Genomic DNA, 230,686 nt, shown 5'->3' on the forward strand with positions numbered 1-230,686 from the left:
AACGGTGTCATGTTCACCGCCCCATTCAATCCACCAATAATGACAACCGGAATCCCCGCTGCGAATGACCCGGCGAATCGGAATGCTGGTCTGTGTAATATCTTTGGCAAAAGAAGGCGGGATATAACGGACAGGCGCACCAGCATCCTTGGTATAGAAGAGAAGTGTACTGCCCAGCGTGATCTGATCAGCCACCTCTGGTGCCCACTCTTCGCCATACTCGCTGCGGGCTTCCCGGCCGAGTGCAAACTTGGCTCCAGCCAGAAAGCCAACCAATCCATCACCCGTACAGTCCAGGTAGAAGTTGCTCTCAAAATGAATTCTACGCTCGGAGCCCATCATCCAGCCAGTGACAGAGGTGATCTTTCGTTCATCCCCATCGCCAGTAGCCTCGACTTCATGTACATCCGTGTTCAGGTACAGGCTGATGTTGGATTCAGCTCGAACGGCTTCCAGAATGATTAAGTCCCAGAGATAGGGATTGCCCTCCGGATTACGATACTGATTCTCTACAAACAATTCCCCCATAATACCCGTTTCCCGGGCATAACGGTTAATCCCGTGGGCGGTGGCACCGCACACCCAGACCCGAACCTCGCTGCTGGAATTGCCGCCAAGCACGGGGCGGTTCTGCACCAGCGCAACCTGCTGCCCCATGCGGGCAGCGGCTATCGCGGCGCATACACCAGCAAGTCCTCCGCCGATGACGGTGATGTCGTTTTGTACATGCTCTTGTTTCATATCTGTGACCTCCTTAACTGAAGTTAGATCCACCTTCACTCCAACTACATATCTATAATTTCATCTTAGATTTATATATTCACTTTTTAAATGCACTATACTATCATCAAACATATACTTTATTTCACAGAAAGGGTGGTCAAGTCATGGAGCTGCTTAACCACATCTACTGGAAGCAAAAAGGGGAATTTGCTCTTACGGAAGATATCTATACGACTTGGGTGGCTTTTGCCGTCGAAGAGGGAATATTCCATTATGAGATTGGGGGTCAGATCGGAGAAGCGAGTTTTGGCGATCTGGTGCTGTGCCCCCCGGCGGTTCCTTTTCGGCGGACAGTCATTACCCCGCTGACATTTCACTATTTACAGTTTAGCAGTAGCCTGGAGGAGGAGGAGGAGTTTCTGCCACCAGCCGGAAAATCGCTGATTAATGACACGAAGCGGTTAGCCTCGACGTACGCTTATTTACGCCAGGACAGTGAGGAGAATAAGGGGGAAGTTGCCCGTTGGAAGACACATTTTATGATGGATTTGTGGCAGTTGTATCAGGTGGAACGCAGACAGAATCGCTTAAAGGAGCGGAGATTTACCGAAGACGCACGAATGGCTGAAGCGGCAGCGCTGCTGGAGGAGCGGGCGGAAGAGGAGATCAGCCTTCAGGAATTGGCACAGCGACTGGCATTGAGTCCGGTGCAGTTGACAAGGCGTTTCCGGGAAGCTTTTCAGGAGACGCCATCAGGCTATCTCAAACGGGTCCGTCTGAAAAAAGCGCAGAACCTCTTGGCTGACAGCAGCCTGACACTTAACCAAATTGCCGAGCGATGCGGATATGAGAACGGTTTTTATCTGAGTAGAGTGTTCTCCAAAACGTTGGGCATAAGTCCATCTGAGTATCGCAGGAGACACAGGGTCTAAGCTGAAAGAAGTGAGCAGAAAGCTTTGAAGACAACTTTAAAGACAACTTTTGAAGCCAGCGGAGCACCAGGTATACACCTTCGTTACGGGTTGTCAGATTATGGAGGAGCTGGTGTGAATGAGTGCAGAAGCAACGGATACTGCATTTCTAACCGAAATTAGAGGGGGAAGTACATTTCAGTTGTAGATCATAGACAATTTATACTATAATTTACCATATGGAGTCCTTATACGAACGTATGCCCCCCGTATCCGTTTGAATGAGGACTCTGATTTTATAACTAAAACCAAGGAGGTGGATATGGCCTTAGCCTTTGGAATAAGGAATTTATCCTAATATTCGATAAAGGAGAATGGAAGCGATGAGAAAAATGATATTTTTGAAAGCGCTTAAATTTGTTTTGATGATAACTTTGTTAGTTCCTTTGTATTGGGCGGCTCCATCTGTCCATGCGGCAGAAGGGGAAAATACCTTGATTCTGAGTCATGATTTTGAAGATGGCACGGTCCAGAGCTGGAGCGGACGCGGTGAAGTAGAAACGCTTCATGCAAGCGCCGTTGCAGCGCGTACCGGAGATTATGGACTGGAAGTGAGCGGGCGTGCTATGACATGGCATGGGCCAGCGCTGGATGTGACAGAACTTTTGGAGGTGGGACAGACGTATGTGTTCACTGGCTGGGTGAAGCTTCCGGCGGGAGCGTCCAGCACAAACCTCAATATGTCTTTACAGCGTACCCTGCCAGATACAACACATTATGAAAATTTAACATTCGGTACCGCATCCGCAGGCGGATGGACCAAGCTTACTGCACAGTTTAAAATGCTGGAACCAGCGAATCAGTTATCGGTTTATTTTGAAGTGCCAGACCGTGCCACAGCTTCTTTTTATATGGATGATTTCCGATTGGAGAAGCTGCCAGATCTCGGACCCATTGTGATCGAAGAAGACATTCCTTCCCTACAGGATGCTTTTGCGGGCAAGTTTCGAATTGGGACGGCCTTCACGAACAATGAACTGCTGACCGAACCGGACAAGCAGCTGCTTACGAAGCATTTTGATAGTCTGACACCAGGCAATGTTCTGAAATGGGACAGTACCGAGCCGCAAGAGGGTATGTATAATTTCAGCGGGTCGGATGCCGCAGTTGCTTTTGCAGCAGCGAACGGACAAGAAATACGCGGGCATACCCTCGTTTGGCATACACAAACTCCGGATTGGGTATTTCACGATGCCAACGGCAATCTGGTGAGCAAAACGGTGCTGTATGAACGGATGCAGCAGCATATTGAGACGGTAATGGAGCGTTATCAAGGACAGATCTACGCTTGGGACGTTGTGAATGAAGTCATTGATGCCTCCGAGCCGGATGGCCTGCGGCGCAGTCTGTGGTACCAGATTGCCGGGGAAGAATATATTGAGAAAGCATTTGAATTCGCCCATGCAGCCGACCCGGATGCCAAGTTGTTTATTAATGACTACAATACCCATGAGCCGGCCAAAAGCCAGGCCCTCTACAATCTGATCACTCGCCTTCAAGCCAAGGGTGTGCCTATTGACGGAGTCGGTCATCAAACACACATCAGCCTCTTTTATCCAACCCTTTCGGAAATTGAGAGTTCCATTGTCAAATTTAAGGCGCTGGGCCTCGAAACACATATTACTGAGCTTGATGTAAGTGTATATTCCAATGATTCGCAATCTTATGATATCTTCCCGGAAGAACTGAAGACACAGCAGGCAGCGCTGTACAAGTCCCTGTTCCAGATCTTCCTGAGGCATACGGACACAGTCAAAAATGTTACCTTGTGGGGCAAGGATGATGCCAATACCTGGCTACGAACCTTCCCGGTCGCTCGCAACAACTGGCCGCTGCTTTTCGACGAGCGACTCCAGTCCAAGCCAGCCTATTGGTCCGTATTAGAGACGGTCCAGGTCGAGGCAGTACCAGCCGCACCGCAGAATCTGACCGCCACTGCGGTTAGCGACAACAGCATCAATCTAAGCTGGAGTGCATCTGCAAGTGCGACCTCCTATACGGTAAACAGGTCGCTGACAGCAGCCGGACCGTATACATCTGTGGCCGCTGTATCGGGAACAAGCTATATGGATATGGCGGTATCTGCTGGAACCACCTACTACTATGTGGTGAATGCGGTTAACAGCGTTGGGAAGAGTGTGAACTCCGTTCAAGCTTCCGCAAAGGTCCAGGGTGGAGGGCCGCCAGAGCCTGCTGGTAATCTGATTCTAGCCTATCGTGCAGGGGATACAAATCTGCTCGATAACCAAATGAAACCGCAGTTTGTTATTTACAATAACGGTACCTCCACAGTTAGCCTGAATGAACTGACAATTCGTTACTGGTATACAGTGGACGGGGAGAAACCACAATCCTTTTTTTGTGATTATGCACAGCTTGGAGGCAGTCAGATCAGCGGCAGCATAGTGAAACTGCCTGCACCTGTTCCTGGAGCGGACCATTATCTGGAACTGAAGTTCGGTACCGGAGCAGGCGTGATCCCGGTCGGAGGAACCTCTGGGGAGATACATACCCGGTTGCACAAAGCAGACTGGTCCAATTACAGCGAAGGGGATGATTATTCCTTTAACCCGCTACAGACTTCTTTTGCCGATTGGACCAAGGTAACTCTTTACCGGAACGGCGAGCTTGTCTGGGGAGTGGAGCCTATATCCTAATTTGCTAAGTCGTTATACCCAGCCTAGCCGGAGATCCCAGATCTCCGGTTTTCTTAATACAATAGAACAAATCTGTGTATCCCTATCCCGTCCCTGGCAACTGGTATCACATATCCATGCGAATGAGCCCGGCCCCGGCCGAAGCGGGGGAACTGATGTTATAATGATCTCAATAATTGCAGGGGGAGCGCTGAGGGGATGACAAAGCCCGACTGGAAGACCTTTTTGCCGCATAAGCTCAGGTATCGGCTGTTTGGTGCGTTTGTGGTGTTGATTCTGCTGCCATTCAGCGTACTTAATGTCTACAACTATGGACAGATCGAATCTCTGGTTGAGCAAAAAATCAGCGAACAGAGCCACGAGCAACTGGTGCAGATGTATGGTTCTCTGGAGGACCAGATGAGTATTGCATTCAAAACCCTGATTTTTCTGGAACAGGATTCAGCCGTAAGAAACGCCCTGACTTCTCCAGACAATCGTTCTCCGCTTGAGAATAAGTCGTTGGTGGAAGAGAAGTTCAAGATGATCAACAACAGTTTTTTTCTATATAATCCTTCCGTGTACTTCACGCTGTTAGATTTTCATGATAACGTTTACACTTCGTATTTGCCCAAAAAAGCTCTGGCCTATGGCCCTTATCGGGAACAATTTCGCAAGCATCTTGGAGAAATGACCTTTATCAAGGGCAACACTGATTCAAACTCGTTTCCATCAGAAGAGTTACTCTACCGCTGGGATGCCCGGGATACCAACCATGTCCTGCGGGAGTTATCCTCCAGCCCGTATCTGTTGTCCCTCTATGCGTATATGAAGGACAGTGGCGGCAAAAGGTACGGAATGGCACGGATCAGCATCGATTATTCGTACTGGTTTCAGTCTATGCTGAAGGATTCGCAGAGCAATCAGGAGTATTTCCTGATTACTGGCAATGGGGAAACAATTGCCCGCTCGTCCGAAAAAGCGGTACTTTCCCCAGACGTGACCCGGGAAATTGCACTTCATCCGGCAGAGGCCTATCTGACGGATAATGATTCAGATACGCTGATTAACTACGTATACATCGAGTCACTGGACTGGTACATGGTAAATCGTATTCCACTAGCTGTGTTGTTTACGGAGATATCGGGGCTTAAGCAGCGCTATTTTTTAACGTTTTTTGGCTTCACAGCAGCATTTGTGCTCATGGCCTTTATGATCTCGGCGACGTTCACTCGGCCTTTATCACATCTGCAGAACCAGATGAAGGAGGTTGTACGCAAAAACCTCAAGGTCCGTATCCCTGAAGGCCGCAGCCGCGGAGAAGTGCTGGAACTGACCCGTACGTTCAATACGATGCTGGATGATGCCAATCAGATGATCAACAGACTCAAGGCGGAGGAACGCCAGAAGGAAGCGGTACATTTTCATATGCTCCTGGCCCAGATGAATCCGCACTTTCTCCTGAATACATTGAATACAATGAAATGGAGTGCGATCCGCAGCGGGAATGAAGAGATCTCCGAGATGTGTGTTTCCTTGGGCAAATTACTGGAGGTCAGCCTGAATTCACAGGTCGAATTGGTATACCTGAAGGACGAGATTGAGTTGGTTCAAGCCTACCTTCATATCCAGCGGATTCGTTACCGTGATAGCTTTGAGGTGACTTGTGAATTTGACGAAAAACTTGAGTATGCGCTCGTGCCCAAGCTGAGCTTGCAGCCACTGGTGGAGAATGCCATTCACCACGGTGTCGGGCCACTGGAGCAGCTTGGTCAGATCCGCATCGGAATTTACAGGCAAGACACAGGAAAGCTGATGCTGGAGGTGGCAGACAACGGAATTGGAATGGAGGAATCCCGGCGTCAGCAGATGACCCGCACACGTCCGGGGATCGGCCTGTCTAACCTTAAGGAACGATTGCGATTATTGTTCAAAGGCCAAAGTGAACTTGAAGTGATTGATACCAAGCCGGGGACATTAGTGAGGTTCAGCATTCCTTTTTTATTGTCGACGCCGTACGTACAGAAGCGATCTCACTAGACGACTGGAGAGGGGAATCTGGCATGTGGAAGGTATTACTTGTGGAAGATGAAGTATTTGTACGTGAGTCGGTGCGAGAGATTATTTCCTGGGAAGAGCTGGGTTTCACGGTCATCGGGGAATCCGGTAATGGGACCGAAGCGCTGGCGATGATTATACAGGATACACCGGATCTGGTACTGACCGATATTGTCATGCCAGGTATGGATGGTCTGGAATTACTCAAACAGACCCGTCAGGCCGGGTTAAAAACCAAGTTTGTCATGCTCACCTGTATGGGGGAGTTCGAATATGTACGCCGTGCAATGGAATACGGGGCTTCCAATTATATTTTGAAGCTGTCGATGAGTGTGAATTCACTGCGTGATACACTCCGTAAAGTAAGTGCAGAACTGGGAGCTTCGACTGAAGCCCGGACAGAGACAGATCATCATGAAGTGCCACCTTCTACACCGGTTCTCACATCAACGCCTGATTTGCCTAATTCTCTTACGGTCTCTTCTGCACCCTCGCCTGAAACGGATCTTCCATTTACACCTGTTCGTGAGCCGATTGTGAAGCATCCGGAGATTAGCAAAATAATTCAATACATCGGACAGCATTACGACCAGGACATTACCGTCAAATCCATGTCACGATATGTGATGATGGGCGAGAATTATGTGAGTGCTTTGTTCAAAAAGAAAACCGGCCATACCCTGATTCATTACTTGCATGGGGTACGGATGGAGAAAGCGGCTGAATACTTGCGCGAGACGGACCTTCCTGTACAGGAGATTGGTTACCGGGTAGGGTTCGGAAGTGATAATTATTTCATTAAAATATTCAAGCGTTGGACCGGTTGCACGCCCAGCCAGTATCGCCATCGTTCGTGACATACAGGATGAGTAGAAGGAATATGTGTACCGAGTGCTCAGGCAAGCACAAGTAAATCCGTATTTTTGTTCAATCCGAATCATGGATATGTATCTTATGAACCCAGCAAGGTCCCTGCTACGATGTAACGGAAGGTACACTTCAATTCAGGGAGGTCATGTGACCAGATGAGAATCAAAAAAGGATTAACGGGATTAATCGTAGGTGCGCTGATGCTGGGCTTGCTTGCCGGCTGTGTAGGTAAAAATGAGACGAACGGTGGAGATAACGGAGGTGGAGCGGCAGGGGGAAAAGTGAAGCTCACCATGTGGGGCGCGGTGCCGCCCGAGAATGGTCCACAGGAAGTGGTGGATACCTGGAATGCGGAGCATCCTGATATTCAGGTGGAATATGTGCGGTTTGTGAATGATGATGATGGCAACCTGAAGCTGGATACGGCGCTGTCCACCGGGCAGAACGTGGACCTGTATGTCAACTATACCCTCACAAATCTGGATAAACGCATCAAGGGTGGTACAGCACTGGATCTGGGCGAGTTCACCGACTACAACATTGATGAGAAAATGGGTGAAGATGCGGCTTCCTGGAAAGTGGACGGCAAATATTACGGGATGCCAACCAAGAAAAACGCTGCCTTCTTCGCTTTAAATATGAAAGCGCTTGATCAGGCCGGACTGAGTGTACCAAAAGCCTGGACATGGGATGAAGCTCGTGAATATGCACTCAAACTGAAAGCTGCTGGCTTCAAATACGGATTGGTGCAGCATACTGCTTCCTATGTAGACCCGCTCGATTCTGTTCTGGTGAAGAACGGCTATGTTAAGGCAGACGGTTCTTCCAATCTTGATGATCCACTCGTTACCAAATGGCTGGAGACGTTGAACGGAATGATGAAGGAGGATGCAACCACTCCTCCGCTCGGAGAGCAGCTGACTTCCAAAATGCCGGTGGAAAACATGTTCCTTGGCGGTGAGTCTGCCATGATCAACATCGGCGAATGGCTGATCCGCACATCAAACAATATGACCGAATTCCCTCGGGATTGGAAAATCGCCTTTGCCCCTGTACCGAGACTGGCTGCACAAGAAGCAGATATGGTGAAAAGTGGAGGACTTGGTGACTTTATTGCGATCAATTCCAAGTCAAAAAATAAAGAAGCCGCATGGGAGTTCCTGAAATGGTACGCCGATGGGGGAATGATGCCGATGGCTGCGGGTGGGCGTTTACCTTCCTCGAATGCGGTCGATCAGCAGACTGCCATTGATCATTTGCTTGGCGATTATGCCGATTCTTATGATAAAGAGTCACTGGAATTTGTGTTGTACGGTGACGAGACACCTACGTTTGTCCGCAGCATTGCGCAGGAAGTGGTTGATCTGCGTGCACAGGAGTATGAAAAGTTCTTCCTCGGTAACCAGACTGCCGAAGTTACGGTACAGAACATGGTCAAACGCCATAATGACTGGCTGAAGCAGAATCAATAGAAAGCAAAAGCAATGAGTCCAAAGGCCGTCCCAATGGGGCGGTTTTTTCTATATAAGCAATAGAACAATTCCATGTTGTTTCTCTCCAGAAAGGCACTGCCGAAATACATATATCTGTGATATCAGGTACAGGGTTATGTTCCTTAAATGTTAGAGGACATCTTGTTATGCTTAATTCCAGAACAGATGTTAAGGAGTGGGGGAGCATATGCATAAATCCTGGATGAAACGGCAGAGCAGACTCGGGTATCTGTTTATTGGGCCCAATATGATTGGCGTGCTGTTGTTTTTTATTATACCGGCTGTCTATTCGTTCTATCTCATGTTCACTGATTACAAATTCATGAGCCCGGAGACAAATTTCGTAGGGCTGGACAATATCCGCCGGATGTTGAATGATGATCTGTTTGGCGTGGCGCTGCGAAATACATTTGTATTTCTGTTAGCGGTTCCGGTATCGATGGGGTTGGCTTTTATCGTGGCGGTGGCGCTGAACAAGTCGGTGTATTGGCAAAAAACGCTGCGTGCCCTCTATTTCATGCCCTATATCACCAGCGGCGTTGCCATCGCCTTTGTCTGGATGCTGCTGTTCCAGCCAACATCGGGGCCAATTAATGGTTTCTTGCGCGGAATCGGTATTACGAACCCTCCCGGCTGGTTATCAACAACTGAATGGTCCATGTATGCGATTGATATCATCTGGATCTGGTTCATGCTGGGTTACAACATGATTATTTATCTGGCGGCTTTGCAGGAAATCCCGGAGGAACTGGTTGAGGCTGCACGGATAGATGGAGCCCGTCCTTGGCAGACGATACGCCAAGTGATTTGGCCGCTTGTGAGTCCAACGACCTTTTTGCTGCTGATCACGGGGCTGATTATGACGATCAAAAACTTTGGTATCATTCAAGCGATTACCCAGGGTGGGCCGGGGAACAGCACAACCGTCCTGTCGCTGTTTATCTACCAGAATGCCTTCCGCTACTACGAGATGGGCTACGCTGCTGCCATCAGCTGGGCGCTCTTTGCCATCATCATGATCTTCACTGTACTGCAGTGGCTTGGTCAGAAACGTTGGGTTCACTATTAAGGGGGGAGGGAATCGTTATGGAGAAACAAATTGCCGCGAATGCGAAGCCCACAGCTCCACATTCACCTAAAGTTAAAGTCCGTATGGAGTCCTTGACGCAGATTCGAAAAATCATACTGACAATTCTGATGTCCGGGTTTGCCCTGCTGATGGTTATGCCGTTCATCTGGATGATCAGCACGTCGTTCAAATCTCCTGCGGACGTATTCACCTATCCCATCCAGTGGATACCCTCCAGCCTGAACTGGGAGCATCACATTAAGGTTTGGAGTGGAGCGGATACCTTTGCGACGTATTATCTGAACTCGTTGAAAATATCGCTAATTAGCACGGTCGGAGCTGTATTTCTCTCGGCTTTTGCAGCCTATGGCTTCGCACGGATTCAATTCAAAGGCCGGGAGACACTGTTCCTGATCTATCTCTCGATGATGATGGTGCCACCGCAGGTACTCTTTGTACCGAAGTTCCTGATGTTTGAATGGGTAGGCATATATAATACGCATTGGGCATTGATCCTGCCCGGAATGTTCACGATCTTTGGGGTGTTTATGCTGCGGCAATTCTTCCTGTCCGTGCCTTCAGAGATCTCGGAAGCGGCGTTCATCGACGGTGCCGGTCACCTGCGCATATTCTTCAGGCTGATTCTGCCCTTGGCGAAGCCAGCGCTGGCTACCCTGGCCATTATCGATTTCTCCTGGCATTGGAATGACTATGAAAATGCGCTCGTGTTCCTGATCGACAAAGACTTGTACACCGTGCCGCTCGGACTGCAGAACTTTATTCTGGAGAATAATGTGGACTACAACGGCATGATGGCCGCTGCCACGGCAGGCATTATTCCGATGATCATCGTTTTCCTCGTGGGTCAGCATTATATCATTCAGGGCGTGGCCGGAAGTGCCGTGAAGGGCTGAAGCTGCTGTCACTGTGATCCCATATAATAACCCTTTTGCTGAACGAAGAGATTTTCGCGGCAGAAGGGTTTTCTGTTGAAAGGGAGAATTAATCCATGATCTGAGTTTATCCATTGGAGGCGATTCTTTATCGGGATTCATGGGACATATTTAAATGAAGGAAGAGGATGTTGTTGAAGATGAGTATAATCATATTTATTGTTTTTATATTGGTTGGTGTTTCTTCGTTCTTTCTAACCTTTTTTCCTAGTTGGATCTTTTTAAATTTGATTGGAGCAGCCATGGCAGTATTTACACTTGGTATGGGGTTGTTTCATGGCATGAAGCAGATAAAAAACATCGTAAAACGAATATCTTTCAAGTGCTGTTGCATCATTTTTGGTATCGGCTTGATATTACTTTTTGCTCCTAAGATAGTGTCGGGTATTCAGGATATAGGTCCTTATCTCTCCCAAGATTACGAAACAGTAACAGGTAAACCGAACTACATAGGATCCATGGGCAAGAAATGGAGGGAACAAACCATCGAAATAAATCAAATGGAATTGATTAACACTCGGGATATCGCCTGGGAAAATCGAGATAAAACACTGGAAATAAAGTATCTGCCCAGAACGAAATATGTTATGAGTATTAGAGCAGTTGAGTAATCGATATATTTTCAAATATCTCTGAGTCTAATCTGAACGATCAATATCTTCTCCAATACAATAGTTCAAACTTCGTATATAATTAACATTGACATATGATGCTGTATGACTACATAACTATCGCGAGGTGCACTAGACTTATGCCAACCATCTACGACTTTACCGTAACCAGAACCAGTGGAGAGCGTTTCCCACTCTATCAATATGAAGGAAAACCTGTGCTCATCGTAAACACGGCAAGTAAATGTAAATATACGCACCAGTTTGATGACATGCAGAAGCTGTATGACCAGTACAAGGATCAAGGACTTCAGATTATTGGTTTCCCGTGTAACCAGTTTGCAGAGCAAGAGCCTGGAAGCAGTTCGGAAGCGGAGTCCTTTTGCCAGATTAACTATGGTGTGAAATTTCCGATGTTCTCCAAACTGGATGTGAATGGAGAAGCGGCGCACCCGCTCTACGACTTTTTGAAAAGATCAGGGCCTTTTGCAGGCTTTGATGAAACAGATATACAGGCAAAATTATTGAAATTAATGGTGGCTGAGAAGGCACCAGAATGGTTACACGGCGATGCAATCAAATGGAATTTCACAAAATTCCTGATTGATGCAGAGGGGCGTGTGGTCAGACGCTTCGAACCTGTCGACTCCATCGACGAGATTCAAGAGAGTATTAAACAGCTTCTATAATTTCACTTTCATATATCCTACAGGGGCATGACACAAATCGTTTCCCTCTTCCGAACAGGAGGTGCATGAATGTGCCGAGCATGATGCAATTTAGCGCTTCACTGGAGTATAGTTACCGATCCACCAGCACGTTTAACCCAGGCAAGTCAGATGGATTCCATTCACATCCACATTATGAGATTTATTATTTTCATGATGGAGAATGTACCTATATCATAGGAGACCGGGTATATAACCTGGAGCCGGGTGATCTGGTGTTAATGCATGGCCTGACTCTTCATCGACCACATCCGAAGCCAGGCAGTGCTTATGAGCGAAGCACACTGCATTTTGATCCGTCTGCAATCCGCAGCAGCCTGCATCCGGACCGTATGGCTGAGGTCCTGAGACCATTTGAAGAACTCAGAAATTGCCGGGTCAATCTGAAGGGAGATAACCGCTCTGAATTCGAAGCTCTATTGCATGATCTTCATCGTCTGTCTCAAAGTCAGAGCAATTTCAGGCAAGAGCGAATGAATGTCAGACTGTGTGATCTGTTGTATTTTGTAGCAGAGATCTGCCAGGGTGATGTCCAGGAACAACTTCCCTCATCGGAGAGGGAGCGGCATGTCCAACACATCATTCGTTATGTGGATACCCATTATATGAAGGACATTGGTCTGGATGATTTGGCACTGGAATTACATCTGTCCAAGCCATATCTGGCAGGCATGTTTAAGGAAATGACAGGTTTGACGATATTCAAATACCTGTATGACCGTCGTATCAATCAGGCGAAGCTTTTGTTTCAGTTCCAGCCTGAGATCACCGTGACAGAAGCAAGTCGATTGTCCGGTTTCAAACGCCTTTCGCATTTTAGTCGGATGTTCAAACAAAGTGTGGGATGTTCGCCTGATCTGTACCGTACCCAATTGCATCGCCAATCATAGAAGTCGTCTTTGAGCTGACCAGCTTGTCTGGTTGGCTTTTTTTGTTGGTTTTTGTTTGAGGAATGCATCCCACTGTGTTTAGAGGACACGCAGAACAGGTAAAGAAAGGTAATGAACCCAGAGGAGGCGAATATGAATGAAACAGCGCACACCGGATCAGAATAACAACGATACCCAACAGGAACAATCCCGTGACAATCCTGAACAATATAAGACAGAGCACGAAAGTCTGCTTGACCGACATGAAGAAGAACAGACTGTAGATCCAATTCCGATGGAAGATCTGAATATGGAAGCTCAGGAAGAGAAGAATAAAGATCAGACAAAAAGTAACTCGTCTACGGAAGAGAAATACCGGGCGGATTATCGCAAAAAGACGGGCGAAGGATAATTCCAATTGCTGTGTTGGGCAAACTTGTGGAAATGTTTTCGGTGAATGTATATTTAGTGAAAATAAATTAGTTTGTTGACTAATGTATGTTACTATATTATAGTTACTATGTTGGCAATTGAAAAAAAAAATTTGGGAGGCGAATAAGAATGACAACTTTTTTTGATGCGTTGAAAAACAGAAGATCTTATTATGGAATCAGCAAGGAATCTACAATTTCGGATGCTAAAATCCAGGAAATCGTAGAAGAAGCGGTGAAATATACACCAACTTCCTTTAACTCACAAACATCCCGTGCCGTTGTATTGCTCGGTGAACAACATGATAAATTGTGGAATCACACAGAAGAAATTTTGCGTGAAGTGGTAGGTAATGAAGAAGCCTTCAAATCCACAGCAGAGAAAATGACTGGATTCCGCAGCGGATATGGTACGGTTCTCTTCTTCGAAGATAACAATGCGATCGCACAGCTTCAACAAAATTTTGCAGCTTATGCAGATAACTTCCCAATCTGGGCTAACCAATCCAACGGTATGTTGCAACTGGTAATCTGGACTGCTCTGGAACAAGAAGGTCTGGGTGCATCTTTGCAGCACTACAACCCGTTGATTGACGAGAAAGTGAAGCAAGAATGGAGCATTCCTGAGAACTGGAGATTGATCGCTCAAATGCCATTTGGTAAACCAACGGCAGCACCGGGTGAGAAAGAATTCCAACCAATTGAAGAGCGCGTAAAAGTACACAAGTAAGCTTCGCATTTCCCAACATTTAACCACATACGGCCTCGCTTCAATTTGATACGATGATAGTTGATCGTAATCCAATGAAGCGAGGCTTTTTAATGTGAATAATAGATTAAAAGACATAACGAACCAACGGATATGGAAAATGGCTTTATGCGGGTTATTAACACTTGGATCGCTGGCTGGATATGGCTCTACTGTTCAGGCTGCAACCGTGCAGCAACAGTTTCAGGATACGCACACCAGTTACGCCAAGGATGCCATTACACATCTGGTGGCAAAAGGCATTGCTGCCGGTACGTCAGAGACTACGTTTGAACCGAAGAAAGCCGTTACTCGTGCAGAATTTGCGACGTTTGCGGTGAGATTACTAGGTTTGAAGCCCGTTAAAAATAATATTAATCCCTATCAGGATATAAGCATGAATGCTTGGTATTACGGCAATGTTGCCGCCATGACGAATCTTTTTATTCTGGAGGGTAAGGGTCAGGGAACGTTCCAGCCTAATGCTTCTATTACGCGCGAAGAAGCGGCTGCCCTTCTTGTTCGAATGTTAAAACAACAACCCGTAGAGACATCACTCTTATCTTCAACGTATTTTGACGCAGCGGATATCTCGGACTGGGCACGTCCTTATGTTCAGACGGTATATCAACTTGGACTAATGCGGGGAAGCGGAGGCGTGTTTCGACCACATGACCAGGTAACGCGAGAAGAAGCAGCCGTCATGCTCGATGCCATTTTACAAAAGAAAACATGGTCTGAGCAGTTACAACGTGGGGATGAACTTGGCGTTCAGCTGGGCTGGCAATATAACTCCACTACAACTGAATTCAAGAAACAAGTGGAACAGTCTGAGGTCAACACACTTGTCCCACGCTGGTTTTTCCTGAACAGCAGTATGAAAGTAACAGATCACGCGGACCCTGCATTGATCTCCTGGGCATCCGCCACCGAAAGGCAGCTATGGCCATTGCTTGGGAATCGTTCCGATTCGGCAATTACACATCAGATGTTATCCAGTTCGGCCAACCGAGCGACAGTGATCTCACAGGTAGCCGCTTATGTCAAAACCTATAAATTGGACGGCATTAATGTGGACTTTGAGAATGTTGATCCTGCGGATCGTGAAGGGCTGACGGCATTTGTGACCTCTTTGACGGCTACGTTGCACGCACTCGGTGCTGTGGTGTCCGTGGACGTTTCGCCCGACCTGGGTACTGATTGGACGGATGCATTTGATTATGCCAAACTGGGCGCTGTATCGGATTATATGGTGCTGATGGGATACGAGGAACACTGGAACGGTGATCCGAAAGCAGGATCAGTGGCGTCTCTTCCATGGGTAGAAAAGGCTTTGGATACCATGCTCTCCGAGGTGGTACGTGCCAAAACAATTTTGGCCCTTCCGTTATATACACGAGACTGGTCTTCCGTGAATCCGGCAACCAGTTCTTGGGACATTACACTTTCAGAACAGGGAACGCGTGCGCATACCACGGGATCTGTAAGACGGTGGGATGCAAGTCTGGTTCAATATATTATTGGGTACAACAGTAACGGTATGCCAAGATATATATGGGCAGAGGACAGTCGTTCTTTATCGGCCAAAGTGTTGATGAGTGAGCAGCGGCAGATTGCCGGACTGGCTTACTGGTATATGGGCGGCGAAACAGCGGATGTATGGAACGCCATCTCGAATGCATCGCGATTTGAATCTTATAACTTCTAAGTAATCATAAATCTTATAGGCCCAAACTCACCGTGATTCCTACGGATGGTTTGGGCCTGTTTATTTTGGTATAAGATAAGGAATATGAGGAATCGTTTGAGCTTGGCTGAACGGTTTAATGTATATAAGGACAAACTGTTTAATTAAATTAGATAAATGGAAGTTCAGGAGGAGAAGGAGCATGCGAGAGGTTGATTGCATAATTGTAGGTGGAGGGCTCGCAGGGCTTCAGGCAGCCATTCAGCTTGGACGTTATTCAGCTCATCAGGTGTTGGTAATCGACGCGGGAGAAGGCAGATCGACGTTGTGCCGGACTTATCATAATATCCTCGGTTTCCCCGATGGGGTATCCGGTGAAGAGCTTAGAGAACGAGGCAGGATGCAGGCAGAGCAGACCGGTGTATCTTTTGAGAAAGACCGTATTTTTAAAGCAGGACGTCATGGAGAGAAGATCCAATTGTTCGGTACTTCCGGATCTGAATATAGGAGCAAAACCGTGTTATTGGCAACGGGGCTCACGGATAGAGTTCCGGACATTCCGGGACTAACCCCTACGCTGGGCCGCACAGTCTATGTCTGCCCTGATTGCGATGGTTATGAGATTCAGGATCAACGTACGGTACTATTGGGATCTGGCGAACCAGGTGCCAATATGGCGATGATTTTAATTCAGCGTACGAATGATCTGTTATATATCAATCATGAGCAGGCTCCCATATCTGCAGAGCTGCATCGGAGCATGAAAGAGGCGGGAGTTCGTTATCTGGAAGCGGCTGTTCAGGAAGTACAACAGATTGAGGATGGCCATATCACCGGTGTTCTGACCGAAGATGGACAGATTTTTGAGTCGGAGCGTGGATTTATCGCATTTGGAGGCAACCGGGTACACTATGAACTGGCGGAGCAGCTGGGAGCTGTGATTGCAGATAATAAACATGTAGAAGCTGATCCGCGCAGCTTGCAGGCAGCGAATAATGTATGGATAGCCGGGGATCTGGGACTGCACGCAGAACAAGCAACCGTTGCGATGGGTGAAGGTTCCATTGCCGCGATCTGGATTCATAAGGCGTTACAGCAGATGACCAAGGATTAACGTTGAATTTCACCTCCAGATATGAGTTTGATTATTCAATCGTTCATTACCAAAAAGTCCTCCCAAGCCATGCATGTGGCAGGAGGACTTTTTGAGTTGTCTTTTGCTAGGGAGAAAAGGATTACGCTTATTTGTCTGATGAATCCGTTGACTTGGAAGAGGAACTCTTGTCTTTCGAGTTATGTGAGAAATCTTTGCGAATGTTGTCCACGATATCACCAACCACGCCTTCGATCATATCGGTTGGTCCGGGATTGTTTTTGTCTGGATGGATAACGGTATTCACTCCTGGTTCAAGTTCATCGTTTGTCTTCTCATGTTTGGTTTTATCACGCATGGGAAATCCCTCCTGGTTCGATATTGTATAAGGTGTTCATTAACATATCCAAACACCGTTACGTATATGTAAACGATTAACCGCTGTAGTTCTTTTGAAACGTGTACTTGCTCATATATAGAAGATATATACAGAATTGAACGTACTGATTAAACTTCTGCAATACGTTTATATTATAGATAACCAATGAGTATTAAGTTTAAAGCTTGAAACCAATAAACAACTATTATGCAGGAGGTTATTCAGATGAATGAAGAAAATCATGTAATCCATAAAGATGGCCAAGTTTCAACTGACAAGGTGGACAATGCAATTGAGAAGATTGCGCCGGAAGAAAGAGAACAGATTCTACAGAACTTTGATGCGTTCAAAGAATACCTGGGTAAGCGAATTGCCATGGGAGAATCGATTGGACTAAGTGAGGAGCAGATGGCCAAAATTGCCGAGAAAGTAGCGGATTATCTGGCAGCTCGGGAGGAACCCCGTAATCGTGAAGAAAAACTGCTGCAGGAGTTGTGGAATGTTGGCAAGGAAGATGAACGTCACATGCTGGCTCATATGCTCGTTCGTTTGGCACAAAGCTCCACACCCAATCATTAAGATTAGCATCTATGGGTAAGCATAAGAAATATTTTGAGCAGGTCTTCAAACCTGCCAAAAACCTGCCAAAAACCTGAGCGTAACTCTTGAACGTATCTGGAGCAGGGCATAGAGCGGGGAGCGCTAACGAACCTGTGACGTCTTATTCAAGGGTTTGAAAGTCCCGCAGCAATCTAAGGAATCTGACACACGTTATATTGGTATAAACAGCCGTTAATAGCGTGTTTTCAGGGAATTCTGGCAAATAACGTGTCTCATGTTCCTTACAAAATAAAAGGACCGCCAGAAGACCAAATAAGACGTCCTCGATTCCTTAGTTATCTGGACCATTCGTCAGGACTAGGTAGCTTGGACTTCAAGATGTTTGGGACACAGACATCCTTCAACGTATCACTTGCCTGAGTTTAAAAAACGCACCCTAATAAATAACCTCTGAATGGCGATGCCTTCAGGGGTTATTGCCGTTTACGGAGAATACAGACAGGAGTGATGACGCACATTGTAACTATTTTTAATCTGGCTGATACTTTTATAATCCCTGTTCGAAGTATGATAGGAAAAGAAAGAACGTTGGAATCGATAGTTCACATGAGCGTTTGAGAAGCAAGACTTCCGGTTAAGGAATAGTAACGTTCATATTAAGGAGAGATGTTACCTATGAAGAACGCGACAAAACAATGGAAACTAGGAATGATCGGTGCAGTTGTTGCTTTACTTGGTATGATTGTGCTGACTACATATTTACTTACCCCTGCGAATGCTCAAGGTAGTACGGACGCTCAACAACCTTCTGCGAAAGAAGCTCAAGTTGCAAACTCCGAGATGTTTACAGCCTATGTTGAAGGTATGCATATAGAAGACGGCAAATTGTTTATGACAGTGGACAAGATTGGCTGGTATCAGGGTGAAGAGGCCGATGCGATTTTTGCACAGCGCAATCCGGAAGCAGGTATAGACGGTGCTCCAGATGGTTACTATATTGTCAACGATAGCAAAGAGCAGGAACAAGTTGAGGTTAGTGCCAATGCTGAAGTATTGATGCAGTTGTATGATCGGGATGGTACGATGCAGGGCGCAGACATTCAGTGGAATGAACCTGTGGCATTATCCAAGTTCGAATCGTTGTATGAGAATACTCGTATTCTTGATCTATCCGTATTCCCGTATCATCTGACGGTGCAGGACGGAAAAGTTACTAAAATTGTGCAACAATACATCCCATAAAATAAGATGAAATTCATCATCAAGCATTCCTCCTGTTCATTGGAACGGTGAGGGATGCTTTTTGGTTATGACAAATTCATGAAAGCGATTGTAATTAATGGTAGGTACATGTATCATTATAGGAATGGCGTTTTTACATAGTTCAGGAGGAGCCTCATGCTTAAAGACATGATTGCATTAACTAAGCCCGGACTTCTAAGGTTAAATGTGTTTGCGGTGGCGGTAGGATTCTGGGTAGCTTCAAAATGGGATATCAACTGGTTATCTCTGCTCATGGTCGTGATTGGATCAACTTTGGTTATTGCTTCAGCTTGTGTTATCAACAATTATTGGGATCGTGAATTGGACCAAAAGATGGAGCGCACCAAAAAAAGGATGGATTACATTAACCATCTGAAGCCAGGGTTTGTACTTGGCTATGGCATTATCCTTGGTGTTGTGGGACTAGCAGTACTATTTTTCCTGGTGAACCCGTTATCAGGCTGGATGGCACTACTTGGGTGGTTCGCTTACATCGTGATTTACACGATGTGGTTGAAACGCAGTTCGACGTGGAGCACGTCACTGGGTGGAATTGCAGGAGCAATGCCGCCTGTCATCGGTTATACGTCTGTAACCAATGAGATTGATGCAGGTGCCTGGCTGCTGTTTGCACTATTATTCTTGTGGCAACCACCACACTTCTGGTCATTGGGTATTCGCCGGGTAGAGGAGTATCGTGCTGCTGGCTTCCCGTTGTTGCCAGTGGTTAAAGGGGTGAAACGCACCAAGTTTCAGATGATTCCTTATGTTTTTCTGCTGCTTCCTGCTGTATTTCTGTTGTATTATTACGACTACGTAGGTCTGGTATTTCTGATTGTATCTCTGGTCGGTGGACTGATCTGGTTCGTACATACACTTAGCGGACTGAAGACACAGGATGATGAGAAGTGGGCAAAAGTGAACTTTCTGATCTCGGTGAACTATCTGATGCTCGTATTTATTGTCATGGTAGCGAATACGGTATGGTCTTAATTAGGTGATGAACAGATCATTTTCAGAGAGATTTTAGCTTAAGCTATATAAATTGAACTAAACATTTACACAAAACGGAGAGGACAGAAAGAAGCTGAAGAAGCGAAAGCGTTCGCCTAAAAGCTTTCTGAAAGAAAGCTGCATCGAAAGCATACGCTTATCCCCGGATTTTCACCTTTGTTAAAATGATTCGAAAAATCCGGGGATAACAGCGATCGGAAGGTTGTTCTGTCATCGAAGTGTCCAGTGGAAATATGCTTTAGTCCATTTTTTATAACAGGCTGCATCGAATGAAAAAGCACACGATGGAATAGCGTTTGGACAACCTTGAGTTGTTACAACATATTCTCTGGGGTGCTTTTTTGGTATAATAAAACAATTGAATTATATAAGTGGAAATTATAACGCAAGATGGGAAGTGACAGCATGAGTAATTTGGAACAGGCCGTGCGATGGAGACAAGAAGGTAAGGTGCAGGAAGCGATTGAACTACTGCAAGAGATTACAGTCCAGGAACCCGAGAATGCAAATGTCTGGTATCAGCTGGCTTGGGCACATGATTCGCTTGGATTGGAGCGGGAAGCTGTCCCGCATTATGAGAAGGCACTAAGTCTTGGTCTTTCTGATGAGGACAGAGCAGGGGCGATACTCGGACTGGGCAGTACATATCGAACGCTTGGACAGTATGAGCAGGCGAAGGTTTGGTTTGAAACGGGTATGAAAGAATTCCCAGCGTACCGGGAATTTGAGGTTTTCTATGCCATGGTGCTATATAATCTGGGTGAACATGCACAAGCGATGCAACGACTGCTCGTGCAACTTGCGGACACATCAAGTGACAAGAGAATCAATGACTATAACAGAGCAATCCGTTACTACGCAGATCAGCTCGATCGGGTGTGGGAATAGATCGAATACACAGAAAAGGGAGAGATGGATGAATGAACTCCAATCAAGATCTGAAACAGGTAAATGAAAGGTTGGATCAAATTGAGCGAAAGCTGGATAACCTGGGAGGCAGTCAGCAGAACAAACGCTCACCTGGCGTGCGCTTCCTGATTGGTTTTGGCATCACGATTGCGATTATATCTGTACTGCTGCTGACTCTTGGTGTTATCCAATTTGTGAGTATCGGATAGGAGAAAAAGGATCATACCGACAAAGGTAGTGATTCTCCACATTTACTTACATAGCCTGGCCAAGCCACTGTTGCACCTCTTCAATGAACCGCCGCGTAGCGGGCGATAGATTGCCCAAAGATGGGCAGGCCATGCCAATCGTACGATAAGGATCTCCAGAGAGTGGCACGAGCGCGAGTGAATCGGTATGATTTTGAAGAACCATTTCCGGAAGCAGGCTGATACCGAGGCCATTACGGACCATCGCCATAATGGCTTGATCCTCGGCTACTTCATAGACGACATTGAGCTTGGCCGCATGCTGCCGGATCAGTCTTTCAATCTCGTTATCTCCACCCCACTTGGGCAGAATAAAGGGTTGCTCCAACAGAATATCAAACGAAACAGACTCCTCTGAGGCCAGAGGATGATCAAGAGGCAGGATACACATCATCCTGTCTTTTTGCAATGGGATCGTCTCAAAAGGTGATGAATCGCCGAGAGATAGAAATCCGAGATCGATGGCACCTCCAGCTAGCCAACCCTCAATCTCAGCATAATCGCCTTCCCACAGCTTGATCTCAATTCCGGGATGACGCAGGCGAAATTGTTTCAGGATACCAGGCAACCATTGTGTGGAGACACTTGCGAAGGTACCAATACGCACCGTACCAATCTCCGCGCCGCGAATGAGGGAGATTTCCTGGTTCATCAGTTCCGTCCAGCGCAGAATCTCACGTGTGTATCCCAGAATGCGTTCCCCTTCAGCGGTAACCCGCACACCGGAGCGGCTGCGATGGAGCAGGGAAAAACCACATTCTGTCTCCAGACTGGCGATGGCATGGCTGACTGCGGATTGGGTGATGTTCAACGCTTCTGCCGCTTTGGTGAGACTGCCATATTCCACAACGGTATTCAAAATTTCGTATTTGATCAGTGACATGAATGGTTCCGTTCCTTCCCATTTTTGATGAATGAATTTATTTCATATAATACATTATAAATATTCATTTTTATAATGCAAAGAGATCGTTTATACTTGCCAAGGCGAGTTAGTTTGACGCACGATCACACAGCTCAGAATACATAGAATGAAGGTTGAAGCAAGATGAATGGTGTACAGGTTAATCAAGGTCAGACAACAAGAAGAGCGGACATACAGATGCTGCTCGCAACGGTTATATGGGGATCTTCCTATCTGTTTATGAAATCGGGTCTGGAGTCCATGCAAGAATTGAATCTGGTCGCATTTCGTTTTGGAATTGCCTTTATTGCCGCAGGACTTCTTTTTCATCGGCGGTTGTTTAACATGGATCGCAGAACACTTGTGGCAGGCGCTATTATGGGGACAGCTTTATTCGCTGCATTTGTATTTATCACCTATGGTGTGCAACGAACAACGACATCCCAAGCGGGATTCCTGATAAGTTTGGCCGTTATTTTTGTACCGATCCTGACGACGATCCAGCATCGTCGTATGCCGGATAAACGATTGACACTCAGTATCCTGGTTGCCGTTACCGGGCTTGGCTTGTTGACGCTTCAGCATCAGCTTAGTATGCACATGGGAGATATTCTGTGCATACTAGCAGCACTTGTGTATGCCATCTATATCATGATTGCTGGCAAGTTCACACCGAAGCATGATCCGTTAACATTAGGGACAGTTCAATTAGGTGTTGCAGCGATGTGGGGAATTGCAGCTACATTTATGCTGGAAACGCCACGTATGCCCGATACGGCTGAATCCTGGGCAGCCATTCTCGGGTTAGGTGTTTTGTGTAGCGGCTTGGGGTATATTCTGCAGACACTCGCGCAGCGTCATGCCTCTCCTACCAGAACAAGTCTGATTTTTTCACTCGAACCACTGTTTGCAGCAGCCTTTGCATTTACCTTTCAAGGGGAATCGCTAACGTTGCAAGGGTATGCGGGAGCAGCTTTGATGTTGGTCGGTGTTCTGATCACAGAGATCAAACTTCCACAGCCTATCTTCTGGCGCAGAAAACGCCCGGTTTTACAGTCGGAACTTGGCGATCAGGGAGTATCAGGCGTATAATTGGGGGACAAGGGTCCTTTCGTCATCTTCTATGGAAGGTGGGGAGAGGGCCTTTTTGGTTATGTCGCACACCTTGTGAAACAGATAAACTACTACCTAACAAAAACAGAATAACATAACCTTGTTTTGTTGATTTTTGTTTTTTATGCTACACTGAATGGAAAATTAGGAAAAACGGGTGAGTAGGATGGCCAAAAGAGTAACGATGCAGCAAATTGCGGATGCTGCGGGGGTGTCCAAATTCGCTGTCTCCCGTGCGCTGACGGGCAAGCCTGGTGTGAGTGAGCATACACGCGAGATGATTGTCAGAACGGCGGGGCAGCTTGGGTATTTCAGAACTGAGCCTAAGCGTTATCCGGGGGAGACACAGATATCAACGGAGATGAAGCCAGAAGCGGAGCGACAAGGCACCATATTGATTTTGTTTCCCAACATTCGTTCTCAGAATCGAGCTTCCTTATACTGGGGGCCTGTGTTTGATGGCATTTCTGAGAGGTTGAATGAGAAGGGGATGGATATTTTAACTCTGACAGAACCCTCTTCAGATCGGATGTTCTCGGTCCTTAATCCCGAAGCAATCAGCGGAGTCATAACCGTGGGCACCATCTCGACATCGGTATTGCTGGAGATTTACAGACTGCGTATTCCGCTTGTCATGGTGGATCATGAAGACCCTGCCATATACGCAGACTCGGTTTTTACGGACAATATGAAATGTATGAAAGAACTGGTTCTCATGCTCGTTGGTAAAGGGTATAGAAGGTTCCAGTTTGCCGGACAACTGCCCGATGCAGCAAGTTTTAAAGAACGCTGGCTTGGATATCGTATGGTGCTGGAAGAGAAACAGTTGGAGGGGGAACAGCAAGACGGCTTGCTGGGACCAGAGTATGATGAGATCCGGAGATCCATTGCTGAAATGGAGCTGGAGGATATCCCTGAAGTTATCGTATGTGCGAATGATCATACGGCTGTTATTGTCCTTGAAGCACTTCGAAGCCGAGGTGTTCAGGTACCTGAACGCTGTGCGGTAACCGGGTTTGACAATACGCAGACGGATGAGCCTATTCTCGCTTCGGTACATATAAACAAAGAGAATCTGGGAACGAGAGCAGTAGATCAGCTATTGTGGCGGATCAAACACTTGGATGAACCTTATGAACGCAAGCTGATCTATTCGGAATTAATTATTCGTGATGAATATAACGCTAGTATACTGTAATGGGATATGGATTTACGGGCTCATTTTAACAATGATCATACGGGTAAATGAAATGAGGTGAAAGACATGGAGAGGTTAGAGCTTCATGTCTTTTTGTTATGCAGAGATTGTTTAACAAATTAAATCACAAAACAGATTGACTATAAGAAGCATATCGTGTTAATTTTGTTTTGTAAGTTATTTGTTTTTATAATAACAAAACCTAACAAAATAATATTTACCAACTCTAACAACAATGGAGGCTGTCATGAGCACAATACAATCACATGTTTTTCAGAATTGGACGTTCAAGGCTTGCGAAGATCAAGAGTGGATGCCGGCTCAGGTGCCCGGCTGTGTGCATACAGATTTGCTGAAGCTGGGCAAGATTCCAGATCCTTTTTATGGAACAAACGAGAAGGAAGTACAATGGATTGATAAGATAGATTGGGAATATCAGACGGAATTTGACGTTGCCGAAGGGTTGTTCTCCCAAGAACATCTGGAACTGGTGTTTGATGGTCTGGATACATATGCGGATGTGTATGTGAATGATGTGCATGTGTTATCAGCAGATAATATGTTCCGGGTATGGAAGGCAGATGTAAAGTCTGTATTGAAGGGGAACGGCAACATTCTTCGAATACGTTTTCGGTCACCAATTCAGGAAGATCTGCCGAAGCTGGAGAAGCTCGGATATGCATTACCTGCATCGAATGATCAGTCCGATGTTGGTGGACTTGGCGACAAGAGAGTAAGTATTTTTGCACGTAAAGCCCCGTATCACTATGGTTGGGACTGGGGGCCGCGTTTTGTAACCAGTGGGATCTGGCGTGAAGCACGTCTTGAAGGTTGGACACAGGTACGAATCAATGATGTGTATATCCAGCAAAATGAAGTAAGCGCTACCTCAGCTTCATTAACTGCTGTTGTGGAAGTCGAGACATCACAAGCGGTAGATACGATTATTCGTATCGGCGCAGATGGACAGAGATGGGAAAGATCCGTATCACTACAACCCGGAACTCAGACTGTGGAGATTCCAATCTCCATGGATGAACCGAAACTGTGGTGGAGCCGTGGGCTTGGTGATCCGCATATGTACACCTTCCTTACCGAAGTGCTTCAAGGTGAGCGAGCTGTGGCTGAATCTACAGTGAAGACTGGGCTTCGTTCCATTCGCTTGGTACGTGACAAAGATGAAGCAGGAGCATCCTTTTATTTTGAATTAAACGGGGTTGCGGTCTTTGCCAAAGGGGCCAATCACATTCCAAATGATAGCTTCATCACTGAAATTACTCATGAACGTTATCGTCATGAGATCGTATCCGCAGCCGAGTCCAATATGAATATGCTGCGCGTGTGGGGTGGCGGAATCTATGAGCAGGATGTGTTCTACGAACTGTGTGATGAATACGGAATCCTGGTATGGCAAGACTTCATGTTTGCATGCAGCATGTATCCAGGAGATGAAGCGTTCCTGAACAGTGTGAGACATGAGGCGATTGATAATGTGAAACGTCTGCGCAACCATCCAAGTATTGCACTCTGGTGTGGGAACAACGAGATTGATTCGGCTTGGGCTCACTATGTTGAGAATGGTGGCTGGGGTTGGAAAAAGGAATTTACTGCCGAGCAGCGTGAAAGCATCTGGGCCGATTACGAAGCCATCTTCCATGATCTGCTGCCAGAAGTCGTTGAAGCGTATGCGCCAGGTGTGGATTACTGGCCTTCCTCACCACTGGTATCACTGACAGGGGATGAGACGCAACATGCGCACCCATCCACAGCTGAAGGGGATATCCACTACTGGGGCGTGTGGCACAATGTAGAACCATTCGAAAACTACAACGTGCATGTGGGTCGTTTCATGAGTGAATACGGATTCCAGTCTTTCCCGGAGTACAAGTCAGTACGCACTTATGCAGAAGAAGAGGATCTGGCTCTGGAATCGGAAGTCATGTTGGCTCATCAAAAGAATGGCGCAGGCAATCGTCTGATCAAACAGTACATGGATATGTACATGCATGAATCGAAGGACTTCCCATCGTTCCTGTATATGAGCCAGGTACTTCAGGCGGAAGCAATGAAGACAGCCATTGAAGCGCACCGTCGCCGCAAACCATTCTGCATGGGCACACTTTACTGGCAAATGAATGATTGCTGGCCGGTGGCTTCATGGGCAGGTATGGACTACCTTGGTCGCTGGAAAGCATTGCAATATTATGCGAAACGCAGCTTCAGCGATGTGTTGGTATCCGTAGATGGAACCAAAGAAGATACAACAGATATATATATCATCTCGGATCAATTACAACCTGTAAAAGGGCAATTACAGATTCGTTTGCTCGGGTTCGATGGAACGGTGTATCGTGATGAAACACATGACGTGACCTTGGCATCTAATACAGGTGATCGAGTGCTGTCATTACGTAACGCGGAATGGCTTGGAGGTCATGATACAGCTAACACGCTGCTGCGCCTGGATCTGAAACAGGAAGGTGCGGCGAATATCGTACAGGAACACTATTTTGTACCGTCCAAAGATCTTGCTCTGCAGCCTGCAAACATCAATGTAAGTGGGGGAGCGGATGAGAACGGCGTTCATCTGGTATTGGAAAGTGATGTGCTTGCTAAGCAGGTATGGCTATCTTCGGATGTGGAGGGTGTCTTCTCAGATAACTTCTTCGACTTGATTCCTGGCATTCCGGTGAAGGTGAAGTTCACTTCCAGAGAGGGATTGCAGTCTAATGATGTGATATCAAATCCGGGACCGATTGAGGTTCGATCCATGATTGATTTTATTCGTTTGACCTAGAAGACACGGTTGGAGTCTCTCGTAAGAGAGATTTCAACCGTTTTTTTATTGAAACCTGACCTCATTTATATATCGTAATGGTTTCGTAATACTTCGCTTAGAGAATCGTAAGCTGTCTTGCTTATTGTAATCCATGTAAGTAATAAACGAATGGAGAGTGATAAGAATGATGAAAACAAATAAGAGCAAAAAAGTGATGGTAGCAGCGGTATTGATGATGTCTATGGCCTTTTCTGGATTGGCAAGTGCTGCAGATATGAAAACGATTAAAAAGGATGGCATGGAGCTTGTTCAATTGAGACAGGCAGCGAAAATGTATGATTACAGCATAATGTGGGACAGCAAGGACAGATCTGTAACTTTGATGTATATGGGTAAAATGGACGACAAGATGATGAAAGACGACAACATGATGGAAGATGACATGAAGATGAAAGACGACAACATGATGGAAGACGACATGATGATGAAAGACGACATGATGATGAAAGACGATAAGATGATGAAAGACGATAAGATGATGGAAGATGACATGATGATGAAAGACGATAAGATGATGGAAGAAACGATGATGCCTGTGGGGAAAACGATTAAATTGTGGATTGGATCGAAAAAAATCATGGTAGACGGTATGCAAGTTAACTTGAAATCGATGCCTGTCATCCATGAAGGGAATTCGTATGCGGCTGAGTCTTTAATTAAACAGTACATGATGCCAGCCATGGAAATGAAGTAATTTAAGGGCTAAGTATCGCCATCACCATATGATATGATTGGCTCAAATGTATTTTCTGGAATATGGGGTGGGTTCGTTTGAATGAATGTGTACTTGTTGCTGATGATGATACAAATATTACGGACGTTTGTCGCAGGTATCTGGAACGGGAAGGTTATCTTGTCGTGACGGCTAAGGACGGTTTGGAGGCTATTGAGCTGTGGCGCAGCCAAACGCCAAGCTTGATTGTGCTCGACCTGATGATGCCACATAAGAATGGTTGGGAAGTTTGCAACGAGATTCGGCAAACTGAGGATGTGCCCATTGTAATGCTGACGGCCCGGGGGGAGGAGCAGGACCGTCTGATGGGACTGACGATGGGGGCAGATGATTATCTGACCAAACCATTCAGTCCGAGAGAACTTGTTTTACGTGTGAAGGCAATCCTGCGGAGAATGCGAATTGCGCAGGCATCACCTGTTACAACATCTGAATATACGATCAATTATGAAGGGCTTACCATTGATTTTACCAAGCGTGAAGTGCATATCAGCGGGCAGGTAATTGAATTGACCGTTACAGAGTTTGAGATGTTGTATTTGCTGGCAAGTCACCCGGGTCAGGTGTTCTCCCGTAACCAGATGTTAAGCAAGATTTGGGATTTTAGCTATGAGGGAGATACAACAACGGTGACTGTACATGTTCGGAGATTACGAGAGAAGATCGAAGAGAATCCTTCTGATCCAAAATATATTAAAACAGTTTGGGGCATAGGCTACAAGTTTGCGGGTGGTAGTTCATGAAACTTCGCACATACTTGGTGTTGTCCAGTCTCACGGGCATTGGCGTATTATTAATTTGTTTGTTCATCAGTTATTCCAAAATGCTGCTTACGATCGAACAATTGTATTGGTTATCGGCTATAACGGCAGGGGTAGGCTTACTTTCGTTTATTCTTCAATATTTGCTGACTAAGCCATTGGAGAAATCAATTGCGCGAATTACACAGCAGACAATACGAATTGCCGAAGGGGATTTCCATACGGAAGTCCCTCTCATCGGTACGCAGGAATTTAAGCTCCTGGCACAGCAATTTAATGAAATGAGTTCCAAGCTGAAGGAAAGCTTTGATCATCTGCATCACTCAGAAACCGCGAGACGAGAGTTGATCGCCAATGTATCCCATGATTTACGGACTCCCTTGGCATCCATTCAGTCATTCGTAGAAGCGTTGGAGGATGATGTCATTAAGGATAAAGAAACCTTTCAACGTTACCTGAACACGATACGACTTGAAACGAAGCGTTTGGGAGGGCTTATTCAAGACTTGTTTGAATTATCCAGCCTGGAAGCGCAAGGGGAGGTATTTGACCCTCAGCCTTGTCACGTTGATGAGTTGCTGCTCAGTACGTTGGAGAGTTTTTCGTTTCATCTCGCCGAGAAAACGCTGAACGTTGAAATCAATTTGCCCGATAAATTACCAGCCGCGGTCATGATGCCTGCACAAATGAAGCGGGTCCTTTCCAATTTGCTGCAAAATGCCATTCAATACTCTCCTGTTGAAGGAAAAATCATTCTGGCTGCCGAAGAAAAGGGGCCGTTTATACGAATTTCAGTTACGGATGAAGGGGAAGGCATTGAAGCGGAGGAGACTTCGCGTATATTTGAACGTTTTTATCGAATTGACAAATCACGTAGCAAGAGTAATGGGGGGGCCGGGCTTGGCCTTGCCATCGCTCAATCGATTGTGGAACTCCATGGTGGCGAGATCGGGGTTCAGAGTACAAAAGGAGAAGGAAGCTGCTTCTGGTTCACGCTTCCGATCTACGTCAGTCGTTAACCTTGGTTAATCAAACGTAGTATTTATTCAGGTGGTGAATGACTTGACCAGTGATTTGGTTTTTCTATTCGGGGTTTTTGGTGCAGGATTGTTATCGTTTTTTGCGCCATGTATTCTGCCGCTGATCCCGGTATACGTGTCTTATCTATCCGGAAGCATGGTCAACGGTACGAATCAGCAGCAGCCTGACACCCATTCGGTTCGGTTGCGGTCCACACTTGTTTTGCGGACATTTTTATTTGTTCTTGGGCTGTCCCTGGTATTTGTTTTACTCGGTTTTGGTTCCGGCATCTTTGGTAATTTGATCTCAAGTCCTGTGTTTATTGCGATTTGCGGAGCCATCGTGGTGCTTTTTGGGATTTATCAAACCGGGTTGATCCGGCTATCCTGGCTGGAACGGGAGAGAAAGCTGTCAAGCAATCAAGCCAAACGGGGAGGGTATGTCGGAGCGTTCCTGTTGGGTCTAACGTTTAGTTTTGGCTGGACGCCTTGTATCGGGCCTGTGCTGGCGGCCATTCTTGGTATCGCCGCAGGAGAAGGCTCTCCACTCTATGGCGGGTTTCTCATGTTCCTGTATACCCTTGGATTGGCGATTCCTTTCCTGATTCTGTCCGTTTTTTCGGAATATGTTATGAAGCGGATACGTCGTTTATACAGGTACATGGGTGTCATCAAAATAACTTCCGGCTGTATTCTTATTATCATGGGACTATTGTTAATGACAGACCGACTAAACAGCTTGGTGACCTGGTTTCAATAATCATTGGAGGAATTTGGTATGAAGATGGCACGAAAATGGATGGTATCTGTAATCGTATTTGCTGGAACCCTGTTGATCTTGAGCGCATGTGGATCAAAGCAAACGGGGTCATCATCAACTCCTGCATCAACATCCGATATGAGTTCATCAACCATGATGAATAAGGGCGAGACGGCTCCTGAATTTTCATTGCTTGATCTGAAAGGAAACACGGTTGGACTTTCTGATGTTCAAGGCAAGAAAGTGTATGTGAAATACTGGGCTTCCTGGTGTTCCATCTGCCTTGCGGGTTTGGAAGACCTGAACAATCTGGCTGGTCAAAACAATGATTTTCAAGTCATTACGATTGTGACGCCAGACTACAAAGGGGAGAAATCCTCCCAAGCGTTTACCGAATGGTTTGACCAACAGCCGTATGATAACATAACTGTTCTTTTGGACGAGAAAGGTGTATGGGCCAAGAAATTTGGTGTAAGAGCATATCCTAGTTCCTTTTATATTGGCTCTGATGGTATTTTAACGAAATCGCAGCCAGGGCATGCATCCAATGAACAGATCATGGAGTCATTACAAGAGATTTTGTGAGAAAGGAGGAAGTGTCATGAAAAGGACGTTGCTGGGCCTGTGCCTCCTTGTTATAGCGATAGTTGTGTCTGCTTGTGGAAACAGGGCTGAGAGCCATTCAGCTTCATCTTCGATATCCACTCAACCTGTCAAGGCATCGAGTGTCTCCGAGGAAAACCTGAGTAACCTGTACTTGGCAGGAGGCTGTTTCTGGGGTGTGGAGGCATATATGGCTCGTATTCCAGGGGTTCAGGATGTGACTTCCGGTTATGCCAACGGTGCAGGAAAGAATCCAACCTATGAGGATGTTATTCGCGGGGACCAGGGGTTTGCAGAGACCGTTCATGTAAAATATGATCCGCAGCAAGTATCTTTGCAGAAACTGCTTGAATCTTATTTTCGAGTTATTGATCCTACCAGCTTGAATAAGCAGGGCAATGATCGTGGCGTTCAGTATCGGACTGGAATATATTATACGTTGCCTGAAGATGCCAAAATCATCGAGCAGGCTGTAGCGGTAGAGCAAGAAAAATATGACCAACCCATTGTAACGGAAGTGATGCCTCTGCAGAATTATTATTTGGCGGAGGAGTACCATCAGGATTATTTGGAAAAAAATCCGAACGGATATTGTCACATTGATATGACTGTCTTGGATGACCTGGAGATTGGAATTGATCCCGCTCAATATCCACGTCCAACAGATGAACAATTAAAGGAACGATTAACAGACGAACAGTATGCGGTCACGGTAAACAATGATACGGAGCATGCGTTCAGTAACGAATACTGGGATAATGAGGAGCCCGGTCTGTATGTGGATATTGCAACGGGAGAGCCGTTATTCACCAGCCGGGATAAGTACGATTCCGGTTGCGGGTGGCCGAGTTTTACAAAGCCGATTGTACCTGAGGTTGTTACCTATACAACGGATACGAGCTTTGGGATGGAACGCACGGAGGTACGAAGCCGGGCAGGTGACATCCACCTCGGTCATGTGTTCGATGATGGTCCCGAAGATCGTGGTGGCAAACGTTACTGCATTAACAGTGCATCGATCCGGTTTATTCCGTTAGACAAGATGGAGGAAGAACGGTACGGGTATTTATTGTCATTTATCGAGTAGAGAAGTGCAGCTGACTTTATCAAAACATAATAAGGCCATAATCTTAGAACGGTTGAGATCTCTCTATGAGGGATTTCGACCGTTTTTTATTTTGCAGCATCTAACAAAAACGAAGGTAGGCTTCAAAGATGGTTGCATCATTGTTATAATTGATAATCATTATCAATTATAGGTTGGTTTTTAGTCACAATGCCAAGGTATTGTGTGTGTTTGATCGCTTAGGAGAGGGAGTTTATATGGGAATTCAGAATGACATCAAGCTGTGGGATCAGGTTCAGGTTCGCGTGCTTGATGTGCGTCTTATATCACTCGCAACACACGAGTTCATACGCAATTATGTGTTACCGACGAGTGCATTTGTGTATGTTCAAGGCAGGGGGCAGGTCTGGCTTGATGAAGAGGTATGGACTACAAACCAGTTCTTGTTGCTGCATGGGGGAAAAGGAAGACGTCTAACACTTGAAGCGACAGGGGTTATGGAGGTACATCTGATTTTGTACAAATCAACCTTGCCCTCCAATGTGCTTGTGGAGTACCGAATGATGTTGAACCAGCGTAATCCGTTTGAAGAGTCTTGGGCGACAGTGCCGGATCATACACTTGAGCTGCGTGAGCTTGTGCGGAATATACATGAATGTTGGTCAGGGCAGGAGCGAGTGGGCAAAATTCAGGTTAAAGTGTATTTTTTTCAACTGGTACAGCTTGTATTGTTACAGCGGAGTCGCATGTTTAACGAAGTTCAACAGCCTTCGCTTACCGATCAGGTTTTGCGATATATCAAAGCTCATTACCGGGAATCCATCTCACTTGATTTGCTTGCCCAGTCCTTGAGTTACAGTCCGCAATATGTATCACGCAAATTCAAGGAACAGACGGGATGTACACCGACAGAATATGTGATTCGGTTACGAATGGGTGAGGCAAAGAGTCTGCTTGCGTCCACAGAAGCTTCATTACAGGAGATTGCTGCGTATGTGGGTTATATGGACCCGTTTTATTTCAATCGTATGTTCAAAAAAGAGATCGGTATAACACCGGGGCAATATCGGTTGAAGCAGCAGGAAAACTCGAAATCAGTTTCAAAAAGTACATTAAATGCAACAAATCAATCCATTGTAACAGGAGGGGATGAACGTTATCCTTTAATTGATGATGATAATCATTATCAATATAAGGGAGATGAGGAAATCAACATGTTTAACCATTTTAAATCAGCGATTATGTCGCTTGCGCTTGTACTCACATTGAGTGCTTGTGGAACAGCCCAGCAGGGGGCAGAAACATCCGAAGTTGCGGCTGAACCCGAACAACCGGCAGTCGTGGAAACCCAAATGGTAAATACGACCTTTGGTGAGGTAGAGATTCCTGCACATCCCGAGCGAGTTGCTGCCATAGATTATCTGGGAACGGTGCTTGCTCTTGGTGTCAAACCGATTGGTGGAGGCCAATTTCTGATGAACAGTCCTTATCTGGAAGGTCACATGGATGGTCTTGAAACGATAGGGGATTCCGTTGAACAATTGATGGAGCTGGAACCTGATCTTATTATTACATTGAATCCGGACAAGGCGGCTTATGAGAAATATAGCAAGATTGCTCCGACCGTTTCGATCGCATCCATCACTTTTCCGACACTCAAGGACGAAGTGAACTATTTCGGTAAAGTCCTTGGCAAAGAAGCGGAAGCAGAGAAGTGGCTGGCTGATTTTGATGAGGAGATTGCCAAAATCAAGCAGGAGGTGCAGAGTGTTGTTCCAGCTGATGTTACATTCTCCGTTATGCAGGAATATGATCGCCAAGTCTTCATTTTTGGCAATCAGTCGGGCCGGGGAGGGCGTAACATTTACGAATTGCTTGGTTTGCAAGCACCAAAGAACATTCCATCCGAGTTGATGCAGGGCGCCTATCATGAATTCTCCATAGAACTGCTCTCCAAATACGCTGGAGATTACATTGTGCTGACCAGCAAGTCTCAGTTGAAAGACCTTCAGGCAGATCCGATCTGGGGTTCATTGCCTGCTATCAAAAATGGAAAAGTGTACATATGGACGGAAGAACAATCCTGGTTCCGTGACCCTATTGCCTTGTTGAAACAGACACAGGATCTGGCTGAATGGATTATTGGACTTAATACACCGTCTAAATAAGGAACTTCAAAAAACCGTGCCGCCCAGTTTGCTGAGCAGCACGGTTTTCATTTTCTTATGTAGGACTGAACAGTAGAGGGGATTAGCTGCCTGTACTGAGATGAAATAACAGTGTGGTGTGATTACCGTATAAGAGTTTATTCGCTCTTTTGTTCGTTCTGAATTTCTTGTAGATCCTCCAGTTGCAGTGTGAGGTCATTCTCGGGGTTTGCGCTCACAATGACTTCTGACTGTGATTGTTGCTGACCTGGCTGATTCGACTTGGCGGTAGGTTTGATCACGTAGAGACTTTGAACGGAGTTGAGCAGGCTGGCAGGGGTGTCTTCATACGTTTCCAGGAAGAGTACATAGTCTTTGGTAGGAATCAGCTTGAGGTTGTCATCATTAATAATCTCGGTGTTGCCAAGTTGTCCGCCAAGTTGCTTCACTTCAAGTTTTTCCCCGGCAGTGTAACCGCCTTTATAGGATTCAGCGACCTGAATCGTGTGAATCGTATAGATTTTGTCAAAAGAAGCTGGCTCTCCGCCCGGATCGGACGCGGGGGTTAACTCGTTTTCATTGGCAGCATCAGTAACTTGTACGATATCGTTTAAAGCTTCCACACGAGTCTCAACAACACTGCCTTTTACAATGGTATTTGCTCTCTCGGACAGGTCGCCAATGCTACCATAACTCGGGTAATCTTCAGAAGCAATAATGGTCATGGGTGCATCGGATGGGGACGCGGTAGGTGTAACAGAAGAACATCCAACAGCAGATAAAATGAAAATGGAAGAGAGAAGCAGCGTTAATACTCGATTTTTGTTCATGGACAGGAATCCTCCTTGGATTTTTGGGATAAGTTCGTAGCGGATTAGTACTTGGATTTTACGTTATTGATATCAAAAGTTTGAGGTTGGGTCATGGAATTGCGGTTACGGGAGTAAGACATAATGGAAGGACTGCTTGTTGTCGGGTTGTCACCGAGCCAGATGGAGTGTCCGAGTTCGTGGACAAATACGCTTTGAATGAAGTTGGATAAGTTGGTCGCGTCAGGGGTGATTGTGGATGCATTGAGTTCGATGCGGAAGCTTACGACTTGACTGCCGGATACGGAGGCGTAGTTGACACCATATGCTGTATTATTGAAGTTTCCTGCGGTGATGGTGTTTGGGGAGTTACTTGTTTTGGTGAATTTAACTTTGGCACCTGCATTGTTCCAGTTGGTAAGGGAAGTGTCCATGGGAGTCTGCCATGCGGCGGCGTAATTATACGTACGAATGGGGATGGTGGTGCTGGGATAACCGTAGGTCAGAAAGGTTGCCGCATAGATGGTACTGCCAAACATCGCAATCGCTGAGAACAACATGATGCTCATCAAAAATTTCCTTTTCATACTTAAAACCTCCAATAAATGTATTTTATTCTCTATTATAGTAACAAGTAATATTGGAGTTGAAATGAGTCCGAGGTCGTTGTTTTTGTCGTGAAAAACATGAAATATATCTTGATCCGACCCTAATGGTGTCAAAATAAGTCATTTCCTGTTCAATGTTCATGAATAATTTCCCTAAAATTACAAACAATACGTTCAACTTCTCATAGGGAAAGGTAGTGCTTGAACATGTGCAACCGTTTTTCATTGGCAGCCGATTTGGACGATGTCAGAGATCATTTCAAGATTCAGCGAGTGATGTATTATTACAAAAACCGATACAATATCAGCCCAACCCAGCATACGCCGATTATTTTGCATCAGGATGGTGAGCGTGTACTCGATGAGTTCCGGTGGGGGTTCATTCCATTCTGGGGGCGTGATGCCGTTAACGCAAATCTTATGACAGTACATGAGAATCCTTCCTATTACAAACTGGTAGAGACCAAACGCTGCGTCATTCCTTGCAACGGATTATATTACTGGCGGCAAGAGGGCAAAAAAAGTTATGCGGTTCGTGTTGTTATGCCGGATCGTGGCCTGTTTGGTATTGCTGGGTTATATGAGGTGTGAAGAGATACACGGAAAGAGCCGCTTCGTACCTGCACGATGCTTATGACAGGCGCAAACATGGTTACACGTGAGTTTGGCAGTAAAATGCCAGCGATCCTTTCCGAAGAAGAGATCAACACCTGGCTTGACCCGGCAAATACACGGGTGACTCAGTTGTTACCGCTATTGAAATCGTATAACAGTACAGAGATGAATCTGTATCCAGTAACCCCAATGGTCGCCAACGATGAACACGATTGTTACGAATGCGTAGAAGAGATGGATCAGAAGCTGGCTTACGTTCGGAGTTTCTGAGTATCTTTTGGATGATGTGAAGAAAATGAAGAGGGCTGAGAGTCTGGAGACACTCTGCTCTTTTTTTCCTTTCTGAAAATGAAAAGTTGCAATTGCAGTGAAACGTAACTATAATCATTACAGTAAGTGAACGCATATATTCATATATCTATTAAAAGAGATATTTATAATCAGGAGGGAACCACGAATGAATCCAAAGTTTAACCAGATGTTTGAACAAGTTTCACTACCGACTGGCATTACACTGAAAAACCGAATCGTGCTCGCTCCCATGACTCATATGTCCTCGAATGCTGATGGTACAATATCCGACGCTGAACTTGCTTATTATGCACGTCGCACCGGTGGTGCGGGCATGTCAATTACGGCTGTAGGGCATGTAACAGAGACAGGCATTGGTTTCCCAGCTCAATTTGGTGTTTATGACGACCGCTTCATTCCTGGTCTGAAAAAACTGGCTGAGACCATTAAACAACAAGGCTCCGTAGCCGTATTGCAAATTTTCCATGCGGGCCGTCTGACACCTGAACAAGCTGTACCTGCGGGTCAAGTGGTTGCTCCTAGTGCGGTTGCAAGTGAGCGTCCAGGATCTCCTGAACCAAGAGAATTGACGGATGCCGAGATTACTTCGATTATCAAAGACTTTGGTGAAGCGACACGTCGTGCAATCGAAGCCGGCTTTGATGGTGTTGAGATTCACGGTGCTAATGGTTATCTGATCCAGCAATTCTTCTCCCCGCATTCCAACCGACGTGAAGATCGTTGGGGCGGAAGTGTAGAGAAACGTCTGACATTCCCGCTTGCTGTAGTAGATGAGATTCAGAAAGTGGTTGCCGAACATACCAAACTGCCGTTCATCATTGGTTACCGTTTCTCTCCGGAAGAACCGGAAACACCGGGACTCACAATGGAAGATACGTATGCACTGGTGGATGCGCTTAAAGATAAAAACTTGGATTACCTTCATGTCTCTGTGAACGAGTTCTGGTCCAAGCCAAGACGTGGCGAAGCAGATACGCGTTCGAGAATGGAATTCATTCTGGATCGTGTGAACGGTAAACTGCCTGTTATTGGCGTAGGTTCAATTCATACGGCTGATCAGGCCGCTGAGGCGCTTCAAACGGGAGTACCTTTGCTTGCCATTGGACGTGAGCTGATTATTGAACCGGATTGGGTTGAGAAAATCGAGAGCGGACGGGAAGAAGATATTGAGACGATTCTGACCAAATCGGATCAGGAGCGTCTGGTTATCCCTGACGGATTGTGGAATGCAATCATCCACACGCCAGGCTGGTTCCCTATGGCAGAAGATAAATAAGATACACTTCAAGACTGGAATGGAGGGGGCGAAAGCTCCCTCTTTTTGCACATGGTCCAAATTCTCCTTGTCATCGCTCTGTGGTATGATGGATGAACAGGATTAACTGGATAATCAACGGTTTGGAGTGAAGGAATATGCTCGTAGCTGAACGGTATGAGAAAATAGTGGAATGGGTGGATACGCAAGGCAGCATGCGTGTGACCGAACTTAGTGAGCGCTGCGGGGTGACGGAAGAGACGATTCGTCGTGATCTGGACAAGCTCGAACAGGCGGGCAGGCTCAGACGGTCCCATGGCGGGGCAGTCAGCGTAAAATACAAGGATGAGTTACAGTCGGAGATTCCGTATCCGGAACGGGCTGTAGCGCATGCAGAAGAGAAGCGCAGAATTGCAAGCGAAGCGGTGAAAATGGTGGAATCCGGCGACCGGATTGCTCTGGATGCAAGTACAACGGCGTGGTATATGGCGGCAGGATTGCCAAACATTCCACTGACGGTATTAACCAACTCAATTAAGGTCGCTGCAGAGCTGAGTAACAAGGAGCAGATTCGTGTGATTGCCACAGGTGGGCAACTGGCTTCGAAGTCATTGTCTTTTGTAGGACCGCTGGCGGAACGTTCGCTTGATGCCTATCATGTGGATAAAGTATTTCTGTCTTGCAAAGGAGTGCATCTGACCAAAGGCATCAGTGAATCCAATGAATTACAGGCCTTGGTGAAGCAGAAAATGATCCATATTGCGGATGAGGTCATTTTACTTGCAGATTCCAGCAAATTTAACATACAGGCGTTTACCAGAGTTGCTGCGATGAGCAGTGTGGGCAAAGTGATTACAGATCAGGGTGTAGATGAAGAGCACGTTAGCGCATTGATTGAGCAGAATATTACGTGTATACGTGTGTAAACAAGAAAGGAATGAATGTCATGAAACATCCTTTTCATCTGAAAGCGGTATGGAATGGTGGGCGTAACAGTGAGGGAACAATCGATGCAGGTGGATTAAAAACGGTCATATCGATTCCGCAGGAGATGGGCGGACCCGGTACGGGAACTAACCCGGACGAGATGCTGCTGGGTGCAGCCTCCACCTGTTACCTGATCACGCTGGCAGCGATGCTGGAGCGTTCGGATATTACGCCGGATGAATTAACGCTTGAATCGGAAGCAACGGTAGATGTTACGAATAACGTATTTACGTACGAACGGATCGTACATAGACCCCGGATTGTGCTCAGCGCAGATGCCTCTGAGGCGGATCTGACAAAGGCTGAGCGCTTGGCGCATAAGGCTGAATCCTCCTGTATGATCTCCCGAGCGGTGGCAGGTAATGTCCAGATGGAGACACAGCCAGTCATTGTTATCACTGGAGCTAACGCGGTGTGATATACTGAAGAATAGACGATTCAAGTCGTCATTTGTACAAAATAAGGAGAAATTCGGTATGAACACACAGAAGCGCAAGACTAACCTCTGGGTACGTTTAACACGTGCTATGAAGCTGAATTTCCTCAAATTGTTACGTGCTCCCGGAGGTGCTCATAAAGTATCCACCGGATTTGCAATAGGGTTCGGACTGGAGCTGATCGTGATCTCGACCGCATCCCTGATATATCTCATATTCTACCCAATTGTGCGACTGTCTGGGGGTTCGATGCCAGCAGCGATTGTTGGTAACGTGATTGGAAAACTTACGTTTTTGCCTATCATTCTGATGCCGCTCGCGAAGCAGATTGGTTCCTGGATTCTACCTGCTCACAGCATGGGACAAGGACCGGTACATGAGAGTGCATTCATGGAGCTGTTTCGCGGGAACTGGTCGGCCGTGAGTGAATTGTTGCTTGGTGGACTGGATATTCTGGCAGGCATGTCCGTGTTTGGTGTCATTCTGGGTGTGATTTCGTACTTTGTCGTAAAATTCTTCTACGTCAGAGCGCTCAACCGGCGTTATGAACGCCGGTTGGAGAAACGCCGACAAGCGGATCTAGCGTCGGTGTCGCCTCCGGTACTAATCAGGAAGCCATCACAATCATAATCGGCAGCATCAACATGGATGCAGCGGTTGTCCACAGGATGCAACGGGATACAAACTGCGGAGAAGCATTGAACTGTTCAGCCAAAATAACGGCGTTCACTGCGGTCGGCATCGATGCGAGGATCAGCAGCACACTGAACAACGTACCCTCGACCTGAAGCGCGGTCAGAATCACCCAGGAGAGGATGGGCGCAGCTGCGAGACGGACCACAAGTCCGGTCCAGAAGGCTCGGCGTACATTGGGCAGCCAGGGCACTGTAGCACCTTTTGGTCTGAGCATCTGTGCTCCCAGAATGGCGAGAACGACAGGAGAGTAACCCGCAGCCATCATGGAGATGCCTCCATCGAGTGCGTCAGGCAGGCTCAGATTGGACGCACGTAGCATAATGGCGATGCCAGCAGCATAGATGGATGGCATGCGGAAAACGGACAGAATCGCATCTTTTACCGTGAATTGGGATCTTGCGGCAAAAAAGATACCTACCGTATTGACAATGATCATCTGTCCAATGACATAGACGGAAGCCTTGTCCAGTCCAAGTTGACCAAAGGCAAGCAGTACCAGCGGGAGCCCGTAATTCACGCAGTTTGTAAACGTGGAGACGAGGGTGAGACCCGCTTTTTCGCTTGCACCCAGACGGAAAACCCGGCTTAATAGCTCGGCGAGGGCCCACAGAGCAATCAGATTAATAATAGAGAACCAGAACGTGCTGGTGACGTCCGTCCAGGTAATCTCTGCATGCAGCAATGTATTGAAGATGAGCGCAGGGCTCAAAATATAAAGGGAAAAGGTCGAGAGCGACCGGGTATCCCAATTCTTAAAGCGTTTTAACAGAATACCTCCGATCACGGGAAGTGATATCGGCAGGAACACATGGTATAACGTAAGTAAAAATGAGTGAAGCAATGCAACTCAGTCCCTTCTGGATGAAAAACCTATCTTATCATAGCAGAAGATGCACCTCATATGAATGGATTTCAGTATGATGATGTGTAGTAATCGCCTTGCTTAACTAAGGATTTCCCTGATGGGCAGCGACAGCGGATTGCTATTTTGATATGGCAGATTTATTATAGAAGAGGTGCAACAAGATTACATACACATAGAGGAGGAAACTGTAATGAGTGAATCAAAACGCTTGCTCGTACTTGCCGGCTCTTACGCCGAAGCGGAAAATGAGGGCATTTATGCATATGAATTGAATGAGGATACAGGCAGCTTGTCCAAGCTTGACGGCATCGCGGGCGTGAAAAACCCAACGTTTGTCAACGTGGATGCTGAGGGTAATAAACTGTATGCGATTGGTGAAACAGCGTCAGCTGAAGGCAATAAAATGTCTGAAGCTGTAGCTCTGAGCATTGATCCTTCTACAGGAAAATTAACGTTGCTGAACCGGAATGACTCCATTTCAGCTCCACCATGTCATATCCAGCGCGATCCTTCCGGAAAATACTTGATTCTCTCCAGCTACCACGGTGGTCTGGTAGGTCTGCAAGCCTTGACGGATAACGGTGAAGTTGGAGCGCTTCTGGACGAGAAGAAACATGAAGGCCAAGGTGCGCATCCTGAGCGTCAGGACAAGCCACATGTTCACTCCGCATTCTTCAGCCCGGATGGTAAATACATGATGGTACAGGATCTCGGCGCAGATAACATCGCGATCTATTCTATTGATGCAGACAAAAATGAACTTGTGCTGCACAGTGAAACCAAAACACATCCGGGAGCAGGCCCACGTCACTTGGCATTCCATCCGAATGGTGAATTCGCTTATGTTATCAATGAAGTGGATTCTTCCATTACTTCGTTCAAATATGATGCAGCAGCGGGCACGTTGACTGAATTGTCTACTGTATCCACATTGCCTGATGGATATGATGGCAAAGAGAATACAACAGCCGAAATCACGGTTTCCAATGATGGACGTTATGTATATGGTTCTAACCGTGGACATGACAGCATCGTTGTATTTGCAGTAGATGCAGACAAAGGTCACCTGACACTGGTTGAGCATGTATCTGCTGAAGGTGAGCACCCGCGTCACTTTGCGCTGACACCTAACGGCAAATTGCTGATTGCAGCTAACCGCGATACGAACAACCTCGTGACATTCACGGTAGATCAGGAGAGCGGACGTCTGAAATACACTGGTCACAGCACAGGTGTATCCAAGCCGGTATGCGTGAAACCTGTATATCTGTAAAATGATAAATTTCTAAACCAGCTTTGGCTGGATTGAAAATGAAACGATAAAGATAAAGACCCTGCCATGTGGCGGGGTCTTTTATATTGAATATATAATTGGAAGATTAGGCTGCTGTTCAGCTGTAAGCGTGTGGATTGGAATAGAGCATTAATTCTATATAGGTTCACCTAACAACGAACAATTATCAATAGTATCGTGCAAGTAACTACCCCACTTCAAAGTGCGTACTTCCTGAATGGATAGTCAGGGTCTACAATGAGTGAGTAGCCAAAACAAACACTGCATGCATCTGAACAGACAAATTGGTGCAGGCTAAATATCTGATTATTATTTTTACAGGAACGAATCATATTTGAACAACAAAGGAGAAATAAATGATGAAATTGCAATTGGCGCTTGACTTGGTAAATATCCCTGAAGGTATCGCATTGGTTAAAGAGGTTGAACAATATATTGATATCGTTGAGATTGGTACTCCAATCGTTATTAATGAAGGTTTGCACGCGGTTAAAGCAATGAAAGAAGCATTCCCTAATCTGCAAGTTCTTGCAGACCTTAAAATCATGGATGCTGGTGGTTATGAAATCATGAAAGCAGCTGAAGCTGGTGCGGATCTAATCACTGTGCTTGGGGCAACCAATGACAGTACGATCAAAGGTGCAGTAGCAGAAGCGAAGAAACAAAACAAACAAGTTCTTGTGGACATGATCAACGTGCCTAACCTGGAACAACGTGCTCGTGAAATTGATGCGCTTGGCGTAGATTACATCTGTGTACACACAGGTTATGACCTACAAGCTGAAGGACAAAGCCCGTTCGAAGATCTGCAAACGATCAAAGCTGCTGTGAAAAATGCTAAAACGGCTGTCGCTGGTGGAATCAAGCTGGAAACATTGCCAGAAGTAATCAAAGCACAACCGGATCTGGTTATTGTAGGTGGCGGTATCACAGGACAAGCAGACAAAGCGGCAGTTGCAGCTGAAATGCAACGTCTCGTTAAACAAGGGTAAGCAGATGAGCAAAACACAGTACGCAGCTGACATCTTGAAGGAGCTGGAACGTACGTTAAGCCAGATCGACGATGCAGAGATGCAAGCGATGGCTGAGCACATTCTGGCTGCGGAACAGATTTTTGTAGCAGGAGCAGGCCGGTCAGGACTTATGGGGAAGGCTTTTGCCATGAGACTGATGCAGATGGGGCTTCGTGTATATGTGGTGGGCGAAACCGTAACACCTGGGATCAGCTCGAAAGATTTCCTCTTGCTGTGCTCTGGCTCAGGAGAGACAGGCAGTCTGGTGGCCATGGCTCAAAAGGCTAATCAGGCTGGTGCGCCTGTAGGTCTCATTACGATTAAGCCAGAGTCCACGATTGGGAAATTGGCAACTACGGTAGTGCGTCTCCCGGCTTCAGCCAAAGAGGACACAGCAACTTCCGGAGCGGCAGTAACCATTCAGCCGATGGGCTCGTTGTTCGAACAAGGACTGTTAATCGGCATGGATGCTCTCATCCTTACGATGATGGAAATGAAGGGTATGACCGGAGCGGATATGTTTGGCCGCCACGCGAACCTGGAATAGTGAATAGATGAAAGACCGGAATCCTTTGATTATGAAGGGTTCTGGTCTTTTCTGCGATACATAATCAGTCATCTGTATAGGTTTTATCCGTGATTTACAGTTAAACTTTGCATCCCGACCAGGCTGTAGTAGAATTAATAGATAGCTGTATCGAATGAATGTACTTATTACATCATGCATGGAGCGGAAAGCTTACCTCGTGAGAAGTGTCCCCGTGATATGTGTAATATACGCGATATAAGATTGAAGATGAGGGGGCTCGGAGCCATGGCGTCCGAAGTGAAGGAACGGATTAATCTGAAAGAAATCAACTGTGAGAAGGAATTGACCCTTGCGGTGATCGGTGGCAAGTGGAAACTGATTATTTTGTGGCACTTGGGCCTGGAAGGCACCAAACGTTTCAGTGAGCTGAAACGCCTAATCCCTCATATTACCCAGAAGATGCTGACCAACCAGTTACGTGAGCTGGAGGAAGACAAACTGATTGAGCGCAAGGTGTATGCAGAGGTACCACCTCGGGTGGAATATACGTTGACAGATCACGGTCAAAGTCTGATGCCCGTCCTGCACGCAATGTATAACTGGGGTAAAAATTACGGCGAAAATGTAATCTGGAAAGAAAGCTAAATAAGTAATAGTCACAGCGAACCGCCGGGTAAATGGATTCTTCCATAAACCAGCGGTTTTTTAGTTACTTTTAAATTTTGGACAGTGGATCAATAGTTTACTCCAAACGCAGCGGGCAGAAATAGACTTAAGAAGCGAAGTGTTCGCCTTTATCAACGGATTTTCACCTTTAAAAAAGTGAATCAAAAAATCCGGGGATAACAGCGATCGAAAGGCTATTCTGCCAGCGGAGTAATAAGGAGTAATCATTGTCATGTATAGATGAGCAGAATATGATACGATGAGAGATATTGGAAATGCAAGGAGGATGACAACTAAAGATGGAAAAAATACGTACACGTGCTGAGGTAAACCCAGAAACCACTTGGGATCTGAAAGACTTGTTTGTAAACGATGTAGAGTGGGAGCAGGAGCTTCGATCACTTCCTCAGGCTGCTGCCCAGATCGCAACGTTCAAAGGACGTCTTGGCGAAGGCGCTGAACAATTGCTGGCTTGTCTGGATGCGCGCGAAGCTTTGCAGGAGCGGATCGCCAAGACGGCTTCTTATGCCCGCTTGAAGCAGTCAGAGGACAGCACCAATCCGGTCAATATTGAGAATTCAGCTAAAGCAGGAGATATCCTATCAAATCTGTCGTCGTCCTTGTCTTTTGTCAATTCGGAGATCGTTGATCTGCCGGAGGGAACCGTTGAACGTTACCTTGAAGAACTTCCGGGATTGGAACCGTATGCGCGCAGTTTGGAGCGTTTGATTCGAGAAAAAGAACATCGGCTTACGCCCGAGACCGAGAAGGTACTCGCTTCACTTGGAGAGGTGCTGGATTCGCCATACCGTATCTATCTGCGCGGTAAACTGGCAGACATGACGTTTGACGATGCTCTTGATGGAGAGGACAATAATCGTCCACTGTCCTGGTCATTCTATGAAAATAATTATGAGATGTCATCTGATACCAAGCTGCGCCGTTCTGCTTATGCTGCATTCAGCTCGACATTAAATGATTACAAAAATACGTTCGCAGAAGGTTATGCAACTGAAGTGAAGAAACAGGTTGTTTTATCCAGGCTGCGTGGTTACGACGATGTTACAGATATGCTTCTCAGCCCACAGCAAGTGAGCAAAGAGATGTACAATAATATTCTGGATATTATCCAGCAGGAACTCGCACCTCATATGCGCAGACTGGCGGCTCTCAAGAAACGTGAGCTGGGTCTGGACAAACTGATGTTTTGTGATCTGAAGGCGCCGCTTGATCCTGAATTTAGCCCTGCCATTACATATGATGAGGCGTGCATACTCATTCGAGAAGCACTTGATGTGCTTGGGCCGGAGTACGGCGAGATCGTAGAGCGCGCATTCAGTGATCGCTGGGTGGATTACGCAGATAACGCAGGCAAATCCACAGGGGCATTTTGCTCCTCTATATATGGTTCACACTCTTATATCTTAATTTCATGGGCGAACAATATGCGCGGAGCATTTACACTTGCCCATGAAGTGGGGCACGCAGGCCACTTCATGCTTGCGGGACGTTACCAACGGCTCACGAATACACGGCCATCTCTTTATTTCATTGAGGCGCCGTCGACCATGAATGAAATGCTTCTGGCCGATCATCTATTGAAGCGTTCCGATAATCCGAGAATGCGTCGCTGGGTCATTTTGCAATTGTTGAACACGTATTACCATAACTTCGTTACACATCTGCTGGAAGGTGAATTACAGCGCAGGGTGTATGCGCGCGCAACCAAAGATGAGCCCATTACGGCGAAGACGTTAAGTCAGCTCAAAGGAGACATCCTTTCCGAATTCTGGGGACCCGATCTGGTAATTGATGAAGGGGCTAAACTCACGTGGATGAGACAACCTCATTATTATATGGGACTATATCCGTATACCTATGCGGCAGGCTTGACGGCTTCCACAGCGGCTGCACAGCAGATTCGTGAAGAAGGACAGCCTGCGGTAGATCGCTGGCTTGATGCACTCAAAGCTGGTGGAAGTCTCACACCGCAGGAGTTAATGAAACTTGCGGGTGTGGATATGTCCGGACCTGAGCCGATTCGCTCTGCGGTTGCTTATGTCGGCAGTCTGGTCGACGAACTTGAACGTCTGTATTCCTGATCTGGTTCATATAGTATATGGACAAGGCAGAACGGGTTGTCTGCATGCACCGCCTTCCTTGCGTGGGGGCGGTGCATCTTATTTTTGCAAGGGGAAAGGAACGATGATGAATGGCGTTAACAAGCGTGTCCTCATCGATGGGCCGATTAAGCGTAGATGGCTTTGGTGTGTTTGACGACATGAATGGAGTACCAGGTTTTGAAGGCAATCAGGGTGGTTTTTTTTCGGGATTTAGTGAGTTTGCTGCAATGAATGCATTTGCTTCGATTTTCATTGGTGCCATATTTCTCATCATTGCGGGAGTCATTGTTTTTGTTATTTTTTCAGGCATACGCTCAGGGATGTCAAATAACGCAGCAGCCTTGTTAACCCTGCACTCAACAGTGGTGGCTAAACGAACGGAAGTCTCAGGTGGAAGCGGCGATAGCAGTGCGACTACCCGGTATTATGTTACATTTGAATTCGACAATGGGGAGCGCACTGAACTGATTGTTGGCGGAAACCATTATGGCATGATGGTGGAAAATGATCGAGGGATGCTGACGTATCAGGGGACACGCTTCAAGCATTTTGAGAGAGATGTACAACCCCAGTCGGGGGTAAGCAAAGGTCAATTTTATACGTGAAAGAAGAACTGCGGCTCCTCCCAGGTGGGAGAGAGTCGTTTTTGCTATACCCAAAAGAAAGAAAAACCGAAGGGTATTCAAACGCTTACAATGGTGATATACTCGTAAAATAAAGTTAAACAGTATTAAACAAAAACAAACAAACAACAAATACAGAATAAAGTACAGGGTTACGGACTGAATCAAGTGATACGGTTTGGAAAATAGGATTGGTTCGAAAGGTTGGTGAAGCGCGGTGAGTGTGCTGGCTTATGATTTGGGCGCTGGGAGCGGGAGAGCGCTACTGGGACATCTGAATGATCGTGGGATCGAAACAAGCGAAATTCATCGGTTCAAGAATGAACCAGTGAAGGTTGGCGAGCGGATGCACTGGGATATTCTGCGATTGCATCATGAATTGTTGCAGGGGCTTACCTTGGTGAAACAGCAGGGAGAAAAGCCAGAGAGCCTGGGGATCGATTCCTGGGGCGTTGATTTTGGTTTGCTTGGCAGTAATGGTGAGTTGCTTGGTAACCCGTATCATTACCGTGATACACAGTTTAACGGCATGATGGATCAGGTACGCCAAGAGCTGAGCTCTCAGCGAATCTTCGAACGTACAGGGATACAGTTTCTTAGCTTTAATACCCTGTATCAATTGGCAACGCTTCAACGCAGCGGTTCCCCGTTGCTTCATGAAGCAGAGCGTTTTCTCATGATTCCGGATTTGCTACGTTATTTCCTGACAGGGGAAGCGGTGAATGAGTTCACCAATGCAACCACAACACAATTATACAATCCATCAGCGGGGCAGTGGGATAGTGAGTTGCTGGCGCATATTCGTATTTCGGAGAAACTGTTTGGTAAAGCCGTGCTGCCAGGTACCCGTGTTGGACAATTGCGAAGCAGTATCTGTAACGATCTGGGATTGTCCCCGATTCCCGTGATCGCTGTTGCGGAGCATGATACGGGTTCAGCCGTTGTGGCTGTTCCTGCAACGGAACGTTCATTTGCTTATCTGAGCTGTGGAACCTGGTCCCTGATGGGTACGGAGATAGATCATCCTGCGATAAGTAGCCAGAGTCTGGCCTTGAACTTCACGAATGAAGGCGGGGCGGGCGGAACATTCCGTCTGCTGAAGAACATTATGGGACTATGGATTTTGCAGGAAAGCATGCGGGAGTGGGAGCGCCAGGGGCAGGGAATTAGCTATGATGCGTTATTGGCGCAGGCGGAACAAGCACCTCCATTTGCCAGTTTGTTTGATCCGGATGATGAACTATTCATGCCAGCAGGAGATATGACGACCCGTATACGTCAGTATTGCCGTGATACAGGGCAAGTGGTACCAGAGGATCAGGGGGCTATTGCCCGGGCAATTCTGGAGAGTCTTGCATTGAAGTATAGAAGAGTTCTGGAATGGACGGAGCAATTGTCGGGTCAGGCGTTCAACGGATTGCATATGGTCGGTGGAGGCATCCAGAACCGCCTGTTATGTCAGTGGACTGCAAATTCCATTGGTAAGCCGGTATGGGCAGGTCCAGCAGAGGGAAGTGCCATCGGGAATATGGCTGTGCAATGGATGGCGAGCGGAGCTTTTAAAGATATCTGGGAAGCTCGTAAGGCCATCCGTGATTCATTTCCGGTAACTGTGTATGAGCCGCAGGACGGATCAATCTGGGAAGATGCTTACGGCAGATTTCTGCGTGTGACGGCTTCATCTAATTCACAAGCGGGGAGTGAGGTGTAAAATGCTGGCAGCCGAGCGGTATGACCGGATTGTGGAGATGGTGAATGTAAAGGGCAGTATGCGTGTATCCGAGCTTAGTGAGCGCTGCCGGGTGACGGAGGAAACGATCCGGCGGGATCTGGATCGTCTGGAACAGGCAGGACGACTGCGCCGGTCTCACGGTGGTGCAGTAAGTGTGAAGGAAGATCAACCGGAGATCCCTTACCGGATCAGGGAGACAACCCATGCGGAAGAGAAAAAACGGATTGCACAAGCGGCTCTGGCGATGATTAATCCGGGTGATCGCATTCTGTTGGATGCGAGCACAACGGCAGGTTATATGGCAGCGAATATGCCGGATTTCCCGCTGACGGTCTTAACCAACTCGATCCAAATCGCTACTGAACTCAGCAACCGTGACAAGGTTGAGGTCATCTCAACAGGGGGCCAGTTGGCATCGCGCTCGTTGTCTTTTGTTGGGCCGCTCGCGGAGCGTTCTCTGGAAACGTATCACGTGGATAAAATGTTCATGTCGTGCAAAGGTGTACATCTCGAAGGTGGCGGAATCAGTGAATCCAATGAACTCCAGGCAAGGCTGAAGCAGAAGATGGTTGGCATATCAGATCAAGTCATCTTACTTGCAGATGCCAGTAAATTTGGTGTACGTGCTTTTGCCCGAGTATCCGGGTTAAATGCAGTCCATATGATCGTTACCGATCAGCCATTGGAGGCTGAACAGACAGAACATTTGAGCGGATACGATATTGGTATCATCACGGTTTAATCTTTTGGATTTTATCTACTAATCAGTTAATAGGAGCGTGTAATTATGAAGGTCTCCTTATTCATTACCTGCCTCAGCGATGCCATCTATCCCCGAGTGGGGGAGGCCATGGTCAGATTGCTCGCCGCTCATGGCGTTCGGCTGGATTTCCCGCCGGTGCAGACCTGCTGCGGTCAGCCTTCCTACAATAGCGGGTACTGGGATGAGACTCGGGTAGCGGCCAAAACGATTCTTGAAGCGTTTGACGACAGTGATTTTGTGGTATGTCCTTCGGGATCGTGTACGTATATGATTCATCATTATCCCGAGCTGTTCGCGGATGAACCAGTATGGTTGGAGAAGGCAAAACGATTGGAAGCCAAAGCTTATGAGTTTACTCAATTCCTCGTTCAGGTAATCGGGATAACCGATCTGGGCGCACATTTTCCGCACAAAGTAACCTATCATCCATCCTGTCATGGCAGCCGTCTGCTGGGTGTAAAGGATGAACCGATGGCGCTACTCTCTCAAGTAAAAGGTCTGGAATTGGTTCCGCTCCCATTTGCTGAGGATTGCTGCGGGTTCGGGGGCACGTTTGCCATTAAAATGTCCGATATTTCAGGAGCGATGGTGACGGAGAAGGTCGATCATGTCAAAGAGACACAAGCCGAAGTATTGGTGGGGCTGGACATGGCCTGTCTGATGAATATCGCAGGTAATCTGCGTTATCGGAATGAACCGGTGCGTGTAATGCATCTGGCGGAACTACTGTATGAGGGGGTGCGAACAGGATGAGCCAACCGGGAGTTATGGATACTACGGTCAAAGAACGTGCCGGACTGGCCTTGAATGATGATTTTCTGCGAAAAGCAGTCAAATTCACGACAGAACGTTTGCGTAACGGGAAGAAATCTGCCTCAGAAGAACATGGAAATTGGGATGAATGGCGGGAGCGTGGCCGTCAGATTCGTCTGCATACGATTGCGTATCTGGATTATTACCTGAATGAATTTGTGAATAACGCCCGTGCGAACGGGGTTCATATTCATTTTGCAGATACATCGGTGGAAGCAGCGGCGATTGCGCTGGATATCGCGGCGCACAAGCAGGCTTCTACGGTGGTGAAGTCCAAATCGATGGTGTCGGAGGAAGTACACCTGAACCATGTATTGGAGTCGGCGGGCATTGAAGCCATTGAGACCGATCTGGGTGAATACATCATACAGTTGGCAGGTGAAGCCCCTTCTCATATTGTCATTCCAGCCATCCATAAGAACCGCTACCAGATTGCAGAGTTGTTATCGAAGGAAGCGGGTGAAATTCTGGAGCCGGACACAACGGTACTTGCCGGATTTGTTCGCAAAAAGCTACGCGAGAAGTTCCTCGAAGCAGATATCGGCATGACCGGCTGCAATTTTGCGATTGCAGAGACAGGTTCCATGGTTTTGTTCGAAAATGAAGGCAATGCCCGTATGGTATCCACTGTTCCAAAAACGCAGATTACACTGATGGGCATGGAGCGGATCATCCCGTCGTGGACGGATCTGGAGGTCATGGCAACCTTGTTGCCACGCTCCGCAACAGGTCAGAAATTAACGATGTACATGTCAGGCATCACAGGTCCTCGCCGTACAGCGGATGCGGATGGGCCGGATGAAATGCACATTATTATCGTGGATAACGGTCGATCCTTACAGCTCGGTGATCCTGAATTCCAGGAGTTGCTGAATTGTATTCGCTGTGGTGCTTGTCTGAATGCTTGCCCGGTATATCGTCATATTGGAGGTCATGCCTACGGTGGAACATACAGTGGTCCGATTGGCGCAGTACTGACTCCTGCACTCAATGGCAACATTGATGAATGGAACGATATTGCGGGTGCTTCGAGTCTGTGCGGAGCCTGTTATGAAGCATGTCCAGTTAAAATTCCATTGCATGATATGCTCGTTTATTTACGCAGGCGTAAAGTGGAAGACGGCCATGGAAACAAAATGGAAAGCATGGGCATGAAGGGATTTGCCGCTGTTGTATCCAATTCCAAACGTTTCAGTGCGGCCATACGCCTGGGACAGATCGGGCAGAAGGCAGTTGTACGCAACAACGGTATTTCTCTCAAGTTGGGTCCTCTCAAAGGCTGGAACAATTATCGGGTTGCCCCAAGTCTCGCCAAGAAATCCTTCCGGCAACAATGGAACAAGCTGGATCAGGAACTGAACCAAGAGCAACCGGTCATGGATTCTTCCGTTCGCAGTCGTATGGAGCAGATTATTCGTGAACGAGAAGAAGGGGAGGATAAGCATGGTCACTGAACATCAGCAATGGCTCGCGCAATTGGAGAAGAAGTCCATGGAGAAACAGGAGCAGTTCATGAATGACATTGCTTCGAAATTGAGAAGACCAAGGCAACGACATGCGCCGACCCAACCCTTTCGGGGAGCACCCGACTTTTGGACTGGGCTGGAATGGGATGAAGAGAAGCGTATTCAAGCATTTACAGATAACTTTGTGAGTGTAGGCGCACACATCGCCCGGGTTCAGAACATGGAAGAAGTATCTCAATTTATTGCCAACAAGTCTCATGAACTGAGTGCCAGGTATATCATTCGTCAGAATGAACAGGCGTTACAGGATCTCGGATTGGAAGAGCAGCTTCCGGATGTACAGATCTCAGTCTGGAATAGTCAGGCGGATGAGAACTGGAAGGCTCGGGCAGCTGAGGCTGATATCGGTGTGGTCATGGCGGATTATGCAACAGCATACACAGGCTCGGTCACTGTACTTTCTTCACCGGAAAAAGGTCGTTCAGTCAGTCTCTTGCCTACGGTACTCATCATCATTATTCCAGTAGATCGACTGTACACCAGACTGGGTGAGACGCTGGATCGATTTGACGAAGTGGGAAGAGAGAATCTTCCGGCAGGCATCCACTTTATTTCCGGGCCAAGCCGCTCTTCCGATATTGAAAATGATTTAACCATTGGGGTACACGGACCAGGCATTGTATATGGTTTAATTATGGGTTAACGATGTGTTGAGCGTGATGGCACATCATGATTTTGATAACTGTCCGAGATGCAGTGTGTGACTGCTAAGGGCAGTTTTTTATTTTGTCTACTATAGTTAAAAACTATTAAAATTATATTTATTATATATTTCACCTATTAATAATGGAGGTGTATAATCCATCTCAAGAGAGAGTTCATATAAGATATAAAAGAGAAAGAGGAGGAGAAGTACAGATGAGTATATTTTCTTACCAAGTTCCGTTTATGGATGAACACGAGAGTGATTTTTCTGCTTTTAAAGGGAAGGTGCTACTTATTGTGAATACAGCAAGTCGGTGTAGCTACTCCCGGCAATTCAGTGAACTTCAGCAGATGTATGAGAAATATCGTGATCAGGGGCTGGAAATTTTGGCGTTCCCGTGCAACCAATTTAACGACAAAGAACCTGGTAGTAGCGCTGAGGTAGCTGAGTATTGCAGAAGTCAGTTTCAGATATCCTTTCCGATCTTCGAGAAGGTTGAGGTCGTTGGGCAATCGATGCATCCGGTGTTTCGTTATCTGACTACAGAAGCGCCATTTCAAGGTTATGATCTGGACACGAAGGAAGGAGAGTGGATGGACACCTTTGTGAAGGAGAAACATCCAGAATTGCATCAAGGTGACGGCATCAAATGGAATTTCACCAAATTCCTGATTGACCGTAATGGGGACGTCCATGGCCGTTATGAAACGACAGTAGCTCCATTAGAGATGGAGTCGGCTATTCAGATTCTGTTAAAGAAATTATAAGTATACCTAAATCCCTGTCCTGAGGTCCTATGACTTTGGGACTGTTGAAGATTAGAACTGGAAATGTTAGGGTAAAAGAAGATAACGAAGTGCTCCATTTTTTTTAATCAAAAATGACCAATATACCATTTCAGTCAGTTAGTTCTTTGGTGGTTTTGTCGTTATCTGGATGAAATATGAAAATGTGCAAAAAATAACTTGAATCTGTTGATCTGAAGAGTAAGTGTAATCGCGTCTGTAAATCAAGTCATTATTTTTTAGTTGTAAAACTCTTAACTTGGAAAGAAGGAGTGAGTGTCATGCCACCAATTTCAGTGCCTCAACCAAAAACATTTGGCCCACTGGGCAATTTGCCGCAATTGAACTTTGAAGAGCCGGTGCAATCCTTGGTGAAACTGGCTGAAGAATACGGACCGATCTTTCGTATGGAGTACCCCGGACGAAGTGAATTGTATATTTCCGGTCACGAACTGGTCGCCGAGGTAACAGATGAATCCAAATTCGACAAACGGGTGTGGGCACCCCTTGCGAAGGTTCGTGCTTTTGCAGGAGATGGGCTATTTACGAGTTGGACCGAGGAGCCGAATTGGAAAAAAGCCCATAACGTACTGCTGCCAAGTTTCAGTCAACGTGCGATGCAGGGATATCACAACAAAATGATTGATCTGGCTGTGCAGCTGGTTCAGAAATGGTCACGATTGAACCCGGATGAGACGGTTAACGTTCCGGATGATATGACACGTCTTACGCTCGACACGATTGGCCTGTGTGGGTTCAACTATCGGTTTAACAGCTTCTATCGGGAAGAACCACATCCATTCATTACGAGTATGGTTCGTGCGTTGGATGAATCCATGAGTTCATTGCAGCGACTGCGTCTGCAAGACAAGCTGATGATCACCAAAAAGAAACAGTTTGAACAGGATATCCGTTCCATGTTCTCTTTGGTGGATCACATTATTGCCGAGCGCAAAGAGAAACCGCAGGAAGGCGCAGATGATCTGTTGTCCCACATGCTCAGCGGCAAAGACCCAGAGACAGGAGAAACGCTGGATGATGAGAACATCCGTTATCAGATTATTACATTCCTGATTGCTGGACATGAGACCACAAGTGGACTGTTATCTTTCGCCGTTTATTATCTGATGAAGAATCCGGATACGCTGGCTAAAGCACAAGCTGAGGTGGATCAGATTCTGAAAGATCCGGTTCCAACGTACAATCAGGTCCGCAATCTGAAGTACGTTCGTATGGTTTTGAATGAAGCATTGCGCTTATGGCCTACGGCCCCGGCATTTTCTCTGTATGCAAAAGAGGACACGGTACTTGCGGGTCAATATCCTTTGCAAAAAGGAGACAGCGTCAGTGTACTTATTCCCAAGCTGCATCGTGACCGCGAAGCCTGGGGAGACGATGTCGAGGAATTCCGCCCGGAACGGTTCGAAGATCCGAGCAAAGTGCCGCATGATGCCTATAAACCTTTTGGTAACGGTCAACGGGCCTGCATTGGTCAGCAGTTTGCACTTCAGGAAGCAACGCTGGTACTGGGCATGGTGTTGAAGCATTTTGACTTCATAGATCATTCTGATTATCAGTTAAAAGTGAAAGAAACGCTGACGCTTAAACCGGATAACTTCACAATTCGTGTACGTGCGCGTGGTGGGCAGCCAGTCATGGCCGTTCCGGGTGTAGCGGTTGAAGAACCAAAGCCAGTTGCCAAAAGAACGGAGCCGGATGCAACCAATGCCCACCACACACCGATGCTTGTTCTGTACGGTTCCAATCTGGGTACCGCTGAAGGCATTGCACGTGAAATTGCAGATACCGCCAGATATCAGGGTTTCCGGAGTGAGGTCGCTACGCTGGATGATCGTGTTGGCAAACTGCCAAAGGAGGGCGCCGTCATTATTGTCAGTGCATCCTATAACGGTCAGCCGCCAAGTAATGCCAAGATGTTTGTCGAGTGGATCGAACATGCAGATGCGAATGAATTCAAAGGTGTGCGTTTCGCCGTTCTTGGATGCGGTGACCACAACTGGGCCAGCACCTATCAGCGTATTCCGCGTTTAATAGATGAACAGTTATCTTCCAGAGGAGCAGAGCGGTTATCACCACTGGGTGAATCAGATGCCAGCGGAGATTTTGAGAAACAGGTGGGGGATTGGACAGAGCAATTATGGCCAGATCTCGCACGAACGATGGGATTGAAGCTAAACACAAGCTCCAATAGCGAACGCAGTTCACTGTCTGTACAGTTTGTCAGCGGGCTCGCCGTAACACCGCTTGCGGATACGTATGATGCACATGTGGCAGAAGTACTTGAGAACAGGGAGCTTCACGACGCGGGCAGTGAACGAAGCACACGTCACTTGGAGATCAAATTGCCTGAAGGCATAACCTACAAGGAAGGGGATCACCTGGGCATTCTGCCGCAGAACCCACCGGAGCTGGTGGAACGTGTACTTCGTCGTTATGGATTCACCGGAACGGAGCATCTCGTTCTGGATGCATCCGGTCGGAGTGCCGCGCATCTGCCGCTGCATCAACCGGTGAACCTGTATGATCTGCTCAGTCATAGCGTTGAGCTTCAGGAAGCTGCAACGCGTGCGCAGTTGAGAGAAATGGCAGCATACACCGTATGTCCACCGCATAAGAAAGAACTTGAAGCGCTGCTTGATGAATCTGTGTATATGGACGAAGTGCGGAACAAACGGATCTCCATGCTGGATTATCTGGTGAAATATGAGGCATGTGAATTGCCGTTTGAGCGTTTCCTTGAATTATTGCCTTCATTAAAAGCCAGATATTATTCGATCTCCAGTTCACCGCGTGTTCAGCCCGATCAAGCGAGTATTACGGTCAGTGTTGTGCGCGCCCCGGCATGGAGTGGACAGGGAGAATACAAAGGTATTGCGTCCAACTATCTGGCTAACCTGAAACCGGGTGACGAGATTGTGATGTTCACGCGGACACCGGAATCCGGGTTCCAACTGCCGGAGGATGCACAGGTTCCCGTCATCATGGTAGGCCCGGGTACAGGTGTTGCTCCATTCCGAGGTTTCTTGCAGGCAAGGCATGTATTGAAGGAACAAGGTCAAGAGGTTGGCGAAGCCCACCTGTACTTTGGATGCCGGAATCCCGAGCATGATTATCTGTACAAAAATGAACTGGAAGCAGCCCAGCAAGAAGGGCTTGTAAAACTTCATACGGCCTTCTCCCGTGTAGACGGGGAGGAGAAATGTTATGTACAGCATCTGATGAGAGACGATGCCCATCAACTGATTCCTTTGTTTGAAGAGGGTGCGCATCTGTATATCTGCGGTGATGGCAGCAAGATGGCACCTGATGTGGAAGCTACACTCCAGCAGGCATACGCTGATATTCATGGCAAGTCCGCGAAGGAAGCAGAGGATTGGCTTAATCAGCTTCAGCAGGATGGTCGTTATGCCAAGGATGTATGGACAGGCATCTGATGTACACATATGAAGGGTCAGCTTGATCCTTAACTGGCTGAGCGGTGAGATACAGAAGCAGTTCTGTTCTCACCGCTTTTTGACATAAAATGATTCTTCAGCAGATAAGTGGTTGCATGGGTTATAATTATATATTGGAAGGGAGCACCCGTATGCGGACATTTGGGAACCATTGTATGGCTTGCGAAAAGAACCAGCTTTACTTCCGCCTACAAGGCCGTTTCAGGTTTTTTCTTCCGGTGGTTGGCCGATAGATCGACTCGACGCTGGAGAAAGGAAATAAAATACGGGAAGGGACTCTGCCTTTTCCCTGGAGTTCAAGATAATCCAGTCCCACGCCCACAAGTCTGATATTGTTAAATGCATTCCTGGAAGGGAAAGTCGTGCGGATTCCCACTCTGACACCTCGCCGTGTTCGAGGAATATCAAATACCCGAATGGAATTCAGACTGAGTGGAATGAATAACTGCCGGTTTACTTTGATAAACTGCCTTGGATAGACACGACGAATACGTCCCGGTTCCAACCCGGAGAGTGGAGTATTCAGTTCTGCAAGGTGCCCCTGGAGTTCTGCCAGGCGCTGCTGAAGTGTTTTTCCAGTATGGAGATGCTGCCAGCTCATAAGTATTCCTCCGTTCGCCATTTGTACCTAGTATATGAAGCAACGGGGTCGGAAGGTGTACGTTTGATAGCCCATGTTCGTTAAGGCTAACGGGGTTTCTTTTATAATAGAGGAGTGATTCACATGATCGTAGAGATGTATAAAGACCTCATTAAGGATGAGCGTGGCAATTATTATCTAGCAGTGCAGATCGAGGGCAATGAGCTTACGCTCGTTAATGCATTCGTCGAAGCGGCATTCACACCTGAACTGATCTACAACGAAGAGTTTCGTACCAAGCATAAAGAGATGGAAGGCGGATTTGTAGGCAAAATTGCGATGGACCTGCTAAGGCATGATGTGGTCATGGGGATGAAGCAAATCGACCGAAAACTGTTGAACCTGTCGGATGTGGAACAGCAGTTCACGGTAAATTATATTGATACGATTGAATTTTATCGTCACCCGGCTTGGAACCGTAAGGTGTAAGGTGAAACTCATCTCCTCTGTAACCAGAGAGAGAATGATTTCCGAAGTGGTAGTCAATTTTTCTATCTTGTGTCCTTATGAATAAGAAATAAAGAGAAGTAAACCCGCAAAAGGGAAAAGCGCAAGTGCAGGGGCAGTAAACCTCCGCAACTTGCGCTTTTTGCATACAAACAATTAACGATACGTAGGATAGATGATGCCAATATCGCGCTCGGTGCTCAAATTTCCATCAGCATAACGCTGCATTTCATTTCCTTTGACCCGAATCGGAATGCGCTCTCCTTGATAGAAAAGCTCTCCCTCGACGGTGCGAACGGTCATTCCGATGACTGCCTCCAGATGTCCGCTTTGATCCGTCACCAGTCGAATCCCTGACGGGCCATCCAGATGAACCTTGCCTTCCAGATATACCGTCATGCGATCAGGCGTGTTGACCAATTCATATCCTACTCCGTTGACTTTTCGGCTATAAGCCGTGTTGCCAGATACGATCTCACCATGATCCATGTCGATGGGGAGCAGTCCGGTAAACCAGAGCTGATTCGATCCAACAGGCATAATTCCGCATAATCGCTCCACATAATCGAGGAGACAGAGGATGGAGGGGGAGTAAGTCTCGGTAAAACCTTGTTCTCCGGTCCACGGGCTTAGTACCTGACCAAATCGCTTATCTTTGGATAGGGCGGACAAGATAGGCTGCATTACCCAGGTTAGCTCCACATATCGATGATGATACTCGAATGCGTGTGGCGCCCGAATCAGACTCAGGAAATTGGATGCCCCTCCCCAGCTGTTATAGGAGGAAAAGGGATCAAATCTGGGATCATCCATTGAAATCGATGTAAACGGGTATTTAGCGAAAAACTTGCTTGTATTCAACAGGTACCGACGCAGTAGGTTATCGAATAATTCACGGTCGCCCACCTCGCAGGCCATTACGCGGAGCAACACATCAGATTGGACTCTGACCAATTCGTCATTGCGATCCCGATCATAGAAGAACATATCCTGTTCGTCGTAACAATAACGGAAAAGACTTTCCAGGCTAGACTTGGCTTTTGCTTTCCAATCCGTTCCCGATTCTCCCAGTTCTTCAGCCATGCGGGACAGATACAAGCGCTGACAATAGATATTGGCGGTCAGATCCGGTGCCAGAAAAGGCAGAATCGGAGAATCCGGATGATAGGCAGAAGCATCATTCATATAAGGTGTATCCGGAACATGCCAGAATCGCGGGGATAAGTCATGTCCGGTGTCAAACGTACTGAAGGCCTCTACACAGCCAGTTCCTCGGGTATCACGGTTGCGTGCAATCCACTCATCGTAACGAACCATAGCCTTATACATCGTGTTCAGGAAAGGCGATTGCTTCCCATGATTGCCATGAAGCTGATAGTGGTTCCATACACTGCGTGCCAGCGGAGTGACCAACTGGATTTGCCGGAAAGAGGGTCCGTTTGCCGTGAGTTTATACGGGAGCAATCCATCATCTCTTTGCTGCTTGGCAAATGCGAGGTACGTTGTTTCGGACACAGATGGAAGCAGGCGAGACAGCAGCTCCGCATTGATGGTACCTGTACTCTCTAACCAACAACCCAGATAGATGCCACCTTCTTGTAAAATAGGATCGTTGTCTCCCATGGGCAGAATACAAGCAAGCAATTTCTCCACCGCTGCAAAATACGTAGCTTCTATTTGTCCGCCCGATGCCGCAAACCGGATACCCGACGCATGCCATTCTTGTAATAACTGCTGATCTTCCGGTTTAACTGGCTGAACTTGATCCATAATCGAAATGTTGCGCAGCCGATTTAATATCTCTTCTGTCATATGTTCCTCCTCACAGTGTCTGGTTTCTGGTTATTGATTCGATTCAAAGATTCGAACGGTCCCGTTATAGAAGTCGGAGACAGCTTGCTCCACACTTTTTCGTCCAAATCCGATCTCTTGATTTGTCGTCTGAGCTAACTTGGAGAACTCTGCAAATCCAGGTGGATTGTAACTCACGTCAAATGGTTCAGTCTTCGTTGCTTCAGAGACAAGATTTGTATAGTTATAGACAATCTCCTCCACAGGGCCTGCACCTTCCTGAAGAAGATTTCGATTGGCTTCCGTAACGGGCACGCCACGGTCATTACCAAGGATTTTGGTTGCTTCAGGATCATGAATCCAGAAGTCCATTAATATAGCTACTTCCTTCGGATGTTTGGTATTTGCATAACCCGATAATCCCTGACTGGATTCAAATACAACACCCGTTCCCTTAGGGCCTCGTGGTACAGGGAGTAGCACCAGAGGATCTTCCGTCAAGCTCTGGAATGCAGCAAGTTGGTTGGATGGTAGTAGAGTCATGGCTGCTTTGCCTGTGATTAACAGGGATTTACTGGTGTCATCATGCGGGTTGGACACCTGCAATTCCGGTGTGACTACACCGCCGGATGCCGAAGTCTTCTCCCAATACTGGAACCATTCCAGAATGTCTTCCTTGGTGAATCCGAGTGTGCCGTTTTTCATGTCATACAGTTGTTTACCCCTTTGTTTTAGAAAAATATCCATCCCGTCGACGGTAAAGTTGTACGTTCCATAGAAGCCGTCTCCGAGCTTGTCGGACAGCTCCTTGCTGATGGCGGCATAGTCCGCCCAGTCCCAATCCGAAGCTGGCAAAGGCACGCCGGCTTTCTCAAAGAGTGACTTGTTAACAACAATTCCTCGTGCGTTTGCACCGGCAGAAATATGTTGCAACTTCCCTTCGAGACGTCCGTATTCGATCATGGTTTCATCCATACCATCCAGATTCAGTTCGTTTCCGACATACGGGTCCAGGTTAAGCAGGACATCTTTTTTGGCATAATCAACGACATTTCCACCGAGGAAAAAGATATCTGGTGCTGTACCTGATGCCAATTGGGTATTCAGCTTGTCGAAATATCCGGAGGAAGGTGCAAATTCACCAACAATTTTAATATCCGGATGCTTTGCCTGAAAGATCTTGAGGGCTTCATTCGTAATATCTGCCCGTTTCTGGTCACCCCACCACATGATGCGCAGTTCGACCTGTCCGCCCTCGGTAGTTCCATTATCATTACCATTGCCTGAATTATCATTAGCCCCTGTATGGTCTGTTCCAGAGCAAGCTGTTACGAGTAACAAAAGTGAAGTAATCATACCAATCATGAAACGTTTGAACATGGTAAATCCCCCTGTCTATGGATAATGAGAAACGTGTTGTTACTTCAGACCTGTGGTCGCAATGCCCTCAAGGAAATATCGCTGAAACAATAAAAAGATGATGGTCACGGGAAGCAGTGACAGGGTGGACATGGCGAGTAATGCGCCCCAATCGGATTGTCCTGATGGATCGAAGAGAGAGCGAATGCCCAGCTGCACGGTGAACAGATCAATTTTGCTCAGATAGATCATCTGGCTGAAAAAGTCATCCCAGCTCCACAGGAAGGTGAAGATCGCTGTTGTAATCAGTGCCGGAACGAGCAGAGGCACTACGATTCGGAAAAAGATCTGTGATTGCCCGCAGCCGTCAATGGTCGCACTCTCGTCCAGCTCTCGCGGTATACCGCGTATAAATTGAACCATAAGCAAGATGAAGAAGGAATCCTGCGCAAGCCACTTAGGCAGAATCAGCGGGAAATACGTATTAATCCATTGAAGCTCATTATAGAGAATATACTGGGGCACCAGAGTAACATGGTAAGGCAACATAATTGTGACCAACATCATGCTGAACCACAGGCCTTTGAATCTAAATTTCAATCTGGAGAAGGCGAAGGCTGCAAGGGAACAGGAGATCACATTGCCCAGCACACTCATGACCGAGATCAGCACGGAGTTGCCGAAAAAACGGCCGAAGGAGATGCCCTGTAGACCTTTCCAACCATTAATATAGTGCTCCAGCGTGAAGCTGGTTGGAAATAGACTACCGCTGGTGAAAATGAGATGGTTCGGTTTAAATGAACTGAGAATCAACCATAGTACTGGATATAACATCAGCAGACCGAAGAGTATAATGGCGGCATGCCTCCCGGCCTGAACCAGTTGTCGTTTGATTGGCATATGCATTACCTCCCCTCCTGATTATCCCCGTAGAACACCCAAAATCGGGATGTAACAAAGACGATTGCGGTGAATACTCCGATAATGACCAACATGATCCAAGCCAGAGCTGAAGCATAACCCATATCAAAGAACGAGAAACCTTTCAGATACAGATACAAGGTATAAAACATCGTTGCGTCGAGTGGACCCCCGCGGCCATCTCCGATCACGTAAGCTGGTGTAAACGCCTGAAATGAATTGATCATGCTCATGATCAGGTTAAAAAAGATAACGGGGGAGAGCATGGGCAGAGTGATTCCGAAAAATTGACGTATTTTTCCCGCTCCATCGACATCGGACGCTTCATATAAGTCTGCCGGGATCTGTTTCAGGCCAGCAAGAAAGATGACCATGGCAGACCCGAATTGCCACACGGATAGTGTAATGATGGTGTAGACCACATAATCTGGATGCGCAATCCAGGATGGTCCCGAGATACCAAACCAGCTTAAAAACTGATTGACCAATCCATTCCCCTCAAAGAGTTGCCGCCAGACGATTGCAATCGCAACGCTGCCGCCCAAGAGGGAAGGGATGTAATATACAGTCCGGTAGATGCCGAGGGCTCGAATACCTTTGTTCAGCGCCATCGCCACCAGTAGAGCAAAGGCAAGCCTTAGTGGAACAGATAGAAAAACATAATAAAACGTCAGCCCAAGGGACCTGCGAAAGGTATCGTCCTCGGTAAAGATGTGAACATAGTTGCTAAGTCCAGTCCAAGTCGGTGATGACAGTAGATTGAATTTGGTCATGGATAAGTATAGGGACGCAACCATCGGTCCCAGTGTCAGACAGAAGAGTCCGATCAGCCAGGGCAGAAGAAACAAGTAGGCTGTGGTATTGTGCTGACCGTATAAGGGTTTGGTCTGTTTTTTCATCATGTGCCTCCCTTCTGAATGGGTAAGAATAATAGTTACCAGTTATGAATCCGCTTACAACATGCGGCGTTCTCTTGGTAACCACATCATACCGGGGAAGGGAAGAAGCTTGAATCTCATTTCTTCGGATCATGGCTATCGATTTTTTCGGAATGCAGCAAGCGATAGTCTGACGGACTCATGTTGAACATTCTTTTGAATTTCGAACTGAAATAACTTGGCGAACTGAAACCGGTCAGTTCTGTAATATCCCATACGGTTAATTGGGTTTCCTTCAGCAGTTGCAAGGCGTGTTTCATCCGAACACCCGTCACATACTGAATAAAAGAGGTCCCTGAACCTTCCTTAAACAGTTCGGAGAAATAGGTAGGATAATAGTTAAACCGTTCAGCGAGTAACGTCAAGGTTAGCTCCTGCATGTAGTTCTCCTCGATATATCGCTTGGCTAAGTCTATAACCGTCTCATCCCCATCTTCTGAAGGAAGTTGTCGACTCAGGAAGTCTTGAGCCCATTGCATTAATAAGCGTTCTGCTTGATCTGGCGTCTTAAGCCACAGTATCCATTCCGGGGCTATAGGAAAATCCATCAACAGTGAAATTTGAAAAATACTTCGTGTCATTCGAGAGGGAGAAAGCTGGAATGCCTCGTGAAGTTCCTTGTGGATGATGCTGCGGAAGGAGTCCAATTCTCCTCGAATGAGGCAACGATGCAGCTTGCGTGTTGTTTCTTCGGGCAGTAATGGACTATAGTCTGTTCCTGCCTGAAGGTTTGGCCCGCTGACAGCCCGTTCAGCTGAATTCCATGCCAGAAGGGAATGGATATAACCTTCTTTCCAGTGCTCAAGTCCGGAACCAGAAAGCCCCACCCCAATCTTGAGTTCCATGGAAAAAACGGATGCCGTATGTTCCGTAAGCTGTTGGATGAATTCATGCTGCATACCATCTTGCACTATGAAATGCATGATCCCTGCGTGTGCCGAATCATGAAAAACCTGGACATTGTCTGAATCAGACTGGGCGATTTCATAACATACCATCTCGAAAGGAAGATGCATCTGCTCGGGTAATCGATCTTTTCGAATATCTGGCTTGTCCGAGTGACTTATACTGGCGGTCATGAAACAGACCTTCTGATCCTGCCATGATTCCAGATGGAATAATCTGAGCCGTTCTGGCATGGAGGAAGGCGGTAGGCGATTGCCTTTAACGAGATCAAGAATGAAACGTTCCTTCATTTCCCGGTAATACTGAGAGAGTCGCCATTGCATCAATTCGGAATTGCCTCGAACTTTACGTTGTTCATCCAGATCCGCTTTGATTTTGCCTAATGTGGCTTTCAGTTCATCCCGGGTTACAGGCTTCAGTAAATAATCCATGACCTGACTGCGGACCCCCGCTCTGGCATATTGAAAATCTTCATAACCCGTGATAATGATAATCTGAATAGAAGGATTATAACTGCGGCAGACATCCAATAGTCTGATGCCATCCATGACAGGCATATTCATATCGGTAATCAGCAAGTCAAAATGTTCAGATTTCAAAAGTTCATCCGCTTCGATCCCATTAGAGGCTTCTCCTGTTATGACAAAACCCATGCCATGCCAATCGACTTTCAATTTCAAGCCTTCGCGAACTTCAATCTCGTCATCTGCGATTAATACGTTGTACATCATATTCCTCCTGTACGGGTAGAGTCAGTTCAATGTAAGCCCCTCCGCGCTCATCGTTCTCCACATGGACCGTGAACAAGCCACCATAATGCAGACGACAACGAGCAATGACATTGCTCAGTCCAATATGCCAGCCTTCATTATGCAATATGGATTCCAATGAGGAGGGAGCAACCGGATGTTGCAACTTATTGATTATTTCTGCCGGGATACCCGGTCCGTTGTCTAAAACGCTGATGTGCAGACGAGCATTCATCCGGTTGATCCGTATCCGTACCTGAGCTGTCGTCTGATGCTGGAAGCTGTATTTCACTGCATTTTCAATAAGTGGTTGAAGAATAAACTTGATAATGACGACGGAGTTCAGTGTACCTTCCAACGTTACCGAAATGTCGAGTTTATGACCGAAACGAGTCTGCAAAATGGAGATATAACGCTGCACATAATCCAGCTCTTCGGTTAGCGGAACACGGTCGTCATTGGTGTTGATAGAAAAGCGCATCATTTTACCCAGATCCTCAATGACCTGAACCGTATCATCCGTTCGGCGCTGAATGGCAAGACTGCTTACCAGCTCCAGAGTATTAAACATAAAATGTGGATTAATCTGTATGAGAAGTGCTTTGTACTCTGCTTGCTGGCGAAGCAGTTTCAGTTCAAATTCATTCTGGATATGCTGCCGTAGCTGACTGATCATATAACGGAAAGTGAAGATTACATAACTGATTTCGCTCTTTACATTTTTATCTGGAGGCAGAAGTGAATCCGCTTGGTCAAAAGCACCTCGTTGAACCTGTCTCATCGCCAGCACCAGTCTGGTCAAAGGTTTGGTTACGCCATGGGATAGCCATGCAGCAGCCAAGAGGGAGACCAGAATCAGGGCAATCGTCACCACCACAATTGTGCTTTGGAGCTTATGGAGAGAGAGGTACATTTCCTTTTCAGGTGCGATACCCGCCAACATCCAGCCGGTACGTCCCAGTTTCTTGAATACAAAAATGTCTCGCTGTCCTTCCTGGTTTGTGAGGTATGTCACACCGGATTTGAGCGGGCTGTTTCGAAAACGATCGATCTCTGCGGTAGCTACAGCACCCAACGTTTCTACCTGCTGTGACAGAATAGGATTTCCTTGCTCGCCCAGCAGAAAAATAGTGCTATTCTCCGCAAGATGTATGCGCCGGAGCGGCTCCAGAAAATAAGATTCACTGACATTCACCTTCATGACATTCTGCGCTGTAGCATGATGAAAGGTGCCGATGGGCATCAGCAGACTGACCACCGGATTACCATGATCTCTGACACGTTCATGTTGATCGGTGTGTGCAGGTAACCAGCGTTCTCCCAACGTGTAAAAATTCGTATACCAGGATTCTTGTACAAAGGCAGGGTCATATGTTACCTGATTCTCGCTGCCAATTCGCAGTCCATTCCTTCGATAGATGGATACATCCGAGATACTGGTGTAACTGTTAGTTGCCTGAGTGAGAAAACGGCTCATTGCAAGGTTGGCCAGCATCTTTTCTCCTTCCAGCAGGTTCGGATCACCGATCGCGTTATCCCAGTTTTTGCCCATATCACTGTTGAAAACAAGAGAGGCGACATCGTAGATCTGCATCTGCACCATGTCTACGTATGAACCGTATTCCTCCATTTTCTCAAGAGCAGAGGATTCGATGTAAGAGCGAATGACCGTGCGTGATTCCTTGAAGAGCAGGTAGGAGAGTGTGCCAAAAGCGAGGACAAACAGGACAACGATAAAGGCAATCAGGCGGTTTTTTAAAGAGAAGAACATAGATTTCCTCCTTCTACCGAGTCGACGTGCAGATTAATTATAAAAATATAAAAAAGACTGCGTGATATGCGCAGCCTTTAAATGAAATTAATAATGTAGTGCAGACCTGGGAGACTTAGAAACGAACCAGATTATTGACATTGACAGGCAAACCCGTCGCGATGGCGCGATTGGCAGCAATACCCGTCAGAATGGATCTGGCACCGTCCACGTGGTTAGCAGCGCGATGGAACGGATCTTCAACAGGCTCTCCAAACAGATCATTCAGCAGAACCGGGTCACCTCCGCCATGTCCACCTGCTTTTTCTTCCACTTCAACCTCATATGGCGCATCAAACATTGGAAGAACCCGCAACGTTTTACCGATCAATGCACCTTCTTTACTCTTGTCACCCAATGAGTTGACATAGGATTGCTCCACAATGTTCATCTCAATCCGGCCTTTGGTGCCATTAATGGCAATGCGGTAACCTTCCCATGGCTGGTAGGCGACGAGGGAGTAGGTCAGAATGGCTTTGTTCCGATACTTCACAAGAACACCCATTGTATCCTCAATGTTGATGCCATCCCCAAATACACTCTGATCGCGCTGGTAACCATCTTCCGATTCGGCATCCAGATACATGGACTTCATATGTGCGTCTGAATCCAAATGCAGTGCAAAAGGGTCATCCTTTGCGATCGGGTTGCCGGTTGCCCGGTTGTAGAATTGCGTTACACCGCGTTCTTCTGCGTTTTCTCTGCCGTAATACATCAGATCACCAAATGCAAACACGGTATCCGGTTGCGAGCCAATCCAGAAATTCACCAAATCGAAGTGATGGGTGGATTTGTGCACGAGTAATCCGCCGCTATTACGCTTGTCCCGATGCCAACGGCGGAAATAATCTGCCCCGTGGCGGGTATTCAGCAGCCATTCAAAGTGAACGGAAGTGACTTTCCCGATGGTATCATTCAGAATAAGTTCTCGAATCTTAGTATGGTGCGGTGCATAACGGTAGTTAAAGGTGACTCTTACGTTCTGGCCAGTCCGCTTGACAGCATCCAGAATCTCCTGACATTTCTCCTCATCGATGGTCATCGGTTTTTCGGTGACAACGTCACAACCCAGTTCCATCGCACGAATGATGTACTTGTGATGGGTGCGGTCAACACTCGTTACGATGACATAGTCAGGTTTCTCGTTCTCAATCATCTGATCAAACTGATCTGCAGGATAAGTGGGTACCTCAGGATACTCGTACTTTTCCTTCAATAGTTGATTCGCGTAGTTCATGCGGACTTGATTTATATCACAAAAGCCGACAAGCTCGGATGTATCCCTATAATCCCGGGTCAAAGCACCATAAAAAAATTCGGCGCGGCCGCCAGTTCCGACTAATACATAACGTTTCTTGTTACTCATGTCTATCGCCTCCTTGAATATAGCTCTAGACTATAACAAGGGAGTACTTCTTTCGCCGCATTTTATGCGTAACCGCTTTCAAATGCCGCATATTTTGCTATAATTTATGGAAAGGAGAGAGGGCGACATGACAGAACCTTTCAGTGCAGATTTTCATGATCCCTCGGATTTACTGCACATCGAATATGATCGTCGCATTGGATATTTCTCGATGACGGATGACCATCTGCATGATCATTATGAGTTATATTACTTGTTGTCTGGTGAGCGTATCTATTTCATCAAGGACCGGACTTACCGGGTAAAGGCTGGTGATCTGGTGTTTGTTGACCGAAATACGGTTCATAAAACATTGGAGAGCGGTATGCCTGACCATGAGCGGATGGTGCTGTATTTGAAGCCTGAGCTTTTTGCAGCCATAGCTATTTCCGCGGAGTTAGTTGAAGGCTTGAAGGAACCCTTCTGTTGGGAGATTCCTATTGTAAGGTTTCCATCTCAAGTCACTGAGGTTCTAGAACGGATGGTTAGCGAAATGGTGGATGAAATGCTTCGTCCTCAACCTGGAAGCAACCTGTTGCTCCGTCACCGGGCTGTTGAATTGTTGCTCCATGCCTATCGTAATCAACACTTGGGCAGGTTAAGCTCCGATGATCGTGAGCCGGTTCTTCATCCCAAGACACAGGCAGTTGTACGTTACCTGAATGAGAACTATCAGAAACCACTGACATTACCGGAGGTGGCGGGCATGTTTCGCATTAGTCCGCATTATCTGAGTCGATTGTTCAAACAAACGACGGGGTTTACCTTCAGTGATTATCTGAATCTGTTACGGGTAAAGGAAGCACAGCGTTTGCTGCGAGAAAGTGAAGAATCCGTTACGGATATCGCCTGGCTTGCGGGATTCAGTAACTTCTCTCATTTTGGCAAGATGTTCAAACGTACCGTTCAGGTATCACCCAGAGTTTATAGACAGGAATACAAGGAATCGGGTTCCGTGAGGACCCTAAAAGAGGGAGAGAATATACGATGATTGAAGCGAGATTAAATGAACTGGGGATCATTTTGCCACAGGCCAGTGCCCCTGCAGCGAAATACGCCAATGCCGTTATTGTGAATGGAATTATGTATGTATCCGGGAAAGGACCGGATACCTCCGAACGCGGCAAACTGGGATCAGACTTCACAACAGAGCAGGGGTATGATTTTGCCCGGAATGCTGGACTGGAGGTGCTTGCTGTCGTTCGAGATGTGTTGGGTTCACTGGATCGGGTGAAGAGAGTGGTTAAAGTGCAGGGATTCATTAATGCGTCCGCTTCGTATCAGGAGCATCATAAAGTGCTAAATGGATTCTCGGATCTGATGATGGAGGTATTTGGGGATCAGGGAGTACACGCTCGTTCAGTATTCGGTACAGTGTCCGTAAGGGATAATTTGCCGCTGATCATTGATTCTATTTTTCAAGTGGAGGAGTAGGTATAACGATGACAGAATCGTCTTCATTTAATCCAATTATGCTAACGATTCCCGAGAGCTTCCACACGGAACGCCTCACAATTCGAGCACCGCAGTGGGGGGATGGCGTAGCCGTTAATGAAGCGGTCCGTGAGAGTGCGGAGCAGCTGCGGTTGTGGTTACCTTTTGCCGAGAAAATCCCTTCGTTGGAAGAGTCTGAAGTGACTGTTCGCAAAGCAAGGCTGCAATATCTGGAACGTACCGACATGATGTTACATTTGCGTGATAGACATACGGATGAATTCGTAGGCAGCAGCGGGTTACATCGTATTGACTGGAATGCACGCTGTTTTGAGATTGGTTACTGGATTCGAACATCGCGAGCTGGTGAGGGTTTGATGACAGAAGCGGTGAAAGGCATTGAGCAATTTGCCATTACTCATCTGGAGGCGAACCGGCTGGAGATCCGCTGTGATGCCCGCAATGTGCGAAGTGCCAAAGTAGCCGAACGAGCGGGTTATACGCTGGAAGGTACACTACGTAAGATGCGGCGGGACAGTACAGGTACGCTGGTTGATTATATGGTTTTCTCCAAAATCAGAGGCAGTGAGTTCGAGTAAAGGGAGGGTAGATATGGAGCGAATCGGTCAAGGAAGAACTGCGGAAATCTATGCGTATTCGAACGAGCACATTATGAAGTTATATCGAATGGATTTTCCTCACGAAGCCGTCCAGAATGAATTTAGAATAAGTGAGTTGGCATTCAAAAAAGGACTCCCCGTCCCACAGGCAGTATCCTTGATAGAACATACTACGTCGCGTGCTGGCATTGTTTTTGAGCGAATCCAGGGGATTACCCTGTTATCACTTATCATTCAGCAACCGGAGTTACTAGAGCAGCTGGCGTTTAAAATGGCTGACTGCCATTACAGACTTCATTGCGAGCGAGATGATGAAGGAACACTCCCCTTACAGAAGCAGATTTTATCTGGAGCGATTCACAATGTTCAATTATTGTCGGAGGACGATCAAGCGCGAGTCCTTTCTTACTTAACAACATTGCCTGATCAACAACAGATCTGTCATGGCGATTTTCACCCTGATAATGTTATGCTCAGTGAGGCTGGCGATCAATACTGGGTCATTGATTGGATGACTGGTATGTCGGGTGATCCTGCGGGTGATGTGGCTCGAAGCTGGGTAATATTAATGAGTGCCACATTGCCGGAAGATACAGATTCTGCTATACGAATGGGTTTTGAAAAGGCTCGTGAATCGCTGGTCGAATTTTACATCCATCATTATATGCAACTCTCCGGGATTACACGTGAAGCAATAGAGTCCTGGATGCTGCCAGTTGCTGCCGCGCGTCTTGACGAGGATTTGCCCGCTCAAGAGGTAGAACAGCTGCTCAAGTTTGTTCAGGAACGAATTCGTCTGTTATAAAAGTTGAATTACATATTATTTACACTGACACTACGATGACAGAATAACCTTTCAATCGCTGTTATCCCCAGATTTTTTGGATTCCCTTTTCCGAAGGGGAAAATCCGGGGATAAAGGCGAGCGCTTCACTTTTTCAGGTTTTTTCTGACCTCTTCGTTATAGTGTTAATAATTAGTTCAACTTCTATAGACGAATCTAATGATTTTATAAAAAAGGCTAGAGAAAGAGAGGGGACATATTTATGCTGCATTCATTAAAGGCCATACAATCATACAAGTCAGGTAATACGCCGGAAGCCCAGCAGTTATGGCTGCAACTGCTGGCAGCAGCGGAGAAACCCCATATTAACCTCGAACGCATTCATTCCATTGCCGAACTTGAGGGAACAAATCCGGTACTGGAGTACACCGAGCGTACACTGCATGTGTTGGAGGAGCTTCAGGTTTCTTTTTGGGTGCGAGAAATTCTGGAAGACGTATTAACCTGGTCAGAGACGGCGAAGGCCGGATCACGGGAGCAACGGCGGGTATGGCAAAAGCAGGGCGTTAACTTGTTTGTACACAATGTGGGGTCCGCTCAGTTATATGACTTATACGCAGTGGCAGAGCACCTGGATAATGACATCGATAAGACCAAGGAGACGAGTATATATCAACTTGGTTCTCCGAGTGGTGCTCTAAGTAACAATGCGGATATAAGCGAGCATGATGCGCTGAATACACACACTCCAAGGCATGAGATTATACGTACTCTAATTGCTACACATGGACTTATTGGTCAATACATACGGGGTGAGATTCCATTTGCCGAAAATGCTCCGCTTCACGGCTTGATCGTCAAAGGATGGCTTGCTACAGATGAATTGCACACCATACTGATGGCATTAAATGAGTGCATTATTGCAGGCGTTGATCGAGCGTTATGGAATCAGGTTCAGGCTGAGGTACAGCGAATTGTAGGCTGGATTATCACCGGACCGAATCATGAGGACTGGAGCGTGAAGGAACGGTTATCCCGCTTAAGAAGTTCATCCATTCGGCAAGGAGAAGCTATGGATACGGCTTATGCCAGGCTCCAAACGGAACTGGATGTAGAACAGGCGCTGGCTCCGCTGGCTCATCGCACATTATGGTATGTGGAGTCGGCCATGCAGGATTTTTCGTTGCAGGAGATGGTGAAAGTGTTCCTGTTGACACTTCGCAGCGAGAGAATGCATCCAACATCCATGGAGAGTCGATCTGAAATCGTTCGCCATATCAGCTTTGAACCATTGATGAATACGATGTATTACGACTATAAGGGCGTCAAGAAGCTCAATATTTACAAGAAACGAATGATTGAAAAATATTTGGAACAGTATTCGTGGGAACAGATTGTGGCAGGGGAGCAGATCGTCTATCCCCATCTAACCCATCGCATTGAACGTCATACGGATCTGCCGGATACATTATTCGTGACCTTCGAATTTTCTCCGGCTGCCGAGAAGCTGATTGCATTCTGTATTGAAGCGGAGAAGTCGCCGTTATACGAGAAGGCTGTACTGCTGTTATTTGACCTGTTCGGATTACGCCGGGATGCGTATGATCGTTTCCACAACGAAGAGACGTATTTGTCCGATATGAACAGCTCCGGTGATTACAAAAAAGTACTGCTCGACTATATCGTTGGTAAACGAGTACTGGATATTGGTCCAGGTGGAGGAATTCTGCTGGATCTGATTGAGCAGGAAAAACCGGAAGTGGAGCCGATTGGTATCGATATCTCAGCCAATGTCATTGAAGCGCTGGAACGCAAAAAACAACTTGAGGGACATCGCTGGCAAGTGATGAAGGGCGATGCCCTACAACTGGAGCAATATGTGCAGCCGGGCACAGTGGATACGGTTATTTTTTCATCCATTCTGCATGAATTATATTCATATATTGAACTGGACGGTCGAAGATTTAATTCCGATACGGTTGTAGCAGCGCTGAGAAGTTCATTCCGTGTGCTGTCACCTGGAGGAAGAATTCTGATTCGGGATGGGATCATGAGTGAGCCGGAGGCGCAGAAGCGCCGGATTCGTTTCCTGGAACCGGATGGGATGCGCTGGCTGGAGCGGTATGCAGAGGATTTTCAGGGACGTGCAATTCAATATGAGCGGGTCTCAGACAATGAGGTCGTATTGCCGATCAACGATGCAATGGAGTTTCTCTACACCTATACGTGGGGCGAAGAGGCATACGTGCATGAAATTCAGGAACAGTTCGGTATATTCACGCCGACAGCCTATGAGAACTGTATTCGAGAAGCGCTGGGTGAACAAGCCGAGATGATTACGTTCCGACATTTTCTCCAGGAGGGGTACACGGAAGCACTTGGAGAACGAATGATCTTCATGAAGGAAAATGGTGAGCCTGCGCCTTTGCCAGACAGTACCTGCCTGATTGTCATTGAGAAGAAAAAAGGGTTGGCGGATGAATGATGAGTGAGGCCAGTACGTTTTTGTATTTTGTCAGACATGCGGAGTCTCGATATGTTGAAGGACAGGAACGCGAGCGTGGACTGACAGAGCAAGGTCATCAAGATGCGGGAACGGTTGCCAGTCTGCTCCATGGGGAGCAGATTCAACTGTTTTATTCTAGCCCCTACAGGCGAGCGGTAGATACGATTCAGATTCTGGCAGATTGGTCAGATGGAATTGTGGTGACAGAGGAGGATTTGCGTGAACGCCAGTTGTCGAGTTCAGATGTGAAGCATGCTAATTTTCGTGAAGCCAAGCAGCAGTTGTATCGTGATCCTACGTATGCGTATTCAGGTGGGGAGTCTGGTGCACAGGCTCGCTCAAGGGCAGTAGCGGTAATCGAGAAAATTTTGGATAAACATGTGGGTCACAAGGTAGTCATCGGAACCCATGGAGATGTAATGACACTTATTTTACAACACTATGATTCTTCCTACGGTTATGATTTCTGGGAGAAGACTACGATGCCGGATATCTATAAGTTGCAGTTTGATGGAACGCGCAAGTTGGTCCAGGTCACCCGATTGTGGGAGTGACAGAGTTATATATGAGAAATGCATTTGCCAGAATGATAGTGGGGAGGAGTGAGTTGGCCGATGAAAATTACGCTGTTGCCTGATACATACTTTATTGAAAATCTAAGCGTATCTTCATTACAGGATAGAATGTACTGCATATTTGATCTCGAAGGTACAGGCATTAATCCGTCTCTACGGATTTTCTGATTCGGTATTACGATCTGAATACAGATGGAATTCACAGGCACAATGCTTTGGCAGATTGTGGTGTGATCGCTGGTATCTTTGAAAGTATCCTTAGCGAATATGAGGAACTTCAATTGGATCATTTTACAGCCGATCCAAAGCAGATGATGAAACGTTTCGTTATACCAGAGATGTATCTGACTTGACGAGGAACTGGAGGAGAGATCAATGAGCAAAACGGATGTGGAGAAGCTACTGTTGGATCTTAACGAGGGACGGATTCTGACTCAGCAGACATTCGAAGGATTGGATGTGGAAATTTACTTGGATGAAAGGGATGCTTCTGCATTTGCTGACGAGTGGATGCAAGCTTTTGTACGATGGGCTCAAGATACCGCGGTAGCTGAAGAAGAGGTGCTGCGCGCATGCAGGGAACAGGCGTTTAAACAGACTTTGGCTCTCACCGGCGAACCTGAGTTAGCGGGGTATGTGAGTGATGATATGGGTTTAATTGGTGCTGCATTGTTACAGGGTACGGCGAACGATTTCTTTGTGGATCAGTTGTTGGAAAGTTATCGTCAAGGCAGGTTGCCCCTGCGATAAGCGGGGGAGGACCAACAGGGTTGTTTTCGTTTGTATAAAAAAACAACATCAAATGTACATTGTGGGTCGGCTGAGGCATAAGGTACAATTCACCTAAGCAATCGATGAGAATGATAATCATTATATGTGAGATATTCTCACGGTTACATCAACAGATCACATAGGGGTGAAGGGTAACATGGTAGGTTTAGTTAAAAGTTTCAAAGGGTGGACGATTACATTACTGCTCATGGGTCTGGTTATTTCAGGATGTAGTACAAATACCGCTACGAATGCGGAACAGACTCCTGCAACTGAAAGTGCAGCTTCTGGAGAAAATACTACTGAAACCGAGACAGAGCCTGCTACACGGGTTGTACAGGATGAATTTGGAGATGTGACGATTCCGGTTCAACCACAGCGGATTGCTGGAATATATGTGGAGGATTATCTGAAGGCGCTCGATATTACACCTGTAGTGCAGTGGTATCATCCTTTGTGGGGTGTACAGGATTATTTAGGACTGGATGTTCCGCAATTTGACACCACAGGGAGCATTGAAGCTTTGTTGGCATATGATCCGGATCTCATCATTGTAGATGGTGGAGTGGATATGGAGAAATATGAGATGTATTCCAAGGTGGCACCGACGTATCGCTTGCCTGAGAGCGTATTGCAGGATTCGAATCAAATTTTGAAAACTATTGCCGATGTTGTGGGTAAACCGGAAAAGGGTGAAGAAGTTGCTACGGCATTCGGAGCTAAGGTTGCAGATGCTAAGGCGAAGTTGCAGGAAGCGGTTGGAGACGAGACCGTCGCAGTTGTCCGGTTGAATGTTAACGATGATACACTGGCGTTGTTCGGTGTGAAGAATCGATTTACCGGATTTATTTATTCGGAGCTTGGTCTAACACCTCATCCTCTGGTTAGCAAGATGGAAGAATATCAGGAAATCTTGTCTGAGGAGGCCATCCCGCAACTTGATGCGGATCATCTTATTATTTTCCCTTCCAATGGAGAATGGTCATCCCCTGAGAACAAGGAAGCTTTGAAGGTACTTGACAGCAAGTTGTGGCAGTCGCTTCCAGCGGTTAAGAACAATCAGGTGTATATCATGGAAAGAGCACATTGGCAATCAGGTGCGATTACAGCAAATTCCATGAAAATTGATGATCTGTTGGAAAAAATGACTCCATAATTGAATCGATTACTTAAAGAAAGTTCTTCAGCCAGGGTTGAAGAGCTTTCTTTTTTCGTATACACTATTTTAAATGATAATAATTCTCAGTTAAGGACGATGAACATGTGCCCCACGATAATACAACTGATTCCCAAGCCCTGGCTATGCTCACTTCAGCATATGGAATACGTAGATCACCATCAATCTCATATCGATAAACGTTTGTTATACAGAATGTCGTCTTCACACGCTATATTCGTTGTAACGTCTGGGAAAGGTTCAATAGTTTGCTCAGATCGGGAATCTCATCTGGAAAAAGGAATGATTATGTTTGTTCCGGCTGGAACATCCGTTAAAATAGAAGGTTCGTCTTGGAGAGAAAGTGAATTGCAGTACTATAAGCTTGATCTAATGGTGGCTGAGCTAAAAGAAGATATTTCGAACGCTTTGTCTAGAAGAAACACGGAGGAGCAGCAGGAACTTTCCCAAAGTCCAGATTCTCCGACATTATTACCGCCGCTTATGCAACTCAGCTTCAGTCCGTGGAGTTCCTGTCTGGAAGCCTTGGAACAAATACTGCGTCAACAGATCACTAGCGATTGGATCGAGCAATGGGAGGTACAGCTTCGTTTCCAGGAGTGGTTCCGTGCCTTGCTTCGCCAGAGTGCCTCCGAAACAGAAGTGCCTGATGATCGTGCCCGTCTTCAAAGTTCAATTCGTTATATTGGCGACCACTATGATCAGACGATAACCGTGGATGAGCTCGCGGCAGATATTGGTCTTACCAGAGCCAGCTACACTCGACAATTTAAAAGGATTACAGGCAAGCTTCCCCTTGATTATGTAAATGCGGTTCGGCTGGAGCGCTCGAAACAACTATTGCAGCTGACGGATGATCGCATCCATGAAATTGCACAGAATGTGGGCTTTAGCAGTGAGTATTATTTTGGTCGCCGTTTCAAGCAATATGCTGGTATTTCACCTGGATTGTATCGCCGTCATCATCGTCAAGAGGTTCGTGTCTTTGCCCCGTATCTGGAAGACTTTGTGTTGGCTCTTGGCGTAAAACCCGTATTGCAATGTTCGCATCACTCCTGGGGTAGACAGCATTATTTGGGGTTGGATGACGTACCTGAATTTGATGTGAGTCAGATGGATGCGCAGTTTAATCTGGGCAATGTACCTGATTTTATCATGCTGGACAAGGGATATGATCGATGGAATCTGGACCGCTTCGAGCAGGTAGCACCTACGTTTTACGTGGAACATCTGGGAGAAGATTGGCGCTCCATCTTGAGATCAACCGCCGATGTGTTGGGAAAGGTGAATCGGGTTCAAGATGTAATTGGTGCGTATGAGGACAAGGCAATGGAAGCTAAGAGTCGGTTATCACGTTATATGCGTGGTCAGACGGTAGCTTTTTTACGCATATCTGCTTCGGATATTACTCTCTATGGGGATCAGCAGGGCTACGTTGGCCCTGTAATATATCATGATCTTGGACTGACTCCGCACTCCCGTGTGCAGCAATGGACAAGACACGAGCGGAGGATTTTCATTGGGTTGGAGCAGTTAAGTCAGCTTAATGCGGATCACTTGTTGATTACATTTGACACTGGAAATTCTGCTAAACCTGGAGATGAGCGCGAACTGCTCGATAGGGATGAATGGAAACGTCTGCCTGCGGTGAAGAGCGGCAATGTGTATGAGGTGGACTTTATGTCGTGGATGAATTACGGTGTGATCTCACATGGGAAGAAGATTGAGGATGTACTGAGGTTTATGGCTTGAGGGATCGCATCCTGGTGCACCAATTTAAGATGGAAGAAATGTCATAGGGTTAAGACGCTATTTCTTAGCAGTGTTCCGCGAGGTAAATGGAGACATGAGAGACCCGAAAGCAGAAGGATAAGTGTGGTAGTTTGGGAAAAATAATTCCGAAGACAATGGTAAAAGGGGTTGTCAGTATTTTGATGGCGGCCCTCTTATTTTGTTTGAAAGGATGAGTTTATGGATGTTGTATCTGAAGTTTTTACTCAAATAGGTCAAACTGCAGTGATAGTGGGTGGGGCTGGTTGGCTTACAAAGTCCATATTTTCTAGTTGGCTCAATAAAAATGTTGAATCCCACAAATCCGAATTAAATAAATCAGTGGAGCAATATAAGTATGAAATTCAAAGAGAGTTGCAGTTGCATCAAATTAGAAATATTAAATTGCATAATGATCGGGCAGAAGTGATAAAAATTATGTATAGCCATTTAGTGAAAATGGAGCATTGGTTGGTGCAAACTTTTTGGCCAAAAGAGTACATAGGGCCATTAAACCTTGAAGATAGAGCAAAAGAGGCATACAAAGCTGTTGGAGAATTTCTGAGGTTTTATCAGCTTAATAAGATATTTTTCGGTAAGTCTACTTGCGAAAGTATAGATATGCTAATTAAGGAGTCCTTGCGTATTATAGAAGCTATGAGAGATTCATTAATAGACGGCACTGAAGACTCGCAAGTAAGACAAAAAGATGTATGGCACGATGCATGGAACTCTATAAATGCATCCATACCTCATTTGAAAGAAGAGTTAGAGAATGATTTCAGACAATTAATGGGGGTACTTTAACTTCAATTATACATAAGGCTTTTTTTTTCGTATCTCTATGTATCTTATTAGATGCAATGTAATTAAACTCAGTTTTTATGAATAGAAACGAGTATTTTGTGAAGTGTAAAATCCAATAAAAAATAAAATTTCAAGAAATTAGCTGATATTTATAGATCAGCAAGTTTATGTTTAGACGTTAATCTGGAAGGTCGCTATAGTTAGTTCAAGAATAATGAATAAGGAGATTAACGATGAAAAAAAATTGTTTGGCGTTTATGACTGTTTTGCTTATAGTACTGTTGTTTTCTCAGTCGACAACAAGAGCGGCATCTCCATTGAGTAATAAGGTAGATGGCATGCTTGGATTTTCTCCACCTACAGGAACTGAAGTTAAGGCAAGTAGTGAGTATTCTATTTACGTTGCGAAAAATGTAATTGATAGGAAATTAAAAAACGAATGGAATGCTGGTACATATAATGGTAGCATAGAGCTTAAATTTCCCGAGCCAACTGAGTTAAACTTTGTTCATATTAGCACTGCAGCAGAGCCTATTAGAGCGGTTTCATATCAAATATATGGTCTAAAGGATGGAAAATGGACCGCTATAAGTCAAAAAGAAACACAATCATTATCAGAAAGGTTCAACACACCTCCGCCAATTAAAGTTACACAAGGAAAATACGAAGGAATAAAGATTGATGGAGAAGGTGGGTCTTCTTGGTTGGCAATTGATGAGATAACTTTAGGTATTTTAGAAGATATTAGATTAAATGGTTCCGTTAAAGGAACGACTGCCACCTTAAATTGGAATACAATAAATGATGCAACAGGATATAAACTGCAATATGGTACTGATTCAGGGAGTTATAAAGATTCGGTTACAATTGAAGGGAAAGAAAGTTCAGTTTACCAAGTGCCTAATTTAGAATACGGTAAAACTTACTACTTTCAAATTGTTGCCATATTTAATGGAGTGGAAACCGTAATTTCCAATGAAGTTGTATTAGCTGTGAATGAGAAGGAGACCGACACTCCAACACCAGAACAACCTCCTGGCGACCGTGCGATTCTCGTCGTTACCATGACAACGGGCTTGGAGAAGGAATTCGACCTAAGCTTGAAAGAAGTGAATGATTTCATCGACTGGTATGAAGCCAAGCAAGCTGGAAGCGGAAAAGCTTCGTATGCGATCGATAAACACGACAACAACAAAGGGCCATTTAAGAGTCGGAAGGATTATATACTGTTTGATCGGGTGTTGACGTTTGAGGTAAGTGAATACTAAAAAATGTGAAGTTCCTCCAGCTTAGCTGAAGGGGCTTCTTTTTGCTTCCCAGTGAAATGCAACTGCTCGAAAGGCTTGTTTCATCTTATTTTAGTGTAACGTTTACAAAAAAAAAGGATAACGAGCACAAAATGCAAAAGCGGATGTCCTTGACTGAACGATTGTGACATACCATTAGAGTGAAGGCTGATCTGTAACGCAGGGATTGAAGTCTTCAAGCATAGCCATGAATGGCGGATGGGAGAGCTGTAATGACAAAACGGGTAATTCTGTTGGAAGAAGGTACGGCAGAGATGAAAGGGCTAATGGGCAGTAAAGGGGCTGATCTTGCAGAGCTAATCCATGCAGGGTGGTCTGTCCCGGCCGGATTTGTAGTCACAACGGAATGCTGTCGCGAGTTCTGTACCCGTCTTGGACATCTTTCCGGTGAAGGAGAGGAAGAGATTATTAACGCTATCCGGCATCTGGAACAGCAAACCGGGAAGTTCTTCGGACATTCGGAGAATCCGCTACTACTCGCGGTACGTACGGACCAGGATCGAGCCTCAGCAACTGCGACACGATCACTGCTCAATGTTGGTCTGAATGATATTACTGTGGAAGGACTCGCACGTCAAACCGGTGATCGGTTGTATGCACTCCAATGTTATCTAGATTACTTAAAGGAATATGGACAGCTGGTATATGCAATTCCGTCTGAATTTTTCACAGAAATATCGAGTCACGTCAAGGGTCGGGATGAAACGGAACTTGAATTAACCATTACCGAATTTAAATATTTAATTGAAGGGGAGGGGCGTAACCCTTTTCCTCAAGATGTTCAACTTCAATTCAAAGAAGCAGTACGTGCGGTATATCATTCACAGCGTATTAAAGCATCCAGATCTCAGGACGAGATCATGCGTAAATCATATTACATCTCTTCGGAGCAAAGCGCTCCTGTTCTTATACAGACGATGATGCATGGAAAATGTGGAGAATCAAGCGGGACAGGAACAATATATACGTGTAACCCACTTACAGGAGAAAAGGGAATTACAGGACAATATGTCCCAACCGGGAACGCGAGCCAAACAGATCACAGCCTGGAGCGTTTACGGAATGACGAACCTGAGCTGTACACAAGTTTGCTGGAGATAGGTAGCCAGCTGGAGACGCATAAGGGAGAAGTGCAGGAAATCACCTTTGTGATTGAATCCGGCGCGTTGTATGTTGTGCAGACCCAGCCCGCACGATTATCCTCAACAGCCACACTGAGGAGTACTGTGGATTTTGTCCATGAAGGACTCCTCACCAAGGAGGATGCACTTCTTCGCATCGAACCTGCGCATATCACGGAAGTGTTGAAGCAACACTACACAGATTCTAACAGCGAAGCGAGCAATGGACATCTGCCCGTACAGATCCAGCCAGTAACTAATGATGAATGTCCAGCTTATAACAACTCAGATTCACTTTTATCAGCAGATCTGCAACTACTGCTCAATTGGGCTGATGAAGTGAAAGAGTTGAAGGTACTGGCCAATGTAGATCATCCACAGGATGCCATGACAGCACGGCTACAAGGGGCCGAGGGAATAGGTCTATGCCGGACGGAGAACATGCTGTTATCGCCTGCGCGGTTACCATTTGTACAAAAAATGATCCTGGCAGACAGTGAATCCGAACGCAGGCGTGGTTTGGAGCGTCTGTTGCCGATGCAGCAGTCTGATTTTGAACAGATATTCGAAGCGATGGATGGATATCCGGTAACGATACGTTTGCTGGATTCGCCGTTGCATGAACTGTTACCGGATCTGGGAGTGTTGGAGAAACGACGTGAGTGGTTACAAGCAGAGGAGTGGCAGGAGCAAAAAGACCATCAGATTGAACTGGAGGAACTGGAGCGTGTCATTCGCAGAGTCAGTGAATTGCATGAACATAATCCGACATTGGAGCAACAGGCTTGTCGGCTGAGTACGGTGTTCCCGGAGATCGTTGATATGCAGCTGGAAGCGATATTCCGCGCAGCGGTGAAAGGCATCCGGCAAGGCTGGTGGGTACGTCCCGAGATTATGATCCCGCACATCGGTCATGTGCATGAACTTCAGGTGATGAGAGATCTGGTGGATCATGTGGCTGACCAAGTGCTGGGTGAGGAGAAGCGGCATTGTCACTATAGAGTGGGGGCCATGATCGAAGCTCCGAGAGCGGCGCTGACGGCGACACACATTGCTCGCCAGGCTGACTTTTTCTCGTTTGGCACGGATGAGCTGACAGAGATGACATTTGGATATAGTCGTCATGAAGCTGAGAAGCGGCTCCTTCTCCTTCAACGTGATACGGACTCTCGTCCGATAACGAATAATCCATTTCATGTGCTGGACATTGAGGGAGTCGGACAACTGATCGAGATGGCTGTCGTCCAAGGTCGAATTCGAAAACCTCATCTGAAGACAGGGATCTGTGGAGAAAATGTTGTGGACCTGGAGTCGATTACGTTCTGCCACCGCATTGGTCTGGATTACGTAAGTTGTTTGCCTGAACAGATCCCTTATGCACGAATTGCTGCTGCACAAGCAGCCATTAAGGGACAGAGAGAGGGAGCGGACACGCAGAACACGGATATCTCTACAATTGCGTAACGATCACTCTGTCCTACACGGAACTTCCATGGAATAGCAACCAGAAAACTGTTATACTGAAATATACGTTTTGTAAAAGGAACGTAAAATTTCAGGGTAAGGGTTGAAAGCGACCATGTATAATTCCAAAAATGAACGAACTTCATCACGGACCTTATTCGCCGTGTTATTCATTCTTATGCTGCTCAAGCTGTCACTACTGCGGTATTTCTTTTTCCAGGGTCTGTCCGGCATCGGTCTGTTAACTGACGCATTAGGTGCATTAACGTTGGTATGCCTGCTGGATCTGATCGTGCCCAAAGGCTGGAAGCGAGCAGTATACGGGGGATTCAATATTCTGTTTTCTCTGGTTCTGTTCGCGGCTACGCTGTATAACGTTCATTTCAGTTCGGTACCTACCTATACCGTGCTAAGTGAGCTGGGGCAGGTTGCCCAAGTGCGGGGAAGTATCGGACCGCTGGTGCGACCGGAACACTTTCTGTTTTTTGCAGACATCGTACTGGCATTGCCAATATGGTTGATTATGCGCAGACGTGCTGGCGGGCGTAACTACAGCAGTTACCGCGATAGCGGTTTGACGTTTGGCAGAATTCGCAGACGTTACTGGGGCAAACTCGGCGTTGCGCTTACGGCTGCATTCTGCATCGTGCTGTCTGGCAGTTTTATTGTCAAAGGTGAAACGATTGATAACGAGCTGGTTCGAGCCGAGAATCTCGGTTTCCTGAACTATCAGGTATCGTCTGCCATTCTGACGAGCAAAGAAAATGAGGCCATTGCGAATGGCAACATTAACGAAACCATTGCCAAGATCAATGAGCTGGTTAGCCAGTATCCGTATCAGGATACACCAAGTGACGGCACAGCTGTGAAAGCCAAATATTTTGGTCAGGCCAAAGGCAGCAATCTGATCGTACTGCAACTGGAGTCCTTTCAGAATTTCCCGATTAATGCTTCATTAGACGGTCAGGAGTTAACACCGGTACTGAATGATCTGGCCAAAGAAAGCTATTATTTCTCTCATTTTTTCCAACAGATCGGACAGGGAAACACATCAGACGCTGAGTTCATGTCGAACACGTCTATCTATCCAACCGGAGTTGTTCCCATGTCGGCAGGGTACAGTGACCGCGAACTGCCGAGTCTTCCCAAGTTATTGGGGAAAGAGGGATATGAGTCCGAGACGTACCACGTCAATGACGTCACCTTCTGGAACCGGAACAAGATGTATCCGGCACTCGGATTCACTCGTTACTTCGACAAGCCCAGCTTTGAGAATGACAGATTCAATGACTTTGGACCATCGGATGAAGAGTTGTACCGTGTAGGTGTGGAAAAAATGACTGCGCATCAGGCTGCGAATCAGCCGTTCTATGCTCAGTTCATTACGGCATCGAGCCACTCGCCGTTTACGGTTCCCGCTGATCGCGCACGGATCACGATTCCTGCGACCATTACGAACAAACTGCTTCACGATTATCTGCAAGCGATCAACTATACGGATTATGCCATCGGTCAACTCATTAATGAGTTGAAGGCGAATGGATTATGGGATAATACTACTTTAGTGCTCTACGGAGACCACTTTGGTCTGCCTGCTGACGAAGAGATTACACAGCAGATTCAGGCCAATCTGGGCGTCCCGTATGATGGCAAAGTAAGTCGTTTCAACATTCCGTTAATGATTCATACGCCGAAACAGACCAAAGGACAAGTGATTGAGCAGCCAGGCGGTCAGTTGGATATGTTGCCAACGATCATGAACCTGATGGGAGTTTCCCTTCAAGATGAGAAATTCACTGCCTTCGGACATGATCTGCTCAACATGGACCACAATGCCTTTGGTATCCGGTATTACTTGCCAACGGGTTCATTTGTCAACGATGACATTATGTTTATCCCGGGTGCGGGCTTTGACGATGGAACAGCCTATTCGCTGAAGACATACGAGCCGGTAACGGATTTGGAACCGTATCGTGCCGATTATGAACATGTGCTCAGCCTGATGAAACTGTCTGACGAGTATGTGAAGTTGTTACCAAAACGTGCACCATAAGTTATTATTTCTCCAATAGTAGTTAGTAAAAACGTCACCGGTCTAAGAACTGGTGGCGTTTTTTGCATGTTTCTTGCACAAGTGTGGTAATAAAGAGAATAACTAAAGTTTGAAACTGTAATAATTAATGTTACAATGTAATGAGCAAGAATGAAGTGAGCAAGAGCGCGTAATATACGCAGATCTCATATTCACAGCACTTATGAACCTAACAGACGAGAGGATTGAATATATATGAAGCTGAGTGTACTCGAACATGGACATATCAATGAAGGACGAAGTGTACAGGATACGTTGCAGGAAACGGTGAAACTCGCACAACATGCGGATCAATTGGGGTACTCCCGTTTCTGGATGTCGGAGCATCACGGTAGTGGTGCACTGTCATTCTCCAGTCCTGAAGTTATGATTGCACATGTGGCTGCACATACGGATCGAATTCGCGTAGGTTCCGGTGGCGTTATGCTTCCTCATTATAGTGCCTATAAGGTTGCAGAGAATTTCCGTCTGCTGGAAGCTTTGCATCCGGGACGGATTGACCTTGGGATTGGCAGAGCACCGGGCGGCATGCCGATTGCCAGCAGAGCTCTGAATGAAGGCAAATCATCGAATGTACAATTTTTCCCGCAACAGATCGCGGATCTGGGCGGATACTTCCACGAGCAGTTGCCCGAGGATCATCGGTTCGCATCCCTGGTAGCCGGACCATCGGTTCCAACGGTTCCTGAAGTATGGTTGCTGGGTTCCAGCTCCGAAGGTGCTAGAATTGCTGCAGCGCAAGGGACATCGTATGCGTTTGCCCAATTCTTCGGAACACCAGGCGGCGAAGAAGCGATGAAGCATTACCGCAGACATTTCAAGCCGTCTATCCTGAATGACAAACCACATTCAATGATCGCTGTTTCGGCATTCTGCGCGGAGACAGAGGAAGAAGCCGCTGAACTTGCGCGCAGCAATGAACTTTTCTTCTTACGCCTTGGACGAGGTCTTGAACAAAGTTCATTCCCATCTCTGGAGACGGTGAACAACTATCCATACACAGCGATGGAGATGGAACAGATTCGTCAACGTCGTTCTTTTTCCATCGTGGGAACACCGGATCAGGTGAGAGACAAAATTACCGCAATGGCTGAACGCCATGAAGCGGATGAAGTCATTATTGCGTCAGCGGTCCATTCGTTTGAAGCACGTCTGCGCTCATTCGGCTTGATTGCAGAAGCCTTTGGACTCAAGCAGGACTAATGGTGAGCAAGCGGGAATAACTACTCTAAACAGACTGGAATCTTGCTCATGCAAGGTTCCGGTTATACTCTTGCGTGATCAGGGGGAGGAGAGATTCACATGCGCAGATGTGTCATTAGTGATATTCATGGCTGTTACGATGAATTTAATGCACTGCTTAAGCTTGCAGATTATAATCCGCAGCAGGATGAATTGATTTTACTCGGTGATTATGTGGATCGCGGTCCAAGCAGTAAACAGGTCATCGAACAGATTATGCAGCTTCAGCAACAGCACCATATTATAGTGATCAAAGGCAATCACGATGCCATGATGGTCAAGGCGTTAACCCAGGATGTTGAGCAATATGATCAACACTGGATCCGTAATGGTGGATTACAGACGATGGCAAGTTATCTGGATCTGGAGCTTACTTATGATGAGCAACAGATAGATTGGGAAGCTTATGCTGAAGCCAAAAAGTGGATACGTACACACTATGAACACCATCTTCGTTTTCTGGAACAGCTTCCGCTGGTGTACGAGATTCCGGGTTATATTTTTGTGCATGCCGGGATCAACCCGGATATCGAGGATTGGAGAAGCCAGTCCGAGCGGGACTTCATCTGGATTCGTGAATCATTCTATTCCAGACCAACGACGATTAGAGAGACAGTCGTATTTGGACACACCCCCGTGAAGCATTTGCATGATGAGACAGGTATTTGGTTTGACCCGAGCGGAGACAAAATTGGCATTGATGGTGGTTGTGCCTACGGAGCACAATTGAACCTGCTGGAGATTAGCGAAGACGGCAGTCTACAGACCTTTTTTGTACGGCAAGGGCAGAGCGCGGAAGAGCCTGAGATTTAATGTTTTCGTTGCGTATCAGAGTTTCGTATGCTAATTTATAAGGTTGTACGATGGAATAAATAGGATACATACCATATCGACTTGAGGGTAATGAACCAAGCTTGGCTATTTTCCAAAATGACTTGCCTGAGAATGATTTGCAATTAATTCGCTGTAAAGGGATTGGAATTAAGCCTTATTAGCGCTATAATCAGTAGGGTATGATTGAAATATGACATATATTTTCTATATAAGTTCAACTAAACTTTTTACACGAGAACGGAGAGGACAGAAAAAAGCTGGAGAAGCGGAGCGTTCGCCTTTATCACCGGATTTTCCCTTTAAAAGGGAATCAAAAAATCTGGGGATAACAGCGATCGGAAGGTTATTCTGTCATCGGAGTGGCAAGTGTAAACATTCTTTGGTTAAACTTATATAAATCAGAATTGACGGAGGGCTATGAATATGGAAAAAGCGTTAATCTTCGGTCACAAAAATCCCGACACGGATACGATCTGTTCGGCAATCGCCTATGCGGATCTCAAAACAAAATTGGGTCAAGATGTTGAAGCTGTTCGCCTCGGCGAAGTCAATGGTGAAACCCAGTTTGCACTGGATCAATTCAAAATTGCAGCACCACGTCTGATTAAAACAGCTGCAAATGAAGTAAACAAAGTTATTCTGGTTGACCACAACGAGCGTCAGCAAAGTGTAAGCGATATTGAGGAAGTGACTGTTGTTGAAGTTATCGACCATCACCGTATTGCTAACTTTGAGACAAGCGGTCCTCTGTATTTCCGTGCAGAGCCTGTAGGTTGTACAGCAACCATTTTGAATAAAATGTACAAAGAAAATGGCATCGAAGTGAGTGCACCGATTGCTGGCCTGATGCTGTCTGCGATTATCTCCGATTCCCTGTTGTTCAAATCCCCGACTTGCACAGAGCAGGACGTAGCCGCTGCACGTGAACTGGCTGCCATTGCTGGTGTAGATGCAGACACTTATGGTCTGGACATGCTGAAAGCCGGCGCGGATCTGAGCCAAAAAACAATTGCTGAACTGATTTCCCTGGATGCCAAAGAATTCGTAATGGGTCAATCCAAAGTGGAAATTGCACAGGTTAATGCCGTTGACGTGAATGATGTTCTCGTGAAGCAACCTGAGCTTGAAGCAGCTATTGAAGCGATCATTTCGAGTAAAGGTCTCGACCTGTTTGTATTTGTCGTAACAGACATTCTGAACAACGATTCCGTAGCTTTGGCATATGGTACATCCACTAAAGCAGTGGAGAAAGCCTACAATGTGACGCTGTCTGATAGCAGAGCTATCTTGAAAGGCGTAGTATCACGCAAATCACAAATTGTACCGGTTCTGACGGAAGCATTCAACACGCTGTAAATCAAACCGATTGGCGTATTTGTACGCTAATACGTATTACAAATAAGTAGCAACACCATCCTAGCCTGCTCTGATCCGTAAATGGTCAGGACAGGCTTTTGATGTAGAGGAGGAAGAATCATGATCAAAAATGAAAAGATCAAAGCAGCCGAAGTGCAGCTGACCGGCCTGAATGGTGAAGATCTGGGTGTGATGTCCACGCAGGAAGCACTTCTACTTGCAAAGCAGCATAAAGTAGATCTGGTGTGCTTGTCCTTGATGACAAGTCCACCGCCATGCAAGCTGATTGGAGCTGGAGCAGCCAAAGCAGAAGCGCAGCAGGCGAAGAAAAAAGCGAGTAAATCTCCCGATAAACGTAAAGTAAAGGAAATTCGCTTGAACCTTGCGATGGAAGATCATGACCGGGAGACGAAGCAGTCTCAGGCGGAGCGCATTCTGAAGAAGGGTGATTCGGTAAAACTCGTCATCCAGGTGCATGGAGCCAAAGAAGGAGTTGCAGGCAAGGAGTGGGCTGAACAACTGAGCAAATCGCTGGCTGAATTCGGTAGCAAAACGACAGGTGTTCAGGTAAGTGGTAAACAGGTTGTTGTGCAACTGGACCCGAATGCGTAAACTGCCAGAAGCGATCCTCGATGTAGCACAAAGGTAACGCGAATGTCGATATAGTAATGATTTTTTGGATGTAAAAAAGCCCAATGAGGTGGCAGGTTAACTGCTACTGTATTGGGCTTGTTTGTCATCACTTGGATTGAGGTATTGTTCGCAATTGAATGCAAAATCCGTTTCCGTTTCAGTAGTTCAGCTGCGTAAATAACGGCTGCCACCAAGTCGTACATATAACTGTCCTGGTAATACAGGCGTAGAACCAGCGGCCATATTATTCTGGCTGTTTTTGGCGAATCGGGATAAATAAAAGAAGTCCGGATAGATCACCATATCCATTAAGTAGGCGGAGACTCGGCTACCTGGAACGCGGAACTGATTCAGGGTGCGTATAATCTCTTCGCCACTTGCAATACCAATGCCATGACCATAATACAAGTTCTCGCGCAGCATGAACGTATTCTCTCCCTGCCACTCGGGGGTTTCCGGAGAAACATCTGGATTTTTGAAATACAGCACATCTCCTGGCAGGGCGGTTTCGCTACCGTTTTTTTCGGTTAATCGCAGGTCACTGTCATAATGCCAGTCAAAGAGTAACAGATTGCGAAACAGGGAATTAAAGGCGTCTTCGCGAATGCTTCCCAGTACGCCACCATAAAGCACAATAACGGTGGCTGTTGCACATTCAAAGGCATATAAGTGTCCATTCCTCCAGATATCCCGGATGCCGTCGGCGGGGGTCACGTTTGATCTTAGCTCAAACCCACCTTCCGCATTACGATTCCAGTAGGCAGGATTACATCTGGATTTTTCAAAGGATGCAAAACTCACACCGCTTCGATCCAGTCCTTCCGCGGCTTCCACGAGAGAGCCCCTCAAGTCCCATTCAAATCGAAGATGATCCATGGATTGGTACACATACCTCGTTGGACGATTCTGGAGTTGCTGTAACCAATACCATTCAAAATCAGACCATTCCGAGCGGTTCAGTTCTACGGGTTGATTTGCGACAATGATCATAATCTATAACCTCCATTCCTATTCGAATATTCAACATTGTATAATCGGGAGAGCACGGGTATTGTGTAGTATATGTCGATTCAAGCAGGGATTTTGTCCGATCTCGTTTATCAAACATGGCATTTGGGGTAGTACTCTATAGATGAAGTTATGTTCAGGTCGATCTATTCATACGGAATACATTCAGATTCTCATAAAGGAGGACATGTAATGTCGAAATCCATTACAGAGAGCCGATCTCTGTTCGAACAATTGTATACGCACGCACCAATCGGCATTGCTGTCGCATCGCATGTAAATGGACGGTGGTTGCAGCTTAATCCTGCATTTTGCGAGATGCTTGCATACAGTGAAGATGAACTGATCGATACTTCGGTCATACATATGATCTACGAAGAAGATCTGCATATGGAGGAATTCCGCAGCAAGTTCTGGGAAATGACTCATGAAACAAGTCCGATGTACGAGACGGAGGTTCGTCTGAAACGAAAGGACGGTTCGTTATTGTGGGCAACCATTAGAGCTTGCATTGTTAGGGATGAAACGAATGGTGAGCCATTGTATTTGTTGGTACAGGCTGCTGACATTACGAAACAAAAAGATGCAGAGGAAATCCTCATTGTGCAACGTAAGCAATTGGAAGAGAGCAGTCGCATCTCTCGCCTGCTGGCGGAGTCTTCACTAGACCTGATTGCAATACATGATGCCGATTCAAGTCGTACATTTAAATATGTATCGAATGCATGTAAAAGCATGTTGGGCTATGAGTTGGAAGAAGTTATAGGTAAGCCGGGAACATTTGTGATCTATCCGGAGGATGTGCCTTTGGTTGAAGCGTACGTAGAAGAGCAGAGAAAGGGTCTGGCTCCCAAACGGCTCAATTATCGCCTGTTACATAAGGATGGATCTACGGTATGGGCAGATACGATTACGCACTATGTATATGACGATTCAGGTGAATTAATGGAGATGGTCGCCGTAACCCGGGATATCACAGCCAGCCAGCAACAACAGTTAAGCATGCAGGAGTACAGATCGTTATTTGACTGTAATCCCCTAGGTGTGGCTTCTCTTGATCTGGAAGGCAATCTGCTGAAAGCCAATATGGGTCAGGAACAGCTGACAGGACACACCAAGGAGGAGCTGCTGAGTCGGCCTTTTGATCACCTCATTGATCCTGTGGATCTGGAGAAGACTCGATATCATTTTGAGGAAACGGTGAAGGGCAATGCACAGAGCTACGAGATAGGTTTAATTCACAAAAATGGGCAGCGGATTGAAACAAATGTGATTAATGTTCCTATTATACTCGAGGACAAAGTTGTTGGGATCTACGGGATTACGAGTGACATTACTGAGTCCAAACGTTACGTCGAAGAAATCGAGAATCTTAGTTATGAACGGGCATTGATTTTGAATGGCATGTCTGAGGGTGTTATTGGACTGGACCTGGAAGGGAATCTGAACTTTGCCAATCCGGCCGCTGCGGAGATCATGAACTTCTGTCCAAGTGAATTGAATGGCAGACCATTAGAGCAGATGATGATCCAAATGCAGAGCGAAGGCATCCCCTACCCATCCAAGGATACACCAATTCTACAGGCTGTTCGTGAGGGACGAGGTCTGCCACGTACCGAATCCGTATTCTGGAGACAGGATGGGTCCAGTTTCCTGGCGGAGTTCCAATTGAAGCCGATTATGGATCAGGGTAGAACCCGCGGAGCAGTATTGGTTTTCCGTGATATGACATCTGTTAAGGACATCATACGTGCCAAGGAAGCAGCAGAGCATGCAGACCGGGCAAAGTCCGAGTTTCTCGCCATCATGAGTCATGAGCTTCGTACGCCATTAAACGGCATCATGGGCATGGCCCATCTGTTAATGGAAACCGAGCTGGATGATGAACAGAAAGGTTTTGCGGAAATCATGATTGATAGCGGCGAATCCCTTTTGTACATTTTGAACGAAATTTTAGATTTCAGCAAAATCGAAGCAGGCAAAATGGATCTTGAGCGTGCACCTGTAGATATTAAGGCGATGCTGGGTGGGGTGATCGAGCTGTTTGCACTGAAGGCATCAGAGAAAAATATTGAACTCTATTGTGAAGTGTCGGACCATATTCCTGAACGAGTTCGAGGGGATGAGACACGAATCCGGCAGATTTTGATTAATCTGGTGGGTAATGCCGTTAAATTCACAGAGCAGGGCCGTATTATGGTGAGCGTAGGTGCTGATTTCTCAGATGAGCATGGTCAGGATAACCTGATGTTGACCTTTAAGGTGAGAGATACGGGGATTGGCATTCCAATAGAAAAGCAGCATCAGTTGTTCCAATCCTTCTCACAGCTTGATCCGGCCATTAATCGTAAGTTTGGCGGGACAGGTCTAGGCCTTGCGATCAGCAAAAAACTGGTAGAATTAATGGGCGGAGCGATTGGTGTACAGAGTGAGATCGGTGAGGGGGCAGAATTCCAGTTCACCCTCGTAGTGGAGCGGTGGTTAGAGGAAAGTAATGACCCGATTGAAATCACCACGAATGATGAACTGCAATTGGATCGAGCGAGTCTTGCCCATGACATCAAAATTTTGATTGCTGAGGATCAAGCGGTCAACAGTCATCTGTTGGAGGAGATGCTGCGCAAGTTTGGCGGAGTCTGTGATATCGTTGAGAATGGTGCACAGGCCGTCGATTCATTGAACAAGGTTCAATATGACCTGGTGTTTATGGATATTCAAATGCCCGTTATGGATGGGATTGAAGCGACCTGCCACATCAGACAGAGCCACCCAGAAATACCGGTTATTGCAGCGATTACAGCTTTTGCAGGCGCCGGTGACCGTGAGGAGTGTCTGAAATGCGGGATGCAGGACTTTATCAGCAAACCGTTTCATTCCACGGAGATTAGCCGCGTATTGAATACATGGGTTCCATATATTCGCTCTCAAAGGGTAACGTAACAGAAAAATAACCTGTGCCTTGAAATTCAAGGTACAGGTTATTCTGTCATTTACGACCAGCCTCCGATTAACCCGGAGAGGGTTACGCATTCGTCATCTTCCAAATCTGCAATCAGAGTGAGTTCTTCGTTGTCTTGTGGATCAACGGAGAATAATTCACGGCGTCCGTCCTCATGCACAATAATGACTAACTGATGGCCGCCCTTTGTATCAAACTGGTACTTAACTCCAATACCAGGTAGTGGGCATTCGCGGATATTCATGAAACCTGTCACCTCTTTAGCTTTGCTTAATAAAAAATTAACCGTTCACACAGTACGGATGTATTCTACTATCCATAACACCGTTTGGCAAGTCACAAATAAAATTGGTGTGAAGAATTAATTTTTTTCACGATGTGATCTTGCACTATGGCGCTGTCTGGCCCGTCTGCGACGAACAAAAAACCAAATGAGCAGAGCAGCGATACATAATAGGCCTATGACTGCAATTATGATGATATTCCGGATATTGGGAACCTGTACAGTCAGATCCAGTTTATTCATCTGGAGGGGTGAAACGTGCCAAATAAGCGTTTTTCCGCCATCCTCCACTTGATCCGCATTCGAATCGGCTGCCTTGATGGGCAAAGACAACTTGAAGTCAAAGTTAACATCTTTTAACAAGAGGTTTTTAAGAAAGCTAGGCACCTTGTTAATTTGATTTTTGATCTCACCATCGGGCATGGACTCCATGAGATCGGCTTCTGCTGTAATGTGCATCTTGGAAGTGAAGAAGCCGGGGGAAGTTGTTTGTTCAACTTTGATCCCTTGTGGTAACTTGGACGTATCAAAGCTGGTTTTATTGCTTTTTTCATAATGGGTGGTCGCTGTGAGCTGCTTCTGATCTCCCTGTTCCGAAACCTCTGCCTGGAAGTTATTTCGATTCAATGCATCTGCGATCAGAGGCATGAGATTGTCTTGTCCAATTTTTCCAAGAGCAGAGTTCTTTACGTTGAGATTGAGATCCAGATCCGTTGATCCATCCATATTTACCGTTAGATGGGCTTCTCCATCAGCACAGGCGGTCAAAACAGATAACATAAGGGCTAATAAAACAGTAAGAAATAGCTGACGTAAGGGAATGCGAGTTGACATGTCTTTCAACCTTTCTGCGTAAAAATCCAAATTCCATTTCATAGAAGTATAGTATACACCGTAAGCATGGCGGATGAAACTTTGCACCGTGCAGCGAGGTACGTATGATTTAGTGTGATCGGGGAAATAATCCATTTATTAAAATTAAAGATTTCGTATTTTTGTCAATGTTCGGTCAATTCAAACGGCGCTTCACCGTGTACACTAGTAGTAGTGTGATGAATATACGGAAGCAGGGAGGTTACATTCATGACATATATCATTATTATGGCCGTTATTATGGTCGTGGGCATGGTCGGAATGGGCTGGTTCTATCAGATTATGGATAAAGACCAAAGCTAGTATTGTTTAAATGTGAAAAGAAGAGAGACAACCTATAAGCTGGCTTCGCTAACGCGAGGCGGGCTTATTTGTGTGGGGAAAAATTTTGAGGCATTGACCTTACATAAGTAAGTAATATTTGTAACCATTCATGTTGCACAATTTGACCGATGGACAAATATTTTTCGTAATTATGGGATTTTTTAGCTGCTCTTTTGTATAATAGGGGGTAGTTTAACTCGGGATACTCCCGAAATTCTGCCAAACAGGAAAGGGTGTACATAAATGAAATTTAGTGAGTATACGTATACACGTCCGAATCTGGAACACATCAAGACATCTTTCCGTGAGCTGTTGAGCGGTTTTGAAGCTGCGGCAACGGTTGAAGAACAGAGTGGGTTCATGGATCAGATTAACGCGCTGCGCAGTGATTTTGAGACACAAGCCCAATTGGTCTACATCCGTCATTCCATTGATACCAATGATGAGTTTTATAAGGCGGAGAACGAATTTCTGGATGAGAATGCACCAATTGTGCAGGAATATATTACGGATTTTTACCGTGCATTGGTTAACTCCAAATTCCGCAACGAGTTGGAACAAAAATGGGGTTCACAGCTGTTCCAACTGGCGGATCTTTCACTGAAAACATTCAGCCCGGAAATTATTGAAGAACTTCAGAAGGAGAACAAACTTTCCACAGAATACAATCAATTGATCGCATCGGCCAAAATTCCGTTCGAAGGTGAAGAGCGCACGTTGCCACAGCTTCATCCATTTGAACTGTCCACGGATCGCTCCATGCGGGAGCGTGCTTCGGAAGCCAGATACACGTTCATGGCTGAACATGAAGCTGAATTCGATCGCATTTACGATGAACTGGTTAAAGTACGTACACAGATCGCGAAGAAACTTGGTTATCCAAGCTATGTGGAACTCGGCTATGATCGCATGAACCGTACGGATTACAACGCCGAGATGGTTGCTAATTTCCGGGCACAAGTTCGTGATTATATCGTGCCTGTGGCGACCAAGCTCAGAGAGCGTCAGCGTAATCGGATTGATGTGGAGACGCTGTATTATTACGATCAGGGCTTCAGCTTCAAGACGGGTAACCCGACACCTAAGGGTGACGCGGACTGGATTATCGATAATGGTAAAAAAATGTACGCTGAATTATCACCAGAGACGGATGCATTTTTCCAGATGATGACCGAAAACGAGCTTATGGATCTGGTAAGCAAAAAAGGTAAACAGGGCGGCGGCTATTGTACGTTCCTGAACGATTACAAAGTGCCGTTTATCTTCTCCAACTTCAACGGTACCTCCGGTGATATTGATGTATTGACACATGAAGCAGGTCATGCTTTCCAGGTGTATGAGAGCCGTGATTTTGCAGTGCCTGAATACAACTGGCCGACATATGAATCGGCTGAGATTCATTCCATGAGTATGGAGTTCTTCACATGGCCGTGGATGCAGTTGTTTTTCAAGGAAGATACGGACAAGTACAAGTTTGATCACCTGTCTTCCGGTCTGTTGTTCATTCCGTATGGTGTAGCTGTGGATGAATTCCAGCATTTTGTGTATGCGAACCCGGATGCAACTCCAACGGAGCGCAAGCAGGCTTGGCGCAACATTGAGAAGACCTATCTGCCACACATCAATTACAAAGATAATGCGTATTTGGAGCAAGGTGGTTTCTGGCATAAACAGGGTCACATTTTTTCATCGCCATTCTATTACATTGACTATACGTTAGCACAAATCTGTGCATTCCAGTTCTGGAAACGCAGCAATGAGGACATGAAGTCCGCATGGGCCGACTATCTGACATTGTGCAAAGCGGGAGGAAGCCTGTCCTTCACTGGATTAGTTGAACTGGCTGGATTGAACTCTCCATTCGAGGATGGCTGTGTATCCTCCGTAATTGGTGAGATTGAGGCATGGCTTGACGGCGTGAACGATAAGGCGCTGTAAGCCTTCGTAAGGATGCTTTTAGTGTAAGTACCTTCGGTAAGGTATAAGTAGTGGATAAAGCTTTAAAATAGATAAGTAAGACGGCTTGGAGACCTTCGGGTGTCTGGGTCGTCTTTTTCATTACGGAGAAAAATCAACCGCAAGTGTAACATTTATCGGATTCATTGTGATTTATTTCACTATATCTGAAAACGGATTCAGTTACAATGAAGATAGTAAATCAGGGGTTACAGGAGGCTGGTTCAAATGGCAACACATGCATATTATGTTCCGCCCGTGAACTTGATGGGTAGAGGCTGTTTACAGGAAGCAGGTCAGATGATTGAACAGATGGGTATCCGCAAAGCGCTGGTTGTAAGTGATCGCCAATTGATAACTTCAGGCGTTGCTGAACAGGTACTGTCTATACTAAGAAAATCAGGGTTAGACTATGTAGTATATGATGAGGTTCAGCCTAATCCAACATGTCAGAATGTACATGATGGACTACAAGTATTCCAGGATCATGGCTGTGACGCCATTATATCGATAGGCGGAGGTTCACCGCAGGATGCTGCCAAAGGCATTGGCATTGTAGCTACGAATGGTGGGCATATCCGTGAATATGAAGGATTTCATCAATCAAAACATAAGTCCGTGCCACTTGTGGCGGTTAACACAACGGCTGGCACATCGAGTGAGGTGACAATTAACTACGTGATTACAGATGAGGAACGTAAAGTGAAGATGGTGATGGTGGACCGCAACAGTCTGGTCTCCCTGTCGGTTAATGATCCTGAGCTGATGCTCAGCAAACCTGCAAGTCTCACAGCGGCCACAGGAATGGATGCGTTGACACATGCCGTAGAAGCGATGGTTACACCCGGTGGATTTACAGTGACAAGTGCGACAGCTGCAGCAGCTGTTGAACTGATCTTTGAATACTTGCCAAGAGCCGTGAGAGACGGCAGTGATCTGGAAGCGCGGGAACATATGACGTATGCGTGTTTCCTTGGCGGGATTGCTTTTAATAATGCAGGCCTGGGTTATGTCCATGCGATGGCGCATCAACTGGGTGGCGTATATGATCTGCCGCATGGTGTCTGTAACGCAATGTTACTCCCCTATGTGGAAGAGTTGAACGCCAAGCATGTACCCGGCAAATTCCGTCATATTGCTAAGGCAATTGGTATGGATGTGAAGGGTAGAAGTGATGAAGAGTGTTCCGATTACGTCATTGAGGCCATACGTCAGCTATCGAAGGAAGTCGGCATTCCTGAGAAACTGTCTGAACTGGGTGTAAAAGATCCCGATGTGGAACTGCTTGCCGATAACGCGATGAAAGATGCCTGTGCACCAGGCAATCCCTATCAACCGTCCAAGGATGAAGTGATGGAGCTGTTCCGCAAAATTATATAAGTGAGAACGTATCGAGTCGGAGGGGATCCGGCTCTTTTTTGTTTTTCAAATCTCGGATATTGTATCTATGCCTTTGGGCATCTTCACAAATGGAGTTCAATGCGTAATAATGTAGGTCGGGCCATTGGCAACATATGACATCGACATCAGGAGGCATCATGAGACTTAGTACAAGTAACCTAAACACCTATATTAAGCAATATGAGACTTATTTAAGCGTGGAGCGTAATCTATCCCTTAAATCCATTAAAGCCTATCTGTCTGATCTCAACAGACTTGTAGAATGGCTTGATACTAAACATATTCATGATGTAACCAGAGAAAATTTACGAATGTATCTGGAACAATTAAACAGTGAACACACACTTAAAGACTCGACCATTAAAAGAAAGTACATATGCTTCAAAGCATTTTTTAATTATTTGGTTCAAAGCGGAGATATAATCGAGTCCCCAATTATTGGTTTCGGAAAAAAATTCAAAACGGCAAGACGTATTCCAAAGACACTTTCTGTCAATGAGGTTGAAAAGTTACTAAATGCACCACAAGAGCACATGAAACAATTACACACGAGTTTTAGAAGAAGAATCAACCTTCGTAACGATGCTATCATTGAACTGCTCTATGTTATTGGAATTCGTATTGGAGAATTAGTGAATATTGATATGGAGCACATCGATCTCGAAGAGAAAACCGTGTTGATTTTTGGAAAAGGTCGTAAGGAGCGATTGCTCTACATTTCAAGCAGCGAAGTCATCCATAAAATTAAAACATGGTTGCATGCCCGCGAACATTTCGACCCCCAATCTGATGCTCTGTTCCTTAACAAATATGGTGATCGACTCTCCATTTACTCCATTGAGGATATTTACTCTAAATACAGGGATTTATCTAAAGTTAGCAAAAAATCAACACCGCACTATCTCAGGCACAGCTTTGCTACACATCTTCTGAACAATGGTGCAGATTTACGATCAGTCCAAGAAATTCTCGGACATACCAATGTCAGCACGACCCAAATATACACAGAAGTGTCTGTTGAACGGAAGAAGGATGTGCTTTCACGGTTTAATCCGAGAAATAATCTAAAAGTGTAGAGAAAAACCTCCAAATAACTATAAATTATTTGGAGGTCTTGTGATGAAAAGTATAGATAATAAAGAGGTTATAGATTTTTATAATAGTCATGAAGATATTTGGCCAGAGGGTGATAACTGGCATAAGTACACAAAACAACAACTAACACGGTATGTAAACAAGTATATAAAAAAAATTAAAAATGATATTCCATTAAACATACTTAATGCAGGATCAGGAGGCAGCACATATAATCTTAAAGAAGAAATGCACCATTTAGATTTAACGGGTAAATACATATCTCACTTCAATAAATATACTGTTGGAAGTGTTGAAAACATGCCGTTTGAGAACGAGTCATTTAATTTAGGAATTTGTGTTGGAAGTGTGCTTAATTATTGCAATGCGACTAATTCAATATCTCAACTTTCGAAAGTTATCTCTTCAAAAGGATACTTAATCCTAGAGTTCGAGAGTAGTTGGAGCATGGAATTCTATAAGTCATCAGTTCATAAAAAAAACGTTGAAATGGCGGTTACACAGTACTTTAATACAGAACATAAATTATGGGTTTATTCCAAGAAATATATCCATCAAATACTAAAACAAAACGATTTCAAAGTAATTGATTTAGATAGGTTTCATATATTAAGTAGTTATGCTTATAAATACTATAAAAATGAGAATAAGGCGGCACTATTCGCTAATTTTGATATTCTTTTTCGCTTTATTCCAGTTCTTTCACAGTATAGTCATAATATAATAATGCTGTGCCAAAAACATTAAAATTTGTCTCCCTTCTTGCTTGTCACCCATACAACAATAGCTGAAATTATAGCAGGAGCAATTCCAGCAAAACCATATGAGATATCGAGACTAAATCCAAGTAACTTAAACAGATAAATTGATGCAACAACTGTTAATATAGGAATGAATATTATGGATAGTCCCATGATCATATATTTTATTGTTTTACTTCTTTTTTTACTTGCTGGAACTGAACCTGAAGTTATTTGGATATGTGAATCATCTATATAACTTTTGTTGTACTTGACAGCAACATTACTCTTATCATTCATACTTTTTTTAAAATAACTATAATGCTTATCTAAATTAATTTTGTACAATTTCAACTCAGATTCCTCTAAAAATGGAATGTACCAATTAAAGTAATAAGAGTAATATATATTCTTTACAATACTATCGACAGTATCTCTAGAGAGTTGTGATATCTCTGAATTAGTTTGCAAATAGAGCTTGCACTGAAACGAACTCTCGAAGTTATTATTTCCTAATTGTGGTTGTACATAATCAATATCAATACAGCAGAAATTTTCCATATAGATGAGTTTCTTTAAAAATGCACTTTCCTTGTCGATTTGCTTTCCATTTTCACGATCACTAATTTCAGTGATCCAATAATCGACCGAAAAATTCATTCTATCTTTAAAATAGTTTTTTATTAAACTGAATACTGGAAAGAATACAGCATTTACCCTAAAATCCTTGCTAAAAGTAATGTAATCAAATAAAACAAATCTGTTATGCGAGAAATACGCTGTTTCTGAGAACCCAATGACTACATTATCTAGATAAACTGCAAAAACCATAAAGTTAAAATCAGCATTATCATCTCTACTCTTGTCTATCCAATATGATATCTCATTGCTAGCTGTTCTAATTTCTACTGGTGTTTGATCTTCATATATTTTCAAAGCTTTGATATAGTCTTCATCATCTGATTTGCTTATTAATTTTATTTTGTAGCAATTTGTTAATGTACTCAATGTTAACCTCCAAATAATTTATAGTTATTAGTATGTAAATTCCTAATAGATTGCTTTGGCAAATCTGATCATAACTTCTATACTACATCTATCTATTCGACACATTTCTATATAATCCTCTAAAAATTTACAAATTGATTGCCATTTTATGATTCGTAAGACCTGCGTTTTTGATTTTATAGGTTTATGGGTCTAGTAGTGTCACACTTTTACCATGAATTTTCCAAAAGGAGTTTACTTCTCTTATATCGAATACAATATGAATAACAGCGGCATGAGAAGGGGTAATCTTACCCGCAACTTGATGTCGATGTTTTCCAGTAAGATTCCCCAGTCCGTTTCGTGTTTAATGTTAAATAGGAGTAGACTATTTCATTGTTCACGAGCTACACCTTAAGTTCTGCATCTAACATTCACCTCTGTAAGACAGTCAAGCAATTCTACACCAGCATCATCTCTATTCAGGCTTTACAATCCAAGAAGTTCAACTGAAACAAAGATTCACCGGTTACACATCTGTACAGCAAGCTCCTAATCAAGACAACAGTGTCCACACAACAGAATATCGATTATGGGCTCTGAAATGAATCAGAACGAATGCACGTGGAGGAGGCTGTAATGATGGCGAAAAAAGAAGTTGTAGCGATGCTACTTGCCGGAGGGCAAGGTAAGAGGTTAAAAGGATTGACCAAATCACTGGCTAAGCCAGCTGTATATTTTGGCGGCACGTACCGAATCATTGATTTTCCGCTGAGTAACTGCTCTAATTCTGGTATTGATACAGTGGGTGTATTGACCCAATATGAACCACTTGTCTTACATTCCTATATTGGCATTGGCAGTGACTGGGATCTGGATCGGAAAAACGGCGGGGTATATGTACTTCCTCCACATGAACGTGAAGACGGTAGCAACTGGTACCGGGGTACAGCGGATGCGATCTTCCGCAACCTGAACTTTATTGAACAATTCGATCCTGAGCATGTGCTCATTCTGTCAGGGGATCATATCTATAAGATGGACTACGAAAAAATGCTCCAGTATCACAAAGAAAAAGATGCGGATTGCACCATATCGGTCATTGATGTCTCATTGGAAGAAGCCAGCCGGTTCGGAGTGCTGAACACCAACGATGACTATAGCATCTATGAATTTGAAGAAAAACCTCCTGAGCCCAAGAGCACACTGGCTTCCATGGGTATCTATCTCTTCAAGTGGGATGTACTGAAACGTTTCCTGATCCAGGATGAACAACAGGCATCCACCTCCTATGATTTTGGTAAAGATATTATTCCTTTATTGCTTGAAAATGAAAAATCCTTATATGCGTATCCATTTGAAGGTTATTGGAAAGACGTTGGTACCATTCGCAGTCTGTGGGAATCCAATATGGACCTTTTGGACGAAGACACACCGTTTAATCTGAATGATCCGGACTGGCGTATTTTCACACGTAATCCAAACCAACCTGCACAATATATCTCACCTTCGGGAAAGGTGCGGAATTGTATTATTAGTGAAGGTACTGTAGTGCATGGTGAGGTCAATCATTCTGTTCTGTTCTATGGAATTGAAGTTGGTGAGAACAGTGCGGTCATCGATTCGGTGATCATGCCAAGAGTGAAAATCGGGCAAAATGTGCGCATTTACCGAGCTATTATCGCAGAAGGATTGGTTATTCCGGATGGAACACAGATTTCGCCTGCACCGGAAGATGAGAGTGATATATTGCTCGTGGATCAGGAAGAACTGGAACGTCAGCTTCGCCAAGGAATAACCAGCAAGGCCTAATTGAAGTCAAAAGGACGGTGCATGCGATGAAACAATTGATCGGAGTTATTAACCTTGACCATGAACTTGAAGAATTGAAGGAATTGACGTATTTTCGCTGCGGAGCCGCGGTGCCTTATGCCGGACGTTACCGTCTGATCGATTTTGTTCTATCCAATATGATGAATGCAGGCATTGAGAGTATTGGTGTATTTGTACGGCGAAAATATCGCTCGTTGATGGACCATCTTGGTGACGGTAAACCTTGGGATTTGGATCGCAAGCATGGGGGCATGTTTATTTTGCCACCAGACTGGAACGATCCAACAGATACATCACAAGGGGATTTGCAGCATTTCCATAACAATTTGGACTTTTTCCACAGAGGGGCAGGACAATATGTTGTGCATGCGGGCAGTCGCCATGTGACCAAAGCAGACCTCCAGGATGTCTACAGGTATCACATCAGTAAAGGAGCGGACGTTACACTGGTCTGCAAAAAAGTAGATCAGCTGCTGCCTGAACATGACGCCTGTGTCAAAGTTGAACATGACGGGGACGGTAACGTGGTGGACATTCACCAAAGCGCTAATCACCCGAATATATATACAGAAATTTTCATCATGGAAAAAGAATTGTTCTTGCGCCAGGTGCAACGCTGCATCGATCATGGCGAGAGCCATTTCTTCCGGGATGTGATTCAAAAAAATCCGGATGGATTGAATATCGCTGCGTATGCATATGATGGCTATCACGCAGTCATCAATTCCATTGACAGTTATTATCGCAACAGTATGGATCTGCTGAACACAGGGCAATATGAACAACTTTTCAAGGAAGATCCGATCCAGACCAAAATTAAATACGAAGCGCCTGCCAAATACCTGGATACCGCAGATGTTAAACATTCACTTCTCGCGAATGGCTGCATTGTTGGTGGAGAGGTGGAGGACAGCATTCTGTTCCGTGGGGTACAGGTGGCCAAGGGTGCCAAAATAAAAGGTTCCATCATCATGCAGAAATGTTACATTGGTGAGGGGACGGTACTTGAGAATGTCATTCTCGATAAAGACGTGAAGCTGACCGGAGGACAGACGCTGATCGGCGACCCGTCGAATCCATACATTTTAGCGAAAAGTACTATTATCTAATGCCCCCACGTAACCGATATCTTCTATAAATATATATAAAATAAAAATCCTGTAGGATGGATTTTAGGTTCATACACTTACTAAGCATCGGGTGCCACTGTTAGAGCTCCTTCATACGTGCAAACGTAGTGGAGGGGACGAAATCGATTCTGAAGAAGCGAAGCGCTCGCCTTTATCACTGTATTTTCACATCTAAATAATAAATTCAAGAAAATACAGGGGTAACAGCGATCATAAGAACGATTCGTAACCGTAACGGCCACTTTGCACAATGTTGAGCAACAGAGTGTATGAACCGCCACCATCCTGCAGGATTTCCCCGGGAGGAACCTACTTTTGTTTGACAACAAGGAAACGTTCAAGAGTATCTTTACACGGAATCTGGTCAGCAAATTGGGCAAACCGATTGAAGAAGCAACACAGGAAGACGTGTACCATGTACTGGGAAGCATGATTCGTGAATATGCAGGCCAGGATTGGGCAGCGTCGAATCAGGGGTTCAAGCAGCGCCAGGATAAACAGGTCTATTACTTCTCGCTGGAATTCCTGATTGGACGTCTGCTCGGCAACAATCTGTTGAATGTGAATGAATTGGAATTGGTGCGTGACAGTTTAGCTGAGCTGGGCTTCTCCTTGGAAGAGATAGAAGAACAGGAGGCGGATGCAGGACTCGGTAATGGAGGTCTGGGACGACTCGCTGCTTGTTTCCTGGATTCACTCGCATCACTACGATATGCAGGACATGGTTGCGGGATTCGATATAAATACGGGTTGTTTGAGCAAAAAATCATCAATGGTAATCAGGTAGAGTTACCCGACAATTGGCTGGATAAGGGCAATGAATGGGAAGTCCGCCGTCCAGACAAAAAGGTGGAAGTACAGTTCTGGGGCCGAGTAGAAGCTCATGAGCAGGATGGAGAATATCAGTTTGTTACAAAAGATGCCGAATCGGTTGTCGCCATTCCCTATGACGTGCCTGTCATCGGTTATGGTCAAACCCATGTGAATACATTGCGTCTCTGGAGTGCCGAGCCAAAGCGCGAGACTTCACTCGACACCCCTTCGAACTACTACGGTTATCTGGATTATAGCCGATCGGTTGAATCAATCTCGGAGTTCCTGTATCCGGACGATTCCCAGTACGAAGGAAAGCTGCTGCGCTTGAAGCAGCAATACTTCATGTGCTCAGCAGGTGTACAGAGCGCCTTGCGTACGTTCAACAAGCTGGAGCTACCGTATGATCGTTTGCCTGATAAAGTGGCCTTCCACATTAATGACACGCATCCAACCTTGGTTATTCCAGAACTGATGCGCATCCTGATTGATGTGAAGGGTTACGGCTGGGATGAAGCATGGGATATCACAACCCGTACTGTATCGTATACCAATCATACAACGCTTAGTGAGGCGCTTGAGAAGTGGCCTGTATCCATGATCAGTAGGTTGTTGCCACGAATCTATATGATCATTGAAGAGATCAACAAACGCTTCTGTGGCATGCTGCTGGACCGGTATCCGGGAGATCAGGATCGCATAGGGCATTTGGCTATTGTTGCAAACGATCAGGTACGGATGGCACATCTGGCGATTGTAGGCAGTCATAGCGTGAATGGTGTTGCTGCTCTGCACACCGAGATTTTGAAAGAGCGCGAGATGGCTCCGTTCTATGAACTGTATCCAGAGCGTTTCAATAACAAAACCAATGGTATCACCCATCGCCGCTGGTTGATGCATGCCAATCCGAAACTGTCGGATCTCATCACGGATACAATCGGTAACGAATGGATAACAGAGCCGGGCAAGCTGGACCAGTTGGCTGGTTTTGCGGATAATACATCATTCCAGGAGCAGTTCCGTTCAATTAAGCGGGATAACAAAGAGCGGCTTGCTGCGTATATTCTGGATCATACCGGGACAGCAGTGAATCCGGATTCCATCTTTGATGTACAGGTGAAGAGACTACATGGGTACAAACGTCAACTGTTGAACATTCTGCATGTTATGCATCTGTATAACCGGCTTAAGAATGATGCTTCGTTTGATATGGTACCACGTACGTTCATCTTTGGTGCCAAGGCAGCGCCGAGTTATTATTTTGCCAAGAAAATTATCAAGCTGATTAACAACGTGGCTGACACGGTGAATCGGGATGCGGCCGTGAATGACCGCTTGAAGGTATTTTTCCTCGAAAATTATTCCGTCTCTCTTGCAGAGAAGATCATTCCCGCTGCGGATGTTAGTGAACAGATCTCAACCGCAGGTAAGGAAGCTTCCGGTACGGGCAACATGAAATTTATGATGAACGGTGCTTTAACGATTGGCACGATGGATGGAGCCAACGTGGAGATGGCGGAGCAGGTTGGGGAAGAAAATATGTTCATTTATGGTCTGCGTGCAGACGAAGTGCTTGAGTATTATCGTTCCGGCAGCTATCGTCCGAATGAGATTGTGCAGCACGATGAACGCATTCGCGAGGTCGTGGAGCAACTGGTGCATCCAGGTGCATTCTGTTATCGTGACGGGGAGTTCTGGGATATTTATGACTCCTTACTGGCCCATGGTGACGAATACTTTGTATTGCGTGATTTTGCTGCTTATGCCGACGCGCATGCTGCGATTGACCAGGCGTATCGGGATATTCCGGGCTGGACTCGGAAAGCGATATTAAACACGGCACATTCCGGCATATTCTCCAGTGATCGTACCATTAGTGAGTATGCGACAGATATCTGGGGTATTCATCCCGTGTCCGGGAACTGGAAAGGTTAAGAATAGATTGTTAAACAAACAAGTCCCCTTGTTCACAAGAGCTATCTCTGTTGGTAAATCAACCAGCGTAGAGAGCATCTCCTTGTAGAACAAGGGGATTTTGGCATACAGTGTATCATAGTGTCATTCAACTTGAAGATAAGCGAAACTTGCGTATTTTTAATCATACAAGTTCGCACACAAAATCAAAAAAAAGATCTGGATCTCAGTCATACTACATAAGAAATTGTTTGATATTTTGAATTAGATAGGGGAGCCGTCACTATGGATCATTACACACGAATTCAGCTTGCTATTGAGTATTTGGAACAGCATTTGCAAGATGATTTTAATATCAGAGAGACGTCCGCTGCTGCGAGCTTTTCGGCGTTTCATTTTCAGCGTTTATTTCAGGCGATCACGGGATTCACGGTACTGGAGTACGTGCGCAGACGCAGATTAACGGAAGCTGTAGGGATGCTGCGAGGCACATCGGAAGGCATACTGGACATTGCGATGAGCTTTGGCTATCAATCTCAAGAGGCATTTACCCGTGCATTTTCAGCCTACTTTGGAATGACACCGGCGAAGCTACGTAAGCTGGAAGTGGATCAGTTGCCTCTTCTGAAGATGCAACAGAGCATTGATTTTAACGATTATCGAACTTCGCTTGGTGGAACTTTTCACATGAACACACCCCGTCTGGTCACACGGGAACCGAACTGGATTGTCGGCTATGAATATAAGACCAACCTGAATGACAATCAGCATTATGCTGAAATACCCGGATTTTATCACGATTTTGGCATGGAACAGAAATTCATGGCGATCCAGGAGAGGACACGCCCTGATATGGCTTATGGTGTGGCCTGTCATTTTGAAGAGGATGGAGCATTTTCTTTTATTGTGGGTGAAGAAAGCAGTGGAGCATCGCAGGTACTTGAACCCGGTTTTACTTCGATTGAAATTCCGGGCGGCTTGTATGCAGAGTTCACCGTGGAAGGCTCCGGGCAGGATATTCGGAAAATGATCTATGGCAGCTGGTTGCCGCAGTCGAACTATGAACGGAGGGAAGGACCAGACTTTGAAGTGACGGATGTCTGGAAATCGACCCCTGAACAACTGGACATGAAGATATATATCCCGTTAAAATAGACCTTACCGCTTCGCGGAATTCAAGGTCGGAGGACAGATGAATGAGCGAAAAGTCGTGGCTCCACTCCAAGTGGATGCTGACCATTGTTGCTTGCATGGCAGCGCTCTACATACTGATTATGGGCATTTTACTGTTTGTCAGTGGTCGAACACCAGGCATGTATTATCAATATAATCTCGTACCCTTCGAGACGATTCGTCCACTTCTTATGGAGAGGGAGAGGTACAATACAGATACCTGGGTGAAAAACCTGTTTGGCAATATCGTATTGTTCATTCCGCTGGGTATCTGGATTCCATGGTTGTTTCGGAGGAGTCGTACGTTCCTGACCTTTACATCTACAGTTGTTTTGCTTCTGCTGGGTGTTGAGGTCACACAATTGATTACACGTGTAGGTTCGTTTGATGTGGATGACATTATTCTGAACACGATCGGTGCCTGGATAGGTTACGCTGGATTTAAGTTAGTCTTATATTCACAAAAAAAGACTCGGAATTGAACCGCAGATCGCGGTCCATGACCGGGTCTTCTTGCATAAGATACCTTTCAAATGTTTACAAGGGAATCATTTCGGATAAAACATATTAACGGCTTATTTATATCGTGAGCAGAGTTTATATATAAATTTAACTAAACATTTACACGAAACGGAGAGGACAGAAATAACCTGAAGAAGCGAAAGCGTTCGCCTTTATCACCGGATTTTCCCCTTATAAGGGGAATTCATAAAATCTGGGGATAACAGCGATCGGAAGGTTGTTCTGTCATCGGAGTGTCCAGTGTAAATATTCTTTAGTTCAATTTATATATTGAACAATGATGAGAGCGAGGTGGGCGATATCGTTTGGTGGAAAGAGAGTGTGGTATACCAGATTTACCCGAGCAGCTTTAAGGATTCGGACGGAGATGGATATGGCGACTTGCAGGGGATCTATGAGAAACTCGATTATTTGGAGAATTTGGGCGTAGATGTGATCTGGCTCTGTCCCATTTACGATTCACCAGGACATGATAACGGATATGATATCCGGGATTATTACGGCATTTTACGCAAGTATGGCACGATGGAGGATTTTGATCGATTATTGGCAGAGGCCCACAAGCGTGGTCTCAAGATCATGATGGACCTGGTGCTGAATCATACGTCAGATGAACATGCGTGGTTTGCCGAATCACGTTCATCAAAGATGAATCCAAAGCGGGACTATTATATTTGGCGTTCAGGCAAAAATGGACAGGTGCCGAATAATTGGGAGTCCTATTTTGGGGGTTCAGTGTGGAAGCATGATCCCGAGACAAATGAATATTATCTGCATCTGTATTCCGAACAGCAACCGGATCTCAACTGGAACAATGCACAGATGGCAGAAGAGATGTATGAGATGGTGCATTGGTGGCTGGAAAAAGGGGTCGACGGATTCCGTTTCGATGCAGTGGCGCATATCGCCAAGGCAGAGGGGCTGCCAAGTGCCCACAATCCGGATAATCTGCCGGTGGTTCCAGCGTATCAGCTCTTTTCCAACTTGGAACAGGTACACTCGATCTTGAAGAAACTGAATAACATGATCCTGAAACCCTACGGACCCATGACAGTTGGCGAGACTTCAGGACTTGGACCTGAGCAGGCCTTGGCTTATGTGGGCACGGATCGTGACGAGCTTAATATGGTATTCCAGTTTGAGCATATGTTCATTGATGCTAAATCCTCCGGAATTGGTAAGTGGAACTATAAGGAATGGAAATTGACCGATCTCAAAGAAATCATGAGCCGGTGGCAAACGGTTTTGCATGGTAGAGGCTGGAACGCCAATTATATGGGCAACCATGACCAGCCACGTCCGGTTTCCCGTTTTGGTGATGATGGTAAATATCGGGTGCGTTCTGCTCAGATGCTGGCGACATGGATGCTTACACTCGAAGGGACCCCCTACATCTATCAAGGAGAAGAGATCGGCATGACCAATGTCGCTTTCCCGAATATCGAACAATACCGGGACATCGAGACCAAAAATTATTTCAATCATTACATTGGTCAAGGTAAATCAAAGCATGAAGTTATGCAGGCGATCTGGCTGAAGAGTCGCGATAATGCCCGCACGCCGATGCAATGGGATGAGACGGAACATGCAGGGTTTACCCAGGGTCAGCCGTGGATTCAGGTGAATGATAATTATCCTGAGATTAATGTGGCTGATGCCGAAAGTGATCCGCAATCCATTTTGCATTATTACCGTAAGTTAATTGCCCTTCGCAAACAACATAAAGTACTTATCTATGGTGCGTATGAACTGCTGCTACCGGATGATCCGGATATCTATGCCTATACCCGAACGCTGGAAGATGAGCAGATGCTGGTCATTCTGAATTTCCGTGGGCATGAACCTGAGATGCACTGGCCGGAAGGTTGGACTTCCGAGCATGCCAAGCTGATCATCAGCAATGTGAGCAGACGTTATTCTACCGATGAAGGTGCGATTCAGCTTCAGCCGTATGAAGCAAGAGTATATCGTAAGCAGCGGTGACACGGAGGCTAGCGTGATTTTGCGTTGGTGAAGAGGTATGATTTATAATATATAGTGGTTTTCAAAATAATAAAACATATGTCGGGAGGAATCCAAATTGTTGAATATTACGTTCCACGGTCACTCCAGTGTACAGCTGGGCACAGAAGAAAAGTCTCTGATCATTGATCCCTTCCTGCGTGGCAACGAGCTTGCCGTCACGAAGCCTGAAGATATTAAGACAGATGTTGTGTTGCTGACACATGCACATATGGATCACATCCTCGATGCTGAACCTATTGCCAAAGCAAATAACGCCAAAGTTGTGGCTATTGTTGAATTGGCTACATATATGTCTTGGAAGGGTCTGGATACACTCGGCATGAACATGGGCGGAACGGTAGATCTTGAATTTGCTCAAGCTAAAATGATTCAGGCGTTCCATACTTCCGGGATTGTGCTCGAAGAAGAACAACGGATCATGTATGCAGGGTTGCCTGCTGGATATATCATTAATATTGGTGGTAAAACGATTTTGCATGCCGGAGACACAAGTCTCTTCTGGGATATGAAAATGATCGGTGATCGTCATGATATTGATGTAGCTTTCTTGCCGATTGGTGGACATTTCACCATGGGACCTGAGGATGCGCTGCAAGCGGCCGAATGGTTTAATGCCAAACTGACGATTCCGGTTCATTATGATACGTTCCCGGTAATTCGTCAGGATGCGGAACACTTCGTGCAGCAACTTGCTGCAAAAGGGTTGGAAGGACGTGTGCTAGCCCCGGGAGAATCGATTACCCTGTGATGCACATTTAACCGCTGTTCAATAATAAATGGATTTATGGAAAAAGACGAATATCACGTCAAGATAACTGACGCGGTATTCGTCTTTTTTCGGTTTTAGGTTCAATTTTCACCAATAGAGTTGGTACAAATGACAAAAAAATTGAAATTCCATTGTTGAACTCCCTTTTAGAATGATATAAAAAGTTACACGGAAACCAAACGGAAATCCGAATTGACCGCAAACAGGGGGAGCGTTCATGTCATTTATGAAATCATTATTTTTTCAAATTATTGTAGCGGTAATCATCGGGATTGGCGTAGGCATCCTGTGGCCGGATCTGGGTAGCCTGCTGCAACCGCTCGGAACAGGTTTCATCAAATTGATCAAGATGATCATCGCACCACTGATTTTCATGGTGATTGTAACAGGTATTGCCAAGATCGGTGATCTGAAGTCGGTAGGTCGCATCGGGCTGAAAGCCATCGTGTGGTTCGAGATTGCAACTACAGTGGCACTGGTACTTGGATTGGGAACAGCCAATCTGCTTCGCCCCGGTGCCGGAATGAACGTGGACCCTTCAACCATAGATGCAAGCGGCATTGAAGCAAAAACCAATGGTTCCGAGTTACCGCATACGGTAGACTTTATCATGAATATTATTCCGACAAGTGTTGTAGATGCCTTTGCACAAAATGCACTTCTGCAAGTATTGCTCGTGGCATGCCTGTTCGGGGTTGCCCTGGCAGCAACAGAGAGTAAGGCAAAAGAGAATGTACTGACGCTGATTGAGAACTTGCTCGGCATTGTGTTTCGTATCATCGGTTATATCATGAAACTCGCACCAATTGGTGCATTTGGAGCCATGGCTTACACGGTAGGTGCTTATGGGGCTTCCACATTGTCGTCCTTTGGTCTGCTGATTCTGGCCTGTTACGGCGCAGCACTGCTGTTTTTGGTCATGTTGGCATTGGCTGCCTGGTGGATTACCGGGCTAAATTTCCTGCAATTTGTGAAATATACCCGTTCTGAAGTGATGCTGGCGATTGGAACCGGATCATCAGAAGTGGTGATGCCACGCATGATGGACAAACTAACCAAGGCGGGTTGTGATCGTGCGGTTGTGGGTCTTGTAGTGCCGACGGGGTACTCGTTTAATCTGGATGGCGCTTCGATCTATTTATCCTTGGCAACGGTTTTTGTTGCTCAGGCCGTAGGGATTGAACTGACATTGATGCAGCAGATTACGATTTTGCTGGTGTTGATGTTAAGTTCCAAAGGCATGGCAGTAGTACCTGGCTCCGCATTCTTGGCCCTGTCCGCAACGGCAGTGGCTGTCAATGCTTTTCCGGTAGCAGCGGTTGCTCTGCTGCTTGGTGCAGATCGATTCATGGATACAATGCGTGTATTCACCAACTTGATGGGCAACTGTGTCGCAGCATTTGTGGTGGCAAAATGGGAAGGTCTGCTGGATCAAAAGCGAATGCGTGCCGTACTCTCTGGTGAGATCAGTGCCGCTGAACTGGAAAGGGAAGAGCAAGCTGCACTATCTTTATTGAAGTTGAATATGCAGGAAAAACAAGGGAAAGCCGTTGTTTCACCAGAGATGTCGTAAGAGGCGTGTCTCCGCTGTGGTGATGAAGTCAAGTGACAGCAACTTTATAATAACAATCCATTACAACAGTAAAAAACAGTAGAATACATTTAAAAAGTTCAACCAAGTTCAACCAAATTAGACCGTCTGTTGCCCGCACCAATGGTGGGAAGAACAGACGGTTTCTTGTTGTCTCAATACAGATATCATTGGGTTCACGAACGCAGGTTCCAAAATAAATGTTACAGAGGAAAGATTTATGGGGAATGTGTAGAAGAGGCGGAGAATATACATATTATAGTTTCAACTTGTATATACATGTTTACTTATGTAATATAGATATGAAGTTAGCCGAGAACATCACATAAGAGCATTACAATTTATTGGAGGCGTTAACATGAGTTCTAATAACACAACTCCGTCATCTTGGTGGAAGACATCAACGGTGTATCAGGTATATCCGAAGAGTTTTAATGATACAACCGGATCGGGTACTGGAGATATTCGTGGATTAACCGAGAAGCTTGATTATTTGCAGCATCTGGGTATCGATATTGTGTGGTTGCAGCCGGTATATGTATCTCCGCAGCATGATAATGGGTATGACGTAGCGGACTATTACCGGATTAATCCGGATTATGGAACGATGGAGGATTTTGACGAACTGCTGAAAGGTCTGAAGGCTCGTGATATGAAACTGATGATTGATATCGTGGTGAATCACTCCTCGACCGATCATGAGTGGTTCCAGCAATCCCGTTCTTCCAAGGATAATCCGTATCGGGATTATTATATTTGGAAAGATCCTGCTCCGGATGGCGGTGTGCCAAACAACTGGCAATCCAAGTTCGGTGGGCCTGCTTGGCAGTTCGATGAACAGACGGGACAATATTTCCTGACTTTATTTGATAAAACGCAGGCAGATCTCAATTGGGAGAATGAAGAAGTACGCAAAGCTGTACGGGATATGATCAAGTTCTGGGCCGAAAAAGGTGTGGATGGTTTCCGTATGGACGTGATCAACCTGATCTCCAAAGACCAGCGGTTCCCTGATGATGATGGTAGCGTGTCACCGGGTGATGGACGCAAATACTACACGGATGGACCGCGTGTGCATGAGTACATCACCGAGATGTACGATGAAGTATTCGGGCCTTACAACATGGTGACCGTAGGGGAAATGTCCTCCACAACACTGGAACATTGTATCCAATATTCGAACCCGGCTTCCCGGGAGTTTTCGATGACGTTTAACTTCCATCACCTGAAAGTGGATTATCCGAATGGTCAGAAGTGGGAACTGATGCCGTATGATTTCGAAGCGATGAAGCAGCTCTTTAGTGAGTGGCAGACAGGCATGCAAGCTGGTGGTGGCTGGAACGCGCTGTTCCTTAATAACCATGATCAGCCTCGGGCACTGTCCAGATTCGCCGATGATGGTGACTATCATGCCGAGAGTGCGAAGATGCTTGCAACAACGATACACGGCATGCAAGGTACACCTTATGTCTACCAGGGAGAAGAGATCGGCATGCCGAATCCGGTCTGGAATGACGTTAGCGAGTTCCGCGATATCGAATCAACGAATATGTACCGTTTGCTTCAGGAAGAACGAGGCAAATCCGCTGAAGAAGCATTCAACATTGTAAAAGAGCGTTCCCGGGACAACTCTCGGACACCGATGCAATGGAATGGAAGTAAGAACGCCGGATTTACTAGCGGAACACCTTGGCTTAAGGTGGATGAGCGGTATCCTTCCATTCACGTGGAACAGCAGCTGGCTGATCCAGATTCGATCTACTATCACTACCGCAAATTAATTGCCCTGCGTAAACAGGTTAACGTGCTGATCGACGGTCTGTATGAACGATTGGATGATGCACACCCGAATGTATTCGCGTACGCACGGACCAATGGAAGTGAAACTCTGATTGTTGTATCCAACTTCAGTAAACGAGACGTCACGTTCTCGCTTCCGGAAGCGGTCTGGAATGATCACATTGCAGGCAAATCAGCAGAGTTACTCATAGGAAATACGGAGGCAGCCCCTGTGCTGACGCAGGAAATCTCTCTCAGTCCGTATGCATCCTATATGTGGCTTGTGCCACAACAGGACTAATCACATTTTATAAATAGGAAGTGACACTATGGCAATCGATAAAAAACAGGTTGAGGAGATCGTCCGGGCTGTCGGTGGCAAAGAGAATATTGAAGCTGCTACACACTGTGTTACACGACTCCGTTTTGCCTTGTACGATGAGAGTAAAGTGGATACTGAAAGTCTGGATCAGAATGATCTGGTCAAAGGACAGTTCTCTTCCCAAGGACAATTCCAGGTCGTTATTGGGCCTGGTCTGGTGGATAAAGTCTATGATGAGATGATTCAGATTACCGGGGGAGATCGTTCTTCCAAGGATGATGTGAAGGCGGCTGCTGGTAAAAAGCAAAATCCAATCCAGCGAGCGATTAAAACACTCTCGGATATCTTCATTCCGATCTTGCCTGCAATCATTACGGCAGGTCTTTTGCTCGGGATTAACAATATTCTGACAGGCCCAGGCATTTTCTTTGATGGAAAATCACTGGTGGATGTTTATCCAGCCTGGAAGGATCTTGCGTCCATTATTAATACAATCGCAAGTACAGCCTTCACGTTCCTGCCGGCTCTAATTGGTTGGGCAGCTGTAAAAAGGTTCGGCGGCAGTCCGCTGCTCGGGATCGTGCTGGGTCTCATTCTGGTACATCCCGATCTGCTGAGTGCATATGGTTACGCTGATGCTGTGAATAATGGCACGGTGCCAACATGGAATCTGTTCGGTTGGGAGATTGAGAAGATTGGTTATCAAGGGCAGGTTCTGCCAGTACTGGTATCGGCCTATCTGCTTGCGAAGATGGAAATTTTCCTGAATAAAAGGGTACATGATTCGATCAAACTGCTGGTCGTTGCACCAGTTACGTTGCTGATTACCGGATTCCTGGCATTTACGATTATTGGACCGGTTACATTTGCTATTGCAAATGCAATTACATCCGGCTTGATCTATGTATACGATTCATACGCGGCGCTGGGTGGTCTGATCTACGGTGGTCTGTACGCTTTGCTCGTTATCACCGGTATGCATCACACGTTCCTCGCGGTGGATGTTCAGCTCATTGGTAGTCAGGGCGGTACGTTCCTGTGGCCGATGCTGGCATTGTCCAATATCGCACAAGGCTCGGCGGCACTTGCGATGATGCTTGTCCTGCGTGAAAAGAAAATGAGAGGACTTGCGGCAACGTCTTCGGTATCGGCCTTCCTCGGGGTAACTGAGCCGGCGATCTTCGGAGTGAATATCCGTTACCGTTATCCGTTTATCTTTGGTATGATCGGTTCCGCGATTGGTGGTGTGCTGCTGACGATGAATAATGTTCAGGCAACCTCCATCGGTGTAGGTGGTGTACCTGGATTCCTGTCGATTTTCCCTGACAAATGGGGCGTTTTCTTCATCGGCATGGCGATTGTCTTGGTTGTACCGTTTGTACTGACCGTCCTTTTTGGCAGAGCCAAACTGAGAAAAGAAGATCGTAGTGCAAGCAATGAAACCGTTGCTGAGCCTAAAGCGGCTACATCGCAGTCTGCTTCGGGTGTTACCTCTTCAACTGCAAAAACAGATCCAAACCAGCGCACACGTAGTGCAGCTCAAGTAGGAGACGAAGCCGTGAATACACTGGAAATCATGGCGCCTTTAACAGGCCAGGCCGTGTCACTGGAGCAAGTACCAGATCCGGCTTTTGCCGAGAAACAGATGGGTGAAGGTGTAGCGATTGAACCTTCTGGCAACGTTGTTGTTGCTCCGTTCGATGCTCAGGTAGCTCATGTAATCAAAAGTAAACATGCGGTGATTCTTGAACACGCGAGTGGATTACAAGTTCTGATCCATGTCGGGATTAATACAGTATCCCTCAAGGGTGAAGGCTTCAACATGCATGTGGAAGCTGGCGAACATGTAAAAGCTGGACAAAAGCTGTTGGAGTTTGATCGTAAGGTAATTGAAGATGCGGGATACCCGCTGATTACACCGATTATCATTCCAGATGGTCAGGATATGGTTGAGCGGGTGGAAGTCACGACAGGTGATGTTACATCTAATCAAAGCGGTGTGTTGAAGGTTCACCTGAAAGGTTAATTGAATACAACAACAAGAAGGGGCTGCGTGATGTGCAGCTCCTTTTTGCTGTATGATCGTTATTTTCATGACGATCATGGTAAACTGTATATAAAATGGAAGAATCACATTTTTAAAATAATGGTGGTTGGAAAGGTTCTTCTGACAAAGCAAGCTTCAGGCATGTTCGAGTCGTGGCGTTCATATGGTGGAGAAAGAGATCCTAGTCAATCGATGAGGAGGAGAGCCATGACACGTATTGCGGTGATGGTCATTCACGGGCTGGGTATGCGGAAGGATGGGTACGCGGACAAGCTGATTGCTTGTTTGCATAAGGAATTGGACAAGGTGATGGTCTTGCCTGGAGCCACTAAACAGATGCTGGATATCGAACCTGTATATTGGGCGGATGTATTTGAGGAGCGGGAAGAGGCACTTTTTCAACAGCTCGTCAGCTCTCCGGGATTGAACTTTCAGGCGTTGCGCCGATTTGTCATCCACTACCTAGCTGATGCGGTTGCTTATCAACCGGTGGAAAATCAAGGCCATAACTACGATGCCGTACATCGAACGTTGAATCAGGCGATGCATACCCTTGCACAGCGTAATGGACCGGAAGCTCCGCTCTGTGTGGTTGCCCATAGTTTGGGTGCCGTAATCGCCAGTAACTTCTTCTACGATCTGCAATATCCCTCCAGTCGTGTGCCTGAGGTTGTGGATGTGAACTCGGCTCTGGAGCGGGGGGATACGCTGACCAATTTTTACTCCTTTGGTACAACCTTGCCCTTATGGAGTTTGCGTTACCATGACTTTAGTTGTCCAATTCAGGTGCCCTCTTCCCATGTGAATCAGTACTATGCTGGGCTGGAAGGGGAGTGGGTGAACTTCTACGATCGGGATGATATTCTGGGTTATCCATTACGCCCCATTGATCCCGCTTATGAGAAAGCGGTCAAAGAAGACATTGAAGTGAACTCTGGCGGCGTGGCTATGAGTTGGAATCCGCTAAGTCATGGGGGGTATTTTTCCAATCGAAGCATGAATCGGAGAATTGCTCAGGGGCTGGCTCGAACCTGGACCTGGATAAATCGCTCATAATATCAGAGGTAGTTCAAAAAGTCCGCTTTTGATTACGAAGGATGCCTTATGGCATCATCAGTATCGAAGATGGAATTCATCCCATCTTCTTGGTACTGAAAACCGGTCTTTTTGAACACGTATTGTAAGTAATATAAGTATTAAAATTAGGAGGGAATATGTATGGAATGCAGGACAGGCTGTGCCGCATGTTGTATCGCGATTTCCATATCATCACCGATACCGGGCATGGCTCATGGCAAGCCGGCAGGTGTACGTTGTGTGCAGCTTACCGATGATAATCGCTGCGGAATTTTTGGCCAAAAAGATCGTCCTGCGGTATGCAGTGGATTGCAAGCTGAGGAAGAGATGTGTGGTAGCACCGACCAAGAAGCCTTTGATATTCTAAACTGGTTGGAGCATGAAACCGCACCGAAGGTAATATGAGTGGGTTGTTTTAATGAATTGGGATAATTATACTTAATAGGGAAGAAGGTTGATTAGAGAGAGGAGACGCGAATACAATGGGGCTTGTTAAACGTTTTGTATTGGTTGTAGTGAATATGATCGGAGAGTTATGGATGGGGTTTTACCGACGTAACTCGGATTATTATGACCATCAGACTTCGGAGTCCAAAAGTAAGATTGGCTATTATGCATTTATTATTGGGGCAACAGTGGTTACGGTGGGCATTGTAGGCTGGATGTACAACCGAATTTATTCATAAGACATCATTATGCTTAAAATTGAATGAGGGCCAAATGTTGAAGATGAGTCTGTACAAATAAAAGAGAGTATCCGCAGGATGTGACATCAAATGGATACTCTCTTTGTCATGGAATCGGGGCGAAATATGATCATTGAAGTGAGGGATCTGCTTTCTTTTCTTTTAACATATGTACAAGAATCATCTTCAGTACGGAAGAGACGATGAAAAAGATAAACAGGATGCGGAACAATTGATACCCGGATACAACCGAAAGATCGGCATTCACTTCATGTGCCATGATACTCATCTGATCCATCCCGCCAGGGGCCATACTGAGTAGTGAGGTTGCCGCGGAGAGGGAGAACACATTCATTAACAGATAACTCAATCCAAGCGCACCAACAATGAGCAGTACACTACTCATCACCGCTAGCGTGACTGTCTGTGTCTTGCGTTGCAACTGTTCCGGCTTGAGCATCAGTCCAACGTGACTGCCAATCATCAATTGCGATACGTTTAAGAGTGAGGTTGGCAGACTGGGCGTATGCATCGTTGTGCTTAATTGAACGACACACATGACAATCATGGGACCCAGCATAAAGGCCGTCGGAAATCGGAGTTTGCGTGCAACCCATGCACCAGCTACACAGAGCGGAGCATAGAGAAGAATCTCGGGAAAAAGGGTACCCCACGTTGCTACGTCAATGAACGGATGATCCAAACTTCCACCTGCGGTACCTTCAAACCACGGACTGAATAGCAGGAACGGAACACAGAAGACAATCATGATCAGCCGAGTCACCTGCAAAAAGGTAACCAGCGTCAGATTGATAGATTTCATCTCTTCTGCGAGGGACACCATCTGGGATAGTCCTCCTGGAATACTGCCAACCAGCAGGGAGGGGAAGTCAAAGTCGGTTATCTTTGAAGCGATGTAGGCCGTAATTACACACAATCCGATTAACAGCAAGGTCATCAGAAGCATCATGGGAAGTTGTAGCAAAATGCCGTGCAGTGCCTCTTTAGTTAAGGTGAGTCCAATCGAATAACCAACAATCAGAATGCCATAGTCCCGAATGGAGGCAGGCCACATGAGCGGCCATTTGGCGACTTGGGAGCCAAGCAGCATAAATACCATTGGCCCGAGCAACCACGGGATCGGTGTATGAATGACTGTGAACAGCAATCCGCCAAGAACAGAGACACCCAGACTAAGAAAAAACCGAAAGACAACGTGGGAACCAAGCTTGCGCATCAGTTCCATCCGTTTAGCCTACCGGTTGAATGAGGTGGTATGAGATTCAGGTATGCATTCAGGTTTAATGAAGGATTCATGTTCATGTGTGATCACTCCTGATGATGAGATACGTTGCGTTATCTGCGGAACAACCAGACTGCTAGTGTTCAACTCATTAAGATCCTGAGAGAGCCGTAGCGGAAGGTTTGGGTTCTCTGAACATTACAAAGTACATCAGTGATGAAATAACGTATAGACAGCCTGTGATGCTGAAAGTGATCGCATAACCCCAATACGTTCCGTACGTGGTGACCAGATAGGATTGAACGGGTCCCATGGTCGCCCAACCAATCATGAACGAGGTCTGCATCAGTGAATTGGCAATGCCGCGGCGTTTGTCCGAGATCCGATCCACCAGTATGGCTGAATGAATGGGATTGGCTGCGTTCATCAATGCTTGTCTGAACAAGAAACTGAGCGAAGCGATGAACAACAGATTGGTGAAGCCTGTTAATAGAAGGAAGGGCAGCGACATGACCTGGAAAATGACAACGGCTCTTACGCTTCCGACCTTTGCCGCCAAGGTAGGACCAATCAGCATCGATACAATCGTCATAATCTGACCAAGTGCAATCAGTAAGCTCATGCCGCTCAGAGAAACCGAGAACCGATTGGTGAAATACAGATTCAGATACGGTACAACCAGTCCGGAACCTAATCCAATTAACAACTGAGTCACTATAAACTGACCAATCAGTCGGGAATCTTTTTTCTTCGTGATCGAATCGTCCGTGCTTGGGATATTTGTTGAACTTTCTTTTAGCTCCTCATTGGGTTGAAGAACGGGTTGCGCCGGAATGGTTGTCTGCGGAGCAGCCTTGCCTTCGGTTACAAATAACAGTGGAATAAATGCAGCTAGTGTTGCTGCACCACCGACAAATAAAACCGTCTGCAATCCGGTCACCTTGGCGAGTCCTGCCGTATGTAACAAATCTGCGAATACACCGCCACCCAGGCTACCAAGCACCTGGGAAGCGAGCACAAGAGATGAATAATAACTGAACATCTTCAGCCGCTGGCTTTTCTTGACGTTTTCCGCCAGATAAGGAATGGCCAGTACTTGGAATACTCCAGCGAAAAGGCCAGAGAATACCGCGAACCAGATCAGTCCTGTAGCCGAATAATCGAAGGAGCGTCCGATCAGAAAGATTCCGCTGAATAACGCCCCGGTAATGAGTAATCGCTTGCGGCTGAACAGATCACCGCATAGACCGATAGGAACAAACATAATGGCTGTTGCGAGTGATTGAATACTTACAATTTGGCCGTTCATTGTATCATTATAGCCCAGACCCTGAATGTACAGATTATACAAGACAGAGAACATACCATTTCCGATCTGATACAGAATGCTAGCCAGGAAAAACAGTTGAATATTGCGGGACCAGCCGCGAATTTCATCATTAATATGTTGTAAAACTCTCAAGTGGTTCCCCCCAGTCTGCCTGTGCAGTGATTCCAGTTTAACAGGAAAGGGGAATTTGCGGAAGAATTGACCACTGTTTATTTTGGTTCAGGGGCATCAATCACACGAGCAATGACGAATCCATCGTAACCTTTGCTACCGACCGTTTGCAGTGCTGTAGCTTCAAGTCGAGGGTGATCCGCGATCAACTGCAGGAATGATCGAACGCCCTGAACTCTGGGGTCTGTGCTGTCTGTGCGGATCACTTCACCGTCCCTGACGATATTATCACCAATAATAAGACTCCCCGGCCGAGTCAGTCGCAGGGCCCATCTCAGATAATCGGGATTACTCGGTTTGTCAGCATCGATGAAGATCATATCAAACGGTTCCCTGTATTCTTCCTGAACATCGGGAAGGGTGGTTAGGGCAGGACCAACTCTCAGGTCAACCTTGTGCATCAGTCCTGCTCGTGTGAGATTGGCCCGGGCCAAGTCTGCATGGTGTGATTCGGATTCCAGTGAGACGATGCGTCCGTGTTCAGGCAGCGCTCTTGCCATCCAGATGGTACTGTATCCACCCAAAGTGCCGATTTCAAGTACACGGGATGCGCCTTGGATTTGCAGCATGAGCTGAAGTAACTTTCCTTGATTCGGTGTTACGTCATGAGCAGGGAGTCCAGCTTCGGTATTGCTTTGCAGTGTATGTTCCAGCAGGGAATCTGACGGAATCAGCAGATCATTCATGTAGTCGTCGACTTGAGTCCAGGTATGCTGTAGGTTCGTCGTATTTATATTTTTCATGTTCACATGTTCCTTTCCTTGTTCCTTGTTCCTTGTATTGGATTTCATATTTCAACTATAAATGGAGCAGATATATAAATAAAATATATATTATGTATGATAATATAACTTTAGATTATGTAATTTGACGTGGAAGAGGTGTAAACATGAATCTGCATGGATTACGATTATTTCATGCCATCGTGAGATATGGCGGGGTCACTCGTGCCGCAGAGGAACTAAATATTAGTCAACCTGCGGTATCTTCTCAGGTGAAGAAGTTTGAACGTGAATTAGGAATCCAGCTTTTTGTTTCGGAGGGAAGAAGACTGGTGCTTACGGATGCGGGGATACAGTTGACAGGTTATGCGGAACGTCTGTTCATGCTGGAGCAGGATGTCGAGAATTTTGTGCAGGATTTTCGGGAGGGCAAGAAAGGACTGATCCGTCTTACGGCAACCTACTTGCCTTCAAATTTTCTGTTGCCGGGCTGGATTGCTCGGTTTAAGCAAATGCACGAGGATGTGGAGATTGTTGTGAGCACAACCAACACCCGGATGGCTTTTGACCAATTACTTCGTTATGAGGCAGAGATTGCAGTGTATGGTGGAAGTGGCATTACACATGCAGGTGTCCAATGGGATGAATTGTTTGACGATGAGATGTGGTTTGTTGTGCACCCTGACCATCCGTATGCGGGAAAAGAAATCGAGCTGCATGAGATGATGGCAGAACCGTTCATCATGCGCGAAGAAGGCAGTGCTACACGTGAGCGACTCGTTTCCCTTTGCACAACAAATAACCTGGCCGCTCCCCGCATTGCGCTTCAGTTCAACGGGCTGAACGAAACGATTAGTGCGGTGAAGGCAGGTTATGGGGCCAACTTTATATCTTCTTTGGTTGTGAACGAAGATGTGCAGCAAGGCAGGCTGGCACGTGTATTTGTTCGAGGTGTACAGCTGAGAAATACGGTTGCCGTATGTACACGAGCCGGGGAGGTATTATCACCTGCTGCACAGCATCTGGTCAAGCTTATCCGCCAACAAGCTGCTTTGATGAAATAAATAGCGTGATTGTACTTAAAACAATTTAAAGTACGTGTTCAAAAAGACCAGTTTTCAGTATCCTAAAGCGGACTTTTGAACAGCCACTTGAACATGGACAGGTTACTTCTTCTACTATTAACTTTTATTAACTTTCGCTTTGTTGTGAAGTTCCCCATGCATGTAATCGGGCGTATAGGGTTACGCCGCCAATGATCAGGACAGGAATCCAGACTGCAATCATGGGCACACGGTGGAATAACAATGCGGCTGCAATGACGCCGATCAAATAGATGACAACAGCACCTGCACGAAGGTAGGAATCTGTGGACAAGGCTTTGGTTAACGATCGGATATTGGCATGTCGCAGCTTTTTGAGGATGCTCACGGTATCCTCAACCACAGCGGCCAAATTATTGGTGAGCACGGTTGTTGAGATGCCAGCAATGCCAATGCGGCGTGCCGCAGTTGTTTGCATCCCCATTGCAACGGCTAGGATGACAATTAACAGATAGGACAGTTGTTCTGAAAATGGACTAATCATGGCGATCGCGAACAGCAGGAGCAATATGCTTTCAACAGTAAATACAGCTGTGACCTTAGAAGACCAGCCATTTTTGGTCTGCACAGGTCCAACCATATGTGCTGCAATGGCATTGCCGGCAATAAAACCGATGAGAGCAAGCAATGACCGCAGCACGACAAATTCCTGAGCACGGGCAATGGCAATACCCAACAAAACAATATTTCCCGTCATATTGGCTGTGAGCACATGCCCCAGTCCCAGATATCCGATCAGGTCCACCATTCCGGCAGACATACAGAGAAGCAACATGGCGTATTTTTGGAGGGTGCTTTGATTCATCCTATCCGTCCTTTCAAAAAACGTAGCTCCTCCAGTATACAGCCATAACCCATGCATCTTCAAAATGAAATTCATCGCGCAAGACTTAAGGTGCAGCGAGCCAATCAAACATATTGTTCACCGCTGACTCATGTATTTTCTCGTGAAAATGATGATCCTGCCCGCCATAAGCGTGAAATGTGACGTCTGCACCTCGCCGCTTAAGCCAGTGATACATTCGGGTTCCGTGACTATAATTCACTTGTGTATCTGATGTACCATGCATGATCAGCACGGGACAAGATAGTTTGTTCGCTTTCGACAAGGGAGAACGGGCGAGATAAGCTTCTGGAACCGTGCGTGGGGAACCACCTAGCACCCGTTTCAATGTGCGCCTCAGGTCGGTTCGCTCATGGTAAGTGCGTTCCACATCGGAGACACCGCTCCAAAGAACTAACTTATGTACTTTGTCCGGTCCCTCATTATAGGCAGTTGCGGTATGTACAGCATTAATGGCTCCACGGGAGAACCCCATTAACGATATCCGAGTCGGGTCGGCAAAAGGCAAACGTTGCACTAACCGGTAAGCGGCATGCACATCTTCGGCATCTTTCCCGCCATACTCGTCACGACCCTCACCGCCTTCGTTGCCACGATAGGATGGGGCGAACACGATATAACCTTTATGTACAAACTGCTCAAGCCAAACGGTATTTACCCCGCCATAGCTGCCAAGTCCGCCGCGACAATAGATCAGCACAGGCCATTGTTCCTGTGTGTGTGCGATATCATGCATTCTGGCAGAAGGGTAATGGCTGGCGAGTGGTTGCAAATGTAGAGATGTATGTATGGAAGCAAATTCCGGAAAGGCAGAGGAGATAGAGCCGGGATGAGAAGTTTCATATGTCGTGATATCAGGTAATGAACACCCTTGTGGCAGGTATAAATAAGCTTTAACCCGAAGTGTATCGGATGAATACGTCACTTGATAGAGCAGGAAAATCAACCTCTTTCATCGGTAATAACAGGCCAAATGACAGGGATGCTTCTATAGGATGCGCGTAAAATAAGTTCCCATACCTTCCAGGCTGAATCGCCAGCCCAAATGTGAGAAATTCGTTTATTGGCTCCATATGATTTATAATGGTTCAGGAGACCTGTGGATTGACCGCTTGTTCTCATATTCATAAAACTAATTTTAGTGTGCAGAAAGAAAGGGAGAAAGCCATGATGAACGCCCCACATCCAATCGATCAATTCAAGAAATTCAAATATGAAATTACCAGATTTATGATGATTTATAAATTTGCTCTGGATCAAATGGAGACCAAGATTGAAGTCCTGAAGGAAGAATTCCAGTCTCTGCATGATTACAGTCCAATTGAGCATACAAAGTCCAGACTGAAATCTCCTGAGAGCATTATGAACAAGATGTTCCGCAAAAATCATGAGTTAACGTTTGAGAGCATCAAGCAAAATATCAAGGATATCGCCGGGGTGCGGATTACATGTTCTTTTATCTCGGATATCTATCGCATTAAGGATATGTTGTGCAACCAGAGTGATCTGCGTGTACTGGAGGTCAAAGATTACATCGAGAATCCAAAGCCAAACGGCTACCAAAGCCTTCACCTTCTGGTGGAAGTGCCTGTGTACATGTCCAATGGCGAGGAACGAGCATGTGTGGAGATCCAGATCCGTACAATCGCGATGGATTTCTGGGCGAGTCTGGAGCATAAGATTTTTTATAAATACAATAAGGATGTTCCCGAGCATTTGACGAGAGAGTTAAAGAGTGCGGCAGATTCGGCAAATGCGCTGGATCAACAGATGGAGCGACTTCACCGGGAAATTCAGGAGATTAAGGACGCCGATAACGAGCGGGATGAAGAAGAATTGCGCCGTATTATTATTAACAATCAGCAGTTCACACTGCCGTCCAATCTGCTCAAACTGCTGGGTAGCGGGGAGTAGTACTTGATGAAAAGTACAACAGCTTCATTGGACACAAACTCTACATCGCGTGTGCGAATGGCATTAATTCTGGGGACGCTGTCGGCCTTTGGGCCGTTGTCCCTGGATATGTATTTACCCGCATTGCCCACGCTGGCTGATGAGTTTGGTTCATCGACCTCGTATGCTCAACTCAGTCTGACGGCATGTATGATTGGACTTGCGGTTGGACAGTTGCTTGCCGGACCTCTAAGTGATGTACGTGGTCGGCGAACACCGCTCATTGCAGGGCTTGTGCTCTATACGATCGCCTCCATACTTTGCCTGGTCAGCCCGACGATGGGCTCTTTTGTTGTGCTACGGTTCATTCAGGGTGTAGCTGGAGCGGCAGGGATTGTCATCTCGCGCGCAATCGTCAGAGACGTATATTCGGGCCCGGAACTGACACGGTTCTTCTCCCTGTTAATGCTGATTAACGGCGTAGCCCCGATTGCTGCACCAATCATTGGTGGACAATTGTTGACGTATACGTCGTGGCGCGGCGTGTTTATTTTGCTCAGCCTTATAGGCATAATGACGCTGTTGGCTGTCATTTTCGGTCTTGGAGAGACATTGCCTTCCAACCGCAGATCAAGCGGGGGATTGAAACAGACATTACTTACGTTTCGTCAAATCGCAGGGGATCGTCAGTTTATGGGTTATGCGTTGACCCAGGGTTTCGTAGCGGCTGGCATGTTTGCCTACATATCCGGTTCGCCGTTTGTGCTTCAGAAAATATACGGGGTATCCCCGCAAATGTTCAGTGTATGCTTCGCCATTAACGGGTTAGGCATTATTCTGGCCAGTCAGATTGCCGGCAGACTTGCAGGTAAGGTATCTGAAACCCGGCTGTTAATCGCGGGTCTACTAACCGCGGCGCTCGGAGGAACATCTCTGCTCATCGCCATTCTGGCTGGAGGTAATCTAATCTCTGTACTGATTCCGCTATTTTTGGTGGTATCCAGTGTTGGGTTGGTCAATACCGCGTCCTTTGCCTTGGCGATGGCCAATCAGGAGAAGTCGGCAGGCAGTGCTTCTGCGCTTATTGGTGTGATGACGTTCCTGTTCGGTGGTATTGTCGCTCCACTCGTAGGTCTCGGAGGAGAAGGCACAGCTGTGCCAATGGGAATCGTTATCGCGTGTGCTGATCTCGGTGCCTTGGTGATTTACTTCCTAATGGTCAGTAGAGGCAGGAAGCGCCAGAACGATCAAGTGTTGAGTTAAAGGTACTGATTCTGAACACCTTGCGTTTATGGAGTCTTAAAATAGTGTAAAGTTACTTTGGGTTCAAGAACGAGCAAGAGCCTCACTTGGAAGGAATTATGCTTCCAAGTGAGGCTCTTGCTGTAGGTAAGGACAAGTTTAGCAAAGCGCAAACAAAATCTGTGTATTGGACAGTATACCTGGCGTGAGGAATGGATAGAAGTACCCCACCACAAAACCAAACAGATTAATTGCAGGCCACATCAGGTAGACATCATTGTATGTGAAGACAAGGGACCATCGGTTGTAGCAAAAGTTGGGCAGCGCACGTTCTTCGTTATCTCGTGGTGCCGCTGCACCAGTCTGTGCAAATTGCACAGCTTGAGTGAGACTTTGCGGCTGTTGCTGGAGGAAGAGCGGGAGCAGACCCGGGCTGCTTTTGATCAGGTTATACAGAAAAAGCATTTCTGCCGGAGGCTGACCTACCGGACGAGGATAGGCACTAAGCAGGGTGGGCAGATTGCCTTGAGTCAATTGCGCAGGTACGCCTGGTGCTGTACCCGGGATTGTACCTGGAATGCCTCCGGGGATATATGGACCGGGTCCTCCGCCTGGAATGTATGGAGGATAGGAGCCTTGACCGCCAGGTATACCCGGAAACGTCGGACCACCCGGTGTGCCGACACCGCCACCTCCTGGGAACAGGGGAGGCAATTGAAAGGAACGGTCTTCTCCATAATTTAGATAAGGGTTATATTCGTAATACATGTACAGAACATCCTTCCTGTCGTCGTATTCTGCATTCAGCATATGGCGGCATCCGCCTATATGTGAATGCCGTCAAGAAGATTTTATATGATCTATATAGTTGAACTAATCATTTACACAAAACAGAGAAGATAGAAAAAACCTGAAAAAGCGAAGCGGTCGCATTTATCACCGGATTTTCCCTTAGAGAAAGGGGAATCTATAAAATCTGGGGATAACAGCGATTGGAAGGTTGTTCTATCATCGTAGTGTCAGTGTAAACAATCTGTAGTTCAACTTTATAGCGCAGAGCAAAATCGAATTGACAACTGAACTGATAACAATTATCATTGTCAATGGAATCGGACAAATGTACATACGGATATTATATGTATCAATAATAGTTTCAATATTTTTGAACATTGAAATCTGTCACAATAGCGCCGAATAAGTTTTTCATAATGAATTGAAAGGGGATATATCAAGTGTTTAAGAGAAATAAAAAGATGATCATGCTTCTAATGACGGTGATGGTTATGTCCATCTGGTTGGCCGCGTGTGGAGCGAAGCCTGCAGAGAATGGAGCAGCAGGAGAGAACGATACAAAAACGGAGACTGAGACACAAACAGAAGCTGCTACAGAGCGCACATTAACAGATGCAATGGGACACGAAGTAACCATCCCGGCTAACCCTGAACGTGTCATCGCGTCTTATCTGGAAGACCATCTCGTTACACTCGGTGTTAAGCCAGCGGCACAGTGGTCCATCAACAACGGCAGTGGTTTGCAGGATTATCTGCAAACCGATCTGAATGGTATACCTGGTATTGCAAGTGATCTACCTTTTGAAGCCATGGCCAGTTTCTCACCAGACCTGATTATTATGGGTTCTGAAAGTACAGTTGAAGGGGAGAAATACGAACAGTACAACAAAATTGCCCCTACTTATGTACTCGGAGATGAGGTCAACAAGGACTCGCGTCAGGCTCTGCTCAAGATCGGCGAGCTTCTGAACAAATCGGATGTAGCGCAGAAGGCGCTTGACGATTATGATGCCAAGGCAAAGGAAATCAAAGAAAAAGTAACTGCTGTTACTGGAGGAACAAAGTCGGCCGCAGCGTTATGGTTATTCAATAACAAGTTTTATGTTGTAAGCAACAATGTTTCCAGTGGTGAAGTGATGTACAACGAACTTGGACTTGCAGAGCCTAATGTTGTGAAGGAAGCATCTGCGAAGGCAACGGGTAACTGGTCTGAGATTTCATTGGAGAAGATCGCGGAAATGGACACAGACTATCTATTCCTGGTGAACAGTGACAAGGGAGCAGGCTCAGAAGCGCTGAAAGATGCCGTATGGCAGAGCATTCCTGCTGTAAAGACAGGTAATGTCTTTGAATTCACCCGGTCCAGTAGCTGGTTGTACAGCGGAGTTCAAGCGAACCTTCAAATTATGGAAGACATTCTGAACAGCATTGTTAAATAAGAAAAAGCATGTTCGTACTTCCTGGTGCAATCGCACCAGGGAGTTTTTTTGTTAATTCAGCATTTTACGTTATATAATAAATATGAGTGTGTTATCGTGTCCTGAAGTGAAATTGACACTTGTTACACGAGCATGGAAGGGGATATTTACATATGTATACATTGGATCCGCGTGAAATAACGGGAAGAGACAACTATAAACTGATGAGTGGTTCGGTGGTACCACGTCCAATTGCTTTTGTGACGACACTTTCAGATAAGAATGGTGTAATTAATGCAGCGCCTTTTAGTTTCTTTAATGTGGTTAGTTCGGACCCACCGCTGTTATCCATATCCATTGCACGTAAAGACGGTATCATGAAAGATACTGCGCGTAATGTGCTTGCTCATCAAGAACTGGTCGTGCATATCTGTGATGAAGCAATCATAACAGAAGTGAATGAGACAGCAGCCATACTGGAACCCCACGAAAGTGAGCTTGAGCGGACAAAACTGACTACAGTGCCAAGTACCAAGGTTGCTGTGCCAGGAATTCAGGAAGCACTCATTCGGATGGAGTGTGAGCTGTATCAACACATTCCGATCACGAATGATGAGGGCAAACCAGTGAGTGACCTGCTGCTGGTACGCATTGTACAGTATCATTTCAGCGAACAAGTCTACAATCCGGACAAGGGCTATATCCTGATGGATCATTTGAAACCAGTCAGCCGACTGGCGGGTAATGATTATGCCAAGCTTGGGGAGAGATTCACGATAATTCGGCCTGAATAGTTCTGACAGATCGAATATGTAATATAGGAACGGGTTTAATCCGGTATCAAAGGCGGACAGCACGTGCGAAACTCGCATAAGTTGTCCGCCTTTGCTTGTTAATATGAACATAAACAGGACAGGTAGTGAATAGACTTGTACTATATCCTGCACACATGTCATATGAACCTATTTTATATATAGGTTGTTTAAAAAGCCTACTTTTGAACACGTACTATAAGGGGGTTAAGCCGATGAACCAGCTTGAGGCAAATACTGGGGCAAGTATTATGGGAATAGGAACGGCGTGGCCTGCCCACCGTATTGAGCAAAAGGATGTGTCTGCCCGTCTCGCGCAAGCGCTGGAACATGAGCCGGATGCGAGAAGGTGGGCCAAACGAATCTTTAATCAGTGCGGTGTGGAGACTCGGTATACGTGTGAACCGAATCTGCTTGAGCCTGTTGATTCTTGCCGATATTTACCCTTTACCAATGCGGACGAGGTTCCGACTACATCCGAGCGTGTGGGCAAATACAAAGCTGCTGCTGTTCCACTTGGTCTCGAGGCGGCCGGACAGGCCATTCAGGATGCAGACGTAACCTCCTCGGAACTTACACATCTTATTACGGTGAGTTGCACGGGGCAATTCCTGCCCGGACTTGATGTTCGGCTGATCCAACAGCTTGAACTGTCACCGCAGATCAACCGGATTCCACTGGTGTTTCAGGGATGTGCAGCCGGTCTGAAGGCGATTCAACTGGCGAATTCCATTGTAACGGCAGATCAGAAGGCTACAGTTCTCATCGTGTGTGTGGAACTATGTACACTTCACTTTCAGCCATCTGCCAAACGGGACGACCTGTATGCTGCATCTTTCTTCGGAGACGGTGCCTCTGCCTGTGTTATTGGTGCGTCCGGAACAGACCGCAATGAATGTTTTCGACTAGGCCGAGGGCACTCAACGCTGCTCCCGGATTGTGCAGAAGAAATGATCTGGGAAGTCGGCAATACAGGCTTTGATCTCTACCTGTCACCACAGATTCCGAAGCTGCTTGGTTTGCATCTCGGTCCAGAGGTAGAACGGTTGCTGGAGGGGAGCGGTTTACCGGAAATATGGGCGATCCATCCGGGAGGCAGAGGCATCGTGGATGCCGTTCAGAAGCTGTATCAGTTGACAGATGAGCAGGTCTCCTACAGCCGAAACATCCTGCGGGATTATGGCAACCTGTCGTCCGTGACGATTCTTTTTGTTCTTCAAGCCATCCGCGAGGATTACAGACAGAAGGAAGAGCATTCCAGTGGGATAGCGCTGGCCTTTGGCCCGGGACTGACAGCAGAGTTACTTCCTTTTACATACATCCCTGCCCCCATAGCGAACAGAACACCTGTGAATCATGGCATCCAATAGTTCGCGAACCCGAGTGAAGGAGATATACACCGCAAGTGTATGAATGTGCTTATGATCTTACCCTTACCGATGAATATAATCGAATGACTAATCTGATCGCAGAGGAGCTTAGGTATGGGTTATCGCAGACTTGCTGCCTTCATCAGCCGATATCCGCGGTTCATTATTCTCTGCTGGGTATTTATCATCGGGATGTCAACGGTCTGGGCGTGGAAGTTACCTGACATTGTTCAGGATCACGGATTAAAACGGGTTCACGGGGATGCGCAAGCGGTTGAACTTGTTCTGGAGGATGAATTCGGATCTCCCGCTGATCCGGTTATTCTGGTGTTTGAGAAAAAGGAAAATACCTCGCCGTTACAGTTCAGGCAGTGGATCAAGGATCGTTTGACACAGGTTCAAGTGTTGCCTGCGGTAACCTCTATCACATCCCCTCTGGATGTTAGTGAAAGAGTGACGCTGCAAGACCAAAGGGCATATGCCCTTGTGAAAATGGATGTGCCCGCGCATCAGATGGGTCCCCCACTGGAGCAGTTGCGCGCCGTGCTGGAAACAGACGGTCCAGGTACGGTGCAATTGACGGGGAAGGCAGTCGTGCAGCAGGATGTCAATCATCTGAGCTTTCGTGATCTGGAACGGGCAGAGATGGTGGGCCTACCGATTGCCCTGATCGTTTTGTGTTTTGCATTCAGGGGGCTATATGCCGCGTTGATTGCTGTCATGATGGGGATCAGTGCTGTGATTACCGCGATGGGAGTCACGTCACTCCTTGGTTATCATCTGGAATTGTCCAACTTTATCATTAATGTGATTCCCATGGTGGGCATGGCACTGAGTATAGACTTTGCCCTGATCATCCTGAGCAGGTACAGGGAAGAAGTTCAGCGGGCTTATGAAGATGAAGGTGAAGCTAATGTCCAGGGCAGAAGTCTGTTTATGCAGAACGAGGTTTTGCGTAGGGAGATTCTTCAGCGAACACTGCGTACAGCAGGAAGAGCGGTGTTGTTCTCGGCAGCTTGCGTGCTCCTTGGGCTGCTGGGTCTGCTCTGGATCAGACTGCCGATGTTTCTGAGTGTATCCTTGGGGGCCATCATCGTTCTGCTCCTATCGCTGCTTTTAAATGTAACACTGCTTCCAGCCGTGCTGTCACTGTCTACGGGTCGGATCTTCAGGCGAAAGTTAGTCCATTGGTTACCTAGACGCTCGGTCTGGCATCGATGGTCAGCGATGGTCATGAAACGACCAGTCAGTATGACCATTGGAGGTACGGTTGTGCTGCTCCTGTGTGTTTATCCAGTGACCCGGCTGGAACTGTCCGTCCCGGATGCTTCTTCACTGCCAGAGAGAATGGAGTCCCGCCAAGCAGCAGAGCAGTTGCAACATGATTTGGGGCAAAAGAATACCTCCGCCATCGAGATTGTGATTGGCGGACAGCAGGAACTGTTGACTTCCTCTCACTGGCAGATGGCCCACAACAAAGCCCGTCAACTACTGCAGGACTCAGACGTATTGAGCATTGTTTCACCATGGGGCCTATTACAGCCGAATCAAACGGACTCGCAGAGCCTTTTTCAAATTCCACCGTCGGCGCTAACTCCTTCCATAGAAGGCAAGGAGTCAACAAGGACGACATGGCTGCGTTCAACGGTCTCTGATCACTCGATTCGATTGATAGCCACCGTCCACGGGGAGCCTGGGTCGGAACAGGTTGCAGACTGGCTGGAACGAATAAGGAATAGCGATCATGCACCAGGTTTCAACAATGTAAAACTACGTTATGGTGGGGAAGCTGCCAAGCAGTATGAAATAATGCAGGAAGTCACAAGTCAACTGCCCAAAGTGCTGGTATTTGTAGTGGTCACCAATTATCTTGTGTTACTGGCGGCATTCCGATCGATGCTCATTCCAATTAAGGCAATTCTGATGAATCTGCTCAGCTTAGCCGCTTCATTTGGCATATTGGTGTGGGTGTTCAATGAAGGACATCTAGGTATGGAGCCGTCAGCCATTGCCATTATGATTCCTGTATTCATTGCAGGATTGGTGTTTGGCATATCCATGGATTATGGTGTGTTTATGCTGAGCCGTATTCAGGAAGTGTATAGACGAACTGGAGACAGTGATGTGGCTGTCCAGCAGGGATTGGCTTCTACAGGCCGTCTGGTTACCTCCGCAGCAGCAATTCTGCTTGCGGTGACCGTGCCGTTTGCTTTTGCTGAAGTCGCAGGTGTGAGGCAGTTAGGGATCGGAATCACGGCAGCGGTGTTGATTGACGTTACATTAATCCGTCTAATACTGGTACCTGCATTGATGAAATTAATGGGCAGGTGGAACTGGTGGCTGCCAGGTCAGATGAAATGAAGGGTATTTCCGTAACCTGTCTTCAGGTTGGAGATATCCTTTTTTTGGCTAGAAATCATGTGATTCCATTCAAAACAGGCAAACATGTTCAATTCATGGGTGACCTAGATGTTCTATAATGGATGGAATTAATTCCATATAACAGTCTTTTATCTACGTTATCCTATGAAAAACAGGAGGGACACAGGCCCATGTCTGATATTGAAGCCTATCTACAACAACAAACGAATCTTCGTGGTCGTTCCGCGTATCATCCAGATCAACCCCTGGAGTTATGGCGCAGTCAGTTACGTACACGTGTGAAAGAACGGCTGGGAGGTTTTCCCACGATGGCGGCCGCACTGAATCCTGTCTTACTGGAGCGCATTACATGTGACGGATATATTCGGGAGCGGATTGAAATCACGACCTATGCAGGACTTCGCATGCCTGTGTATTTATTAATTCCGGGTGATGGAAGCGTTACTGATACAAAGAGACCTGCTATCGTTGCTTGTCATGGGCATGGCTACGGTAGCAGAGAGATATCGGGTATGGAACCGGATGGGTCACTACGGACAGGCGAGCCCGGATTACACAAGGACTTTGCAGTAGCTCTTGTGAAGCGGGGATATGTGGTTGCGGCTCCAGAGTTGCTCGGATTTGGTGATCGAAGACTGGAAGAGGACCGCGATGCGCCACCAGGGGTAAGCTCCTGTACAAAGATTGCTGCGCATCTGCTCATGGTGGGGAAGACCCTCGCCGGTCATAGGGTGTATGAAACAACACGTGTATTGGATTATGTATCGACTCGGCCAGAAGTGGATTCGGAGCGAATTGGAAGCATGGGTATCTCGGGCGGTGGGCTGGTGACTGCATTTACAGCCGCGTTGGATGAACGGTTCAGGGCATCTGTGGTAAGCGGTTATGCAAATACATTCCAAGGCAGCATACTGGATCGGAACCATTGTCTGGACAACTATGTGCCAGGTATCCTGCGTGAAGCGGAGTTGCCGGATCTCATCGGCCTGATTGTGCCTAGGCCACTTTTTATTGAAGCCGGAAGTGATGATCAGGTGTTCCCCATCCATGCAGCGAGAGAGGCGTATGCCCGTTTGACACACATATATGAGCAGGCGGGAGCATCAGAATCACTGGATGCGGATTTCTTTACAGGTGGACATGAGATTAGCGGAGCGAAGGCTTATGACTGGCTTGATCAAGTTCTGTGAAACTGAGGCTTAAAAAAACTGAAAAAGCGAAGCTACAAGCTTTCTGCAAGAAAGCTACATCGGAAGCATACGCTATCACCGGATTTCCCCTTGAGAAAAGGGAATCGAAAAATCTGGGGATAACAGCGATTGGAAGGTTATTCTGTCTTCGTAGTATATTCGAGAGGAGAATTCAGTGATGAAATGGTCAATATCGGTAAAGCTTCTGCTCTGTTTTGTTCTGTTTGCAAGTACAACGGGCATCGGTTTGGGAAGCAGTGGAGGGCAAGTCGCCGAAGCGGCAACGGACAATTACAGATTTGATTTTGGTTCGGGTGGCGTTGAGAGCGGTTACACAGGCGTGTCCGCAGGAGATGCTTATACGCCTACGAAAGGTTATGGCTTCAACACACCTGCACAGATGAGGAATGTGTCTGCCTCAGGAAGCGGGGTTAAGAGTGACGCTGTGCAGTTTCTGACTTACGGCACCAAGAGCACCAATACCTTCAATGTGAATCTGTCCAATGGCCTATATGAAGTTAAAGTGGTCCTGGGCAATACTGCCAGAGCCAGCGTGGCTGCAGAAGGTGTCTACCAGATCATTAATATGACAGGCAACGGGGCAACGGACCAGTTTCAAATTCCGGTGACTGACGGGCAATTAAACCTGCTGGTTACAGAAGGAAAGGCAGGCACCGCCTTCACACTTAGTGCACTCGAAATCCGGAAGTTATCCAATCAGACCGTTACCAATCGCACAATCTACATTGGTGGTGATTCAACAGTTTGCAATTACTATCCGCTGGGTAGCAGTGCACAAGGAGGTTGGGGACAGCTGTTTCCGTCCTATGTGAACAATTCCATCTTCCAGGTTCGAAATATGGCGGCAAGTGGTCAATTTGCGAGAGGTTTCCGCGATGATGGTCAGATGGAAGCGATTCTGAAGTATATCAAGCCGGGAGATTATTTTATTTTGCAATTCGGAATTAACGATACCAATGCCAAGAACAATACAACGGAGGCGCAGTTCAAAGAGATTATGCGGGATATGGTACGTAAGGCGAAGAACAAAGGAGCAACGGTTATCCTCTCCACGCCTCAGGGCCGGGCAACAGACTTTAATACAGCCAATGTACATCAAGCGGAGAACCGCTGGTACAATCAATCCACACGTGCACTTGCTCAGGAAGAGGGGATCACCCTGGTTGAACTGAATAAGTTAAGTTCTGCCTATTTCACGTCTATTGGTCCTGCGGCAACACTTGCTCTATATATGACAGGGGATAGTCTGCATCCGAATCGTCAAGGGGCTGCGGAGCTTGCACGTATTGTGGCTGCGGACCTGAGAAGACAGGGACTGAATGGATTCTGACTTTACTACTTAATCAGTCTGCATAATCACGGCTGATATGATCCGTGTATGCAAAATAAAAAAAATACCCCCGGGAACATGCCGCGAAAAGGGCGGCTGATCCTCGGGGGTATTTGTTATGCCTAGGCTGGGGATTACTCCATCATATCCTTGGCTTCATGGTTCACTTTTTTCCCTTTTAACAAGGGTTCCAATTCATCTTGTACGCTCTGCTCCCACAGTGGTACATCTGTGCGATAGGCGGCCCGTCCGTTCAGATGTCCGGCGACCGGAGCCGTGATGAATACAAACAGGATACCTAACAACAAGCGGGCACTGATATAGTTATCGAAATACCAGAAGTAGAAAAATGTAGCGCTTAATACACAGAACACTCCAAGTGTCATACTTTTGGTTGCGGCATGGGCACGTAGATATACATCAGGCAGACGAATAAGTCCGAATGCACTGAGTGCACTGAGTAATGCACCGAGCAGTACGAGTAGACCTATAGCTGTTTCAGCGGCTACTTTAACGATCTCCATCATTTTTGAATACCGCCCCCCGTTCAATATAACGTGCAAATGCCACTGTACTTAAAAAGGCCAAAATGCCAATCAGCAAGATAATATCCAGATAGGCCTGAGTTTGCAGCATCATCGACAGAACGGCAACGATGGCAATCACATTGATACCGATGGTATCCAGTGCCGTGATCCGGTCAGCCATGGATGGTCCCCGAAGCACCCTGTACAAGCAACCCAGAATGGCTAAGGAGAGAATGAGCAATGAGATGAACAACAGTGAGGATAACATTAACGCGTCACCTCCATAATTGCTTTTTCGAATGTATTTTGGATATCATCTCTCATTTTCTGTTCATCCTTGATATCCAGTGCGTGAATAAACAGTTTGCGTTGATTACCCGAGATCTCAAGCGGCAGAGAACCTGGTGTCAATGAGATGAGTAAGCAGAGCAGAGTAACTTCCCAATCCGAGGACAATTGAGTTTTATACGTAAAAATACCGGGCCTTATATCGAGCTTAGGCTTGATAATCTGGCGTATAACCTCAATGCTGGCTCGCACCAGTTCCTTGAACAGCAGAGTAATCAGTTTGAAGATGGCCCAGACTCGCACAACATAGAAGCGTTGGGGGAAGAATCTGCGCATCCCCCCGATGAGAAGCAGTCCGAGCAGGTAACCTATGAGAAAACCAACACCATTCCAGGCGTTGTTCAGAAACATCCATACAAAAGCAATGATAAGATTCAGTACAATCTGAAAGGCCATAGACATCTACTCCTTCAATACGGCATCAATATAAATATTGGGATGCAGTAGAATATCGCCTGCGCGGGAGGTCAATTGGAACATGCCTTCAGCCCCCACACCCATTACGATGATGAATACAAACAGAATTCCGGCAGGAATCAGAAGGCCGTTCACCGCGTAAGGGCGTCGTGTAACCCCGGCAGGTGGTTCGCCCCAGAACGCTTGTATGAAGATGCGTAGTACCGAATATAACATCAACAAGCTCGAAAGCACCGCAATGCCGGTAAGACCATACAAGCCTGCCTGCAAGCCGCCTTCAAAGAGAAGCAACTTCCCCGGAAATCCACTAAATGGCGGCAAACCTGCCAAGGCAAGTGCACTAATGAAGAACATCCAGCCTAGCAGCGGATAGCGATGGATTAACCCGCCCATGTTGTCGAGTTTGGATGTTCCGGCAACAGCGATCAAGGCACCGCCGAGCAGGAAGAGCAATGTTTTGATCAACATATCATGCAGCATATAGAAGAGCAGACCTTCCAGTGCAGGGCGACTGGCCGCGGCCATACCAAAAGCGACAAACCCTACACCTGCGACCACGTTGTAGATGAGAATCTTGTTTACATCGCGGTATGAGATCGCACCAATGACACCCAGGACCATCGTTGCTCCAGCCATCCATCCGATTAGTGCATGGAAGAAATCAGGATCATGATAGAAGATCAGTGTGAATGTTCGCACAATCGCGTACAAGCCAACCTTGGTAAGCAATCCTGCGAACAATGCAGTGACGACAGCAGGTGGTGCCGCATAAGAGCCCGACAGCCAGAAGAACAGGAACAGTCCGGCCTTGATGCTAAATACGATCAGAAAGAGAACAGCAATTAAGGTAATGACTCCGCTCTGTCCCACTTCAGCAATTTTGATGGACAAATCTGCCATGTTCAGTGTGCCAGTTATGGAGTAGAGGAAGCCGATGGAAGCGACAAAAAGAGCTGAAGAAACGATGTTAATCAAGACATATTTGATCGTTTCCCGAAGCTGTCTTTCCGTACCTCCCAATACGATCAGTGCATAGGAAGAGATGAGCATCAGTTCAAAGCTGACAAACAAATTGAACAAATCTCCGGTTAGGAATGAACCGTTAACTCCCGCGATTAGAAAATGAAAGAACGGATAGAAGTGGTGCTCTTCCCGCTCCTTGTTCACACTGCGGAACGCATACAGCAGACACGCCAGTGCAATGATGGAAGCGGCGACGACAAGTAGCGCCGATACCATGTCCGCAACAAGCACAATACCATAGGGAGGTGCCCATCCACCCATATTAAGCGTTAGAACTCCAGTCTGAGCTACCCGCGTAATGAGTATCGTTGAGACCGCTGCTGTAAACAAAAGTCCAATGACACTAATGATCCGCTGGATATTTATTTTTCGGAAAAATAGCAGAGCCAGAACACCTGTAATCAAAGGCAAGAGAATGGGCAGAACGACGAGATTATTCATATGGGCGCCCCCTTACTTCTTCCATATCGTCTGTTCTCAGCTTCAGATAAGAACGATAGGAGAGAACAAAGAAGAACGCAGTGAGTCCAAAATTGATAACAATCGAAGTTAGTATCAAAGCCTGAGGAAGAGGATCGACATAACGTTCAGCCATCTCCCCAAGCAGCGGTGGTGCCCCAGTTTTGAGACGTGACATGGTGATCAAGAGCAGATGCACGCCATGGGTTAGTATGGACATGCCAAGTACGATACGGAGCAGGCTCCGCGACAAGATTAAAAAGACGGCAACCGCAAACAGAATGCCAACGGCTACACACATCAATATTTCCATATCAGCGATCCTCCCCGATCTGTAGAATGATGGTCATGGTGACACCCAGGACAGCGAGATACACGCCAAGATCAAACAGCATGGCCGTGGCGAGTTCTGTCTCTCCCAGCAAAGGAAGTTCGAAATAGCCGAAGGTTTGACTTAGGAACGGAACTCCAAATATAAATGAACCCGCACCCGTCAGTAAGGCTATACCCAATCCGATTCCTGTTAGAATACGGAAGTCAACCGGTAACGCTTTGCGTATCGTATCTGTACTGAATGCCAGGGCAATCAATACGAGCGCTGCCGCTGTGACCAAGCCGCCGATGAAACCTCCGCCCGGATTGTGGTGACCTGCAAAGAAGAGGTGCATGGCAAACGTCAGTATGATGAACACAACAACCTTGGTGGTCGTTTGCAGCAATACATCATTACTCTGCAAGGGGACAGTATCCCACGAGGATGAGCTGCGTTCCCGGTTACCATACTTTTTCGTATTGTCCGCTTCATCATCCAGAGCAGGTTCGGAATCCTGACTCTCGTCCTTCTTACGAAACTTCAAGCGTGCTCCGAGATCTTTCGCTTCGAGGTTCAGATTAATCATGGAGTAGATGGATAACGAAGCAACGCCAAGCACCATAATCTCCAATAACGTATCGAAGCCACGGAAATCTACCAGCAACACGTTCACGACATTTTTTCCACCAGCTGAATCATAGGCTTCCTGAAGGAAGAAAGTAGAAATGCTGTCCAGTGAGGCTGTTCCGCTTGCGGCCAATGCAACAAAAGTCATCACGATCCCGACTGCAATCGCTACGATCATATTTACCGTGAGATAACTGCGGCTTGATTTGCCACGTTGAAGCTCAGGCAGATGGTAGAAGCAGAGCAGGAACAATGCAACGGATACCGTCTCAACAATCATCTGTGTCAACGCCAGATCCGGCGCCCGGAAGAGTACAAACAGCAGGGTTACAAGGTAACCAACTGCTCCAGTCATAATGACTGCCGATAGTCTGTTCTTGGCAAAAGGAATCGAAACTGCAGCACCGATGAGCGTGACTAGCAGTACCACCTCATAGAATGAGTAAGGTGCATTGCCTTGCAGATTCCAGGTAATATTTTCTCCTGAACGGAAGAAGGCATAGACCAGCAACGCGACCGTGAATGAGAAAATGTAAACGAGATAATTACGAACCGAGCCATTCATATAGGCTTCCGTCCATTTGCGTGCATAATGCTGAAGATTATCAAGCACGACATGGTACATATTGTTAATTGTTAATCCTTGTGGATAATGCTCATAAATATTCCTCCATCGTGGCAACAGCTTGTAGAGAGTGATTCCGAGAATCACAACTCCGATTGTCATAATCAGTTCCGGAGTCCATCCATGCCACAGGGAGAAATGTACATCGAAGCGCTCATTCCCATTCAAGAGGGATGGAAGCACAGCGGCCATTGCCGGTTCAATCAGTGATCCGGCCAGCAGATTCGGGAAGAGTCCGAATACAACGACAAGAACACCTAGAACAACAGGCGGAATAAGCATGCCAGCGGGCGCTTCGTGCAGCTTCTCGGCAGGGATCTCGCTTTGGCTACGACCGAGGAATGTTTTGAACACGATAATAAGCGCATAGATCAGGGTAAACACACTTGCAAGCCAAGCGAATACCGGCAATAGAACACTCCAGGAGCCAAGTCCAAAGATTCGTAGATGCGTGACTTCCACCATCGCCTGGAAGAATAACTCCTTGCTCAGGAATCCGTTGAAGGGCGGAATACCCGCCATGGCAAGTGAGCCGATCAATGCTACGGTGAATGTGATTGGCATGAATGAAGCAAGTCCACCGAGCTTTCGTATGTCACGTGTACCCGTTTCATGATCAACAATCCCTACGACCATGAACAGAGCGGCCTTGAAGGTTGCATGATTAAACAGGTGAAGTAGCGCAGCGGTTATTGCCACAGTGTACATCGCAGAGGATTCGCCATATCCGAAGTAGAGAGCAGCAGATCCAACCCCTAAGAGGGACATGATCAGACCAAGTTGAGAGATGGTCGAATAGGCAAGAATCGCTTTGAGATCGTTTTTTTTCACCGCCAGGAATGATCCATAACACAAAGTCAGAAGACCAACGCCAGTAACGAGCCAGAACCAGAGTCCCTGTCCACCGAAGATTGGTGTAAACCGTGCGACAACGTACAGTCCGGCCTTGACCATGGTGGCTGAGTGAAGATAGGCACTAACAGGTGTCGGAGCTTCCATGGCATCCGGCAACCAGATATGGAACGGGAACTGAGCTGACTTGGTGAAAGCTCCAATCAGGATCAAGATAAGTGCGGGTAGAAATAGTGCGCTTTCCTGAAACTGACCCAATCCTGTAATGGTTGCACGAATACTGAATGTTCCTGTAATGAGATACATCATCATGAATCCGGTAAGCATGGCGAAACCGCCAAATACCGTAATCAGGAATGATTTTTGTGCTCCTGAAGTCGAGGCTTTACGTTTGTAATGGAATGCAATCAACAGGAATGACGTAATACTGGTCAATTCCCAGAATCCGTAGAGCACGATCATATTATCAGACAGTACCACGCCCAACATGGCTCCCATGAACATCAACAGATACAGGTAGAAACGGTTCAGCGCTTCTTTCATATCCATGTAGAAGATGGAGTAGAGAACAACGAGGACACCGATTCCGGTGATTAGCAGTGTCAACATGAGGCTCAGACCGTCCAGATACAGATTGAATCCAATGTCCAGTGAAGGGATCCACGGGATATTTCCGGATACGGTATTGCGCTGTGACACAGCGGGTATGAGACTCGCAAAGTATACAAATAATAGTGCCGGGACAAGGAGAACCGGCCATCCCAAATGTAATTTACGGAAGAAACGATGCAGCATGGCAAGAAGAATGCCAGCGGCAAAAGGCAGAATAACAGCAACATGAAGCAGGCTCAACATTACACCCCCAATGTTTAGTATTTCGATTACTCTCTCTGTGACATACAGGCGCATGATCCTTTGAAGGATATGCTTGCTCTCTATATTCATAACCCAAGTATGTATATACAGAATCGTGTCTATTCTTTGAATGGAAGAAACACGGTGAAGATTTCAGTATAATATTGTATGGGCATGTATAATAAAAAAACACACAAGTTCCGATAAATATGAAAACGAATAGGTGACATTCCGTGTACTCTTTACAGCATAGTTATGTTGAGAAGCAAGATGGTTTCACCGTGTAATGGAGGAAGTAATGTCATTCAAAATTAGAACTGTGCTTACAGTCATCTTTGCTGTGTTATCCTTGCTGGTTACCCTGACGATTGGGTCTATTTTTAGCCAAAAGTCATTTGTTGCTGTAGAGACTGAGATTGGTCACTCGCTTACCGGCACGGCCTCACAGGCTTCGGACAAGCTGGATCGATTCATGTCGGCTCGCGCGGGTGAACTGGACCTGCTGGGCCGAATGGCTTCGTTGGAAGATGAATTCCAACCTGATGAGATTCAGATGCTGCTGGATCAGTTACAAGATAGCTTTCCCTCATTCTCATGGGTTGGATTCATGGACCCGAAGGGAAAAGTGTTAGCTGCTACGGATGGTATCTTGCTTGGGGAAAATTTATCAGAGCGACCTGTGTATCAGGAGGGAATCAAGGGTAAATTCATTGGAGATGTGCATAATGCAGTACTTCTTGCCAAGCTGCTTCCGAATCCAACGGGAGAGCCGTTGCAATTTGTCGATATCAGTTTTCCGCTGAAGGATAGCAAAGGAATGATTCAAGGTGTGCTCGCTGCACATTTAAGCTGGGAATGGGCGAAGGAAGTTGAGGAATCCGTACTTGCCCCATTAAAAAGGGAAGAAAAGGACATTGAATTTTTTATCGTTAGCAAAAAGGAACATACAGTGCTGCTCGGGCCGAAGGAATGGATCGGTAAACCGTTAGTATTGCCTGGCATTGAAGAGGCCCAGCTCAACAAGAGCAGTTGGTCCATTGAAAAGTGGCCTGACGGTAATGAATATGTGACAGGGTTTGCCTACAGCCAGGGTCATCTGGATTTTCCCGGATTAGGCTGGACCGTAGTCATTCGTCAAGTCAAGTCATCTGCTTTTGCGTCTGTGTTTGACCTAATGTGGTTTAATGTGTGGTCTGGACTCGCCGTTACCGTGCTGTTTGCACTGATTGGCTGGGTTGTCTCACGTCTGATCTCTGCCCCGCTTGTGCGTCTTACCAGAGTAGCCAATCGACTGCGTGCAGGGGAAGAGCTTGAGATTCCTGCGATTAAGGGGATTAAGGAGATTGAAGTGTTGTCCCGTTCACTTCGGGATATGCTGACCTCTCTTATGAATAAAAACTCAGAGCTGGTCGTGATGCAGAATCTGGCGCATTTTGATCAGTTGACTAGACTGCCAAATCGCACTGCCCTAGAAGTGTATCTGGAGGAGTCTCTGGAGACCGAAAGTGAAAATCACACGCTGACTTTTCTCTATCTGGATCTCGATGGATTCAAACGGGTCAACGATACACTTGGACATCAGACTGGAGATGTACTGTTACAGAAAGTGGCCCAGCGACTGTCTGCTCTTGGTCAGGTGAAGGGGATAACAGTCCGATTGGGCGGAGATGAATTCCTGATTGTACTTCAGTCTGTTGGAAGTCATCCGAGGGAAGAAGCCATGGCTTATGCAGAAGCCATCATTCAAAGCTTGAACAAGCCGTTTATTATCGAATACGAGCGAATTCGAATTGGATGTAGCATCGGAGGTGCCGAATATCCAACCAACAGCGACAACCCAAGTGAGATTATTCGGATGGCGGACGAAGCTTTGTATGAGTCCAAACGTGCAGGCAAGAACAGAATGACATTTTATTCCGAGTTGAAGCAAGATCGTTAGCGTATAATAACATGAGCTGGGTTATCCCAATCACCTTTGTGCGAATGTGCGTATAAACAAGGAGGGGTGAAATGTCTGGAAAATATACATCTGTACCTTATGGTTATGAGCCACCGGCGGCCAGCCGCAAAGGCACACTGACTTTTTATGACTCGTTTGAACATGTGACGGATGAGCAACTCGAGCGCGCCGCTGCAACGGTAGATACCCGTTCATTCATACAGCTTGTGTTGTATCCTTTACACGAGAGCACGTTTAAACGAATGAGCAAGGATTCGATACAGGCATATTACAAAAGAGAAGACCGCCTGCATGATTGGCGGCGGGAACATCCAACTTCGCGTATACGTGTGGAGGGGCTTGAGGGCAAGAGAAAGAAATATACACCTGTGGATAGCGCGCTGCGCCATATCACTGCGGAATATCCAGCCCCTCACTTTCTGTATTTGACGATAGAGATGGCGAATATGTTTGCTTCATTTGATTCCTTCAAGGATTGGATCAAAGAGCTGCGTCTCATCATTGATGGATCGTCCGAATACCTGCATCCGATGCTGGAGCAAAATCGTCATCGCTGGGAATGGGCGGAATGAGAACATAGATGTATGAAAAAGATCGGCCTGCTGATCATATTCAGACCCAAAAAAAGTTGTGTTGTACAAACCGGAATTCCGGTGTACAGCACAACTTTTTTATTTATATTTTCTCTGCCAAGGATGAAGTCAGATCAAGTGATGTTACGGTTTTATTTTTACCTGTTCGTTTGGCGGCATACAGACAGGCATCCACTTCCTCGAACAATTTGTCTTTGGTTAGATTAGGGCTGTAGCTTTTGAGACCGATACTCACCGTGATGGAAGCTCCTTCAAGTTCCAGATGGCCCATCAGGGCAATCTTCTGACGAATCTGTTCCACCAAGGCATAAGCCTGCTTGAAAGATTGCTCAAACATCAATAAGGCGAACTCTTCGCCCCCGTACCGTGCTGCAATATCACTTGAGGTAATGGTTTCCTGAATGATCAGGGACACTTTCTCCAGAATAATGTCTCCAACCCGATGACCATACGTATCATTAATGGATTTGAAGTCATCAATATCGATCAGGGCCAGATGCAGACTCATGCCACTGTTGGCATACTCAAATGCTTTTTCATAATAATCCTTGAATGAACTTTGATTATAAAGGTTGGTTAAACCGTCTGTTTTGGACTGTTTGGTCATAATGGCATTTCGCACAATAAGGTCCTGCTTGGCAAGCATGCTGGCCTGAAGATCATCGAGCACCTCAACGCCGCTGGTTACGATAACCTGTGCTACATATGTACCTAGGATTAGAAAAGCAGGAATGGATACCATGTCAAATGAAGACAGGTACAACCGGTAGGCCGGATCGAACAAAACCAGAAAGTAACCAGTCATCTGCATCAGAAAGACAATCCAGACTCTTTTTTTACTGAAGAACAGCACCGAAGCAAAGATGGGCAACAGACAGATTGCTAATATAATCCGAATGTCATAATTGACATGAATAATCGTCCACGCGATAACCGTGCTGGCTATAGACATGGTGTAAAAGGAATATGAACTGAAGCGCCGATCAACCCAGCTTGCGAACAAAATGCATGAACTACTGACGGCCGTAGGCCAGAAGAGGACATTCATCAAGAAATCTGTAGGTGTGCGATCGTACTCCAGAAACAGGAAACAGCCAATCTGAATGGCGAAATGTGCAATCGTAACAACCCAGTAGGCATGAAGCATTTTTTGAATCCATTTGGAATGTTTGAACTCGTACTCTGTTGGAATGTGACTATTGTGCGTATGGAAACCTTTCATATATCACCGCTGACTGCATCATAATGGTACGACAGAATTACTCTCGTATATGATAATTATAAATCACAATGAACAAAACGCAAATGTATTTAACTGTTATGAGAGAACAAGACTCACAGAAGTTTCGAGTTGTCACAAACTTTTTATGGAGGACAAACAAAACTCAACAATACACTCATAGACTATATACATGGCTCCGTTCCATATGTAGGAAATCATTGATGAAGGGGAGGTGATCTTCATTCCTCTTGTCGTTCGTTCAACCGTTAATGCTACGGGAGCAATTACATTTACAGGAAATACGCTTGGACTGAGTCGTTCGGAAACAGCGGGAGTACCCGGAACACAGGATAGTATTGGAGGTTTTATCACAACCAACACCAGCCTCCAATACGGCACCTATCCACTGGGAACGACAAGCCTGTATCAGAGCAACAGTTCAGCAGCCATTCTTACACTACCTGCTGGAAGTACCGTTCTGTATGCAGAATTGATCTGGGGCGGAAGTTACATTAATGGTACAGTCAACCTGAGTGCTGCCATCAACAATCCGGTTACGTTTATTACACCCGCAGGGACTTCCAGTGTTACCCCTGATCCACTTACCTACAATCAATTCGATCTGGGGGGCGGTGCTGCTGGCTATGTACGTTCCGCTAATGTGACCACACTTGTACAAAATGGGGGAGCAGGTACATATATCACCGGAGCAGTGGTAGGGACTATTGTTATTACAAATGATTCCACGGCCAATCATGCGGGGTGGACACTTGGAGTCATTTATCAGAATCCCAATCTGCCTTTTCGCAACATGTCTTTGCGTGCAGGGGGCGTACTCGTTCAATCCACTTCACCACCTGTTGTTACCACACTGACTGGATTTGCAACGCCCCTTTCCGGTGTATTGGGAGGAAGAATACTGTTCAGTGCACAGGAGGGCGACGCGAACCGGACCGGTGACCAGGCATTATTCGGGCCGACCTCAGCTACATCGGTTGCTTTGTCTGGGCCCAATAATCTAGCTGCGAACTTTTTTGCCTCTCAGATTAACGGAGATACCGGAGCGCTTAATACAACAGGAACGTTTGGAACACGAAATCAGATCAACGGAGCTCCAGGTACGAATATTATCGGTGGACGTCAAGGCTGGGATATTACCAATGTGGATGTTTCAGCAAGACTGATTAATAACCAGTCATCTGCGGTGTTGACATTAACGACCTCGGGGGATGCCTACATTGTCAACGCCAATGCAATTCAAGTTGATATTAATGCACCCAAGATCACATTGGCTAAGGCAACGGTCGCCGCCGGTGCAGTTGCCGGGGATAGTATTCTATATTCGGTTACCGTTACCAATGCAGGCACTGCGAGTGCGGCCAGTGTTGTTTTATCCGATTCACTTCCTGCAGGTCTTACCTTTATTCCAGGTAGTGTCACGGTTGCAGGTGTATCCCGTCCAACACTTGATGTGACGGCAGGCATCCCGCTGGGTTCGTTAACTTTATCCAGCAGTGTTGTTGTAACCTATCGAGCACTCATCGGTCAGGATGCAAGCATCCTGCAACTGGTGAATTCGGCCAATGCAGCCTTTACATTTCAAAGTGTAGCAGGGGGGCCGGTCATTACCGGAGTTATTCCGTCCAACAACTCCACCCTTACGGTTTATTCGCCAAACCTGTCCATTGTGAAATCGGCGAGTACCACCAATGCCACGGTGGGTGACCTGGTAACCTATACACTGCAAGTGAACAACGTAGGGAATGTTGCTGCCAACGTTACATTGAGGGATAACATTCCAAGTGGTAGCTCATATGTAGCAGGCAGCTTTCGTCTGAATGGAAATGTGATTGCTGGCGCCAATCCGGTTACTGGCGTTAATCTGGGGAGCCTCGCGGCAGGAAGTGCCAATACCGTGACTTTTCAGGTACTTGTAACAAGCTTGCCAACACCGCCGACTCTTGTGGATCAGGCGACAGCTTCTTATTCCTTCAATTCACCTGATGGTCGGACGATCACGGGAAACATCGCCTCGAATACCTTAACGATTCCGGTAACATTGCCCAATGTGACCACGGTAAAATCAGCATCAGTCACCGATGTTGCTGTCGGGGAGACCTTCACGTACACCGTAGTTACTACCAACAGCGGTATTCAGGTGATTAACAATGTGGTACTTACAGATGCGCTCCCTGCTGGAATAACTTTTGTTCCCGGCAGTGCAACCGTAAGGGGAACTGTTGTACCGTCTGCGAATCCGAGCAGTGGTATCTCCATTGGGACATTGGCGGCCGGAAGTTCTGCGACGGTGACGTTTCAGGTGAATGTGCAGTCTTTGCCTGCTTCAGGTTCGTTAGTCAATCGAGCGGTAGTGTCCTATAGCTCTGGTTCGTTCACGGGCATTTCCAACTCCAATTCCATTACAACCCCTGTATACCAAGCTGTTGTTGGTATCAACAAGTCGGCAAGCCAAACCAATGCGACACTGGGGGATCAGATTGCATACACACTTGTGGTCACGAACAGTGGGAATATAGCGACTCAAGTGAATGTGACGGATACGATTCCAGCGGGGCTGACGTTTGTCCCGAATTCGGTAACTGTGAATGGTACTGCACGTCCTGGAACAAGCCCATTAACCGGAATAACACTGGGCAGCCTCCTGCCGGGAGTTGCGGCTACGGTGGTGTTTCGCGCTACACTCACCACACTCCCGAATCCCCCGACACTGGAGAATCAAGGGACAGCAAGTTATACGTACCAGCTTCCAAGTGGAAGGAATCTCTCAGGCAGTAGCTTATCCAATATCGTTCGTATATCTGCATCGGCTCCCAATATTTCTCTTAGTAAAACAGTAAACACACCAGATGCGACAGTTGGAGATGTGCTTACGTATACCGTTGTTGCAACAAACGCAGGAATTAGTACAGTACAAAATCTGGTGATTTCGGATGCACCATCCGGCTCTGAATTTGTCCCGGGTAGTGTCACGATTAATGGATCTGCTGTTCCCAGCGCAAGCCCCGTTGCGGGAATCGCAGTGGGTTCATTGAATAGCTCAAGCAGTGTAACTGTGACCTATCAGACCCGAGTGAATTCCGTTCCATCTACGGGTTTGGTTAGTAACCAGGCCAATGCAGCATTTACATCAGGCAGTTTTAACGGTGTTTCTTCTTCTATATCAGTAAATACCCCCATATTTCTGCCAGTGATCCAAGTGGTGAAGTCAGCAAGTACAACAAGTTTGACTGTAGGCGATACGTTTAATTACACCATCCAAATTAACAATACAGGTAACATAGCTGCAACGGTTACCTTGACAGATCCCATTCCAGCAGGAGCAGTATTCAGCACAAATAGTGTCATTATTAATGGCGTACCTACACCTGGAGTCAGCCCGGAGTCGGGTATCAGTCTAGGAGAGATTGCTGCGGGCTCAGGTGCAACGGTCACCTTTGTTGCAACGGTTACCAGTTTGCCAGATGCAAGGCAGTTAATTAATCAGGCGGTTGCTTCATTTGCCTACACACTCCCAAGTGGGAGAACGATTGCCGGTCTCTCGTCATCAAACACCATCACTATTCCAGTGTCTCTGCCCAATGTTACGATTGTCAACAGTGACAATGTAGAGTACGGCGTAGTCGGAGATGTCATTCGATACACATCTGTTATTCGTAATAACGGCACAGTAGCCGTTAATAATGTGGTATATGTCAATCCTCTTCCTTCGAATACCCCATTTGTACCCGGAAGTGTCATTGTGAACGGGACTTCGTTCCCGCTCTCCAATCCGACCGCCGGCATTCCAATCGGTACGTTGGCTCCAGGAGCCGAGGTTACCGTAACTTTTGAGGTGACGATTACCATGCCGATTCCTTCGCAGATTAACAATCAGTCGACGGTCAGCTTCACATCCGGTTCATTTTCAGGGTCATCATCGTCCAATACCACTCAGACTCCGGTCATACAACCGCAGATTTCACTTGTCAAAACAGCAAATACCGTAAATGCAACTGTAGGTGATACGGTTGTATACACGGTAACGGTCAGCAATGCTGGCAATCTGGAAGCAAATGTTACTCTCACAGACAACATTCCTTCTGCGACTACTTTTGTACCCAACAGTGTGGTTGTATCCGGTGTGCCAGAGCCGGGAGTAACACCAGGAACAGGTATTCCGGTAGGCATTGTAGCAGCGGGGGCGACGGCTGTTGTCACGTTTGCCGTTGTTGTGGATTCACTTCCATCCCCACAGCAGCTTAGCAATTTTGCTACATCATCCTTTACATTTACACCTCCAGATGGGCGGACGTTGACTGGCTCAGCCACTTCGAATACACTCACGTTCCCGGTCTCGTCACCAAACGTCGCTGTTGTCAAAAGCACAGCTTCCACTGCGGCTACGGTAGGAGATACAGTGACCTATTCCATTCTGGTGACCAACAGCGGAATTGCACCGGTGAACAATATTCAGTTTTCAGACCCGATTCCAGCTGGAGCCTCTTTTGTTACAGGGAGTGTCACAGTGAATGGGGTTGCGCAACCCGGAGCCAATCCGGCAGGTGGGGTACCCCTTGGTACATTGGGGCCCGGAACGTCCGCGACGGTCACATTCAGTATCCGTATCGACGCGATCCCGCCAAGTGATCAGTTGAGCAATCGCTCTACGGTCAGTTTTACCTCAGGTACATTCTCAAGCACAACCTTTTCAAATACCGTGGTCACTCCGGTGTACCAGCCTATTCTTTCAGCACAAAAAACAGCCAGTACACAAAATGCTACCGTTGGGGATACAGTCAGCTACACGATAACCGTGAGCAATCAGGGAAACTATGGAGCCCAGATTAACCTGACAGATAACCTTCCAGCCGGAACCATCCTTGTGCCAAATAGCGTTATTGTGAACGGTCAACCGCTGCCAGCAGGAAATCCAGCAACGGGCATCCCCGCAGGTAATGTGGCTCCCGGAGCTACGACCACCATTACCTTTTCAGTAGTTGTTGATACGCTGCCAAGTCCGCAACAACTGGTGAATCAGGCTTCGGTGGCTCTATCATATACATTGCCGGATGGGCGAAACATCACGGAGTCTGTTCTATCCAATGTGTTGACCATTACCGTATCGGCACCGGATGTTGATGTCGTCAAATCCACAACTTCAACGGCGGTATCAGTTGGTGATATCGTAACGTATAGCATCGCTGTAACCAATAACGGAATTGCAACGGTCAACAATGTGGTTTTCACGGATGCAGTGCCGACAAGTACCGTTCTTGCGCCAACCGGCGTGTTTGTCGATGGTGTTCTGCGCCCTGGTGCCAATCCTTCTACGGGAATAACACTTGGTTCCATCGCACCTGGTGTTACGGTAACCGTTGTATTTAGTGTGCAGGTTACGGCGCTCCCGGCAAGTGCAGTGTTAAACAATCAGTCTACTGTCAGCTTTACATCAGGTGTTTTCTCAGCGACCACATTCTCCAATACAGTTACAACTCCGGTCTATCAACCTATTCTGTCGGCAGTCAAAACGGGAGATCAGACGATAGCAACGGTAGGGGATACCGTTGTGTACAGCATCGCCATCTCCAATGCCGGGAACTATGGGGCATCTGTCACGTTAACGGATACCATTCCGGCAGGAACAGAGTTTGTTCCAAATAGCGTTATTATTAACGGGGCTTCTGCACCAGGTGCAGATCCAGCTTCGGGTATTCCGCTTGGTGTCGTTTCCACAACAACTCTGGTTACCTTCTCCGTTGTGATTGTGACGTTACCTTTGAGCCAGTCCATTACCAATCAGGCTTCTGCGACATTTTCGTATACATTACCTGATGGTAGAACACTTGGAGGCACGATTACGTCCAACGCACTCAACATTCAAGTATCTGCTCCGAACGTGAGTGTAGTTAAGACGGCTTCGGTAGTTGATGCCGTGGTAGGCGACACGATTGTGTATGAAATGGTTGTGACCAATGAAGGAATTGACCCGGTAAACAACATTGTGATCACCGATCCGATTAACCCAGCCACCACATTTGTTACAGGCAGTGTTCTGGTGGACGGCGTCCCACGGGCCTTGGCAAACCCGGCGCTGGGCATAGCCCTTGGTAGTTTAGCGCCTGGAGCATCGATAGCGGTATCGTATGCAGTACGGGTCAATACGCTTCCAACACCACCACAAGTGAGCAGTCAGTCTTCCGTAAGTTTCACATCGGGTGTTTTCTCGGGAGCAGCGTATTCCAATACGGTTGTAACACCAATCTATCAGCCGATTATTGCCGTAACCAAAACAGGGAGCACCTCCAATGCAACCATTGGTGACACCATCACCTATTCTTTTGCCATTAACAATAGCGGGAATCTGGATGCAAGTTTGACATTAACGGACAATATACCGAATGGAGCCGTACTGCTTCCCAACAGTGTTCTGATTGATGGTGTTCCACAGCCAGGTGCCAATCCAGAGACGGGTATCGTTGTGGGTACCATACCGTCCGGAGGTACGGTTATTGTAACGGTTACCCTCGAGGTGACTGTAGATACGTTGCCGCAGGATCAGCAACTGGTTAACCAGGCGGTGGCCAACTATACATTTAGTCCACCCGATGGCCGTCTGTTGACGGGGACCGTATCTTCGAATGTTCTGGTTATCCCGGTATCTGCACCAAATGTTGTTGTTGCCAAAAGTACAAGTGCCATTGATGCTGTTGTCGGTGATGTAATCACCTATACGGTTGTAGTAACCAATAGCGGCATTGAAGTGGTGAATAATGTGGTCATGGTTGACCCGGTACCTGTCGGTACAGTATTTGTGCCAGGAAGTGTTACGGTGGATGGTGTGCCAAGACCAACAGGGAATCCGAATACAGGCATCACGCTTGGTTCGATTGCTGCGGGTGCTTCCGTTACGGTTACATTCAGAGTAGAGGTTGTGGTGATATGAGCCAATCTTCCGGTCCGTTGTCCCACTGGCTAAAGAATCAGTCCCTGGTTCGATTCAGCTCTGGTGCGACTGAACTGGAACAGGTATCCTATTCGAATACGGTTGTAACACCGTGGATCGGCCCCAGGCTTGAAGTCAGAAAAGTCTGCAATGTCACGGAGGCTGCCTTAGGGCAGTCTCTTATCTACCGTGTTGAAATTGTTAACACCGGAAATCTTACGGCCCTAGTGTACCTATTGGATCAGCTATCTGCAGAGACGGCACTGCTTCCCAACAGTGTACTGCGTGATGGTATTCCGTTACCGGGAGCATCACCGGAGAGAGGATTGCCTCCAGCTGAAATCGCGCCCGGAGCCACGTTGCGATACCACTTCCAAGTTGTAATCTTGCGTTTACCTGAGACACTGAAGCTGCTGAATCAGGCACAGGTTAACTATGAGTTTTTGACACCGGAAGGCAGAACGGTTACAGGTATGGAACAATCCAATATCGTGGAGGTCAATCTGGTCTCATCCCGGCTGGAGATCTCCTTTCAGGCTGATCACATCTATACCTTCTCAGGGGATATTGTCATGTACACCGTCATCGTTAGCAATCCGGGTTTTATTGCAGCCACGAATGCCCAAGTAACGATTTCTTTGCCACAAGGTATTGTTTTTATACCTGCGAGTGTCATCGTAGATGAAATGTTTGCGCCACAAGTAACGCCTGATACGGGCATACAACTTGGAGAGATTTTACCCGGAAGCTCAATTAGAATACAATATCGGGTTCAGGTTATTGGGGGAAGCGATGCAAACGGAATATCAAGTGTAGCTGTACTGGCGTATATCTCGGCAGGACAGCAGGAGACGGTCTACTCCAATCAGGTTACCCTGGAAGTGATACAGCCCCAGGTCTCTGTGGTGAAAAGTGTGCTCCCGGTAACGGCCACATTAGGCGATGTCGTCCAATATAATATTACCGTCTCCAATGCAAGCAGTTATGCGGTCGATGGAACTCTCCTGGATGGACTGCCCACAGGTGTGACATTTGTCGAAGGCAGCCTGCGCTGGAATGGGGTTAAACGTCCCGGAACCAATCTGGCTAAAGGGCTTAATCTGGGGACGTTGACAGCCCGGTCGGTTCTGAATATTCAGTTCGAAGCGAAACTTCCAGATCGAGATGAATCGATGCCTGATGACTACAGGTATGTGAATCATGCTAGCCTGATGTATACATTTCGATTGCCAGATTCACGGTCAGTGCAGCGGATGATTACATCCAATGAAGCTGTGGTCGAATTGAAAGCGCCGATAATTCAGGCTTATGTTCAAGTGACACCCACATTGGTCGAGCAGGGAGGTACCGTCACTTTTCAGGTACGTGTGGGGAATACGGGTAATTTGCCGGCACGTGTACAACTTGGGAGCATTTTACCTGAGGGTGCCAGATGGCTTGGTCAAGCTACGGGTGAGCTCCAATTGAGCATATCAGAGTATTCCACACCACGGGTTCTGCATGTGGGCGTGATTGAGCCTGGAACGGAAAAAAACATCTCGTATGTAGCGAAGTTAGCTTCTGAGAAGGTGGGGACGCTGCAAGGAGACTTGATTGCCAGGTACACGTATGAATGGAATGGACAAAAACGGGCTGGCGAAACCCGATCGAATGAGTACAGCATCATTGTGGAGTATAGAGAAGAATAGGAGGTATCACGGTTAACGGTAACTTGCCTGAGGAATTTGCTCATTCTGGTTGCCATGAGATTACACGAACGTAAATGAATGGTATACTAATTGAATATGAACTCGGCAATCAACCCGTGGAATCGGGACGTCGGAGTAGAGGAGGCAGCCACATTGGCAAAAGCAAAAGTAGCAAAAAGACCTACACGGGATGAGTTTGAACTCGAAGAGTTGGGAAACCAGCTGGTTGAAGCTTTTCGGGAACGTTCGGAAGTACTGTTGACGGTATGGGGCAAAGAAGATCAGGTGCAAGGAGTCATCGTCAAAATGGACTCCCGTACACGACTTGTGCATGTAGAGTATACCGAAGAAGAGTTCACAGCGAAGGTACCTTTTCTGGATATCATGCGTGTGCAATCTCCCCGGTACTGAACGAAAAAAACAGCAATCTGAATAATTAGGGCATCCGCCCTGTCAAAGTCGTTCTTCCTGCATAAGATAACCCATACCTGTTGCAGAGGAGGTACGGTCAATGAGCGAAGTATTAGGTGGAGAAACAAGAGGCTACGGATACGGAGGTTTCACTTCTGTAGGTGCCATTCTGGTTCTGTTCATCCTGTTGGTTATCATCTCCAAAGCGTTCTTGGTATAATTGCATATCTCTAAAGAATGAAAGAAGCTCTGCCATCGCGGCAGAGCTTTTTTGTTCGTTCAGTCCTTGGCGAATTTTGTAGAAAATCGGTGTAAGTCCTGCTTACGTTATGTTAGAATATAACCATCCCTAGAGAAAGAAAGAGGTGTTTTGATTATGAGCCAAACGTTAACAGAATCTTTAAATGAACAGATGAACTTTGAGTTTTATTCCGCTCATGTATATCTGGCTATGGCAGCCTATTGTTCCAGCAAAAGTCTGGATGGATTTGCGAACTTCTTCATCGTGCAAGCGGAAGAAGAGCGATTCCATGGCATGAAAATATACAAATTCCTGAATGATCGTGGGCAACGTGCCACACTTGAGGCTTTGCCAGAACCGAAGAATGAATATGCTTCGATGCTGGATGTGTTTGAGCATGGTTATGCTCATGAACAGCAAAACACGAAAAAATTCTACAATCTGGCTGACATCGCTCTGAATGAACGTGAACATGCAACGATGTATTTCCTGAAATGGTTCATTGATGAGCAGGTTGAAGAGGAAGCTTTGTTTGACAATATTATTCAGAAGCTGCGCCGCATTGAAAAAGACAGCAATGCCTTCTACATGCTGGATGCCGAGTTTGGCAAACGTTCGTTCACTGCTCCTGCTGAATAAATGCATGTTGGGAGTCGAGAAGATTCCAGCGTCAAAACACCATTTACATACAGCATGAGGTAATGATCCTGAAAGCAATGGGGGCAATCCCCTTGCAAGGGATGATGGTTTGATGCCATATGCTGATTGAAGACAAAGAAGCCTGCACTTGTGCAGGTTTTTTTGCATGCAACGATATTTAATGATTGTATAGATTTACTTGAATTGGAGGAAAGGTCTATCAAAATTCTGAATGTGGGTAATAGAGGATATGTCACAATTGATCTATCCTGACGGGATCTTATTTTGCGCAAATCTATCAAATTCGTATTAAATTTTAGGTTTATCTGACAAAAGTGTAACTCTACCGTAGCCTTTGGAGCGAGAACAGGAGCCACTATCTTTGATAGTATTAGGATTAATCGCCAAGGGATGAAGGTAGAAAAACATGGACACCCGGGGAAATTTAACACACAAGGGAGACTTTTAATTATGCTACATATTCGTAAATCTATCATGGTCACACTTGCTATTTTATTAATCATTCCACTATTATTGCCGCAGTCGGTATCTGCCAAATCAGCTGCATCCAAGGATGGTGCAAGCAAAGCAAATTCCAAAATCATATACCTGACGTTTGATGATGGGCCAACTGCTCATACGGGTCAGTTACTGGATATTCTGGATCAATATCATGCGAAGGCAACGTTTTTCATGCTGGGACCTCAAATGGAGCAATTTCAGAAGGCTACCAAACGTATCGTAGCTGACGGGCATGGATTGGGTCTGCATGGTGTGACTCACGTTCCAGGCAAATTCTATAAATCTGCATATAGCGGATTGAAAGAAATGCAACAGGCCAATGCAAGTCTGAACAAGGTTGCCGGAGTTAAAACAAGTCTCGTGCGGACGCCATACGGTAGTAAACCATACCTCAAGCCTGCGTTCCGTAGTGTACTTCTGGGCCAGGGTGGATTCCATCTATGGGATTGGAATGTCGACTCGGAAGATTGGAAATACAAGAAGGATCACCAGAAAGTCTATAACAGTGTAATGAAGCAGATCCACAATGTGCAAAAGAGCGGAACAACACCTGTTGTGCTTATGCACGACCAGGAAGCAACGCTGAAAGTATTACCGCAAGTATTGAAAACATTGAAGGCAGAAGGGTATCGTTTTGAAGTATTAAGCAAAAAAGTACAGCCGGTTAACTTCTGGAACGACAAGCGTTAATCTTTTGAATTTTTAGATTGGCTACAACGAAGGAGGTACACATCATGAAGAAACAGCCATTATGGATCATGATTCCAGTAACGACAGCCGTTTTACTTGCTCTGGCAGGATGTGGCGGACCGGATTCAAATGCAGCATCATCAGAGAATAGCTCTTCACCAACAACAACAGTGGGGGAGCAGACCGAGACCGGCAGCGGTGGTGCTGATTTCTCTAATGAAAATGAAACAGGAACCAAAGAGAATACGGGCACAACAGATAATGTAGACACATCAGGATCGAAGGCAAATGACAACCAAGTTGCCACTGGTCATTCAGGTGTGAATGATGTGATCAAGCAAGTTCGCAACCAGTTGAAGATGAAGGATGCAGCGTTACCCACTTCATTCACATTGGACAAGGGTACATCTTTGGGGGCGGCAATACTGTCCAATACTGCGGATGCATTTAAGGTAAACTTCTACGCTACCACTCAGTCTGTTGCCATTAATGATCAATCTTTAACTGCATCCGACAGTAAGATACCTGTACTGGCTTCCTATGAAGTGAAGACCTATAAGGACCCGGATCAGCCAGAAATATTCCCTGAGACGGACCTGAAAGATATTCCAGCAGATATGGCTGTGGATCTGGGACATGGCATCAAAGGCATGAGTGAAGGTGCCGCAGGCAGTCAATATCTGACTTGGCAAGAAGGTAGATGGACGCTGGAAATTCGTTCGGTATCCGAAGATGAAATGAATAATCCGGGCATAGCGAAAAAAATGGTGGAGTACCTGGAGTTACATACCTTGCCTGTACCTAAAGATAAAGGGTATATCAAGGTTGAATATCCAAGTGGTGGACAGTCTGTTCTTGTAACGATCTCATGGCAGGACGGTAACCAAATTCATCAGTTTAAGACCGATCAAGTGCCATTAGAAGCTCTTGGCATGGTTGTATCTGTGAAATAAATCTTGAGTGTTTTACGGATATTCTGCTATGTAGAAGAGATGAGTGTGGGATTGTTACGATACACCTAAAAAAGCTTGGCCCAGGAAGTGCTGGGCCAAGCTTTTTATTTTGAGCATGTTATCGCAGCTTATGCAGCCGGGGTACATGCTTATTTTTGTTTCAATGGGTTAAAGCGGTACTTTCATTTGAACCACCCTTTTTCCTTGGAGCGAGTGATGGCCTCAATGCGGTTACTGGCATTTAACTTGTTGAGAATAATGGAGATGTAGTTACGCACCGTTCCCGTTGTAATGAACAGATGCCCGGCGATTTCCTTGGTGTTTTTCCCATCTGCCATGAGGCCTAGTACAGCGTTCTCCCGTTCTGTCAGTGGGTTTTCTTCTACATAAGCTTCATCTACCAAGTCGGGAGCGAAGATACGTCTGCCATTCATAACTTGGCGGATCGACTCGGCAAGTTCTTCAATTGGACTGTCTTTGAGCAGGTAACCACGGACACCGCCCTTTAGGGCACGTTCGAAATATCCGGTCCGGGCAAAAGTGGTCAGGATAATGACCTTACAGCTCATTCCTTTGAGTTCTTCTGCGGCTTCAAGGCCGCTTTTTACAGGCATTTCTATATCCATCAGACAGATGTCTGGTGCGAGCTCTTGGACAAGGGCAAGGGCTTCCTGGCCGTTGCTGGCACGTCCGACGACTTCCATATCTTCCTCCAGATTGAGGAGGGAGGACAAGGCGCCGAGCATCATGCGCTGATCTTCCGCGATTACAATTCTAATCATGATTCTGCCTCCTTTATCGGTTTGCGAACGAGTTTCGGAACATGAATAATGATCGCTGTACCCGGGATGTCTGTCGCAGAGGGAATATCCAGACATCCGTTCACAAATTCAAGTCGTTCCTTCATGCCCAAAATTCCTGTTCCGCGCCGATCCTGTTTGCGAGTTCGTTCTATTCCAACACCGTTATCTTGAACGGTTACTACATTATCCGCTAGTGTTTCCTTAATGATGATAGTACAGGTTGTTGCCTGACTGTGTTTGACGACATTCGTGACAGCTTCTTTCAAGCACATACCGAGCACATTTTCATTCAATTGTGACGTATCCTGTAACTTCGGATTACCTTCCAGCACAAATTCAATCGAAGCGGCCTTCAGAATCTGCTCCGCCCGGAACAGTTCATCGACCAATTGTGTACCACGCATAGTGGTGACCATTTCCCGGACTTCCTTCAGAGCTGTACTTGCCGTTTGTCTGAGGTCGTTCAATTCAATCTCGGCCTGATCGGGATTATTGCGGAGCAGCCGTCTCGCCAGATCGGTTTTCAGACCGATCAAAGAGAGCTTCTGTCCAAGTGTATCGTGCAGGTCACGAGCGATACGCTGGCGTTCTTCCATTTTTACGAGATCATCAAGTCGCTTGTTCGCATTCTCCAATTGGCCTTCCAAATGTTCAGTTTTGTTTTTGTTATACGTACTGATTGGGAGCAGGATGGAGGCCATTAAGCTGATGAATACAAACGGGAGTTGGCTCACCAACAGAGAACTCTGATTAATGAAACCGTAATTAATGGTTACGAAACTGGCTCCCAGGTTCACCGAGTAGAGGGTGAAGAAACCGGCTTTATTTTTAATATTCCCAATAAAGAAAGCAAGAAACAATGAGAAATACGCATAATCATAGGCGATCGTCATCGTAATGGATATGGCAATAAGCATTCCAATCCACATGTACACCTGCCAGCCCTTGGTGATGAAGGCGAGCAGGTAACAGACGAAGAAAACGAGGATAATGATGATGCCGGTTACCATCGTCCATAATTTAGAATATTGCGATATAAAATAGAATGGTAGGATGAAAAAGGCGAGCCATACATAAAGGTTCAACCCTGTTTTTTTATAAAAATTTTGCATCCACTTTTGAATGGAATTCTCCTCCTCAAACTTGTACTCAACTTTAGCATGACTGTAGCATGACTATGGCTTGAACACAAGAAAACGAATCCGACAGAGTTAAGGCTTCTCTGTCAGACCCGCTGGATTGGTTACTCGGATAGGCGGTTGAACATACGGCTTGCGGGATAGCTTTTTGAGCTGTCTGAAGCTAATAAACTGTTTAGAATCTTCATCCCACAGACGGAAGCGCAGGGCAACCAGACTGGAACGTAGTGTAATAGTCGTTGCTTTTTGCAAAGGTGGTGTTGCGTTATGTGCTTCTTCCAAGAAATAGTTAGGTACACGTGGGCTCAAGTGATGCACATGGTGAAACCCGATATTACCACTGATCCATTGCAATAATTTTGGCAATTTGTAATAAGAACTGCCTTCAACAGCTGCTTTTACATAACTCCACTCATCTTCATGTTCAAAATACGTCTCTTCGAACTGATGTTGAACGTAGAACAGCCAGATACCAAAGAAACCGGAGAAGAAGAAGATAGGTGCCTGCACCATTACAAAAGCCTGCCATCCGACTAACCAGGACATGAATGCATAGAGCACTACGATCAATACGGTAGTCAGGTGTGTATTGATACGTTCTTTACGTCTAGCACCTTTGCGGTTAAAACGGTAAGCCAACAGAAACACGTAAATGGGTCCGATACAAAACAATACAAACGGGTTACGATAAATCCGATAGAAGAGACGACCCCAAGGAGAAGCTGCTTTATATTCGTCAACCGTCATAACCCAGATATCACCTACACCACGTTTGTCAAGATTACTGCTTGTTGCGTGATGGATAGAATGCTCGTTTTTCCACTGCTGATAGGGTGTCACTGTTAATACACCAGTAATGGTACCGAGAATATCGTTGGCGCGTTTGCTCTTGAAGAATGAACCATGGCAGCAGTCATGGAAAATAATAAAGGTCCGCAGTACAAATCCGGATGCCACCAAGGCAATCGGGAAGGTCAGCCAGTAGGAAACCGATAAGCTAAAGTAAGCTGCAGCCCATAACAAGAAGAGCGGGAGCAATGTATTGATTAACTGGCGGATACTTAGTCTGAGATCATTTTTTTCGTAAGGGGTAACTTCTTTTTTTAAGGCCATTTCTTTTGATCTGTTCATAAAATTGTGTCCTCCTTCAATCGTTATAACTGTAATCAGCTACAACTTGGCGTTTCCCGCTAGACTTTCCTGTAGGAAGCGTTTTTATCATTGTAAAACAATCCGAACATGACAGTAAGTCATAAACGTCAGCCTTCTGTAATGATGAATATCAATGACGGACCATGACATTTGTCATGGGTGTATGATGCTCAATAGCTCTGCAGAAGACAGAAGAGCAGGTTTTACTAATTCCTTTGCACAAATTACGCAACAATTTGTATTATGTATACAAATTTTGTTGTGAGCATGGTAAAATCTATCCTTGAGTGATTATGACAACTTATGAGACGGGTCGATTAGGTTGATTTCTGATGGATTGGATGGAATGCATAATGAAGAAACGAATTACGGATATCCTATTTATTATGGCAGGTGCATTTCTGTTTGCACTGGCGGTGAACCTGTTTGTCATCCCGAACGATTTGGCTGAAGGCGGCGTCACGGGTATCACGATTATTTTGTATTACCTGTTTGAATGGTCCCCTGGACTGATGAACTTGATCCTGAACGGTATTTTGTTAATTGTGGGATATCGGTTTCTTGATAAAACGACTACGGTATATACGATTATTGCAGTGGTATTCAATTCGTTGTTCCTGCATCTGACGGAGAGTTGGACGATTGCATCGGATGAACTCTGGATCAATACCATTTTTGCTGGATTATTTGCCGGTCTTGGTATTGGCTTGATTGTTAGAGTAGGAGGCACAACGGCGGGAACAGTGATCTTGGCCCGACTTGCCAACAAATATCTGGATTGGAATATCAGTTACGGACTTCTGTTCTTCGATCTGATTGTGGCTTTCTCCTCATACTTCATCATTGGACCGCAAGGATTAATGTGTACAATTGTCTTGCTGTTTGTTGGAACCAAAACAATGGAGTTCATTATTGAAGGGCTCAATCCGAAAAAAGCAGTCATGATTATCTCTTCCAAACAGGATGAAATCGCGAAGCAAGTCATTGAGAAGATGGATCGCGGAGTAACCGTCCTGTCCGGTCATGGCTATTACACAAAAAATAAGAAAGAAATTCTATACATTGTGATTAGCAAACAGGAAGTTTCAATGCTGAAGAAGATTGTCCGAGCAGAAGATGAGATTGCTTTTATCACCATTCATGACGTGCGTGATGTTTTCGGTGAAGGATTTATTGAACTCTCTAAAACTTGATGAATATATGTATATAAGGAAGAAAAAAGTTGCGGTGAATATCACCGCAACTTTTTTGATAGGTTAATGGTATCCGATATTAATCTAGTTCAATTAAGAAAGAACCCTTCTCCGAAGAGAAGGGCAAAAGAGTATTAGTAATGTCTTCTTTTTTTGACTCCACAATATTCAACAGTGACATGACAGTGTTTTTTACACTTTGTAGGGACATATTTAACTTTGGTAACACAAGTTTTCGTAATTTTTTTGTAAAAACACTTTGGTCTTGGATGATGACATTTATGATGTTTTCTATACATATTAAAACCTCCCTGATCGTGATAAGGTATTCTATGAGCGTGTCACTGTTTCGGAAATGTATAAACGTCTATTATTGTATAATAATTCCTTTATTGGGCTTCTGTGTTACAGGTGGAGGTTGGTTCTTTCTAGTAAAACTTTCTACTAAAAGAGTGCAATGACAAAAAGCTGTACACCTACCAAACACGATGATATATTGAATTTAATCAATTTGTTAATAAACCTAACTAACTAAGCATTTAGCATAATTTCCAAGAGCGTTTTACAATCAGCAAGATATAGATCGAAACGGTGATATTCGTCTATATTTTGTACCCGAGAGCGACTTTAATCGAATTATGAAAAATGCTAACTAACTATAAGAGGAGGCGATAACATGGCTGGCACACCGCAGTATATCCGCAATCTGAATGAAAATCTCATCATGGATGCCCTCATAACTCAGGGAACCATGTCGAGAGCGGATATCAGCCGTCAGACCGGACTCAGTAAACCAACAGTATCTTTGGCAGTCGAACATCTGATTGACCGTAATCTGGTGAGGGAAATGGGGCCAGCTGACAACGCTCAGGGTCGAAAAGCAACCCTCATTCGTTTCAACGAAACGGCTTATTATGTCTGTGGGATAGATATCGGCGCAACTCGTATTCGGATTGCATTATCCGATCTGAATGGAGAGATCATTGCCTATCGAACATATCCCATGGTTGTTCAAGGAGCTTATGAGCGAGGAGAAGCGACGATGTTGGAGCTTCTTCGAAGCCATATGAACGAACTGCTTGATGAGAATCATCTGAACTGGGATCAGATTCAGTGCATCGGGTTTGGTATACCAGGCGTAGTGCTGCCTGAATCAGGGCGTATCCATCGTATTGTGGACTCGTTAGCGGGTCTGGAAGAAGCTTTCTCTCTAGAGTCGTTGTCAGGAGCTTTTCCCTGTGAAGTTATTCTGGAAAATGATGTGAATCTTGCAGCGCTTGGGGAGTATCGGAGTGGTGCAGCAGCAGAATATCCCTTGTTTGTTTTTTTCTCCATCGGTACAGGGACAGGCGCTGGCATCATGGTACATGGCCAACTGCTTCGAGGTTTAGGTGGCTTAACTGGAGAGATCGCAGAGATGCTGGTGGACGATGGCCGACGTCTGGAGGAAGTGCTGTCCGCTGATGGTCTGATGCAACTGGCGAAAGATTATCTAGATCAGCATGATGAACTATTATTGGAGGCTGCTGATTCGGGTGCAGATGATCTTCACAGACACCTGACTCCCGAGAAGTTATTTGAAGCTGCGCGCAGTGGAGAAGTAGAGGCGTTAGACATTCTACAACAATACAGCCAGAAGATTGCTTCCGCTCTGCGTCAGATTAGCGTTGTGCTTGCTCCAGATCTCATTGTGCTTGGCGGAGGTGTAGGAGGGAACGGTGATGTGTTATTGCCTTTACTGAGGCAGATCATCTCTGAGCAATTCCCTGTGCAACCACAGTTAATCTGTTCCAAGCTTGGTGAGCAGGCTGTTGTCACTGGCGCGGTACAGGTGGCCATACAACAAACGATGCTGAATCTTCAGCAGGAAGCCATGGAATAAGAGATTGGATATACAACATGTGAGGAGGGAAAAGGCATGACAGAATCCGTGAAAAACGTAAGTAATAATTATCAGACCAATCAGAATGGTACGGTTGGAGGTGATCTATCCGGCTGGATTGCAGGTATTGACATTGGAGGCACCAAAACATTAATGCTCTTGTCATCACAACAGGCTGGAAATGAAGTTCATGAACGTATCTTGCCTACGCTTGCCAGTGATCAGCCGGATGAGTTCTTCCGATGGTTATTCACTGAATTGGAAATATTCTGCCGCGAAGTTGGATGCAGTCTGGATCAACTTAAAGGTGCAGGCTTGGGATTCCCTGGTGTGATTCTGCAAGAGGAGGGGATACTGCGAAATGCTCCCGCTTTTCAGTGGCCTGAGCTAGATATTCGCCCTGTTATTGCGAAGTATTACAGCGGGAATATCATGTTGGATAATGATGTGAATATGGCCGCAATGGGCGAGTATGATCAAGGGGCAGCACAGGGACATCAACACTGCGTAATGGTCACGGTTGGAACAGGCATTGGATCTGCTCTTATCCTGAATGGACAGCTCTATAGCGGCCAGAATGGAGCAGCAGGTGAGATTGGGCATTTCATTGCAGGAGACGAAGGGCTTCATACCGGTTATGTTGCGGATGCGGATTCCTTTGGCGTATTTGAGCAAGTGACTTCAGGTACGGGAATTACCGAACAGGCGAGGCGTTATTTTGCTGCTGGAAAGGGAAGTTCCTTATCCCTGATCATGAGTCTGGCAGGAGGGGAAGCGGAACAGATTGAAGCCAGGCATGTATTCAAAGCAGCGGAGTCGGGTGATCTTGCTGCCCTGGAGATTCTGGAACTACCCATGCGTTATATGGCGAGAGGTCTGGCGAATATTACGGCTTTACTCAATCCTTCCATTATAGTGATCGGTGGTGGCGTGGCTGCATCCAACCCATCCTATTATCTAAATGAAATGCGCACACGCCTCCAACGTTACACTGTTCTGCCTACACTTTTAGCTGTAGCTGAACTAGGGAACAAAGCAGGAGCAATCGGGGCATTGGCTGCAATCAAGTCGAGTCTGACACGCACATAAAAATAGAGAATAGGCGAAGCAACTACAGAAATAAAGGATGGAGATCCGGATGAGAAGTAGACATATGAAGGCTTACACAGAGAAAATAAAAGCCGATTCCAATGATGCAAAACGTGTTTTACTCCAATTACAGGGTCTATATCTGTTTATGGGGCTTGCCGGGGGTATGTTTAACCCGTACATTAATCCCATATTGGTTGCACAAGGTTTTTCCAGTAAAGAAACCGGATTTATTATGGCGTTTGGCACACTTGTATCCATTATTCTTCAACCTATATGGGGAATTCTGGTAGATAAGTTTAAAAAGACACGGTTCGTACTGGTGATAAGCCTGCTTGTTCCTGCATCGTTAGCGTATTTCTACAATATTCAAGTGTACTTTATATTAATATTGATTTATACTTTATGCACTATATTCCAAGTGACTCAAATACCCGTTGCTGACTCCTATGCGGTTACAGCTGCGAGAGCCGCGAACACCTCATATGGCATGATCCGACTCTTCGGCAGCATAGGAACGGGAGTTGGGGGATTTGCCGCAGGGATGTATCTCTCCCAGTTTTCCATTCACATGTTATGGCTGCCATTTCTCCTGTTTAACATTCTGAGCGCTATACTGGCAAGTACACTTCCCCGGCAGACGAGCATATCCTCGTCCTCGGTAACCTTCTCCGTAGGTTTGGCAAGATTGCTCCGAAACCGGACATTCCTTCTATTTCTAACAGGTTGTTTCCTGGTTAACCAAACGCTCACTGCGTTTAACTCCTTTTTTGTTATTTCATTTCAGATGGCTGGCGGTTCTGTAACCATGACAGGTACGGCGTTGTTGCTTGCGTCGATTACCAATGTTCCATCCATGTTGGCAGCGGCATTCATACTCCGAAAATGGGGGCATGAACGCACGATGCTGCTTGCAGCGGGGGCCTATATGTTACGTTGGGGGATACAATGGCTATGGCCGACGCCTGAGGTCATGATTGGCGTTCAGGTGCTGCATGGGTTATCCTTCGGATTCTTTTATATCGCAGCAGTGGAATATGTGGCTTCGGTTACGGGACGGGAAATGCAGGCCACAGGACAAAGTTTATTTAACATGGTGTTTGCTGGCCTGGGCGGAATTGTTGGTAATATGCTTAACGGATATTTACTCGATTCCGGCGGTCCATCACTGATGTATCTGGCTTGCACGATCAGTGCGGCACTAGGATCAGTGATTCTGTATATCGTCAGCAGGCAGGCCAAAGAACAGAGAAGAGCATACTCATTAGAATAGAGATGGAAGGAGTTGGAGCCTATGAAAGTAAATCTGAAGCGGAATTGGCACACCAAGTTGATGTATTCGTATTTTCCTATTTTTCTGCTTACGATTTCCATTCTGATCTTTCTCTCCTTCCTGATTGTCAACGAACTCTCACGTAACGAAACACAAAAAGCTGACATGATCTCCACCCGCTATATCGTGGATACACTGGAGCGCTCACTAAGCGACATTGAACTTCGGTTGCTTGAAGACATTGGTGCAAACAAAACATATAGTCGCTTTCTGGAAGCTGGACAGGGACAATTATCGAGTCAGTTCATCTATGATGCGGCAAGTGGGCTGGGACGTATGCTGGATCAGCAGGATATGATTCAATCCATTTATCTCTATCGTATGTCCGATTCCCAGATTCTTACGCCCAGAGGCATGATGCGTTTGGAAGATTTCGAAGATCGTGCCTATATTGAGCAAGCCTTGAAAGATCGGGAGTACCTCGGTTGGAACCTGCCACGTGATTATAAGGAACGTTCCTTCGACGTACCTTCACAGGTGATTAGCATGAATAAGTGGCTTCCGTTACCGTGGGGCGGGGAAGGACTGCTCGTCATTACGATCCGCATGTATGCAGTGGAACGGCAGATTGATAACATGACCAATGAAAAGTTATCAGTTCTTCAGGTTCGGGATAAAAGCGACAATCTGATCTATACCGCGCATCAAATGGACCCTTCAGCAGGTGAAATCCTTAATCGTGTGACTGCGGACAAGCTTGGTCTGGTCTTCGAGAGTGGTATTCAATCCGGACAGCTGTATTCATGGGTATCCCTTGTTTCTTATGTGTGGATCGGTATTGGTTTATTAACGATTGTTGGTGCGGTGGCGGGACTAATCTACATTACTCGCAGAAATGCACGCCCCATCCAGCTGATCATGAATCGAATTCAGGCGTTACAGCCACGTGCCGAGGAGAATGAAGCAACTCCATCCGTCAAAGATGAACTGGCACTCATCGACCGTGCGCTGGAACATCTGATTGCTCAAACGGTTGACTATGAGAAACAACATCATGAAAACCTGTTGATTCATCGCAGACAGTTGCTTGTTGATCTGATGGAAGGAGAGCGGATGGATTCGTTCCGTCAGCGACTTCGCCATCTGCAACCGCTAGAGGAACGATTCATGGAACCGAAGAGTGTTGCTGTCCTCATTGCGGAGATGAATGGTGACGATCTCTCGACCAATCAGAATATTCTGAAGATTGCGCTTATGAACGTAGTGGAAGAACTTGTGCAGAATGAGACCCAGTTCGGCGGTTGGGCTGAATGGTTTGGGAACCGCAGGCTTATTGTAGTGATTGCATCGGATGAGCAGGAAGGACTGGACCGTGAATTACTTATGGATCTGGCTAAGCAGATGCATATGTGGATTGCGGAAAACTTCCGCCTACGGTTTACGTTCGGGATTGGACGAACCGTACCGGGCTGGGAGGAGATTACTCGTTCCTATGCGAGTGCAGATGCGGGTTTGCAGCATAGACTTACCCTAGGTAAAGATGCGATCGTTCTCAGTGAGCAACTGCCGGATCGTATTGAGCTGCAATCGTACAAGTATTTGCAGATGCTCGCAGACTTTGTCCGTGAATTCAGACTAACCGGCGATGGTTGGCGAACGCAGCTGGATCAGATGTTTGTTGCGTTTAATGAAGATCAGATTACAGATAACGATATTCGAATGTTGCTGCAGGCGTTAATCCAGATGTTGTCCCGTGAATTCGGGGAACTGTCTGAGCGTTTGCAAAGCCAATTTTCCGAGGAAATCCTGACTCGTCTTCGCAGTGATATCCAGCAGGTGGAGACACTGGAGGGGATTCAAGAGATTTTGCAGGAGTGGCTTAAAGAGGTTTATCGCAATTATGTATCTGTGAATGAAACGAAAAGTCATCGCGCGATGATCAACGAGCTGCGGATATATATTGAAGAGCATTTTGATGATCCGGATCTGTCGCTGAAACATCTGAGTGATCGGTTCCAAATCTCGGGCAAATATGCGAGTTATTTGTTCAAGGAAGAGTTTGAGATGAAGTTTGTTGATTTTCTGGTGAAACTGAGGGTCGAAAAGGCCTGTCGTCTGTTGTCTGCATCCGATATGGCTGTTCAGGATATTGCTCTTCAAGTGGGATACGCCAATGCAATTTCCTTCGGCAGAGTATTTAAACGGATTATGGGCGTGACACCAGGAGACTACCGCAAGCAGGGTGGAAAACAAGGGGATCAATAACGGAATTGCACGTGTTAGAACATCCGAGTATCGGGTGAAATCCAATAATCTTAGAGATATCAATGAAATCTCCTGTATGAGGCAATAAGGTTTTGTCCCTTATCGTCCTTTACAGGAGATTTTTTGGCTGTTCAACCACGATCTTAGGCCAGTGTGGCTGATATGTTGTTAAGGAATTTTACGAATGTCCTATACTAGCAGTATGACAATTCATAGATTAATAGGGCAGGAGTGAAGATGGTGTACAAACACGGACAGCAAGTGTGGGGATCGGTAGATATCAGTAAACAGGTTACCATTACAGCAAGCAACAACACATTTACATTTCATGTAGATGACTTGTCTTATACGATAACTATACCTGTTGGTACCTACACGACAAGTCAACAAAGGCATGAATCCGAACTTATTCAGGCCATTTCGAAGGCAGGGGCAGCTCAGAACATTCCAGTACGATTTATTTTGGGCGGAATGCATTATGATGAGAAGTATAATGTGTTGATTTTGGAACATACGGACACGATCAACGAACATGTCATCGATCAATTTGCGGGAAATGTCATCGATACGTTGTTTGGTCAAATGAAGTTTAATCTTCCGCCGAGGAATTAGTCGTGGAATCGTTCTACACGTGTTGCTAAACAAGGAGATCACATAAGATGTGGTCTCTTTTTCATTTTTTGAAGAGAGATTTAATGGAAAAAAGATTATTGCAAGATGGGTGATGCCAGATTGTCTATGAGAAATCAAAATGAATGCAACACAATATGTTATTATAGTTAACATTAAAGGTGTGAAAATTGTATATTGTCAGGAAATATGTTTATATATCGCGGTATTTAACTTAAAAAACGTGAATTTCACATTTTGAAAATAGTTTATTGTCTAAATATCAGATCGTATGTAATGATTAGTGACATTCATAGGTGCAACAAAATGGGATGAACAAAGTGGAGTGGCAATCATGTGAATCCATTCAGAGAGTGTGCGAAAGGGGAAAGGTCAAATGAGATTATTTCAAAGATGTAAGGCAGGAAAGGCAAGTTCAATCCTCGCAGTGGTAACAGCATTCACTCTATTATTATCTGCATGTTCATCAGGAAGCGAATCAACATCTTCATCAGGAGAGTCGAGCTCGGGGGAAAAAACGACTTTGAAAGTAGAAATCTTCGATCGGGGAAACACTCCGGCGGGCTACACCATTTCAGACAGTTATCTGACTCGCTTCATTCAAGAGAAGTTTGGTGATCCAAACAACATCGATGTCCAGTTTGTTCCGGTGCCACGCTCGGAGGAAGTACAGAAACTTAACGTTCTGATGGCGAGTGGCTCTGAAGTACCTGATATCGTCTTTACCTACGATTCGGGAACATTCAACCGGTATGCAGAGCAAGGAGGTCTGACTGAACTTACGGATCTGATCAATCAAAGTGGTCCTAACCTGAAGAAGTTCCTGGGAGATGAAACGCTGGCCTACGGTCAATACGATGGACAACAGTTCGCGGTTCCAGGTAAACGTCTTGTACTTGGCAAGTACGCATCCTATGTTCGTCAGGACTGGCTGGATGCACTTGGATTGCCTTCCCCTGAGACAGCTGAGGAGCTGCATACAACACTGAAGGCCTTCAAGGAAAAAGATCCGGGTAAGGTTGGCACAGGACTTATTCCTATGGGGATGTCCATTGCCTCGGCTCAATATGAACCACTGATCTGGTCATTCATTGAACCGCTGACGGAAGAACAGAAATATACATTAACGCAGCAACTGGGTTCCAATGACTATCCAACGTTGTTGCCTGGTTTCAAGGACGCTCTGAAATATATGAACACACTATATAATGAAGGATTAATGAGCAAGGACTTTGGACTCGATAAAGACAAGAAAAAGCTGTGGGAAGATGTATCTAATGGCAAAGTTGGATTCTACACCGAGGATGCGGGAGAGATTTATATCTCCGGTACGTACAAAAACCTGCAAACCAATCAACCTGGTGCAGTGATGACACCGATTGATGCATTCAAAAACTCCGAGGGCAAATTTGCCAAACCGGCATATGCACCCAATGCGATGTATGTCATGATTCCAAAATCGAGCAAAAATGCGGAAGCAGCGATGAAGTATCTGGATTGGATGGCTTCGGGCAACAACCTGTTCGACCTGCAATTCGGTGTTGAAAACGAGAACTATGAACTTGTGGATGGGGTACCACTGATCAAAGATGATGCTTCTCCTGAAATTGCAGGCCGTATCTATAATTCCGGTGACATTGCCATTATCGTGAACGGTAAATACGTTGGGGATGACAAGAAAAATGAAGAGGCCTATGTCGTACAGGTAGAGTCGAAGTATCGGGATGATATGCGCAAGTCGGTAGCGATCTCTAACACGGACACCATTCAACCGGTACGTTTCTCCAAACCGATTGAGGCGGAAGCACGCTACGGTAACGGCTTGAAAGACAAGTTTATGGAGTTTTTCGTGAAAACAACCATTTCCAAACCCGCTGATTTTGAAGCGACGTATGACAGCATGATGAAGGACTACATGGCGAGCGGTGGTCAAGCAATCTTGGATGAACGTACAGAAGCTTACAAAGCGATGAAATAAGTAGAGTAGAGATCACATCTAATGTGTATGACAACAAAGAACAGGGATTTATTAGGGCGATGGCAACATCGCCTTGATGAAGAATCCTGAATGACATGGGGGGAAGGTATATGAAAACAAGCATCTATTTCCGCAGAAACTGGCAACTATATGCGTTGCTCCTACTGCCCATGATCTACTTCATTATTTTCAAGTATGGGCCAATGTATGGCGTGCAGATTGCGTTCAAGGACTTTAACTTCTTTCAAGGGATCGCCGGTAGTGAGTGGATTGGCTTGGATGCATTCAGAGAAGTGTTTCAAAATCAGGGATTCTACGCGGCATTACGCAACACGTTAGTGCTTAACATGCTGGATCTACTGGTCTCCTTCCCGGCACCACTTATATTAGCCATCTTATTGTTCGAGCTGAAAAAGGCCTGGTTCAAAAAGTTGGCACAGACTTTACTGTACATTCCTCACTTTATTTCGTGGGTCATTATTGGAGGGATCGTACTTCAGGTATTCGGTACACAATCCGGTTTTATTAACAATATCTTGATGAGCATGGGATTTGATCCATTACCTTTCCTTTCAGACAAAAACTATTGGCTCTTCACGTATCTTGCGGTAGGTGTGTGGCAGAGTGCAGGCTGGGGTACGATTCTGTATCTGGCATCTCTCACGGGCATTAACCGGGAACTCTACGAAGCCGCAGAAGTGGATGGAGCAAGTCGGCTACGCAGAATCTGGCACATCTCCTTGCCAGGCATCAAAACAACGATTGTTACCTTATTGATCATCAATGTCGGCAACATGATCTCTATCGGCTTCGACCGACCGTTTATAATCGGTAACGTGGCTGTACGTGAATACTCGGATGTGCTCAGCACATTTGTCTATCGTGTCGGTTTACAGTCTGGTCAAGTTACGCTCGCAACAGCTGTAGGTTTGTTCCAGGCATTAGTTGGACTTGTTTTCATACTCGGAGCGAACTATACGTCCAAGAAATTAACCGATGAGAGCATTATGTAGTGGATTGAATCACATATGATCTGTAAGGAGTGAGTGGGATGTCTGAAAACACGGCGAATCGAATATTCAACACGGTAAACGTCATTCTTATTATCATTACGATGGTGCTGTGTCTTGCACCATTCATTCATATTATTGCGATCTCGCTCAGCTCAAACCGGGCGATCGGTTCAGGAGAAGTTTCCTTTTTCCCCAAAGAGTTATCGTTTGAGGCGTATACCAAGGTATTTGCAGATGGATCAATGATTCGTTCCCTCATCTATACCATTTGGCTGACCGTCCTGAGTACGGTGCTAAGCATGGTGATGACCATTGCAGCAGCTTATCCACTGGCGAAGAGCAATCTGAAAGGGCGCAAGTGGTTCATGCTTGTCATTGTGGTGACGATGTTCTTCAGTGGCGGCATTATCCCCGAGTACATTCTGATCAAAAATCTACATCTACTCGATAGCACATGGGGACTTATTCTGCCTGGATTGATTAGTCCGTTTTATATGATTATCCTCATTACCTTCTTCAGAGGTATTCCCGAAAGTCTAGAAGAAGCAGCAGGCATTGATGGAAGCAGCCACTTTGGAACACTTATGCGCATTATTTTGCCACTATCCCTTCCGGTTATGGCGACACTGAGCTTATTCTACGCGGTAGGACGATGGAATGGTTTCCAGGATGCACTCATGTATATTACGAAGCCTGAACTATACCCTTTGCAATTGAAATTGTATCAGATGATTCAGCAAAACCAGATTACAGAACTGATGCAGAACGAAGGTATTGGTGCTGTTCAAGTCCTGCCTGAGAGTCTGAAAGCAGCCAGCGTTATATTCTCCACGTTACCGATCCTGCTTGTGTATCCGTGGTTGCAGCGGTACTTTATCAGTGGCGTAATGGTAGGTGCTGTAAAAGGTTAATAGAGGTTGTTCAAAAAGTTCACTTTTGATTACGAATGATGCCTAGTGGCATCATCAGCATCGAATATGAAATTTAGCCGAAATGTCCGTTGCTCACGTAGTTGTCCTACGCTCCGCTACTCCATTTCTAGCTTAATTCCATCTTCTTGGTACTGAAAACTGATCTTTTTGAACACACACCTATAGTCTCGGGAGGTCACATGACATGACACAACGAATGGTAGAGAAGATGTCGAAAGAGCAAAAGTATCTTATAAATCAGTCCATGTTGATGATGGATAGCTTTTATGACGAGAAAGTGGATCTGCTTCGTAGTTTCGAAGAAGAGGATTCATCGCAGCACAGCACACGAGCCAGTGCACATTATGCGCTCGGGTTGTTGATTCGAAATGAGCCTGGTGATGTGAAACGCGCGATACGAGTGTTCCACAAGGTGCTCGATGTTCAATATGACGCTCCGGATGAGATCTATCACGGAACCTTCGCGACCCGACCAACTGATGTGCATCCACCAGCGGGTCACTATGCTTGGAAATCTTTTGCGCCAGGCACGGCCTATTTCCTGGAACGCACCTTTGAGAAGGTGTCTGCGCAGTTTATCCATAAACTACTGGACGAGGGTTCTCTGCTCACAGAGGCCGCAGATCCCAAGCAACTGAAGCACCTGTTTCATTCGGCAGTGAATCAGGTTCTGCCACCGGTCTGGATCAGTTATGATCCCAACTGGCGCGAGTTTATCGCTTGTGTCTGTGTGGTCGTAACTGCCGAATTCGCCGAACTTATGCCGGAGACACTCATGAAACGGATGGACCATGCGATGGAACTGGCTGTTCAAGGGTCAATAGAACGCAGGTTATCCGACGTAATTCCAATGAACACGAATATTGAGTTGATGCATATTTTCATTACCCACTACTACGGCCATCGCTTGAACCGAACAGATTGGATTCAGCATTCGGATGAACAGGCGGAGGGGTTGATGAAGGAGTTCGAACAATACGACGGTACATTCGCCGAGTTCAATACGACAACGTATTACGGAGTGGATCTGTCCGTGCTTGGCATGTATCGAAAGTATGGACTCACGGAACGTTTGATCGAAATTGGACACCGGATTGAAAATGGGCTGTGGAATAACATTGCGCTATATTATAATGCCAACTTGGAGAATCTCTCCGGCCCGTTCTCTCGGGCGTACGACATGGAGATGCGAGAGCATAGTTCGATCGGTGTTTTTATCTATCTCTTGCTTGGAGAAGGGTATGAATATCTAGCAGGAATCAACTGTGAGTCAGGCCATGATCCACTGATTGCGCTCCTTGGGGTGGATGTGCCCGCTGAAGCCGTGCCGTATTTCAAGGCTCATCAAGAAGATCGGCTTGTGCAGAAACAGTTCGTGGAACTGTGTGAGCGCAATGATCCAACGTCCAATCGGAATTTGTGTACAGCCAAAGCCTGGATTGGTGAGGATCGGATGATCGGGGCCATGTCGGGAAGTGTGAATACGAATGGACAGATGCATCCAGCCACGATCCACTGGCAGACAGAGACGGGGGAGCGTTATTATCTTCGCTTGATCCGCCGTGAGGTAGGCGAGGGGTGGAACAGCCATCTGCGCGGAATAACGTTTGATGCGGACCTCACGCCAGATTCGTTAACCATTGATGTGGAGCTGGATACGGCGGAAGAGATCGACGTTTATTTTGAAATCAGAGGGCCATCCCTTCGTCAGCAGGACATTACACCAGTGTTATGGCAGTTCCCTGGACTTGCGTGTACCGTGAAGGCTGAAGCACCTGAACCATTCGTGTTAATGTACGTGAATCATGCGGAGATCATCTATCGTTATGTGCCTGGGAAGACGGCAAACAAGATGAGATTTGAATTGACTTTTCGTGAAGACAACGGTTTGAGGAATAAATAGGTATATAAGATGAACTGAACATTTACACGAGAACGAAGAGTGCAGAACCGATCTGAAGAAGCGGAGCGTTCGCCTGAAAGCTTTCTGCAAGAAAGCTGCATCGGAAGCATAAGCTATCACCGGATTTTTCCCTTTGGAGAAGGGGATCAAAAAAATCTGGGGATAACAGCGATCAGAAGATGGTACTGCAATTGGAGTGATCTAGTATAAAGTGTATTGGTTCAACTTATATAGATAGAGATAAATGGAATATGAATGGGCGATAGAATGAGAGACAGGAGGACCAATGATGTATACGGACAAACAGGAATATTCATTCTCAACATGTTGGAATATCAAACGTCATACGACCGGACAAGGCATGATCGAGGAGATCAAGTCTCTTGGATTCAAACAAGTTGAGCTGAATTATAACGTTACGGAAGAGATGCTGCAGACGATAGAACCGATGATTGAACGGGGCGAGATCGGTGTATCCAGTGTGCATAATACATTCCCGCATGTGGCTGACCCTGATTACGGGACGGATTCCGTCCTGCTTGGATTCGATGATGAGCCGCGCCGCAAACGGGCGATTGAACTGTTACTTCGCTCAGCCGAGTACGCACATCGTTATGGTGCCAAGGCTGTTGTTGTACATCCCGGTGAGGTTCCGTTTGAATACAATATAGATGAAGCGTTGAAAAAGATATACCACGATCAAGGACCGGATTCACCGGCATATCAATCTTTATGGCAAGAGATGCTGGAGAAACGGGAAGATGGCAGCGCACATTACCTGAGCCGGATTCAGGAGAGTCTGGAAGAGGTATGTGACTTGTCGGAGCAGCGAGGATACGGGGTGAATTTCGGTATTGAGACCCGTTCACGCTGTTATCAGATGCCGACTTTGCACGAAGCAGGAACGATTATTGGACAAATGAAGGGCGCACCGCTTGGTCTCTGGTACGATATTGGTCACGGCATGATGATGGATCGAATGGGGCTGTACGATAATGTACGACAGGCTAACGCGTTGATTGATCACGTGGTTGGCGTGCATATTCATGAAACTGTAGGGTTGGCAGATCATTGGTGTCCATACATTCATAGTAAAGACATGACCTTTTTTGATTCATTTTTGGATATCATTGATCGTTCGCCAGTGAAAGTATATGAGCTGAAAGCCGCGTGTACACCGGAAGAAATCGATGAGAGTCATGGAATAATCACGGCTCGTATTGCTGAACGTCATGCGGCGCGTCAGCGCGGATAGGGAGCACACGCATCAAGCATGAATGCACCTTATAGAAAAGTTAACCAACAGATAGAGCGGTTCAGAACAAACCTCAGGTTGTATTACAGGGTGTTCTGCCGCTCTTTTGTTGTTCTTTTAAACGGGTACATGTTTTTACCGTTTCTCAGGGAGTGTTACGTCACCGAGAATCCCTGCCTGATAGCCTTTGACTACAGCACCAATTCTGGACTTCACACCAAATTTCTGCGTAATAGAGGTTATATGATACTCCACTGTACGTTGACTGATCGCCAGATCCTGTGCGATCTCCTTGTTGGTCATCTCCAGTGCAATGCGGTTAAGCACTTCCCGTTCAGTTGCTGTGAGTGATTCCTCCAGATTAGGGGATAACATGGTCTCTGGAATAAGAACATGTCCCAACATACTTTGGTGAATGGCGTTGATAATCTGTCCATACGTTGCTTGTTTCGACAAGTAGGCATGGACGCCCAGATCATAAGCTTTTAACTGGAATTCGTGATAGTTGTATCCGGATAACAATATAATTTTGACGGATAACCCGTATTGAACTTTCAATCTTCTAACAACCTCGAACCCGTCAAGCTGGGGCATGCGGATATCCATCACAACAACATCTGGTCGCAACACCTCTACTTCGGATAAAAAAAGAAATGGGTCGCTGAATGTCTTCACTACCTGTATGCCGGGTTCGCGGTTTAAGCGGTTGTTGAGACCTTCCATGACCAGGGGGTGATCATCAAGTAGTACGACTGTAATGGGTTCGCTCATTGTTCAGTTGCTCCTTTGGTTAAAGGCAAACGGATGTTGATTGAGGTTCCTTTGCCAAGGCTGGAATGTATGGTGAATTCTCCACCGAGATGTTGAATGCTGCTCTGTATGGATATCAAACCGAAGTGCCCTGTTGCAGTATCAAATGTGGTATGAACATTAAATCCCAAGCCATCATCCTCTACTTGGAGAATCAAGTCAGTATCCCTTGTATGTACCTGAATATAGCAAAACGACGCCTGTGCGTGCTTCATCACATTCATGATAAGTTCGCGGATCGTCCGAAAGACGGTGGACTTCAGAGGTTCGTGCTTCAACTCTTCAGAGAGGGCGTTGTAGTTTAGTTCCATTCTGATGCCACTTTGCATTTGAAGTGTACGGATGAGCCATTGCAACGCTTCCTCAAGATCACTTCGATCCATAATATGAGGGTAGAGATCATCACACAATTGGCGTATATCTCTTTGGGAAGCATACAGGCACTCCAGCCAAACAGCCGTTTGATCCTTATGCGTCTCTCCGGTATCGTGTAATTCCTCCAAATCACGAGACAGGAAAATCAGATTTTGAAGCAGTTGATCATGAAGGAAATAAGAGGTTTTCATACGCTCTGCCTGTTGGGATTCCATCATAATGTCATTGAACTGCCGATGACGGCGTATCTGGTGTTCATGAAGAGCTGTCTGGTCTACACGGTATTCATATCGCTTCTGCAGATCGGATAAGAGTCTGCCATTGACGAGCATTCGAATTGCTTCCAGCCTGCCTTTATCAATGATATCCTGTTCCTCTGCTGAAAAAAGGGTGCGATTTTTTTTGTGACCAATGCCCAGAAATCCTATCGTCTCCGTAGTGGGTTCACCTGACAGCTCCCAAACCTGTGCCAAATCAACTTTCTGTCGTAAAACTTCAATATCCAACGCCTGGTTATCTATATTCTGAATGGAAGTAAAAATCCCTGTACCTTCCTGAGAATATCTGTGTTTATCATCAATCCATATGACAATTACACCTTCAATATCCAGCATCTTGTGGAACATCTCGGTAAACACGTGAATCATGTCCCGCATGTTTTGCTGCTCAGCCATTCGCACAGTCAACCGCAGTTGCTGGTGTTCCAGCCAGTCTTTGTTAAGTTTGTTTTTCTTGCGTGAGCGTGTGAGCGTGTACTGATACACCCAAGTGATCAGCAAAAACGAGACAAACAGCAAGCTGATATGAATTAACGAATGCAGGTGAGAAGCAGCCAGAAACAGTAAAAATACGATTAAAGCATATAGTCCATGAATCATCAATCTTGGCATAACCAGTTTGAAGTCAAGCATACTCCGTTGTACAAGTACATAAGTGAACATCCATGATAAAGGCAGAAATCCAATTAATGTGTACTCTACAGGCAATAATGGTTCACCTTGAAGCAGGGTTGGAATAGCAAAACATATGATGAAGGGAATCAGGCTAACAAGTATTCCTGTTAACATGAGCAATAGCTGGTTCTGCTCCTTGCGATTGTAGCTTTTACGATAAACCCATGTCATCCAGATTAAGATCAGAAGGGTTGCACAAAGAATAAAGTTAAGCAGATTGGTTGGACCAGACGGTGCAACAGGAGTACTGACGGTAGTAATGCCTTGATTGAACTGAACATCGGTCATCATCCACTGCTTGATGTACAGAAAGGCAAGGCCGGTAGAGTAGGCAACGGCAATACATCTGCTGATGATTAATAACCATCGGAAACGATGCAGACGGGTACGGAATACAAAAGACACATAAAAAGCAGTTAGACAGTAAGGTAACCATGCCGCACAAAAGGCCAGAATATAATTAGATAAAGGCAACTGGGATGTGTATATCGTCAGTATACATATGGCCATGGACAGGTTAAGGAGGTAGAACAGACGCATCACTCGTGAACCGGGTTGGTTAAAGAAGGCATAGGTTCCGGTCAGCAACAGCAATAATTCTACAATGGATGAGAAGCCGATGTTAAACCATTCACGTGGTCCAGGCTTCATTGTATGTTCGGATGCCTGACCGCGAGAAGTCTCAACGCCGATGGTGTAGGCTTCAGTCACTAAGAATACACCTTTTTGATGGAGTAACTGGACTTCTCTTTTGGGTTCCAGCGAGATAATGGTGTCACCCGATCTTATTCCGGATGTATAAGCTAACCCTTGCGGATCTACATCATGTACTACCCAAGAATTGGAGGCATTTGGCGTTAACGAAAGTCCGATATAAGGATTCATAAAAGAAGAGATATGGATATACGTGGCAGTCAGTATAAAGCACAACATCGTTACAAACCACACGAAATTAAATTTAGTTTTCATGAATCTATGTAATGAGAGTTTTAGTCGCATGGTACAATCATCCGTTCTTATAAAATGCATCATTGGTAAAATGAAGTGGAAAAACAAGCCATGTAGCAATGACATGGCTTGCCGAGCATCACTCTATGTTAATGTAGCAGAGTGCCTAACATTTTGTACATCAAAACGGATGATTCCTGCCTGAGCATAGGCTGCTTTGATCTATAATCCACAGCACCGGTGCTGGATATGGATACTTCCGGACCGTAGAGACCTAGAGCAACCACAAACTGGACACCTTCTTCAGCCCAACGATCCTGTGAACCGATGAGATCGGCAGTTACGACAGGTGCGCCAAGGAGTTGTTGTGCCGTTCTTGATATGATCATCGCGGCCTCTTGCCTTGTTATGGCTTGGTCAGGATGGAACAATCCACGGGTATTACCTTGCACAATACCCAGTTCAAGCGCTGTTTGAATGTAGGGGGCATAGGGACTTGATTGGGTATCTTTAAATTTTGGAGATTGAGCTGAAATGGACATTCCGCTTACGCCCACAACCTGTGCTACAAACTCCCCACGACTAACCGGCTTCTCTGGTTCAAATAGGGATTGATTCTGTGGATACAGGCCAATCTGTGTTAAGCGATAGATGTACGGAGCATAGGGATGGTTTTCTGGCACATCTTCATAAGGTCTGGCTTCTGGTAATTTCTCGGACCAGCTATCTGACTTGTTGTAATAGAAATACGTGATTTCACCTGACTGATTTTTTTTGAAACCAGCAAGCTTGCCGTCCTCATCCATGAACAGCATGTCCTTAACGGGGGTTAAGGTGTGAGTGCCATAAGCATCTATAACCTGAAGACCTTTCTCTGTTGCTGAAATATCATACAACCATGCGGGCAAGCGGATATCCCGATATAGTCCCTCATAGGTACGAAGTGAAGACTTGGGTACGCTATAATCACTATAATGCGTCTTGTTGTTTGGATAAAAATGATCCATAAATGCTTGGAAAAGCGCTTCTCGCACATCTGGTCCATCACTGTTGGAGACGATAAATAGTCCAGTCTTCTCGTTAGGTAACAGCCACAGATTGGAGTGGAATCCGTCAAGATCGCCTGCTTTACTCACGACTTTACGTCCATGATTATACTGCGAATAGGTGGATTCGAATCCGTAACCTGTTCCAGGTATATCCGGGTGTATGGAGACATCCAACGTTTGCATCGCTTGGACGGATGACGGTTCTAGTATACGTGCACCCTGGTACGAACCTTGATTGAGCTGCGCAAGCATAAAGTGAGCCATATCTCGTCCAGTTGTAATGAATCCGCCCTCAGGGGAGCTGTCCGGTACATTGGGATATTGCGGAAGTTCTTGTCCTTCAGCGCCATAAGGAGTTGCGAGTTTACTCAGCGTGTCTTTGCTTAGTGTAAAATGGCTATCCGACATATCAAGAGGGTTGAATATATGCTGTTGTACATAAGTCTCAAACGGAAGTTTGGACTGTTTCTGAACAATGTAGCCCAAGAGTGTATAGCCGTAATTGTCGTAACGGAAAACTTCTCCTGGATTGCGAACAACGGACGGTTTGTTGTCCTGGATGAATTGCTCAAGCGGATAAGAACTTTCCAGTTCTCTGTCTGTAGCTGCTACATCTGTGAAATCAAACCCGCTGGTGTGGGTCATCAGATGTTCCAATGTTAACGCTGTTCCGGTATGGTTGGTCAGATGTAAACCGTCTGTGTATGCGCTGATATCCTGATCAAGCTTTACGTTACCTTGCTCCGCCAATTGCATAATAGCGGTTGCTGTCAGCGTTTTGGAGATGGAGGCTACACGGAATAGAGTGGAGTCGGCGTCGACTGGGATTTGTTTTTCCACATTGGCATAACCGTATCCTTTATTAAACACAATCTGTTGATTGTGAACAACGGTGACTACCGCACCTTTCAGAGCAGACTTCACTTCAGGTTGGGCGAAGAATTGATTGATGAACGATTCAGTTTCCTGAGGGCTTACCTGAAGAAGAGGGAGACTGCTCTCTGCCGATACACTGGTTATTGCGGTGAAACTCAGAGATGCAATCAGGAGGATGTTGACTACAGCACGTTTCCAATTAGGATTTGATTTGTAGTTGTGTTGTTGTTGTCGAGTTGGACATGTTGCTACGTGAGATTTCATGAAATTCTCCTTTGGAGTTCAGATATGTTCGTTCTCTTACATTTAAGTACATCTATAATCTATCAGTTCGAATGTAATGGCGATTCCGTAGTACGCACTTATTATGGCAGGACTTCCGCAAACCTTTTTGCGTGATCCCGCAATTGTGGAGGATGAAGAGTGAGTTTGGAATGATCTTAAATATATGAAAAGAGGTATTTGTCATGATGGACCCAACGGGGATCTCGACAAATACCTCTTTTTGTTTCGTCTTTTTATTTTCCATGCAAAGCGACATAGTGCAAAGGAATTGGGACGTAGATTTTATAAAACTACGCGTACATCCGTCGTTCAAGTTCAGCATAGGCAATCGCAGGATCATCACTGGAATTATCAATATAAGCGACGGATGAAGCAGGGAGCGGCCAGGCTATTTCTTTACGGACGAGAGAAGCTGTGAAGGCATCCCAGTTGGCTAACTTCCATTCATCTAGTGGGGATTGTCTTGCAGAGATCCGTTTGTGGTACAATGCTTCATTCTCCAGATAAATATAGGCCACCCGCACATCCGTATCTTCCAAGGAACGTCCAATTCGTGCAAGTTCCTGAGCAATCCAATCGGGAGTTCCAATTTCTTTGGTGAATGGCCCCACAACGATCGTATCGATACCCAACTGTACGTTATCCAGAGCGGCGTCCATCGTAATGCGATACCCAAGATCACGGCACAGCCGTTTGTATTCAGGCGAATCTCGGTCGGAAGGATCAAGTCCCTGAAGGGTCATGATTGCCTCAGCCGCGGGACGAAGCAGAATATCCATATCGAAGAAAGCCGCTTTATGTTTACGGGAAAGGGCTTTGGCAAGTGTGGTCTTGCCACTTCCGGCCCCACCGAGAAAGAAAATTAGTTTGCTCATGAATGTAATGCCTCCTTTAATTAGATTCAAAAAATAGGATATGTAATTGAAAAATACACAAATATATAGATTCATCATTAGAGTTCGTGAATGAAAGGACTTGTTTATTTTAACATAAATAAAGAAGCTTGTTGGCTAGACAGAAAAGGAAGGATAAAGTAATATCATACCTAGTTGTTCTATGCATAGGTTTCCGATGTATATGAAAAGAAGAGCTTTAAAAGTGTATTTTTCGAAATCTAAAACTCTTGCTAAATGAATTGAAAAGGAAGGAGTGAGTGCGTTGCAGGTTAACAAACAAATGATTAAAGGCAGTACCGAAACATTGATTCTGACCCTGCTTCAGGAACGACCGTTGTATGGTTATGAATTAATTAAGGAACTACATCGTCAATCCGAGGGTGTGTTTAATCTGAAAGAGGGCACGTTATACCCTATTTTGCATGCCATGGAGATTGAAGGATGGGTAGAGTCGTACTGGATGGAGGTCGAAGGCCGTAAACGGAAATATTATTCGATTTGTGACAAGGGGATGGAGGCCTTACAAAGTAAAAAAGCAGAGTGGAATTTGTTCCGTCGAGCTGTGGATCGGGTGCTTGGGGAAGGAGGCCTGACATGACGAATCGACATGAGCGAATTCAGCATTATCTTGATCACATGTGTGTTCAGGTTAAAGCTCGCGAAGTACATAATGACTTGCGTGATGAGTTGGGAAACCACATGGAAGAGATGATTTTGGATAAAGAACAAGAAGGTTATACAGAGGAAGAAGCAATTGCATATGCCATTGAACAGATGGGTGATCCCGCTGTCGTAGGCAAGAGTATGCACCGATTGCATCGGCATCGAATGCATTGGGGTCTGTTAACGGGACTTGCCAGTTTGCTAATAATAAGCCTGCTGCTGATGTGGATTTATACGACAAATATTTCAGATGAAAACTATCAGTTGATATATATAAGTCATTTGATGTATACCATTTTTGGTTTAATACTGATGGTGTTTTTGATGTATTTTGATTATCAAAAATGGAAAAAAGCTGCCTGGTGGATCTATATTTTGTTAAGTGGTATGTTGTGGATTAATCCGCTGGTATCACCGTTTGATTACGGTGTACAACGGTTCTGGAGCATATTCGGTTTTACAATTGATCTTACAACGACATCGATGTGGGTATTGCCTCTCGCCATAGGTGCAATTATGCTGGATAAGTTGAGCACCAAGTGTGATGTACAATCCGTCTCAACATATATGCTTCTTGTGGCTTTGCCGTCTTATAGCCTATTTCAAGCTTCAGATTGGGTACGATTGTTTCTGTTCGGAACGGCAACGCTGATCATGCTTGCCTGGATTACACGAAAATGGCTCTATACTTTCATCGGAGCTACAATAACCGGAAGTGTTATTATGTTGCAGTTGTTTTTGACAGGTGAATACAAGCGCTTTGAGAGACTCTCTGTCGTTTTGAATCTTCAGAATGATCTGCTGGGGAACTTCGAGTATAACCGTTCAATTATAAGTATCCTTCAGTCCGCCGGATGGTGGGGCAACGGTTTTGACATAACCTTTGGAATTTCCCAAAGGTTTTATATGGACTATCCCGGTGTGATGCTTATTGATGTGTTTGGCTGGTCAGCAGGCATTTTGCTATTGCTTGGAATCGTATGGTTTATTGCCAGTATGTTAAAGACGTTGCCTTGTATTAGGGATGGTTTTGGTCGAATGATTATTTTCAGTATTACAATCACGTTCGCTTTGCAAATGTTATATTCTCTTGCGATGACTACCGGGAAGGTTCCAATTGTCAGTGTCAACTTTCCTTTTATCGGGCGCGGCATTCATATAATATTAGAATACGCCATGATGGGTTTACTGCTTGGAGTATATCGTCGTAAAGATACCATTTTATTGAGAAGCAAACAGAGACATCCGATCACGATATTGTCAAAATAAAAAAGACACGTGATCGGATGGTATAAGTAAATATAATACGATGTCTAATCAAACTGACTTGCTCGCACGTCAGAAGGAAACCAGATATGACGCAGGTTTACCCAGCCCTGGCTGTTGAAAGATAGACCACGCACGGAAGGCAGATAAGCGGTTTCTACCGGTTTTTCGGATAAATGGAACAGTAAATTCTGATCAACCAAAAATTGCTCAATGCGATCTAATTCAGAAGTTCGATCTGCTGCGATGGGAGAGGCGACGATGGTTTGCAAGATCTCATGGATCGTTATACGAGCAGAATCTTCCAGATGCTCAGATAACGTGGAGTAGAGATCATACCTGCGCAGTTCTTCATCCCTGTCCCGAATCAGCGAGAAGAGAATCAGATCGGACTCCAGCCGCAGATTTCCTTTGAACTGCTCCATCGTTGCAGTACGGACGGTACAAGAGAAACCGCACTGCTCCAGTATGGACGCCAGATTTTTAGCATCCCTGCGATATTGTGGAATGGTTGCAATGTGCAAGGATATGGGACTGGAGGATACGGAACTTATCGATATATCGCTAAATCCCTCCGAGTAAACCTGGACTTTCTTGGTATTCACCGCACTAAAATCAGTCTCCACGACTTCAGAGTCATCTGCATGTCCGTCATCTCTATACATTCCAGCAAGGCATGACTGAAGGTGTGCTCTTACTTCCGGATCGTTTAACGGTCCGGTTTTTTGTGTATTACACGTGAGTAATTTATGAACCATTACACCTGCACTAATCTGTGTCCAGTCTGCACCCGCAGACGAAGACGGATTATGAACAAGATGAAAGAACGGAGTTTCGATATCTTGGCTATCGTCCATTTTTGCCGAGGCACTCCACGGAATTTGCAGGATATCTACCCGGTCCATATGTGCTCTACCCTGAAAATACGATGAAAAGGCTTCAAGTCTGCACAAGTGATCATCCCAGGCGGTGACCTTGAACGGTCCCGTCCCAACAGGTTTTTGCATCCCATGCACATCACTCGAATGCTTCATCTTATGTTCGTTTGTTCCTGGTGAGGGTACAATCGCCGCACGACTTGTTGTCAGGAAGGACAAAAACAATTCATGAGGATTTTTGAGCTGGAAACACACGGTTAAGGAATCGACCGCTTCAATAGATAGAATCTGTTTACTTACATCACGGTACAGTGTCCGGCGATCTGTAGATTGCAGTCGTTCAAACGTATGCACTATATCATAGGCCGTCAACAACTGACCATCGTGAAATGTAATACCTTTTCGCAAATAAAAGATCCAGGTCTTTCGGTCTGCACTGACATCCCAGGTATGAGCGAGACATGGGAGGATCTCTCCCTGTTCACCCCGCTGAACCAACCCGTCAAAGACATGGCTGGTAACAAAGGATTCAGCTAATAGATTAATGAACAGCGGATCAAGGGCATGAAGCTGTTGGCGCAGGGGCAACCGAAGGGTATCAATCTGCTCATTATTGGTGCCGGCTTCCGTATGATGTCCTGAATATCCAAGCAACCACTGGTTTAGATGATCCTGCATGATTGTTGAACTGGAGAATGCGCTCACCTGCTCGGCAGCTTCCTGTAACTCCCGGCGATTCATGGCCTGCATCATATATTCTGCGGCGATTTGATCAGCCGGAACAAGCAAGGTCAGTGAAGAACGCCGACCCCGGCCACGCTGGGAAACCCAACGAATCCAATCATGGGCAACCATCTTTTTGACAATCGTTAACGTATTGCGGTGTGTACAATTTAGCAACTCCGCGAGATCGGCGAGTGTAAGTTCATGTTCTGTATGGTGACCGTAATGACGATGCAACAGCAGATATTGCTGATGTAATTTCAAGTGTTGATTCCCTCCTGGAGGTGAACTCTAACGTATTCCTCTAAAATAAGAAGTTTTGTCGATTTTAATTTCTATTTATATTCCTATTTTATCATCTAGAATATAGCATAGAAAGGTTAATGGAGGTTTTTCCCATGATTGATAAAATAATGGCTTCACCGCAACGCGCTCTAATCACGCTACTGTCTGCATGGATGCTGGCGATCATTCACCAGTATTTATTCTATGGTAATGAGATTGGCGTATCGTATCCTATCTTTGTAATTCTCTTTTATGTGTTCATGTATCTGTTTGCAAGGGATCGCATGAGGTCTTTCAAGTTCATTGATGCTTTTGTAGCGGCTGTAGTGCTATTGTTGTCGCTAACGTTTCTGTTATACGACAATGAACTGCTGTATGTTCTTAATTTTCTGGTCATACCTGGCGTAGTTATCTTACATATGACGTATCTGATGGGCAGAAAACAGAAGCAGTGGTGGGAGATTGGTTTGATTGGTACGGCTATTGACCACTTGCTACCTCAAGCCATACGTCATTGGGGGACTGTTGCTGCTATTGCTGTGAGAGCAGGCGGGCGTGGCATGGGCAAATCCCAGAAAACAGTTGTTTTCAAAGTGCTCATTGGTCTTGTGGCGTCCTTGCCTATCCTCATTGTAGTCGTTGCATTACTGTCCTCCGCTGACGGGGTCTTTGATCAGTATTTAGCCGGTTTTCCGGAGTGGCTGAATCAATTGGCTTTTACTCCAGGGATACCGAGAATCATCTGGATTGTCATCGCAGGTGTATTGCTGTTTGGTTATGTATGGGGATTTGTACAGCCAATGCAATATGAGGCAGAGAAGAGAGCGAACGCACATTGGAAAAATGGAGCAGTATCCACGGTTGATAAGCGTGATCACAACTATATATTCTCTCCTGTGGACCCGGCAACTGAAGTTCAGGTTACCAATAAGATTACACCCGAGCCCGAACGCACTCCGGTTCATCGGGAACCATTCAGATTGGACCCCATCATTGTGGGGACGATGCTGATTGTCATTAACTGTGTGTACGTTTTGTTTGTACTTGTACAGTTTTCGTATCTGTTTGGTGCAGGAGAGGGGCATCTTCCGGTAGATCTGTCTTACGCAGATTATGCGAGAAGTGGATTCGCAGAGTTAATTCTCGTCACTGGTATTAACTTCTTTATTCTTATTGTTGCTTTGCAGTATACCCGTTCGAGTGGCAAAACGGGTTCCATCGTGCATCAGGTACTTCTCTTGATTCTGGTCAGTTGTTCAGCAATTATGTTGTATTCCGCGTTTATGCGCCTAAATCTGTATGAGCAGGCATATGGATATACGTACATCCGCTTCCTGGTACACGCATTCATGATCTTCCTCGCACTCCTGTTGCTGATTGCTGGCCTTCGTATACGGTACACATCAATACCGCTGATCCGCTGGTATATCGTGCTGGCGCTCACAGCTTATGTTGCTGTCAATTATGTGGGCATGGATAAACGGATTGCCGAGCTGAATATTGAACGTTATCATCAGACTGGCAATATTGATGCAACCTATCTGGCAAGTCTGTCGGCAGATGCAGTTCCGTTACTTCGAGAGTTTGCTCAGGAGGAGTATCCGGATCTTAAGAGGGAAATGCTGGAACGTCAAGCCTACCTGGACGAGGATGCATCAGATCGTTCATGGCCTTCTTATAACGTGGCGAGACACCGAGCTGAGCTAGAAATGTCCAAATTGAGAACGGAATAGCTGAATAGTAGTTGTTTTCACGTACGAATTTATGCAAAAACAATATGTAAGTGTTATAATATAAAAACTAACCTATAAAGGGGGTGAATCCCTTGTTTGAACTGCAGGAGTTATTACCATATTTATTTTCGATTGGACTCATCTTCACCGTCAGTTATGCCTATATTGCCCATCTTCATTGTGGCATGACAGAGTACTGGATGGAAGGTGGCGCCGGTGGTGGACTTGAACCTGTACTTCCCGCCCTGTGTTTGGACAGACAGCATAGACAGGAAGACTGGAGTCGCATGATTAGACGAAGAGAAGCGCCCGATGAAGATGAACCAGATTGTCATTCCTCGTTGAACGATTGGTCAACAAATCAACGAGGAGGATATATATGGAACATAAGACTAACAAGGGATTCACTTTTAGATCGGGCAAGGGACGGATCTATGGCCTGATTGTCATTTTGTTTGCAGTCATGCTGCTTGCCGGATGCAGCAACAACGTGTCGGAGATTACTTCATCGACACCGGGATTTTTTAATCACTACATTGTATTTCCACTGTCGTATCTGATTCAGCATATTGCTACCATATTTAACGGAAGCTACGGGGTCGCGATTATCGTGATTACGCTGGTCATTCGTTTAGCATTGTTGCCCTTGATGATGCGTCAAGCCAAGTCCCAGCAGGGAACACGAGTCATCATGAACGCCATGAAACCCGAGATGGATGCGCTCAAGAAAAAATATGAAGGCAAAAATGATCCTGCTGATAAGCAAAAGTTGTCTCAGGAAACGATGGAACTATACAAGAAACATAAGTTCAATCCGCTGAATATTGGCTGCTTGCCGATGCTCATTCAGTTGCCTATACTTTCAGGTATTTACACAGCCATCCGACTTACACCGGAGTTGTCCTCCCACTCGTTCCTGTGGTTCAAACTGGGAGCACCGGACTACGTACTCGCTGTGGTGGTCGCGGTCATATATTTGATTCAAGCCAAGGTATCACAAGCCAATATGGCGCCTGAGCAGCGAAAACAGTTCGCCATTATGGGTTATCTCTCCCCATTGATGATGGCATTCTTTTCTCTTACAGCTCCGGCAGCGATGCCGCTCTACTGGACCGTTGGGGGTTCATTCCTGGTACTACAGACATTATTGTTCCGTAAAATGTACCCGGTGGAACACCCACAGGAGCCTGTGGTTGTGGAAGTAAGTAAGAAAAAGAATAAAAAATCCAGCTCCGCCAAACCTTCTCGGAAACCTGCAAAGTCTTAATAAATTTGGTCGCAGGTGACAAGAGAAACATGGTGACTACGTAATCTTGTTAAATACAATAAACATAATGAAGAAGCCTGATCCATATGGATCAGGCTTCTTTTTTGTACTATCAGGTGTTCCTTTTTAGTTTTTTACGAAAACGGATGGAAAGCATAACGTCCACTGCCTGTTCCCCAATATCACTTAATGATATATACTTACCTGATCAAATGTGATATTGATAATCAATATCAATTATTGAGTGATGTATACATTGGAAAAAGTGAAACGAGGAGTGCGGATAGATGCAAGAGGAAGAAGCAAGACAGGGATTTACACCGGAGATGATTGATATGATGGCCAGTATCTGGACACGTTCGATTATTACATTAATAGATGTACGCTTTCAGAATGTAGCGTCACAATACCCGTTGGAGCAATATAAAATGCCTAGTAGCATGTTTATCTATGCATATGGGGGTGAAGCGCAAATCCAACTGAATGAAACCACATTTGCAATGGAACGCTTCGGTTTAGTTCACGGCGGGAAGGGGAGCCTGCTCAGTATTACGCCTAAAGAGGAGATGGTGAAGACCTTTATGGTGTTTTATAGAGCAGAATCACCTCTCTTTTTCAAGAAACATCTGCAACAATTACTGGAGCAAGTAAATCCATTTGTTCAACAGTTTGGTTATACGCCAAGTAATCCCATCTTGCTACGTGATTGGTTCCAACGAATGATGAATGGCTGGAAACGTGGCAAAGCGATGGATCAGCTACAGGCCAAAAGTTTTCTATATCAATTGATTCATGAGGTGTACAGGGATTTGGAGGGTGGTGAGATTCGGTATCTCCAGCCAGATCCAGCCTGTTCTGCCAAGGTATATCTCGATAAACATTACAGGGAGCCGATTATGTTTCAACAAATTGCCGATATGTTTGGGATCAGTGGTGGACAATTGACGCGTTTGTTCAAAAAAAGGGAAGGGATGAACTTACAGGAGTATCTCATTCAGAGAAGGATTGAAGCTGCCTGTCATGACTTGAAACATACAGAAGCGACAGTTAAAGAAATCGCAACAGGAGCTGGTTTCACAGATGAGAAAAACCTGTTCCGCATGTTTAAGAAGCATTACAAGATGACACCAAGTGATTATCGGAAAATAAACGCACTATCCATGCAGGTTGATGGTATTGATAATGATTCTCATCTCCCTTACGATGAGAGGGAACTAGCGAGTCTAGTCAAGTCTTATAGAGATGGGGAATCAACGATGTTTGGAACATTAAGAAGTAAAGAAATGATTTTGGCGGCGGCGATAAGCATGATGCTCTTATTGACGGCATGTACGTCGGGGACGCCAGCGAATAATGGGGGAACGGCAAATACAACACCTGCGCAGACACAGCAGGCGACACAACAAGAAGGGTCGGAGACAAAAGCTTCAGAAGCAGTCTCGCAGACCAGAACGATATCCACAGTTAAGGGTGATGTTGAGGTACCTAACAATCCTCAGCGAGTTGTAGTCGATTATTTGGTTGGTGATGTGGTAGCCCTAGGTGTAACTCCTTTAGGTGTTGCTAGAGCTGCACGGGGAGAGACAGAGCCTGTTTATGCTAACCAGATTACAGACTCCATAAAAGTAGCCATGGAGCCGGAAGATATCATGACGCTTGAGCCGGATCTTATCATTTTGGCATGGAGCGATGAGTCGTATGATGATTTATCCAAAATTGCCCCCACCATTTATGTTCCCTATGGTGATATGACTACAGAAGAGCGGATACAATTTATTAGCGATGTTTTGAACAAACAGGAAGAGGCTAAGGATGTTTTGAATGCTTATACCGGAAAAATTGAAGAAGCAAAGCTAGCTTTTCAGAATGCGGGCCTATCCGATGTAACCATTACGGTTGGAGAATTCAGTGATAAAAGTAACTACATAGCTGGAGCCAAGCATGCCGTTGGCGAGCTTGTTTACGATGAACTTCAATTGCAGGCACCTTCAAAAGTCCAAACGGATATTATCGATGCAGATAAATATTGGGGCGATGTCTCCATGGAAGTATTACCCGCTTACTCGGGGGATTATATGATCTTCTTAGGAGATGGAAACGTTGCTGCTGATAATGCAGTGTGGAATGCCATACCTGCTGTGCAACATGATCGGATCGTAAAGGTAGATTCTTCGCTATCTTGGTCCACCGACGTAATGACTTCCAGTGCATTGATTGATTATATTGTTAGTCAATTGCTAGCATTAGCTAAATAAGAGTTAGAACGAAATTTTAATTGAGCACTCCAAATTTTCAAACATGACCAGTCGAATTTATGGACGTTAATATCCATATTCGTTTGGATTGTAAATAGGTGATGAAAGGGAAACGAGATGAAAAGCAAGCCTGAACAAAAACGCCGTGGGGCGATGAACTTCACCATGTACATGGTAATAGGGCTTGGATTAACGGTTCTCATGTCGGCGGCATCCATTATGTTTGGTGCTGCTGATATGAGGTTAGCAACGGTATGGGAGGCTATTTTCCGATTTGATCCAATGCTCACTGAACATCAAATTATTCAAACCATGCGTCTCCCGCGTACCGTAGCTGATCTGATCGTTGGGTGCAGCCTTGCGGTATGTGGCGCTATCATGCAGGGGACAACGCGTAATCCGCTGGCCGACTCCGGGCTGATGGGGATTAGCTCTGGCGCAGCATTTGCAATTGCACTATGCCTGGCCTTTCTGCCGGGTTATTCGTATTGGCAGATGATGTTGTTCGCTTGTCTGGGAGCAGCGATCGCCACCGGTATGACTTACTTTACCGCGTCACTGGGCAATCGCGGAATGACGCCTCAGCGGCTTGTACTGGCAGGTCTGTCTATTTCAATGTTGTTTGGCGCACTCAGTCAGTACTTGGCAATCAATTATGATTTGGGGCGAGCATTGACATTCTGGACGGCGGGTAGCACAGCGGGGGTCAAATGGGGAGAATTGCTGATTATCTCACCGCTCTTTGTTGGGGGTATACTGCTGGCACTGGCGCTGTCCCCTTCCGTTACATTGCTCAGTTTGGGAGATGATGTGGCAAGTGGACTCGGCATTCGTAGCGGACTGGTCAAGATTTTGTCGACAATTATTGTACTTGTGCTGACTGGATTGGCTGTTGTTGTCGTTGGCCCTGTTGGTTTTGTGGGTCTGATCACCCCGCATATTGTGCGATATATGGTAGGTGTCGACTATCGATACATTATTCCGGCAGCGGCTTTATATGGTGCGTTGCTGACCGTATCGGCTGATTTGGCTGGACGTTTGATCAATAAACCGTTCGAAACGCCGATTGCCATTATATTTTCTATCATTGGTGTGCCGTATTTTCTCTTCTTGGCTCGAAGACAAAGGAGGGAATATGAATGATCAAGCGGCGTTATACGATGAAACGAGGCATTATCATCAATGTAGTGCTTATGGTGCTCATACTTGTGTTTGCGATCATTAGCATGAATTCTGGCAAAATGAATCTTTCACCGCTAGAAGTGCTGAACGTTCTCATAGGAAACGGTACCGATAAGCAAAATCTGATTGTTTTTGATTTTCGTTTGCCACGAATTGTACTTTCGATCTTGGTAGGTCTGGGAATGGGAGCGGCGGGTGTCGTGATGCAGAGTTTGCTGCGTAATGACATGGCTAGTCCGGGGACACTGGGTATTAGTTCGGGATCGGGTTTGTTTGTCCTGTTCTTCGTTGTATTCATTGCATCCACAGGCAAGAGTTCCTTTATTGCTCTGCCTCTGTTGGCTTTTGTTGGCGGACTATTGGCGGCGGGGTTGATCTTCTTATTATCGTATCGCCGCGGACGAGACATCTCGCCAATCGGTTTGATTTTGACCGGGGTCGCGCTAGGAAGCGGGTACGGGGCGCTGACGACCTTCTTGACACTCAAGCTGGATGATTCGCAGATGAACTTCATGCTGTATTGGCTGGCGGGGAGCCTATGGGGCGATGATTGGGGTTATATCTCCATACTGACACCATGGGTCTTGATCTTACTCGGCTACATTTTTTACAAGGCTCGCATATTGAATGCCCTCCATTTGGGCAATCAGACAGCACAGGGGCTTGGTGTTTCCGTGAAGCGACAGTTCTTGGGGTTGTCAATCGCTGCTGTTGCTTTATCCTCTGGCAGTGTAGCTGTGGGAGGTAGTTTCTTTTTCGTTGGATTGATCGCTCCGCATATGGCCAGAAAACTGGTCGGTCCCGATCACAAATTGCTCATTCCGGCTGCCAGCTTGGCTGGGGGACTAGTCGTGGTGTTGGCTGACACGATTACGCGCACGGTTAGCCTCGTAGGAGATGTGCCAACAGGAATCGTTATTACAGTTATTAGTGTTCCATATTTTCTTTATTTACTAGCAAAAGCCAAATAACACAATCAATAATATAGTCGGAATTTTTTGTGGAAAACGGCTTGGCAGGACTGTGCGCTGCATTTTAAAGCAGAATGCACGATATCAAAAGTTCAAACATCGAAGTTACCCTGTATTACCGCTATGCTTTTTAAACAATAGCTATAGAAAAAGATGCCATTACGAGGATATCGTATTGGCATCTTTTGATTTTTTCTCATTTGATAGTTAATTTGATACTGGAGAATTATTCAAGATTTATATGGCAGGTTCATCCGACAGCTGAAAACGGGAAACGAAATACCAGATGAGCTCGCGACGTGAGGATACCTTGGTTTTGGCGAAAATGGATTTTAAATGATCCTGAACCGTGTAGACGGAAATATGCATCGCAGCAGCAATTTCCTTGGACGAATAGCTACGTAGCACATATCCGAGCAGTTCCCGCTCTCGACTGGATAATCCATGGCTTTCAGCGAGCAAGGGCAGTAAATCCTGTGGCATCGCCTGCTCCAAATGGATAGCAATCTGATCCGGCCCTGTAAGCTGTTGCATGAGACTAGCATGAAGTATGAGGTAACGCCCATCCGGAAGTTGGATGCAAACTTTGGAGGGTGATTCGGGAGCGATCTGAGTATCCACGACCAGTTCTGCCCGATTCTTGCGCTGCAGGTGGGAACTCACTGCACGTACCGGACGGGGCAGAACATCAGGCCCTACATGTTCCAGCATGCGCAATTGGGACAGCCAATATTGAGCGGAGGCGTTCAGGGATAAGAGTTGGAACGTGTCTGAGGTGATCAAAATTCCGGGTTCCTCGGGACTTTCACTCGTGATCTCATCGATCAGTGTCAAGCTCGTGGACCGCAGCATCGATGCAATAGAAGCGGTCCAGGACTGAATCATCCACCGCTCCTCCTCTGTAAAGACAGCACTTTCTGTCTTACGATATAGGGTCAGATATCCCCAGCAAGCGTCTCCACTAACCAATACAGCACGTAGTTCATCACCGAACCCCGCTGGCTGAAGAATGTTGATATATCGAGGGCTTTGTTCAAGCTGTAAGTTGGACGTATGAAGTGTAGCTGTATGCTCACCGCTGCGAATTAATTCAGCGTATTTATGTATATCTTCTTCCATGTATTCATTGATGAATAACCCATCATGAATGGCCTCAATGCCATCTTCTGTCACGGCTCCTGTGGAGAGAAGAGTCAGAGGATCAACGGTAGTGAAACAGTATGCATCGTAAGGTATAACCGTATGGATCTGCTTGAGAACAGCTTCCCGATAGGTATGTGAGGTCCAGGTTCCTTTCTCAAGAGAAGTGATAAGTCTGTGGTTCCGATCAATACGTGATGTCAACAAGATTACTCCTCTCTCTGTGCGCATATCCCAATGTTCTGGGATTGTAGGCTCGTCGTATCCTTCTATAATGAAATTAGACGAACAACGAGTCAAGTCTAACTTCAATTCAAGAGGAGTGCGGTGTCCATGAATCACAATCTATCACCGATGAGCTGGGAAACAGCAGATGTTCATCGTTACGAACAATCGATAGCCCTGAAAATTCCGGGTTATTCTCATATGCATGATCTAATGGAACGGCTGCTGTCAGCATCTTTCGCGAATAACAACGATATTCATATCCTTGTTGCCGGTGCGGGAGGGGGAAAAGAGATTGCTCTGCTCGGATCACGTCATGCCGGTTGGACATTGACTGGAGTAGATCCATCACAGCCCATGCTGCAACTTGCTGAGAAACGAGTCACGGAAGCAGGCATCGGTTCCAGAGTGAAACTGCAACCTGTCACGGTTGAAGAATTGCCGGAGGATATTGTATATGATGGGGCGACAAGCATGCTCATGTTACATTTCCTTCAGGGGATGGAGGCCAAGAGAACGTTTCTGACCAGCCTCGCAGCTAGACTTAAACCGGGTGCACCACTGATCATTGCGGCTGTAAATGCCGATCTTCGTTCACCTGCACATCCAATCATGATGCAAGCTTGGAAGGATCATATGTTGAGTGTGGGCGTCCTTCCTGAAGAGTGGGAGCGCTTTGCTGCTTCCCTGGGCCGTGAATCCGATCCAATATCCTCTGAAGAGATGACTCAGCTACTGACCGAATGCGGTTTCTCACATATTACACGTTACTTCGGGGCGTTCTGGGTGGAGGGGTATTATGCAATTCGAAACTAGCGTGAACCCTATGAAAGATCAGATCTGGGTGGTTGGTGGTTATGGTCAAGTGGGGCAGATGATATGTACTCAACTGGGGAAATTGTTCCCGGGTAAAGTATGGGCTGCGGGTACACGCATGAACCGTGCGGAAGAGTTCAGCAGGTCTACAGGTGGTGCTGTGCTACCGCTTCAACTGGATGTAACAAAACCTGTGGAGCCTTCAATGTTACGGTCTGTGAAGTTGGTAATCATGTGTGTGGATCAGAGCGATACCCGGTTTGTTGAAGCCTGCGCACAAGCCGGAACCGACTATATTGATATTTCTGCAAAATATGATTTTCTCGCTCAGGTTGAACAGTTGCACACCAAAATGCAACGTTCCCAATCGACCGCGATCCTCAGCGTTGGATTATCACCCGGAGTGACTAATTTGCTTGTGCGCGAAGCGACCATGCATATGGATCAGGTGGAGGAAGCAGACATTACCGTAATGCTGGGACTTGGTGAGAAGCACGGAAAAGCTGCCGTGGAGTGGACCGTTGATCAGATGAATGCCACCTACCAAGTGATGCAAAAGGGCAAACCTGCTGAGGTACAAAGTTTCGGAGATGGCAAACGTATTGATTTTGGAGCAAAACTTGGGCAGCGGAAGGCCTATCGATTTAACTTTTCGGATCAGCATGTGGTTGCTCGGACGTTACGTATTCCAACCGTATCTACCAGACTCTGTCTGGACTCCCGCTGGATCACAAGATCTATGGCAATCTCCAAACGTGCAGGGTTGTTTTCGTTACTGCGTATCCCGTCTATTCGGAATGGAACGGTTAAGGCATTTGGCCTTATTCCTGGGGGAGAACCGATGTATGCAGTCAAGGTCGATGCCGTAGGATGGGAAAATGGTGAGCAAATCCGCGTCGAACAACTACTGGTCGGTGCAAAGGAAGCCGATGCAACAGCAGCTGTAGCTGCAGCCGTGGCAGAACGTGTGTATAAAACAGAGTTGCCACATGGTGTGTTTCATATTGAACAGTGTCTCTCTTTGCAAGACATTCAGGATGCACTTCATACGCCACTAAAGGTGACGACCAAGATCACCTAGTTTCATGTTCTTTTGCTGAGAACCTCCGATCTGCTATGATGGAACAATAATCATGGCATGAATGGAGGGAGATCATGAACTGCGTTGCTGTATTACCTTATTACAAAGTACAGAGAGAAGTGACGGGTCTCGCCCAAGAGATTGAGATGAATGCCCGCTCCATGATTCTGTATTCAGATAAAATCGTGACCAAATACCGCGAGTTCAACATCACGGAAGTGTTTGATATGTCATTTCGCCGTATGGGTGATGAAGGTGGATTTTTCTATTTGCACACAAGCACAGGAGTATATCCATATATGGTCGAAATCGACCCGAAACCGTTTATACAACATTTCAGAAAGATGACGATCCAAAAATTAAAATGACTTGACCTTGCCGTTACGTGAAGGCTTACCCTCGGATATGGCAAGAACCATAACCAATTCAGAGGAGCCGTGAATGTAATGAGTATACTGATTCAGCAAGCTACGATCCTAACGATGAAAGATGCCGATGCCCCCTTTACGGGGGATATTCGTGTTGAGGGTGATCGCATTACTCATATTGCTGATCACATTGTGCCTCACCCCCAAGATGAGATTATCGATGGACGCAATAAGGTTGCCATGCCAGGACTGATTAATGCCCACCAACATACACCGATGAGTCTGCTCCGGGGATTCTCGGATGATCTGAAGCTGATGGACTGGCTCGAACGCAAAATGCTGCCTGCTGAAGCACGGATGAACCCGGAAGACATCTATTGGGGTGCCAAGTTATCCATCGCCGAGATGATCCGTTCGGGTACCACTGCGTTTGCGGATATGTACATTCATATGAATGAGATTGCAGAAGCGGTTAAGCAAACGGGTATGCGGGCATCGCTTACACGTGGGATGGTATTCATGGAGGATGATGGGGGACGCAGGTTGCAGGAAGCGATCGATCTTGTGCAACGCTGGTCTGGAGCGGCCGATGGGCGGATTACAACCATGTATGGACCCCACTCACCCTACACTTGTCCCATGGAGCCACTACGTGAAGTCATTGCTCTGGCTGTCAAGGAGGATATCCCGCTACATATTCATCTGGCTGAGACAAAGGAAGAAGTTGTGAAGATTCGTGAGCGCTATGGCTTGACTCCGACGGAGTATTTGGAAGAGGCGGGTATGTTCGAACAGGCACATGTGTTGCTTGCGCATGGTGTACACCTCAATCGCAGGGACATCGGCAGATTGAAGGGCATGCGCGGCGGTGTAGCACACAATCCAGTCAGCAATCTGAAGCTGGGCTGTGGAATTGCTCCAATTACCGAGATGTTGGCTCAGGGAATTAACGTTGGAATCGGAACGGATGGAGCGGGAAGTGCCACAACCGTGGATATGTTCGAGGAGATCAAAGCCGCGACCTGGCTGCAAAAGCTGGATTATGGCGACCCAACTCGCTTGCCAGCCAAGGACGTACTAAGCATGGCTACACGCGGAAGTGCTAGTCTACTTGGTCTACAGGATGAAGTGGGGATGCTTGAGGTGGGGTGCAAAGCTGATCTGATCCTGATCGATCTGGCGAAACCACATCTTCAACCGGTACATGAGGTAGAATCGTTACTGGCTTACAGCGTAAATGGGGCGGACGTGGACACCACGATTGTGAATGGTCAGATCCTCATGAGAGGCAGAAAGCTGCTCACGATCGATGAGGATGAACTTTACCGTGAGGTGAAGGTTAGAGCCAAACGGATTGTTGAGGGAATTTAATTTTAGGTGAATATGATCCGAACTGGAAAATGATTTGTGTTCAAAACGCTATGGAGGCATACTCCATGGCGTTTTTTGTCGAATTACAACTGGAAATAGTTCCATGGTCCTGTTCAGAATCGGTTCAGAATGACTCGTTATACTGAGCATGTAGTTGTTCAAATTTGAAATGTACACGAGGAGGAACATGAATTGAAGGGGAAACAAAACAAAAAACGGCTTAAGCCGATATTGAAAAAAAGCATGTTGACTGCACTCGGGTTGGGCATTGCATTGCCTATAGGTGGAACGCTTTCTCAAGCTAACGCAGGAGCAATTGGTCCGGTAATAAACATTTCACGACCTGTTCTTAACGATGGTATCCATTGGTTAAATTATTCATCAGAACAAAACGATCCTTCTTTTGTGTCCGGTGTACCCATCGAGGTAACGAACAATATAGTTAGAATCAATTTAAGTACACATTTTCGATCCGATGAGTTTAATATGCTCACAGCCAGTTCAGGTGATAGCAGTATAGCTGAGGTGTATGTAGAAACAAGACAAGATGAAAATATGCCAACACCTACAAGTACATTGGTGGTTATTCCTTACAAGAGCGGCAAAATCAATATCGAATTGAAAGCTAAATATACAGTATCTGATGTACCAGAAACGGTTACGGATAACTTTGAACTTCACATTAGTAAAAAAGGGGATGTAAATGCAGACGGAAAAGTGAATTCTGCGGATGCAGCAGACCTTTTGGAATATCTTCGTAACATGCTAAGTCGCCGCGGCTTTACCTACGTAGAGATGAACCGAATGGACGTGGATCGTAATGCGGAACCCTCTTTGGGGGATATGAATGCGTTGTTAAACGGATATGCCAACAAAACACTTGGCGCGAAAAACAATGACTATGTGTTGACCTTCCAACAAGTGGACGATGCGCCTTATGTGTTGAATGGTCAATTGAAGGATTACATGGAGAACGCAATTGCCACTGATTATGATTTAATGGATGTTGATGGGGATTACATTAATACTCCTTCTTATCAGTGGTACCGCGCAACAGAAGCTTCAGGAGAAGATATGGTTCCAATAGAAGGGGAGACACGAGAACAGCATACCGTTACATCTGAGGACGAGGATCATTATCTTGTGCTCGAAGTGACTACTCATTCCACTTCGGATACGAATACGGAGCCTAGACGAGTATACATTGTTGGAAAAGAAAAAATACAACGCCCTGATTAATTCATATTTTTAATTCAGATAACGAATAACAATATTTTTTCTATCGTTACCATACATTCTACCAATTGATACACACATGGAGGCTAATACATGTTTCAACCGAAAAAGAAACGTCCAAGAATCAGAAGAACAATGTCAGGTCTCATTGCACTGACGCTACTCTCGTCACTCGTATTCCCGAGTGTAGCAGGAGCAGAGCCAGCGGAACCATCACAGGTGCAGTTTGCAAATGTTAGTGTACAGGCAGGGCAGACGGTTCATGTTCCTGTTGCATTGAAAAAATCCCATTTCGGGGTGAAAGCTTATAATATGCAGATTGATTATGATACGTCTGCACTGGAAATTGTTCGGATCACGCCTAAATCTGTCAACGTCATCAGCACATCCCCAAATGAAGATGGTGTAGCAGACTTCCAGTACCAAATTAATAATGCGGAAGGCTGGGTACGGATCATCTGGGTTGATTTTACTGGGGGTGACCATTCAATTGTAGATGAAACCCAATTATTTGATATGGAGATCAAAGCCAAAAGCAATGCGACGCCTGGAACGAAACAGCTATCCGTAGATCAAACTGATTCAGAACATTGGCATTTTACCAATGTAGAATATCAGAGTTACACTGAATTGTCCGGTGGAACAATCACAATTACAGCAGCAAACTCAGGTGGCGACAATTCTGGTTCGACACCTACACCGAATCCTGGTAACTCTTCGGGTGGAGGAGGAGGAGGAAGTGTATCGCCAACTTCACCCGTGATTACCCCAGTTCCATCGACTCCGGCGGTAACCAAAGGTGTAGACATCTATGTGAACGGTCAGAAACAGGAACAATCTGCAACGGCCACCACATCAACGGTAAACAATCAGGTTACCACCACGGTTCATGTGGATAATGAAAAAGTCATCAATCAGATTGGAAGTGGACTAAAAACGCTTCTGCTGCCTATTACAGGTACTGGCAAGGGTGCGGTCGTTGGTGAACTGAACGGCAAGTTGGTCAAAACAATGGAAGGAAGTAATGCCGAAGTTGTCATTCAGACTGATAGCGGTACGTACACACTTCCAGCTAACCAGATTCAGGTGGATCAGATTCTGAACCAATTCGGAAGCACGGTTCCATTGGAAGATATCACAATCCAAATCGCTATTGTGCCTAGTGCCACATCTAAACAAACAGCAATTCAGGCTGCAGCGGATAAGCTGGAGAACACAACGGTGATCGCAGCTCCGATTGATTTTGAAGTAAAAGCGATCTGGAATGGACAGCAAGTTAATGTAGATCGTTTCAACTCTTATGTAGAGCGCTCCATTACTTTGCCAGAAGGTGTCGATGGTTCAAAGATCACGACAGGAGTTGTGCTTCAGCCGGATGGCAGCCTTCTGCATGTACCGACCAAGGTTATCAAAGGTAATGGACAAGATTCTGCTATTATTAACAGCTTGACGAACAGCACTTACGCTCTGATCTATCATCCGGCAACATTCAGCGATGTATCAAGTCACTGGAGTCGTGTTGACGTACAGGATCTGGCATCCCGTCTGATCGTACAAGGTACTGGTGAGAACGTATTTGCGCCAGACCGGAGTATTACGCGGGCAGAGTTTACGGCTGTTCTGTTAAGAGGTTTGGGTCTGCACTCCCCGCGCAGTACAGAAGCGGCATCGTTCACGGATGTGAATACTGGCAGCTGGTATGAGGATGAGGTTCAGACGGCTGTGTCCTACGGCCTGATCTCAGGTTATGCTGACGATAGCTTCCGTCCGAACAACGAAATTTCTCGTGCTGAAGCGCTGACTATTGTGTCACGTGCGATGAAACTGGTCGGTCTGGCACAGGCCGACGCGTCGGAGACAACAAGTCTGCTGAGCACATACAGCGATAGCGCTAAAGTACAGGCTTGGGCAGCAGAGCCAGTTGCATCGGCGATTAAACAAGAGCTGGTACAAGGTGCTGATGGTAAACTGATGTCAGATGCAGACATTAGTCGTGCACAGTCAGCCGCGATTGTGAAAAGGTTACTTGCAAAAGCGGGATTAATCTAATCAAATTTTGGACACCTACACTTACTTGAAATGATTTGTTTCAAGCAAGCTGTAGGTGTTTTTTTTGCATATAGTTCTCTTCGAACCTGTTATAGGTGCAATGGTCCAGTTCATTATCAGTTCATACTGATTTGTTACGATATGAACATCAAATAGATAGATATCGTGCATGATCAGGAGAGGAAGAGATCCATATGAAAATACTTGAAGTTAAAAATGTGAAGAAATCATACACCTTATATGGAAAAGAAAGAGTTCCGGTACTCCACGGTTTGAACTTAAGTTTTGAGACAGGGGAATTTGTCTCCATCCTTGGCGAATCTGGCTGCGGTAAGTCGACACTGATGAATATCATTGGTGGTATGGACTCCGACTATGAAGGGGACGTCGTTGTTCGTGGCAAGAACTTAAGTGCCATGACAGAGAAGGAAATGGATGATTATCGGAAGAATAATATCGGCTTTGTCTTTCAAAATTTCAATCTGATCCCGCATCTGTCTGTCCTCGAAAATGTGACGATTGCGATGCAAATGACGGATACCAATGAGAAGGATCGCAACCAACGTGCCGTAGATATATTGACAGAGGTGGGACTGAAGGATCATCTGAACAAACGTCCCAACCAGTTATCTGGCGGTCAGAAGCAACGGGTTTCCATCGCACGGGCGTTATCCAACAATCCCGATATTATTCTTGCAGATGAACCGACGGGTGCTCTGGATAGGGAAAACGGAGATCAAATCCTCGCTCTGCTCGACAGTATAGCCAAAAAGGGAATGCTGGTGATTGCCGTTACTCACTCGCAGAAAGTCGCTGACTCCGGTACACGTATTGTGAAGGTTGAAGAGGGGCGCATTAGTGACGATATTCACCTGAAAGATCCTTCTACGGCTGTTTACGAGAGTGGTCAGGATTCTTCCCGGAGCCTGAGCTTGCTTGCTTCATTCAAGATGGCACTTAAAAATATGAAACTCAACGGCAAGCGTAATGTATTGGTAGCATTGGGTGGATCTATAGGTATATTAAGCGTACTCCTGATGCTCTCCTTGGGGAATGGAATAACGACGTATATGAATGACGAAATCAATTCAAGTATGGACCCTTTGCTCGTGGATATAACCAAGCCGAGTGAAGAAGCCAAGGATATGCAAGGCCCCGAGGCCTTGATGGCACCAGGTGAAGCGTTCACCGAAGCTGATGTTGAGACGATTCGCAATTTTCCTAATGTGGATCATGTAGAGACGATCACGACCATTACAGGCAAATCCACGATGGTGAATGAAAAACAAAGTGTAGGACTCACACAGTTAACAACGTTAACGGATGCTTTTGATCCAGCATTGATGACAACTGGTGTTCTGCCGGTAGAAAATCAGATGCTGTTACCTCTCGATACAGCGAAACAATTAAGCGGAAATGATCAAGCTGAAACCATGATCGGCAAGTCCGTGTTTTTATATATCAATGAGATGGATAGTAATAATAAACCAGTGACTTTGGAGAAAGAAGTAACGATCTCAGGGATCTACGAAGCGGCAGATCCACGATCTCCAATGCAGCAATCCCCGGGATACATTTCATCAGAGACGTTGGAGCAAATGTATGCGGACGAAGGAATAACGATTGGACCAATTCAAGTTAACGCCTATGCAACCGATATGAAATATGTAAATGATATCAATGAAGCTGCTGTAAACGCTGGTTTCGCAGGCTCCCAAATGGCCAAGGTCATGGAGAATATCACCACATATGTAAGTATGGCTTCCATTGTACTCGCGGGTATTGCAGGCATTTCGTTGATCGTATCCGGTATTATGATACTGGTCGTACTCTATATTAGTGTCGTGGAACGGACGAAGGAGATCGGCATTCTTCGGGCCATTGGAGCAAGAAAGAAAGATATCAAGCGCATATTCTTCTCCGAATCTGCCTTATTAGGCGTATTTAGTGGTATTATTGCGGTAATCTTTGCAGTGATCATCAGTTATGTATTAAACATTCTTTTGGACAATGCGTTTGGAGCAAAACTGATTAATCTCTCGGGATATTACATCTTGTTCGGTCTTGTGGTAAGTACAGCGATTAGTATTGTGGCTGGTTTGATGCCATCATCAAAAGCGGCGAAGCTGGACCCGATGGAATCCTTACGATACGAATAAATATCAATTTTGGAAAGGATAATGGCTACATGAACACAGTTCTGGTGGTGGACGATGATTCCCATATCCGCAAATTAATCCGAATCTATCTTGAAAAGAATCAATTCTCCGTGCTGGAAGCGCCAGACGGTCAAGAGGCGTTAGATATCCTCTCGCATACGAAAGTTGATCTGGCGATTGTGGATGTGATGATGCCGCGAATAGACGGTATTGAACTGACGGAAGATATCCGGTCTTATCTGGATATTCCCATCCTGATGGTGACTGCCAAGGGAGAATCCAAGGACAAAGTCAGAGGATTTAATGCCGGGTCAGACGATTACCTGGTTAAACCGTTTGATCCTGTGGAGTTAATCTTGCGTGTGAAATCGTTACTGAAAAGATATAACAAAAGTTCATCAAACATGATTCAGATCAGCGGTGTTACGATTGATTTGGGCAATCTGATGGTTGTTTCGGATGGACAAACTATCGAATTGAAAAAGAAGGAATGTGAATTGTTATTTTCTCTGGCGAGTTCGCCAGGGAAAATATTCACACGTACACAGCTTATAGATGACATATGGGGCATCGATTACGAAGGAGATGAGCGTACAGTTGACGTACATATCAAACGGTTAAGGGAACGGCTTGAACCTGTACCTGAGCTAGTGATCTCAACGATAAGAGGACTTGGATATCGTCTGGAGCGGGCATGAAAATGTTTAGGAAAAGCCTGCGACTTCGCATCGTAGCTACGTTTATCGGGATTGTTCTGGTGAGTTTGATTCTCTCCTTTATGATAAATAACGGGTCCCAGGAAAAGACACCGAATCGGTTTATGGTTACTTTTGCTCAAGATCTCGCTACACTGATTAACCTGATCGATGATCCGGAAAAAGTACAATCAAGCTTAGGTATCTTTGCTCGCTACGGCTTAAATATCACTCCCGTGAATGAACAAAGTGAAGTGTTATCTTCCTTGCCAGAGGACAAAGTTCATTCGTTATTTGAAACGGGTACAACGGATGCCATTTTTCTGTCCAGTAAAGATGGAATCGCGACCATAGGTGTTCCTGGAACAAACGAGGGGATCGGCACATTTCTAATTCAAAGCGATTTCTCCTCTCTTTTTCATACACTGCGAAACACGCTCTTAACCTCACTATTAACAGTTCTGGTGATTGGCAGCTTATTAATCCTGTTCATGTCCGGGTACATTGTGAAACCGATTAAGAGATTAACGGTTGCAGCGAAGGAGATGTCATCAGGTGACCTGTCGGTTCGCTTGAAACATAATAATCAGGATGAGTTTGGCGAACTGATGGAGAGCTTTAATCATATGGCCAGTGAGTTGCAAAAAATCGATTCGGTTCGTGATGACTTTGTCAGCAACGTCTCTCATGAAATGCAATCTCCGCTCACATCAATTAGAGGATTCACCAGAGCACTACAAGATGGTGTTATTCCATTAGAAGAGCAGAAAGAGCATTTGGATATTATCTATGAAGAAACGCTGCGCTTATCGAGGCTCAGTGATAATCTGCTTCGGCTAGCCTCGCTGGATTCAGAGCATCATCCGGTTCATTTCACCACATTCCAGGTAGATGAACAATTAAGAAGGGCGATCTTACTGGCAGAGCCGCAGTGGGCTCAGAAGGACATACAGATCGAATTGGATTTGTTGCCCTGCGAGATCACAGTGGACAAAGATTTGTTTGATCAGGTCTGGCAAAATTTAATAAACAATGCGATCAAATACACCGGTCCACAAGGTACCATTCATGTCGAAATTGAGACGTCATCTTCATTTGTGAAGGTATTGATTAGAGATTCTGGACAAGGAATACCTGAGGAAGCACTCCCGTATATCTTTGATCGATTCTACATGGTGGACAAAGCGCGAAGCAGCTCGCTTCGAGGGAATGGATTGGGTTTGTCCATTGTCATTAAAATCTTGAAATTGCATCAATGTACAATTGATGTAGAGAGCGAAATGGGAAAAGGTACACAGTTTATTGTCACGATCCCCAGATCGACCATTACACCTACATCTTAAGGAAAGCCAGAAAATAGAGAGCAGCAATATGGTAACAATCGGTTCCTGTGTGTTCAGGATTCAGATTGTTGCCAGATTGCTTTTTTTGATATCTGTATTTGCGACAAAATTTCACATATAGTTTTGTTTAGCAGTGGATCATTTGATAAAATAGAAGAGACATTGTGTGAATCTATGAACTTAATTAATTTAATCATACAGAGAATGGAGCCATCCAATGAAATATCGCAACATGGAAGATTGTATTAACGATCTGGAGCAGCACGGTCATTTGATTCGGGTCAAAGAAGAGGTTGATCCTCATTTGGAGATGGCAGCGATCCACATGAAAGTGCACGAGGCTAAAGGCCCTGCTTTGTTATTTGAAAATGTAAAAGGCTCAAAGTTCCAGGCCGTATCCAATCTGTTCGGCACGGTGGAACGAAGCAAGTTCATGTTCCGCGGTACGCTGGAAGGCGTACAACGGGTCATGGCAGTTCGTGACGATCCCATGAAGGCGCTTAAGACGCCATTTCAGCATGTCCAAACAGGTCTTGCTGCGTGGCAGGCGCTGCCAAAACAGAAGTCTATAAGCTTGCCGGTGTCCGCGCAAGAGATTCAAATCTCGGATCTGCCACTCATCAAACACTGGCCTATGGACGGTGGGGCATTTGTGACGTTACCACAGGTTTATTCGGAAGATCCAGACAAACCAGGAATCATGAATTCGAACTTGGGGATGTACCGGGTTCAACTGGATGGCAATGATTTTGAAATGAACAAGGAAATAGGGTTACACTATCAGATTCATCGCGGAATTGGTATACATCAAGCCAAAGCTGTCAAAAAGGGAGAACCACTGAAAGTGAGTATTTTCATTGGGGGTCCACCTGCACATACACTTTCAGCGGTTATGCCTTTGCCTGAAGGACTTAGTGAGATGACATTTGCCGGTTTGCTCGCTGGACGTCGCTTCCGGTACAGTTACAAGGACGGATATTGCATCAGTAATGATGCTGATTTTGTCATCACGGGTGATATCTACCCAGGTGAGACAAAACCCGAAGGGCCGTTCGGTGATCATCTGGGTTATTACAGTCTGACACATGAATTCCCGCTAATGCGTGTGCATAAAGTCTATGCCAAACCTAATGCCATCTGGCCGTTTACAGTTGTTGGTCGTCCACCGCAAGAGGATACGGCGTTTGGTGATTTGATTCATGAGATTACTGGAGACGCGATCAAACAGGAGATTCCAGGTGTCAAAGAAGTGCATGCGGTCGATGCGGCAGGGGTCCATCCATTACTGTTTGCCATCGGCAGTGAACGTTACACGCCGTATCAGGCGGTGAAGCAGCCGACAGAGTTGCTTACGATTGCCAATCGTATTTTGGGTACGGGTCAGCTCAGTCTTGCGAAGTACCTGTTTATTACTGCTGAGGATCAGCAACCTCTGGATACCCACAAGGAAGTTGAATTCCTGACCTATATCTTGGAGCGTATGGATATGCAGCGGGATATTCATTTCCATACCCATACAACGATTGATACACTCGATTATTCGGGTACAGGACTGAACAGCGGAAGCAAGGTCGTTTTTGCAGCATATGGCGACAAGGTTCGAGAGTTGTGTACGGAAGTTCCGGAGTCTTTGAAAAACATTCGTGGTTATGAGAATGCACAGCTCATCATGCCGGGTATCGTTTCGATCCAGACATCGGCCTTTACGAGTTATGCGGATACAGCACAGGAGATGCAAGCATTCACGTCTCTATTGAAAGAACAGGGAGGTCTGGACTCGTGTCCGATGATCATTCTATGTGACGACAGTTCGTTCCTGAGTGCTAACCTCAGCAACTTCTTATGGGCAACCTTTACTCGAAGCAACCCTTCACATGATATGTATGGGGTTAATAGCGGATATGATCACAAGCATTGGGGTTGTGATCAGGTTATTATTGATGCGCGTACCAAACCCCATCAGGCACCACCGCTGATTCCCGATGCTTCGGTAGAGAAGAGCATTGAACGATTTTTTGTTAAAGGTGCTAGTCTGGGTTCGATCAAAATCTAATTTGAGATGTCTTGAAGAAGTTCAAACGGAGCGTTTGAACTTCTTTGGCTTACTCTGATACGGCAATGAGGCACAAAAGTGTGTAAAAGTTTAAAACCGGGACTAATTTGGATGTTGGAGTGAGGATAAAGTCTTAGGCGTTCGTATTTACCATTGTGATTAAGGTCGTTTGAACTATGTATGAAATGAAGAATTATAACGATATAAAGAAGTATAGGTATTTTTGTGGCCCCGTTCCGTTGGGTGCTGTTACTATAATGAATTGTTCAGGGGGAATACCGATTTGAGAATCCATATTATGAACCTGCAAGACGGAGACCGTCTAACTGCGGATACATTCAGCGATGCAGGATTACACGTTCTCGGGAAGGGAACTGTGATCAAAGGTGAGGATATCACCTTGCTTATGCAGCACCGTGTAGATTATGTAGATATTGAATCACGCGAAGAGGAAATCACTGAAGCAGAATTTTTTGCAGCAGCCGCAAAGCATGCTTCGGGGATAACTACGAAGGAAGAACCGCCTGAAGAAGAGCTGAAGTCCCAATTTATTCAGACTGTACATAATTATCAAAATGCTTTTCTCGAAGCTCTGACCGTTGGCAAGTTCAACGCCACCATGGTGGATGATGCACTGCAACCGATGGTTGAGGGACTGGATGAGCAGAAAGATGTCGTTCATCTCCTGATGATGCTGGAGCGGGATGACGTCAATAACTATACACATTCAATCCAGGTAGGATTGTTGTCATTCTACCTCGCGAATTGGCTTGGATATTCTCAGAAGGAGAGTTATCAGATTAGTCGCGGTGGTTATCTGCATGACATTGGAAAGTGCAAAGTTTCCCACCGGATTCGGAACAAAACAGAACCGTTGACGGATGATGAGCAGCTTGAAATGCGGCGTCACACTATATATGGCCATGAAATTATCAAAAATTCGATGACGGATGAAGCGACAGCACTGGTTGCTCTGCAGCATCACGAGCGGGAAGATGGGTCGGGTTATCCGATGCAACTTGAGAAAAGTGAAATTCATCCATATACACAGATTGTATCTGTAGCGGATATCTATATAGGCATGAGATCCGGGAACCACGGAGGAAGCAATCCAAATCTGATCAACAACCTTAGAGATATCTATGGAATGGGATTTGGTAAACTGAATGAAAAACCGGTTCAGGCATTGATGCAACATTTGCTTCCTAATTTCATCGGGAAACAAGTTCTGCTCAGCAATGGAGAAAAAGGTGTTATTGTCATGAACAATACATCTGATATTTTCAAACCACTCATCAAAGTGGAGTCTGAAGAATATCGCGATCTCTCCAAAGAGCGTACGCTTGCCATTGATGAATTGCTTATTTAATCTAAGTATTATCTGTATTCCTTACTTATATTGAGAACGGGCCTCCTGTACGAAGACAGGGGACCCGTTTTTTGTTATATCATCCTAGATGTGTTGTTCGACCAAGGAAGCAAGCGTATACTTTGCAAAGACCTTATTTTTCCTGCCAAGGAGCGATCGCCATGATTGAAGTGACAACCGAGATTACGATACATGCCTCGATTGAACGATGCTTTGACTATGCCCGGGATATTGATGTACATACTCAGACCGTCTGGCAACATACAAGAGAGCGAGCAGTTGCAGGAGTAACCACAGGAAGAATTGGAGCAGGGGATACCGTTACATTTCAGGCTACTCATTTTGGGGTCAGACAGAAGTTGAAGTCCCGAATTGTGCAGTTCGAACGACCTTTCCTCTTTGTGGATCAGATGGAGAAAGGGGCTTTCAAGAGCATGCGACATGAACATCATTTCAGCGTAATTGGGGATCAGATGACTTGCATGAGAGACACACTTCGATTCGAAGCTCCACTTGGATTGCTGGGATGGGCAACCGAACGACTTGTGCTGAAGAGATACATGCAGGCATTTCTGGAGGATCGCAATCGTAAACTCAAAGTGATACTTGAACAGTAGCCAGAATTGAATGGATAGAGGAGAGAAGACATTTGATGGATAATGAATATTTTGTAGGTTGGGGCACACTTGCCTTGATTAATGCCGGACTGGCTCAGGGAAAAAACAGAAGTGGTCGGAACTGGTTTCTGATTTCCCTGTTATTTGGTCCGTTGGCAACTCTCTTTATTGTGGTGTGGAATAAACTGGACTAATTCAACGATCGAGATTCCGATGCATATAACGATCGATCATCCAGAACACAAGGGCTGCTGCACTAACACCAGCACCTAACCAGCAAACGGCTGTCCAGCCCGCCCATGCATACACTTGGGTAGAAACGATGGAGCCGATTGCACTGCCGATGGAATAAAAGATCATATAAGCTGCCGTCAGGCGGCTCTGTGCTTCGGGGCGAACTTCGTAGATCAGGCTCTGGTTGGTAACATGTACGGCCTGCACGGCGAGATCGAGCAGGATAACACCCAGGATCAGAAACCAGAGAGAATGATGGACATAACCGATGGGCAGCCAGGACAAGAGCAGAATGACAAGAGCGACACCGGTTGTTTTCTGCCCAAGGCCCCGGTCGGCAAGTTTACCTGCACGGGCAGCAGCCAATGCTCCCGCCGCTCCTGCGAGACCGAATGCACCTATGACTGTATGAGACAGGGACAGTGGAGGACTACTTAGTGGCAGAACCATGGAAGTCCACAAGATGCTGAAGGCTGTAAAAATCAGCATGGCCAGCACACCTCGTACTCTTAACACACGCAACTCACGGTACAGTTGTAAGACGGAACCGAGTAATTGGGTATAGCTTTGTTTCACTTGCGGGGACTGCTGCTTTGGGAGAACAAGATATAAGGCGACAATTCCGAGTAATGTAAGGCTGGCGGAGAAGAGATACACCGATCTCCACCCGAGCCAATCGTTCAGCGTACCTGCAACCGTTCGTGCAAGTAAAATGCCAATGACGATCCCGCTGGTTACCAATCCGACAATGCGACCGCGTTCGGAAGGGGCTGCCAAGTGTGCAGCAAAGGCAACGAGCGTTTGCGTAATGACCGCGAGTAGACCGACGACAGCCATGCCCGTGAATAAGAGGGAGCTGGACTGTGAGGTGCCTACCAGAATTAGTGCAAGTACAGAGAAGAGCATTTGAATGATAATCAGCTTGCGACGATTTAAGAGGTCACCAAGCGGAACAAGAAGGAACAGCCCCAAGGCATAACATATTTGAGTCACTGTGATGACGATCCCTATGGATGATGGAGAGAGGCTGAATTCTTGAGCGATGGAGTCCAGTAAAGGCTGAGCATAATAGATATTGGCGACCGCAAGTCCGCTGCACACGGCAAAAAGAAGAGCAACTAACCGTGACATGGCAGGACGATCCTTATTGGATAATTGTGCATCTGGAGAAGAAGTTTGCATGAGTATTTGTCACCTTTCTATTCTGTACTGATCGGTATTTTATGTTTCGGGATAAACATACTTTATTTGCGTGAATTTTGTCAACAGAGAAATGGGTGAGGGTTAAATTGAAGATTATTTACCAGAGAATACGACGATAAATAACGATGCGATCGCTTCAATTCCAGATTTTTCGATTCATTTATAGCTAAACACGCCTTTCTGGTTATTAGGTTTTGACTTTGTAATAAGAGTGAGGTTAAAATATATAAACATACTGATCGATACATAAAGAGGTGAATTGTATGGTTAGACAACGGGAATTTGATACGGATAAAGCACTCGATGCAGCGATGCATACGTTTTGGGGCAAAGGGTTCGAAGCGGCATCTTTAAATGACTTGACGACCGCAATGGGAATACAACGTCCCAGTCTGTACGCGGCTTTTGGCGATAAAAAGGAATTATTCGAAACAGCACTTCGCAGGTATACCACTCAGCATGCGGCTCAAGTCAGAGCCAGACTTCAACAGGGCTCCTCCGTGCGGGAAGCCTTTCGTGGATTGTTTGAACATATTGGAGCAGAGGGGAGTGTGACCGAGCCTAGTCATGGCTGTTTTTGTATTAATACGATGGTTGAGCTGGCTCCACATGATCCCAAATTCGCTGTCCTTACACGGGAGCATCAGATGTACTTGGGTGTTCTTTTCGAAGAAACGATAGAACGAGGGCAACAGAGCGGGGAGTTGTCCACTGACATGAACGCGAGTGCGGTCGCACAGTCTCTGGTTGTATCCATGATTGGACTGACTGTTCTGATGAAATCAGGACCAGACCGCTTATTTGTAGAGCAGAGCATCCAAGTTACGCTGTCTTTGCTGCAGTAATAGGGATTTATTCTGTTTAAAGTGATGCGGAGTTGCTACAATATATTTAAGAATTGAGCAGATATAGGAGGAGATCAGAAATGAATACGAAGTTGCGCTGTGCCGTTTTGGATGATTATCAGAACGTTGCGCTGACGTCGGCGGACTGGGGTCCGTTGATGGATCAGGTGGAGATTCAGACATTCAACAACTATATGGGCTCGGAAGAAAAAGTCATTCAGGAATTGCAGGATTTCGATATTGTGGTTCTGATGCGGGAACGTACACCGTTTCCAGAGAAGGTCATTTCGCAGCTCCCTAATCTAAAACTTCTGATTACAAGTGGTATGCGCAACGCGTCGATAGATCTAAAGGCTGCAGAGAAGAACGGAATTATTGTGTGTGGAACCGAGGGAAGCTCTAATCCGCCGACGGAGCTTACATGGGCACTGATTCTAGGGCTGTCCAGACAACTGGTTACGGAAAATAATGCACTTCGCTCCAATCGAAACTGGCAGAGCACTGTAGGGTTGGATTTGCATGGGAGAACACTTGGATTGCTTGGTTTGGGCAAGATAGGTACTCGCATGGCTGAGATCGCACAAGCATTTGGCATGAATGTGATGGCCTGGAGCGAGAATCTAACACGTGAAAAAACCGAAAAACATGGTGTGATCTGGTGCGAGACCAAGGAGCAACTGCTTGCACAGAGCGACATCGTATCCATTCATCTGGTATTGAGTGATCGTACGCGGAATCTGATCGGACAAGCCGAATTTCAACAAATGAAATCGAGTGCGCTATTAATAAATACGTCGCGAGCGGGCATTGTCGATCAGGAAGCTATGGTGGAGGCATTGCAGCGTGGGGTGATTGCTGGTGCAGGCCTGGATGTATATGAGCAGGAACCGCTACCTGTTAACCATGTGATGCGAACATTGCCCAACGTCCTGGCAACACCGCATCTGGGTTATGTGACTCGTGGCAATTATGAGATCTATTATAATCATACCGTAGAGAATATAGAGATGTTCCTGAAGGGAACACCGATCAGGCAACTGCTTTCTTAGAATGAACGTATGCGGAGTATGACTCTGCTATAGTTATATAGAATCAACGACAAATAAGGTGCTGCCAGGAAAGAGTTAGACCTGAGCAACACCTTTTTAGTATATCTGTGTAGCAGGACAAATAAAGGGATAGCCGTAAAATATATTCTATCCTAATGCCCATACCCCTCACCAAATTTAACTGTGTTGTCCTCGCTGGGAGGAATGAATCATGGCGACGCTTGATTCACGAACGATTAAGCGTGGTTCAAATTGGATGTGTTCGTAATCGGTCGTGCTCATCTCCCGAATCCGTTTTAACAACAGCTCGGTAGCAAGTCTGGCGACTTCTTCGCCCATAATGGACACGGAACTAATCTGAGGAGACGTGACGGTTGTCCATTGATTGTTATCCACACCCACAACAGCCACATCTTCAGGTACACGAACCCCTAACTCCTTGAACCGATTAACCAATCCGATGGCAACCATATCATTAATGGCATAGACAGCATCTGGCATATGCGTAAGTCCATAGAAATAATCTGCAGCATTGGCACCTGTATTTAATGAAAAGTCCTCACCAAAGTAGACGAGAGAAATGTCCACGTGACCTACGGCTTGCTCATACGCACGAAAGCGTTCTTCAATAATGTCCTTCGGTGCTCCCGCATATGCAATTCGAGTTCGACCGATCTTGAACAGATGTTCCATTACCAATTTGCCTTCAGGTTGAGAGAGAGAGACGATATCCGCTTTCATACCCGGTTCCAGTTTTTTGCCGTAATTAATCATCGAGATAGGGAGCGGCGCCTTATCAATCAGTCCGGGTAACGTTTTGGGGTACGCCAGAGGCATGAAGATCAGTCCATCCACATGCAATTTTTTGACATTACGAATGGTTTCAAGCTCCGTTCTGGCATTGCCTGCCGTATTGATCTGGACGACATGGTACCCATGTTGCTTCGCCGTTTGCTCTACAGACCAGGAGATTTCCGGAATGATGGCGTTTCGTATGTCGGGTACAACAAGAGCGATCTGGTGCGTTTGCCGGATTTTCAGACTCTGTGCCGAGGTGTTGGGTACAAACCCCAGTTCTTCAATGGCCTGCATCACCTTATCCCGTGTTTTACTGCTGATGCCTTCTGAATTGTTGATGGCCCGGGATACGGTAGCGATGCCCACGCCGGCACGCTCTGCAACGTCCTTGATCGTAAGTTTCTGTTCTTTCCTCAATGTACGGTTACCTCACTTTAACGGAAACGATTCCGAATTATTAGGGATATGTATGAACTTCACGATAGTTATATAACTTGATTATAACATTTGAACAATGAAGTATCCCGTGAAAGGGCCAGATTTATGGCAACGCCTGATTAAATTTCAATGGGACTACAATAATATTTGCCATGATATATGTTAATAACAAGGATTACATCGTTTGTAATACCGCTAAGATCACTTGAATTAAAGTGCGAGCATTCTTAAGTGAACTCGATATGATCATGAAATAGCCATATTAGTGGAGAAATATGTTTGACAGCGTATCTAAAATGTGACATATTTAATTTACGGAAACGTTTCCTATTATATCACAAATTATGATCTGGGAGATGAAATTAATGAAAGCATTACGTTGGCATGGAGTCAAAGATTTACGTCTCGAAAATATTAATGAACCTCAGCCTGAAGAAGGAAAGGTCAAAATAAAAGTGGAATGGTGCGGTATCTGCGGCAGTGATTTGCACGAGTACACAGCAGGTCCAATCTTCATTCCCGCTCAAGCACCGCATCCGCTAACAGGGGAACAAGCGCCTATAGTTATGGGGCATGAATTCTCAGGACAGGTGGTTGAAGTAGGGGAAGGTGTTACGCGTTTCAAGGCGGGCGATCGTGTTGTGGTAGAACCCATCTATGCATGTGGACACTGCGAAGCTTGTAAACAGGGCAGATACAATCTGTGCGATCAGATGGGTTTCCTTGGACTCGCTGGAGGCGGAGGAGGATTCTCCGAGTATGTAACTGCTGCAGAAAATATGGTACATGCCATTCCGGATTCAATCTCGTATGAGCAAGGTGCGTTGGTTGAACCTTCAGCTGTAGCACTTCACGCTGTGCGCCAAAGCAAGCTGAAAGTGGGAGATACGGCAGCCGTGTTTGGCGCAGGCCCAATCGGACTACTGGTCATCGAAGCGCTTAAAGCTTCGGGAGCGTCGGATATTTATGTAGTGGAGTTATCGGATGAACGGAAAGCAAAAGCCGAAGAGCTCGGTGCCATTGTGATTGATCCAACGCAGTTTAATGTCGTGGAAGAGATCCATCAACGTACACAAGGTGGCGTTAACGTAGCCTATGAAGTAACCGGTGTTCCACGTGTTCTGCAACAAGCCATCGATTCGACACGTATTGGTGGAGAGTTGATGATCGTCAGTATTTTTGAACAGGAAGCGCCGATTCACCCGAACTCAATTGTCATGAAAGAACGTACAGTTAATGGCATTATTGGTTATCGCGATGTGTTCCCGGCGGTTATCAGTCTGATGGATAAAGGTTTCTTCCCGGCTGACAAGCTGGTGACCAAACGAATTACGTTGGATGAAGTGGTAGAGCATGGATTTGAAGCACTGTTGAAAGAGAAAAATCAGGTTAAGATTTTGGTAAAAGCTGAATAGAAATCACAGACAGTAAGAACAAGTAGACAGCACATCAACAGATGTGATTGTCTACTTTTTTTGTATAAATAGGGCGGAATTTGTTGCATGTGCGGGTGGTTTTACATAGTATAAAAAGATACAATTTGTATCATCTTGGTGTGAAGGTAATGATGATGAAAAAATGAAGGAGGAAGCGGACATGCAGAGACATACAAAATGGACAGCCGTAATTTTGACCATTGTCGCAGGAATGAGCTGGATGCTTATGGGGAACTCCAAGCCAAAAAACACCACGTCAACGAGTCAACCCCCTGCGACGGAACGTGGCCTTGCCAAGGTGTCGAATGCACCGATCAGTTCAGCCGATGTAACATCGAAGATCGAACTGCTAGGCAGACCTTTTACCAAAACACCATATGCTAATAACGTCTGGGACATGCAACTGTACAACGGCAAGATATATTTGGGCCACGGAAATAGTAGCAATCTGGGCGTAGCTCCTAATTCAGGTCCTATTCCAGTCATTTATTATGATACAGCGAATGCAAAATTCAAGACCCAGTCGGTGACGAACAGCAACCCGAGCATCTTGCCATCAACGAAGATGTATGTGGATGAGGAACAGATTGATATCTACAGAGTACTAAACGACAAGTTATATATTCCTGGCAATGATTCCGATAGTGAACAGTGGGAACTGGGTAACTTCTATCGTCTGGATGGAGAGGTGTGGACCAAATATCGCAATCTGCCGCTGGGTGTACACGTATACGATTTGGCATCGTATCAGGGTAAGATGTTTGCCGCGCTGGGTACGGAGTCCAAACCAACCATACTAATCTCTCATAATGAAGGTGAAACTTGGCAGAAATATGCGACTATTAATACGTTTGGTTTCCGGGCTTATACCATGTTCCATCTTAATGGCAAGTTATATGCATCTGGCATGATGTATCCTGCCAATAAAATATGGAATGACAAAACTAATATTTTGGAGATTAATGAAAATCTTGAGAAACGGGATGTTGTCATCTATGGTAACAAAATGCTGCCTGGACTAACCTATCAAACGGGCACGATTCCTTATAATAAAATAGGCAAAAATGTTAACTTCAATAACAAGTTGCTCTATATAGCAGGTGGCGTGTTTAATGATGGGCAGCTGCTGCCCAAATCTTTGAATGTCATGACCGACATCAATCAGGCAAGGCGAGTTAATCTCCCGGATGCCAAGGCGCTCCCAACCGATGTGCTTTTGCGTGATGGCAAGGTGTATGTGCTTACGTACACTCGTCAAAGTGCCAATCTGTATATCAATCGGGTCTACCAATCAACGGATCTGACCACATGGAATGAGATTTTACGTTTTAACCAGGACACGTATGCCAAGTCTTTCGAAGAGAACGAGGGTGACTTCTACTTTGGTCTGGGTACCGATCCGGATGTGTTATCAACTTCATCAGGGAAATTGCTTCGAGTGAATCGCAGTGATATCCCCGTGAATGCTAATTAAATTGGAAGGAAGATTATGGATTATATACTATGCTACATCCACATTATTGGTGACCGGGAAAATACTTTAAGATGTAGTAGAGTGTATATCAGACTGCTTCGGTAGTGTGATCCAACAGAGGCTGCCGTAAGGTAGCTTTCTTTTTTTTTTCTATAAGAGTAGTTTGAACGCCCAACTTCGAAAATTTGAAAATAAAATTAAGAAACTATAAAATGGATAGAGAAATAATCCTAAACCAGTCAACTGGATTACACGTGTTACAATATACAAAAGCATGTCGCATTTCATGTGGATGCGGAGTTCCACACTTCCAATTGCAAAGGAGCAATGTACTATGAACGTACCTTCAGCATTATTCAAACCTTTCACCTCGGACAAGCTAACATTGTCTAATCGAATCGTTATGGCACCCATGACTCGCGGATTCTCACCAGAGGGCGTACCTGGACCAGAAGTTGCTGAATACTATCGTCGCAGAGCAGCAGGTGGAGTGGGGCTCATCATAACGGAAGGTACAGGCATTAATCATCCATCTTCGGTTAGTGGAGCGAGTATTCCATTATTCCATGGTGAAGATTCGTTGCAAGGATGGGCTAATGTAGTGAAAGCAGTACATGAAGCGGGTGGCAAAATCATGCCACAATTGTGGCATGTGGGTACAGCACGTCGTTCCGGTGACTTGCCTAACGCAGAAGCTGAGCCTGTAAGTCCGTCAGGGGTTAGCATGGCAGGTGAACCATCACGTGAACCATTAATGGAAGAGGAGATTCAAGGTCTTGTACAGGCATTTGCCCAAGCGGCAGCGGATGCACAGCGAATCGGGTTTGACGGCATTGAACTGCACGGAGCCCATGGATACCTGATTGACCAATTCTTCTGGGAGCAGACGAATCGACGGACCGACAATTATGGTGGTGATTTGGTACGGCGAACCCAATTTGCGGTTGAAGTGATTGAAGCTTGTCGTGCGGCGGTTGGTTCTGATTTCCCAATTGTGCTCCGGTTCTCCCAATGGAAGATGGGGAATTATGAGGCACGTCTGGTGGAGACGCCAGAACAATTGGAGCAATTCTTGGCCCCACTTAGTACTGCTGGCGTGGATATATTCCATTGCTCTACACGCCGGTTCTGGTTACCGGAATTCGAAGGATCTGAGCTGAATCTTGCGGGTTGGACGCAAAAAATAACGGGTAAACCAGCTATTTCCGTTGGATCGGTAGGTCTTGAAGCTGAATTCGTAGACAGAGCAACCGAGAACCAGGGAACAGGTGATGCCCATTTGGATCAATTAAATGAGAAGTTGGAGAACAATGAATTTGACTTGATCGCCTTGGGTCGTGTTCTGCTTAGTGATCCGGAATGGCCTGCCAAAGTTCGTGAAGATCGCATATCCGAAATCATTCCATTTACAACAGAAGTGTTGCAAACACTCCATTAATAGAAGCCTAATAACGTTTGGTGAAAGGTGAACTAACACTGAACGGCAACGATTTACAACGAAAAGTAAAACAAAAACGAACAAATAGGCCGCCTTTGGGCGGCTTTTCGATTTGTCTATACTAATAATTTCAACATATGAAAAATTCACAATAGAAAATCATTTTCTGCACCGTTACTCCTTTTTATTCTCCACATACATCGCACACGCGCCTAGTCACAACACCATTAAGTTCCACATCTCAGGTTCTATAGCAACCATTTTTTTCGCTGCATATATGTCATCACAACGATTCAATCCTCAGAAGTGCTCATTTTGAAAATCCACCACCTTATGATAAGGTTAGGCCTGAACCCAAGGGTTGCCAAGATGACATTACATAAGGAGGATGAATATCCTTGCACAACTATAGGTACAACTCGAACAATAAATGGAGAAAACCACTGCATATGATGTGTCTTCTGCTGGGGATCGTTCTGCTTTTATCGGCATGTGGCCAAGCACAGAAACCTTCCTCCTCAACGGACTCGAATACCGGATCGAACGCTGGCTCTAACTCAGGGCAATCTTCCTCATCGCCGGAGCAGAATACCGTTCCACCGCAGGAAGAAGTGCAAGAGGAACCGCAAGAAGAAGTCGATCCGGTGCAGGAGCAACTCAGTTCATTAACGTTAGAAGAGAAGATTGGACAGATGATACTGGCCGGTGTTCAAGGGACAACGTTGGATAATCAAACCAAACAGATGATTACGGATCAAAAGGTAGGGGGCATTATTTTCTATGCCAACAATGTATCGACACTTGAGGGAACAGCCAAGTTTGTACAATCCATCAAGGAAGTAAATCAGTCCAACCCGGTACCGATCTTCATGAGTGTGGATCAGGAGGGCGGCAAAGTCAGTCGTATGCCAGAGACGGTGGAATCCATTCCTTCCAGTAGAAAAGTAGGCGAGACGAAAGACAGCGCGCTTGCTGAAACGATGGGCGAATTGTTGGCGAGACAGGTTCAGCTTGCGGGTTTTAATATGGACTTCGCGCCTGTACTGGATGTGAACAGTAACCCGAAGAACCCGGTGATTGGAGATCGTTCATTCGGCAGCTCGGCAGAACTGGTGTCACGTATGGGGATTGCAGAGATGAAGGGATTACGTAGTGAAGGCATTATTCCGGTAGTGAAACATTTTCCGGGTCATGGTGATACGTCCGTGGACTCCCATCTCGATCTCCCTGTCGTGAATAAAACGGAAAAACAACTGGCCAAGCTTGAATGGATTCCGTTCCAGGCCGCAGTGAAGGAGCAGGTAGAGGCGGTCATGGTTGCACACATTTTGTTCCCGAAGCTGGACCCGGATCATCCGGCTTCCTTATCGGATGTCATTATAGGTGAACATTTGCGCGGGAAGTTCAATTATGATGGTGTCGTCATCACAGATGACCTGAGTATGGGTGCAATCGCGAAGAACTACAAGTTGGACCAGGCAGCCCTAGCAACTGTCAAAGCTGGAAGTGACATTCTGTTGGTAGCTCACAGTTATGAGAGTGCCAAGACGATTTTTGATACGCTAATAAGTGCAGTAAAGTCAGGCAAAATCACCGAGTCCCGAATTGATGAAAGTGTATATCGTATCCTGGCATTGAAGCAACAATACAAGTTATCCGATGATCAGAAAGCTTCCGGAGACCTGAAGCAATTGAATGCAGATATTGTGGATTGGCGTAAGCAAATCGATGCTAGATAATAAATCCTGTGTTATGATTTTGCCAGAGGTGAGATCCAATAATGTATACCATTATGATAATAGAGGACGATCCCAAGATTGCGGGATTATTGAAATCACATATTGAACGCTACGGGGACCGGGCCGTACTGGTCGAGGATTTTGAGATGATTGTGCAACAGTTTGAGCAGGTACAGCCACATGTGGTACTTCTGGATATCAACTTGCCCAGTTACGATGGTTTCTATTGGTGCCGCCAGATTCGTACGCTGTCTACATGCCCCATTTTGTTTATCTCCGCACGGAGTGGGAAGATGGATCAGGTCATGGCACTGGAGAACGGGGCGGATGATTATATTACGAAGCCATTTGAGCATGAGATTGTTATAGCAAAAATTCGAAGTCAGCTGCGCCGGGTATATGGGGACTATGCTGCTCGTGATGAAGAACGCAAGGTGGAACTGGACGGTTTGGTCGTGTACTTGGAAAGACTGGAGATTCAGCTTGGTGATCGCAAAGTACAGCTGACGAAGAAGGAAACGATTCTGCTGGAAACGTTACTCCGCCGCAGTCCCAAGCTGGTGAGCAGAGAGACAATCTTGGAGAAGCTGTGGGATGACTCTTTTGTGGATGACAATACACTCAGCGTAAACGTTACTCGGGTGCGTAAACGATTAGCCGAACTTGGTATTACGGACGCACTGGAAACGGTCAGAGGTTCGGGTTACCGATTGAACAATACCTGGAAGGCCGCTTCACCATCATGAGATTGTTTATACGAGAACATCTCGCTTTAACGTGCTGGGTTGTTGCCATCTTGTTCACCGTTGTTGCGGTGTTCTGGTATGACGGTTACAACGATTGGGTCACGGCTGCTTATGCCGTAGCGTTGGGATTATTTTTATACATCGGATATTTGGTGTATCGTTATTATTCACATCGCTCCTTTTATACCCGGATGTCACGGTCGATGGATTCGCTGAAGGAATTTGTACCCTTGAACGAAACAAGTCCTTTATCACTGGCGCTGGAGAAGTTGTTGGATTCACAATACGGCCAGTATCATGCTCATCTTCATCGGCTGGAACAACGGCAGCAAGAATATCTGACGTTCATGAACCAGTGGGTCCATCAGATGAAGACACCGTTATCCGTCATTGAGTTGACCGTGGAAGGTCAGGAAGATGATGATCCTCGGCTCGTAAGCATTCGGGAGGAAGCGGACCAGATGAGGCGAGGTTTGGAGACTGTGCTGTATGTGGCCAGGTTGGATACCTTCGAGCAGGATTTCAGTGTGGAACCCGTGATACTGAGGACCGCTGGGGAAGAGGCGATCCATGAACTCAAGCGATTCTTTATTCGCAATCACGTCTATCCAGAGATGCATATAGAACCTTCGTTGGTTGTACAATCCGATGCCAAGTGGATTCGGTTTGTCCTGGTACAGTTACTGTCGAACGCAATCAAGTACTCCGCGGGCAACGGGCAGAAGATCTATGTGCGTGCATATGAAGCGGAACGCTCTATCATGTTGGAAGTGCAGGATCAGGGCATCGGGATTCCGAAGTCTGATCTAAACCGGGTATTCCAACCTTTCTTCACCGGGGAGAACGGGCGGCATTTCAAAGAGTCCACAGGCATGGGGCTGTATATTGCCAAAGAAGTGTTAACACGGATGAATCATCGGATTGATCTTGAATCTGTGTACGGCGAAGGAACGACTGTCCGAATTACATTCAACTCTTGAAGTGACAGGTTGAAGATAAGATTGGGACGTGAGGTCTGTATTTTTGTTGAAAAAGTGTGAGTGGAGTATATATTACAGTGTAAGTGTAAGTATAGACGTCTATTGCCTGATCGGGGCGAAGGCGTCTTTTTGATTTTCATGATGCAACCTTACAACATTGTCATGTTGGTGAAAGGTTAAACCATAGGAGAATGGCCAAAACTTCGATAGACTGTAGTCAGAAGAGTACAGGAAAGGCCACGCACAATACACATGCACACAGCATGAATGTAACTTGATTTTGAATTCATACATCACTAAGGAGTTGTAACCATGGAGATTTGTTCTGTGAAACAGATCAGTAAAATCTACAAAGGCATCGTATCTTATGAAGCGTTATCAGGTATTGACCTCAGTATTCAGGAAGGTGAGTTTGTTGGCATCATGGGACCATCCGGTAGTGGCAAAACAACACTGCTGAACATGATCTCAACCATTGATCATCCAACATCAGGCGAACTGCGGATTGCAGGGAAGAATCCGTTTGAATTGAATCAGGACGAACTCGCGCTGTTCCGGCGCAAAGAGCTTGGATTTGTTTTTCAATCGTTCAATCTGTTAAATACCCTGACAGTCAAGGAAAACATTGTGCTGCCACTGACTCTTGACGGTGTTTCGCTAGCAGAGATGAACACTCGTGTTGAACAGCTGGCAAGCAAGCTGGGGATCGAAGGTATTCTGAACAAACGGACATATGAGATATCAGGAGGACAGGCACAGCGTACGGCCATTGCCAGAGCGCTTATCCATTCCCCGAAGCTGATTCTGGCCGATGAACCAACAGGCAACCTGGATTCGAAGGCGGCAAGAGATGTGATGGAGATTCTCGAAACGCGCAATCAGGAGGATCAGGCTACGATGCTGCTGGTCACTCATGATGCAGTAGCTGCAAGTTATTGCAGTCGGGTTGTCTTTATCAAGGATGGCAAACTGTATAATGAGATTCACTACGGCGATAATCGCGCAGCCTTTTACCAGAAGATTATTAATGTATTATCCCTAATGGGAGGTTCAGGACATGAATTTTCGCCAGTTCGCCATTAATAACGTTGTTCGCAACAAACGAATTTATCTGGCTCATTTTCTGAGCAGTACATTTTCTGTTATGATCTTTTTTACTTACGCATTGCTCCTGTTCCATCCCGACTTGAAAGCGGGCTTAAAGGGATCAAGTGGGACGGTTACGTTGCTTGCGAATCAGGGGTTTATGATTGCAGAGATCATTATATTCATCTTTTCATTCCTGTTCCTGCTCTATTCCGTTGGTTCATTCCTGAAGACGCGCAAGAAGGAATTTGGTATTTTCCTGATCATTGGCATGACACGTAAACAGATGAACCGGCTTCTGTTTATGGAGAACATGTGTATCGGATTAGCTTCCATCATTACCGGGATCGGACTCGGAATTATTTTCGGCAAATTGATTCTGCTGATCTGTGGCTCCATGCTGGCTGTTGAGAACAGCCTTCGATTCTATTTTCCGCTAAAAAGCATTGCCCTGACGGCAGGTGCATTTCTGCTGCTGTTTGTTGTGATCGCGATGTCATCATCCTTGCTCATCCGCAAAGGAACTCTCATTGACCTTGTGAAATCAGAGGAAAAACCGAAACCGGAACCCAAAGCATCACGTCTGCTCGCCTTGTTATCGGTATTGTTAATTGGCGGGGGTTATGCAGGAGTATTCACTTTTGTATGGATAAGCTTCTCCTTTCCGTTATTACTTGCAAGTGTCGTGGTTGTTATTGCAGGTACGTACTTCCTGTTCACACAGCTCAGTGTATACATCATTCGGGCACTGAAAAGAAATCCAAGGTTGTTTTTCCGTAAAACCAATCTGCTCTTCCTATCTGAACTTACCTATCGAATGAAAGATAACGCCATCATGTTTTTCATGGTAAGTATCATCTCGGCTTCTTCATTTACGGGAATTGGCACCATGCTTGCTATTGCTGACCCGGGGTTGTCGTCCATGTCGAATCCGTACGCATTCAGTTATATGAATAACTGGGATACTCCCAACTCCGAGCGACATATTCGGCAGATTGAAGAAACGTTGATTGATCATCAAGTTCCCTACGTGAAGGGCAGTTATGCTCCTATAGGTGAAAATAATAATGGGAAGATTATCAAACTGAGTGATTATAACCGTCTTGCGAAGGCACTGGGGTATGAAGAACGTACGTTGAAACAAATCGATGAGTCATTTATGACACCAAGCAATTTGGCGATGCGCAAGGAGTACCGTGAACAGGTTGAAAAAGGAGTCTCGGGAGGAAAGGTCAATCTGGAGGTTGATAATCAGCACGTACCTGTCCAGCTATCGACACCTGGTACCGATATTGTAATTCCTTTTCAATATGAAATTTATCTCTACGTCGTAACCGACGAATTATTTAATAAGATGAGACCTGCGTACAACGAGGAAGTTGGCATGCCTGAAGGTTTCTATTCGAGTCGAACGATACAATTTATCGTGAAAGATTGGATGGGTACACGCAGCTTTGCTCCTGAATTGATCAAATCCATTCAAGATGATCATTCCGAAAAAGGTTATTACGAGGTCAGCGCGCTTGTGGTGGATTGGCTTAATTCCAAGCAGACCAATGGCATCATTCTAATTTTGAGCGGCCTGATCGGCATTGTTTTCTTCACCTTTGCAGCAAGTTTCACGTATTTCAGACTTTACGCAGATCTAGAACGGGATGAAGCGCAGTATCGCATGATTGGCAAAATGGGACTGAGTCGTCCCGAACTCCGTAAGATCGTAACAAGGCAGCTATTGCTTATGTTCTTCCTGCCGATTCTGGTGGCGGTCATCCACAGTTCGGTTGCCTTTGTGGCGTTGCAGCAACTGGTTGATTTCTCGGTCTTTGGATACAGCCTGCGCATCTTCTTGGTATTTGCTTCCATGCAGATTTTGTATTTTGCACTCGTGCGCTGGCGGTATCTGCGTCACATGTATTCCAAATTAGTCTAAAATAGCATGGCCCAACAGACACCGGACTGATCGCTCGGTGTCTGTTGACTTTTCTAGCTAAGGCACAGTACTATTTCATTAGATACAGAATGTATCATTACATAGTTTCTCAAGCAGTTAGAAGGATGGAGTTACAGAAATGTCAGGCCGGTGCCTGAGAGGGAGGACATATCATGAGTATCACGATGTCTCGTGGACAAGCTTACATTCAACGGCTGAATGATGAGCGGAATGTATGGCTGGACGGAGAGCGTATCCAGGTAACTGGGCATCAGGCCTTTCAGGGAACACTTCAAACCATAGAAGGATTGTTCAATCTGGTGGATGACCCGGTGACAAGGGAAACCGTGGCCTATTGGGACGAACAGACGGGAAGTTACGTGCATCGCTCTTTTCTTGTGCCTCGTTCACTTCCTGACGTAAACAGCAGGGCGGATGCTTTTCGGCTGTGGGCCGATCGGACGTATGGGGTGATGAGCCGATTGTCTGATTATGCCCGATCCAGGCTGACCGGTTGGTATGCAACACGACATGAAATGACATCACATGACCCGGCATTTGCAGACAAAATATCGGATTATTTTGCACAAGCCAAACGAAACGATGCATTCCTGACAATTGTCCAGCGTGACCCGCAGATTAATCGTTCCTTGCCTGTTGGTGAAGATGAGGATGCCATGCTGCGAATTGTCAAAAGGAATACAGAGGGCGTTGTGATACGCGGGGCCAAAATGGTGGCAACAGCCGCGCCTTATGCCGATGATATCATTGCTTATCCCGTTCAACGAATTCCAGGCCACCTGCCAGAGCTGGCCCATATGGTAATTGTAGCCGCGGACAGTCCGGGCTTGCACATGATGTGTCGTGAATCTTTTGCCACAAAAAATACAGATAAATCACATCCACTCAGTGCGCAGTATGATGAGATGGATGCTGTATTATTTTTTGACGATGTATTTGTGCCCTGGGAACGTGTATTACTGCACAATAACCCTGAAGCCGTATGGCAGATTCGCTGCAATACAGCTTCGGCCAGTCTGGCCTACCATCAGAGTGTCATTCGATTACACTCGAAACTGGAGTTTATTACAGCCGTGACCTCATCCATTGCCAAGGAGATTGGGGTGGACTCTTTCCTGAATGTGCAGGAACAACTTGGAGAGCTGATCAGTCAGATGCAGACTATCGAGGGACTGATTATTGCTGCTGAAGCACAGTCCAAGCCGGACGCATTTGGCAACTGGCTGCCGGAATTCAAATATATTGAAACCGCACGTAATCTGGGCAATCGCTATTATCCCCGCGCGGTGGAGATTTTGAAGACCACTGCTGCGGGTGGTCTGATTCAGATTCCTTCTGGTACGATTGAGATGAATGAAATGATGGGTTCCATGATTGGCAAATATCTTGGTGGAGTAACGATGCAAGCCCCGGAGAAGATTCGACTCTTTCAACTCGCATGGGAGCTGACCGGAAGTCCACTCGGAGCAAGGCATGATCTATATGAACGTTTCTACGCGGGTGATCCCGTGCGCAATCGGGCGAACCAATATGTGCAGTATGACAAGGAACGTTTATTCGGAAAAGTGGAGCCGTGGCTACGCTCGCTTAAGGACTGAGCTGTTGATCTAAGATTGAAAAGCCTGAATGAAGAACGAAAAGTTTGAATGTAGGCTGAAAACAGCCCTATTTTAGTTAATGCCTTGGTCTGAGCCAGGGCTCTATTTCTATTTATTTAGATTATCTTTAGAAATGATTTAGGTTGAATTAAGAGACGTAGTATATAGTAATAATGTAGAGATAGGCATAGAGTATAGGAAATGAGAGGAATAACATGAGATACACCGTATTAATTGCAGATGACGAACCAGAGATTGTTGAACTGCTTCAACTATATCTGGAGAAGGACTATACCATTAAAACTGCGGTGAATGGAGCCGAGGCATTACAAAGCATACGTTCAACACAGATCGATCTGGTCATACTGGACATCATGATGCCTGTAATGGATGGATTGCAGTTGATCAAACAGATCAGAGCCACATATCACATGCCTGTACTGTTCCTATCCGCTAAAAGTCAGGATCACGATAAAATCCTTGGACTTGGACTTGGGGCAGACGATTATATATCGAAGCCGTTCAACCCGCTTGAGATTGTCGCCAGAGTAGAGGCGTTGCTCAGAAGAGTTAATCAATTTGATGCAGCGGAGATCCCCGAAGCGAAAGAACAGAATCTGGTATTAGGTGAGCTGACGCTGGATCGATCCCAATGTATCCTTTTTCGTTCAGGAAGTCCTGTAACATTGACCTCTACAGAGTATAAAATTATGGAATTGTTGCTTGATCAACCTGGCCGAGTGTTCACCCGTAAAAAAATATACGAAGCGGTCTGGGGCGACTATTATGCGCACGAGGACAGCACGATTATGGTACATATCAGCAACATTCGGGAGAAGATCGAGCGTGACTCCAGACAACCGGAATATCTCAAAACGATAAGGGGACTTGGATACAAAATTGAAGCGCCCATGGAAAGCTAGAGAAAAGCGACTGTTGCAGACATCCCTGACTTTGGACTTCTTGCTGTTCAACTTCTTTTTGCTGTTACTGGTATTGATTGTGTACCTTATGGTTTCACTTGATGTCGTGGATTTTCGCATTTCGGATCAGGTGGTAGACCCGAATCTGAATGTTGAAGCCCACATGTATGTGGAGGAGCTGGAGAACGAATTTTATTCCGGTGGAGGTTCGGTGTCGAAAGGCAAAGACACAGAGATTCAACGTCTCAAGGATAGCGGGGGCTGGATTGAAATTCTGGATGCGAATCGCAATGTCATTCATCATGTGGGAGACAAGCAAGATGCGATCACGCAATACAGTGAAGCTGATCTATATGATGGACTGGAAAATCGGAGTGACCAGGAATACTATTATTCGATCACTCCTCTCTCGACAGAAGGAGCGGCAGCGTATGTATTGCTCAAAATCCCACGTGATCTGGTCAGCGTGCGAATTAATGATAATCAGTTGATTACTAATCTGAAACATCCATTATCCTTTTACATTATGATTGGCATCGGTTTGGTTTTATTATTGATCTTTGTCTACAGCTACTGGGTCGCACGGAGAATCAAAAAACCACTCAGTATCCTCTCCTCGGGTCTTACGCAGATGATACAAGGAAATTATAGTACACGTATGTCGATCTCAGCCGAGAGGGAATTTGTCCAGATAGGTGAGACCTTCAACTACATGGCGGACGTCATTGAGAACACTTCTGCGGAGAAACGTTACGCCGAAGAGAGCAAACAGCGACTGATTGTAGACTTATCACATGATCTGAAGACACCGATAACATCTATACAGGGATATGCGCAGGCATTGGTGGAAGGACGTGGGGAGGACAAGGACAGGCAGCAAAGATATCTGGGATACATCTATAACAAATCCGTTCAAGTTGCACGCATGATACAGAATATGCTGGAGCTGCTCAAGGTGGATTCGCCCGATTTTCGCATGCATATTCAGAGAAGAGAGATTGGAGAATTCGTGCGCGAAATTATGGCAGATACTTATGGGGAGATTGAACAGAAACAGTTTGTCCTTCATGTACTTGTTCCTGATGAGGTGATCTACGCGAGGTACGATCCGGAGCTGTTATCCAGAGTCATCCAGAATCTGATTACCAATGCTCTGTCTTATAATCCAATCGGGACCGAACTGCGGGTCGAACTCATTCCGCTTCATACCCATGTGGTGATAGAGGTGGCAGATAACGGAGTGGGCATACCTCAAGAACTATGGTCAACGATCTTTGACCCGTTTGTACGAGGGGATGAGGCGCGGACAGCGACCGGAGGCACCGGACTTGGTTTGTCCATCGCACGACGTAATACGGAGAAAATGGGCGGACGGCTGATCCTTTCCCGGCGTGGGCGAGAGACCACCGTGTTTACCATTGAGATTCCAAATTAAATAAGAGAAGAAATGTCCATGTGGGGGGAAATATTTTGTTCAAAGTAAATACGTTTGTCCGGTTCAGTATTGCACTGGCGCTGATATTGGTTAATATCTATTTATTATCACGTGTAAGCTTCATCTTTCAGCCGCTCGTCACCATGATCACGGTCATTACCGTGCCAATGATGTTGTCGGTGTTCTTTTATTATCTGCTAAGGCCGCTTGTGAATTATATGGAGAAAAAGAAAATAAATCGCACGCTAAGTATTTTGCTAATCTATCTGGTTATTGCTATTCTGGGAGTGTTCTTCATCATTGGTTTATGGCCATCGTTACGTGAGCAACTGATCAATCTGGTTGATAACGCACCAAGTTTAATTAATTCATTAAGTGAACAGCTGAGAGAGCTGGAGCAAAATGGTGCCATTCAGGCCTTGTTCCCTGAGGGCTCGACACCTTTCTCCCAGATCACGGAGTATATCAACAAAGGATTTAACTTTGTAACTAACTATGTAAGTGGATTTTTCTCACTCGTTTCCAGTTTTGCGATCATCTTGTTTACACTACCGATCCTTTTGTTCTATATGCTGTTACAAGGCGAGAAATTTGGTCGTAAATTGGCACATATCGCTCCAAAACGCTTCCAAAAGGACAGCCGTGAAGTCGTAATTGAGATTGATCAGGCGTTGAGTGGTTTTATTGTGGGAAGAGTTTTGGTGAATCTGGCGCTGGGTGTACTGATGTATATCGGTTTCTTGATCATTGGACTGCCGTACGCATTACTGCTCACGGTAATTGCGGTCATCATGAACTTTGTTCCATTCATCGGAGCGATTGTGTCGTCCGTACCTATTGTGATCATGGGTCTCGTGGTATCACCATCAGTTGCCATCTGGTCTCTGATTATTATTCTTGTTGCTCAGCAGATTCAGGACAACCTGGTTGCACCGTACGTATTCGGCAAAAAGCTGGATATTCACCCGCTCACGACCATCATTCTGGTGTTGGGTGCAGGCGACCTGGGTGGAATTATTGCCATCCTGATTATTATCCCGGTTTATATGATCGTAAAAATTCTTTTGGTTCGAATCTATAACATGTTCTTTAAGGACAAATGGCAGAATGCATAGAATTTAATTATTCGAAGGAGTGGAGCACATGTCTGAAATTATCGAAAAACAATACAATGAACCTGAATATATCGCACCTCAATCTGTTCAAATGGGTACCATTCACATCTCGAACGATGTGTTATCCAAGATCGTGGGAATGGCCGCTCAATCAACGGCTGGTGTATCCTCCATGTCGGTTGGACTG

Annotated in this window: 190 protein-coding genes and 1 pseudogene (2 of these 191 running past the window's edge); 149 read left to right on the plus strand and 42 right to left on the minus strand. The window is 45.9% G+C overall.

All coding sequences use genetic code 11. From position 1 onward, the window contains the following. Positions 1-774, minus strand: the beginning of a protein-coding gene (locus tag MKY95_RS13155; RefSeq protein ID WP_339199960.1) for an FAD-dependent oxidoreductase. 1,509 nt of this gene lie to the left of the window's left edge; the window shows 774 of its 2,283 coding nt (coding positions 1-774); it begins with the start codon at positions 772-774; its stop codon lies beyond the left edge, outside the window. Positions 775-887: 113 nt separating this feature from the next. Here MKY95_RS13155 and MKY95_RS13160 point away from each other — a divergent pair, with 113 nt between their 5' ends. The 14 genes from MKY95_RS13160 to MKY95_RS13225 all read left to right on the plus strand — a co-directional run bounded on the left by MKY95_RS13160 (position 888) and on the right by MKY95_RS13225 (position 16,961). Continuing rightward, positions 888-1,655, plus strand: a complete 768-nt coding sequence (locus MKY95_RS13160; RefSeq protein WP_036609049.1) for an AraC family transcriptional regulator — start codon at positions 888-890, stop codon at positions 1,653-1,655. A 362-nt stretch (positions 1,656-2,017) separates the two neighbouring features. Continuing rightward, on the plus strand, positions 2,018-4,351 hold the full coding sequence (locus tag MKY95_RS13165; protein ID WP_051447110.1) for an endo-1,4-beta-xylanase: 2,334 nt from the start codon (positions 2,018-2,020) through the stop codon (positions 4,349-4,351). 198 nt (positions 4,352-4,549) lie between these two features. After that, a complete protein-coding gene (locus MKY95_RS13170; protein WP_036609047.1) occupies positions 4,550-6,370 on the plus strand; it encodes a sensor histidine kinase in 1,821 nt (606 codons plus the stop codon). A 23-nt stretch (positions 6,371-6,393) separates the two neighbouring features. Beyond that, positions 6,394-7,245 carry a helix-turn-helix domain-containing protein gene (locus MKY95_RS13175; protein WP_339199105.1) on the plus strand — a complete coding sequence of 284 codons (852 nt, stop codon included), beginning with the start codon at positions 6,394-6,396 and terminating at the stop codon, positions 7,243-7,245. 168 nt (positions 7,246-7,413) lie between these two features. After that, a complete protein-coding gene (locus MKY95_RS13180) occupies positions 7,414-8,730 on the plus strand; it encodes an ABC transporter substrate-binding protein (protein WP_307413462.1) in 1,317 nt (438 codons plus the stop codon). 208 nt (positions 8,731-8,938) lie between these two features. Continuing rightward, a complete protein-coding gene (locus MKY95_RS13185; protein ID WP_036670532.1) occupies positions 8,939-9,820 on the plus strand; it encodes a sugar ABC transporter permease in 882 nt (293 codons plus the stop codon). A 17-nt stretch (positions 9,821-9,837) separates the two neighbouring features. Next, positions 9,838-10,734: a carbohydrate ABC transporter permease gene (locus tag MKY95_RS13190; protein ID WP_339199110.1), complete on the plus strand. Its 897-nt coding sequence runs from the start codon at positions 9,838-9,840 to the stop codon at positions 10,732-10,734. A 179-nt stretch (positions 10,735-10,913) separates the two neighbouring features. Beyond that, positions 10,914-11,384, plus strand: coding sequence for a hypothetical protein (locus tag MKY95_RS13195; RefSeq protein WP_076318600.1), 471 nt, complete (start codon positions 10,914-10,916; stop codon positions 11,382-11,384). 140 nt (positions 11,385-11,524) lie between these two features. After that, on the plus strand, positions 11,525-12,073 hold the full coding sequence (locus MKY95_RS13200; RefSeq protein ID WP_036609037.1) for a glutathione peroxidase: 549 nt from the start codon (positions 11,525-11,527) through the stop codon (positions 12,071-12,073). Between the two features lie 65 nt (positions 12,074-12,138). Beyond that, the gene (locus MKY95_RS13205) at positions 12,139-13,002 is read left to right on the plus strand and encodes an AraC family transcriptional regulator (protein WP_036609035.1); all 864 of its coding nucleotides are present in this window, start codon (positions 12,139-12,141) and stop codon (positions 13,000-13,002) included. A gap of 136 nt (positions 13,003-13,138) precedes the next feature. Continuing rightward, positions 13,139-13,393, plus strand: a complete 255-nt coding sequence (locus tag MKY95_RS13210) for a hypothetical protein (RefSeq protein ID WP_036609033.1) — start codon at positions 13,139-13,141, stop codon at positions 13,391-13,393. Positions 13,394-13,542: 149 nt separating this feature from the next. Then, the gene (locus MKY95_RS13215) at positions 13,543-14,142 is read left to right on the plus strand and encodes a nitroreductase family protein (RefSeq protein ID WP_074094703.1); all 600 of its coding nucleotides are present in this window, start codon (positions 13,543-13,545) and stop codon (positions 14,140-14,142) included. Positions 14,143-14,236: 94 nt separating this feature from the next. Beyond that, positions 14,237-15,868, plus strand: coding sequence for an S-layer homology domain-containing protein (locus MKY95_RS13220; RefSeq protein WP_245838089.1), 1,632 nt, complete (start codon positions 14,237-14,239; stop codon positions 15,866-15,868). A 181-nt stretch (positions 15,869-16,049) separates the two neighbouring features. Continuing rightward, a complete protein-coding gene (locus MKY95_RS13225) occupies positions 16,050-16,961 on the plus strand; it encodes an NAD(P)/FAD-dependent oxidoreductase (RefSeq protein WP_076318602.1) in 912 nt (303 codons plus the stop codon). Positions 16,962-17,088: 127 nt separating this feature from the next. Here the strand turns inward: MKY95_RS13225 and MKY95_RS13230 are convergent, their stop codons facing one another. Beyond that, complete coding sequence (locus MKY95_RS13230) at positions 17,089-17,298, minus strand: hypothetical protein (RefSeq protein WP_076318603.1); 210 nt, start codon at positions 17,296-17,298, stop codon at positions 17,089-17,091. Between the two features lie 246 nt (positions 17,299-17,544). Here MKY95_RS13230 and MKY95_RS13235 point away from each other — a divergent pair, with 246 nt between their 5' ends. The 5 genes from MKY95_RS13235 (at position 17,545) to MKY95_RS13255 (ending at position 21,275) form a co-directional block, all read left to right on the plus strand. Continuing rightward, entirely contained in the window at positions 17,545-17,898 is a 354-nt protein-coding gene (locus tag MKY95_RS13235; protein ID WP_036609024.1) for a DUF3243 domain-containing protein, read from the plus strand. Positions 17,899-18,555: 657 nt separating this feature from the next. Next, positions 18,556-19,122: a hypothetical protein gene (locus MKY95_RS13240; protein WP_083669781.1), complete on the plus strand. Its 567-nt coding sequence runs from the start codon at positions 18,556-18,558 to the stop codon at positions 19,120-19,122. Positions 19,123-19,278: 156 nt separating this feature from the next. Further along, positions 19,279-20,136 (plus strand): heme o synthase, encoded by an 858-nt coding sequence (gene cyoE / locus MKY95_RS13245; protein WP_076318604.1) that lies wholly within the window; start codon positions 19,279-19,281, stop codon positions 20,134-20,136. Positions 20,137-20,562: 426 nt separating this feature from the next. Further along, on the plus strand, positions 20,563-21,045 hold the full coding sequence (locus MKY95_RS13250; protein WP_076318605.1) for a tetratricopeptide repeat protein: 483 nt from the start codon (positions 20,563-20,565) through the stop codon (positions 21,043-21,045). A gap of 32 nt (positions 21,046-21,077) precedes the next feature. Continuing rightward, entirely contained in the window at positions 21,078-21,275 is a 198-nt protein-coding gene (locus tag MKY95_RS13255; RefSeq protein WP_076318606.1) for a hypothetical protein, read from the plus strand. A gap of 46 nt (positions 21,276-21,321) precedes the next feature. On the opposite strand, the gene MKY95_RS13260 is transcribed toward MKY95_RS13255, so the two are convergent. Further along, a complete protein-coding gene (locus MKY95_RS13260) occupies positions 21,322-22,197 on the minus strand; it encodes a LysR family transcriptional regulator (RefSeq protein WP_339199121.1) in 876 nt (291 codons plus the stop codon). A 165-nt stretch (positions 22,198-22,362) separates the two neighbouring features. Between MKY95_RS13260 and MKY95_RS13265 the strand changes: the two genes are divergently transcribed. The 10 genes from MKY95_RS13265 to MKY95_RS13310 all read left to right on the plus strand — a co-directional run bounded on the left by MKY95_RS13265 (position 22,363) and on the right by MKY95_RS13310 (position 34,478). Continuing rightward, positions 22,363-23,310 carry a DMT family transporter gene (locus MKY95_RS13265; protein ID WP_076318658.1) on the plus strand — a complete coding sequence of 316 codons (948 nt, stop codon included), beginning with the start codon at positions 22,363-22,365 and terminating at the stop codon, positions 23,308-23,310. A 187-nt stretch (positions 23,311-23,497) separates the two neighbouring features. Beyond that, complete coding sequence (locus MKY95_RS13270; protein ID WP_076318659.1) at positions 23,498-24,529, plus strand: LacI family DNA-binding transcriptional regulator; 1,032 nt, start codon at positions 23,498-23,500, stop codon at positions 24,527-24,529. Positions 24,530-24,776: 247 nt separating this feature from the next. Further along, the gene (locus MKY95_RS13275) at positions 24,777-27,326 is read left to right on the plus strand and encodes a glycoside hydrolase family 2 protein (RefSeq protein ID WP_076318660.1); all 2,550 of its coding nucleotides are present in this window, start codon (positions 24,777-24,779) and stop codon (positions 27,324-27,326) included. A 166-nt stretch (positions 27,327-27,492) separates the two neighbouring features. Then, positions 27,493-28,062, plus strand: coding sequence for a hypothetical protein (locus tag MKY95_RS13280; protein WP_076318661.1), 570 nt, complete (start codon positions 27,493-27,495; stop codon positions 28,060-28,062). Between the two features lie 77 nt (positions 28,063-28,139). After that, positions 28,140-28,844 carry a response regulator transcription factor gene (locus MKY95_RS13285; protein ID WP_081745906.1) on the plus strand — a complete coding sequence of 235 codons (705 nt, stop codon included), beginning with the start codon at positions 28,140-28,142 and terminating at the stop codon, positions 28,842-28,844. Continuing rightward, a complete protein-coding gene (locus tag MKY95_RS13290) occupies positions 28,841-29,881 on the plus strand; it encodes an ATP-binding protein (protein ID WP_076249627.1) in 1,041 nt (346 codons plus the stop codon). Before MKY95_RS13285 ends, MKY95_RS13290 begins: the two co-directional genes overlap by 4 nt. Positions 29,882-29,915: 34 nt before the next feature. After that, positions 29,916-30,641: a cytochrome c biogenesis protein CcdA gene (locus MKY95_RS13295; protein ID WP_256721291.1), complete on the plus strand. Its 726-nt coding sequence runs from the start codon at positions 29,916-29,918 to the stop codon at positions 30,639-30,641. Between the two features lie 18 nt (positions 30,642-30,659). Then, positions 30,660-31,226 (plus strand): redoxin family protein, encoded by a 567-nt coding sequence (locus MKY95_RS13300; RefSeq protein ID WP_076318663.1) that lies wholly within the window; start codon positions 30,660-30,662, stop codon positions 31,224-31,226. 16 nt (positions 31,227-31,242) lie between these two features. Continuing rightward, positions 31,243-32,331 carry a peptide-methionine (R)-S-oxide reductase MsrB gene (gene msrB / locus MKY95_RS13305; protein WP_076318664.1) on the plus strand — a complete coding sequence of 363 codons (1,089 nt, stop codon included), beginning with the start codon at positions 31,243-31,245 and terminating at the stop codon, positions 32,329-32,331. 236 nt (positions 32,332-32,567) lie between these two features. Further along, positions 32,568-34,478 carry an AraC family transcriptional regulator gene (locus tag MKY95_RS13310; RefSeq protein ID WP_339199130.1) on the plus strand — a complete coding sequence of 637 codons (1,911 nt, stop codon included), beginning with the start codon at positions 32,568-32,570 and terminating at the stop codon, positions 34,476-34,478. Positions 34,479-34,615: 137 nt separating this feature from the next. Here the strand turns inward: MKY95_RS13310 and MKY95_RS13315 are convergent, their stop codons facing one another. Then, positions 34,616-35,287 (minus strand): hypothetical protein, encoded by a 672-nt coding sequence (locus MKY95_RS13315; protein ID WP_076318666.1) that lies wholly within the window; start codon positions 35,285-35,287, stop codon positions 34,616-34,618. A gap of 44 nt (positions 35,288-35,331) precedes the next feature. Continuing rightward, entirely contained in the window at positions 35,332-35,853 is a 522-nt protein-coding gene (locus tag MKY95_RS13320; RefSeq protein WP_076318667.1) for a hypothetical protein, read from the minus strand. A gap of 228 nt (positions 35,854-36,081) precedes the next feature. Between MKY95_RS13320 and MKY95_RS13325 the strand changes: the two are divergent. The 5 genes and pseudogenes from MKY95_RS13325 to MKY95_RS13345 all read left to right on the plus strand — a co-directional run bounded on the left by MKY95_RS13325 (position 36,082) and on the right by MKY95_RS13345 (position 40,110). Continuing rightward, a pseudogene (locus MKY95_RS13325) lies at positions 36,082-36,759 on the plus strand (SOS response-associated peptidase). A gap of 187 nt (positions 36,760-36,946) precedes the next feature. Next, positions 36,947-38,077 (plus strand): NADH-dependent flavin oxidoreductase, encoded by a 1,131-nt coding sequence (locus MKY95_RS13330; RefSeq protein ID WP_339199134.1) that lies wholly within the window; start codon positions 36,947-36,949, stop codon positions 38,075-38,077. A gap of 137 nt (positions 38,078-38,214) precedes the next feature. Continuing rightward, positions 38,215-38,982: a DeoR/GlpR family DNA-binding transcription regulator gene (locus tag MKY95_RS13335; RefSeq protein ID WP_047842629.1), complete on the plus strand. Its 768-nt coding sequence runs from the start codon at positions 38,215-38,217 to the stop codon at positions 38,980-38,982. Positions 38,983-39,002: 20 nt separating this feature from the next. Next, complete coding sequence (locus MKY95_RS13340; RefSeq protein ID WP_036608858.1) at positions 39,003-39,461, plus strand: OsmC family protein; 459 nt, start codon at positions 39,003-39,005, stop codon at positions 39,459-39,461. 58 nt (positions 39,462-39,519) lie between these two features. Next, positions 39,520-40,110, plus strand: coding sequence for a DUF2062 domain-containing protein (locus tag MKY95_RS13345; RefSeq protein ID WP_036608856.1), 591 nt, complete (start codon positions 39,520-39,522; stop codon positions 40,108-40,110). On the opposite strand, the gene MKY95_RS13350 is transcribed toward MKY95_RS13345, so the two are convergent. Further along, the gene (locus MKY95_RS13350) at positions 40,088-41,017 is read right to left on the minus strand and encodes an AEC family transporter (protein ID WP_036608854.1); all 930 of its coding nucleotides are present in this window, start codon (positions 41,015-41,017) and stop codon (positions 40,088-40,090) included. The genes MKY95_RS13345 and MKY95_RS13350 overlap by 23 nt on opposite strands. A 214-nt stretch (positions 41,018-41,231) precedes the next feature. Between MKY95_RS13350 and MKY95_RS13355 the strand changes: the two genes are divergently transcribed. From MKY95_RS13355 to MKY95_RS13415, 13 genes are all read left to right on the plus strand, one after another. Then, the gene (locus tag MKY95_RS13355; protein WP_076318669.1) at positions 41,232-42,314 is read left to right on the plus strand and encodes a lactonase family protein; all 1,083 of its coding nucleotides are present in this window, start codon (positions 41,232-41,234) and stop codon (positions 42,312-42,314) included. A 380-nt stretch (positions 42,315-42,694) separates the two neighbouring features. Further along, the gene (gene hxlA, locus MKY95_RS13360; protein WP_036670570.1) at positions 42,695-43,327 is read left to right on the plus strand and encodes a 3-hexulose-6-phosphate synthase; all 633 of its coding nucleotides are present in this window, start codon (positions 42,695-42,697) and stop codon (positions 43,325-43,327) included. A gap of 4 nt (positions 43,328-43,331) precedes the next feature. Beyond that, positions 43,332-43,895 carry a 6-phospho-3-hexuloisomerase gene (gene hxlB / locus MKY95_RS13365; protein ID WP_036608850.1) on the plus strand — a complete coding sequence of 188 codons (564 nt, stop codon included), beginning with the start codon at positions 43,332-43,334 and terminating at the stop codon, positions 43,893-43,895. A gap of 267 nt (positions 43,896-44,162) precedes the next feature. Next, positions 44,163-44,522 carry a helix-turn-helix domain-containing protein gene (locus tag MKY95_RS13370; RefSeq protein WP_036608849.1) on the plus strand — a complete coding sequence of 120 codons (360 nt, stop codon included), beginning with the start codon at positions 44,163-44,165 and terminating at the stop codon, positions 44,520-44,522. 320 nt (positions 44,523-44,842) lie between these two features. Further along, positions 44,843-46,645: an oligoendopeptidase F gene (gene pepF / locus MKY95_RS13375; protein ID WP_339199138.1), complete on the plus strand. Its 1,803-nt coding sequence runs from the start codon at positions 44,843-44,845 to the stop codon at positions 46,643-46,645. Positions 46,646-46,782: 137 nt separating this feature from the next. Next, positions 46,783-47,271, plus strand: a complete 489-nt coding sequence (locus MKY95_RS13380) for a DUF2500 domain-containing protein (protein ID WP_339199141.1) — start codon at positions 46,783-46,785, stop codon at positions 47,269-47,271. A gap of 235 nt (positions 47,272-47,506) precedes the next feature. After that, positions 47,507-49,000 (plus strand): rhamnulokinase family protein, encoded by a 1,494-nt coding sequence (locus tag MKY95_RS13385; RefSeq protein WP_339199144.1) that lies wholly within the window; start codon positions 47,507-47,509, stop codon positions 48,998-49,000. Between the two features lies 1 nt (position 49,001). Then, positions 49,002-49,763 (plus strand): DeoR/GlpR family DNA-binding transcription regulator, encoded by a 762-nt coding sequence (locus MKY95_RS13390; protein ID WP_339199147.1) that lies wholly within the window; start codon positions 49,002-49,004, stop codon positions 49,761-49,763. Between the two features lie 45 nt (positions 49,764-49,808). Then, a complete protein-coding gene (locus MKY95_RS13395) occupies positions 49,809-50,537 on the plus strand; it encodes a (Fe-S)-binding protein (RefSeq protein ID WP_339199149.1) in 729 nt (242 codons plus the stop codon). Then, complete coding sequence (locus MKY95_RS13400) at positions 50,534-52,051, plus strand: LutB/LldF family L-lactate oxidation iron-sulfur protein (RefSeq protein WP_339199152.1); 1,518 nt, start codon at positions 50,534-50,536, stop codon at positions 52,049-52,051. The genes MKY95_RS13395 and MKY95_RS13400 overlap by 4 nt, the downstream gene beginning before the upstream one ends. Next, on the plus strand, positions 52,041-52,766 hold the full coding sequence (locus tag MKY95_RS13405; protein WP_339199155.1) for an LUD domain-containing protein: 726 nt from the start codon (positions 52,041-52,043) through the stop codon (positions 52,764-52,766). Before MKY95_RS13400 ends, MKY95_RS13405 begins: the two co-directional genes overlap by 11 nt. Before the next feature lie 215 nt (positions 52,767-52,981). Then, positions 52,982-53,536 (plus strand): glutathione peroxidase, encoded by a 555-nt coding sequence (locus MKY95_RS13410; RefSeq protein WP_339199158.1) that lies wholly within the window; start codon positions 52,982-52,984, stop codon positions 53,534-53,536. A gap of 299 nt (positions 53,537-53,835) precedes the next feature. After that, on the plus strand, positions 53,836-57,009 hold the full coding sequence (locus tag MKY95_RS13415) for a bifunctional cytochrome P450/NADPH--P450 reductase (protein WP_339199161.1): 3,174 nt from the start codon (positions 53,836-53,838) through the stop codon (positions 57,007-57,009). Between the two features lie 199 nt (positions 57,010-57,208). Here the strand turns inward: MKY95_RS13415 and MKY95_RS13420 are convergent, their stop codons facing one another. Beyond that, the gene (locus tag MKY95_RS13420) at positions 57,209-57,631 is read right to left on the minus strand and encodes a hypothetical protein (protein WP_253507819.1); all 423 of its coding nucleotides are present in this window, start codon (positions 57,629-57,631) and stop codon (positions 57,209-57,211) included. A 123-nt stretch (positions 57,632-57,754) separates the two neighbouring features. Between MKY95_RS13420 and MKY95_RS13425 the strand changes: the two genes are divergently transcribed. Beyond that, on the plus strand, positions 57,755-58,099 hold the full coding sequence (locus MKY95_RS13425; protein WP_047842639.1) for a hypothetical protein: 345 nt from the start codon (positions 57,755-57,757) through the stop codon (positions 58,097-58,099). Between the two features lie 174 nt (positions 58,100-58,273). Here the strand turns inward: MKY95_RS13425 and MKY95_RS13430 are convergent, their stop codons facing one another. The 7 genes from MKY95_RS13430 to MKY95_RS13460 form a co-directional block, all read right to left on the minus strand. Further along, complete coding sequence (locus MKY95_RS13430; protein WP_339199166.1) at positions 58,274-59,929, minus strand: hypothetical protein; 1,656 nt, start codon at positions 59,927-59,929, stop codon at positions 58,274-58,276. Between the two features lie 30 nt (positions 59,930-59,959). Beyond that, positions 59,960-61,288 carry an extracellular solute-binding protein gene (locus MKY95_RS13435; RefSeq protein WP_339199169.1) on the minus strand — a complete coding sequence of 443 codons (1,329 nt, stop codon included), beginning with the start codon at positions 61,286-61,288 and terminating at the stop codon, positions 59,960-59,962. Between the two features lie 39 nt (positions 61,289-61,327). After that, entirely contained in the window at positions 61,328-62,167 is an 840-nt protein-coding gene (locus MKY95_RS13440) for a carbohydrate ABC transporter permease (protein ID WP_047844271.1), read from the minus strand. A gap of 5 nt (positions 62,168-62,172) precedes the next feature. Next, on the minus strand, positions 62,173-63,087 hold the full coding sequence (locus tag MKY95_RS13445; protein WP_047842642.1) for a sugar ABC transporter permease: 915 nt from the start codon (positions 63,085-63,087) through the stop codon (positions 62,173-62,175). A gap of 116 nt (positions 63,088-63,203) precedes the next feature. Further along, positions 63,204-64,763, minus strand: coding sequence for a response regulator (locus tag MKY95_RS13450; RefSeq protein ID WP_339199173.1), 1,560 nt, complete (start codon positions 64,761-64,763; stop codon positions 63,204-63,206). Beyond that, entirely contained in the window at positions 64,735-66,552 is a 1,818-nt protein-coding gene (locus tag MKY95_RS13455) for a sensor histidine kinase (RefSeq protein WP_339199176.1), read from the minus strand. Before MKY95_RS13455 ends, MKY95_RS13450 begins: the two co-directional genes overlap by 29 nt. 115 nt (positions 66,553-66,667) lie before the next feature. After that, a complete protein-coding gene (locus MKY95_RS13460; RefSeq protein ID WP_036670584.1) occupies positions 66,668-67,957 on the minus strand; it encodes a Gfo/Idh/MocA family oxidoreductase in 1,290 nt (429 codons plus the stop codon). Between the two features lie 127 nt (positions 67,958-68,084). On the opposite strand from MKY95_RS13460, the gene MKY95_RS13465 reads away from it, so the two are divergent. The 18 genes from MKY95_RS13465 to infC all read left to right on the plus strand — a co-directional run bounded on the left by MKY95_RS13465 (position 68,085) and on the right by infC (position 88,468). Further along, positions 68,085-68,987: an AraC family transcriptional regulator gene (locus MKY95_RS13465; protein WP_339199179.1), complete on the plus strand. Its 903-nt coding sequence runs from the start codon at positions 68,085-68,087 to the stop codon at positions 68,985-68,987. Next, entirely contained in the window at positions 68,984-69,430 is a 447-nt protein-coding gene (locus MKY95_RS13470; protein ID WP_036670586.1) for a RidA family protein, read from the plus strand. The genes MKY95_RS13465 and MKY95_RS13470 overlap by 4 nt, the downstream gene beginning before the upstream one ends. Before the next feature lie 8 nt (positions 69,431-69,438). Continuing rightward, positions 69,439-70,029 carry a GNAT family N-acetyltransferase gene (locus MKY95_RS13475; protein WP_036670588.1) on the plus strand — a complete coding sequence of 197 codons (591 nt, stop codon included), beginning with the start codon at positions 69,439-69,441 and terminating at the stop codon, positions 70,027-70,029. Positions 70,030-70,042: 13 nt separating this feature from the next. Beyond that, positions 70,043-70,855 carry an aminoglycoside phosphotransferase family protein gene (locus MKY95_RS13480; protein WP_036670589.1) on the plus strand — a complete coding sequence of 271 codons (813 nt, stop codon included), beginning with the start codon at positions 70,043-70,045 and terminating at the stop codon, positions 70,853-70,855. Between the two features lie 241 nt (positions 70,856-71,096). After that, a complete protein-coding gene (locus MKY95_RS13485) occupies positions 71,097-73,319 on the plus strand; it encodes a class I SAM-dependent methyltransferase (protein WP_339199184.1) in 2,223 nt (740 codons plus the stop codon). Continuing rightward, the gene (locus tag MKY95_RS13490) at positions 73,316-73,894 is read left to right on the plus strand and encodes a histidine phosphatase family protein (protein WP_235193796.1); all 579 of its coding nucleotides are present in this window, start codon (positions 73,316-73,318) and stop codon (positions 73,892-73,894) included. Before MKY95_RS13485 ends, MKY95_RS13490 begins: the two co-directional genes overlap by 4 nt. Before the next feature lie 60 nt (positions 73,895-73,954). Beyond that, positions 73,955-74,083 carry a hypothetical protein gene (locus tag MKY95_RS13495; protein WP_268745225.1) on the plus strand — a complete coding sequence of 43 codons (129 nt, stop codon included), beginning with the start codon at positions 73,955-73,957 and terminating at the stop codon, positions 74,081-74,083. 207 nt (positions 74,084-74,290) lie between these two features. Then, entirely contained in the window at positions 74,291-74,665 is a 375-nt protein-coding gene (locus MKY95_RS13500; RefSeq protein WP_053061528.1) for a hypothetical protein, read from the plus strand. Positions 74,666-74,843: 178 nt separating this feature from the next. Further along, positions 74,844-75,842: an ABC transporter substrate-binding protein gene (locus tag MKY95_RS13505; RefSeq protein WP_339199189.1), complete on the plus strand. Its 999-nt coding sequence runs from the start codon at positions 74,844-74,846 to the stop codon at positions 75,840-75,842. Positions 75,843-76,058: 216 nt separating this feature from the next. Next, positions 76,059-77,615, plus strand: a complete 1,557-nt coding sequence (locus MKY95_RS13510) for a helix-turn-helix domain-containing protein (protein WP_339199963.1) — start codon at positions 76,059-76,061, stop codon at positions 77,613-77,615. Positions 77,616-77,834: 219 nt separating this feature from the next. Next, a complete protein-coding gene (locus MKY95_RS13515; RefSeq protein WP_339199191.1) occupies positions 77,835-78,440 on the plus strand; it encodes a hypothetical protein in 606 nt (201 codons plus the stop codon). Between the two features lie 233 nt (positions 78,441-78,673). After that, a complete protein-coding gene (locus MKY95_RS13520) occupies positions 78,674-79,708 on the plus strand; it encodes a fibronectin type III domain-containing protein (RefSeq protein WP_339199194.1) in 1,035 nt (344 codons plus the stop codon). Between the two features lie 251 nt (positions 79,709-79,959). Beyond that, a complete protein-coding gene (locus MKY95_RS13525; protein ID WP_339199197.1) occupies positions 79,960-82,332 on the plus strand; it encodes a putative PEP-binding protein in 2,373 nt (790 codons plus the stop codon). Between the two features lie 115 nt (positions 82,333-82,447). After that, on the plus strand, positions 82,448-84,385 hold the full coding sequence (locus MKY95_RS13530; RefSeq protein ID WP_339199200.1) for an LTA synthase family protein: 1,938 nt from the start codon (positions 82,448-82,450) through the stop codon (positions 84,383-84,385). Positions 84,386-84,619: 234 nt separating this feature from the next. Beyond that, positions 84,620-85,627: an LLM class flavin-dependent oxidoreductase gene (locus tag MKY95_RS13535; RefSeq protein ID WP_339199203.1), complete on the plus strand. Its 1,008-nt coding sequence runs from the start codon at positions 84,620-84,622 to the stop codon at positions 85,625-85,627. Positions 85,628-85,726: 99 nt separating this feature from the next. Then, positions 85,727-86,479, plus strand: coding sequence for a metallophosphoesterase family protein (locus tag MKY95_RS13540; protein ID WP_339199206.1), 753 nt, complete (start codon positions 85,727-85,729; stop codon positions 86,477-86,479). 444 nt (positions 86,480-86,923) lie between these two features. Beyond that, positions 86,924-87,856 carry a manganese-dependent inorganic pyrophosphatase gene (locus MKY95_RS13545; RefSeq protein ID WP_076217128.1) on the plus strand — a complete coding sequence of 311 codons (933 nt, stop codon included), beginning with the start codon at positions 86,924-86,926 and terminating at the stop codon, positions 87,854-87,856. Positions 87,857-87,976: 120 nt separating this feature from the next. Next, positions 87,977-88,468 (plus strand): translation initiation factor IF-3, encoded by a 492-nt coding sequence (infC, locus tag MKY95_RS13550; RefSeq protein ID WP_047842654.1) that lies wholly within the window; start codon positions 87,977-87,979, stop codon positions 88,466-88,468. A 186-nt stretch (positions 88,469-88,654) separates the two neighbouring features. On the opposite strand, the gene MKY95_RS13555 is transcribed toward infC, so the two are convergent. After that, positions 88,655-89,479 carry a protein-glutamine gamma-glutamyltransferase gene (locus MKY95_RS13555; RefSeq protein ID WP_339199209.1) on the minus strand — a complete coding sequence of 275 codons (825 nt, stop codon included), beginning with the start codon at positions 89,477-89,479 and terminating at the stop codon, positions 88,655-88,657. 210 nt (positions 89,480-89,689) lie between these two features. Between MKY95_RS13555 and MKY95_RS13560 the strand changes: the two genes are divergently transcribed. Next, positions 89,690-92,437, plus strand: a complete 2,748-nt coding sequence (locus tag MKY95_RS13560) for a PAS domain S-box protein (protein ID WP_339199212.1) — start codon at positions 89,690-89,692, stop codon at positions 92,435-92,437. 50 nt (positions 92,438-92,487) lie between these two features. On the opposite strand, the gene MKY95_RS13565 is transcribed toward MKY95_RS13560, so the two are convergent. Both MKY95_RS13565 and MKY95_RS13570 read right to left on the minus strand, forming a co-directional pair. Continuing rightward, on the minus strand, positions 92,488-92,700 hold the full coding sequence (locus tag MKY95_RS13565) for a hypothetical protein (protein ID WP_017688899.1): 213 nt from the start codon (positions 92,698-92,700) through the stop codon (positions 92,488-92,490). Between the two features lie 117 nt (positions 92,701-92,817). Beyond that, positions 92,818-93,573 (minus strand): hypothetical protein, encoded by a 756-nt coding sequence (locus MKY95_RS13570; RefSeq protein ID WP_339199216.1) that lies wholly within the window; start codon positions 93,571-93,573, stop codon positions 92,818-92,820. Positions 93,574-94,179: 606 nt separating this feature from the next. Between MKY95_RS13570 and MKY95_RS13575 the strand changes: the two genes are divergently transcribed. From MKY95_RS13575 to MKY95_RS13590, 4 genes are all read left to right on the plus strand, one after another. Next, on the plus strand, positions 94,180-95,874 hold the full coding sequence (locus tag MKY95_RS13575) for a M3 family oligoendopeptidase (protein WP_127551573.1): 1,695 nt from the start codon (positions 94,180-94,182) through the stop codon (positions 95,872-95,874). Between the two features lie 246 nt (positions 95,875-96,120). Then, on the plus strand, positions 96,121-97,272 hold the full coding sequence (locus MKY95_RS13580) for an iron-containing alcohol dehydrogenase (protein ID WP_036608771.1): 1,152 nt from the start codon (positions 96,121-96,123) through the stop codon (positions 97,270-97,272). Between the two features lie 158 nt (positions 97,273-97,430). Further along, positions 97,431-98,369, plus strand: a complete 939-nt coding sequence (locus MKY95_RS13585) for a tyrosine-type recombinase/integrase (RefSeq protein ID WP_101313923.1) — start codon at positions 97,431-97,433, stop codon at positions 98,367-98,369. A 43-nt stretch (positions 98,370-98,412) separates the two neighbouring features. After that, a complete protein-coding gene (locus MKY95_RS13590) occupies positions 98,413-99,135 on the plus strand; it encodes a hypothetical protein (RefSeq protein ID WP_101313924.1) in 723 nt (240 codons plus the stop codon). On the opposite strand, the gene MKY95_RS13595 is transcribed toward MKY95_RS13590, so the two are convergent. Then, positions 99,132-100,136, minus strand: coding sequence for a hypothetical protein (locus tag MKY95_RS13595; RefSeq protein ID WP_101313925.1), 1,005 nt, complete (start codon positions 100,134-100,136; stop codon positions 99,132-99,134). The two genes, MKY95_RS13590 and MKY95_RS13595, sit on opposite strands and share 4 nt — an antisense overlap. A 621-nt stretch (positions 100,137-100,757) precedes the next feature. Between MKY95_RS13595 and MKY95_RS13600 the strand changes: the two genes are divergently transcribed. From MKY95_RS13600 to MKY95_RS13660, 13 genes are all read left to right on the plus strand, one after another. Beyond that, the gene (locus MKY95_RS13600) at positions 100,758-101,927 is read left to right on the plus strand and encodes a glucose-1-phosphate adenylyltransferase (protein ID WP_036608767.1); all 1,170 of its coding nucleotides are present in this window, start codon (positions 100,758-100,760) and stop codon (positions 101,925-101,927) included. A 26-nt stretch (positions 101,928-101,953) separates the two neighbouring features. Next, complete coding sequence (gene glgD / locus MKY95_RS13605) at positions 101,954-103,057, plus strand: glucose-1-phosphate adenylyltransferase subunit GlgD (protein ID WP_036608765.1); 1,104 nt, start codon at positions 101,954-101,956, stop codon at positions 103,055-103,057. 336 nt (positions 103,058-103,393) lie between these two features. Next, the gene (locus MKY95_RS13610) at positions 103,394-105,826 is read left to right on the plus strand and encodes a glycogen/starch/alpha-glucan phosphorylase (protein ID WP_036608763.1); all 2,433 of its coding nucleotides are present in this window, start codon (positions 103,394-103,396) and stop codon (positions 105,824-105,826) included. A gap of 264 nt (positions 105,827-106,090) precedes the next feature. After that, the gene (locus MKY95_RS13615) at positions 106,091-106,960 is read left to right on the plus strand and encodes an effector binding domain-containing protein (protein ID WP_036608761.1); all 870 of its coding nucleotides are present in this window, start codon (positions 106,091-106,093) and stop codon (positions 106,958-106,960) included. A 41-nt stretch (positions 106,961-107,001) separates the two neighbouring features. Continuing rightward, entirely contained in the window at positions 107,002-107,460 is a 459-nt protein-coding gene (locus MKY95_RS13620) for a VanZ family protein (RefSeq protein ID WP_339199225.1), read from the plus strand. Positions 107,461-107,791: 331 nt separating this feature from the next. Beyond that, entirely contained in the window at positions 107,792-109,483 is a 1,692-nt protein-coding gene (locus MKY95_RS13625) for an alpha-glucosidase (protein WP_143781014.1), read from the plus strand. A 97-nt stretch (positions 109,484-109,580) separates the two neighbouring features. Further along, positions 109,581-110,273, plus strand: coding sequence for a metal-dependent hydrolase (locus MKY95_RS13630; protein ID WP_036670618.1), 693 nt, complete (start codon positions 109,581-109,583; stop codon positions 110,271-110,273). A gap of 238 nt (positions 110,274-110,511) precedes the next feature. Continuing rightward, complete coding sequence (gene dctA, locus MKY95_RS13635) at positions 110,512-111,867, plus strand: C4-dicarboxylate transporter DctA (protein WP_339199228.1); 1,356 nt, start codon at positions 110,512-110,514, stop codon at positions 111,865-111,867. Positions 111,868-112,243: 376 nt separating this feature from the next. Then, a complete protein-coding gene (treC, locus tag MKY95_RS13640) occupies positions 112,244-113,965 on the plus strand; it encodes an alpha,alpha-phosphotrehalase (RefSeq protein ID WP_036670620.1) in 1,722 nt (573 codons plus the stop codon). A 28-nt stretch (positions 113,966-113,993) separates the two neighbouring features. Further along, positions 113,994-116,012, plus strand: coding sequence for a PTS system trehalose-specific EIIBC component (gene treP / locus MKY95_RS13645; protein ID WP_036670622.1), 2,019 nt, complete (start codon positions 113,994-113,996; stop codon positions 116,010-116,012). A 228-nt stretch (positions 116,013-116,240) separates the two neighbouring features. Next, positions 116,241-117,089, plus strand: a complete 849-nt coding sequence (locus MKY95_RS13650; RefSeq protein ID WP_036670623.1) for a hypothetical protein — start codon at positions 116,241-116,243, stop codon at positions 117,087-117,089. 162 nt (positions 117,090-117,251) lie between these two features. Further along, entirely contained in the window at positions 117,252-117,515 is a 264-nt protein-coding gene (locus tag MKY95_RS13655) for a zinc/iron-chelating domain-containing protein (protein ID WP_036670624.1), read from the plus strand. 77 nt (positions 117,516-117,592) lie between these two features. Further along, positions 117,593-117,796, plus strand: a complete 204-nt coding sequence (locus MKY95_RS13660) for a hypothetical protein (protein ID WP_017688872.1) — start codon at positions 117,593-117,595, stop codon at positions 117,794-117,796. Between the two features lie 130 nt (positions 117,797-117,926). Here the strand turns inward: MKY95_RS13660 and MKY95_RS13665 are convergent, their stop codons facing one another. From MKY95_RS13665 to MKY95_RS13675, 3 genes are all read right to left on the minus strand, one after another. Beyond that, a complete protein-coding gene (locus MKY95_RS13665) occupies positions 117,927-119,042 on the minus strand; it encodes an AbrB family transcriptional regulator (protein WP_235193798.1) in 1,116 nt (371 codons plus the stop codon). Positions 119,043-119,190: 148 nt separating this feature from the next. Next, positions 119,191-120,501 (minus strand): MFS transporter, encoded by a 1,311-nt coding sequence (locus tag MKY95_RS13670; RefSeq protein WP_036670625.1) that lies wholly within the window; start codon positions 120,499-120,501, stop codon positions 119,191-119,193. 77 nt (positions 120,502-120,578) lie between these two features. Beyond that, positions 120,579-121,283 (minus strand): O-methyltransferase, encoded by a 705-nt coding sequence (locus MKY95_RS13675; protein WP_051449713.1) that lies wholly within the window; start codon positions 121,281-121,283, stop codon positions 120,579-120,581. Positions 121,284-121,429: 146 nt separating this feature from the next. Between MKY95_RS13675 and MKY95_RS13680 the strand changes: the two genes are divergently transcribed. Continuing rightward, positions 121,430-122,326, plus strand: coding sequence for a LysR family transcriptional regulator (locus tag MKY95_RS13680; protein ID WP_036670626.1), 897 nt, complete (start codon positions 121,430-121,432; stop codon positions 122,324-122,326). 127 nt (positions 122,327-122,453) lie between these two features. On the opposite strand, the gene MKY95_RS13685 is transcribed toward MKY95_RS13680, so the two are convergent. Together MKY95_RS13685 and MKY95_RS13690 are read right to left on the minus strand one after the other, a co-directional pair. Then, positions 122,454-123,170 (minus strand): YoaK family protein, encoded by a 717-nt coding sequence (locus MKY95_RS13685; RefSeq protein WP_076318115.1) that lies wholly within the window; start codon positions 123,168-123,170, stop codon positions 122,454-122,456. An 85-nt stretch (positions 123,171-123,255) separates the two neighbouring features. Continuing rightward, positions 123,256-124,134 (minus strand): alpha/beta fold hydrolase, encoded by an 879-nt coding sequence (locus MKY95_RS13690; protein WP_083669726.1) that lies wholly within the window; start codon positions 124,132-124,134, stop codon positions 123,256-123,258. A 245-nt stretch (positions 124,135-124,379) separates the two neighbouring features. Here MKY95_RS13690 and MKY95_RS13695 point away from each other — a divergent pair, with 245 nt between their 5' ends. After that, positions 124,380-125,123: a GTP pyrophosphokinase family protein gene (locus MKY95_RS13695; protein ID WP_036608962.1), complete on the plus strand. Its 744-nt coding sequence runs from the start codon at positions 124,380-124,382 to the stop codon at positions 125,121-125,123. Positions 125,124-125,129: 6 nt separating this feature from the next. Then, positions 125,130-126,365 carry a multidrug effflux MFS transporter gene (locus tag MKY95_RS13700; RefSeq protein WP_076318114.1) on the plus strand — a complete coding sequence of 412 codons (1,236 nt, stop codon included), beginning with the start codon at positions 125,130-125,132 and terminating at the stop codon, positions 126,363-126,365. A gap of 138 nt (positions 126,366-126,503) precedes the next feature. On the opposite strand, the gene MKY95_RS13705 is transcribed toward MKY95_RS13700, so the two are convergent. Further along, the gene (locus MKY95_RS13705; RefSeq protein ID WP_076318113.1) at positions 126,504-127,154 is read right to left on the minus strand and encodes a hypothetical protein; all 651 of its coding nucleotides are present in this window, start codon (positions 127,152-127,154) and stop codon (positions 126,504-126,506) included. A gap of 422 nt (positions 127,155-127,576) precedes the next feature. On the opposite strand from MKY95_RS13705, the gene MKY95_RS13710 reads away from it, so the two are divergent. From MKY95_RS13710 to MKY95_RS13735, 6 genes are all read left to right on the plus strand, one after another. Continuing rightward, on the plus strand, positions 127,577-128,575 hold the full coding sequence (locus MKY95_RS13710; RefSeq protein ID WP_143781008.1) for an ABC transporter substrate-binding protein: 999 nt from the start codon (positions 127,577-127,579) through the stop codon (positions 128,573-128,575). 152 nt (positions 128,576-128,727) lie between these two features. After that, positions 128,728-129,348: a flavin reductase family protein gene (locus tag MKY95_RS13715; RefSeq protein WP_036608732.1), complete on the plus strand. Its 621-nt coding sequence runs from the start codon at positions 128,728-128,730 to the stop codon at positions 129,346-129,348. 233 nt (positions 129,349-129,581) lie between these two features. Beyond that, complete coding sequence (locus MKY95_RS13720; protein WP_076318111.1) at positions 129,582-130,736, plus strand: type III polyketide synthase; 1,155 nt, start codon at positions 129,582-129,584, stop codon at positions 130,734-130,736. A gap of 114 nt (positions 130,737-130,850) precedes the next feature. Then, positions 130,851-133,097, plus strand: a complete 2,247-nt coding sequence (locus tag MKY95_RS13725; RefSeq protein WP_076318110.1) for an MMPL family transporter — start codon at positions 130,851-130,853, stop codon at positions 133,095-133,097. Positions 133,098-133,288: 191 nt separating this feature from the next. Beyond that, positions 133,289-134,308, plus strand: a complete 1,020-nt coding sequence (locus tag MKY95_RS13730) for an alpha/beta hydrolase family protein (RefSeq protein ID WP_076318109.1) — start codon at positions 133,289-133,291, stop codon at positions 134,306-134,308. Between the two features lie 178 nt (positions 134,309-134,486). Continuing rightward, positions 134,487-135,659: a GDSL-type esterase/lipase family protein gene (locus MKY95_RS13735; protein ID WP_143781007.1), complete on the plus strand. Its 1,173-nt coding sequence runs from the start codon at positions 134,487-134,489 to the stop codon at positions 135,657-135,659. Between the two features lie 134 nt (positions 135,660-135,793). Here MKY95_RS13735 and mnhG read toward each other — a convergent pair whose 3' ends face one another. The 6 genes from mnhG to MKY95_RS13765 are packed head-to-tail and all read right to left on the minus strand — an operon-like array spanning position 135,794 to position 141,702. Further along, positions 135,794-136,186, minus strand: a complete 393-nt coding sequence (gene mnhG, locus MKY95_RS13740; RefSeq protein ID WP_017688856.1) for a monovalent cation/H(+) antiporter subunit G — start codon at positions 136,184-136,186, stop codon at positions 135,794-135,796. Then, the gene (locus MKY95_RS13745; RefSeq protein WP_017688855.1) at positions 136,170-136,454 is read right to left on the minus strand and encodes a Na(+)/H(+) antiporter subunit F1; all 285 of its coding nucleotides are present in this window, start codon (positions 136,452-136,454) and stop codon (positions 136,170-136,172) included. The genes mnhG and MKY95_RS13745 overlap by 17 nt, the downstream gene beginning before the upstream one ends. Continuing rightward, the gene (locus MKY95_RS13750; protein WP_047842677.1) at positions 136,454-136,930 is read right to left on the minus strand and encodes a Na+/H+ antiporter subunit E; all 477 of its coding nucleotides are present in this window, start codon (positions 136,928-136,930) and stop codon (positions 136,454-136,456) included. The genes MKY95_RS13745 and MKY95_RS13750 overlap by 1 nt, the downstream gene beginning before the upstream one ends. 6 nt (positions 136,931-136,936) lie before the next feature. Next, positions 136,937-138,415: a Na+/H+ antiporter subunit D gene (locus tag MKY95_RS13755; RefSeq protein WP_076318107.1), complete on the minus strand. Its 1,479-nt coding sequence runs from the start codon at positions 138,413-138,415 to the stop codon at positions 136,937-136,939. Continuing rightward, positions 138,408-138,746: a Na(+)/H(+) antiporter subunit C gene (locus MKY95_RS13760; protein ID WP_036608715.1), complete on the minus strand. Its 339-nt coding sequence runs from the start codon at positions 138,744-138,746 to the stop codon at positions 138,408-138,410. Before MKY95_RS13760 ends, MKY95_RS13755 begins: the two co-directional genes overlap by 8 nt. A gap of 1 nt (position 138,747) precedes the next feature. Then, positions 138,748-141,702, minus strand: coding sequence for a Na+/H+ antiporter subunit A (locus MKY95_RS13765; RefSeq protein ID WP_076318106.1), 2,955 nt, complete (start codon positions 141,700-141,702; stop codon positions 138,748-138,750). A gap of 301 nt (positions 141,703-142,003) precedes the next feature. Here MKY95_RS13765 and MKY95_RS13770 point away from each other — a divergent pair, with 301 nt between their 5' ends. Then, positions 142,004-143,644, plus strand: a complete 1,641-nt coding sequence (locus MKY95_RS13770; RefSeq protein ID WP_036608713.1) for a diguanylate cyclase — start codon at positions 142,004-142,006, stop codon at positions 143,642-143,644. A gap of 71 nt (positions 143,645-143,715) precedes the next feature. Beyond that, the gene (locus tag MKY95_RS13775; RefSeq protein ID WP_036608711.1) at positions 143,716-144,237 is read left to right on the plus strand and encodes a hypothetical protein; all 522 of its coding nucleotides are present in this window, start codon (positions 143,716-143,718) and stop codon (positions 144,235-144,237) included. Between the two features lie 103 nt (positions 144,238-144,340). Here MKY95_RS13775 and MKY95_RS13780 read toward each other — a convergent pair whose 3' ends face one another. Beyond that, complete coding sequence (locus tag MKY95_RS13780; protein ID WP_047842681.1) at positions 144,341-145,480, minus strand: GGDEF domain-containing protein; 1,140 nt, start codon at positions 145,478-145,480, stop codon at positions 144,341-144,343. Between the two features lie 232 nt (positions 145,481-145,712). Here MKY95_RS13780 and MKY95_RS13785 point away from each other — a divergent pair, with 232 nt between their 5' ends. From MKY95_RS13785 to MKY95_RS13815, 7 genes are all read left to right on the plus strand, one after another. After that, positions 145,713-152,423 (plus strand): hypothetical protein, encoded by a 6,711-nt coding sequence (locus tag MKY95_RS13785; RefSeq protein WP_339199247.1) that lies wholly within the window; start codon positions 145,713-145,715, stop codon positions 152,421-152,423. After that, positions 152,420-154,111: a DUF11 domain-containing protein gene (locus MKY95_RS13790; RefSeq protein WP_051449716.1), complete on the plus strand. Its 1,692-nt coding sequence runs from the start codon at positions 152,420-152,422 to the stop codon at positions 154,109-154,111. The genes MKY95_RS13785 and MKY95_RS13790 overlap by 4 nt, the downstream gene beginning before the upstream one ends. A 153-nt stretch (positions 154,112-154,264) precedes the next feature. Continuing rightward, a complete protein-coding gene (locus MKY95_RS13795; protein WP_036608707.1) occupies positions 154,265-154,522 on the plus strand; it encodes a YolD-like family protein in 258 nt (85 codons plus the stop codon). Positions 154,523-154,622: 100 nt separating this feature from the next. Then, a complete protein-coding gene (locus MKY95_RS13800) occupies positions 154,623-154,742 on the plus strand; it encodes a hypothetical protein (RefSeq protein ID WP_017688846.1) in 120 nt (39 codons plus the stop codon). Between the two features lie 156 nt (positions 154,743-154,898). Beyond that, positions 154,899-155,402, plus strand: a complete 504-nt coding sequence (locus MKY95_RS13805; RefSeq protein WP_036608705.1) for a ferritin — start codon at positions 154,899-154,901, stop codon at positions 155,400-155,402. Positions 155,403-155,873: 471 nt separating this feature from the next. Then, on the plus strand, positions 155,874-156,614 hold the full coding sequence (locus MKY95_RS13810; RefSeq protein ID WP_036608702.1) for a polysaccharide deacetylase family protein: 741 nt from the start codon (positions 155,874-155,876) through the stop codon (positions 156,612-156,614). A 44-nt stretch (positions 156,615-156,658) separates the two neighbouring features. After that, positions 156,659-157,567 (plus strand): hypothetical protein, encoded by a 909-nt coding sequence (locus MKY95_RS13815; RefSeq protein ID WP_051449717.1) that lies wholly within the window; start codon positions 156,659-156,661, stop codon positions 157,565-157,567. 182 nt (positions 157,568-157,749) lie between these two features. Here MKY95_RS13815 and MKY95_RS13820 read toward each other — a convergent pair whose 3' ends face one another. From MKY95_RS13820 to MKY95_RS13830, 3 genes are all read right to left on the minus strand, one after another. Further along, entirely contained in the window at positions 157,750-158,349 is a 600-nt protein-coding gene (locus tag MKY95_RS13820; RefSeq protein WP_036608692.1) for a response regulator transcription factor, read from the minus strand. Next, entirely contained in the window at positions 158,346-159,494 is a 1,149-nt protein-coding gene (locus MKY95_RS13825) for a sensor histidine kinase (protein WP_036670646.1), read from the minus strand. The genes MKY95_RS13820 and MKY95_RS13825 overlap by 4 nt, the downstream gene beginning before the upstream one ends. A gap of 87 nt (positions 159,495-159,581) precedes the next feature. After that, positions 159,582-160,640 carry a fatty acid desaturase gene (locus tag MKY95_RS13830; RefSeq protein WP_076249560.1) on the minus strand — a complete coding sequence of 353 codons (1,059 nt, stop codon included), beginning with the start codon at positions 160,638-160,640 and terminating at the stop codon, positions 159,582-159,584. 374 nt (positions 160,641-161,014) lie between these two features. On the opposite strand from MKY95_RS13830, the gene MKY95_RS13835 reads away from it, so the two are divergent. The 11 genes from MKY95_RS13835 to MKY95_RS13885 all read left to right on the plus strand — a co-directional run bounded on the left by MKY95_RS13835 (position 161,015) and on the right by MKY95_RS13885 (position 176,074). Continuing rightward, complete coding sequence (locus MKY95_RS13835; RefSeq protein ID WP_017688839.1) at positions 161,015-161,854, plus strand: YitT family protein; 840 nt, start codon at positions 161,015-161,017, stop codon at positions 161,852-161,854. Positions 161,855-162,530: 676 nt separating this feature from the next. Next, positions 162,531-163,736 (plus strand): ROK family protein, encoded by a 1,206-nt coding sequence (locus tag MKY95_RS13840; protein ID WP_339199252.1) that lies wholly within the window; start codon positions 162,531-162,533, stop codon positions 163,734-163,736. Positions 163,737-163,772: 36 nt separating this feature from the next. After that, complete coding sequence (locus MKY95_RS13845) at positions 163,773-164,825, plus strand: ROK family protein (RefSeq protein ID WP_339199255.1); 1,053 nt, start codon at positions 163,773-163,775, stop codon at positions 164,823-164,825. Positions 164,826-164,874: 49 nt separating this feature from the next. Continuing rightward, complete coding sequence (locus tag MKY95_RS13850; protein ID WP_243391424.1) at positions 164,875-166,098, plus strand: MFS transporter; 1,224 nt, start codon at positions 164,875-164,877, stop codon at positions 166,096-166,098. A 21-nt stretch (positions 166,099-166,119) separates the two neighbouring features. Beyond that, the gene (locus tag MKY95_RS13855) at positions 166,120-168,363 is read left to right on the plus strand and encodes a helix-turn-helix domain-containing protein (protein ID WP_083669699.1); all 2,244 of its coding nucleotides are present in this window, start codon (positions 166,120-166,122) and stop codon (positions 168,361-168,363) included. Positions 168,364-168,600: 237 nt separating this feature from the next. Beyond that, positions 168,601-168,975, plus strand: coding sequence for a hypothetical protein (locus MKY95_RS13860; RefSeq protein ID WP_076318102.1), 375 nt, complete (start codon positions 168,601-168,603; stop codon positions 168,973-168,975). A 394-nt stretch (positions 168,976-169,369) separates the two neighbouring features. Then, complete coding sequence (locus tag MKY95_RS13865) at positions 169,370-170,971, plus strand: extracellular solute-binding protein (RefSeq protein WP_076318101.1); 1,602 nt, start codon at positions 169,370-169,372, stop codon at positions 170,969-170,971. A gap of 110 nt (positions 170,972-171,081) precedes the next feature. Beyond that, the gene (locus MKY95_RS13870; RefSeq protein ID WP_076318100.1) at positions 171,082-171,984 is read left to right on the plus strand and encodes an ABC transporter permease subunit; all 903 of its coding nucleotides are present in this window, start codon (positions 171,082-171,084) and stop codon (positions 171,982-171,984) included. Between the two features lie 38 nt (positions 171,985-172,022). Further along, a complete protein-coding gene (locus tag MKY95_RS13875; protein ID WP_076249554.1) occupies positions 172,023-172,895 on the plus strand; it encodes a carbohydrate ABC transporter permease in 873 nt (290 codons plus the stop codon). A gap of 205 nt (positions 172,896-173,100) precedes the next feature. After that, positions 173,101-174,819, plus strand: coding sequence for a hypothetical protein (locus MKY95_RS13880; RefSeq protein WP_338708647.1), 1,719 nt, complete (start codon positions 173,101-173,103; stop codon positions 174,817-174,819). Positions 174,820-175,108: 289 nt separating this feature from the next. Then, on the plus strand, positions 175,109-176,074 hold the full coding sequence (locus tag MKY95_RS13885; protein WP_076318098.1) for a TIM barrel protein: 966 nt from the start codon (positions 175,109-175,111) through the stop codon (positions 176,072-176,074). Between the two features lie 135 nt (positions 176,075-176,209). Here the strand turns inward: MKY95_RS13885 and MKY95_RS13890 are convergent, their stop codons facing one another. The 4 genes from MKY95_RS13890 to MKY95_RS13905 form a co-directional block, all read right to left on the minus strand. Continuing rightward, entirely contained in the window at positions 176,210-176,845 is a 636-nt protein-coding gene (locus MKY95_RS13890; RefSeq protein ID WP_076318097.1) for a response regulator transcription factor, read from the minus strand. Then, positions 176,842-179,181 (minus strand): ATP-binding protein, encoded by a 2,340-nt coding sequence (locus tag MKY95_RS13895; RefSeq protein WP_339199262.1) that lies wholly within the window; start codon positions 179,179-179,181, stop codon positions 176,842-176,844. The genes MKY95_RS13890 and MKY95_RS13895 overlap by 4 nt, the downstream gene beginning before the upstream one ends. Before the next feature lie 128 nt (positions 179,182-179,309). Further along, entirely contained in the window at positions 179,310-181,349 is a 2,040-nt protein-coding gene (locus tag MKY95_RS13900; protein ID WP_338708649.1) for a serine hydrolase, read from the minus strand. Between the two features lie 311 nt (positions 181,350-181,660). Beyond that, a complete protein-coding gene (locus MKY95_RS13905) occupies positions 181,661-182,245 on the minus strand; it encodes an AAA family ATPase (RefSeq protein ID WP_076318095.1) in 585 nt (194 codons plus the stop codon). A gap of 283 nt (positions 182,246-182,528) precedes the next feature. Between MKY95_RS13905 and MKY95_RS13910 the strand changes: the two genes are divergently transcribed. Then, positions 182,529-182,864, plus strand: coding sequence for a helix-turn-helix transcriptional regulator (locus MKY95_RS13910; RefSeq protein ID WP_076318094.1), 336 nt, complete (start codon positions 182,529-182,531; stop codon positions 182,862-182,864). Beyond that, positions 182,861-184,198, plus strand: coding sequence for an FtsW/RodA/SpoVE family cell cycle protein (locus MKY95_RS13915; protein ID WP_076318093.1), 1,338 nt, complete (start codon positions 182,861-182,863; stop codon positions 184,196-184,198). Before MKY95_RS13910 ends, MKY95_RS13915 begins: the two co-directional genes overlap by 4 nt. Before the next feature lie 44 nt (positions 184,199-184,242). On the opposite strand, the gene MKY95_RS13920 is transcribed toward MKY95_RS13915, so the two are convergent. Then, complete coding sequence (locus MKY95_RS13920; protein ID WP_076318092.1) at positions 184,243-186,060, minus strand: ABC transporter substrate-binding protein; 1,818 nt, start codon at positions 186,058-186,060, stop codon at positions 184,243-184,245. Between the two features lie 134 nt (positions 186,061-186,194). Here MKY95_RS13920 and MKY95_RS13925 point away from each other — a divergent pair, with 134 nt between their 5' ends. From MKY95_RS13925 to MKY95_RS13950, 6 genes are all read left to right on the plus strand, one after another. Beyond that, positions 186,195-187,814, plus strand: coding sequence for a DUF4173 domain-containing protein (locus MKY95_RS13925; RefSeq protein ID WP_076318091.1), 1,620 nt, complete (start codon positions 186,195-186,197; stop codon positions 187,812-187,814). 92 nt (positions 187,815-187,906) lie between these two features. After that, positions 187,907-188,257, plus strand: a complete 351-nt coding sequence (locus MKY95_RS13930; protein WP_176872672.1) for a hypothetical protein — start codon at positions 187,907-187,909, stop codon at positions 188,255-188,257. Further along, on the plus strand, positions 188,194-189,081 hold the full coding sequence (yidC, locus tag MKY95_RS13935; RefSeq protein WP_076318090.1) for a membrane protein insertase YidC: 888 nt from the start codon (positions 188,194-188,196) through the stop codon (positions 189,079-189,081). Before MKY95_RS13930 ends, yidC begins: the two co-directional genes overlap by 64 nt. Before the next feature lie 287 nt (positions 189,082-189,368). Next, the gene (locus tag MKY95_RS13940) at positions 189,369-191,336 is read left to right on the plus strand and encodes an AraC family transcriptional regulator (RefSeq protein ID WP_076318089.1); all 1,968 of its coding nucleotides are present in this window, start codon (positions 189,369-189,371) and stop codon (positions 191,334-191,336) included. A gap of 117 nt (positions 191,337-191,453) precedes the next feature. Further along, positions 191,454-192,479, plus strand: coding sequence for an iron ABC transporter permease (locus MKY95_RS13945; protein ID WP_051447083.1), 1,026 nt, complete (start codon positions 191,454-191,456; stop codon positions 192,477-192,479). Beyond that, positions 192,476-193,489, plus strand: coding sequence for an iron ABC transporter permease (locus tag MKY95_RS13950; protein ID WP_017688818.1), 1,014 nt, complete (start codon positions 192,476-192,478; stop codon positions 193,487-193,489). Before MKY95_RS13945 ends, MKY95_RS13950 begins: the two co-directional genes overlap by 4 nt. Before the next feature lie 237 nt (positions 193,490-193,726). On the opposite strand, the gene MKY95_RS13955 is transcribed toward MKY95_RS13950, so the two are convergent. Further along, the gene (locus MKY95_RS13955; protein ID WP_245838103.1) at positions 193,727-194,833 is read right to left on the minus strand and encodes a LuxR family transcriptional regulator; all 1,107 of its coding nucleotides are present in this window, start codon (positions 194,831-194,833) and stop codon (positions 193,727-193,729) included. 129 nt (positions 194,834-194,962) lie between these two features. Between MKY95_RS13955 and MKY95_RS13960 the strand changes: the two genes are divergently transcribed. The 13 genes from MKY95_RS13960 (at position 194,963) to MKY95_RS14020 (ending at position 210,205) form a co-directional block, all read left to right on the plus strand. Then, a complete protein-coding gene (locus MKY95_RS13960; protein WP_036608640.1) occupies positions 194,963-195,670 on the plus strand; it encodes a class I SAM-dependent methyltransferase in 708 nt (235 codons plus the stop codon). Further along, complete coding sequence (locus MKY95_RS13965; RefSeq protein WP_076318087.1) at positions 195,654-196,751, plus strand: saccharopine dehydrogenase NADP-binding domain-containing protein; 1,098 nt, start codon at positions 195,654-195,656, stop codon at positions 196,749-196,751. Before MKY95_RS13960 ends, MKY95_RS13965 begins: the two co-directional genes overlap by 17 nt. Positions 196,752-196,825: 74 nt before the next feature. Next, positions 196,826-197,119 carry a hypothetical protein gene (locus tag MKY95_RS13970; protein ID WP_036608638.1) on the plus strand — a complete coding sequence of 98 codons (294 nt, stop codon included), beginning with the start codon at positions 196,826-196,828 and terminating at the stop codon, positions 197,117-197,119. Between the two features lie 78 nt (positions 197,120-197,197). After that, positions 197,198-198,490, plus strand: coding sequence for an amidohydrolase (locus MKY95_RS13975; RefSeq protein WP_076318086.1), 1,293 nt, complete (start codon positions 197,198-197,200; stop codon positions 198,488-198,490). A gap of 192 nt (positions 198,491-198,682) precedes the next feature. Then, positions 198,683-199,729 carry a hypothetical protein gene (locus tag MKY95_RS13980; RefSeq protein WP_076318085.1) on the plus strand — a complete coding sequence of 349 codons (1,047 nt, stop codon included), beginning with the start codon at positions 198,683-198,685 and terminating at the stop codon, positions 199,727-199,729. 90 nt (positions 199,730-199,819) lie between these two features. After that, positions 199,820-201,775: an S-layer homology domain-containing protein gene (locus MKY95_RS13985; RefSeq protein WP_076318084.1), complete on the plus strand. Its 1,956-nt coding sequence runs from the start codon at positions 199,820-199,822 to the stop codon at positions 201,773-201,775. 194 nt (positions 201,776-201,969) lie between these two features. Continuing rightward, entirely contained in the window at positions 201,970-203,934 is a 1,965-nt protein-coding gene (locus tag MKY95_RS13990) for an ABC transporter ATP-binding protein/permease (protein WP_076318083.1), read from the plus strand. A 29-nt stretch (positions 203,935-203,963) separates the two neighbouring features. Then, positions 203,964-204,632, plus strand: coding sequence for a response regulator transcription factor (locus MKY95_RS13995; RefSeq protein ID WP_076318082.1), 669 nt, complete (start codon positions 203,964-203,966; stop codon positions 204,630-204,632). Next, the gene (locus MKY95_RS14000; protein WP_083669692.1) at positions 204,629-205,972 is read left to right on the plus strand and encodes a HAMP domain-containing sensor histidine kinase; all 1,344 of its coding nucleotides are present in this window, start codon (positions 204,629-204,631) and stop codon (positions 205,970-205,972) included. Before MKY95_RS13995 ends, MKY95_RS14000 begins: the two co-directional genes overlap by 4 nt. Before the next feature lie 217 nt (positions 205,973-206,189). Then, positions 206,190-208,025 (plus strand): UbiD family decarboxylase, encoded by a 1,836-nt coding sequence (locus MKY95_RS14005; protein WP_076318080.1) that lies wholly within the window; start codon positions 206,190-206,192, stop codon positions 208,023-208,025. 283 nt (positions 208,026-208,308) lie between these two features. Then, entirely contained in the window at positions 208,309-209,394 is a 1,086-nt protein-coding gene (locus MKY95_RS14010; protein WP_076318079.1) for an HD domain-containing phosphohydrolase, read from the plus strand. A gap of 161 nt (positions 209,395-209,555) precedes the next feature. Next, positions 209,556-210,011: an SRPBCC family protein gene (locus MKY95_RS14015; RefSeq protein WP_076318078.1), complete on the plus strand. Its 456-nt coding sequence runs from the start codon at positions 209,556-209,558 to the stop codon at positions 210,009-210,011. A 32-nt stretch (positions 210,012-210,043) separates the two neighbouring features. After that, positions 210,044-210,205 (plus strand): hypothetical protein, encoded by a 162-nt coding sequence (locus tag MKY95_RS14020; protein WP_155985038.1) that lies wholly within the window; start codon positions 210,044-210,046, stop codon positions 210,203-210,205. A 1-nt stretch (position 210,206) separates the two neighbouring features. Here the strand turns inward: MKY95_RS14020 and MKY95_RS14025 are convergent, their stop codons facing one another. After that, the gene (locus MKY95_RS14025) at positions 210,207-211,427 is read right to left on the minus strand and encodes an MFS transporter (protein ID WP_076318077.1); all 1,221 of its coding nucleotides are present in this window, start codon (positions 211,425-211,427) and stop codon (positions 210,207-210,209) included. 284 nt (positions 211,428-211,711) lie between these two features. Between MKY95_RS14025 and MKY95_RS14030 the strand changes: the two genes are divergently transcribed. Next, on the plus strand, positions 211,712-212,293 hold the full coding sequence (locus tag MKY95_RS14030) for a TetR/AcrR family transcriptional regulator (RefSeq protein WP_076318076.1): 582 nt from the start codon (positions 211,712-211,714) through the stop codon (positions 212,291-212,293). A gap of 80 nt (positions 212,294-212,373) precedes the next feature. Further along, a complete protein-coding gene (locus tag MKY95_RS14035; protein ID WP_338708656.1) occupies positions 212,374-213,342 on the plus strand; it encodes a D-2-hydroxyacid dehydrogenase family protein in 969 nt (322 codons plus the stop codon). A gap of 177 nt (positions 213,343-213,519) precedes the next feature. On the opposite strand, the gene MKY95_RS14040 is transcribed toward MKY95_RS14035, so the two are convergent. Beyond that, positions 213,520-214,557, minus strand: a complete 1,038-nt coding sequence (locus tag MKY95_RS14040; RefSeq protein ID WP_076249529.1) for a LacI family DNA-binding transcriptional regulator — start codon at positions 214,555-214,557, stop codon at positions 213,520-213,522. Positions 214,558-214,943: 386 nt separating this feature from the next. Here MKY95_RS14040 and MKY95_RS14045 point away from each other — a divergent pair, with 386 nt between their 5' ends. The 13 genes from MKY95_RS14045 to MKY95_RS14105 all read left to right on the plus strand — a co-directional run. Continuing rightward, on the plus strand, positions 214,944-215,993 hold the full coding sequence (locus tag MKY95_RS14045) for a 2,3-butanediol dehydrogenase (RefSeq protein WP_338708657.1): 1,050 nt from the start codon (positions 214,944-214,946) through the stop codon (positions 215,991-215,993). 181 nt (positions 215,994-216,174) lie between these two features. Then, positions 216,175-217,488: a hypothetical protein gene (locus MKY95_RS14050; RefSeq protein WP_338708658.1), complete on the plus strand. Its 1,314-nt coding sequence runs from the start codon at positions 216,175-216,177 to the stop codon at positions 217,486-217,488. 334 nt (positions 217,489-217,822) lie between these two features. Continuing rightward, positions 217,823-218,926, plus strand: a complete 1,104-nt coding sequence (locus MKY95_RS14055) for an NADH:flavin oxidoreductase (protein ID WP_338708659.1) — start codon at positions 217,823-217,825, stop codon at positions 218,924-218,926. A 398-nt stretch (positions 218,927-219,324) separates the two neighbouring features. Next, a complete protein-coding gene (gene nagZ / locus MKY95_RS14060) occupies positions 219,325-220,665 on the plus strand; it encodes a beta-N-acetylhexosaminidase (protein WP_243391426.1) in 1,341 nt (446 codons plus the stop codon). Positions 220,666-220,706: 41 nt separating this feature from the next. Continuing rightward, positions 220,707-221,411 carry a response regulator transcription factor gene (locus tag MKY95_RS14065; protein WP_036608604.1) on the plus strand — a complete coding sequence of 235 codons (705 nt, stop codon included), beginning with the start codon at positions 220,707-220,709 and terminating at the stop codon, positions 221,409-221,411. Then, positions 221,408-222,391, plus strand: a complete 984-nt coding sequence (locus MKY95_RS14070) for a sensor histidine kinase (protein WP_338708660.1) — start codon at positions 221,408-221,410, stop codon at positions 222,389-222,391. The genes MKY95_RS14065 and MKY95_RS14070 overlap by 4 nt, the downstream gene beginning before the upstream one ends. Before the next feature lie 312 nt (positions 222,392-222,703). After that, a complete protein-coding gene (locus MKY95_RS14075; protein ID WP_036608600.1) occupies positions 222,704-223,474 on the plus strand; it encodes an ABC transporter ATP-binding protein in 771 nt (256 codons plus the stop codon). Further along, complete coding sequence (locus MKY95_RS14080) at positions 223,449-225,407, plus strand: ABC transporter permease (RefSeq protein ID WP_339199279.1); 1,959 nt, start codon at positions 223,449-223,451, stop codon at positions 225,405-225,407. Before MKY95_RS14075 ends, MKY95_RS14080 begins: the two co-directional genes overlap by 26 nt. 173 nt (positions 225,408-225,580) lie before the next feature. Further along, on the plus strand, positions 225,581-227,026 hold the full coding sequence (locus MKY95_RS14085; protein WP_338708662.1) for a 4-hydroxyphenylacetate 3-hydroxylase N-terminal domain-containing protein: 1,446 nt from the start codon (positions 225,581-225,583) through the stop codon (positions 227,024-227,026). 215 nt (positions 227,027-227,241) lie between these two features. Continuing rightward, on the plus strand, positions 227,242-227,949 hold the full coding sequence (locus tag MKY95_RS14090; RefSeq protein ID WP_338708663.1) for a response regulator transcription factor: 708 nt from the start codon (positions 227,242-227,244) through the stop codon (positions 227,947-227,949). Further along, on the plus strand, positions 227,915-229,384 hold the full coding sequence (locus MKY95_RS14095) for a HAMP domain-containing sensor histidine kinase (RefSeq protein WP_338708664.1): 1,470 nt from the start codon (positions 227,915-227,917) through the stop codon (positions 229,382-229,384). Before MKY95_RS14090 ends, MKY95_RS14095 begins: the two co-directional genes overlap by 35 nt. Before the next feature lie 35 nt (positions 229,385-229,419). Beyond that, entirely contained in the window at positions 229,420-230,499 is a 1,080-nt protein-coding gene (locus tag MKY95_RS14100; protein WP_127546990.1) for an AI-2E family transporter, read from the plus strand. 28 nt (positions 230,500-230,527) lie between these two features. Further along, positions 230,528-230,686, plus strand: the 5' portion of a protein-coding gene (locus MKY95_RS14105; protein WP_047842725.1) for an Asp23/Gls24 family envelope stress response protein. 240 nt of this gene lie beyond the right edge of the window; 159 of the gene's 399 nt are visible here — the first part of the coding sequence; the start codon lies at positions 230,528-230,530; its stop codon lies off the right edge, out of view.

It is taken from the genome of Paenibacillus sp. FSL P4-0176 (genome assembly GCF_037975265.1).
GTDB classification, from domain to species: domain Bacteria; phylum Bacillota; class Bacilli; order Paenibacillales; family Paenibacillaceae; genus Paenibacillus; species Paenibacillus amylolyticus.

Bases quoted from the DNA above. Each gene is read 5' to 3' on its own strand.
- MKY95_RS13160 (WP_036609049.1), top strand. From the start codon at position 888: ATGGAGCTGCTTAACCACATCTACTGGAAGCAAAAAGGGGAATTTGCT.
- MKY95_RS13165 (WP_051447110.1), top strand. From the start codon at position 2,018: ATGAGAAAAATGATATTTTTGAAAGCGCTTAAATTTGTTTTGATGATA.
- MKY95_RS13170 (WP_036609047.1), top strand. From the start codon at position 4,550: ATGACAAAGCCCGACTGGAAGACCTTTTTGCCGCATAAGCTCAGGTAT.
- MKY95_RS13175 (WP_339199105.1), top strand. From the start codon at position 6,394: ATGTGGAAGGTATTACTTGTGGAAGATGAAGTATTTGTACGTGAGTCG.
- MKY95_RS13180 (WP_307413462.1), top strand. From the start codon at position 7,414: ATGAGAATCAAAAAAGGATTAACGGGATTAATCGTAGGTGCGCTGATG.
- MKY95_RS13185 (WP_036670532.1), top strand. From the start codon at position 8,939: ATGCATAAATCCTGGATGAAACGGCAGAGCAGACTCGGGTATCTGTTT.
- MKY95_RS13190 (WP_339199110.1), top strand. From the start codon at position 9,838: ATGGAGAAACAAATTGCCGCGAATGCGAAGCCCACAGCTCCACATTCA.
- MKY95_RS13195 (WP_076318600.1), top strand. From the start codon at position 10,914: ATGAGTATAATCATATTTATTGTTTTTATATTGGTTGGTGTTTCTTCG.
- MKY95_RS13200 (WP_036609037.1), top strand. From the start codon at position 11,525: ATGCCAACCATCTACGACTTTACCGTAACCAGAACCAGTGGAGAGCGT.
- MKY95_RS13205 (WP_036609035.1), top strand. From the start codon at position 12,139: ATGAATGTGCCGAGCATGATGCAATTTAGCGCTTCACTGGAGTATAGT.
- MKY95_RS13210 (WP_036609033.1), top strand. From the start codon at position 13,139: ATGAAACAGCGCACACCGGATCAGAATAACAACGATACCCAACAGGAA.
- MKY95_RS13215 (WP_074094703.1), top strand. From the start codon at position 13,543: ATGACAACTTTTTTTGATGCGTTGAAAAACAGAAGATCTTATTATGGA.
- MKY95_RS13225 (WP_076318602.1), top strand. From the start codon at position 16,050: ATGCGAGAGGTTGATTGCATAATTGTAGGTGGAGGGCTCGCAGGGCTT.
- MKY95_RS13230 (WP_076318603.1), bottom strand. From the start codon at position 17,298: ATGCGTGATAAAACCAAACATGAGAAGACAAACGATGAACTTGAACCA.
- MKY95_RS13235 (WP_036609024.1), top strand. From the start codon at position 17,545: ATGAATGAAGAAAATCATGTAATCCATAAAGATGGCCAAGTTTCAACT.
- MKY95_RS13240 (WP_083669781.1), top strand. From the start codon at position 18,556: ATGAAGAACGCGACAAAACAATGGAAACTAGGAATGATCGGTGCAGTT.
- cyoE (WP_076318604.1), top strand. From the start codon at position 19,279: ATGCTTAAAGACATGATTGCATTAACTAAGCCCGGACTTCTAAGGTTA.
- MKY95_RS13250 (WP_076318605.1), top strand. From the start codon at position 20,563: ATGAGTAATTTGGAACAGGCCGTGCGATGGAGACAAGAAGGTAAGGTG.
- MKY95_RS13255 (WP_076318606.1), top strand. From the start codon at position 21,078: ATGAACTCCAATCAAGATCTGAAACAGGTAAATGAAAGGTTGGATCAA.
- MKY95_RS13260 (WP_339199121.1), bottom strand. From the start codon at position 22,197: ATGTCACTGATCAAATACGAAATTTTGAATACCGTTGTGGAATATGGC.
- MKY95_RS13265 (WP_076318658.1), top strand. From the start codon at position 22,363: ATGAATGGTGTACAGGTTAATCAAGGTCAGACAACAAGAAGAGCGGAC.
- MKY95_RS13270 (WP_076318659.1), top strand. From the start codon at position 23,498: ATGGCCAAAAGAGTAACGATGCAGCAAATTGCGGATGCTGCGGGGGTG.
- MKY95_RS13275 (WP_076318660.1), top strand. From the start codon at position 24,777: ATGAGCACAATACAATCACATGTTTTTCAGAATTGGACGTTCAAGGCT.
- MKY95_RS13280 (WP_076318661.1), top strand. From the start codon at position 27,493: ATGATGAAAACAAATAAGAGCAAAAAAGTGATGGTAGCAGCGGTATTG.
- MKY95_RS13290 (WP_076249627.1), top strand. From the start codon at position 28,841: ATGAAACTTCGCACATACTTGGTGTTGTCCAGTCTCACGGGCATTGGC.
- MKY95_RS13300 (WP_076318663.1), top strand. From the start codon at position 30,660: ATGAAGATGGCACGAAAATGGATGGTATCTGTAATCGTATTTGCTGGA.
- msrB (WP_076318664.1), top strand. From the start codon at position 31,243: ATGAAAAGGACGTTGCTGGGCCTGTGCCTCCTTGTTATAGCGATAGTT.
- MKY95_RS13310 (WP_339199130.1), top strand. From the start codon at position 32,568: ATGGGAATTCAGAATGACATCAAGCTGTGGGATCAGGTTCAGGTTCGC.
- MKY95_RS13315 (WP_076318666.1), bottom strand. From the start codon at position 35,287: ATGAACAAAAATCGAGTATTAACGCTGCTTCTCTCTTCCATTTTCATT.
- MKY95_RS13320 (WP_076318667.1), bottom strand. From the start codon at position 35,853: ATGAAAAGGAAATTTTTGATGAGCATCATGTTGTTCTCAGCGATTGCG.
- MKY95_RS13330 (WP_339199134.1), top strand. From the start codon at position 36,947: ATGAATCCAAAGTTTAACCAGATGTTTGAACAAGTTTCACTACCGACT.
- MKY95_RS13335 (WP_047842629.1), top strand. From the start codon at position 38,215: ATGCTCGTAGCTGAACGGTATGAGAAAATAGTGGAATGGGTGGATACG.
- MKY95_RS13340 (WP_036608858.1), top strand. From the start codon at position 39,003: ATGAAACATCCTTTTCATCTGAAAGCGGTATGGAATGGTGGGCGTAAC.
- MKY95_RS13345 (WP_036608856.1), top strand. From the start codon at position 39,520: ATGAACACACAGAAGCGCAAGACTAACCTCTGGGTACGTTTAACACGT.
- MKY95_RS13355 (WP_076318669.1), top strand. From the start codon at position 41,232: ATGAGTGAATCAAAACGCTTGCTCGTACTTGCCGGCTCTTACGCCGAA.
- hxlA (WP_036670570.1), top strand. From the start codon at position 42,695: ATGAAATTGCAATTGGCGCTTGACTTGGTAAATATCCCTGAAGGTATC.
- hxlB (WP_036608850.1), top strand. From the start codon at position 43,332: ATGAGCAAAACACAGTACGCAGCTGACATCTTGAAGGAGCTGGAACGT.
- MKY95_RS13370 (WP_036608849.1), top strand. From the start codon at position 44,163: ATGGCGTCCGAAGTGAAGGAACGGATTAATCTGAAAGAAATCAACTGT.
- pepF (WP_339199138.1), top strand. From the start codon at position 44,843: ATGGAAAAAATACGTACACGTGCTGAGGTAAACCCAGAAACCACTTGG.
- MKY95_RS13380 (WP_339199141.1), top strand. From the start codon at position 46,783: ATGGGCCGATTAAGCGTAGATGGCTTTGGTGTGTTTGACGACATGAAT.
- MKY95_RS13390 (WP_339199147.1), top strand. From the start codon at position 49,002: ATGCTGGCAGCCGAGCGGTATGACCGGATTGTGGAGATGGTGAATGTA.
- MKY95_RS13395 (WP_339199149.1), top strand. From the start codon at position 49,809: ATGAAGGTCTCCTTATTCATTACCTGCCTCAGCGATGCCATCTATCCC.
- MKY95_RS13400 (WP_339199152.1), top strand. From the start codon at position 50,534: ATGAGCCAACCGGGAGTTATGGATACTACGGTCAAAGAACGTGCCGGA.
- MKY95_RS13405 (WP_339199155.1), top strand. From the start codon at position 52,041: ATGGTCACTGAACATCAGCAATGGCTCGCGCAATTGGAGAAGAAGTCC.
- MKY95_RS13410 (WP_339199158.1), top strand. From the start codon at position 52,982: ATGAGTATATTTTCTTACCAAGTTCCGTTTATGGATGAACACGAGAGT.
- MKY95_RS13415 (WP_339199161.1), top strand. From the start codon at position 53,836: ATGCCACCAATTTCAGTGCCTCAACCAAAAACATTTGGCCCACTGGGC.
- MKY95_RS13420 (WP_253507819.1), bottom strand. From the start codon at position 57,631: ATGAGCTGGCAGCATCTCCATACTGGAAAAACACTTCAGCAGCGCCTG.
- MKY95_RS13425 (WP_047842639.1), top strand. From the start codon at position 57,755: ATGATCGTAGAGATGTATAAAGACCTCATTAAGGATGAGCGTGGCAAT.
- MKY95_RS13430 (WP_339199166.1), bottom strand. From the start codon at position 59,929: ATGACAGAAGAGATATTAAATCGGCTGCGCAACATTTCGATTATGGAT.
- MKY95_RS13435 (WP_339199169.1), bottom strand. From the start codon at position 61,288: ATGTTCAAACGTTTCATGATTGGTATGATTACTTCACTTTTGTTACTC.
- MKY95_RS13440 (WP_047844271.1), bottom strand. From the start codon at position 62,167: ATGCCAATCAAACGACAACTGGTTCAGGCCGGGAGGCATGCCGCCATT.
- MKY95_RS13445 (WP_047842642.1), bottom strand. From the start codon at position 63,087: ATGAAAAAACAGACCAAACCCTTATACGGTCAGCACAATACCACAGCC.
- MKY95_RS13450 (WP_339199173.1), bottom strand. From the start codon at position 64,763: ATGATGTACAACGTATTAATCGCAGATGACGAGATTGAAGTTCGCGAA.
- MKY95_RS13455 (WP_339199176.1), bottom strand. From the start codon at position 66,552: ATGTTCTTCTCTTTAAAAAACCGCCTGATTGCCTTTATCGTTGTCCTG.
- MKY95_RS13460 (WP_036670584.1), bottom strand. From the start codon at position 67,957: ATGAGTAACAAGAAACGTTATGTATTAGTCGGAACTGGCGGCCGCGCC.
- MKY95_RS13465 (WP_339199179.1), top strand. From the start codon at position 68,085: ATGACAGAACCTTTCAGTGCAGATTTTCATGATCCCTCGGATTTACTG.
- MKY95_RS13470 (WP_036670586.1), top strand. From the start codon at position 68,984: ATGATTGAAGCGAGATTAAATGAACTGGGGATCATTTTGCCACAGGCC.
- MKY95_RS13475 (WP_036670588.1), top strand. From the start codon at position 69,439: ATGACAGAATCGTCTTCATTTAATCCAATTATGCTAACGATTCCCGAG.
- MKY95_RS13480 (WP_036670589.1), top strand. From the start codon at position 70,043: ATGGAGCGAATCGGTCAAGGAAGAACTGCGGAAATCTATGCGTATTCG.
- MKY95_RS13485 (WP_339199184.1), top strand. From the start codon at position 71,097: ATGCTGCATTCATTAAAGGCCATACAATCATACAAGTCAGGTAATACG.
- MKY95_RS13490 (WP_235193796.1), top strand. From the start codon at position 73,316: ATGATGAGTGAGGCCAGTACGTTTTTGTATTTTGTCAGACATGCGGAG.
- MKY95_RS13495 (WP_268745225.1), top strand. From the start codon at position 73,955: ATGAAAATTACGCTGTTGCCTGATACATACTTTATTGAAAATCTAAGC.
- MKY95_RS13500 (WP_053061528.1), top strand. From the start codon at position 74,291: ATGAGCAAAACGGATGTGGAGAAGCTACTGTTGGATCTTAACGAGGGA.
- MKY95_RS13505 (WP_339199189.1), top strand. From the start codon at position 74,844: ATGGTAGGTTTAGTTAAAAGTTTCAAAGGGTGGACGATTACATTACTG.
- MKY95_RS13510 (WP_339199963.1), top strand. From the start codon at position 76,059: ATGTCGTCTTCACACGCTATATTCGTTGTAACGTCTGGGAAAGGTTCA.
- MKY95_RS13515 (WP_339199191.1), top strand. From the start codon at position 77,835: ATGGATGTTGTATCTGAAGTTTTTACTCAAATAGGTCAAACTGCAGTG.
- MKY95_RS13520 (WP_339199194.1), top strand. From the start codon at position 78,674: ATGAAAAAAAATTGTTTGGCGTTTATGACTGTTTTGCTTATAGTACTG.
- MKY95_RS13525 (WP_339199197.1), top strand. From the start codon at position 79,960: ATGACAAAACGGGTAATTCTGTTGGAAGAAGGTACGGCAGAGATGAAA.
- MKY95_RS13530 (WP_339199200.1), top strand. From the start codon at position 82,448: ATGTATAATTCCAAAAATGAACGAACTTCATCACGGACCTTATTCGCC.
- MKY95_RS13535 (WP_339199203.1), top strand. From the start codon at position 84,620: ATGAAGCTGAGTGTACTCGAACATGGACATATCAATGAAGGACGAAGT.
- MKY95_RS13540 (WP_339199206.1), top strand. From the start codon at position 85,727: ATGCGCAGATGTGTCATTAGTGATATTCATGGCTGTTACGATGAATTT.
- MKY95_RS13545 (WP_076217128.1), top strand. From the start codon at position 86,924: ATGGAAAAAGCGTTAATCTTCGGTCACAAAAATCCCGACACGGATACG.
- infC (WP_047842654.1), top strand. From the start codon at position 87,977: ATGATCAAAAATGAAAAGATCAAAGCAGCCGAAGTGCAGCTGACCGGC.
- MKY95_RS13555 (WP_339199209.1), bottom strand. From the start codon at position 89,479: ATGATCATTGTCGCAAATCAACCCGTAGAACTGAACCGCTCGGAATGG.
- MKY95_RS13560 (WP_339199212.1), top strand. From the start codon at position 89,690: ATGTCGAAATCCATTACAGAGAGCCGATCTCTGTTCGAACAATTGTAT.
- MKY95_RS13565 (WP_017688899.1), bottom strand. From the start codon at position 92,700: ATGAATATCCGCGAATGCCCACTACCTGGTATTGGAGTTAAGTACCAG.
- MKY95_RS13570 (WP_339199216.1), bottom strand. From the start codon at position 93,573: ATGTCAACTCGCATTCCCTTACGTCAGCTATTTCTTACTGTTTTATTA.
- MKY95_RS13575 (WP_127551573.1), top strand. From the start codon at position 94,180: ATGAAATTTAGTGAGTATACGTATACACGTCCGAATCTGGAACACATC.
- MKY95_RS13580 (WP_036608771.1), top strand. From the start codon at position 96,121: ATGGCAACACATGCATATTATGTTCCGCCCGTGAACTTGATGGGTAGA.
- MKY95_RS13585 (WP_101313923.1), top strand. From the start codon at position 97,431: ATGAGACTTAGTACAAGTAACCTAAACACCTATATTAAGCAATATGAG.
- MKY95_RS13590 (WP_101313924.1), top strand. From the start codon at position 98,413: ATGAAAAGTATAGATAATAAAGAGGTTATAGATTTTTATAATAGTCAT.
- MKY95_RS13600 (WP_036608767.1), top strand. From the start codon at position 100,758: ATGGCGAAAAAAGAAGTTGTAGCGATGCTACTTGCCGGAGGGCAAGGT.
- glgD (WP_036608765.1), top strand. From the start codon at position 101,954: ATGAAACAATTGATCGGAGTTATTAACCTTGACCATGAACTTGAAGAA.
- MKY95_RS13615 (WP_036608761.1), top strand. From the start codon at position 106,091: ATGGATCATTACACACGAATTCAGCTTGCTATTGAGTATTTGGAACAG.
- MKY95_RS13620 (WP_339199225.1), top strand. From the start codon at position 107,002: ATGAGCGAAAAGTCGTGGCTCCACTCCAAGTGGATGCTGACCATTGTT.
- dctA (WP_339199228.1), top strand. From the start codon at position 110,512: ATGTCATTTATGAAATCATTATTTTTTCAAATTATTGTAGCGGTAATC.
- treC (WP_036670620.1), top strand. From the start codon at position 112,244: ATGAGTTCTAATAACACAACTCCGTCATCTTGGTGGAAGACATCAACG.
- treP (WP_036670622.1), top strand. From the start codon at position 113,994: ATGGCAATCGATAAAAAACAGGTTGAGGAGATCGTCCGGGCTGTCGGT.
- MKY95_RS13650 (WP_036670623.1), top strand. From the start codon at position 116,241: ATGACACGTATTGCGGTGATGGTCATTCACGGGCTGGGTATGCGGAAG.
- MKY95_RS13655 (WP_036670624.1), top strand. From the start codon at position 117,252: ATGGAATGCAGGACAGGCTGTGCCGCATGTTGTATCGCGATTTCCATA.
- MKY95_RS13660 (WP_017688872.1), top strand. From the start codon at position 117,593: ATGGGGCTTGTTAAACGTTTTGTATTGGTTGTAGTGAATATGATCGGA.
- MKY95_RS13665 (WP_235193798.1), bottom strand. From the start codon at position 119,042: ATGGAACTGATGCGCAAGCTTGGTTCCCACGTTGTCTTTCGGTTTTTT.
- MKY95_RS13675 (WP_051449713.1), bottom strand. From the start codon at position 121,283: ATGAAAAATATAAATACGACGAACCTACAGCATACCTGGACTCAAGTC.
- MKY95_RS13680 (WP_036670626.1), top strand. From the start codon at position 121,430: ATGAATCTGCATGGATTACGATTATTTCATGCCATCGTGAGATATGGC.
- MKY95_RS13685 (WP_076318115.1), bottom strand. From the start codon at position 123,170: ATGAATCAAAGCACCCTCCAAAAATACGCCATGTTGCTTCTCTGTATG.
- MKY95_RS13695 (WP_036608962.1), top strand. From the start codon at position 124,380: ATGAACGCCCCACATCCAATCGATCAATTCAAGAAATTCAAATATGAA.
- MKY95_RS13700 (WP_076318114.1), top strand. From the start codon at position 125,130: ATGAAAAGTACAACAGCTTCATTGGACACAAACTCTACATCGCGTGTG.
- MKY95_RS13705 (WP_076318113.1), bottom strand. From the start codon at position 127,154: ATGCTGAATGCAGAATACGACGACAGGAAGGATGTTCTGTACATGTAT.
- MKY95_RS13715 (WP_036608732.1), top strand. From the start codon at position 128,728: ATGTATACATTGGATCCGCGTGAAATAACGGGAAGAGACAACTATAAA.
- MKY95_RS13720 (WP_076318111.1), top strand. From the start codon at position 129,582: ATGAACCAGCTTGAGGCAAATACTGGGGCAAGTATTATGGGAATAGGA.
- MKY95_RS13725 (WP_076318110.1), top strand. From the start codon at position 130,851: ATGGGTTATCGCAGACTTGCTGCCTTCATCAGCCGATATCCGCGGTTC.
- MKY95_RS13730 (WP_076318109.1), top strand. From the start codon at position 133,289: ATGTCTGATATTGAAGCCTATCTACAACAACAAACGAATCTTCGTGGT.
- MKY95_RS13735 (WP_143781007.1), top strand. From the start codon at position 134,487: ATGAAATGGTCAATATCGGTAAAGCTTCTGCTCTGTTTTGTTCTGTTT.
- mnhG (WP_017688856.1), bottom strand. From the start codon at position 136,186: ATGATGGAGATCGTTAAAGTAGCCGCTGAAACAGCTATAGGTCTACTC.
- MKY95_RS13745 (WP_017688855.1), bottom strand. From the start codon at position 136,454: ATGTTATCCTCACTGTTGTTCATCTCATTGCTCATTCTCTCCTTAGCC.
- MKY95_RS13750 (WP_047842677.1), bottom strand. From the start codon at position 136,930: ATGGCCTTTCAGATTGTACTGAATCTTATCATTGCTTTTGTATGGATG.
- MKY95_RS13755 (WP_076318107.1), bottom strand. From the start codon at position 138,415: ATGAATAATCTCGTCGTTCTGCCCATTCTCTTGCCTTTGATTACAGGT.
- MKY95_RS13760 (WP_036608715.1), bottom strand. From the start codon at position 138,746: ATGGAAATATTGATGTGTGTAGCCGTTGGCATTCTGTTTGCGGTTGCC.
- MKY95_RS13770 (WP_036608713.1), top strand. From the start codon at position 142,004: ATGTCATTCAAAATTAGAACTGTGCTTACAGTCATCTTTGCTGTGTTA.
- MKY95_RS13775 (WP_036608711.1), top strand. From the start codon at position 143,716: ATGTCTGGAAAATATACATCTGTACCTTATGGTTATGAGCCACCGGCG.
- MKY95_RS13780 (WP_047842681.1), bottom strand. From the start codon at position 145,480: ATGAAAGGTTTCCATACGCACAATAGTCACATTCCAACAGAGTACGAG.
- MKY95_RS13790 (WP_051449716.1), top strand. From the start codon at position 152,420: ATGAGCCAATCTTCCGGTCCGTTGTCCCACTGGCTAAAGAATCAGTCC.
- MKY95_RS13800 (WP_017688846.1), top strand. From the start codon at position 154,623: ATGAGCGAAGTATTAGGTGGAGAAACAAGAGGCTACGGATACGGAGGT.
- MKY95_RS13805 (WP_036608705.1), top strand. From the start codon at position 154,899: ATGAGCCAAACGTTAACAGAATCTTTAAATGAACAGATGAACTTTGAG.
- MKY95_RS13810 (WP_036608702.1), top strand. From the start codon at position 155,874: ATGCTACATATTCGTAAATCTATCATGGTCACACTTGCTATTTTATTA.
- MKY95_RS13815 (WP_051449717.1), top strand. From the start codon at position 156,659: ATGAAGAAACAGCCATTATGGATCATGATTCCAGTAACGACAGCCGTT.
- MKY95_RS13820 (WP_036608692.1), bottom strand. From the start codon at position 158,349: ATGATTAGAATTGTAATCGCGGAAGATCAGCGCATGATGCTCGGCGCC.
- MKY95_RS13830 (WP_076249560.1), bottom strand. From the start codon at position 160,640: ATGAACAGATCAAAAGAAATGGCCTTAAAAAAAGAAGTTACCCCTTAC.
- MKY95_RS13835 (WP_017688839.1), top strand. From the start codon at position 161,015: ATGAAGAAACGAATTACGGATATCCTATTTATTATGGCAGGTGCATTT.
- MKY95_RS13840 (WP_339199252.1), top strand. From the start codon at position 162,531: ATGGCTGGCACACCGCAGTATATCCGCAATCTGAATGAAAATCTCATC.
- MKY95_RS13845 (WP_339199255.1), top strand. From the start codon at position 163,773: ATGACAGAATCCGTGAAAAACGTAAGTAATAATTATCAGACCAATCAG.
- MKY95_RS13850 (WP_243391424.1), top strand. From the start codon at position 164,875: ATGAGAAGTAGACATATGAAGGCTTACACAGAGAAAATAAAAGCCGAT.
- MKY95_RS13855 (WP_083669699.1), top strand. From the start codon at position 166,120: ATGAAAGTAAATCTGAAGCGGAATTGGCACACCAAGTTGATGTATTCG.
- MKY95_RS13860 (WP_076318102.1), top strand. From the start codon at position 168,601: ATGGTGTACAAACACGGACAGCAAGTGTGGGGATCGGTAGATATCAGT.
- MKY95_RS13865 (WP_076318101.1), top strand. From the start codon at position 169,370: ATGAGATTATTTCAAAGATGTAAGGCAGGAAAGGCAAGTTCAATCCTC.
- MKY95_RS13870 (WP_076318100.1), top strand. From the start codon at position 171,082: ATGAAAACAAGCATCTATTTCCGCAGAAACTGGCAACTATATGCGTTG.
- MKY95_RS13875 (WP_076249554.1), top strand. From the start codon at position 172,023: ATGTCTGAAAACACGGCGAATCGAATATTCAACACGGTAAACGTCATT.
- MKY95_RS13880 (WP_338708647.1), top strand. From the start codon at position 173,101: ATGACACAACGAATGGTAGAGAAGATGTCGAAAGAGCAAAAGTATCTT.
- MKY95_RS13885 (WP_076318098.1), top strand. From the start codon at position 175,109: ATGTATACGGACAAACAGGAATATTCATTCTCAACATGTTGGAATATC.
- MKY95_RS13890 (WP_076318097.1), bottom strand. From the start codon at position 176,845: ATGAGCGAACCCATTACAGTCGTACTACTTGATGATCACCCCCTGGTC.
- MKY95_RS13895 (WP_339199262.1), bottom strand. From the start codon at position 179,181: ATGAAAACTAAATTTAATTTCGTGTGGTTTGTAACGATGTTGTGCTTT.
- MKY95_RS13900 (WP_338708649.1), bottom strand. From the start codon at position 181,349: ATGAAATCTCACGTAGCAACATGTCCAACTCGACAACAACAACACAAC.
- MKY95_RS13905 (WP_076318095.1), bottom strand. From the start codon at position 182,245: ATGAGCAAACTAATTTTCTTTCTCGGTGGGGCCGGAAGTGGCAAGACC.
- MKY95_RS13915 (WP_076318093.1), top strand. From the start codon at position 182,861: ATGACGAATCGACATGAGCGAATTCAGCATTATCTTGATCACATGTGT.
- MKY95_RS13925 (WP_076318091.1), top strand. From the start codon at position 186,195: ATGATTGATAAAATAATGGCTTCACCGCAACGCGCTCTAATCACGCTA.
- yidC (WP_076318090.1), top strand. From the start codon at position 188,194: ATGGAACATAAGACTAACAAGGGATTCACTTTTAGATCGGGCAAGGGA.
- MKY95_RS13940 (WP_076318089.1), top strand. From the start codon at position 189,369: ATGCAAGAGGAAGAAGCAAGACAGGGATTTACACCGGAGATGATTGAT.
- MKY95_RS13945 (WP_051447083.1), top strand. From the start codon at position 191,454: ATGAAAAGCAAGCCTGAACAAAAACGCCGTGGGGCGATGAACTTCACC.
- MKY95_RS13950 (WP_017688818.1), top strand. From the start codon at position 192,476: ATGATCAAGCGGCGTTATACGATGAAACGAGGCATTATCATCAATGTA.
- MKY95_RS13960 (WP_036608640.1), top strand. From the start codon at position 194,963: ATGAATCACAATCTATCACCGATGAGCTGGGAAACAGCAGATGTTCAT.
- MKY95_RS13965 (WP_076318087.1), top strand. From the start codon at position 195,654: ATGCAATTCGAAACTAGCGTGAACCCTATGAAAGATCAGATCTGGGTG.
- MKY95_RS13970 (WP_036608638.1), top strand. From the start codon at position 196,826: ATGAACTGCGTTGCTGTATTACCTTATTACAAAGTACAGAGAGAAGTG.
- MKY95_RS13975 (WP_076318086.1), top strand. From the start codon at position 197,198: ATGAGTATACTGATTCAGCAAGCTACGATCCTAACGATGAAAGATGCC.
- MKY95_RS13985 (WP_076318084.1), top strand. From the start codon at position 199,820: ATGTTTCAACCGAAAAAGAAACGTCCAAGAATCAGAAGAACAATGTCA.
- MKY95_RS13990 (WP_076318083.1), top strand. From the start codon at position 201,970: ATGAAAATACTTGAAGTTAAAAATGTGAAGAAATCATACACCTTATAT.
- MKY95_RS13995 (WP_076318082.1), top strand. From the start codon at position 203,964: ATGAACACAGTTCTGGTGGTGGACGATGATTCCCATATCCGCAAATTA.
- MKY95_RS14000 (WP_083669692.1), top strand. From the start codon at position 204,629: ATGAAAATGTTTAGGAAAAGCCTGCGACTTCGCATCGTAGCTACGTTT.
- MKY95_RS14005 (WP_076318080.1), top strand. From the start codon at position 206,190: ATGAAATATCGCAACATGGAAGATTGTATTAACGATCTGGAGCAGCAC.
- MKY95_RS14015 (WP_076318078.1), top strand. From the start codon at position 209,556: ATGATTGAAGTGACAACCGAGATTACGATACATGCCTCGATTGAACGA.
- MKY95_RS14025 (WP_076318077.1), bottom strand. From the start codon at position 211,427: ATGCAAACTTCTTCTCCAGATGCACAATTATCCAATAAGGATCGTCCT.
- MKY95_RS14030 (WP_076318076.1), top strand. From the start codon at position 211,712: ATGGTTAGACAACGGGAATTTGATACGGATAAAGCACTCGATGCAGCG.
- MKY95_RS14035 (WP_338708656.1), top strand. From the start codon at position 212,374: ATGAATACGAAGTTGCGCTGTGCCGTTTTGGATGATTATCAGAACGTT.
- MKY95_RS14045 (WP_338708657.1), top strand. From the start codon at position 214,944: ATGAAAGCATTACGTTGGCATGGAGTCAAAGATTTACGTCTCGAAAAT.
- MKY95_RS14050 (WP_338708658.1), top strand. From the start codon at position 216,175: ATGCAGAGACATACAAAATGGACAGCCGTAATTTTGACCATTGTCGCA.
- MKY95_RS14055 (WP_338708659.1), top strand. From the start codon at position 217,823: ATGAACGTACCTTCAGCATTATTCAAACCTTTCACCTCGGACAAGCTA.
- MKY95_RS14065 (WP_036608604.1), top strand. From the start codon at position 220,707: ATGTATACCATTATGATAATAGAGGACGATCCCAAGATTGCGGGATTA.
- MKY95_RS14070 (WP_338708660.1), top strand. From the start codon at position 221,408: ATGAGATTGTTTATACGAGAACATCTCGCTTTAACGTGCTGGGTTGTT.
- MKY95_RS14075 (WP_036608600.1), top strand. From the start codon at position 222,704: ATGGAGATTTGTTCTGTGAAACAGATCAGTAAAATCTACAAAGGCATC.
- MKY95_RS14080 (WP_339199279.1), top strand. From the start codon at position 223,449: ATGAATTTTCGCCAGTTCGCCATTAATAACGTTGTTCGCAACAAACGA.
- MKY95_RS14085 (WP_338708662.1), top strand. From the start codon at position 225,581: ATGAGTATCACGATGTCTCGTGGACAAGCTTACATTCAACGGCTGAAT.
- MKY95_RS14090 (WP_338708663.1), top strand. From the start codon at position 227,242: ATGAGATACACCGTATTAATTGCAGATGACGAACCAGAGATTGTTGAA.